This window comes from Corallococcus terminator (assembly GCF_049194865.1).
Taxonomy (GTDB): domain Bacteria; phylum Myxococcota; class Myxococcia; order Myxococcales; family Myxococcaceae; genus Myxococcus; species Myxococcus terminator_A.
The window spans coordinates 56,976-228,912 of sequence record NZ_JBLZWL010000016.1 but is presented as its reverse complement, the minus strand read 5'-3'; the positions used below and the strand labels follow the sequence as shown (position 1 = coordinate 228,912).

Here is a 171,937-nt window from a genome sequence, read left to right as displayed (position 1 = left end):
TGGCTGATGGGCACCAGCAGCGCCGCCAGCAGGATGGCGTCGTCGAGCGGCTCTCCCGCGGCCACCCGACGGTCCAACGCCTGCGCGAAGGCGTAGAAGGTCTTCTCGCCTTCCTTGCCGTGCTGCTTCAGGTACGCGTTCACCGGGGGCAGCAGGAACTTCATCGCATCCAGCGCGTCCAGCAGCTTCAGGGCCGGCGCGGACACACCGCCCCGGATGAGCCGGAAGGTCTCTTCCAGGAGGCGCGCGGGAGCGCAGCGCGGCAGGTCCTCCACCGCGCCTTCCATGGCCGCGTACGTGCGCGACTCGATGTCCAGGTCCAGCTTCGCGGCGAAGCGCACGGCGCGAAGGATGCGCACCGGGTCCTCGCGCATGCGCACTTCCGGGTCGCCGATGGTGCGGATGAACCGCTCGTCCAGGTCACGACGGCCGCGGACGTAGTCGATGACCCGTCCCTCGGCCACGTCGTAGAACAGGCCGTTGATGGTGAAGTCGCGGCGGCGCGCGTCCTGCTGCGCGGTGCCGAAGACGTTGTCGTGGGTGATGAGCAGGTCATCGCCCCCGGCCTCGCCCTCCTCCTCGGGCGCGGAAGGCGCCGCGGCCTCCAGCTCCGTCGGGTTCGCCCGGAAGGTGGAGACCTCGATGATCTTCCCACCCTTGAAGTAGACGTGCGCCAGCCGGAAGCGCCTGCCGATGAGCCGGCAGTTGCGGAAGATGGCCCGCACCTCGCCCGGGTGGGCGCTGGTGGCCACGTCGAAGTCCTTGGGCTTCTTGCCCAGGAGCAAATCCCGCACGCAGCCGCCCACCAGGTACGCCTGATGGCCGTGCTGATGCAGCCGCAGCACCACCTTCAGCGCGTCCGGGTCCAGCTCGTCCGGGTCGATTTCCGCCGGCTCGCCGGTGGACCGCACATGGGGCGCGTGCAGCGCGCGCTCGTAGGGGGTCGGGTCGGGCTCGGGCTCGAGCACCGTCGGCACCTGCTCGATTTCATCCTCGGCGGCCTCGGCGGCGTCCTGCGCCTCGGCGGCGGCCAGCACCTCCGCGGCGGACAGGCCCGTCTCGTCGAAGACGGCGTCGAGCGCGTCGACCTCGTCGTCGTCGTCATCGGACTCGTCGTCGACTTCGTCCTCGGACGGGCTCACCCGTCCATTGGACTCGGAGGCCGACTCGGTTGAAGCAGGGAGGTGGGGAGACACTTCGTCGGAGGGAGCCGATTCGGCGGCCACGGACTCGGGGGCACTCGCCTGTTCCGAGGGGGCAGTCGTCAGCTCCAGATTGGAAGACATGGAAACCTCTTGAGCACCGCGCTCGGAGCCCACTGCCGCCTCGGATGAGGCAACCTCGCGCGCGTCGAATCGGGCGCAGGTGGCAGCGGACCGCCGGCAGGCGGCGTTTCAGTCAAAACTCGCGTCATCACCGTGGACGCCCCGCAAGGGACGCTTCAGGGGCAGCCGTCTATAGCGCATCCGCCCTGGGGGGGTGTAGCGCCCTTTCTGCGGGTCCACCGGAGAGGTGGAGCGCTTCCACCCCACCCGTCCCTTTTCCAGCGAGAAGGGGTTTGACCGTGCATTCGGGGAGGCGTCGAAGGGCATCCTGTTCCAGGCTCGCTCCAGGTCGGTGAAAAAGAGTCCGCCACGAGTATCGGCCCCATGGCCGGGAGCCGGCGGTAGGGTCCCGCCATCCCGGAAGACTCTGTTCCGTATCAACACTGGAGACACCCAAAACGTTCTGGAGACGGCCCAAGCACCGCGTCCCAGCCCACCCGGACAGCGGCTTGACGAGCCTGGGCCCGTCCCCACCCGCCTGGTCGGCTGCTCGGGGGCCCGACTTCTGACCTGCCCGCTGCCCACGAGCCCGGGCTCCAGGCCCGGCGGCTCGAATCTAAGGCTTGGTGCGGCCCTTGTGGTTGCGCGGCAGGGCGTGGTGGATGAGGGAGACGTAGTCCACGGCCTGTACGGGGGGCGGGGGCGGCGGCGTGCCCAGCGCGACGAGCCGCTTGCTGAACGCGGCGAGGATGTCCGGCATCGGACGCATCGCGGCGAGCAGCTTGTTGGGCCCCTCCAGCGCCTGCGACAGCGCCACCGCCGCCTGCTGGAGCGGGAGGCCCCGGCGCAGCAGGTCCTGGAAGGAGTTGGAGAGGGTGATGATGTTGTGCCCCGCCGTCTGCACCATCTCCACCGCGATTTTCAGCACCTGCGGCGCGGACAGGTGTCCGTCCGCCAGCAGCACCAGCGCGGCCTGGAAGTAGTTGAAGATGGGGACGACGCGAGGCCCGTACGCCGTGAAGTGCGCGGGCGGCGTCAGCTTGTCCAGGTGGATGAAGATGCGCCGCACCGGGTCCGCCACCGGAATCTGCTTCCACGCCGCGCGCACGCGCTCCGCGTCGTCCGGGTAGACGCCGCCCGCCTCCAGCACCTGGGACAACACGCGCTCGTCCACGCGGCCGGCAATCAGGTCCGCGAAGAGCGAGTAGATGAACGCATCCGCCTCCGCGTCGTCACCGAAGAGGACCTCCTCGGCCTCCGCGGGCGCCTTCACCCGGCTCTCCAGAATCGCGGGCAGCTTGTAGCCCACCTGCCCGCGCAGCGCGCGGAAGCGCCCGCGCAGGAGGTTGCCGACGTTGTCCTTGAGGACGAACTCGTCCCAGCGCACGCCGTCCAGCTTGAGCTTCTCCTCCAGCACGGCGCGCATCTGCTTCGGACTGCCGGAGACGATGCACAGCCGCGAGTCGCCGTTCTCCGACAGCTCGCGGATGAGCGCGCTCGCGCCTGGGATGGCGACCTTCTCGTGCGCCTTCTGGAAGGCGGTGCGCAAGAGGTCCTTGAGCGAGTCGAAGTCCGTCTGGAGGTACGTCTTGTCCAGGTCCCAGCGGTAGATGCGCCGCGGCGGTCGCGGGTCGATGCGGTCCGGCAGACTCACTTCTGAAGACCTTCCCGGATGGAGTTCCCCAGGTTGTTCGCCACCACCTTGGCGGCCACCTTGCCCGCGTTGGCGATGGCGCGCGCCTTCGAGCGCCCGTGCGCCTTGATGAAGATGCGGTCGAACCCGAGGATGGGCGCACCGCCGTACTGGTTCCAGTCGGTGATGTCCTTGATGCGCTGAATCCCGCTGGACAGCATGGCCAGACCCGCGCGCCAGCGCAGGCTCTCCTTGTAGGCATACTGGGCCAGCTCCACGACGGTCTCGTGCACGCCCTCCAGCATCTTCAGGCACACGTTGCCCGTGAAGCCGTCGGTGACGATGACGTCCGCGGTCCCCTTGGGGATGTCGATGCCCTCCACGTTGCCGATGAAGTTGATGTCCTTCATCTCCGACAGCCGCGCGTGCGCCTCCACCACCCGGGGCGGGCCCTTCTGCGGCTCGACACCGTTGGACAAGAGCGCCACCTTGGGCCGCTCGTTGCGGGAGATGATGCGCGCGTACTGCGAGCCCATGACGGCGAACGTCACCAGGTCATCGGCCGTGGCCTCCACCGTCGCCCCCACGTCGAGGATGAGGGAGAACGGGTCCTCCTTGGCGCCACGCACCGAGCGCGTCGGATACACCGTGGCCAGCGCCGCGCGGCGCACGCCGGGGATGAGCTGGAAGTGACGCGCGCACGCCAGCACGCCCGCGCCCGTGTTGCCCGCGGACACCAGCGCCTGCGCCTCGCCCTCGGCGACCAGGCGCGCGGCCACCGCCACGGAGGCGTTGGGCTTGCGCGCGAGCGCCTCGCCGGGTTTCTCGTCCATGCCCACGAAGTCCGCCGCGTGCTGGACGGAGATGCGCTCGCCGTTGTGCTTCGTCTCCGCGAGCGCGTTGTCGATGAGGGTCCGGTCCCCCACCAGCAACGCATGGATGTGGGGTGAGTCCAGGGAGAGCTGCGCGGCGCCGCGCACGACCTCCGCCGGCCCATGGTCCGTCCCCATCACGTCGAAGGCAATCGTCACGGGCTGCGGCTGTTTGACCACCATGGCCCCCATCTTATGACCTTTGTCCGGCCCTCGCGCCTGCCATTCTCGCCTGAGTCACGAGGCTGGCCGCCACCACCACTCCCACCACGAGCATTCCCGCCGCCGTCCCGTACGGCGCCCCCGGCCCCAAGCGGGTGAAGAGCCACCCGCCCAGCGCCGGCCCCAGAATCCGCCCCAGTGAGCCCGCGGCCTGGAAGCCCCCCAGCGCCGCCCCCAGTCGATGAGGGGGCGCATGCAGCGATACCAGCGCGGACAGGCAGGGGTGCGTCAAGGCCGAGCCCACCGCCAAAAGCCCCATCACGGGGAACAACCACCCGTAGGTGGGTGCCACCGGCAGGAGCGCCAGCCCCAGCGCCGTCACCGCGAAGCCCGCCATGGCCACCTGGGCCTCCCGGCCCGAGCCCCCGCCCCCCTCCCCGCCCACCAGCCGGCGCACCACCCCGCCCTGCACCAGCGCGCTGAGCACGCCCACCACGGCGAAGAGCCAGCCCGCGCGAAGGCTCGCCTCGCGGAGCACCGCCACGTCCGTCACCACTGGATGCAGGAACATCCCCCCCTCCAGCGCCACCGGGCCCAGGGAGAGGAAGCGCGTCAGCAGGTAGACGGAGAACGTCCCCTCCATCTGTGAGAACGCGGTGGTGAACAACAGCATCAGCACCAGGCAGCGCGCGACGACGGGCAACCGCAGCGCCTGGACAGCGCCCTTCAGCGTGCGCACATGCCCCTCCGGCCCTCCCTCCACCCGCGACTCCGGGAGGAAGAACCAGGTGCAGACCAGGTTGACGGCCACCAGCCCCGCGGCGAACAGGCCGATGGCCAGGTTGCCGCCCCACGCACCCAGGAAGCCGCCCAGCGCGGGCCCCAGCACGAAGCCCAGCCCGAAGGCCGCGCCGATGACGCCCATGCCCCGCGCGCGCTCCTCCGGACGGGTGATGTCCGCGACGACGGCCTGCGCGGTGGCGATGTTGCCGCCGGAGATGCCGTCGATGACGCGCGCCAGGAAGAGCAGCGGCAGGGAGTCCGCCAGGGCGAAGAGCACGTAGCCCGCCAGCGAGCCCACCTGACTGAGCAGCAGCACCGGCCGGCGGCCATACCTGTCACTCAGCCGTCCGAGCACCGGCGCCGCCACCAACTGCATCAGCGAGTAGACGGAGATGAGCAGCCCCACCGTGAAGGGCGAGGCACCGAACTTCACTCCGTACACGCCCAGCTGCGGAATCAGGATGCCGAACCCGATGAGGTCCAGGGACACGATTCCGAAGACGACGCGCAGTGACGCCGTCCGGCTCACCCGTAGCTCCCTTGCTGGAAATGAAAAACCGCCGGAGCGCGGAAGATAGCGCCCCGGCGGTCTGAATGGCGCGGCAAGTCCGCGCCCCGCGACGATTTGACGCTCCCGACTACATCGCCTCGGCGGACTGCACGTTCCGGTTCGCCGTGTCGCGGTCGATGCAGCCCTTCGTCAACGTGTACTGGTACGTGCCCAGCTCGTCGCGCCAGTACTCACCCTCGTACGGCCAGTAGAGCTCGTCATCCGGCACCGCCACGGAGAACTTGTACTTCTTGACGATGGACGTGCGCCCGCCCGCCTTGAGCTGGTCCTCGAGGAACTCCTTCTCCTTCGTCGTCGTCTCGAACTTGATGCGCAGGCCGTTGGCGAGCAGCTGCTTGAGCGCGACGAGCTCCGTCTCCAGCTTGCCCTTGGCCATGATGCCCGCCTTGGAGATGAGGTCGGTGCGGTGGACCTTCAGCTCCTCCAGCAGGCTCTTGGAGAGCTCGGAGTACTTGAAGGTGTCACCGCGGCTGGCGAACGCGTCCATCTCCGCTTCCAGTTCGAGGATGGAGTCGTTCGTCTTGCGCAGGTCCTGGTCCGTGAGGGCCAGGCGGAGGATGCGCTCCAGGATGACGTCCGTCTCGTTCTTCTCCAGGCCGTCCTTGTTCTTCTTCTGCACGTCCGCGAGCACCGTGTAGTACTCGCCGGCGTCCATGTTCTTCTTCACCAGCGACTCGAGCTGGTCATGCACCGGCAGGTACGTGCGCTCGAAGTCCTGGAGGATGATGTTGGACTCGCGGTAGCGGCAGTTCTCGTAATAGATGACGGCCTTGAGGATGAGCGCCTCCGGGAAGTACTCCTCGCGGAAGAAGGGCGACGAGAGCGTGATCAGGTTGCCCAGCGCCTGCTCGAACTGGCCCACGCGGTAGTTGGCCCAGCTCGCCTCGAAGAGCGACTCCAGCCACTGCGTGTTCCCGCGCTCCACCTTGCCCAGGTAGAACAGCGCGTAGCGGTTCTGCTGCATGCCGTAGTGCGTACGGGCCAGCTGCATGAACGCCAGCTCGCGCAGGGACTTGTCCGCCTTGGCCTGGTCGGCGGTCTTGCCGGCCATGGGACGGGTGAGGCGCACCACTTCCTTCATCGCCTCCACCGAGGACAGCATCTCCCCCGCGCCGCGCTTGGCCGCCGCGTCCTTCTGACGGCTGCCGTTGCGGAACGAAGCCAGACCGTCCAGGTACCGCGCGCGCGGGTAGAACGTGTCCGTCTTGGGAATCAGCAGCGTCAGCCGCTGCACCTCCGCGAAGCTCTTGTCCGCGTCCGCGTTCTGGCCCACCTGGTCCAGGGCACGGCCTCGCACGAAGTGGTAGCGCGCCAGCAGGTACCGGAACTCGTTGCGGTACTTCTCCGGGAACTCCTGGTTCGCGTGACGGGCAATCTCGTCGAGGATGACCGTCTCGTTCTTCGTCTTGCGGCTGATGAAGAACAGCCACTCCAGACTGGTCTTGAAGAACTTGGTGGAGGGCCCCAGCGCGAGCAGCTTGGAGAACTCGCCGAGCGACGAGTGGTACATGCCCATGCGGTAGAGCGACTTCGCCAGCACGTAGCGCGCCTCCGTGTGCAGGCCCGCGAGCTTAGGGTCCGCCAACAGCTCGTGCGCCGACATGGCGGCCTTCTCGTACTCGTCGTTCTTGAAGAGGCTGACGGTGATGTCCAGCCGCTGGCGGTCCGCCGTCTTGCCGGACACGTCCACCGCGTCGAAGGACATGGTGGGCGCGGGCGTCTTGGGCGCCTCCTGCGTGAGGTCCAGCCCGAAACCACCGCTGTTGGCGGGTGCCGGGGGCGGCGTGGGCGTGGGCGCCGGAGCGGGCGTCGCCTCGGAGGGCGCGGTGGGGCTCGTCACGGCGGCCGGAGCCGTCCCCGTGGGAGCGGGAGCGATGGCCGCTTCATCCGGGCCGTCCTCCTCCACGGGCGCGGGGGGCGTCTTGCCCTTCGCGCCACGCGTCGGCTTCTTCTTCGACTTGGAGGACTTGGCGGAGGAAGCGCCCTTCTTCTTCTTCTTGGACTTGGACTGACCACCCAGGTCGAGTCCCTCGAAGTTCTGGGCGAACGAAGGGGCCGTCCACACGAGCGCGAGCCCGAGGACGGCGAAGCGGATGAGCCTGAAGGAGCGCAGCATCATCGTGACTCGGGGTTGGACGACGGGAAGAAGAAGGACACGCCCAGCTCGAACAGCAGTTGGTTGCGCAGGTAGTTGTCGGTGCGGCCCTTCTCCACGTAGATGAGGTCGCGCACCTCCGTGCGCAGCGTCACCCACCGGTTGAAGAAGAAGCGAAGGCCCACGCCCACGTTGCCGCCGGGGGTCATGTAGTCCTTGGCCAGCAGGCCCGTGGTGTCATCCAGGTCCGGTCCCCGGTACTGGATGACGGAAGCGCCGACCACGCCGTACAGGTCGAAGTGGACGAACTTCTCCGCCAGGAGCGACAGCTTGCCGTAGATGGGCGCCCACTGGAGATCCACGCCGCCCATGAGCTTGAGCTGGCCGGGAGCCCGCCCGTCCAACTCGCCCTTGGTGGGAGAGGAGCAGCCGCGCGTGGAGCCGTCCGTGCCGTCGGAGAAGGTGCAGATCTGCGCCGCGCCCGACACCGCGTTCAGCGCGTAGCCCGCCCGCAGGCTGACGCCGATCGTCTCCACGGGGTGGTACGTGAGCACGCCGCCGAAGATGTACTTGGTGAAGAAGGCGTCGCGCAGCGACAGCGTCGCTGACGGGCTGAACTCGAAGCGCCCCTTCTTCAGGAACACATGCCCGGACACGGGCCGCACCCGCTCACGCAGGGGGCCGAGCCGGTCCTTGTCCACCTCGGAGACGTCGCCAGCCTCCTCCTCCTCGGAGGTGGCCTGCGCGCTCGCCAGCAGGGGGGTGACCAGACAGAGGGTCAACAGCCAACGGAAGACGGTCTTCATTCCGCGTCCCTCCCCGTCGAACGGAAGGGCAGGAACAGCGAGATGCCGGCGTTGAGTGTCATCACGTTCTGGATGGCCCCCTTGGAGCTGCCCAGGGGCTGATCCACATAGGAGGTGTTGATGAGCGCCACGTTCACGGCGATGAAGTCCTGCGCCACGAAGCGCATGCCCAGACCCAGGTCCGCGGCGGGGTTGAGGCCGCGCCCCGGAAGGGACGAGGTCTCCGTCTTCACCACGCCCGCGCCCGCCAGCAGGTAGCCGTCGAAGTGCAGGATGGAGTTGAGGAAGGCCACCTTGCCGTACAGCGGGCTCCACTCCACGTCGCCCATGGCGGACCACTCGGGCACCGAGTTGTAGATCTTGCTGTTGAAGGTGCGCTTGGCGGTGCGCACGTCGTCGGACGGCACCACCTGCATCAGCGAGCCGCGCGCCGAGATGGCCAGCGTGTCCGCCAGGTAGTACGCGCCGCGCAGGGACGCGCCCACCTTGGAGTAGAACGGATCATTGACGGAGACGCTGATGAGCGGCGTCAGCTCGAACCGCCCCTGCTTCCGGTACACCTTGCGCTGGACGCTCTTCACCCGGTCCTCCTGGGTGATGTCGGTCAGCGGCGGCAGGGCCTCGGGAGGTGGAGCCTCCTCTTCGGCGGGTCGGGTGGCTGTGCTCGCGGGCGCAGCCTCCTCCGCCGGCGGCGGCGTGGGTGACTCTTCGGACTTGGGCTGGGTCTCTTCCGTGAGGTCGAGTCCCATGCCCTCCTGGCTCTGCGCGGGTGCCAGGGCGGGCACCAGGCACAGCGCGAGCAGCAACGTGTGGCGATTCAAACCGGGGGCTCCGTGGGGGAGGGGGGGAAAGACTCCACCGGGGGTTCAGCGCGACTCTTCGCTTCGCCATCCTATCGGCCGTATTCCCGAGCGGCAACCGCCCCTGCGTGCCTGTCTACTCTGTATCTCTCCGGTATTCCTGCACAATTCTAGACTGGACACCGCGCCGCGTGAGCGTTGGCAGCCCCAGGTGCTGTGCTACCCTGGGAGGGCTGGTCGCGGGCCCCCCCGTGCCCCCTCCCCCTTTGTCGAGGTCTCATGAAGATGTCCCTGCGAGCCGCCTTCCTCGTGTCCACCGCGCTGTTGCTCGGGGGATGCAAGGTCAGCAGCGAGATTGGCAAGCCGTGCACCCTGGTCCGGAAGGCGCTGCCCGAGGAGAACTCGCCGACCAAGACCATGCCGGTGCTGGAGAGCGAAGTGGCGGATCGCCAGGACTTCATCTCCTTCGGATCGCTGGAGTGCGAGGACCTCATCTGTGTGCGAGATCAGGACTACCCCCGCGCGCGCACTGAAGATGGCTCGGTGGACCTGACGGCGGCGGCGATGGGCTACTGCAGCAAGCCCTGCGTCGATGGCTCCAGCGCGTGCGAGGTGAAGGACACGTCCGACGTGGAGCCGAACCTCCCGGGCCGGATGACCTGCCGCTCGCTGCTCTTGGACCAGGACACGCTCGACGCGCTGCGTTCCGCGGATGAGGGCTTCTACCGACGGACCTTCGGCGAGAACAACTCGCCCTTCTTCTGCGCCGGGGACATTGGCGCGCAGGGTGGGTGACACTTTCGTGCGGGGGGGCTAGACCTTTTCCCGCGCTTGATTCGTAAAGGCAGGGCCCGCGTCGTCCGCGCAAGGAGCCCTGCCTCATGAATCGAACGGTCCTCTTCCTGTCCCTGGCCGGCGGCCTCGCCCTCACCGCCCTGGTGTTGGGCCTGCCCCAGGTGACCCGTCCGAGGACGGATCCCGTCGTCGAGGTGAAGAACCCACCTCCGACCCCTCCCCTCCCCGTTCAAGGCACGCCGGGCTCGCTGACGATGACGAGCCGCCTGTCACATCCGTATGTCCCCGCGGGCAGCTCGGAGGTCTTCGCCACGGTGGACCTGACGGGCGCCGAGGTCCCCGGCTCCAAGCGCCGCCCGGTGAACCTGGCGCTGGTCATCGACCGCTCGGGTTCCATGAGCGGCTACAAGCTGGCGCAGGCGAAGCAGGCCGCGCGGCACCTGGTGGGGTTGCTGCGCGACGAGGACCGGCTGGCCATCGTCCACTACGGCTCGGACGTGAAGAGCCTGCCGTCGGCGCAGGCCACCGCCGCGCAGCGCGAGCGGATGCTCCAGTACGTGGATGGCATCTGGGATGACGGCGGCACCAACATCTCCGCGGGCCTGTCGGCGGGCCGCTACCAGCTGTCCACCGCGCAGGAGGGCTTCGGCGTCAACCGCCTCATCCTCTTGAGCGACGGCCAGCCCACCGAGGGCGTCACCGACGACGAGGGCCTGACGCGGCAGGTGCGCGAGCTGCGCGCCACCGGAATCACCGTGAGCGCCATCGGCGTGGGCACCGACTTCAACGAGGACCTGATGCAGGGCTTCGCCGAGTACGGCGCGGGTGCGTACGGCTACCTCGAGGACGCGGGCCAGTTGGCCGCGCTCTTCCAGAAGGACCTCCAACAGGCCTCCACCACGGTCGCGCGGGACGTGACGCTCACCTTCACGCTGCCGACGGGCACGGTGCTGGGCGAGGTGCTGGGCTACAACGCGAACCAGTCCGGCAACCAGGTGATGGTGGCGCTGCCGAACTTCTCCGCCGGCCAGTTGGAGCGCGTCGTCGTGCGCCTGTCGACGACGGGTGACTCGGTGGGCCAGACGGTGCGGGTGACGGACCTGAAGCTCAACTACACCGACCTCATCCGCAACGTGGGCGTGGAGAACGGCGCCGCGCTGTCCGCGGTGGTGACGGACCGGCAGGAGGAGATTGTCGCGAAGCAGGACAAGGACGCCACGGTGTACGCGGTGCGGGCGCGCAGCGCGCAGAACCTCAAGAAGGCCGCCGAGGCCCTGAGCGATGGCCGCCGCGAGGAAGCCAAGAGCTACATCCAGCAGAACCAGGTGATGTTCCTGGAAGCCGGTTCGGTGGCGAGCCCGTCGGCGGTGGCCTCGGACCTGGCCGAGCAGCAGGCCACGCTGGACGAGTACGAGAGCGCCGGCAGCGACGAGGAGGTCCGCTCCGCCGCGAAGAAGTCCAAGGTGAAGGCCCTGCGCGGCTTCGGCAAGGTGGGGTCCACGTACTGAAGACGCGTCGGGCCCTTGTCGCCCACCACCCCGCTGCCGCACGGTGCTCACGAGCGCCGGGTGGAAGCGGGGTGTTTCATTTCAGGGGGCGGCTAGTAGCAGAGGTACGAATCCATCCAGTACGCGTGATGATCCGAGGGCTCCGCGAAGGGCACGGAGATCTTGTTGGCGTAGCGGCCCATTGGAGACCAGATGAAGCTCAGGGCGGAGGTCGGCGGCAGGCAGAGGTAGTTGTTATCCCACCCTGTCGACGCGGGCTCCGAGGGCATGTAGATGCGGGTGCAGCGCATGCCTGAGATGGGCCCGTTCATGCTCCAGCGCAGGCCGACGTCGCGGTTGGCGCACAGGTAGTTGTCGTTCCACGTGCCCTCCGTGTCCCCCGTCTCCAGGAGCGCCGTACACGCCTTCCCTGGGATTGCTCCGGCGGAGGAGAACTGAAGCCCCACCGGCACCTCGTGGTAGCAGAGGTAGTTGTCGTCCCAGGTATAGGGGTCCTCCGCCTCCAGCAACTGGGTGCAGAGCCGACCCGGGAGCGGACCCGCTTCTGAATAGATGAACATCGCCTCCGCCTCCGGGGGCACGCACAGGTAGTTGTCGTGCCACGTGTTCCCCGCCGGCTCCGTGGTCTCGTGAATCTGGGTGCAGCGCAGGCCTGATATCGGCCCGCTCATGCTCCAGCGCATGCCGATGTCCTTGTTGGTGCAGAGGTAGTTGTCCCCCCACCCTCCCGCGACGTCGGCCAGCTCGTTCATCAGCGTGCAGCTCATCCCCGCGATGGGGCCCGACGCGCTGAACGACATCACCAGGGGCGCCTCCAGGCAGAGGTAGTTGTCGCTCCACCCGTTAGGGTCCTGGGGCTCGTTGAAGCTGACGCACTCCTTGCCCAGCAGAGGTCCCGCGCTGGACCAGGTGATGGTGAGCGGCGAGTCGTGGGGGATGCACAGATAGTTGTCGATCCACCCCGTACCAGAGCGCTCCGCGGGCTCCCTCACGTGGGTGCAGCGCAGTTCAGGCACGTAGTCGTCGTTGCGCCAGACGAAGCCGAGGTCCACGGGCGAGCACAGGTAGTTGTCATCCCAGCCATGCGGGTCGCCGGGCTCGTTGATGGCGATGCAGTGCATCCCCGGGATGGGGCCGCTCGCGCTGAAGACCACCCCATGGAAGCTCGTGAACACAGGGGAGGTGTCGAGGGCCGAGAGCACCGCGCCCTCCACGCTCGCGGGCGTCACGGTTTCGTCACCCGGGGCCTGACACCCCGTGCCCCCCAGGACACAGAGAAGTCCGAGAACGAACGCTCGATGAACAACGACACGATGGATGAGGATTTGCATCGGAATAATCTGACATAACTGAATTGCAAGTAGCCAGCCGAGCACGCGGGCGCGCGGGGTGACTTCCAGGTTGACCGTCGGAATCGCCCGGCCCTATCTCCGCGTTCCTCCCGCCTTCGGCTGGAGGCACGAAAGCGTGGACCGAATGGCGAGCGGCAACACCCCTTGGGTCGGGGTCATCATGGGCGGCAAGAGTGACCTGGAGTACCTGCAGCCGGGCATCGACGTGCTGAAGGAGCTGGGCATCCCCCACGAGGTGCGGGTGGTCTCCGCGCACCGCACGCCGGACTGGATGATGGAGTACGCGTCCACCGCCGAGTCGCGGGGCCTGTCGCTCATCATCGCCGCCGCGGGTGGCGCGGCCCACCTGCCGGGCATGGTGTCCGCGAAGACGCTCTTGCCCGTCATCGGCGTGCCCATGCCCACCACGCTGCTCAACGGCATCGACGCGCTGCTCTCCATCGTGCAGATGCCCAAGGGCGTGCCCGTGGGGACGCAGGCCATTGGCAAGCCGGGCGCGGCCAACGCCGCCCTGCACGCCGCGGCCATCCTCGCGCTGAAGTACCCGGAGCTGCGTGAGCGGCTGGCCGCCTGGCGCAAGGCGCGCACCGACGAAGTGCTGGCGCACCGGGAGCTGTCATGAGCCCTCGCGTGGTGCTCCCCGGGGGGACCATTGGCATCCTCGGCGGGGGGCAGCTCGGGCGGATGATGGCGCTGGCCGCGCGCACGCTCGGCTTCCAGGTACAGGCGCTGGACCCCGACGCGACGTGCCCCGCGCGCAACGTCGTCGACCGCTGCCTCACCGCGTCCTTCGCGGACATCGCCGCCGCCGAGGAGCTGGCGAAGGGCTGCGACACCGTGACGCTCGAAATCGAGAAGGTGCCGCTGGCCACGCTGGAGGCAGTCGCCCGCCACACGCCCATGCGTCCAGGCGCGTCCGTGCTGCACGTCATCCAGCATCGCGGTCGGCAGAAGGGCTGGCTCGCCAAGGGCGGCTTCCCCGTGGGGCCGTGGCGCGAGGCGCACTCGGCCGACGAGCTGGCCCAGGCCATCCAGGCGCTGGGCGGCCGGTGCTTCGTGAAGTCCAGCGAGGGCGGCTACGACGGGCGCGGTCAGGTGGAGGTGAAGACGCCCGCCGAGGCCCCCGCCGCGTGGCGCGAGCTGGGTGAGCGCTCCGTCGTGGTGGAAGCCGCGCTGGATCTCCAGTCGGAGCTGTCCGTGCTCGTGGCCCGCAGCCCGAAGGGCGAGCTGGCGGTGTATCCGCCCGCCTTCAACCACCACGAGGAGCGCATCCTCGCGTGGTCGCTGCTTCCGGGTCCGCTGCCGGCCCACGTCGCCGAGCGCGCCACGGAGCTGGCACGCGACATCACCCAGGCGCTCCAGGTGGAGGGCCTGCTGGTGCTGGAGTTGTTCCTGCTGCGCGACGGCACGGTGCTGGTGAACGAGCTGGCGCCGCGTCCGCACAACAGCTTCCACTCGACGGAGGTGGCCTGCCTCACCTCGCAGTTCGAGCAGGCGGTGCGCGCGGCGTGCAACCTGCCCCTGGGCTCGGTGGAAATCGTCCGTCCGGCGGCCATCGTCAACCTGCTGGGAGACTTGTGGCTGCGCGAAGGCGGTCCCCGGTTCGAGGACGCGCTGGCGCTGCCCGGCGTGCGCCTGCACCTGTACGGCAAGCGTGACGCGCGCAAGGGCCGGAAGATGGGGCACCTGTCCGCGGTGGGCACCACACCCGAGGACGCGCTCGCGCGGGTGAAGGCCGCGGCGGCGGTGCTCGGAGTCTGACGCCATGAAGACGAACGCCGCGCGGCTGCTCGACTCGTTGGGCGTGAAGTACTCGCTGCGCGACTACGAGGTGGACCCGGAGGACCTCTCCGCGGAGTCGGTGGCCGCCAAGGTGGGCATGCCCCCGGAGCAGGTCTTCAAGACGCTCGTCGCGCGAGGCGACCGCACCGGCGTGCTGATGGCGGTGGTGCCCGGCAACGCGGAGCTGGACCTCAAGGCCCTGGCGCGACTGAGCGGTGACCGCAAGGTGGACACCGTGCCGCTCAAGGAGCTCCAGCCCCTCACCGGCTACGTGCGCGGCGGCTGCACGGCCATCGGCGGCAAGAAGGACTATCCCGTCTACGTGGACGAGACGCTGGAGCTGTTCGACGAGGTGGCCGTCTCAGCGGGCGTGCGCGGAACCCAGTTGGTGCTGGCGCCGGCCGACTACCTGCGGGTGACGAAGGCGAAGGTCGGCCCCATCTCCCGCGACAAGGCCTGAGCGGCCTTCACACCATCGACCCCTGCTCGGGCATGAAGAGCACCTTGCCGGACGTCATGTCCGCCGAGGCGATGCGCACCGCCTCGCCCGCCGACTCCAGCGGCAGCCGCGCGCGCACGGGCGTCTCCAGCTCGCGGCCCACCAGGGACGGCACCCCCATCAGCGCCTTGAGCTGCTCGCGGCCGAAGCCTCGACGCGCCCACTCCGAGAGCGCGAAGCCGTCCACCGTCTTGCGCCCGAAGATGACGTCACCCGGGTCGAAGCGACACTCCTGCTCCGACAGCGCGCCATACACCGTCACGCGTCCGCCCTCGGGCAGCGCGCTCAACAACTGGCCCGTCAGTCGCCCCGCCACCGCGTCGAAGGCGAGCGACACCTTGAGCTCGTGACACATGAGGCGCAGCCGCTCCTGGAACTCCGGCTCGTCACTGCTCAGCACGTGCTCCGCGCCCAGGCCTCGCAAGAGCTCCACCTGCTCCGCGCGGCGCACCACGTGCACCATGGGCACGCCCCGCCGTCGCGCCAGCGCGCCCAGCATCCGGCCCACGCTGCTCGCCGCGCCCGTCTGCGCCAGCGCCGCGTGCGCGCCCTCCTTGGCGCGCTCCATCAGCACCCACGCGGTGAAGGGATTGACGAAGAGGCTGGCGCCCTGCTCGAAGGTGATGTGGGCGCGCAGGGGGATGCACTGCTGGAGCGGCACCACCGCGTACTCGGCCCACAGGCCATCGCCGCCCACGGGCGCGACACAGGCCACGCGGCGCCCCACCAGGAGCTGCCCCGCCAGGCCCCCGGCGGCCACCACCGTGCCACTGCCCTCGAAGCCCGGCACCGTCGGCAGCGCGTTGCGCAGCCCGTACTGGCCCCGCACGAACTGGAGGTCCGCCGGGTTGATGGGCGACGCCGCCATCCGCACCAGCACCTGCTTCGTGCTGGGCCGAGGCACGGCGCGGCGCTCCACCTGGAGGGACTCCGGCCGCCCGTCATAGGCCTTGAGGACCAGCGCTCGCATCACCACGGGGACAGGGGGGGCTTTCATCGGGCAGACCTTTTAATTCGGCCGTGCGTGAAAGGGGGAGCCCCCTTGGCTTTACTCCGGGTTCGGAGCGTCGATGAACGCCACCATTTTGCAGTTGCACCACCGAGAAGCCTTTGAGCGCACCGTGACGCGTGCCCTCGCCGCGGGGGCCGGCGCGGGCCTGCTCCAGCTCGTCACCGAGCGAATCGGCCTGCCGCTTCCGCTGGCCTGGCTGGTGCCCGCCGCGGTGGTGCTGGCCTGTGCGCAGGGAGACCGGTGGGACCGCATCCTCCTGGGGGGGCTGGGGGTGGTGCTGACGGCGGTGCCGTACGCGCTGGGGATGGCGCCCGCGTGGACGGTGGCGTGCAGCGCGGCGGCGGCGGGCTCGCTGCTGGTGCGCGCGCGGCTGAGCGAGAAGGGCGTGGAGGGACAGGTGGCGGAGGCGCGCCCCACCCTCATGCACCTGGGGCTCGGCGGGCTGCTGAGCGCGGGACTCACGCTGGGCGGCGTGGAGATTGCCCGCGTGTTCTCCGCGCGGCTGGCGGATGTGGCCACACCCGCGCTGCTCGCGGCGGGAGCGACCGGCGCCATCCTGGGACTCTTCGTCGGGTTGAGCTCGGTGGCCGCGCACCTGGCCCTCACCGCGGATCCCGTGGAGGCGCGCGCCGAGGAGCTCATCCCCAGACTGGCCGGGGACTTCCGGACGCAGTGCGAGCGCGCGCTCGCGCTGTATCGCCAGTGTGGACAGTCGCTCGCGCTGCTGCCGCGAGAGCCCGCGCGCGAGGAGCTGGCCCGCACGCTGGCGCGCATCACCCGTGACGCGGTGGAGCTGGCCTCCGAGTGGGCCGGGGTCGACGCGCAGCTCGAGGAGCGCGCGCAGGCCGAGCTTCAAGGCGAGCGCGCGGAGCTGGAGCGCGGCGCGAAGGCCACCACGGATGCGGTGGCGCGGCGGCAGTTGGAGGCAGCCGCGGCCTCGCTGGCGGAGGAAGTGGAGCGGCTGGGAGAGCTGAAGCTGCGTCGGGAGCGAATCCTCGCGAGGCTGCGCGCGGAGGTGGCGCTGTTGGAGCGCGCGCGCGTGGCGCTGCTGTCGCTGCGCAGTGGACAGGCCCAGCTCAAGGCCGCGGAGCTGTCATCGCTCGCGCGTCGCTTCCGCGCGCTGTCCTCCGTGCAGTGGGAGGAAGGTCAGAGCCTGGACGCAGTGGCCACCCAGGCGACCCTGGCCCAGGTCCCCGAGCCCATCGCGCCCGTCCAACCCGTTGAGGAGGCGCCCTCCCCGCAGGGCGAGGATTCTCGAATTCGCGTCCCATGAGCGGGATTCCCCGGATGTCAGGGGCGACCAAGCCACGGGGAGGCCGTCAACTCGTACGCTGAGTGGCAGTTGTTGCGGTAGTGCGCAGGCATGAACTGTAGACGTGGGTACCGTCAGGTAACATTTGCCCCGTCATGACCCACCCCCTCGTCCGACAGCCCGGTCTGATTCCCCTCTGGTTGTGGAACGGCTCCGAGCCCGGGGTGACTTCCGCCTTCCAACCGATCGTTGATTTGAGGGATGGCGAGGTCATCGGACACGAGGTGCTGTCGCGCGGGCAGGGCACACTTGAGTCTCCGAACGAGCTGTTCCTGCACGCGCGGATGTCCGGCTACACGTGGGAGCTGGAGCGCGCGTGTTGGACCTCCGCGCTGCGCCGCATCTCCACGTTGCCGGAGGACCAGCGGCGCGCGCCCTTCTTCTTCAACGTAAGCCCGGACGTGTTGAGCGACCCGCGCTTCGGGGACGGCTCCACGCTGGCGCTGCTGGAGCGACACGGGCTGGGGCCTCGGCACCTGGTGCTGGAGCTCACCGAGAAGGCGGTCATCGAGGATGGGGCGCTGCTTCAGCGACTCACGCGTGAGTGCGCGGAGCAGGGCTACGGGCTCGCGCTGGATGACTTCGGCGCGGGGCACTCCGGGTTGGTGACGCTGGTGCACTGCGTGCCGCGCTTCATCAAGCTGGACCAGGCGTTGGTGCGGGACATCCACCTGCACGACTACCGGCAGCATCTGGTGAAGTCGCTGGTGGCGTTCTCCTCCAGCGTGGATGCCATCCTCATCGCAGAGGGCGTGGAGACGTGGGAGGAGATGACGGTGCTGCTGCGGCTGGGCATCCGTCACGCGCAGGGCTATCTGCTGGCCCGTCCCGCGCCGGTTCCCGGACGCCCCACGGAGGCGTTCGAGACGCGACGTCGCGAGGCGATGCGCGCCCTGCTCCTGAGTGAGCGCGCGGATGACAGCACGGTGGGCGGACTGGTGATTCGCCGCGCCACGGTGGATGCGGCGGCGCCGTCCGAGGCGGTGACGAGCCTCTTCCGCGATGCGCCGAAGGTGGACCACGTGGTGGTGCTGGACGGTGTGCGGGCACGGACGCTGGTGACGCGGCGGAGCCTCGCATCGGGCGACGGGCAGCGGGAGGTTCCGCTGGTGGTCGAGGACCAGGTGGGGGTGACGGCGCTCGTTGGACTGGCGATGGCGCGTGCGCCGGAGGCCGTCTACGACCCGGTGGTGGTGACGAATGCCCAGGGCGAGTTCCTGGGCACCGTGACGATGAAGCAGTTGCTGCTTCGCGCCAGCGAGCTCGTGGAGCGGCACACGGCGAAGTAGGGCCGCCTCATTCCCACGCGAGGTGCAGTCGACCGTCCTCGAAGATGAGGCCCGCGTCTTCCAGTCCCGTGGAGCCATTCTCCACCTGGGGCAGCACATTCCTCGGCGGCGCGAGCAGCGTGTCCCGGCCCTTCGTGAAGCCCTGCTCGCGGACCAGCACCATGTACGCGCGGCCCAGTGCCACGGCCCGCTCACGCGACGGAGTCAGCAGCCACGCGAGGTCCTTGTCGCCTCCTCGCGCGGCACGGCGCACGGAGGGCTCATCCACCGTGCCGCGCGGGAAGAAGCGCGTGAGCAGCTCCTCGTTCGCGCGGAACTCGTCGCCGCCCTTCACTCGCTCGAAGTACGTCAGCACCTCCGGCTTCGCGTGGCCCGCCTGTGGAACGTCGGGGATGCCGCGCAGGTCTTGATGGCGCCACCCTTCCCTGCCCGGCACCTTGCGCGGGAAGCCGAAGGTCTGGTCCACCGTCACGCCCAGGTTGGTGTGACAGCCCATGCAGAACGCGTGTTCCTCCAGCGTCTGCACGCGCAGGCGCCCCTTCTCGTCTTCGATGAAGCCCTGGAGGCGCCAGCCGAACTCGTTGATGAGGCCCAGCTCGGGTGTGCCCGGAAACGCGGGCAGCCGATTGCGCATCTTCTTCTCCTGCTCCGCCGCGTAGAAGACCATCACCTGTTCGCCCGTGTACTCCTCGTCCTTGCGCGAGTAGCGGACCTCCTTCATGCGCGCCGACAACAACGTGGGCGCGTCCGGGTCCACGTACCGCACGGTGTGGAGGAACTCGACACCGCGAGGATAGAAGTCCCTGCGCACGGCGACCTTCGCGGCCCCTCCCGCGTACGTCTTCGGCAGGCCGCGCACCTCCTCGACGCCCGACGTCAGCACGCCGTCCCCGTTCACATCCACGCCGCCCGAGCGCTCGTCCACCGGCTCCACCCGTCGCCGCGCTGTCGTCACCTCCAGCAGGCCGGGGTCCAACGTCATCGCCGCTTCGAGGATGGCGAGGTTGAGCCGATACACGTCTGGCGAGAGCCTCCCCTCGGAGTCGCGTCGGAACACCTCGGGGAGCCGGATGAAGATGTCGTCCGTGTTTCCATTCGTCGGCCAGAACGTGCCGAGGAACGGCTTGTAGCGGACCGCTCGCCAGCCACTGCCGTCGAGCGCGAAGCCCTGCGCGTCGAAGCCTCGCGCGAGGTCCAGGTCCGGCACCCAGCCCTTGAAGCCTCCGGGACGCTGGAGCAGCGACTCACGCAGGGGCGCGTAGTTGTCCTCGCGGATGTACTCGATCACCTCGTCGTCGGAGATGTCCGCGAGCGCGGCGGTGCGGTCCGCGAAGAGGTTGCTCCACTGGTTCAGCAAGCCCACGTCGCTAAAGGCGTAGTCGGCCTGCAGCGACTCGTCGTCCATGACGTTGAAGCCGACGCCGCCGGTGTGACACGTCCAGCAGGGGTTCGAGACGCCCTCCGTCTTCGTGTAGCACATGGACGGAATGGGAGCCTCGCGGTTGGCCACGGTGCTCCCGCTCGCCAGGGCTTGCGCGAGCGGGTCGAAGGGAGGCTCCGGGACGCGCGGCGCACCACGCTGTCGCCACACGACTCCGGCGGAGGCAAAGAGACTTCCCAGCGCGAGGCACAGGGCGAGCACGACCCTGGCGCCTCCCTTCGACATGATGGACATGGGTGGCGTTCTCCTGGACGGGCGCGCGACTACGGCCAGACGCTGTAGCTGTCCTCGCCCGGGTGCTGGACGCTGACGAACAGGGTCTTCATGTCCGGGCTGAACGCGGGGCCGGTGGCCTCGGCGTCGCTCGGCATGGACAGCACGCGGAAGGCCTTGCGGAAGTACGCGCTGTCCCGATGCGCCGGGTTCTGGTTCAGGTAGTAGATGCCGTCGGCCACCTTGTTGACGCCGAAGTTGCCGTCGGTGCCGAACCACACGCCGCCGTCACGGTCGATGGCGATGTTGTCCGGCTTGGCCGCGGAGAACTCCGGCGTGGCGCTCGTCGCCGCCATCTCGCCCTTCCACACGCGGAAGAAGGTGAACGTCCGCGAAGTGCCCGGCGCCGACGGGTTGGCCTCGCGCATTCCGAAGAGGGAGCCCACCCGGTCCGTCGCCCGGTTGTCCGTGGCGCCACGAGCCTTCGACACCCATCCCCCATCCTGGCCCCGCGTGGCGGTGGCGACGCGGCCCTGCTGGTCCAGCGCGGTCGGGTCACCGTGCTCGGTGAAGGCCACATACAGGAGCGGCGTGCCGCTGGGGTCCTTCGGGTTCCACTCGAGGTCCTCGGGGCGGTTGAGCTCCATGACGCCGACCTTGTTCGCGGCGGACCACAGCAGCTTGCGCACCTGGTCGTCGTCCGTGAAGCCGCCGATGGCGTTGTAGCTGACGTCGCGCAGCGCGGTGCCCACCGTCATCGTCGGCTGCCCGAGCGCCTCGCCGTTCGGCGCGAGGTCCGCGCTGTCCAGGCTCAGCGCCACCCAGCGACCCTGTCCCGGCACCTGCTCGGTGGGGATGGCGCCGCCCACCAGCGTGTCACCGGTGCCATTGTCGAGGCCCGCGAAGTGCGCGGCGTAGAGCGTGCCCTGGTCGAGCAGCGCGCGAATCTCCGCCTTCGTCATGCCCGCCGTGTACGGACGGCTGGAGACGAACTTGAAGATGCGACCGCCGCGACGGTCATCACCGCCGTAGATGACGATGGGCTGGTCCGCGAGCAACTTCCAGTTCGCGTCGACGACGAAGGCCGCGTTCTCCCAATGGGCGCGGCCCATGATGCCCAGCTTGCGATGACCCGCGCCGGGCTTCGATGCGTCCTTGCCGTACCAGAGGTCCGCCGGCTGGCCCGGGTCGATTTCGGTGAGGAAGCCGTAGCCGTCCTTCCGATGCGACGAGCGCGCGTCGGAGCTGATCATGTCGCCCGATGCGGGAGACGCGAAGTCGGGGGCGAGGGGTGCGCCGGCCACCATGCCGGGCGCGTTGGGAATCCAGTCGTTCTTCCCGGTCCACAGGCTGCCTTCCGGGTCGCCGTAGACGCCCTGCACGTTCTCCTCACCGGTGAAGAGGGTGCCCCACGGCGTCTGTCCACCGGAGCAGTTGGAGTGCGTGCCGGCGACGACGCCCGCGGGCAGGTCGGCGCCAGAGTCATCACGGTCCACGCCGGACAGCGTGACGCCGACGACCTTGGCCAGCGTCGCGCTGGAGGCGTCGTAGCGGAGGTTGCCCGCGTTGCGGTCCACGGCCCACTCGCCGGTGGCGGGGTCCTGCACCACGCGCATCCAGGTGCCGCCGACCTGCTTCTTCCATTCCTTGTTGTAGGTGATGAGCGCGTCGTCCTGCCACGTGGTGCCGTCGGTGACGGTGTTGGACAAGGTGCCGCTGTTGCGGAGGAAGCGCGCGAAGTCCAGGTGCTGACCGATGGGCGCGGTGCCGACGCGGGGCTTCGTGCCGGAGATGTACTCGTGGTTGATCCACATCCACCCGGCGGCGCTGCTTCCGTGGAATTGGGGCGCGTTGTTCTGGGCAGACCAGCCGTCACCGAAGAACGCGATGTAGTCCACGTTGGCGCCGAAGCGCGCGCCCGTCTTGCTGAAGGTGATGGGGTCCATCCACTTGATGACGGTGGAGGAGAACAGGCCGGGCACGGTGCGCACGGAGTCGGTCGACGCGGAAGACAGCGGGAAGACGAGCGGCGTGGGCAGTGAGCCGGCGACCACCTGGTCCACGCGAGCCTTCACGTACTCGGCGAGGTTCGTGGCGCCGGTGCCCAGGTCTCCACGGAAGGTGAGCGCGATGACGGAGGACAGCGGCGTGCCAGCTTCGACGCCGGGAGTGCGCGTCACCGCGCCAGGGCCGGGCTGTCCCTGTGAGCCAGGGCCCGCGGGACCGGGCGCGCCGTCTTCGCCAGGGGTGCCATCGTCACCAGGGGAGCCCGGCTGTCCATCCGAGCCATCCTGTCCATTGGAGCCAGCGGGGCCGGTGGCACCCTCGCAGGCGGTGATGGCCAGGGTGCTACCCAGAAGCATCGCGCCGGTCGCGAGCCGCAGCAGTCGTGAAGACATGAAGCACTTCCTCCAGGGGTTCCGCGCCCGACACGCGTGGGCACGAGCGCGAGCGCATCCTGAGGAGGCCGTGTGGCGGCAGCTTGTTCAATGCGTCACTTCTTCATCACGTCACGCTCGGGCAACGTCACGTGCGGGCAACGGACGTGGCTCTGCTCTACGAGTCGCGCGTCGGGGTCGCATTGTAGGTTTGCACTTGCCCCCATGACAGCCACGAAGACCTCCGTTCTGGCGGTATTCATCGCCGCATGCTCGCTTCAATGCGCCACTGCCGGGAGTTCCTGCATGGACAGCGAAACGTGCTGCCTTCAGGCCCACCCCGGCAATCCGGCCGCATGCGGCCTCACGAACGCCGAAGCAGCCACCATTCTCGCGGCAAGTGGGGCAGCGACGGCGATTCTGGCCACGTCGAGTTCTCCCACCGAAGCAGGGGAGGAAGACGACGCTGATGATGGGTGGCGCCAGCACTGCATCGACAACTACGTTCGGTGCAAGAGTCAGATGAAGCCCCGGTGGGTCGGGGACTGCTATGCCTGCATTCGACATTGTGAAGGCCAGCGCCAATGGCCCTTCGGCCAGTGCCACCCACGTCGCTAGGAATCGTCCGTATGCCTGACCAACGCACCTGGGATGAAATCTGGGAACTGAACCAGCGTGTCACTGACCAGGGGCAGCCCTTCGTCCTCACGGATGACCTACGCCAGCTCCTGCGAGTCACCGCGTCGGACGTCGCCATTGCGCCAGCGGAGGTCGAGCAGGCGCTCGCAAGTGATGCCAGCGCAGCAGCACTCCTGAAGGAGGTAGCGAAGCGCATCCGTGTGGGCTCGCGCCGACTGTCCCAGGCCATGAGCGACGTCGATCAACGGAAGGAAGCTGGCGACATGGACGGCGCGCGACAGGTCATGCAGGACCTGCTTGAGATAGAAGTCGTGCCGCACTATCGGGACATCGCCCAGACGTATCTGGACGCGCTGGACGACCCGTGAAGAGCTGAGCGGACCCTAGGGCACGATGCTGATGTTCGACACGCCCTCGAACTCCACCTGCGCGCCCTTGCGCACGCCCATCTTCTCCGCCCAGCCCGCGGGGACCTCCAGCACGTACTGGCTGGGCGCGCCCACCGAGCGCGAGTCGAGCGTCTTCGGCACCGCGCGCGACACCACTCCCGCGATGTGCAGGTCCGCGGTGATGAAGATGATGTCCAGCGAGATGAGCGTGTTGCGCATCCAGAAGCCCTGCATCTCCTGCGTCGGGAAGAGGAACAACATGCCCTTCCCCTCCGCCAGCTCCGTGCGCCACATCAACCCGCGCTGACGCGAGTCCGGCGTGGCCGCCACCTCCACCTCCACCCGATGCACCCCACCGAAGGCGTCCTTGAGCCGCACGTGCGCACGCGGCAACGTCGGGCTCACATAGTCCTTCGAGGTGACGTCAGTGACGGGCGGTCGCACGGGGGCCGGAGGCGTGGAAGGCTGTCGGCCCTGCGCTTCCTGCTGGCAGGCACCCAGCAGCAACGCGAGCAGCAGGACCGTGAGCCGACGCGTCGTCTTCATGAATGCTGGGGATGCAGCGGCTTGTTGAGCAGCTTCTCGGTCAGCTCGGGCCCCAGGCTGTCGGACATGAGCCGCTCCACCACCGTCTCGAACTCCACCCGCTGCGAATCACTGCTGTAGATGAAGCGGATGCCCATGCCCGGCTCGTCGCCGTCCGCCTTGGACCACACCACCTCGCCCAACAACTCGAAGGGCGCCTCCCGATGGGGCACCGTCAGCTTGAAGAGGAAGCGCGTGCCGATGGGCAGCGGCTTCTTCGTCTTGATGAACGTGCCACCCTTGCTGATGTTCTTCGTGTAGTCCGCGAAGAACGAGTTGAGCTTCTTGTAGTCGACCTTCAGCTCGATGGGCGCTCGCCCGTGCTGGCGGTGCTCGGGACCTGTCTTCTGTTCGGACATGCGGCTGGGGAGTATAGGGGAGGCCATGGAGCAAGTCCTCACCCGTGCCCGCGCTCTGTTGCGCCGCCCGGCCGTCCTGGCCCCCCTGCTCCTGCTGGCGGGCGGCGGCTCGGCCCTCATCCTCCTCCCCCTCTTCGGGGTCCCCGGCTTCGAGTTGAGCCTGGCCCTGGCCATCGCCGTGGGTCTGCTCGGCGGGGGTCCAGGCGTCGCCGCGGCCTTCCAGGAACGTCGGATCATTCTCGGCCAGGAGCCCCGCCCCCCCACCGCCGCCGCTCCCCAGAGCCCCGGCGCCGCCGTGGGCCGCGCCCTGGGCACCGCCGTCCTCCTCAACGTCGGCGCGCTCGTCCCCCCCTTCCTCGCCTCCACCGTCTTCGCCTGGCTGCGCACCTCGTGCGACCCCTTCGAGCTGGTGGGTTTCTATCCCATGCTCACCCTCCCCTCGGCCGTCCTGGCCTCGGCGTCGGGAGTCCTCTGCGGCTTCAAGGCCCGGCGGCCCTCCCGAGCGGTGGGCCTGCACGTGCTCCTGGTCCTGCTGTCCCTCATCCCCACCGTGTGGCCCATCGTCGCGGGCCCCCAGGTCTTCGCCTTCAACCACTTCCTGGGACACCTGCCCGGCCCCCTCTATGACGAGGCCCTGGTGATGACGCCCGCGCTGGGCTGGTTCCGCCTGGAGACCCTCCTGTGGGCATGGGTCCTGGTGGGGCTCGCCGCTGGGCTGCTGGACCTCGGCTCGGGAACCGTGGGCCGCGCCGGCCTGCGTCCCTGGGCGCTGGTACCGCTCGTGCTCCCCCTGGCCGCCATCCTCTTCCTGGAGGTGAAGGGCCCCCAGCTGCGCACGCGCATGACGGACGCCTACCTGGCGGACACCCTGGGCGGCGTGCGCGACACGGAGCACTTCCGCCTCCACTACCCCCGAGGCAAGGCGCGCGAGGACGTGGACCGCCTGGCCCGCGACATGGAGTTCCGGTGGATGCAGGTCCACCGCTTCCTCGGCGTGGCCCCCACCGAGCGCATCCGCGTGTGGCTCTATCGCAACGAAGAGGAGAAGCAGCGACTCGTGGGCGCTGGCCGCACCCAGTACGCCAAGCCCTGGCGGTACGAGCTGCACATCCAGGACAAGCCCTTCCCCCACTCCACCCTGCACCACGAGCTGGCGCACGTCATGGCCGCCCCCGCCGGCAGCGGCCCGTTCCGAGTCACCACGCGCCTGGGACTCTGGCCCCTCATGGGCGTCATCGAGGGCTTCGCCGTCGCCGCGGACGGCCCCGCCCAAGGCGACCTCACGCTTCACCAGTGGGCCTCCGGCATGCGCCGCCAGAAGCTGGCCCCGGACATGCGCGCGCTGATGGGCCCGCGGGGCTTCTACCAATCCGCCCCCGCCCGCGCGTACACCGTGGCCGGCTCCTTCCTGCTGTACCTCGCGGACACCTACGGCGCGGACAAGCTGCGCGCCCTCTACGCCCACGCCGACTTCGAGGACGCCTACGGACGCCCGCTGGATGAGCTGGTCTCCGAGTGGGAGCGCTACGTGGACGCCCTGCCCCTCGACGACACGGCCATCGCCCGCGCCTTCGCGCGCTTCCGCGCCGGCAGCCTCTTCAGCCGCGCCTGCGCCCGTGAAGTGGCCCGCCTCACCGAGTCCGCGCGCGCCTCGCTGGTGGGAGACCCCGAGGACGCGCTGGAGCGCTACAACCGCGCCGCCGCGCTCCAGCCCGAGGAGCCCTCGTTCCGCCTGGGCGAAGCCGCCGCGCTGTCCTCGCTGGAGCGCTACGACGAGGCCACCGCCGTGCTCTCCACGCTCGCAAGCCAGGTGAAGGCCCAGGCCGTCACCGCGGCAGAGGTCGCCATGGCTCGCGCGGACGTGGAGGCCCGGCGCCAGCAGCCCGAGCAGGCACGCGTGTATCTGGACGAGGTCCTCTCCCTGGACGCCACGCCCGAGCTGACGCGCACCGCCCAGGTGAAGCTCGCCGCGCTGGAGTCCACCGCGCGCCGCGAGGCCATCGACGCGTACTTCCAGTCGACGCGAGAGGAGCTGCGGCTGCTCATGCTGACGCGCGCGCTCCAGGCCGTGCCCAATGACGTGTACCTCAACTACCTCCTGGGCCGCCGGCTCCAGCAGGTGGGCTCGCCCGTGCTCGCCGGCGAGTACCTCCAACGTGCGCTGGCGGACGGTTCGCTGCCGGAGGCCCTCCGCCGGGAGGCCCTGCGCGTGAAGGTGGAGGCCTCCTACCTCGCCGGGGACTGCGGCGCGGTGCGCCACGAGGTCGGGGTCCTTCCAGACTTCGGCACGGCCTTCAAGGCCACCGCCCAGGAGTGGCGGGAGCGGTGTGATTTCGAGGAGAAGACCTTCCGGGGGCCCCTGGTGCCACGACAGGCTTTCCGCTAGCCGCGCTTTCCGCTAGGCAGGCAGCCCACACAGCGGCGACGAGCCAGGCCATCAGGAGGGAAGCGATGCGGTTCGAGACGAGGCAGCGAATCCAGGGGACGGTGGACGAGGTGGAGCGCGCGCTCCTCGATGAGCGGTACTTCGAGTTCCTCCTCAAGTACCACGGCGTGTTGCTGGAGCTGGCGCCGATTGAAGTCAAGACGGAGGGCGACCTCGTGAAGCGCAAGGTGCGCTACCGCCCCAAGCCGGTCATCGAGAGCATCGGCCCCAAGCGCGTGCCTCCCGAGTGGTTCGCCTTCATCGAGACGTCCACCTACGACAAGCGCCGCAAGGAGCTCACGTTCACCAACACGCCCACGTCGGGCACCATCTCCAAGATGCTGGTGAACACCGGCACCATGCGCTTCCGTGACCTGGGCGCCGGGCAGACCGAGCGGGCGATGGACGGCGAAATCTCCCTCAAGCTGCCCTTCCTGATGAAGCCGCTGGCGCTCATCGGCGAGAAGATCATCCAGGGCGAGGGCCTCAAGATTCTCGACAACGAGATTCCGGTGCTCAACCGGTTCATCTCCGAGGTCATCCGAAAGAGCTGAGGCACGCGGAGTGCAGGTGGGGTCCGGGGAATGGGTTGACTTCTCATCCATTGTCTTCGTAAGGCCCCGCCATGCTCATCCGCTTCCTCGCTGTCTGCGCCCTGACCCTCCTGGCCGCCTGCGCTCCGAAGCGCATCCCCGGCACTGAAATCGACGACACCTCCGATACTCGGGCCATTTTGTCAGTGATGGAGCAGTACCGGTCTGCCATCGAGGCACGCGACGCGAACGGCATCCATGCCCTCGTGTCCAAGGACTTCCGCGAGGACGGCGGCACGCCCGGCGACCCCGAGGACGACCTGAACGCGACCAACCTCGTCCCCTACCTGGAGACGCTCTTCCCGCAGCTCCAGTCGCCCAAGGTGGAGCTGGAGGTGCGCCGCGTGCAGGTGGGCAAGGACGTGGCCACGGCCATCTACTACTGGAAGGTGAGCTGGCGCATGCCCAGCCTCACCTCCCGCCCCCAGAAGGAGGCGGAGCTGGAGCAGATGGTGTTCCGGCTGGAGGATGGCCGCTGGAAGATTCTCTCCGGCATCTGAGGCACCCAGGCTCTCCGGGGCGCGCGCCTGGCGCCCCGAGGGCTCACAGCCCCAGCAACTTCGCGTAGCCCGTGGGGCCCATCGTCGACAGCGCGCGCGCCCGCGCCAGGTAGGTCCGGTAGTCCTTGCGCACCAGCTTGTCCGCCGGCAGCGGGGACAGGTGGTAGTCGCGGATACGGCTGGCCGTGAAGCGCACCGCCCCGAAGAGCGCGTGGCCAAAGAGGTTGGCCCGCTCCACGGGCGCCAGTGGCCGGACGTCCTGGTAGCCGCGCACCAGCGCCTGGCACAGGTCCGGAAGGTAGGCGCCGCCGTCGAAGCACCAGGCGTTCAGGGTGATGACCAGGTCCAACCCGTAGGCCTCGCGGCAGGCCATCTCGAAGTCGAAGAAGGAGCCCACGCTGACGCCCACCCACTTCACGTTGTCGGTGAAGAGGTCCGCGTGGATGACGCCGAGCGGCTCCAGGCCCTGGCGCTGGGACTCCGCGGTGTCGAGCAGGCGCCCGAGCTCCCCGGCGATGGCGACCAGCGTCGCATCCGAGTGGCGCGACAGCTCCGAGAGCCACCCGCGCACCACGTCCGGCGAGTACGGGTTGGCGCGCGAGCCACCGAAGGACTGCGTGTCGCGGTGCAGCTTGCCCAGCTCCGTGCCCAGCCGCTCCAGGTGCTCGGCGGTGAGGTTCGGGTGGCGCAGCTCCTCACCGGCCAGCCAGCGGAAGACGCTGACACGCCCGCCCTCCATCTCGACGAAGGTCCCGCCGTCGCGGGTGGTGAGCTGCACGGGCGAGGGGAAGTGGTGGGCGGCCAGGTGGGCGAGCAGCGCGGACTCGAAGCGCAGGTCGTCCGGCGAGCGCACCGTCGTGTGGCGAACGAAGTAGCGGCCGGAGTCCGTCTCCAACCGGTGGTTGGTGTTGATGGAGCCCTGGGGGATGGGCGTCACGCTCTTCACACTCCCCAGCCCGAAGGTGTCGGCGACACGCGTGAAGACCTCGGGGGACAGCGCCGTGTGGACCGCCATTGCTCACTCCTCCCATGCTCGGGGCCCGCTCCATTGACACCTGGGAGGGGCGTACCTAATAGCATCCAACTCCAGCGCGGGGAGATGGGTCCATGGGCACCGACGTTCAGGGCGACTGGAAGCGGCGCGAAAGTTGGAAGAGCGCGCTGACGCAGGTGGCCGTGGTGGCCGTGGTGCTCGCGGGCGCCGTCACCTACTTCGTCCACCGGGGCGCGGTGCGAAAGGAGACAGAGGAGCGCATGCGCGCGGCCCGCTCCGCCGCCCTCCGGGGCAACCCCGCTGACCTCGCTCGCGCCATGGCGGAGCTGGAGACGCTCTTCCAGGTGGACGCCCAGGCTCGCGACGGACAGGCCCTGGCCGCCGACATCCAGACGGTGCTGTGGCTGGAGCACCACCAGCCCGGCGCCGACACCAAGGCGCGCGAGTACCTGTCCCGCGCCGAGGAGCTCGACTCCCGCTCCGGTGAGCGCTACAGCGCGCGCGCCCTCCACCTGCTCGCGGAGGGCAAGACGGCCGAGGCCGAGAAGTACCTCGCGGACCTTCAAACGCAGGGCGCCAACAGCCCCCGGCTGACGCTGGCCCTGGCCCTCACGCTCCAGGCGAAGGGCGACCTGCCCGGCGCGCGTCAGGCCTTCGCCCGCGCCGCCGAGGGCGCCTACCGGGACACGCGCTTCACCACCGCGTACGCGGAGGCCCTGCTCGACGAGGGCCAGCACGCCCAGGCGGTGGAGGTCTTCGAGAAGACCACCCACGTCAACCCGGACCACCTCATGGCGCGGCTGGGCTCCGGCCTCGCGTACGTGTACCAGGGCAAGAAGCTGGAGGAGGCGCAGCGCGCGCTCGCCTCCGCCGCCGAGAAAGAGGCCGAGCTGACGCCCTCGCTGCGCTCCCGGATGGGGGCGCTCAAGGCGGAGCTGGCGCTGTCACGGGGCGCGGCTGACGAGGCGTTGCAGGAAGCAGACGCCGCGCTGAAGGCGGTGCCGGATGACGTCTACGCCCTCTTCGCGCGAGCGCGGGCCCTGTCGGCGCGGAAGGTCCCCGAGGCGCGCGCCGCCTTCGAGGCCGCAGTGGCGAAGCGACGCACCGCTCCCCTGCTCTACCTGGATGGCGCGCGCAGCCTCCAGGCGTCCGGCGACGCCACCGGCGCGCTGGCCCTGCTCGACGCATATGAAGGCACCTTCGGCTCCATCCAGGTGGCCTCCGCCGACGGCAAGAAGGTCGGCATGCTGGAGCAGGACGGGCGCTACTGGCTGGCGCGAGGCGGGTTGCTGGAGTCCGCGGGCCGCCAGGACGACGCGCTCGGGGCCTACGACAAGGCCATCGCCGCGAAGGGCGTGGGCCTGTCGCGAGCGCAGTACGCCAAGGGCGCGCTGCTGGTGCTGCGCAAGGACTACGACGGCGCGAAGGCGCTGCTCGCCACCGTGGCGCCGGACACGGGCGCGGGCACGCTGCCGGAGGCGTACACCGCCATGGGCGACCTGCTCTTCGCGCAGAGCGCCTTCGCCGCGGGCTGCCAGCACTACTACTTCGGCCTCGTGCGCGCCCGCTCCCAGGGCGCGACACGCGACGAGCTGGCCGCGCGCATCGACACCGTGAAGAAGGGCCTGGAGTCCTCGGGCCAGGGCGCCATGGCCAAGGCGTGGATGAACGAGACGGGCGTCCTGCTCCAGTAGCAGCAGCGCCCTGCTCGACTACAGCAGCTCCGACGCCTCCAGCGGACGGTACTTGGCGCGGACGATGCGCCACTCACCGTCGGGCTCCTTCTCGAACGTGCCCTCGATGAGATAGGCGTTGAGCACGCTGTCCGCCGCCAGGTCCTTCAGGTTCTCCGCCTGGGAGCGCCCGAAGATGAAGCGGGCCTGGAAGTCGCCCTGCGACGGCGAGACTTCGTGCACCTCCAGGTTCGTCGTGAAGATGCGGACCCACTGGCCGCGCAGCACCTGGCCCGTGAGCACGCCCCTGACCTGCCGGTTGTCCCAGCCGCCGTCCGTCTTGAAGCGCTCGGACACGCCCTCCATCACCCCGGAGATGTCCTTCTGCTCCGCGGCGCGCGTCATGGTGATGACCTGCCGGGTGATGGCCTCCGGGACGCCCGGCTCCCGGCGTGGCCAGAAGAAGAGCACCGCGCCAGCCGCGACGAGCGCCAGCGCCACCCCCACCACCTTCGAACGCGACAGCATCACCATGGACTCCTCACGCCGCCTCGGGCTCGAGCACCAGCTCGTCCGCGTCGATGATCTCCAGCGGCCGGAGCGCCTCGCCAATCTGCTTCAGGCGGCGGTCCGACAGCTGCTCCAGGTACGTGCGGATGTGAGGGAAGGCGCGGACCAGCTCGTGGAACGCGTTGCGCTCCAGGAAGGCCGCCGCCGTCTTGCGCGTGGCCGCCACGGTGGCCGACGCGCGAAGGCCCGTCAGCAGGGAGATCTCCCCCGCCACGTCACCCTCGCGCAGCACGCCCAGCGTCACGGTGCCGCCCGCCGGGTCCTCCTTCTGCACCACCAGCTCTCCGGCCAGCACGAGGAACAGGCCCGGCGAGTGCTCGCCCTCCACCAGCACCTTCTCGTGCCCCTGGAGCGCGCGGAAGGCGAAGCGCTGGAGCAGCGCACCGCGCTCGGACTCCGGCAGCGTCTGGAACATGGGCGACGTCGCCATCAGGTTGCGCGCCATGCGCTGCTGGACGAAGTCCGCCAGGACCTGCGGCACGGTCGGGTGATTCTTCGCCACCGCGTTGAGGTGCTCGCGCCGAATCTCGAAGACCTCCGTGTCCGACACCGCCGACACCGTCGCGGTGGGCGTCGCGCCCGTCAGCAGGGCAATCTCGCCGAAGATGGAGCCGCCGCCGAGGAAGCCCAGCGTCTTCGCCTCGCCGTCCATCTGCCGCGTCACTTCCGCCTTGCCGGCGACGAGCACGTAGAGGTGGTCGGTCGGCTCGCCCTCGCGGCTCACCACTTCTTCGGGCCTCACGCGACGCCAGGCCATGCGACCCACCAGGTCGATGAAGGCCTCCCGGTCCAGGTCCGCGAACAGCGGCAGCGGGGGCCGGCTGTTGGGGTCCGCCGAGCCGCCCGGATCCGGCGCGGCCAGCACCTCGATGGCGCGGTTGGAGAGCTCCTCGCCGACGAGGCCCATCAGGTCCGTCTCCACCTTGCCGTCGTAGAGCGTCTCCGGCGGCAGCGGAGGGGGCACGGCGGCGCGGCCCGGGGCGCTGCGCACCGCGCGCGAGTGGACGCGGATGAGCGTGTCCTTCAGGCGCCGCTCATTGGGGGCCAGCTCCAGGGCCAGCTTGCACGCGGCCATGGCGGACAGCAGGTAGTCGCGGCGCAACAGGCCCTCCGCGCACGCGTGGTACGACGTGACGGCGCGCTCGCGCTCGCCCAGCTCCGCCAGACACCGGGCCGCCATCATCCGCGAGCGGTGGTCCGCGGGGACGCGACGTACGGCCTCCGCGAACACGGCGAGGGCGCGCTCGAACTGACGCTCCTCGATGAGGTCCATTCCGAGTTCACGCAGCGACGACTCGCTCATCCCATGTCTCCACGAACCTTCGTTGTTGCGGCGGCGGCGCTCAAGGCTGCATCTCGCTCAGGTACATCTCCGCCTTGCGCTTCGTATCCGAGCCATCGGGCGCTGTCTCGATGACAATCTTGAACTTCACCGCCGCGGACGCGGGGTCCCTGTCGCGCTCGATATACGCGCGCATGTAGAGCTCCTCCACCTTCTTCTGCAGCTCGTCCAGGCCATCGCGCGCCCGTCGGTCTCCCGGGTTGAGGCGCAGGGCCTCGCGGAAGTTGAGCCCCGCGCCAGCCAGGTCGCCCTTCTTCAGCGCGGCGGACCCCGCCGCGAGCGCCGCCGACGCGAGCTGTTCATCCAGCGTGTTGCCCAGCGAGCCCTGGAAGCCGATCTGCCGGTACAGCTCCGCCGCCCGGCGCAGGGGCTTCGACGCCGACTCCAGCGCGTTGGACGCCATCTTCTTCTGCGCGTCATCCAGCGCGCGCTGGAACTGGGGGATGAGCGTCTTCAGCTGGCGCGCCCGGTCCTTCACGTCCTTCTCCGCCTTGTACTTCTCCGTGACACGGTCGCACTCGAGCACCGCGCGCTGGTAGTCCCCGCCGTTGAAGCGCCGCTCCACGTCCGTGAAGGCCTCCTCGATGAAGAGCTTGCGCTGCTCCTTGGCGTTCAGCGCGGCGCGCTCGCGGTTGGCGCGGTCCCTGCGCGCACCGTCCGCGGACTCCTTCGCCAGCTCCGCCTCCAGATCAATGAGCTTCTGCGAGAAGGCCGGCCTGTTCACGTCCGGCACCTGCGCGAGCAGCGGCCGGGCCGCCTCGGGGTCTCGGGCCGCGAGCGCCTCCTCCATCTTCTGGATGCGCCACGCGACGTCCTGCTCCTCCAGCTCCGCCTCCAGCTTGCGCCGGATGTCGTCCATCTTGGCCGTGCCCTGCGGCGCGGCCTCCAGCTTCACGCGAGCCTGGTCGAACTGCTGGGCCGTCATCAGCGCGCGCACCTCCTCGAAGGACTGAATCACCTCCAGTTGCTTGCTGGCCGCGCGGCCCAGACCCTCCTCGTCGACCCCCGGCCGCAGCTTCTCCGCCTCCTCGACGAGCCTCACCGCGGTGGCGTAGTCGTCCGCGCGCACCGCCTCGCGCGCCTTCTGCATCAGCAGCTTGGAGCGCTCGATGCTCGGATCCGGCGGAGGCGGAGGAGGAGGCGCCGAGGGCATGAACAGCAGGCCCAGCATGAGCAGCACCACCACGCCGCCGCCCACACCCACGAGCAGCTTCGTCCTCGAGTTCGCTCCGCCCCCCGTGACGACGCTCCTCGGAGGCGGTCGGGAACGGGGAATGGCGATGGCGCCCTTGCCCTTGTTCTGTCCCTTGTCCTGGAGCCCCTCCGGCACCCGGTAGTTGGCGTTGGTCATCTCGTTCAGCCGGGGATCATTCGGATCCACGTCCGAACCACGCGCCGCGCCCGCCGCCTTCCGGGCTTCGTCCTTCTCCTTGGCGGCCTCCTCGCGCTCGCGCTTCTCCTCGACCTCGCGGGCCTCCGCCTGGGCGCGCATCTCCTTGATCTGCTCCGCCTCGTCCACGAAGCGCAGGCGCGTCTTCCCCATGGCGATTTCGTCGCCGTGCTTGAGGATGCACTCGTCCACGCGCTGATCATTCACCTGGGTGCCGGAGATGCTGCCCAAGTCCCTCATCGCCACGCCGGCCTGGCCGTAGACGAGCTCCAGGTGCCGCCGCGACACCGACTGGTCGTCCAGCACGAAGTCGCAGTCCTTGCCGCGCCCCACCACCATCCGCACGCCCTGGAAGCGCTTCTTGCGCCCCCGGTCCGGCCCGGCCAGCACCAGCATCTGCACCGGCGGACCAGCGCGCGTGGACTCGGAGTTGTCGTCGTCGTCATCGCGGCGCGACTCTTCCTCGCGCGACTCGGGCACGGCGCCCACGCGCGTCTCGTCCGTGCGGGAGCGCGGAGGCTGCGCATCGCCGTACAGCTCCGGATTCGCGGGGCCATCGGGGCCATCGTCCCCGGAGGCAGGTGCGGCGAAGTCCTCGTCGGCGGGTGACGCCTCGCGCGGAGGGCGAGCCCGGGCTGACGGCTTCGCCGATGGAGAGTCCGCCCCCGCGTCCGGGCCGGAACGGCCGGCGCCAGCACGAGGAGAGGATGGGGGACGAGCAGGCATGGGGTGGGGTCCAGGTTCCGAAACGCTCGGCATCTTAAAGCGCCGCACCCACGGTGGGAATGCGACAGGCCCGCCCCGGGGAAAGAACGGGGGCCATTGTCCGTTGCTCCGGGAGATTTCCCCTCCTATGTAGGTTTACACACCCCCAACGCTTCACCGAGGGAGTTCCCGAATGCCCCGAGCGTCCGCGCCGACCCGACGCGCCCCTTCTTCCCAGCTCGCCCCCCTGGCGGCCCGGCGGCCCTCGCCCGCCCCCCTGCTGCCCCAGGCACTGCTCGAGCGACTGCTGGCGGTGGCCATGGAGCGCGGGGGGGACTTCGCGGAGGTCTACGTGGAGCGCACCCACAGCACCAGCGTGGTGCTGGAGGAGTCGCGCATCAAGAGCGCCCAGACGGGCCTCGTCCAGGGCGTCGGCGTGCGGGTCATCTCCGGCGGCAAGGTGGGCTACGCCTTCTCCGACGACTGGGACGAGCCCGCGCTGCTGCGGGCCGCCTCCACGGCGGCGATGATAGCCCAGGGCCAGGGCTCCGAGCGCGCCTTCCCCGTCTCCCGCGTCGCGGTGCCCAGCCACTACCGCGTCCCCACCCCGCTGTCGGACGTGGAGGTGTCGCTCAAGGCGTCCCTGCTGACCCGCGCGGACCAGGCGGCGCGGGCCTTCGACTCGCGGGTGTCGCAGGTCAACGGCGCCTATGTGGACCAGACGCGGCGCCTCGCGGTGGCCAACACGGAGGGCCGCTACGCCGAGGACACCCAGGACCTGTGCCGCATGTCCATCCAGGTGGTGGCGCAGGGCAAGAAGAACGAGCGGCGCACGGGCTCGTACGGCGGTGGCGGCCGGGTGCCGTTCACCCACTGGGCCACCTTCCCTCCAGAGGACGTGGGGCGTGAGGCGGCGCGGCAGGCGGTGGCGACCATTGGCGCGGTGGACTGCGCGGCGGGCCCGCAGACGGTGGTGCTGGCGCCCGGCTGGAGCGGCATCCTCCTGCACGAGGCGGTGGGCCACGGCCTGGAGGCGGACTTCATCCGCAAGGGCACCTCGCTGTTCGCCGGCAAACTGGGGCAGAAGGTCGCCTCCGAGCTGGTCACCGTCATCGACGACGGCACGGTGTCCAGCGGGCGCGGCTCCATCAACATCGACGACGAGGGCACCCCGGGCGAGCGCAAGGTCCTCATCGAGAACGGCGTGCTCAAGGGCTACCTCTACGACAGCCTCAACGCGAAGCTGATGGGGCAGCGCTCCACGGGCAGCGGGCGGCGCGAGTCCTTCCGGCACCTGCCCATTCCGCGCATGACGAACACGTTCCTCGCGCCGGGAAACCACCACCCCGACGACATCCTCAAGGAAGTGAAGCGCGGGCTGTACTGCGCGACCTTCGGCGGCGGGCAGGTGGACATCAGCAACGGCAACTTCGTCTTCGAGGTGAGCGAGGCGTACCAGATTGAAGACGGCAAGCTGGGCCGGCCGGTGAAGAACGCCATCCTCATCGGCGTGGGGCCGGAGGCGCTGAAGAACGTGTCCCGCGTGGGGAATGATCCACAGGCGGATCCAGGCATGGGCGTGTGTGGGAAGAACGGGCAGTCGATGCCGGTGGGCGTGGGCTTGCCCACGGTGCGCATCGACAACGTCACCGTCGGCGGAACCCAGGTCGGTTGAGAGAGAGCGCCAGACACCATGGACTACCAGAAGCTCGCGAAGAAGATTGTCCAGCGCGCCGTGAAGAAGGGCGCCCGTCAGGCCGAAGCGTTCCTGGAGGTGGGCCGCCAGAGCAGCGTGCGCGTGCGCGAAGGACAGATTGAAGACCTCACCCAGTCCACGTCCAAGGGCGTGGGCCTGCGCGTCGTGCTGAAGGACCGGCTCGGCTTCGCCTTCACGTCGGACTTCGAGCCCTCGGGCCTGGAGCTCCTCGTGGACCAGGCGCTGAAGCTGGCCGAGGCCGCCGCGCCCAGCAAGCTCAACGGCCTGCCCGGCGTGAAGGAGCTGGGCCGCTTCGGCGACACGGGCGAGCTGTATGACCCGGCCGTGGCGAGTCTTCCCGGCGACTGGAAGGTGAAGGCCGCGCTGGAGATGGAGAAGGCGGGCCGCGCGGAGGACTCGCGCGTCACGACGTTCAACGCGGTGGGCGCCGGGGACTTCGTGTCCGAGGTGTACGTCGCGTCGTCGGAAGGGATGGCCGGGGGCTACTCGGGCACGTACGTGTACCTGTACGCGATGCCCGTGGCCGCCGCGGACGGCCAGCTCCAGAAGGGCTACTGGCTGGACTACAAGCGCTTCCTCGCGGACCTGGAGTCGCCGGAGTCCATCGGCCGCGAGGCGACGCGGCGCGCGGTGCGGATGCTGGGCGCCAGGCGCGTGAAGACGCAGCAGGTGCCGGTGCTCTTCGACCCGCTCGTCACCGCGTCCTTCATGTCGGGCGTGGCCAGGGCGGCCAGCGGCAACGCCGTGCACCAGCAGGCCAGCATGCTGGCGTCGCTCCAGGGCAAGCGGCTCGCGAGCGAGCACGTCACGCTGGTGGACAACGGCCTGTTGCCGCGAGGCATGGCCACCGCGCCCTTCGACGGAGAGGGCGTGCCCACCCGGCGCACCCCCATCATCGACCGGGGCGTGATGTCGAGCTTCCTCTATGACGCCTTCACCGCGCGCAAGGCGAAGGCGCGGCCCACGGGCAACGCCAAGCGCGGCTACAACGCGCTGCCCTCCATCGGCACCAGCAACCTGTACCTGGAGGCGGGCACCACGCCGCCCGAGCAGCTCATCCGGGAGGTGGACCGGGGCTTCTACGTCACGTCGCTGCTCGGCCACGGGGCCAACCCCGTCACGGGCGAGCTGTCCGCGGGCGCCAATGGCCTGTGGATTGAGAACGGCGAGCTGACGCACGCGGTGCAGGAAGTCACGGTGGCCGGCAACGTCCTGAAGATGCTCCAGGACATGGACGGTATCGGAAACGACTTGCAGTTCCGCGGCACGGTGGGCGCGCCCACTGTCCGCTTCCGGCAGCTCACCCTCTCGGGAGAGTAGCCCTACCTCCCGCGTCCCTTTAGCGTGGGCGACGCGGGAGGCCACCCTCCCCCACTCGGTGGGGGAGGCGCATGTCAGGGCCTCCGGCTACACCTCTCGTCCGCAGCGCAGGAGGGCGCACCCATGGCAGCGAAGTCCGCACGGAAGAAGACGGCCGCCGCCGCGAAGGCGAAGCCGGCGACCCACAGCACGCCTCGCAAGCCCCGCCGCAAGAAGGCGGACCCCAAGTCCCGGGGCCTGACGCCCGCGGATGTGGCCAGCGACTCGGTGGAGTACCCCATCGAAATCCTCGAGGCCGTGCGCACCGATGGCGGCGAGGTGCTCGGCGTCTACCGCGAGCCGTTGGGTGGACATCCCGTGGTGCTCGCGGTGCTGCCCATCGACAAGGTGGAGCCCACGCCCTACCAGCGGGACTTGTCCGAGCCCCACGTGAAGCGGCTCGCCAGCGCCATGGAGCGGCTGGACCGCTTCCTGGACCCCGTCATCGCCGTGCGCAAGGACGGGAAGTACTGGACGCCCAACGGCAACCACCGCCTGCACGCGAGCAAGCTGCTGGGTGCGAAGTCCATCATCGCGCTGCTGCTCCCCGACGAGGACGTGGCCTATCAAATCCTCGCCCTCAACACGGAGAAGGCCCACAACCTCAAGGAGCGCTCGCTGGAGGTGGTCCGCATGTACCGGGGCCTCGTCGGCGCGGGCCGCGAGGGCAAGGAGACCGCCTTCGCGCACCTGTTCGAGGAGCCCTCCTTCGTCACGCTCGGCGCCGCGTACGAGAAGCGCCCCCGCTTCTCCGCGGGCGCCTACCACCCCTTCGTCAAGGTGGTGGAGGACTTCCTCGACAAGCCGCTCGTGGACGCGCTCGCCCTGCGCGAGGCCCGGGCGGACCGGCTCCTGGAGCTGGACGACGCCGTGGTGGCCGTCGTCAACGGCCTCAAGGAGCGGGGCATGCAGAGCCCCTACCTCAAGAACTTCGTCGTCGCCCGCATCAACTTCCTGCGCTTCCGCAAGAACGGCGGCAAGCCCGACTTCGACGAGACGCTGGACCGGATGCTGGCCAGCGCGCTCAAGTTCAACCTGGAGTCCGTCAAGCGCGAGGACATCGGCCGGATGGGCGGTGGCCCTGTTGAGTCGGACGAGGACCACGGATAGGGAACGGGGATTGCAAGGAGCGGCGCCCGACATGACTACCTCCACCGTTCTCGTCGTCGATGACGACCGCGCCAACCTCGACTCCGTGACGCGCATCTTCCAGCGGGAGAACATGGCGACGCTGTCGGCCGCCAACGGGACGGAGGCGCTGGAGCTCTTGCGCCGGCCCGAAGTCACGGTGATGGTGACCGACCTGATGATGCCCGGCATGGACGGGCAGGAGCTGCTCCGCGCGGCGCGCACCATCCGCCCCGACGTGGAGGTGGTGTTGATGACGGCCTACGGCACGGTGGAGACGGCCGTGGCGGCGATGAAGGACGGCGCCTACGACTTCATCACCAAGCCCCTCAAGCGCCACGCGCTGGTGAAGGCGGTGTCGAAGGCGCTGGAGAAGCGGGCCCTCGTCTCGGAGAACCAGACGCTCAAGGCGAAGCTGGCGGAGATGAGCGCCGCGGGCGGGCGCACCATGGTGGGCCAGTCCCCCGCCTTCCGCGCCATGCTGGACACCATCCGCCAGGCGGCGCCCTCCACCGCCACGGTGCTGCTGCTGGGCGAGTCCGGCACCGGCAAGGAGCTGGCCGCGCGCTCGGTGCACGAGTACTCCAGCCGGGCCAAGGGCTCCTTCGTCGCCGTCAACTGCGGCGCGCTGCCGGAGAACATCCTGGAGGCGGAGCTGTTCGGCGTGGAGCGCGGCGCTTTCACCGGCGCGGTCGCCCGTCGCGAGGGCCGCTTCGAGCGCGCCCACGGCGGCACCCTCTTCCTGGACGAAATCGGAGAGATGCCGCTGCCCGCCCAGGTGAAGCTCCTGCGCGCGCTGGCCGAGGGCGAAATCGAGCGGCTGGGTGGCACGCAGATAGTAAAGGTGGACGTGCGGTTGGTGGCCGCCACCAACAAGGACCTGCAGAAGGAGGTGGCCGAGGGCCGCTTCCGCGAGGACCTCTACTACCGCCTCAACGTGGTGGAGATCCGCGTCCCCGCGCTGGCCTCGCGCCGGGAGGACATCCCGCTCCTGGCGGACGCGTTCCTGCGCCGCTTCGCCGCGAAGAACGGCAAGGTGCTGCGCGGCTTCTCCCAGGAGGCGCTCCAGACGCTGGAGAACTACGCCTGGCCCGGCAACGTGCGGGAGCTGGAGCACGCCGTCGAGCGCGCGGTGGTGCTGGCGCGGACCGAGGTGCTGGAGGCCAGCGACCTGCCCGAGTCGGTGCGCAAGGGCCCGCTCGGCGCCGCCTCGCAGCTGGTCATCCCCATTGGAACGCCCATGGAAGAGGTGGAGCGCCGCGTGATCCACGAAACCTTGCGCCACACCAAGGGCGACAAGACGCTGGCAGCCCGGCTGCTGGGCATCGCGGCCCGCACCATCTACCGCAAGCTGGAGCGCGAGCAGTCCAACGGCGGCGAGCCCCCCGCTGGAAGCGAGGACTGACAGGCCGTCACAAAGGCCCCCACCTGGCTTTGACAATTTGTCCCAAGGCTCGGGGCAGCTCGCTCAGTCGCCCGGAGCGGCCCTTCATTCCGGAATAATTTCGAGCGCTTGGCCGTCCCCGTTGATTGGCCCCACTGGCCCGCGGTGGCACCTGGCTTGCTCTCCACCGGTTCGGCTTTCTCTCGGAAGCGTGATGGAACTCTTCTTTCGAAAATACTTTTGGACGGTGAACCTGCTGTTCGTCCTCCTCGTCGCGCTGCTGGCGGCGAAGACGGTGAACCTGTTCGTCGAGTCCGCCATCTCCCCGGTGCCCATGTCAGGGGCCGCCTCGCGCGCGCCCGCCAACACCCGGCCAGCCCAGTCCGCACTGGCGCTGCCGGACATGGAGCAGCTGTCCCGGGTGACTGGCATCAAGATTCCGGAGCCGGAGGTCGCGGTGGCGGAACCCACCGCGCCTCAGGTCGACCCCAACGCGGCCCCGGTGAAGAGCGGCCTTCGCGTGAAGCTGTTGGGCACGCTCGTCGCCGGCAACCCTGACTGGTCCTTCGCTTCCATCCAGGACATGGTCACCCAGCGCTCGCAGACGTACATGGTGGGCAATGCCCTGCAGGGCGCCACCGTGCTCGAAATCGAGCGTGAGCGCGTCATCATCGTCAACGGGGGCCGCAAGGAGTTCATCGACGGCAACCCGGGCGACGGCGCGCAGGCCTTCACGCCTCCCACGCCTCCGGTGGCGCAGACGAACACCGCGTCCACCAGCGGCATCCGCGCGGTCAGCGACAACGAGTACGAAGTGCCGCGCGCGGAAATCGACAAGACGCTCAACAACCTCAACGACGTCGCCATGCAGGCGCGAATCGTTCCCGCCTTCAAGGACGGTCAGGCCGTGGGGTTCAAGCTCTTCTCCATCCGCCCGGATTCCATCTACTCCAAGATTGGAGTCCAGAACGGCGACGTCATCCGCCGCATCAACGGATTCGACCTCAACAGCCCCGAGAAGGCGCTCGAGGTCTATTCGAAGATGAAGGACTCATCCCGCATTGAAATCGAGATCGAGCGCAACGGCGCGCCGATCCGCAAGTCCTACAACGTCCGTTAAACCCCACGCCGCGCCCGCTCCTCCATGAAGACGCTCCCGTCCTGGATGCTCTGCCTTTGCCTCGCGCTCGCCGTCCCCGCGCAGGCCCAGCGCCGCCCCCCTCCGCCCGGCACCTCCGCGCCTTCCGCGCCGGGTGAGCGGACCATCACTCCCCAGTCGTCGCCCACGGGCGCCGACGAGTCCAATCAGGGTTCACGGCGCACGCCCACGTGCGAGGAGGCCCGGCGCAACGCGCGCTACGGCATCTACTTCGACAAGGTGGAGATCGAAAAGCTCGTCCAGACGGTCGCCGACGCCACCTGCCGCACCTTCATCCTCCCGGAGAACGTGCGCGGGAAGATCTCCATCATCGGCCCGGAGAACGGCCGCGTCGAAGTGGACGCCGACGCGTTCTACTCCGCCTTCCTGGCCTCGCTCGACGCCAACGGGCTCGCCGCGTACCAGTACGGCCGCTTCATGAAGATCGTCGACAAGCGCTCGGCGAAGCAGAACCCCATCCCCACCATCGTCGAGGACGGCCAGCCGTACACGACCAACGAGCAGATGATCACCAAGCTGTTCCGCATCCGCAACGTGGAGGTGGAGCCGCTGCGCGGCGTGCTGCAGCAGCTGGTGTCCAAGGACGGCGACACCATCCCGTATCCGCCGGACACCATCATCGTCAACGACGTGGGCTCCAACATCCACCGCCTGGAGCGCCTCATCGACCAGTTGGACACGCGCGCGGCCAGCGACGAGCTGCGGGTCATCCAGGTGCAGTACGCGGCCGCGCAGGACGTGGCCACCACGGTGCAGCGCCTCTTCGAGGCCAAGGGCGCCCGCCCCGGGCAGCGTCCCGGCACCTTCACGCAGGGCAACACGCCGCCGGGCCAGCCGGGCGGCGAGGTCATCGCGCAGCCCGTCTCGGGCGGCCAGGAGGCCTCCGCGGGCCCGGTGACGCTGTCGCAGATCATCCCGGACGAGCGCACCAACAAGCTCATCATCGTGGCCAGCCCCGCCGCGTTCGAGCGCATCCAGGACATCGTCACGCAGATCGACATCCCTTCCGGGACGGGCGGTCGCATCAACGTCTACTACCTGGAGAACGCCAACGCGGAGGAGCTGGCCAGCACGCTCCAGTCGCTGGCCCAGGGCACCGCGAACCGGCCGCGCTCGCCGATGCCGAACATGCCCCAGGGCGCTCCGCGTCCCGCCGGCACCACCCAGGCCGCGGAGCTGTTCAGCGGCGAGGTGAAGATCTCGGCCGACAAGGGCACCAACTCGCTGGTCATCGTCGCCAGCCAGACGGACTACAAGAACATCGTCCAGGTCATCCAGCAGCTCGACACGCCGCGCCGCCAGGTGTTCGTCGAGGCCGTCATCATGGAGGTGAACCTGGACCGCAACGCCGAGTTCGGCGTCAACCTGCACAGCGGCTTCGCGCTGCAGACCGACAGGGGCGCGGCGCCCGGCCTGATTGGCACCAACAACGGCGGGCAGGGCCTTCCGCCCTCGCTGAGCCTGGCCAACCTGGCGTCCTTCGGCGGCTTCCTCGCGGGTCTGCAGGGTCCGGTGATTCCGGCGCTGGAGAAGCTGGGCCTGGACATCCCCGCCTTCGGCGTGGTGCTGCACGCGATGCAGCAGAGCTCCGACGTCAACGTGCTCTCCACCCCGCACATCCTCACCAGCGACAACGAGGAGGCGGAAATCACCGTGGGCCAGAACGTGCCCTTCCAGTCCGGCTTCTCGCCCTCCTCGCTGGGCTCACAGGTGGGCGGGGCGGGCGGCGCGGCCGGTGGCCTCAACCCGTCGCTGCTCGCCGGCCTGGGCGGCCTGGGTTCGCTGTACGCGCCCATCCAGCGCCAGAACGTGGAGCTGAAGCTGACCGTCAAGCCGCAGATCAACGACAGCGACTACATCCGCATGGTCATCACCGAGCAGACGGAGGAGATCGCTTCCAACGACCCGGTGCTCGGTCCGACGACGAGCAAGCGCAGCGCGAAGACGACGGTCATCGCCAAGGACCAGGAGACGGTGGTGCTGGGCGGCATCATGCAGGACCGCACGATTGAGTCCGTCACCAAGGTCCCGGTGCTGGGCGACATCCCCATCATCGGCAACTTCTTCCGCGAGACGTCTCGCAAGAAGACGAAGACGAACCTGCTGCTGTTCCTGACGCCCTACATCATCCGGGGCCCGGAGGACTTCCGCGTCATCTTCGAGCGCAAGATGAAGGAGCGTCAGCAGTTCGTGGAGCAGTTCTACGGTCAGGTGCCGGGCTACGACGTGGCGGTGGACTTCAGCCGCAAGCCCGGTCCGCTGTCTCGCATGAACCAGGCCGTCATCCGGGAGCGCAACCGCGCGGAGAACGGCGGTCCCGGTCTGAATGGCGAGCGCATCATCGGGCCGGGTGCGGCCCCCACGCCTGCTCGTCAGAACGCCGTGCAGCCCGCGCGGCCCACGGCCCCCCAGTCGCGTGAGCCCGAGGTGCGGGAAGCCGCGCCGCCTTCCACGGGTTCCGAAGAGTCACCCCCCGCGGCCCCGACGCCGCGGACGCCCGAAGCGCCGGCTCCGGAGTCCTCCAGAGACGCGTCGCCAGAGCGCCTGCGCATCCAGCCTGAATCGGGGAACTAAGAGCCCATGAACGTAACCGCCGACCCCACCTTCGCCGCCGCCGCGTCCGGCGCGTCCACCGCTCGGAACGACTCCACCCAGGTCGTCTCCCACGGACAGGCCTTCCTCTGTGGAAGGCCCCTGGGGGAGATCCTCCGCGCGCTCGTCCCCTCGCTCACCGAGGAGAAGCTCCGGGAGGCGCTCGCCATCCAGGAGGAGAAGGGTGGGCGCATCGGGGAGGTGCTGGTGGGCATCAAGGCGGTCTCCGAAGAGGACGTCGTCAAGGCCCTGGGACACCAGCTGGACCTGCCCTACCTGGCGCGCATCTTCACGGAGGAAGTGGACGCGGAGCTGGTCAAGCGCATCCCCATCAACTTCGCCAAGCAGTCGCACATCCTCCCGCTGTCCGTGGAGGGTGACGCGGTGGTGCTCGCGGTGGCGGACCCGCTGGACACGTCCACCATGGACCACGCGCGGCTGCTGTTGGGGCAGAGCATCAGCCCCCGGCTCGCGCTGGGCTCCACCATCACCGACGCCATCAACAGCGTCTATGACCGCTCCATCAACGAGGCCGAGCAGCTGGTCGACGAGATGGAGACGCAGGACCTGGACGCGCTCGCGCACGAGCTGGACGAGCCGCAGGACCTGTTGGACACGGACGACGAGGCGCCGGTCATCCGGCTGGTGAACTCCGTGCTCTTCCGCGCCGCCAAGGAGCGCGCGAGCGATATCCACATCGAGCCCATGGAGCGCGAGCTGCTCGTGCGCTTCCGCGTGGACGGTGTGCTCCAGGAAGTCATCAAGCCGCCCAAGCGCTACCAGAACGCCATCGTCAGCCGCGTGAAGGTGATGGGGCAGCTCAACATCGCCGAGAAGCGCCTGCCGCAGGACGGCCGCATCCGCATCAAGCTGGCGGGCCGCGACATCGACATCCGTCTGTCCACCATCCCCACCACGCACGGGGAGCGCATCGTCATGCGTCTGTTGGACAAGACGGCGACGCTGCTGGACCTGGCGGAGATCGGCATGAGCCAGGTGACGCTCCACGCGATGGAGGCGGTCATCAAGCGCTCGCACGGCATCGTCCTCGTCACCGGCCCCACGGGCTCCGGCAAGACGACGACGCTCTACGGCGCCCTGTCGAAGATCAACACCCCGGACCTCAACATCCTCACCGTCGAGGACCCGGTCGAGTACCAGCTCAAGGGCATTGGCCAGATGGCCATCAACCCGAAGATCAGCCTGACTTTCGCCCAGGGCCTGCGCTCGTTCCTCCGCCAGGACCCGGACGTCATCATGGTGGGCGAGATTCGCGACAAGGAGACGGCGGAGATCGCCATCCAGGCATCCCTCACGGGCCACCTGGTGCTCTCCACGGTCCACACCAACGACGCCGCGGGCGCCGTCACCCGTCTGGTGGACATGGGCGTGGAGCCGTTCCTCGTGGCCTCGTCGCTCACCGGCATCCTCGCCCAGCGTCTGGTGCGCCGGGTGTGCGCCGACTGCCGCGTGGCCTACGTGCCCACGGACGCGGAGCTGAAGGAGCTGAGCCACACGCTCGCCTCGTTCAAGGCGCGCTACGGGACGGACCGCATCTACAAGGCCGTGGGCTGCCCCACGTGCAACCGCAACGGCTACCGCGGCCGCACGGGCATCTACGAGTTCCTCCCCGTGGACGACGACGTGCGCCAGCTGGTGCTGAAGAACGTGGACGCCTCCACCATCAAGAAGTCCGCCACCAGCAAGGGGATGATCACCCTGCTGGAAGACGGTGCGCGGAAGATTTCCCTGGGCGAGACGACCATCGCCGAAGTGCTGAGCATCACCCAGGAGGACATGTAACCGACAGCTCCTCCCTGGGAGGAGCCGGGGTCATCGAGCCATGCCGGTCTTCGAGTACAGAGGTCTCAACTCCGCGGGCAAGCAGATCAAGGGTCTGCTGGAAGCCGACTCGCCCAAGACGCTGCGCTCCAAGCTGCGCGCGGACGGCGTGTTCCTCACGGACGTGCTGGCCCAGGCGGAAGGCAGCCGGGGCGCGGTGTCCAAGGGCGCCAACGCGGCGCAGGTGTCGCGCGACATCGACCTGCGCAAGCTGGGGCGGGGCCGCGTCAACACCGACGACGTCGCCATCTTCACCCGGCAGCTCTCCACGCTGCTGGGCGCCGGCGTCACGCTGGTGGAGTCGCTCACCGCCCTGGTCGACCAGGTGGAGAAGGAGCGCTTCAAGCGCGCCCTCTCCGACATCAAGCAGCGCGTCAACGAGGGCTCGTCCCTGGCGGACGCGCTGGGTCAGCACCCGAAAATCTTCCCCAACATCTACGTGAACATGGTGCGCGCGGGCGAGGCGTCCGGCGCGCTGGACGCGGTGCTCACGCGCCTGGCCGACTTCACGGAGAACCAGGCCCGGCTGCAGCAGAAGATCCTCAGCACCATGCTCTACCCCGCCATCATGATGGTGGTGGGCGGCGGCATCCTCGTGGCGCTGATGGTGTTCGTGGTCCCGAAGGTCACCAAGATTTTCGAGACGATGAAGGCCACCCTGCCCCTGAGCACGCGGATCCTCATCGCCACGAGCAACTTCTTCCAGAACTGGTGGTTCATCGCCGTGCCGATGATGGCGCTGGGCGTGTGGCTCTTCATGCGCTGGACGAAGAGCCCCAAGGGCAAGCCGAAGTGGGACCGCTTCGTGCTGAAGGCGCCCATCGTCGGCAGCCTGGTGCGCCTGTTGTCCATCTCCCGCTTCGCCCGCACGCTGTCCACGCTGCTCAAGAGCGGCGTCCCCTTGCTGGCTGCCATGGACATCGTCAAGGCCATCATGACGAACACCGTGCTGGCCGAAGTCGTCGAGAAGGCCCGCGACTCCATCCGCGAAGGCGAGAGCATCGCCGCCCCGCTCAAGCGCTCGGGTGAGTTTCCGCCGCTCGTGTACCACATGGTCGCGATTGGAGAGCGCTCCGGACAGCTGGAGGACATGCTCACCAACGTCGCGGACAACTACGAGACGCAGGTGAACGTGCGCATCGGTGCGCTCACCTCGCTCCTGGAGCCCCTGCTCATCGTGGTGATGGGCGCGGTGATTGCATTCGTCGCCCTCTCCATCCTGTTGCCGATTCTCCAGGTGAACTCGGCCATCCGGTGAGGTGCCAGGGCCATGACGAATGACACGCTCGACCGTTGGATTCAGCGCGCGACGCTCGCGGCGATGATTGCCCTCGCGGCGGCGCTGGTGACGGTGGGGGCCCGACTGTACGGCCCCCGGTCCTCCGTGCCGCCCGCTGGGGTGGTGGACGGCCCCCGGGCCCCCTGACAGGAAGTCCTGAACACGATGCGGTGGCTTGCCAGAAAGTCACCCCGAGGTGAGAGCAGACATGAGCCAGAACACCCACTCGCAGCAGCGCCGCCGCCGCAACCGCCGCGGCATGACCCTCATCGAAATCATGGTGGTCATCACCATCCTCGGCCTCATCGCCGCCGCCGTCGGCGTGGCGGTGATTCCGCAGCTCGAGGCGGCCCGTAGGGACAGGGCCTCCCTGGATATCAAGAGCATCCAGGGCGCGCTGAAGCTCTACTACACGAAGAAGGGCAAGTACCCGGACACGTCGTCGGGCCTCAACGCGCTGGTGGAGACCCAGTCGCTGGAGCAGATGCCCAAGGACCCGTGGAACAACGACTACGTGTACCTGAACGAGGGCGGCAAGCCCGTCATCATCTCCTACGGCGCGGATGGCACGGCCGGCGGCGAGGGCAACGACGCGGACATCTCCTCCGCGGACGGCGCCTCCGCCAACAACAAGTGAAGAAGTAGCGCACCCCGCGTGTTGACAGGGCTTCGGGTATGAACGTGCAAACCTCACTGCCATCCCAGATGCCCTCGCCCGCGGGGGCCCTGCGCCCCCAGACGAAGGGGCGGCTCCTGCTGGCGGCCATCTTCCTGGTGGCCACCGTGCTGGCGTTCGTCCTCGTGTACGTGACGGACGACCGCTCGCTCCAGCCGGAGCAGCGCCGGGCGCGCGGAGAGATTCGCAAGCTGGAGGGCCTGTTCAAGGCGCACCACCGGCTGTTGGGCTACTTCCCGTCCAAGGAAGAGGGCTTCACGCCGCTCATCCAGGCGAAGCTCATCGACTCCGTGCCGGTGGACCCCTGGGGTCACCCGTACGTCTACTGGATGGACGGCAAGAGCGGCGCCGTCATCTCCTACGGGGCGGACGGCAAGCAGGGCGGCGTGGGGACGAACGCGGACCTGAGCAGCGGGGGCGTGCTGGCGAACTGGGGGCAACCATGACGCGTGTGACGACGACAGCCGGGCAGCGCGTGCTCCGTCGAGCCCAGCGCGGCCTGACGCTCATCGAGATCTCCATCGCCATCATCATCGTCGCGATGTTGTTCTCCGCGGCGGTGATGGGCATCGGCTCGCTCACGGGCGCCAAGGCCAAGGGCGCGGCGGGGGAGCTGGCGGGCACCATCCGCTCGCTCTACGACTCGGCGGCGCTGCGCGGCAAGACGTGCCGGCTGGTGTTCGAGATTCCGGACCCCAAGGAGGAGAAGGCCACGCGCTACCATGCCGAGTGCGCGGAGAGCGCGGTGACGACGGCGAGAGACCGCGACACCGCCCTGCGCGACGAGAACAGCGCGCGCGAGCAGTCCCGGCGCGCCAACCGAGGCAGCAGCCAGGGCAACGAGGAGCGCCGCAGCTACCTGGCGTCGGGCGGCAGCACGCCCAGCGCGCAGGAGCTGATGGACGGAGAGAAGGAGCGCGTGCAGAACGCGGCGAAGTTCTCGTCCTTCACCTCGGAGGAAATACCGGCCCGTGACTTGCCGGCGGACGTGCGCGTGTCCGTGTGGACACGCCAGCAGAAGGAGGCGGTCGACAACGGCGTGGCGTATCTCTATTTCTTCCCGCAGGGCTACACGGAGAAGGCGTACGTCTACGTGAGCCAGGGCGACAACGCCTGGACGCTGGACGTGTCCCCGCTCACCGGGAAGGTGACCATCGCGAACGACATCCTGGAGGTGCCGCGATGAAACGCGCTCAAGGCTTCACCCTGCTGGAGGTCGTCGTGGCGCTCTCCATCCTGGGGCTCGCGCTGATGGCCATCTTCGACTTGAACGCGGGCGCGGTGTCCAACCACGTCTACACCAAGCGCCTCACGGTGGCCTCGCTCCTGGCGCGCGCGAAGATGACGGACGTGGAGCAGAAGCTCTACGACGACGGCTTCTCGCCCGACGACGACGAGGAGTCCGGCGACTTCTCCGAAGAGGGCTGGCCCCAGTTCAAGTGGAAGGCGCGCATCATCGCCCCGAAGCTGGACGGCGTGTCACCGGACCAGCTCATCGGCGCCCTCTTCAACCTGCCCATCGGCGGCGGCGGGGACTCGGACGACCCGATGAGCGGCATCGCCGGCCTGTTCGGTGGCGGGGCCGGGGGCGGCAAGGACGGCGCCTCCAGTGGACCGCAGCCCGCGGGCGGTGGCCTGGGCGGCGCGGCCATGGGCATGGCGCAGCCCATGTTCACGCAGATGGTGCAGCAGCTCACCCAGACCGTGCGCGAGGTGCACCTCACCGTGTACTGGCAGGAGGGCACCCAACTGGAGAACATCGACCTGGTGACGCACGTGGTGTCGCTCGGGCCGGGCTCGGACCGCAACGGCGGCTTCATGGCCACGCAGGGACAGACTCAAGGCGCCGACAACCAGTGGGTGGATCCCAACAGCCCGGGCATGATTGTCCCGAACCCCATCCCCGGCCCCAACGGCACCATGCTGCACCCGGAGTCACGCACGCCGCTGATGCGCCGCTCGGAGTGGCTGCAGCGCGCCAACGGTGGTGGTCAGCAACAGCGCGGTGGCACCGGCGGCATCGTCCCGGGCGGCCAGGGCGGCGGGATTTTCGGAGGCAATCGCCCGTCGATGCCGAACTTCCCCGGCATGAGGAACACCCAATGACGGCCCGGCGCTCGCGTGGCTTCACGCTGATGGAGGTCATGGTGGCGGTGGCCATCACCGCCCTGATGGGCACGGTGGTGGCCATGGCCTTCCAGACGGGCCTGACGGCGAAGGAGTCGGTGGAGGCGGACGCGGACCGCTACCGGCAGGTGCGGGTGTCGATGAACCGGATGGCGCGGGAGATTGGCTCCGCGTACGTCAGCGACAGGTTCGACCTGAAGCGCTTCCGGGACCAGAACGACCGCCCCACCAACTTCGTGGGCGAGAGCGACCGGCTGTTGTTCACCACGTTCGCCCACCAGCGGCTGTACACGGACGTGAAGGAGTCCGACCAGGCGGTGGTGGAGTACTTCCTGGAGGCCTCCGACGACCGGAACGCCAAGGGCCGCGTGGACCTCAAGCGCCGAGTGAACCCCAGCGTGGATGACCGCATGGACCGGGGCGGCACGACGGACGTGCTGCTGGAGGGCGCCAAGAAGCTGGAGTTCGAGTACTGGAACTCCGAGAAGAAGGAATGGGATGACGAGTGGGACACCCGGCGCACGGAGCAGAAGAGCATCCTGCCCACGCGCGTGCGGATGTCGATTACCGCCGTGGATGAGACGGGCAAGGAAGCGCGCTACTCCACCCAGACGCGCATCATGTTGAACACCGAGCTGCCGAGGTACTGATGCCCCTGCCCTTCTTCCAGCAGACGCCCCGGCGGCGCCGACCCAGCTCCAAGGCCCCTGGCGGGGAGCGTCGCTCGCGTGGCGTGGCGCTCATCATCGCGATCGTGTCCATCGCGCTCCTGACGGTCATCGCCACCGAGTTCGCCTACAACAGCCGGGTAGATCTCCAACTCGCGGCCAACCAGCGGGACGAGGTGCGCGCGTACTACATGGCGCGCTCGGGTGTGGCGCTGTCGCGGCTGTTGCTTCGCTTCCAGAAGCAGGTCGACCAGACCCCCATCCCCAACCCCGCGTCGCTCCTGGGAAACCTCCTGGGCACCCAGGGCAATCAGGGCAACACCCCGCAGCCGGCGTCGCTCAACCTCCAGCTCTGGAGGATGGCGCGCGTGGACTGCCACATGCTCAAGGGCATGGTGAAGAGCGAGGGCCAGGAGCCCGAGAACGACGCCCCGCCGTTGGACGCAGTGGACGAGGACGACCCGAACTTCGACATGAAGGACGGCGAGGAGGACCCGGCGTCGCGGGAGATGTCGCAGCAGATGACGCGTCGCTCGTTCGGCGGCTTCGAGGGCTGCTTCCTGTCCACCATCTCCGACGAGGAGGAGAAGCTCAACGTGCACCGGCTGGTGGCGGGCGCGGGTGACGCGCTGCCCACGGCGCTGCGGATGATGGACATGCTCGGCGACAAGCGCTTCGAGTTCCTGTGGGAGCGCGACGACGCGAACAAGGTGCGCAGCAATCCGCAGGACGTGATGCTGGCCATCAAGGACTGGGCGGACGACGACGAGACGGGCTCCACCATCAACCCGACGGACCCCGTCAATCCCATGCCCTCCGGCTTCTCCGATGAGGGCTCGCCCTACAGTCGCTACGAGCCGAACTACGAGCCGAAGAACGCGCGCTTCGACAGCGTCGACGAGCTGTACCGGGTGCACGGGGTGAATGACCAGTTCATGTCGGCGTTCCGTGACAGGCTCACGGTGTACCCGGACATCAACTCCCGGCCCAACATCAACACGGATGACCCGGTGATGATGGGGCTGGCCATCATGTCCGTGGCGGACCCGGCCCGGCCGGACCCGCGCTTGAGAGACCCGGTGTTCCTCAACGAGCTCATCACCCGCATCCGCGGCGCGCGCATGTTCAGCTTCTTCGGCATGGGCGTGCAGGACTTCGTCGCCGTGGTGGAGAGCGCGGGCATCGTCGTCAATCCCGCCGTGAAGTCCAACGTGGCGGGCAATCGCCTCATCGGCGACAAGAGTCAGACGTTCACCATCAAATCCGTGGGAGAGGCGGGAAGCGTGCAGAAGACGCTGACCGCCGTGGTCCGGCTGGACGACACGCTGGGCAGGCTCCTGTACTGGAGAGAGGAATAGCATGGCCCGCATTCTTGGCCTCGACCTGGGCAGCCACTCCGTGAAGGGCGTGGTGCTGGAGGCGCGGACGAAAGGACACGCCACCCGGAGCTACGTGGAGGTACGCCGCGCCCAGGAGGGCGAGCGCACCGACACGCTGCGCGCCGCGGTGCAGGAGCTGATTGGCAAGCTGCCACCTGGTCACCCCGACCAGGTCGTGGTCGCCCTGCCCGGCCCCGCGCTCATCACCCACACGCTGGGCCTGCCGTTCTCCGACGGGAAGCGGATTGAAGCAACGCTCCCCTTCGAGATTGGCAGCCTGCTCCCGTTCGACATCTCCGACGTCGTCTACGACTACCAGATCGTCGGACAGAAGGAGACGGACGGGAAGGAGAAGGCCAGCGACCTCATCGTGGGCGTGGTGCGCCAGCAGGAGCTGAAGGGGCTGCTCGAGCTGCTGGGCGAGCTGAAGGTGGACCCGCGCATCGTCACGCACCCGGCGCTCGCCTACCAGAACATGCTCCAGCAGGCCGCCGGCCTCTTCGAGGGCACCGGCGAGGGCGGCGTGGTGGCGGTGGTGGACATGGGCCACGAGCGCACCTCGGTGGCCATCGGCCGGCCGGGCACGGGGGTGCAGTTCGCGCGCACCTTCGCGGGCGGCGGCAAGGACCTGAGCAAGGCGCTGGCGACGGAGTTCCAGACGTCGCTCGCCGAGGCGCACCACTGGAAGGAGCAGCACGGAGCGATGGCCAGCGCGGCGCAGGGGCCGGACGCGGAGCGCGCGGCGGCGGCCTTCGTGCGCGGGCTCCAGCCGGTGCTGCGCGAGCTGCGCCCCACCTTGAAGTCATACACGGCGCGCAGCCGTCAGCAGGTGGGCGCGATTGTGCTGTGCGGCGGCTCGGCGCGGATGCCGGGCCTGGCGGAGCAGCTCTCCCGGGACTTGAACCTGCCGGTGCGCGTGCTCGCGCTTCCCGCGGACACGTCGGAGGCGATTGCTCCCGCGGACCAGCCGTCCGCCGCGCAGGCGTACGCGCTGGCGCTGCGTGGCAACGCCACCGGTGCTCGCGCGCCGCGCTTCAACTACCGACGGGGCGAGCTCGCCTTCAAGGGTGACTTCGACTACGTGAAGGACAAGCTGGGCCTGCTGGCGTCCTTCGCGGCCACGCTGCTGTTGCTGCTCATCGCCTTCGGCGTGGTGCGCAACTCGGTGCTGTCGCGGCGCGAGGCGCAGGTGGACGCGGCGCTGTGCGAGACGACCCAGCGCATCCTCGGGAAGTGTGAGAAGGACTACAACCGCGCGCTGAACCTGCTCAAGGGCGTGGAGAGCCCGGCGGCGGCGCTGCCCCGGATGTCCGCGGTGAACCTGCTGGCGGAGGTGACGCAGAAGGTGCCCGCGGACCTGCCGGTGAAGTTCGACCGCATCCAGATCGACACGCAGCGCGTCGTCTTGCAGGGGGAGACGGACTCCTCGAAGCAGGTGGACACGCTGTCCAACGCGCTCAAGAACCACTCGTGCTTCAAGGAAGTGAAGCAGGGCAAGGTGGGGCGCACCCGCGACGGACAGAAGGTGACGTTCTCCCTGGACGTCCAGGTGGAGTGCCCCGGTGCGGAAGGAGGGGATAGCTAGTCATGGCCAAGCTTCAGGAAGTGCTCGCGCCGGTGCAGACGTGGTTCGAGCGGCTGAGTGACCGTGAGCGACGGATGGTGTCCATCGTCGGCGCGGCGGTGGTGGTGTTCGTGGTGTTCGTGGTGCTGATGACGTTCGCCAACAGCGCGTCCGGCTATCGCAAGCGCACGCAGGACAAGCTGGCGAAGCTGCAGGAGGTGCAGGCGCTGGCGGCCAGCTATCGCGAGGCTCAGGCGTCGCGGCAGGCGGTGGAGACGCAGCTGACGTCCAGCAACGTGCAGCTCATCACCTACATCGAGGACAAGGCCACGGCGGCCGGGCTCCAGGTGCCCAACATGACGCCCAAGGGCGACGTGGGCGTGGGCGACGGGAAGATCATGGAGAGCTCGGTGGAGCTGACGTTCTCCGACGTGGACCTGCGCAAGCTGACGGACTTCATGCGCACGGTGGAGAGCGGGCCGGGCGTGGTGAAGGTGAAGTACCTGCGCATCGAACCGAGGCCGAACGACACGCTGACGGCGTGGACCACCGTGGCCACCTACCGGATGAAGCCATAACCCATGTCCTCCGACACCAAGCCCGCCCGCTGGAAGGTCATCCTGGGCTACGGCGCGTTCGCGCTCGTGGCCTTCATCCTCTGCCTGCTGCTCACCTTCCCGTACGACACGGTGCGCACGCGCCTGGTCTCGGAAGCCGCGCAGGCGGGGTTCGCCGTGCGCATCGGCTCGCTGCGGCCGGGGCTGGCCGGCGTCACGGCCACCAACGTGCAAGTGAGCAAGCCGCCCCAGGCGCTGAGCGCGGAGACGCTGGCGACGCTCGTGAGCGGCGAGGGCCCCCTCCCGGGCGAAGCGGAGCTGGGCGTGGCGATGCTCATCGACAGCGTGGCGGTGCGCCCCACCCTCTTCCCTCCCGGGCTGGCCATTCACGCCAACGCGTTGGGCGGAACGGTGGCGGGCTCCATGGGCTGGCTGGGCGACATGAAGGTCCGCGCTGAGCTGGACGGGCTCAAGGTCAGCGGTGGCAACCTGCCTGCCTTCCTCGGGATGGACCTGGACGGCGAGCTGAACGGCGTGCTGGCGCTGACGCTGCCCAAGGGCAAGAGCCCGGAGCCGGACCTGTCCCAGGCGACCGGTGAGCTGACGCTCGACTCGCAGGGGCTCATCATCAAGAGTGGCAAGGCGTCCATCCCGATGGGCGGAGGCAACTCGATGCCCATGGAGCTGCCACAGGTGGCGCTGGGGGCGCTGGTGGGCCGCATCAACTTCGCCAAGGGCCTGGGCACGGTCCAGGAGCTGCGGCTGAAGGGCGATGACGTGGAGGCGCTGGCCACCGGCACGCTGAAGCTGGGCAAGCGGCTGGAGTACAGCGAGCCCGCCATGGACGTGAATCTCCGGTTGGACCCGGAGGCGCAGAAGCGCCTGGGCCTGCTGGCGGCGGGCATCACCATCTTCCCCCCGGACAAGAAGGACCCGAGCTTCCGGGCGGCCAGGCTCGGCGGCTTCCTCAACCGGCCCACCTTCCTGCCCCGTCGGTAGGCTGCCGCCCCGGTGAAGTGCCCGACCCGACGCGTGGGGTTGAAGTCAGCGTGTCGGGACGTGTAAAGCGCGGGCGCACAGGAGGTTCGCGGGATGCCGGAGCTGGTGTTTTTTCGTCGTGGCGAGGAGGTGTTGAGGGTGGGCGTGGACCGGGCACGGTTGGTGCTCGGGCGCGGCGAGCAGAGCGACGTCGCCATTCCAGACCCGGAGGTGAGCCGCCAGCAGGTGGCGCTGCTGTGGGACGGGACGCGGTGCCGCGTTCAGGACCTCTCCGGCAAGGGCACCCTGGTGGGCGGCACGTCCGTCACCGAGGCCGAGCTGCCCGACGGCGCGGACCTGGTGCTCGGCCAATGGCGCGCGGTGTTCCGCCTGAGCGGCGGCGGTGAAGGCGCGGATGTCTCCACCGAGGTGGGCCACACCACCTCGATTCAGAAGGACGTGCAGGCGCCGCGCTGGCAGCCCGCGCAGGTGCGCGTGAAGCAGGGCCTGAACGAGTCGGTGCACCGGCTCACCGGGGACAGCTTCACGGCGGGCAAGGACGCGGGCTGCGACCTGGTCCTCCAGGACCGGTTCGCCTCCAGCAAGCACCTGAAGGTGACCCGGCGGGAGGGCACGTTCCACGTCGTGGACCTGCGCTCCACCAACGGCACGTGGCTGGGGCCCGTGCGGTTGTTCGAGGCGGAAGTCACGCTGCCCACCACGCTGAGGGTGGGTGAGACGGAGCTGGTGCTGGAGGTGGCGGCGACGGGGTCCAAGAAGGAAGTGGCCTCGTTCCACGGCATCATCGGCAACGACACGGCGGTGAGGGGGCTGGCGGACCTCATCGAGCGCGTGGCGCCTTCCACGGCGGCAGTGACCATCCTGGGAGAGTCCGGCACGGGCAAGGAGCTGGTGGCGCGCGCCCTCCACCAGTGCTCGCAGCGGGCGAACAAGCCGCTGGTGCCGGTGAACTGCGCGGCCATCTCCAAGGAGCTCATCGAGAGCGAGCTGTTCGGCCACGAGAAGGGCTCGTTCACGGGCGCGGCGAACGCGCGCAAGGGCGCCTTCGAGGAGGCGGACGGCGGAACCCTCTTCCTGGACGAGATTGGCGAGCTGCCGCTGGACTTGCAGGCCAAGCTGCTGCGCGCGCTGGAGAGCGGAGAAATCAAGCGCGTGGGTGCCAGCCGGCCCATGCACGTCGACGTGCGGGTGGTGGCCGCGACGAACCTGGACCTGCTGGCGGCAGCGCGCGCGGGCAAGTTCCGAGAGGACCTGTACTACCGCCTCTGCGTGATTCCGCTGCACCTGCCGCCGCTGCGCAGCCGCAAGGGTGACCTGCCCGCGCTGGCCGAGCACTTCGTGAAGGTGTACGCGCCGCGAGGCCAGACGGTGAGCTTCTCGGCGGCGGCGGTGGAGCGCCTGCGGGGACACATGTGGCCGGGCAACATCCGCGAGCTGCGCAACGTGGTGCACCGCGCGCTGCTGTTCCGCAAGGGCCCCGTCATCGACGCGGCGGATTTGACGTTCGACCAGGAGATGAACAAGGAGACCGGCATCTCGGTGCCGGAGCTGCCGCCTGGGATGACGTTGGAGCAGATGCTGGAGAAGCTGGAGCGGCAGATCGTCGAGGCCGCGCTGCGCCGGTACAACAACAACCGCGAGCGCGTGGCTCGCGAGCTGGGCGTGGCCCGCTCCACCCTGTTCAAGCGCCTGAAGGACTGGGGCCTGACGAAGCAGGACGAGCAGGAGTAGCTCCCGCGACAGCCCCGCCCTTCAGCGTCAGGAAGGGCGGGTGCGCCGGGCCGCCACGGATTCACGCCCAGCGAAGTACGCCAGGTCGGCCTCATCCGAGTCGGGCGGCGCTCGACTCGGGCCGGGCCGAGGCGCGCGCCGGGACACCGTGAGCCTACCCACCTTCATACCCTCGGGTACGAGCCGAAGCGCGGCTTCGGGCTCGCGTCCGTACCTTCAAGACCCACGGTGAAAAATCCCGCCGTCGCGGGCCGATAGACCCTTTTCGGGGCCGGTTCGTTCCAGGAAGTGTCCCCGCTGGGGTGCTCAGGAGCCCACCCGTGATGCTCGCCGCCGCCATCGACCTTCCGCCACTCACCCAGCTCTACAACGAGCACCGTGCCCGCGCCCTCGCCATCGCCCGCCGCATCGTCGGCGACGCGGACGATGCGGAGGACGTGGTGCAGGACGTCTTCGCCCGACTCGCCTGGAAGTCTCCTGGCTACGGCGGACGCGCTGCCTGGACCACGTGGCTCCACCGCGTCATGGTCAACAGCAGCATCAACTGGCTGCGCGCACGCAAGCGCCGCGAGCGCTTGAGTCTCGAGCCCTCCGAGCCCCTCACGCCCGAAGTCCAGGCCGTGGGCGCGGAGCTGAAGCGGCACTTCACCGATGCCATGCAGGAGATCAACGAGCAGCAGCGCCAGGTCCTCCACCTGCGCGAGGTGCGCGGCCTCAGCTACCCCGAAATCGCCCGCATGCTGCGCATCCCCGAAGGCACCGTGAAGAGCACGCTGCACCGCGCCCGGCAGCGCACCTTCGGACTCATGGAAGAGCGCGGCCACCACCCCTGAGGCACACGGCGCCGCTCCAGCGCGAGTCGCTGGAGCTCCTCGCGAGCCTCCAGCTACTCGTCACCCTTCGCGCCGACGAACTGGTCACCCTTGTCCTTGAAGAGGACGTTGAAGTTGGTGAGCGAGCCGTAGACGCGGGTGATGTAGCTCTGCATCTCCACCTTCTCCGCGTCGGACAGCTTCGGGTGCGCGTTGAGCTTCTGCTCGAGCACACGGAGCCTGTCGCGCACCATGACGACCTTGTGGAACAGGCTGTCGATGGGCAGGTCCTTGGCCTGCAGCTCCGGGTTGGCCGGAACCAGGCGCACCGTGCCGCCCTCCCACTTGCCCGCGAGCGGAGGCGAGTCGGTCAGGCCGGACGCCTCCCGGAAGATGTCCATCAGCTCTTCACGCGTCATGCTCAGCCCTTCCAGGTCGACGACTTCGTTGGGGTCCACCCGGCGGCGAATCACCACCGGGGCCACGCCGCGCGCGGTGCGCTCTCGCGCGGAAGAATGCGCCGCCGGGGCCACGGCCGTGCCTCGGGGCGCGTACTTGTCACAGATGGGGGCGGACGGCGGGAACATGCCCCGCGAGGACTGGAGCCGACACGGCCCCACCCAGCCCCGGCGCTCTTCCACCGAGTGCGGGCTCCACAGCTTGCAGTTGCCGCACACCTGCTCTTCCGGCCGGAAGGTGGGCAGGGGCGGAGCGGCGTCCGCCGGGTCTGTCATCAGCGCGTCTCCCCCGCCACCGGCGGGCCCTTGCGCACGCCCAGCTCCCTCAAGAGCGTGTCCGCGTTCTCCACCTGGTCCAACATCCACAAGACATACCGCACGTCCACGTTGACGTTGCGGGCGACGTCCGGGTTGTAGCCGAAGTCGTTGGCCACATTCTCCCAGACGCGGTCGAAGTTGACGCCCACCAGCTGCCCCTTGCCGTTCACCGTGGGACTGCCGGAGTTGCCGCCCGTCGTGTCCGCGTCCGCCAGGAAGTTCACCGGCACGTCCTTCAGCTTCTTGTCCGCCCACGCGCCATACCGCTTGGACTCGGCGACCTTCGACACGCGCTCGGGCACGTCGAAGGGCTCCTCACCCGTGTGCTTGGCCAGCATGCCCGCGAGCGTCGTCTGCGGCGTGTACACCGCGCCGTCGCGCGGCGAATAGCCCTGCACCTTGGCGAACGTCACCCGCAGCGTCCCGTTCGCATCCGGCGCCACGGGCTTGCCCGCATGCGCCAGCACCGCCTTGCGCCAGTCCGGACGCAGCCGCAGCGACATGCCCTGTCGGCGGTCTCCCACGTCATCCAGCGCCTCCAGCTCCCGCGCCAGGTCCAGGCCGAACGCCAGCATCGGGTCCTTGCGCGCCTCCAGCTGCGCCACCGTCTCGGTCGCCATCTTCATGCGCTCGGCCAGCGTCAGCACCTGGGTGACGGCGTAGAGCGAGTCCACCTTCGCCGCGATGTCCTTCTCCACGAACACCTTGCCGAAGTGCTTGTCCACGGCGGCGATGCGCTCGTCCGCGCCCAGCGCCTGCGCGCGCTTCACGTAGGCCATGAGCAGCCGCTTCTCCGCCGGGACGAACACGTTCTTCTGCTCGCGCTCCAGGCGGTCCTTGATGCGCGCCTGCTCGCGCTCCATGTACTCCGGACGGCGCTCCAGGTCCGGCTTCGCGCGCTCCGTCGCCAGCCGCGACAGCGTCACCGCCAGCGCGGGGCCCCGGGCCAGCCGAGGCGTCGCCCCGAGCAGGAACTCGCGCTCGAACACCTTCGTGTTGGCCTTCTGCTCGGCCAGCAGCGCGTCGCGGGCCGTCAGGGCGCTCGCCCACTTCGCGCCATTCTTGCCGGCCCAGGCCGCGACGTCCGCTTCGGACTGGTGCTGCTTCTCCACGAGCTTGCCGCGCTTGAGCCCCGCGAGCTGCCCGCCAGAGTTCTTGTACACGTTGTGCAGGCTCTTGACGGTGGACGCGACGGCGATCTTCCCGGCCGGGTCCTTGTCGCCTTCCTCCTCCAGGATGCGGATGGCCTCGCCGAACACGTCGCGCATGCGCGGGTAGAGCCGCGACTGGCGCTCCGCCATCTCCTCCGCGAGCAGGGCGCGGTAGGTGCGGCCCGGGTAGCCGAGCACCATCACGAAGTCGCCCGGCTTCACGCCCTCGGTGGCCAGCGGGAAGAAGAACTCCGCCTTGAAGGGCACGTTCTTCTCGCTGTACGGCGCGGAGGAGCCGTCCGGCGCGCTGTACGCGCGTAGGATGGCGAAGTCACCGGTGTGGCGTGGCCACATCCAGTTGTCCTCTTCACCGCCGTACTCGCCCACCGCGCGCGGCGGCGCGTAGACGAGCCGCACGTCCACCAGCTCCACCGCGTCCACCAGCGTGTAGTTGACGCCGCCGTCGAACGTGGACACCTGGCAGCGCGTGGCGGGGCGCTTCTCGCACTCGGCCACCAGCTCCTTCTGCTTGCGCTCGATGGCCTTGTAGCGGACCAGGTCGTCCGCGCCCTGAGGCACCGAGGCGAGCACCTGCGCCGTCACGTCCGTGAAGCTGCGAGGCACCTGCACCCGCGCGCCCTTGCCGGGCAGCTCTTCCTTGCGCTCCGAGGCCAGGAAGCCCTGGGTGATGAGGTCGCGCTGAGGCGAGCTGTGCTCCTGGATGACGCCGAAGGCACAGTGGTGGTTGGTGATGACCAGGCCCGTGGAGGAGATGAACGCGCCGGTGCATCCGCCCACGTTCACCGCGCCCGCGAGCAGGCCGGTGCCCCGCTTGGGGTCCCAGAGCTTCTTGGGAGAGACCTGGAGCCCCTGGGCGCGAAGCCACGCCGGGTCCAGGTCCAGCACCTGCTGGGGGGTCCACTTCCCTTCCCCGGCCAGAGCCGGGGCAGCCACGAGCGATAGCAGGAGGAGCGCTTTCTTCATGGAGAACTCCCTACCCCGTCCGGCGCCCGCACGCGACTCCCACGGTGTGTCCGACGCCGCGCGGCAAGCCAGGAGTTTCCCGGGAAGAGGGACCGAGCTTAAGTGTTGGGGTGTCTGATGGAGGGGAGGCCCTGAAAACGATGAGGACCGCCAGCGGAGCAAAGCTCGACTTCGGCCGCCTGGCCCTCCTGCTCGTCATGCTGGGGGTGGGCTGGTTCTTCTGGGACTCGCCCGTCCTGTGGCCCCTCAAGGTGCTGGTGGTGATGATGCACGAGAGCGGGCACGCGCTCGCCACCCTGCTGCTGGGTGGGTCCGTGGACCGCATCCACCTCATGGCCGACCAGGGGGGCCTGTGTATGTCCCGCCTCCCGCCGGGCGTGCTGCGTCAGGTCGTCCTGTACTCGGGGGGCTACCTGGGGAGCGCGGTGGCCGGCGCGGGGCTGCTCATCGCCACCTTCCGGTTCCAGCTCCGCCGGGGCGTCCTGGTGGCCGCCTCCGCCTGGCTCGTCATCATGGGCCTGTTGTACGCGGGCGACATGTTCACCCTGGCCTTCTGCGTGGGCACCGCGGCGGTGATGGGCGCGTGCGCGAAGTGGCTGCCGGATGGCGCGGTGGACCTCCTGAACCTCTTCATCGCCGCCTTCACCGCGCTGTACGCGGTGTTCGACCTCCGCGATGACCTCTGGAACAGCGCGGTGCGCGCGCAGAGCGACGCGGCGCTGCTCGCCGACGTCACCTACGTGCCCTCCGTGGTGTGGGCCGCCCTGTGGACGCTGATGGCCGTGGGCCTTCTGGCCGTCTCCGCCTGGTGGTCCCTCCACGCCCGCCCGAAGGGCCTCCAGATGCCCCCCGTGGGCACCCGCGCCCGACGGGCCTGAGTCAACTGAACACTCCGAAACAAACGCAATTTTGAGACAATTGCAGAACGCCTACTAGAGTGGGTCGGGTCGCACTCCCCGCTCGAGAGGTGTTCCATGAGAAGCGTCGTACTCAGCGTCGTCGTGGCGGTCCTGGCGGCGTGTGGTCCCGCCCTCGAAGAGACGTCCCTCCAGGAACTCGACGTTCAGCGCTCCGCGGTCAACGTCACCGTGGAGGACCAGATTGTCACCCGCCTGCCGAGCGCCTCGGGAGCGACCCTCGGTTACTCCGAGTACCTGCCACCGGGCTACCTGACGTCCACGCAGAGCTACCCGGCCATCATCCACCTCAATGGCATGGGGGAGCTGGGTCAGGCGACGACGGAGGCTCAGCTGTACGAAATCACCACGCGGCACGGCGCGCTCGCCAACATCCGCACCAGCGCCACGTGGAAGACGTACTTCGGCACGAAGCAGGTGATGGTCTTCACGCCGCAGAGCCTGGACAACTACTCGCCCACGGAGCTTCGTCCCTTCGTGCAGTTCATCGTCGCCAACTACCGGGTGGACCCCACGCGTGTGTACCTGACGGGCCTGAGCATGGGCGGCTGGGGGACGTGGCGGTACGCGAACCTGTACGGCACGGAGCTCGCGGCCATTGCCCCGTTCGCCACCAACATCGGCGCGCCGGGCCCCACCATCACCGCCCTCAAGGACGTGCCCATCTGGGCGTCGAGCAGCTACAACGAAGTCCTCGCGCAGCAGTCCTGGCTGACCGGCTTCACCAAGAACTACGACGTGTCGCAGATGGTCAGCGTCACCAACAGCACGCAGAAGCTGACGTACCTGTTCGACAAGACGACCAAGCTGTGGACGTCGCAGACAGGCGCGGTGGCCACTGGGACGGCCGTGGCCCGGCTCATCGTGATTCCCGGCTCGGCGCACACCGGCTGGTCGGAGTCCTACAGCACGCAGGCGTTCTGGGACTGGATGCTGGCGCAGCAGCGCGGCACGACACCGCCCACGCAGTACACGCTCACCGTCAACAGCGGCTCGGGTGACGGCCAGTACGCCAGCGGCACGCAGGTCACCATCACCGCCGATGCGCCCGCATCCGGCTACGTGTTCGACCAGTGGACTGGCGCCACGGTGGCCAGCACCACGTCCGCCACCACGACATTGACGATGCCCGCGGCGGCCACCACTGTCACCGCCACCTACCGAGTGTCCTCGCCCACGCAGTACACGCTCACCGTCAACAGCGGCTCGGGCGACGGCCAGTACGCGAGCGGCACCCAGGTCACCATCACCGCGGATGCCCCCGCCTCCGGCTACGTGTTCGACCAATGGACCGGCGCCACGGTGGCCAGCACCACGTCCGCCACGACGACCTTGACGATGCCCGCGGCGGCCACCACCGTCACCGCCACCTACCGCGCGTCCACGCCCGGCCTGCCCATCACCACCGAGAACCAGCTTGTCGGCCGGCTCACCAGCGCCACCGGCGCGCCGTACGCCTACGCGGAGTACCTGCCCCCGGGCTACCTGACGTCGCCAACGACGACCTATCCGCTGGTGCTCCAGCTCCACGACTCCGGGGAGACGGGCACCACGAGCACCGAGGCGCAGCTCGTGGAAGTGGTCTCGCGCTACGGCCCGCTCAAGCTCATCCGCGACAACGCCACGTGGAAGACGTACTTCGGCACGAAGCAGGCCATGGTCTTCGCGCCGCGCGCCGCCTCGAACTGGGATGTCACGCAGCTCAACACCCTGGTCGACTTCCTCGTCGCCAACTACCGCGTGGACCCGTCGCGCATCTACGTCACGGGCCGAGTCCTGGGCGGCTCCGGTGCGTGGAACTATGGCTACAGCCACGGCAACCGCATCGCCGCGCTCGCGCCGGTGGGCGCGAACCTGGGCGCGCCCGGCCCCGCGCTCAACCAACTGGTCAACGTCCCCGTGTGGATGGTGGACGCCTGGGTGACGGCCGAGGCGTGGACGGCCCAGCACTCCTGGCTGCGTGGCCTGACGAAGGCGTACGGGTGGGACCAGTACCTGACCTTCTCCGCGCCCCCCGCGACGCTCACGTACGTGTTCAACCCCGCCAACGACACCTGGTCCACCCAGGCAGGGGCCTACGCCGCGGGGACCTCTCCCCTGCGCTTCACCGTGCACCCCCAGGGCACCACCGACATCGGCACGCCCACCTACGAGAACGTCGCCTTCTGGGACTGGATGTTCGCCCAGCAGCGCCTGTAACCAGTCTCCAGGCCGTCGCCGCGGCAATGCAAGACAGGCTGGATTCTTCCATCCGCGCCTGAATTGACCCCGCGAGCGACGGCCCTCCCCTTCCAAGGCGACGGTCATCGTCCGTGGCGACTGTCGCCCGCCACCAGGGGCCAAGGGGTTGCGAGGGATTGCCGCACCGCGCTCACCCGGGTCCGACTGAACGTGGGTCACGACGAATCCGCTAAACAGAATTTCACGGATTTGTCAGATTCAAAACAGACGGACTATAAGTGCGGGCGCCGTAGCCGTTTCCAACTACGGGCAATCCCACACCCCAGGAGCAGACATGAAGCTCAAGACAGTGATTGGATCGCTGGCGCTGGCGACGCTGCTGACCGGTGGCACGGCCCTGGCCCAGAACATCGAGCCGGTGCCCACGCACGAGACGGGCGAGATTCCCAGCAAGGATGGAGAGATGGTGCGCGTCCCGTTGAGCAAGGTGCTCAAGGACGCGCCGCGTGAGGACATCGAGCAGGCGCCGGTGGAGGGCTTCCTCCCCGAGCTCCCCATCCTGGTCGACGGTGTGAAGTACACCGCGAAGCAGATCCAGGAGAAGGACATCCACCTGTCGCACTACGTGCTGGACTCGCGCTCCGCCGAGCTGGCGGTGGTGCAGGGCTTCCGCACCACGGCGGACGTGACGAAGTACTTCAACCAGACGGGCCAGTTTCCCTCCGAGCAGCAGCCCTCGATCGCGGAGCTGGGGCCCTGCAACCCCTGGTCGGTCTTCTTCGAGCACTCCTGGTACGGCGGCTCCAACTTCTCCGTCTACCCGGGCTGGGGCTACAACACGCTGGGCTGGTGGAATGACCGCATCTCCTCCATGTGGAGCACCCAGTGCGGCCGCTGGACGGTGATGACCGAGCACAGCTACTTCGGCGGTCATCAGCTCTGGGTCGGGCGCGCGTGGGCCATCGGCAACATGGGCAGCTACGGCTGGTACACGGGCTTCTGGCCGTTCCGCCGCTGGCACTCGTGGAACGACCGCGTCTCGTCGGTCGCCGTCTACTGGTAGTCGTGGTGTGACGTGAGTGGGCCGGAGGCACTCTTCGCCTCCGGTCCCGCGTCACGACGTGCGCATCACTTCCGGGGGCGCATCCGGAAGGCGACGAACGAGGCCACGTCGGGGAAGGCGAAGTACGGGTTCTTCTGTCGCACGTCGCCCAGGGACGCCACCGGCACGTCCGCGTAGTCGTGGCCCGGGCACAGCCGCGTCGAGTCGGGGACCTTGAGCAGCACCTGTGACAGCGAGCGGTACATCGCCTCCGGGTCTCCGCCGCTCATGTCGCACCGGCCGCAGCCGTTGATGAACAGCGTGTCTCCGGACACGAGCGCGTCACCGGCCAGGAGGCAGTGCGAGCCCGGCGTGTGTCCCGGCGTGTGCAACGCCTGGAACACCTCGGAGCCCACGGGCACCGCGTCACCAGGGCCCAGCGGGCGCAGCGCGTCCTTCAGCTCGCGCAGCTCCGCGGAGAACTCCACCTCCGCGCGCTGCGCATAGACGGGCACGTCATGCCGCGAGAGCAGGTCCGGCAATCCGTTGATGTGGTCGAAGTGGCAGTGCGAGACGAACGCCCCCGCCACCCGCTTGCCGTCCTCCGCCACCGCGCGCTCAATCGCATCCACGTCCCACGCCGGGTCCACCACCACGACGTCGGGCGAGTCCGCCGCGCCCACCAGGTAGACGAAGTTGTCCATGGGCCCCAACTTGAGCTGGCGGACATAGGGAATTCGCATCTCTCACACCTCCCGGGAAGACTCTATCGCTTGAGGCTTGCCGCCACGGCCTCTTCCCTCTTGAATGGGCCTCTTTTCCTCGGAGGTCCACACCCCGTGAAGCGCTCTTTGCCGTTGTTCGTCTGCACCCTTCTCGCCGGCTCGAGCGTCGTCGCCAAGGAGCGGTCCACCTTCAAGTACACGGCGCCCGCGGACGGTGAGCGGCCGGTCATCGTCGACGCCGTCGTCGCGCCCCAGGGCAGCGACTTCGCCATGCGGCTGCGCTTCGACAAGGAGCCGTGGGGCGAGGAGTGCAAGAGCCGCTGCTCCAACGCCACCTTGCTGATCGACACGGACTCCAGCAAGCAGACGGGCCTGCGGCTCGCGCAGGGAGCCCCGGGCAACGGCGCGGACCTGGCCGTCATCATCCAGGGCGTGCGCGACTACGCGTCCGAGGGTGGAAGTGCCCGGACGTGGCTTCGCGTGAAGGTCCGGCTGCTCGGCAGCGAGGCGAGCACCGTGGATGACGGCGAGCTGCTGGCGGAGCTGAGCCACAAGCACGACACGGACCGCATCCAGTCCGACGGCAAGACGGTCTACCTGCTGATCGACACCACCCACGCCTCGATTCCATCCGCGCGCAAGGCGCGGGTCGTCTATCAGCCTCCCGGCGGCAAGCCCATCCAGGCCACCGTGTCCGGCATGATTGGCGGCGGCGGCGGCAAGGGCGTGCGCATCTTCAAGGACGGCAACTGGGGCAAGGCGCCCAAGGCGACGCCCTGAGCGGACGGTAGCCCGCCGCATCATCAGCACGCGGTTCCGTGAGCTGTGTGGCTCGTGCCCTTCGCGCGAGTCCACGCCCACCGCGCCCTGCTGAACGATGACGAGGAGTCTTCGGCACGCCGCGTCGGAGCCCGGGCAAGGGAGCAAGCCTCCCCTGCCCCACCTGTCCGGTGTCTTCCAGGCGCCAACCGGGCGTCCTCTCCTACCCGCACCCACCGTCCCGCCCCCAGGTGAGTCCAGAGGGCCCTGGCCCTCGGAATTCCGAGGGGTTACAGGGATGTTTCACCTTGGCACCGAACTGGACGCCCATTCAGGTAGGATGCGCCCGAGGATGTGCAACCCCCCGAATTCGTTCCAATTGTCAGGGGGCCATGGTAGTCCCGCCGCTTCGTTACAGCTTCCAGATTCCATGGCGCGGAGTGCGCGAGTCACGCACCGCGTTCGGGTACGAGACGTTCTCACCTGGGTTTGAAGAGCATGCGCGCAGAAGCCGAAAAGAAGACGCCGAAGAAGCACGGAGGCGCGGGTGGCGGGGGTGGAGCCTCGGGCTCCGCGGGTGGTGGTGACGGATATATCCCCGCCTCGCTCGCTGACGAGGCGCGTCGCCGGTACATCAACTACGCCCTGTCGGTCATCACCTCGCGCGCCCTGCCGGACGTGCGCGACGGCCTCAAGCCCGTGCAGCGCCGCATCCTGTACGGCATGTGGAACGACCTGAACCTGTCGTTCGACACCAAGTACCAGAAGTGCGCACAGGTGGTCGGCGCCATCATGGGTCGCTACCACCCGCACGGCGACGCCTCCATCTACGACGCGCTCGTGCGCATGGCGCAGGACTTCTCCCTGCGCTACCCGCTCGTGGACGGCCACGGCAACTTCGGCTCGCTCGACGGCGACTCCGCCGCGGCCTACCGCTACACCGAGTGCCGCCTGGAGAAGCTCGCCACCGAGATGCTCGGTGAGCTGGAGCGCAAGACGGTCGACTTCCGGCCCACCTACGACGGCACGCGCAACGAGCCCATCGTCATCCCCTCGCGGGTGCCGCAGCTCTTGATGAACGGCACCACGGGCATCGCCGTGGGCATGGCCACCAACATCCCGCCCCACCACCTGGGCGAGCTGGTGGACGCGCTGGTGGCGCTCATCGAGACCCCCACGCTGCTCACCAAGGACCTGCTCAAGTGGGTCAAGGGTCCGGATTTCCCCACCGGCGGGCAGATCCTCAACGACAAGAAGGAGCTGCGGGAGATCTACGAGACGGGCCAGGGCAGCGTCCGCATCCGCGGCGAGTGGGACACCGAGGAGCTCAAGCGCGGCGGCACGCAGATCATCGTCACGTCCATCCCCTACACGGTGAACAAGTCCACCCTGGTCGCGAAGATTGGCGACCTGGTGCGCGAGCGGAAGCTGCCGCTCATCGTCGACGTGCGTGACGAGTCCACCAAGGACGTGCGCATCGTCCTGGAGCTGAAGAAGGACGCCAACGCCGAGCTGGTGATGGCGTACCTCTACAAGCACACGCCGCTGCAGACGACTTTCGGCGTGAACCTCACGTGCTTGATTCCCAGCGACGACAACCCCGAGATCGGCACGCCGCGCCGGCTGGACCTCAAGAGCATCCTCCAGTACTTCCTCGACTTCCGCTTCGGCATCGTCACCCGGCGCTACCAGCACGAGCTGGGCGAGCTGCAGAAGCGCGTCCACCTGCTCGAGGGCTTCGAGAAGGCCTACGACGCGCTGGATGAGATCATCCGCATCATCCGCCAGTCCGAGGGCAAGCAGGACGCCGCCCAGAAGTTGATGGTGCGCTTCAAGCTGGATGAGCTCCAGGTGGACGCCATCCTGGAGATGAAGCTCTACAAGCTCGCCCGCCTGGAGATTCTGGTCGTCCAGAAGGAGCTCAAGGAGAAGCGCGCGGAGATCAAGCGCATCGAGGGCGTGCTCAAGGACAAGAAGAAGGTCTGGAGCACCGTCAAGGACGAGCTCGGCGAGATCAAGGGGCTCTACAACGACAAGCGCCGCACCAAGATTGGTGGCGCGGGCTCCGAGGAAGTGGAGTTCAACGCCGACGCGTTCATCGCGGACGAGGATGCCCATGTGGTCATCACCCGCGACGGCTGGGTCAAGCGAGTGCGCGAGGTGAAGGACCCGTCCTCCACGCGTCTGCGCGAGGGCGACGCCGTCATGGCCGTGCTCGCGGGCAGCTTGAAGGCGAACCTCGTCGTGTTCAGCAACTTCGGCACCGCCTACGTCACCCGCTTCAACGACATCCCCGCCTCCACCGGCTACGGCGACCCGATCCAGAAGCTGTTCAAGTTCGACGACGGCGAGCGAGTGGTCGGCGCCCTGTCGCTCGACACCCGGCTGACGCGCCCGGCGAAGCTCCTGGGCGTGACGAAGCAGGGCATGGGCATGCGCTTCCTCCTGGAGCCTCACCTGGAGGTCTCCACGCGCGCGGGCCGTCGCTACGCCAAGACGGGCGAGGGCGATGAGATCATCGGCGTGCAGGCGGTGGGCGACAAGGACCTGCTCGCGGTGCTCACCAAGAAGACCAACGCCCTGGTGTGCAAGGCGGCGGAGATCAACGAACTCGCCGGCCCCGGCAAGGGCGTCACCGTCATCAAGGTGGATGAGGGCGACCAGGTGGTGGACTTCCTCGTCACCGCGCCCAACCACAAGGACGCGAAGCTGGATTTCGAGACGCAGAAGGGCCGCAAGCTGCAGCTCGCCCCCGCGAAGTACGGGGTGACGGGCCGCGGCGGCAAGGGCCACGAGATGTCCAAGCGCGACGCGGTGGAGGACGTGGCCAAGCCCGTCATCTTCATCCCGTTGCCCGAGAAGAAGGACTAGCCAGAGGACGCCATGGCGACGAAGAAGGAAAGCTACACAGGCGCCGACATCCAGGTCCTCGAGGGCCTGGAGCCGGTGCGCAAGCGCCCGGCCATGTACATCGGCGGGACGGACGGCACGGGGTATCACCACCTGTTGTGGGAGATCCTCGACAACTCGGTGGACGAGGTCATCAACAGCCACGCCACCACCGTCGAAGTGACGCTCCACAAGGATGGCCGCAGCATCACCGTGGTGGACAACGGGCGAGGCATCCCCGTGGACATCATGCCCAAGCTCAAGAAGTCCGCCTTGGAGGTCATCCTCACGACGCTGCACTCGGGCGGCAAGTTCGAGCAGGGCAACTACACCCACTCGGGCGGTCTGCACGGCGTGGGCAGCTCCGTGGTGAACGCGCTCTCCCGCAAGCTGACGGTGGAGATCAAACGCGACGGCAAGCGCCACATCCAGACGTACGCGCGCGGCAAGCCCACCAGCCCCCTGAAGGCGGACGGGGGCGCGCGCGGCACGGGCACGTCCATCACGTTCGAGCCGGACCCGGAGATCTTCGGCGAGAAGCTGAAGTTCGACGCGGAGCTGGTGCGCGAGCGGCTGGAGGCCAAGAGCTACCTGCACAAGGGGATGACGGTCGTCTGGAAGGACGAGACGGCCAGCCCCGCCGCGTCGGTGACGTACAAACACGACGGCGGCATCGCCGAGTACCTCACCAAGGTGGTGGCGGAGCGGCAGAAGCCGCTGGTCCCGGTGGGCAGCAGCACGTTCTACCACTCGCGCGACAACGGGGTGCGGCTGGAGGTGGCGATGGGCTGGACGGAGGCCACCGACGAGCACATCCGCTCGTACGTCAACGGCGTCCCCACGCCCATGGGCGGCACGCACGAGGCGGGCCTCAAGGGCGCCGTCGTCAAGGCGGTGCGCAACTACATCGAGACGCACGACCTGACGCCCAAGGGCGTGACGCTCACCGCGGAGGACATCCGCGAGGGCATCACCGCGATTCTGTCCGTGTACGTGGTGGAGCCCCAGTTCCAGGGACAGACGAAGTCGCGCCTCAACAACCCCGAGGTGGCGGCGCAGGTGGACGGCGTGCTGCGCCCGGCGCTGGAGAAGTGGCTCAACGACAACAAGAGCATCGGCGAGGCCGTCGTCGCCCGCATCATCCTGGCGGCCCGGGCTCGCGAGGCCAGCCGCGCCGCGTCCCAGGCCGTCAGCCGCAAGACGGCCGTCAGCCACCGGCTCAACCTGCCGGGCAAGCTGGCGGACTGCTCGTCCACGGACCCGAACCTGAGCGAGCTGTTCCTCGTCGAAGGTGACTCGGCAGGTGGCTCCGCCAAGCAGGGCCGGGACAGGCGCACCCAGGCCATCCTCCCCTTGCGGGGCAAGGTGCTCAACGCGGAGCAGGCGTCCACCGACAAGGTGGCGGGCAACAAGGAGCTCCAGGACATCGTCAGCGCGCTGGGCTGCGGCATCGGCGCGGACTTCGACATCTCCAAGCTGCGCTACGGCCGCGTCTTCCTGCTGATGGACGCCGACAGCGACGGCCACCACATCGCCACGCTGCTGCTCACCTTCTTCTACCGGCACCTGCGCCCGCTCATCGAGAGCGGCGCCATCCACATCGCCCAGCCCCCGCTGTTCCGCGTGGACATCGGCAAGGAGACGTACTGGGCGCTGGACGAGGCGGACCGGGACAGAATCATCCGCGAGAAGGTCAAGGGCAACGCCAAGCCCAACATCATGCGCTTCAAGGGCCTCGGTGAGATGACCGCCGACGAGCTCAAGGAGACGACGTTGGACCAGAAAAACCGGATGAGCCTGCGAGTCACCATCGACAACCCCATCGAGACGGACCGCGTCATCAATGACTTGATGGGCAAGGACGTGAGCGCCCGCTTCAAGTTCATCATGGAGCGAGCGGGCGAGGTCGAAGCGCTGGACGTCTAGCCATCGGTCATCCTGCCGAGGGTCCCTCCCGCCCCGGACTGCCCCCGGGGCGGAGGCGGGGGACCGTGACGGGGCTCCCTTGGCTCGGCTAGATTGCCCGGCGTGAATACGTTCCGCCGAATCGCCCTGCTCCTCACCCTGCTGCTTGCCTTCCTTCCCGCCCACGCCCAGACGACGCGCAAGAAGTCCGCGCGCAAGAAGGCCGTGCCCACCAAGTCGGTGAAGAAGAAGAAGCCAGTCCGCGACGTGAAGAAGGCGCCCGTCGTCGAGGACACGGACACCGCGGACACGGGTGATGTGGCCTCCCCGGAGCCCATGGTCTTCGGAGATCCAGACGCCGCGTCGCCCGACTCCGACAAGCCCGCCGCGAAGCCCGAGCCCGCCACGGCGACCAAGCCCGTGACCGCTCCTCCTCCTCCGAGCGCCGGTGAGCCGGAGAAGCCCTCCACGAGGCCGTCGCTGGCGTCCACGCCCGCCGTATCCACGGGCACCGTGGCGTTGTTCTCCGTCCCCCGCGCGTCGGCCGCTTCCGCGGCGGCGCAGAAGCTGGAGACGGAGCTGACGCGCCACCTGCAGCGCGGCGGTGACGTGCAGTTCGTGGACCTGGGCGCGGCCTTCCCGGCCCCGGAGCCGATGCCGCTGACCAAGGCCGACGGCCTGTTCGAGGAGGGCCGGGCCGCCTACGACAACCTGGACCCCGAGGTCGCCGAGACGAAGTTCCGCGCCGCCGCGGAGGCGTATGAGAAGTCCCCGGGCGAGCTGCGGCCGGAGCGACTGGGTGAGACGTTCCTGTTCCTCGGCGCGGCCCGGATGCTCAACGGCGACACGGCGGGTGCGAAGGAGTCCTTCGTGCGCTCCGTGGTGGCCGAGCCCACCACCCTCCCGGACAAGGCGCTCTTCGGTCAGGACGTGCAGAAGGCCTTCAACGAGGCGCGCGCCGAGGTGAGCGCGCGGCCTTTCGGCACCCTCGTCGTCGACTCCCAGCCCGCGGGCGCCCAGGTGCGGGTGCGCGGTCAGGAGCTCGGCGTCACTCCGCTCAAGGGCGCGTCCGTCCCCACGGGCCACCACGCCATCATCGTGTCGCTGCCGGGCTACACGTCGTTCGCCCAATACACGGAGGTGAAGGCCACCGGGAGCGCCGAGGTGAAGGCGACGCTGGAGCCCGGGCCGGGCCTGTCCGCCATCCGCGAGGCCTCCGTGCGCGCCGGCTCGAAGGAGGCCTTCGACAGCGAGACGCTTCCCGCCGAGACGGGCGCCATCGCCGAGCGCCTGGACGCTCGCTACCTGGTGCTGGCCGCGGTGTCCCAGGACAAGAAGGGCCGTCTCCAGGCGGAGCTGCAAGTCTGGGACGTGCGCACCCAGGCGCGGCTGCGCGGCGTGGAGATCGACCTGTCGGGCAAGGACCGCAAGAAGGGCCCGGAGGCGGCGGCCCAGCAGGTCCGCGACTTCATCAACGGCGCCATGTCGCCCCGCGTCGCGGAGAGCAACGGCACGGGCATGTCCCTGCTGAAGCGGCCCTGGTTCTGGGCCGTTGTCGGCGGCGCGGCGGCGGTGACCGCGGGCGCCGTCTTCGTGGCGACCCAGGACAAGGGCCGGCCCTTCAATCCCATCACTGGAGGAACAGGCTTCTGAGCCACGGGTTGAATGACAGACCGCCCGCTCGCGTCGCTCGTTTCAGAGGTTACCCCATGAGAGCCCTCGTCCTCGCCCTGCTTCCCTCGCTCGCCCTGGCGGCGTCCCCCGCCCCGGCTCGGCGCGTCACCAGCCTCCTCGTCCCCATGGACCCCGCATCCGAGGCCACCGCCGTCCAGATGGAGGGCTACATGAACGAGGCCCTGGGGAACTTCTCCGGCTTCGCCGTGCGCAAGCCCGAGGAGCTCTTCGGCATGCCCGGAGACCCCGCCGCCCAGTCCGCGCTCGAGCGCGCCCGCAAGGGCTACTCGGAGAGCGCCGCCGCCTTCGACAAGAAGGAGTACGACGACGCGGAGGCCAAGGTGCGCGCCACCCTCAAGGAGCTCAGTGGCGCGCCAGCGTCCATGCGCGGCTGCTCGCCCCTGTGCGAGTCGCTGGCGCTGTACGCCGCCCTGCTGCACCTGCGCGGCGACGTGGAGGAGGCGAAGCTCGTCCTCATCGACCTCATCGCCGTCTCGCCCACCTTCGAGTTGAACCCCAAGCGCTTCAGCCGGGAGTTCATCGCCCTGCGCGTGCAGGTGGCCACCGGCCGCACGTCCCAGCTTCGTGGCAGCGCCACGGTGAAGTCGCGGCCCGCGGGCGCGCGCGTCTACGTGGATGGCGAGCTGGCCGGCTACACGCCGGTGACGATTCCAGCGCTGGCGGTGGGCAAGCACCTGTTGCGCATCGAACGTCCGGGCTTCCGTCAGTACGGCCAGCTCATGGAGGTGACGCCGGATGACGTGACGGTGAGCCAGGAGCTGGTGCCCACGGCCTCGTACAAGGCCTACGACGCGCAGCTGGACCGGGTGGCCAGCGAGGTGTCGCGCGGCATCGCCCAGGCCAACGGCGTGGCGGGGCTGGGCAAGTCCCTGGGCCTGGAGCGCGCCATGATGGGCACCGTGAAGGCCTCCGGCGAGGGCAACGAGCTCATCCTCGGCTACTACGACTTGCGCAACGGCAAGAAGCTGGGAGGCCGCCGCGTGGTGCTCCAGGGCGACGAGTTCGGTCAGCTCAAGGCGGAGATGGAGCGCATGGTGAATCAGCTGGTGAACACCAGCGATGGCGGCGCCGAGAAGGTGGTGCGCAGCTCGGATCCGCTCGACAACCGGGGCGGCACCGAGGACTGGGGCGCCGAGGACCGAGGCGGACGCACCCGGACCGAGGAGAAGAAGAAGAAGAAAGTGGATGACCCGCTCGACGGGGTGTCCGGAACCGAGGACTGGTGACACGCGGCGCTTGTCCCCGGGCGGGCGCGGCCTAGAGTCCAGGCGCGTATGCGCCTGCTCGCCCTCCTGCCGCTGCTCTCGTCGCTCGCGCTCGCTCAAACGAGCACCATCGTCCAGGCCCCCGTCCCCACGCGGGGGATGACGCTGCCCCCCACCGGCGCGGCGCTGGTGGACGAGGCCACTTCCCTCTCGCTCAACCCGGCGGGGCTGGGCTTCGTCAACGCCGGGCAGCTCTTCTACCTGCACGAGCGCAACCTGGAGCGCGACAGCGTCGCGGACGGCGTCTTCCTCGGCGCGAAGCTGGGCGGCCTGGGCCTGGGCGGCGCCATGGAGTGGATTCGCGGGCGCCACGAGCCGGACTACCGCCGCACGTCGCTGGGCCTGTCACTGGGCTCGCCCACGTTGCGGCTCGGTGGCTCCTGGCACAGCTTCAGCTCCGGCGAGGACAACGACATCGACGCGCTGGACACGTTCGACGTGGGCCTCACCGCCCGCCCCGTGCGCGCCCTGTCCCTGGCGGCGGTGGTGAAGGACCTCAACGCGCCCACGGAAGGCGCCCTCGAAATCAAGCGCAGCTACGACTTCGGCCTGGGCCTGCGCCCGTTCGGCGAGCGCTTCACGCTGGGCGTGGACTGGCTCTTCTCGGAGGGAGCGTTCCGACAGGGCCAGGCCACGTACACCCTCCAGGCGGAGGTGATTCCGGGCGTGAGGCTGGGCGGCGGCGTGTCGCACGGCTTCGTCAGCGGGGTGCCGCTGGCGCTCCAGCTGGCGGCGACGGTGGACACCGGCCACGTCGGCGTCACGTACGCGGCGGGCGGCGGCGAGGACGGCACGGACCATGTGATTGGAGTGCGCCTGTCCTCGGAGAACTACCGCTCGCTGCGCCCGCCCGGGGGCGTGGTGACGATGCTGGACTTGAACGACGTGCTGTCCGGAGGCGGTAGTCCGCTGCTGTCACTCCTCGGCGTGAGCGAGGCGGACCCGTTCCTGCGGCTGTCACGCTGGCTGGACCTGGCCGCGAAGGACGAGCGGCTGTCGGGCGTGGTGCTGAAGATGGAGGGCCTGCCCGGAGTGGACTGGGGCAAGGCGGAGGAGCTGCGGCAGGCGGTGCTGCGGCTGCGCGCCTCCGGCAAGCGGGTGATGGCAGTGCTCTTGTCGGTGGATGACCTGGGCTACTTCGTGGCGACGGGGGCCGAGCGCATCTACGCGGTGCCGGAGTCGTTCCTGCACATCAACGGCCTGGCGGCGCACCTGCAGACGTTCGGCGGGACGATGGACAAGCTCGGGGTGAAGTGGGACGTGGCGCGCGTGGGCAAGTACAAGACGGCGCCCGAGCAGCTCACGCTCAGCGAGCCGAGCGACGCCTCGCGCGAGGCGGTGGGCGCGTACCTGGACAACGAGGTGAGCTGGTACGAGCGCGCGGTGACGGAGTCGCGCAAGGTGCCGGTGGAGAAGCTGCGCGAGCTGTGGGCCGCGGGCCTGCCCACGCCGAAGCGGGCGCTGGAGCTGGGCTTCCTGGACGGCATCATCCACCCCGCGGAGCTGGACGGGAAGGTGCGGGAGCTGGTGCCCCGGGGCCGCTTCAGCGCGGCGTACGCGCCCCGTGACGAGCGCGAGGGCCGCTGGGGCCAGCGCCGCCGCATCGCCGTGGTGCCGGTGCTGGGAACCATCGCCGGGGGCACGAGCCGCGAGGACCCGCTGGGCTTCAGCCGCATCGCCGGCGCGGAGACGGTGATACGCGCGCTGGAGTCGGCGAAGTCGGACCCGTCCGTCGTCGCCATCGTCCTGCGCGTGGACTCGGGCGGCGGCGAGGTGCTGGCCTCGTACCTCATGTATCAGGCGGTGCTGGACGCGGCGAAGGAGAAGCCCGTCATCGCCTCCATGGGCGACGCGGCGGCGTCCGGCGGCTACTACGCGGCCATGGGCGCCACGGAGATGCTGGCGCTGCCCACGACGATTACCGGCAGCATCGGCGTCTTCTACATCAAGCCCGCGCTGCAAGGCCTCTTGGGCGACAAGCTGGGCATCAGCCAGGAGACGCTGAGCCGCTCGCCCATGGCGGACGTCTTCGGCACCTGGGAGCCGTGGACGCCGGAGCAGCAGACCGCGGTGCAGCAGTGGGTGGACGCGTCCTACGACATGTTCATCACCGAGGTGGCCAAGGCGCGCAAGAAGGACAAGGCGGACATCGATGCCATCGCCCGAGGCCGGGTGTGGAGCGGCACCGACGCGCTCGCCCGGGGTCTGGTGGACCGGCTGGGCGGCCTGCATGACGCGGTGGAGTCGGCTCGCAAACACGCGGGCGTCCCCGCGTCCGAGGAGCTGGACCTGGTGCTGATGGGCGAGGCGCGCGGCTTCTTCTCCGGCCTGGGCGGGGAGCCGGGCGTGCGAGCGGCGCTCGCCCTGCTCCCGGTGCCCTCGGAGCCCTTCCCGGCCGCGCTGAGCCAGCTCGCGCGCGAGGCCGGGGTGAACCTGGAGCTCCTGCGCCCGGGGATGAAGGCGATGATGCCCTTCACCCTCACCGTTCGCTGACGACGCCCTGGCGGGAGGGAGGTCCGCCCGCCAACACCCCCGAGAAAAAACGGGAGCGCGCCGGGCGTCCTCTGTTAGTGTTCCTCATGCACGCTGGTCGGCCTTCGGGCCGCCAGGGTGTTCCAGGGACCGGCGGTTCGGCCTTCCGTGTCTCAGGGCCCCGCGCCCGGCTCCCTGTCCCACAGCCTGAGTCACCCTGCGTCCCCCCGCCCTCCCCTCGGGATGGCCCGTGTGGGGCGCACACGGTCTGGAAACCTCATGAGCGAAAACTCCGATAACCGCGACCCACGTGATACCCCGCCGCCGCCCGCGGTTGCCCGTCCTGTCCCTCCTCCCGAAGCGGACGATGATGGCGGCGACGACGGCGATGACGAGGGTGGCGACGATGGGGATGGCGGTGGCGCCTCGGCCAGTGGTCCCGGCGGACAGCCCGGTCAGGCCGGTGGACGCCGCCGTCGTCGGCGCCGTCGTCGTCGTGGCGCGCAGGTCCTCTTCACGCCGGACGGTCAGGCGTACCGGATGCAGCCGGGCCCGGACGGGCAGCAGGTCCAGGTCTTCCTGACGCCGCAGGAGCTGGAGCAGCACAAGCAGCGCCAGGCCCAGCAGCAACAGCAGCCGGCTCCTCAGCAGCCCCAGCAGGGGCACCAGCAGGGAGGCCACGGTGGCGGCCAGCAGCACCAGCGCCAGCAGCACCATGGCGGACAGCAGGGCCAGGCCGCGCAGCAGTCGAACCTGTCACCCGTGGAGGGCGTGCTGGACACGGAGTCCAAGGGCCCCAACGCGTTCCTGCGGCAGGTGAAGCGAAATCTCCTGGCGGCTCCGGACGACCCGGAGATGCCCAAGAACCTGGTGCAGAAGCTGCGGCTGCGGCAGGGCCAGTACCTGACGGCCTTCGCGCAGATGCGCGGCCAGAAGGGCATCATCCAGAAGGTCGACACGGTGGACGGCCGCCCGCTGGAAGGCGCCCCCCGGCTGCCGCACTTCGCGGACCTGACGTCGGTGGACCCCACCGAGCGGCTCAAGCTGGAGGGCGGCCACAAGGAGATGGTGACGCGGGTGTTGGACCTCGTGTCGCCCATCGGCAAGGGCCAGCGCGCGCTCATCGTCGCCCCGCCGAAGACGGGCAAGACGATCATGCTCCAGCGCATCGCCCAGGCCGTCATCTCCAATCACCCGGAGGCGCACGTCATGGTGCTGCTCATCGACGAGCGGCCCGAGGAAGTGACGGACATGCGTCGCAGCATCAAGGCGGAGGTCGTCGCCTCCAGCTCGGACCGGCCCACCGCGGACCACCTCAAGGTGGCGGAGCTGGCGCTGGAGCGCGCCCGCCGGCTGGTGGAGAACGGGAAGGACGTGGTCATCCTCCTGGACTCGATTACCCGTCTGGCGCGCGCCTACAACAAGGAGATCGACAACTCCGGCCGCACCATGTCCGGCGGCGTGGACAGCCGCGCGCTGGAGCGCCCCAAGCGCATCTTCGGCGCCGCGCGCGCCACGGAAGAGGCGGGCTCGCTGACCATCATCGGCACGGCGCTCATCGACACCGGCAGCCGCATGGACGAGGTCATCTTCGAGGAGTTCAAGGGCACCGGTAACTCGGAGGTCACGCTTGACCGCCTGCTCGCGGAGAAGCGCGTCTTCCCCGCGGTGAACATCGCCCAGTCCGGCACGCGCAAGGAGGAGAAGCTCTTCACCCAGCGCGAGTACGAGAAGGTGAAGAAGCTGCGGCAGATGCTCCACGCGGTGAAGCCCGTGGAGGCCATGGAAGCGCTCGTCAAGCGGCTGTCTCGGTACACCTACAACGACGAGTTCCTCGACGAGCTCTGAGTCGAGGGCTGAGTCGGTGCGCGGGGGTGGTGCGGCGGGCCCGGGTTTGCGTAAGGTGGCGGCATGATTCAGGGCTCGGGCCGCTGCCACTACCACCCGGAGCGCGCCGGTCTCGGCATCTGCGTGGAGTGCCGGCGGGTCATCTGCCGGGAATGCACCACGCAGTTCGAGGGCATCAACCGCTGCGCGAGCTGTCTGGGCCAGCGCCTCAAGGCGCTGGAGGGCCCGGGTGAGCGACGCGAGTGGACGGTGGGCAACGGGCTGCTGGCGGTGGTGGGCCTGTTCCTCGTCTGGGGCGGCTTCTACATGCTCGCCTCGCTGGCGGCGAGCTAGCCCATGGCCGTCTCCGCGCTCGAGCTGCGCCCCCGCAACGCCGTCGCGCTGATGGACGCGGCGCTGCGCCTGTGCGCCCGGAGCACGGGCGTCTGGGCCCTCACGCTGCCCGGCGGCGCGGCCGTCATCGCCGCCATGCTGTACCTGGCCGAGGCGGTGCGCATGGGGCGCTCGCTGGCGCTGCCGACGCTGGCGCTCACCCTGGCCTGGTTCGTCCGGGGCGTGTGCCAGGGCGCCGCGTGTCATCACGTCCAGGCGCGGCTCCTGGAGGGCCAGGGCGAGCCCTCCACGTGGGACTCGCTGAAGGCCGCGCTGGGCCGCCTGCCCTCGCTCCTCGTCGCGGTGGGCTACCTCTTCTGCTTCAACTGGCTGGTCCTGACGTTGACGCTGGGCATCGGCTTCCTGCTGCTCTCCGCGCAGGGCGTGGGCTACGCGGCGGTGATGCAGGGCCAGGGGAGCGTGCTGCGGCTGTATGGGTATTGCTCGCGGCTCCTGGGCCCGGCGCGCGGCACCGCGTCGATGGTCCGCCTGCTCATGAGCGTGCAGGTGCTGGTGTTCTTCAACCTGCACATCGCGTTCAACTTCCTGCTGACGATGGCGCGCAAGCTCCTGGGCGTCGACCTGACCTTCGCGGAGCGCTTCGCCTCGCTGGACAACGTGCCGTGGCTCCTCTTCCTCGTGGCCGCGACGTTCGCCCTCTTCGAGCCGGTGCGCGCCGCCGCCGCCACGCTGCTGCTGGTGGACGGACGGGTGCGGCAGGAGGGACTCGACCTGATGGCGTCCGTGCAGCAACTGCCGACGCGCGACTCCGGCAAGCCGCTGGGCCCGCGCAGCGCGGCCATGCTCATGGTGGTGTTGGGGCTGGGACTGCTCGTCGCGAGCCCCGCCCGGGCGCAGGACGATGAGCCAAGGCCCCCCGTCACCTCCGGGCGTGAAGCGGCGCGACGACTGGGTCAGGTGTCGGAGGTCTGCGAGGGCGGTGAGCCGTCCGAGGACCCGCGCTTCGAGCGCCTGGGCTCCCTGAGCACCGCTGAGCGAGGCAAGCTGGACCGACTGGTGCGCGCGGTGGAGCGCCAGGCGTACGACGACGAGGACTGCGACTCGGCCCTGGCCACGCTGGAGCGCGGGCTGACGCAGGCGACGTCGACGGTGGAGGCGCAGAAGCAGGTGGACGCGCGCGTCGCCTCGTCGCGGGCCCGCGACATCCTGGCGCGTCCGGAGTTCGCGGTGGCGCCCCCCAAGGAGGCGGCGGAGACCCCCGAGGCCACTCCGCCCCCAGCGCCCCCGGGCTGGTGGCGGCGCTTCATCGACAGGCTGTCGGAGTGGCTCAAGGAGTTCTTCAAGCGCGACGAGGCGCCGGAGCCCATCACCACCGCGCCCCCCGTCGTCAGCGGCGGCGCGGTGGCCAATGCCCTGGTGGTGGTGCTGGTGGGGCTGACGGTGGGGGTGCTGGTCATCGTGCTGGTGCGCGCGCTGCGCAAGTCCCGGCCGAGAGAGCGCGCCGAGGGACTGGAGGTGTCCACCCTGGATGCCGCCACGCTCGCCGGGGACCCGGCGCACGCGCTGTCACGTCCGCCGGAGGGCTGGGCGCAGCTCGCGGACGAGCTGGCGGCGCGCGGGGAGTACCGTGAGGCGGTGCGCAGCCTGTACCTGGCGCTGCTGTCCCGGCTCCATCGCGACGGCGCCATCCTCTACGACGTGACGCTGTCCAACTGGGACTACCTGCGCCAGTTCAAGGGCCGCTCGGAGTGGAAGCCCCGCTTCCGTGAGCTGACGCTGCGCTTCGACTTCGCCTGGTACGGCAACACGCCGGTGGACCGCTCGGGCTACCAGGAGTTCCGCACACTCACCGCGCCCATGCTGTCGCCCGCCACTCCGGAGGCCGCCGGTGCGTGACCGCTTCCCTTTGCTGGTGGTGGGCGGACTGGTGCTCACCGTGGTGTTGGGTTCTCTGCTCGTGAGCGGCGCGAAGCGCGGCGAGTTCGCCGACACCCTGTCCACCTACCGCGCGCAAGAAGACGGCGCGCGCGCCCTGTTCCTGCTGGCCGAGGAGAGCGGCCTGCCGGTGACTCGCCGCATGGCGGACCTGCGCATCACCAGCGCGGACACCTCGACGCCGGTGCTGCTGGCGGTGGAGGTGGAGGACTCGCGCGAGGATGACCTGGAGCAGACGCAGCTCGCCGCCGAGCCCGATGCGGGCCTGGCCGACGAGCACGTGCCACGCGTCGGCTTCAATGCCTTTCGCGCCAGCCACCTGGACGAGCGCGAGGTGACGGAGCTGCTGGAGCGCGTGGTGGCGGGTGGCACGGTGGTCTACGTGCCCTGGGGCTCGCGGGAGAACTCGCTGCTCGACGCCCTGGGCGTGAAGCTCACCAAGGCGGACACGACCCTGCCCATGCGCACGCTGGTGCCGCCCTTCCCTTCCCCGTACACGCTGGGCGTGGAGCGGGTGGAGGTGAAGGTGCAGGCCTACCTGGAGCTGCCGGACACCGCGGTGCCGGTGCTCGAGGACGAGCGGCTGGGGCGCATGGTGGCGGCGGTGGTGCCTCACGGCCAGGGCCGGGTGCTGGTGGTGGGCGCACCGGAGCTGGCGATGAATGGGGCGCTGGCGCGCGCGGACAACGCGCAGTTCTGGCTCTCCACGCTGCGCGCGCTGGGTCCCGGCCCCTACGAGTTCGACGAGTTCCACCACGGCTTCACCAACGAGCGCTCGGTGGTGGACTTCGCGCGGCGCTACGGGCTGCAGTTCGCGGTGCTCCAGTTGCTCGTGGGCGTGGCGCTGTGGTCCGTGGCGCTCAAGCGCTTTGGGCCGCCCCGCCCTCCTCCCGAGTCCGCGCGCGTGGGCGCCACGGATGCCTTGTTCGCCATGGCGCGGCTGTACCGCGAGGGGCGGCACCACGCCTTCGCCGCGAAGCTCGTCTCGCGCGGACTCGTCCAGGAGCTGGCCCTGCACGCGGGGCTGCCCGCGCACGCGGCACCCGCCGCCGTCGCCGACGCGCTGAAGGAGCGCGGGCGCGAGGACCTGGCGCGCGGCATGAATGACGTGGCCTCACGCGCCGAGACAGCGGCGAACGACTCCGACCTCCAGCAGCTCGCGGCTCGTGCGGCGGGGCTGCGCCAACGACTTCATTCCGCCGGCACCGCCCGGCGCAGCACTCCCGGAACCCCATGAACGCGAATGACTCCGCCTCCACTCTCGTGCCCGCTGGCTCCGCCGTGCAGGCCGCCCACGCCATCCGCGAGGGCGTGCTGCGCGAGGTGCGCAAGGCCGTCGTGGGTCAGGACGAGGTGCTGGAGCTGATGCTCTGCGGCCTCATCGCCGGCGGCCACGTGCTGCTGGAGGGCGTGCCCGGCGTGGCCAAGACGCTGATGGCCAAGGCGCTGGCGCGCAGCATCAGCTCCGACTTCAAGCGCATCCAATTCACCCCGGACCTGATGCCGGCGGATATCCTGGGCACCAGCGTGTTCGACTTGAAGACGCAGGGCTTCGTGCTGGTGCGCGGCCCCATCTTCACGGACCTGCTGCTGACGGACGAAATCAACCGCGCCCCGGCGAAGACGCAGTCCGCGCTGCTGGAGGCCATGCAGGAGCGCGGCGTGTCGCTGGAGGGCCGCAACCTGGCGCTGTCGCCCCTGTTCACGGTGTTCGCCACGCAGAACCCCGTGGAGTCGGAGGGCACGTACCCGCTGCCCGAGGCGCAGCTGGACCGCTTCCTCCTGAAGATTGACGTCGGCTACCCCGCGCCGGAGGAGGAGGACGCGATTCTGGCGTCGGTGCACCGGGGCTTCGACTCGGGTGACCTGGCGCGCGCCGGAGTGGGCCCGGCGGTGACGAAGGACGGCCTGCTGGCCGCGCGCGCCGCGCTCAGCGAAGTCAACGTGGAGCCGCCGGTGCTCAGCTACATCCGCAAGTTGGTGTCCGCGACGCGCGCCTCGGGCCGCATCCGACTGGGCGCGGGCCCTCGCGCGGGCGTGCATCTGCTGCTGGCGGCCAAGGCCCTGGCGGCGCTGCGCGGACGCAACTTCGTCACGCCGGATGACGTGCGCTTCCTCGCCGGCCCCGTGTTGAAGCACCGCCTGCTGCTGTCGCCGGACGCGGAGCTGGATGGCGCCACGCCGTCGGACGTGCTGCGCGAGGTGGTGCAGGCCGTGGAGGTCCCCCGGTGATTCCCACCGGGCGCCTCTGGGGGCTGCTCGCGCTGCTGGCCCTGCCCATGATGGCCGCGGGGTTCTTTCCCGGCCTGGGCGGAGCCGTGCTCGCCCTGGATGCGCTGGCCCTGGCGCTGGCCCTGCTGGACTTCTTCAGCGCCCGCTCGGCGAAGCTGGAGGTGCGGCGCGTGCTGCCCCAGCGGCTCAACGTCGGCGTGCCCAACAAAGTCGAACTGCGTGTGGTGCACCGGGGCGGCCGGAGGGTGCACGTGCGCCTCAAGGACGGCGTGCCGGAGTCCTTCACCGCCACGCCCGAGGAGGCCCCGCTGGAGCTTCAGGCGGACAGCGAGACGCGCTGGGTGTACCGGGTGACGCCGGCCAAGCGCGGGCGCTTCGACTTCGGGGACGTGTACGCGCGAGTCCAGGGCCCGCTGGGCCTCGTCTCCCACGAGCGCGTGTTCCCCGCCGCGCAGTCCATCTCCGTGTACCCGGACCTGCGCGGGGCCAACCGGCTGCTCCTCTCCGGCGCCGCGTTGGACCTGGTGAACCTGGGCCTGAGACAGCTTCGCCGCGACGGACGGGGCAGCGAGTTCGCTCGCCTGCGCGACTATGCCCAGGGCGACAGCGCGCGCGATGTCGACTGGAAGGCCACGGCCCGGCGAGGCAAACCGGTGACGCGCGTGCTGGAGTCGGAGCGCTCGCAGTCCATCCTCATCTGCGTGGACGCCGGCCGCTCCATGGCCGCGCAGGTGGACGGCCTCACCAAGCTGGACCACGCGGTGAACGCCGCGCTCTTCCTGGCCTTCGTCGCCGTGCGCAACGGAGACCGCGTGGGCCTGGCTGTCTTCGCGGACGGCGTGAAGACGTACCTGCCTCCGGCGGCGGGACGTGGCCAGTACCGGAAGATGGTCGACGCGCTCTACTCCACGACGCCCAGCCTCACGTACGTGGACTACCTGGCCCTCTTCAAGGAGCTGAACGTCCGCCTCACCCGGCGCAGCCTGCTGTGTGTCTTCACGGACTTCCTCGACGAGGAGCAGGCCTCCACCATGGTGGCCCCGCTGCACCGGCTCGCGCGACGTCATGTGCCGCTCTGCTTGTCGGTGAAGGACACCGCGCTGCAGAAGCTCCTGCGCACGCCGCCGCCCGGGCCCGAGGAGTCGTTCCAGCACGCCGTCGCCTCGGAGCTGCTCGCGGACCGCGAGGTGCTCAAGGCGCGGGTGAGTCAGGGCGGAGTGCAGATGCTGGATGTTCAACCGGATGACTTGAGCCTCGCGGCCGTCAACCGCTACCTCGACATCAAGGCTCGGGGCGTGCTGTAGCAGCCGGCACCATGAGCCCCCTCTTCCAGGCCCAGGTCTCCTTCTCCGCGGAGCGAATCAAGGACTCCGAAGCCGAGCGGTTCCAGCCGCTCCTGGAGCGCTGCGAGGACTTCTTCCAGTTGTGCTACGGCCGCCCCGCGCGTCCGGACGAGGGACGGCAGCTTCCTCTCGAACGTCCGCCCGGCCTGCCTCCCAAGGCGGGTCACCTCATCGCGGTGCGCGACGCCTCGGGCCAGTGGGTGGGAGTCCTCGAAGGCCTCCAAGGCTTCCGAGAGCCGGGCGAGGCCTACCTGGGACTGATGTTGCTCGCGCCCCACGTGCGCGGACTCGGGCTCGGCGCTGCGGTGCTCCATGGCTACGAGGACTGGCTGCGCTCCGAGGGCATGCACGTGCTGCGCGTCGGCGTCTCCGAGCCGAACACCTCAGCGCTGCGCTTCTGGCGCCGCAGGGGCTTCGAGGAGGAGGAGTGGGTGGGCCCGCTGCAATACGGTGAGCTGCGCTACCGCGTGCTCAGGATGCGAAAGACGCTGACGTCACCGGCAGCCAGCCCGTGAAGCGCGTGTCCGTCACGTTGCCGCGCACCAGGTGCAGGCCGCGCTTGAAGAAGGCGTAGACACGGAAGAACGACTCCAGGCCCAGGCGCTCCGCGTCGCTCAGCTCGCCCAGGCTGCAAATCACCTTCGGGTCGCCCCGCCCTGAATCGATGAAGCCCAGCACGCCCACCACGGGCACGCGCACGCGCTGGCCCCGAGGCAGCCGAGCCCCCAGCACCACCGCGTCGAGCGGGTCTCCATCGTCCGACATCAGCCCGGGGATGCTGCCGTAGTTGTACGGACACGGCAGCGGCGCCACGAAGTCCACCGCGCCGTCCGCGCGTCGCTTCACGAACGAGAAGCGCGGGCACTCGATGAGGACCTCGGGTTCACGCGGCAGCAGGGGCAGGAGCAGCGGCTCGGACACGCCTCCCGTGTAGCACGCCCCCTGGGCCGGAGGGGCCCGTCAGGACGGCCGAGGAGCCTCCAGCCGCTCGTCCTCCGAGCGCGCGCCGCGCAGCCAATCCGACATCAGGTACGAATAGACGCCGCTACCCACCACGAGGGCGAACGTGACTTTGAAGGCCACCGACAGCTTGGGGGGATGAATCTGGGACACGGTGCCCTCGATGAAGCCCGCGAGCACGAAGAGCACCAGCGTCCCGAAGAGGAGCTTCACCGCCGTCACGGCCTCCACGCGCAGCGCCTGCCCTCGCGGCAGTCCCTTGGGCGCCACCAGGCCACGCGCGATGACGAGGCCCGCCGCGCCCGCGATGCAGATGGCCGTAATCTCCGGGATTCCGTGCGGGAGAATCCAAGCCCAGAACCAGCCGGCCATGCCCTTCGCCGCGTACACGTGCGCGAGCGCGCCCAGGAACAGGCCGTTGACGAAGAGCATCACCGCGGTGCCCAGCCCCAGCGTCACGCCCAGCGCGAAGCACAGGAAGGCCACCTGGATGTTGTGGGTGAAGAGGAACGAGGTGAAGTGCGCTTGCTGGCCCGCCGACATTCCGTCACCGGCCGCCTCGTTGGCCGCGCGCTGCACCGGATCCAGCTCAAGATGCTCGGCGGGCACCAGGTAGTGCGCCGCGTCCGGGTCCACCATCATCCCCAGGTAGCCGAAGCCCGCGCCGGCCAGGAAGAGCAGCACCGCCGCCACGTACATGCGCCACTCGCGGCGCAGGAGCGCGGGAAAGCCTCGCGCCACGAAGCCCCAGACATCCGCCAGCCTGGGGCGGCGCCCCGGATAGGTGAGCGCATAGGCCCGGCCCACCAGGTCATTCAGGTACGCGCTGACGTCGGCTGAGCCGCTGCGAGCCCGCACCCAAAGCAAATCGCTCGACACAGCGCGGTAGAGCTTTCCGAGCGTTCGCGCGTCATCGAGGCTCAGCCCGCGCAGGCCGCCCGCCTCGGACTGGTCCAAAAGCTTCTCGAGCTTCTCCCAGCGAGGCCGGCGCGACTCGATGAACTCCGCCATCTCCATGACGCCAGTCTAGCCCAGGAGGGCCGTACGCCCACCCTGCCCTACGGGCGCCGGTTGTGGGAAAACAGGGGCATGACGTGTCGGCTGGCGTTCCTCGGGTGGGTCTTGGCCTGTTTATCGGGATGCAGCTCCATGCGAGCGATGTGTCCCCTGGAGGGCGGCGGCCCCTGGGTGGAAGTGCGCAGCCCCCACTTCAGCATCCGCACGGACCTGGACACCGAGACGGCCGAGGACGCGGCGCGAGAGCTGGAGATGCTGCGACAGGGCTTGCTCCAGGCGTGGGGTGGAAGCTTCGACCCGCCGGGCACGGTGGAGGTCATCGTCCTGCGCAACCGCCGGGAGCTGTCGGAGTTCACCAACGTCGGCATCGAGGGCTTCTCCGCCACCACGTCCGAGGGCCCCCTGCTCGTCATGGCGGGAAACAGCTACGCGCTCAGCGAGGACGCTGCGGACATCTCCACGCAGGCGCACGAGCTGACGCACTACCTCTCGCAGTTCGCGCTGGTGCGACAGCCGCGCTGGCTGTCCGAGGGGCTGGCCACGTATCTGGAGACCATCACCCTGCGGCCGGAGCGGCGGGAGGTCATCCTCGGCACGCTCCATGACCCGTTCCTGGCCCACGTCAAGCGCAGCGGCTGGCGCACGCTCGACGAGCTGTGGGAGTGGGACCGGCGCGGGCTGATGAGCAGCGCGGAGTCGCGGCAGTACTACGCCTCCGCGTGGCTCTGGGTGCACTTCTTCATCAGCCAGCACTCCGAGCGCTTCGAGCGCTTCCAGAAGCGCCTCATGCGCGGCGAGGAGCCGAGGAGCGCGTGGGAGGCGTCCTTCCGGGGCGTGAGGGACATCGCGGGGCAGGTCCACGCCTATGCCCACGGCGGACGACACGTGCACTACCCGCGCATCACCGCGCCCCTGGTGCCCGTCACGAGCGACATCCGCGCCCGCCCGCTGGAGCCCGCGGAGGTGCACGCCGTGCGCGCGCGCCTCATCCTGATGACGCCCGGCGCCGCGCCCGCCGAGGTGCGGCTGGAGAAGGCGGAGTGGGAGATGGCGCAGGCGCTGAAGGAGGACCCGGGCAACCTCACCGTGGCGCTGCTGCGCATCCGCTCCATGGGGGACCCGGACCAGCAGCTCGGCTTCGCGCGGGAGCTGGTGAGCCGCAGGCCGGAGAGTGGCCTCGCGTGGGACGCGCTCGCCCAGGCGCTGGACGCCGCCGGCTACGCCACCGAGGAGCAGGAAGCGGCCCGCCTGCGCGCCGCGGAGCTGGTGCCCGACAGCGTGGGCACGCAGAACGGCCTGGCCCGCTACTACGCGCGCACCGCGCAGCCGGAGAAGGGCCTGGCGGCGGCACAGCGCGCCGTGGCCCTGGCGCCCGGCAACGCCAGCGTGCTCGACACCTACTCCACCATCCTCTTCCAGCTGGGCCGCTGCCAGGAGGCGCTCGCCACGCAGCAGCTCGCGGTGGAGGTGCTCTACGAGGGTACCCCGGAGCGACTCCGCCAGACGGTGCACGACACCCTGGCCCGCTACGAGGCGGTGTGCGGCACCTCCCCCGCCGCTTCTTCGTCGTCGCCCGCGGGCGGCGAGTAGCGCCGGAACGACGAAGCGCCGGTGAGCCCTGGAAGGGGGCCCGACCGGCGCCTCGGAGACCACGCGGACCGCCGTGGGTTACTTCAGCTGCTTCTCCAGCGGCTTCTTCTCGTTGGAGTCGAGCTGCTTCGTCCAGTCCACCACCGGCGTCTGCCAGGCCATGCCCGTCTCGGTGGGCTCGGGGGCCAGCTTCTCGAACTCGAAGCCGTCACCGCCGAAGTACAGGTACTCCACCGTGGCGACGGAGTACTCCTTCGCCGGGTCCAACGCCTTGCCCTTCGCGTCCTTGAACTTGTTCTTCCCCGCGGCGGTGAAGCCGGAGACGAGCGCGTTGGGGTTGGAGAGCTGCTTGGCCAAGTCCTCGCCCTTGAGCTTCACGACGAGCAGCGAGTTCTCGAACGGCATCACCGAGTAGATGCTGCCGCGCGTCACGGGGCCGGCCGGCAGGTCGCCGCGGATGCCGCCCTTGTTGAGGATGGCCGCGTCCGTGCCGAGCGACTCGCGCACCGCGCCGCCAATCCACTTCGCCATCTGCGGGGAGGCCTGGGTGATGCCCGTCTTGGTGAAGCCGATCTTCTGGCCCAGCACCTCGTCGAGCTGCGCCTTCCACTTGGCGACGAGCTGCGCCGTCTCGGCGTCCGGCGTGCCACCGGCCACGTCCACGAGCTTGCCCTCGATGTTGGTGACCTTCTCGCCAGCGGGCTTCGCCGGGTCGAACTGAATCTGGGCGCGCAGGTACTTGGCGAAGCCGCGGTCCAGCGACGCGAAGATGACGCCGTTCTCCTTCGAGTAGACCTGCTCCGGGCAACGGCCACCCGCGACGAGGGCCAGCTTCCACTCGGGGTGCTTGGCGACGACGGGCTGCAGCTCCGTGACGCACGTGTCCGCCACGACGACGATGGTGTCGGCGCCGGCCTTGCGGGCCTCGGGGATGGCGCTGTTGAGCGCCTCCTCGTAGCCGGTGACTTCCAGGCCCTCGGCGCGGCCGGCCATCGCCGTGCGCACCGTCTTCTCCGAGGCGAGACCCACGACGCCGATCTTCAGGCCCCGGCGGTCGAACACCTGGAACGCGGGCAGGGACATGTCACCCGCGAGCGCCGGGTCCTTCACGCGAAGGTTGGCGGCGAGGAACGGGAAGCCGCCGGAGGCGCGGTTCTTGAGGAAGGCCTCCTTGCCGAACGCCAGCTCATGGTTGCCCATGGCGGAGGCGGCATAGCCCATGCGGCCCATGACCTCGGCGGTGGGAGCGCCCAGGAAGAAGGACGACAGGGCCGGCCCGTTCCAGTGGTCGCCCGTGGCGAGCGCCAGGGTGCCGGAGTCGGCGCAGGTGGCCTGGCCATCCTTGACGGGGCCGGGACAGTGCTTCTCGTCGTTCACCCAGTGACCGAGCAACTCGGCGGCGCCACCCTTGCCATCGACCGGCTGAAGCTGGCCGAAGGTGCCACCGGTGACGAGCAACGTCACCTCGCTGGGCACCACGGGCTTCGCCGGCGCGGCATCGGGCTGCTCGGCGACGGGGGCAGGAGGGGGAGGACTGCTCTTCTCGCAGCCGGCCAGGGCGCCGAGCGCGAGAACCAGCACGCCGGAAAGGCGCGACTGGCGGGAGGGACGGTAGCAGGGGTTCGAGCTCACAGCGCGCCGTTTAGCACAACTCGGGACGTGATACGGTGACTGGCGTGTCGGATGAACAGGACCCCAGCGGCCCACCCTCACCCCGAGGGAAGCAGCAGCAGGACGCCGTGAGCGGAAAGAACCAGACTGGTCGCGCGTCGGCCCAGTATTTCTGGGAAGAGCTGCAAAAAGGCGCCGCGCACTTCGAGGAGCGGGGTTCGTCAGCGGTTCCTCAGGGCCGGGTGAGACAGTTCATCCATGGACTGAGCCTTCCGTTTCATATTGCCCGGGCCCTGCTGAGAGACCCGGTGGCGCGCGGCCAGTACCTGCGCGTGGGGCTGATGCAGACCGTGGTCGCCCTGGCGCTGTGCCTGACGTGCATGGGCTCGGCGGAGAAGGCAGCCAGCGCGGTGGAGGAGCGCCGGGACGAAGCCGTCGCCGCCGAGGTGTCGACGACGCTCAAGAAGGTCGCGACGGCGGTGGCGGCGCAGAACACGAGGAAGGCGGAGCGGGAGGCGGCCCGTGAGCTTCGCAAGCAGCGCCGGCGGGAGGCCCAGGCGGAGACGTCTCGCGCGGCGGAGCGGGGCGACGCGAGCGCCAGGCCCGAAGCGGTCACGGCGGCCGAGGCCACTGAGCATGCGGACGACACCGGTGCGGGCTCCGTGGCCCTGGCGCCGGGCTCCGACGAGGACGCCCAGGCGCGGGCCGCGAAGGTGGTCACGGACGAAGCCCGGCCTCCGGATGGGGACGCGGCAGACGAGGCGAAGCCCTCGGAGCTGGCCGCTCAAGGAAAGAACACGGTCGCGGCTCCTTCCCTGGAAGGCAACCCCACCGAAGAGGAGAGCCCACGGGAACCGTCCGAGGCCGCGTCGGCCGAGGAGGACCTGGAGGGCCGCATCGCGCTGAACCTGGAGCAACGGGTTCGCGACATCGAAGCCGCCGCGAACAACCCGGACGCGGGCACCTCGCTCTCCGACGCGGTCATGGCCCTGGTGGTCGAAGCGGTCTCCAGTGCGTCCTCGGACGAGTCCATCGTGAAGCCAAAGAAGTACAGAGGCACTCCCGAGGAGCAGGACCCGCCTGGGGCCGAGCCCCAGGAGCCGGCGCACAAGCCCCCTTCTGAAGACGAGCGCCTCACGGGCCCGACGTTCAAGGGCTTCTCCCTGCTCGGCATCCCCTTCTGGGTGAAGCTGTTCGCGCTGATGCAGATTGCCCAGTGGGTCATCATCGCGTTGTCGCGCGACTACCACGACGTCATCTCCCGGGAGGCGAGCCTCCTGACACGCGTGGTGCCTGAAGACGAGGCCATGACGCCGTACGTCCGCCTCAACGTCCAGTGGATGCGCAAGAAGGTGCACCGCCGCATCCGGGCGATGATTCTCTTCGCGGTGGGCGTCCCGGCGGCGGTCTTCCTGGTCTCGCCCCTCTTCTGCCTGGGGCTCAGCAGTCCCGTGATGGCCACCATCACCTCGTTGTGGGGCGGGTGGTGGCTGATGGTGTTCACCGCCGCCAAGAGCGCCCAGGCCTGGGAGCCGATGAAGGGCCAGCAGCCTCCCTGGTTCCTGCGCGCGTGGACCTGGCTCACCACCCGCGTGCCCGGCCTGCGGTGGCCGGTGTTGCAACGCTATGGCGCGATGTGGAGCAGGCAATCCACGGAGGTCTTCGTGCCGGTGGCCGCGGTGGAGCGCCATCCGTGGGCCTACGCGGGGCTGTCGATGGTGCGCTTCGTGGGCTCGTTCGCGCCGTTGAAGTTCTTCGTGCGCCCCCTCATCCCCGTGGCGTCCGCGCACATCCTCCGCGAGGAGACTGAAAGACGCGCACGCAAGAAGAAGGGCATGGACTCCGAGGACAGCCCCCGCGTCCCAGGCAAGCTCGAGGACTCCATCCGCGCCTGAACGCCCCGCGTGACGCTCAGGCGTCCTTGCCGCGCGTGCGCTTCTCGGTCGGCTCAGGGGAGTCGGGGGCGGGGCCCGTGGGCAGCGGCGGAGCCACGGGCGGCAGGGGCGCCGTCATCTCCAGTCGCTCCCCTGTCTCGCGCGAGTCGGGCAGCGCGATGAGCGCCTGGAGCTGGAGACTCACCGCGCGGAAGAAGCCGGTGAGCAGCTCGGGCCGGTCCGCCAGCAGGTCCAGGAAGTCGCGCCGGTCGATGATGAGCACGCGGGTGTCCACCGCGGCCACCATGTCCGTGGGGCGCGGCGCACCATCCAGGAGGCTCACCTCTCCGAAGGCCTGCTTGCCCTGGAAGCGCAGCACATGCTCGCCGTCGTGGAACGCGTCGATGGCGCCGTCGACGATGACGTAGAGCGCGTCACCCGGGTCACCCTGCGCGTAGATGCGCTCACCCGCGAGGAAGGAGCCCTCGCGAGCCACGGCGGCGATGGCCGCGATGTCGTCCACGTCGCTCTGCGAGAAGACGCTCACGCCCTCCAGGGCGAACATCCGTTGGACAATCCGGTCGCTCAACTCACCCTCCTGCGGGAGCACGTCCAGCCCATTCACGCGCGCGATGTGGCGAGCGCAAGCGCGCAGCACCACGTCCTCGCTCTGCACCAGCGCCGCCAACCTGCGCCACAGCCGCCCCGAGGCTCCGAGCGGCAGCTCGCGGTGGTGCGCCTCCACCTGCTCCATCACCAGCTCGCGGTCTTCTTCCGAGAGCAGGTTGTCCAGCAGCTCCAGCGCGAGCGCGCGCCGCCGCGCATCCTGTCCCACCAGGTTGTAGTGGATGCCGCGCATGCGCTGCGACGAGTCCAGGAGCCCCAGCAGGAAGAACGACAGCTCGAGCGCCTGGTCCAGCCGGTCCCCCACCGCGCGAGTGAGCAGGGAGCCATCACCCAGCGCCGCGCGCACGTCGCGGTAGGCGCCCACCAGCGCGCGGTACACATCGCGCCGCCGGACCAGCGCCTCGCGCACGCGGTCCACGTCCACCGGGTGCTCGGGGTGCTCATCCCGCAGCCGCGACAACTGGGCGCCGATGCGGAAGTGCAGCGACGCATCATCCCGCACGTTGGAGAACAACAGCGCGTCCAGCGCCGCCGGAGTGCCGATGCCGCGCAGCACGCGAGGCAGTTGCAGCCGCATCGCCAGGGGCGCCTTCTTGTTGTTGAGGTGCTCCTCCACCAGCGGCGTCACCACATCGCCCAGCGCCACCAGCGCTTCGCGGGCCGTCTTGCGCTCCTCGCGCCAGGTCAGGAACGGCAGCAGCCGGGGGGCCAGGTCCACATAGCCACCCTCCCCCACCGCGGCCAGCGTCACGCGGCGCACCGTGCTGTCCCCGTCGTCGAGGTAGCGCGCCAGCGCGTCCGTGAAGCGCGTGTCCTGGAGTCGGCCCAGGAGCTTCGCCACCTCGCGCCGCTCCACCACGGGCGCACCCTCGCCGCGCGCGAGCAGCTCCTGCAGCGAGGACAGCGCCACCGCGCTCCCCGTCGTCTTCACCAGCGCGCCAATCGCCGCGCACCGCAGCCCCACGTCAGGGTGGTTGAGCAGCGCCGGCAGCAGCCGCTCTGCCCGCTCCGGAGACAGGCGCGCCAGGGCCCACACGGCCTGGTCCCTCGGGCGACGCGGCCCTTCCTCCACCAGTCGCTCCAGCACGGGCGCCAGCTCCCGCGCATCCAGCTCCAGCGCCAGGGCCACGCCCCGCTCCAGCACCCGCTCATGCGGGTGGCGCAGCAGCGCGGGCAGGTGCTGACGCAGCGACACCTCCGCCTGCTCCATCAGGTCCACCGCGCGCAGCACGCGGTCCGGCGTGGGCGCGGAGAGAGCCTCCGCCAGCAGGCGCTGCTCCTCCTCACCATCCAAGGCGACTTCTTCGTCCTCGGCCGCGCCCACCTGCTCGCCCAGGGCCGCCACATACGCCGGCCTGAGTCGCACCAGCAGCAGCACGAGCCCCAGGCACATGCCCATCACCGCCAACGCCATCGTGGCGCCCGTCGCCGCGCGCCCCGCGCCGATGAGCAGCAGGCCCGCCACCACCACGCCGCTCTTGCGCAACAGCCCGTCCACCGCGACACGCAGGCCCTCGCGTTGGTCATCCGGAACCGCCGCGTAGAGCAACTGGATGCCCACCGGGAGGATGGAGTAGCTCACCGCAGTCTCCACCAGGCGCAGCAGGTGCACGGGCGCCAGGCTCGGCGTGACGAGCGTGGCCCCGGCCAGCGGCGCGAGCACCAGCGGCACCAGCGCCACGTAGCGCAGGAGCCCCAGCCGCCGCAGCAGCGGCTGCGTCAGGAGCAGCTGGAAGGCGACGCAGAACATGCCAATCCACAACTGCAGGGAGCCGAAGAGCGCCGTCAGCGCGTCCTCGCTCAGCGTGCCCTCCAGGCGCAGGCGGAAGAGGTAGTCCACGAAGGAGGACAGCACCGCGAAGGAGATGCCCAGCGCCGCGAGCACCTGCGCGTAGGGGCTCTCCGCCAGGTAGCTGAACGCCATGAACGACGTAGGGGCCGGACGGCCGCGCGGCGGAGGCGGAGGCACGCCGCGATACAGGTGATGGAAGATGGCGCCCGCGGCCAGCAGGCCCAGCGCGCCACTCACCACGACGGCGGGAGTGCCCAGCCGCACGGCCAGCCCTTGCACGAGCAGGCCGCCGACGATGCCTCCGCCCATGGCGAAGCCATTGAGCGCCGTGAAGGCCCGCCGGGCCTCGCGCGCATCGAAAGCCGACGCCATGCGCGCCCAGAACCGGAAGGACACGAACGTGGAGAAGGTATCGGCGAACAGATACAGCGCCAGCGCCGGAGTGCGTTGCCCCGCGGACAGCGCCGCGGCCAGGCACAGCGCCACCACCCCGCCCAGCCCCGTCAGCACGCCCGGCGAGTCCAGCGGCGAGTTCGGCTTGAAGCGCGGCAGCACCGTCAGGGCGGCGGTCATGAGCGCCCCCAGCAGGTACAGGTAGGGCAACGCCTGCGACTCGAAGCGCGACAACACCAGCGCGTTGGCCGCCGTCTTCAGCTGCGTCACCCCTGCGATGAGCGCGAACTGGAAGGCAGCCGCCGGCCACAGACGGCGGTTCCAAGATGAGGTGTCGGAGGGGGCCACGGATTCGCGAGGGGCGGGGAGGCTACCCCACCACCCCGACAACCATGATTAACACAGTCGCCCGTCTGCTCGCGCCCCCCATGGGAGCCCCCTGCCTGGTGCTCGGGCTGGCGTCGGGTGCCCAGGTGTCAGCGGGACATACCCGGAAGCAATCCCGGCGCCCCCACGGGCCAGGGGACGCGGCTACAGTGCGCCGGTGACGATGGCCACCGACACGCTGCTGGACGGCACCCACACGGTGCTCACACCGGAGTACGTGGAGTTCCGCTTCACCCTCGCGGGGCTGTATTCGCGCTTCCTGGCGTGGCTGCTCGACTCGGTCATCGTCCTCACCATCAGCCTGGCGGTGATGATGGGGCTGGGCGTCGTCATGGTCGCCTTCCCGGGCCTGGCCAGCGCGCTGGGCATCGTCGTCTACTTCCTGGTCGACTGGGGCTACGGCATCACCCTGGAGACGGCGTGGAGCGGGCAGACGGTGGGCAAGCGCGCCCTCTCCCTGCGAGTCATCCAGGAGAGCGGCGTGCGCATCGGCTTCTACCACGCGGCCCTGCGCAACCTGGCGCGGCCCGTGGACCGGCTCCCCTTCTTCTACCTGGTGGGTGGAGTGGCGGCGCTCGTCTCCGGCTCGCAGCAGCGGCTGGGGGACATGCTGGCCGGCACCATCGTCGTGCGGGAGCGGCGGCTGAAGGTGCCCTCCGCCATCAACGCCTCCGGCGAGGAGGGCCTCCTGGCCGACCCGCTCTTCGTCTCGCGTGTGAAGCGGCTGTCCACGGAGGAGCGGGAGCTGGTGCTCACCGCCGCCCTTCGCCGCGAGGAGCTCCGGATGGAGGCCCGGCTGCGCTTGTTCGCCGCGCTGGGCGCCCGGCTGCAGGACGCGCTGGCCATGGAGAAGCCAGACCACCTCTCCGACGAGAAGTGGACCCTGCTGGTGGCCGCCGCCCTGCTGCCCTCCAAGGCCCCGCGCGGCGCTCAACCACCGCGCGCCCGGGCCCTGGGGTGAGTCGCTAGAAGTACGCGGAGATTCCCGCCGACAGCGTCAGCGACGTCTGCGTCTTCTCGTTGAGGGCGATGTAGAAGTTGTACTGCGCCCGAACCCCCAGGCTCACCGAGTCCGACGTGAAGAAGTCCACGCCCACGTTGGGACCGATGCCCACGAAGTTGCTCGTGCTCTCCTTGAAGACCACCAGGTAGCTGATGTCGGAGCCGACGTAGGGGCGGATGCTCTCCTCCAGCAGCAGGTAGCGCAGGCCCAGCGACGGGGCCAGGCCCACCACGCGCTTGTTGCCGGGGTCCGTCGAGTCGCGCGGGAAGGCGATCTTCGACAGGGACACCACCTCGAAGCCGCCCTCGATGTAGAGGCTGGCGTCGATGCCCACGAAGAACGCGTCGTCCAACCCGTTGGTGCGGTTGAAGTCCATGTAACCCAACGACAATCCAAGGCTGCGATTGGCGAACTGGGCGTGAGCCGGGGCGGCCCCAAGCAGGGCCAGGGTGAAGGTGAGAGTGCAGAGCAAGGTACGCATGGGCGTCCACTCTAACCGGTGCAACCCCCGGAAATCAGCCCGGATTCAGGCCTGCCCGGCCGTTGCACGGGAGGGGGGCGCTCTCCTACACTCGGCCGGCCATGCGTCTTGTCCGCCTTGCCTCCGCGCTTTCCCTGGTCTTCACGCTCCCGCTCGCCGGCTGCCTCACCACGCCGCCGCCCCATGAGCGCGCCCTCATCAACAACGAGCTGTGCGCCCAGGAACTGCACAACGGTGACCTGGTCCGCGCCGACGTCTATTGCGACCTGGGCCTGGAGTTCTCCCCCCAGTACGCGGACCTCTGGGCCAACAAGGGCCTCATCGCCATGGCCAACGGCAACAACGATGACGCCAAGAAGCACTTCATCAAGGCGCTCCGCTACAACCAGGAGCACCTCCAGTCCTACCAGAACCTCGGCGCCCTCTATAACCAGGAAGGCGCCTACGGAAAGGCGCACGACAACTTCCGCCGCGCCCTGAAGGTAAATCCGGATAACCTGGAAACGCGTTACAACCTCGCGTACACGCTGATGAAGATGCGCAAGTACACGGAGGCCAAGAAGGAGCTGCGCACCCTGCTGGCCGTCAACCCGAGCCTCGCGGCGGCCCACCACACCCTGGGCATCATCGCCTTCGGGGAGGACCAGTTCGAGGAGGCGGCGGAGGCCATGGCGCAGTCGGTGGCGTTGGACCCGAACAACCCCGACGCGTGGCACGACTACGGCAACACGCTGATGGAGCTGAGCCGCTACGCGGATGCGCGCGAGGCCTTCTCCAACTGCTTCCAGCTCAACCCCAAGGCGACCAACTGCACCAACAACCTCGCCCTGGCGCAGCGCAAGGCGGCCCTCACGGACGCGGCCTTCAAGGAGGTCAAGGACACCCAGCAGGCGGAGAACTCGGCCCCGGCGCTCTTCATGCTGGCCCGCCAGTTCCGCGAGAAGGGCCTGTTGGCCGAGGAGGAGACCACTTACAAGAAGTGCGTGAAGCTGGAGGCGAAGTTCGCCCCCTGCCACTACGGCCTCTTCGAGCTCTTCCTGGACGCCAACAAGCACGAGCACGCGGAAATCGCCTGCAAGAACTACCTGAAGTACGCGACGTCGGAAGAGTTCCCCACCGAGTATCAGGCGTGCGAGAAGTACCTGAGCAACGCGACGTTCTGATGCCCCGCCGTTTCCCGCACGTACCACCACCCCCTCGATGAGCGTCCGTCTCACCGTCACACAGCGCAGCGAGGCCGGAGCCAAGGGCACCGAGCTCGTCCTCGGCGATTCGGTCATCAACCTGGGACGGGAGAAGTCCTGCCAGGTGGTGCTCGCCCAGCAGGCGGTGTCGCGCACCCACGCGCGCATCGTCCAGGAGGGCAACCTCTACTTCCTCGAGGACCTGGGCAGCGCCTACGGCACGCAGCTCAACGGCAAGCCGCTGCCCAAGGGTGAGAAGCGCCTCTTGCGCAACGGCGACGTCATCGCCATCGCCCAGTACGACGTGAAGTTCGACCGGATGACGGAGCTCAACGGCGACGTCAACTCGGAGAAGACGTCCTTCATCGCCCGGGGCAACCTGAAGGATGTGATGCGGGGGCTGTCCAGCGCCGAGGAGCGCTACCTGCGCATCATGAACGGCCCGCGCGAGGGCGAGCGCATCGAGGTCGCCGACGCGAAGGAGCTCGTCATCGGCCGTGACGAGAAGGAGGCGGACATCGTCCTCAAGGACGACCTCACCTCCCGCAAGCACGCCAAGATTCGCCGCGACTGGTCCGGCACCCACGTTGAAGATTTGGGCAGCCGCAACGGCATCAAGGTCAACAAGAAGCGGGTGAACCGCAAGGCGCTCAAGGACAACGACGAGCTGGAAGTCGGCGGCACGCGCTTCCTCTACGTCGACCCGAGCGAGCCCGCCGAGGAGCAGGTCCAGCTCGCCACGGACATCAAGAAGGCCCCGCCGCCCTCGCCTCAGCGCCCCGTGCGCAAGGAGCCGAAGCCGCCGGAGCCCGAGCCGGAACCCGAGCCCGCGCCGCCAGAGCCGGAGCCCGCGCCTCCGGAGCCGGAACCCGAGCCCCTGCCCCCCGAGCCGGAGGAGCCCTTCCAGCCCTCCGCCGAGACGTCCCTCCCCGACGAGGTGGCGCCGGGCGGCGTCATGGCCGCGTTCAAGGACAAGCAGAAGCTCGTCCCGCTGCTGGTCATGGGCGTGGTGGGGTTGGTGTTCCTGGTGCTGCTCATCGCCGTGGTGGCGGGCGCCTGAGGCGTGGGCAGGGAGCGCCGGTGAAGGCGCCCCTCGCTGCTCCAGCACTCCGGTGGGTCGCTACTTCTTCGGCGGGGACGCCGGGCGCTTCTTGATCTGCTCCGCCTGCGTCTTGAGGGCGAGCAACGTCCCCCGCGCGCGCTGGGTGGAGCGCTTCTTCAGCCCTGGATCCAACTCGATGGCGCGGCTCAGGTCCTTGAGGCCGTCGGGGATGTTGCCCTGACGAAGGTGCAGCTCACCTCGGCCCACCAGCGCGTCCACGTTGGAGGCCTCCACCGCGAGCGCGCGCTGGAAGGCGTCAAACGCCTCGTCGGTGCGCTCCAGCGTCAGATACGTGGCGCCCAACTGGGTGAGGAAGGTGGCTTCCTTCGGCGAAGCCGTCACCAGGCCCTGGAAGATCTCCAGGGCCAGGCGGGTGCGGCCGGCCTGCAGCATGCTGTGGCCCATGCCGGCGTAGTCGAAGAGCCGCTCGCGCGTCATCCCGAGGAACTGGCCCAACTGCAGCTCCCCGCGGATGAGCTTCTCCGCCAGGGCCTTCGGAATCCGAACATCCGGCGGGGCTTCGCTCTGCGGTTTGCTGCTCACGGCCACCTCGCGAGGGGCCCCACGCGTGGGCCCCTCTACCTGCGGGTCAAGGTCAGAAGAAGATGTTCCGAGGCTTGATCATATCATTCAGCGAGTTGATCTCATCCAGGGCCTTGAACATCTTGGTGACCGACTTGAAGCGGTCATCGATGCTCGCGGTGTCCTTGTCGGACTCCTTCGGCGCGCCGAGCAGCTCGATGGCGCGGTTGATGGAGTCGGAGATCTTCTGCATCAGCTGCTCGCGGGCCTTGGCGACGTCCGTCTTGGGCGCCGTCGTCGTCGCCTTCGCGGGCTCGTCCTTGGCGGCCTCCTTCTTCTCCTTGGCCGGCTCGGGCAGCATCGTCAGCAGGGACGGCGTCTCCTTGTACTCGAACTCAAGGTCCTTGCCGTGCTTGAAGGTGGCGCCGCCGCCCTCGTCGCCGATGACTTCCTTGCCATGGTTCGCCCAGTCGTCGGAGTTCTTGCCCATGATGAGCAGGTCCCGGCTGCCGTGCTTGAACGCGTCGTCCCACTGGAAGGCGACCTGCGTCTCGTAACCATCCTTCGTCAGCTCACCGACCTTGCCCTTGCCCTTGTCGATGTCCGTGACGGAGATGCGGTCCGCGCCGTTGGTGACGTCCAGCTTGCCCGTCACCGTCATGCCCGCGTTGCCCCAGGGGACGGTGGTGCAGTGGATCTCCGTGCCGTCCGGCAGCTGGAACGTGGTGTTGCGCTTGAAGTCGAACTTGCCGCCGTCGCTCTCCTCGACGTGCGGGTCACCCCAGATGCGGGTGTTCTTGCCGTCCGGGCCGGAGATCTTCCACTCGAACTGGCCCAGCTGCTCAATCTTGTAGCCACCCGGGGTGGTGATGACGCCCTTGTCGTCCACCTTCAGCTTGTCCGGGGGACGGAAGGTGTCCGCGGTGATGGCCGGCTTCTCCGTCGGGAACGCGCCACCGGTACCCGCCGTCGAGCCCGTGTCGCCAGGACGGGGCGCCCCGGCCGCGAACGAGTTCTCGTCGAGCGCCTTGAGCGCCTTCACGGCCGACTCGATGTCCGCGAAGGCGCGGTCCACGGTCTTCTCGATGAGGCCGAGGTTCTTCGTCAGCTCCGTCTCACTCAGCCCGACCTTCGTGCTGCCAGTGCTGGTGGTACGGGGAGCGTTGCCGGCTTGGTTGACACTCGTCATGACTTCCTCCCGAATCTCGGGGAATCCCACGCCCGAAAGCGCTCATTCCCGCCGTATTTCCATTCTCGACAGCCCGCGTCGGAAGTTGCGTTGAAGCGCAAGCATTCCGATCAGAACGGCTGAGGGTTGGTGGTGACCAACCCTGGGTCAGCACGGCTACCGGGTGGAGATGCGGGCCACCGGCTGGATGTTCAGCTCGGGGGACAGCTCCTGGTAGCTGAGGACGGAGAACGAGGGGTTGAACTCGTACTCCAGCAGCTTGCGGACGTAGCGCCGGATATCCATGGCGGTGAGGATGACGGGGCGCTGGGCGCTGGGCGGCAGATGGCCGCACTCGGAGCGGACGGCCTGGACGATCTCCTGCGCCAGCTCCGGCTCCAGCGCCAGGTGCGCGCCGGCGGAGGTCCGCTTGATGGAGCCTCGGATGGCCTCCTCGATGTTCGGATCCAACAGGTACACGACGAGGGTGCCGCTGCCGCGCGCGTACTTGTGGGAGATGTAGCGGCGCTGCGAGGCGCGGACGTGCTCGGTGAGCATGACGTTGTCCGCCTCCACCTGGCCGTACTCCGCCAGGGCCTGGAGGATGCCGCGCAAGTCGCGGATGGAGATCTCCTCCTCCACGAGGCGCTGGAGGATGTCGGTCAACTTCAGCACGTTGACGACCTTGGGGATGACCTCCTTGACGATGGCGGGGAACGCCTTCTCCAGCTGCTCCAGCATCGTCTGCGTCTCCTGCACGCCGACGAACTCCCGCGCGTTGCGCCGCAGCACCGCGGCCACGTGCAGGATGATGTAGCCGGGGACATCCCACGTCGTCAGGCCCGCGGCCTCCAGGGTGTCGCGGTGCTGCTCGGGCACCCACGCGGCCGGCTGGCGGGTGGCGGGGTTGATGGCCTCGAAGCCCTGGATGTTCATCAGGCGCAGGCGGTCCACCGTGTCGTTGACGAGCACGTGGCCCAGCGTGGCCTGCCCGGTGACGACGGGGACTTCGTTGATCTGCACCTGGTAGGCGCCCGGCGGCAGCGACGAGTTGCCGCGCGCGCGCACGCCCGGGAAGCGCACGCCCAGCTCGATGAAGAGGCCGTCGCGCATGAAGGGGATGAGCTCGAAGAGGAACTTCCCGCTGTCCTGACGCGAGTCCACGTACGGCACCAGCGCGTCGGAGACCTCCAGGACGATGGGCGTGACGACGGGGATGAAGAGCTCGGAGTCCGGATTCATCGGCTCCTTGGGCGCGGGCTCGGACGACATCGGCGTGCCCAGGTCCGACTCCATGGCCGGTCCGGCCTCCTCCACCATCTCCGATTCCTTCTTCTTCTTGAGCATCGTCCACGCGCCGAAGCCCGCGCCCGCACCCAGCAGGAAGAAGGGAATCTTGGGCAGACCCGGCACGAGGCCCAGGACGATGAGCATGCCCGCGGCGATGGCGATGGCCTTCGGGTACGCGGTGAGCTGCATACCGATGTCCTTGCCCAGGTGGGCGCCCTCTTCATCGCCACCGACGCGCGTCACGATGATGCCGGCGCAGGTGGAGACGAGGATGGCGGGAATCATGCCGACGAGGCCGTCACCGATGGTGAGCAGCGTGTACTTCTGCGCCGCGTCCGCGGCCGTCATCCCCTTCTGCGTCACGCCGATGATGAGGCCACCGACGATGTTGACGACGGTGATGATGATGCTGGCGATGGCGTCGCCCTTCACGAACTTCATGGCGCCGTCCATGGCGCCGAAGAGCTGGCTCTCCCGCTCCAAGTCACGCCGCTTCTTCTTGCCCTGGTCCTGGTCGATGGAGCCCGCGCGCAGGTCCGCGTCGATGGACATCTGCTTGCCCGGCATCGCGTCCAGGGTGAAGCGCGCGGCCACTTCGGCGACGCGCTCCGAGCCCTTGGAGATGACGATGAAGTTCACGATGACGAGGATGATGAAGAGGATGGCGCCAACGACGAAGTTGCCCTGCACCACGAAGTTGCCGAACGCCACCACCACCTCGCCCGGGTCGCCGGTGAGGAGGATGAGGCGTGTGGTGGAGATGGTCAGCGACAGCCGGAACATCGTGGTGATGAGCAGCAGCGTCGGGAACACCGACAAGTGCAGCGCCGCTGGCACGTAGAGGGACACCAGGAGCAGCACCACCGAGATGCTGATGTTCAGCGTCAGCAGCACGTCCAGCAGCAGCGTGGGCAGCGGGACGATCATCATCCCGACGATGAACACCACGACAATCGCGAGGACGATGTCGGAGTACTTGGAGAGGAAGCTGTTCGGATTGGAGGCGGACATCAGCGGGGAGCCATCCTAGTCCGCGCCCGGCCCCGGGCCCAAGGGGGGCCTCACGAGCCGGGCGGGGTGTCCGTCGGAAGATGCGAAGGGAGGGCTTAACGCCCGTCCGGACCGGAGTCGCGCTCGGAAGCCCCCTGGGCCTCCTCCACGCTCTCCAGGGCGGCGGCCGCCAGCATTCGCGCGCGCGCGCTCAGCGGGTCCTTCCCCTCGGGGTCCAGGGACACCGCATGATTGAAGTCATGGGCGGCCTCCATCACCTTGCCCTGGCGAAGATGGACCTCACCCCGGTTGACGAACGGCGTCAGGTCCGTGGGGTCCAGCTCGATGGCCCGGTTGAAGTGGGCCTCGGCCTGGTCCAGGTTCTCCAGCGCCAGGTGGCAGGCACCGAGCGCCGTCTGGAAGTAGGCCTCGGAGCCATCCGTGGCGGCGAGTTGCTCGAAGACGGCCAGGGACTCCTGGAACCGGCCGTCTTGAAACAGGTCGAAGCCCTGAGTGGCCCGCTCGAGCAGCTCCGGGCCGGACAGCGGCTTCCCATCATTGTTGGAGACCGGCGCCTTGGCTTGGGTCGTCGTCATCTGGACTCATTCCCGGGGCGAATATGGAGGCGGCCTGGAGTCTAGCCCGCCTCCAGCGGGCCTACCAGTCAGGGACGCCGAGCGGCCTACTCGTCGAAACCGTCGCGAGCCTTCTGCAGCTGCTTCTTCAGGTTGGAGATGGCCATGTCCACGCCCTTCTGCGCCACCACCGCGCTGAACATCTGCGCCTTGAAGCGCGTCTCGACGTGCTTGTCGATGTCGCTCAGCGACGCGGTGGGGTGCTGCTTCAGGTAGCTGGCGACATCCTCATCCAGCTTCTTGGCGATGGTCCCCGACACGGAGTCGTTGAAGAAGCCGAGGAACGGCTTGTTCTCCAGGATCTTGTCCGTGCCCAGGGCGCTCGCGTAGTTGTTGCGGTCCGCACCGGTCAGCTTGCCTTCGTCCTTCTTGCGGATTTCGTCCATCGTGGCCTTCTGCTTGGCCCGCTCCGTGGCCGGATCCGAGGGCGCCGCGGTGGAAGGCTCCGACGCGGTCTTCTGCGTCGAGGGAGGGGGACGGGGACCGCCATTGACGGAAGCGACCATGGGTTTCTCCAAAAGGGGTGGGTTGAAGAGATTCTCGCGGGGGAGTGTCGGAAAGTTTCCGAAAGGCGGACCGGCGGTGTCCACCATGCCCCGGAAATGAACCGGCCTCGCAGCAGCTCCAAGAGCTGTTGCGAGGCCAGTGTGCGGCTAGCTGCGAGCTGCGACTAGCGCATGTTGCCGATGATGGAGCCCTGCATGGTGTCGAGCTTCTTCATCATGGTGGAGATCATCTCGGTCAGCTTGGCCTCGCGCTGCATCTGCTCCTGCGCCTTGAGGAAGGCCTGCTGATCCGGCGGGGCCGCCGCGATCATGTCGTTGGAGGCCTTGGAACCGGCCAGGATGCTGCTCGCAGCGGCGTTGAAGTTGGCAGAGATGGTCATGGTCGTTCTCCAGTGATTAATTCGTGGGTGCTGCGTGGCGAAGTGCAGCGGCGGCTACAAAAAGATTATCGGGGGTGGGGCTCGGAAGTTTCCTGCGAAATAACCGGGATCATTTCCGGCATTTTCGCGAGGCCCGGACCCCTCCGGGAAACAGGCCTAACCCTTGAGCTTTCCAAGGTTGGGATTCTTCATCCAGGCCTTGAAGGACTCGAGCTGCTGCTGCTCCTTCTTGGGGTCCGCGGGGGGCGGCGGGCTGGCCTCCGGGTCCAGGGACAGGGAGCGCTTGTTGGAAGCGCTCTCGAAGCCGTCCTTGGCGGCGGGGGCGCCCGACGTGCGGGCCGGCGCCGCGGGGGGCGGGGCGGCGGGAGCCGGGGCGCCCGGGGGCGTGAACGCGAACTTCGCGTGCAGCTCCGGATTCGCCTCCTTGACGGCGTTCTGGATGGTCATCCCGTAGGTGCTCAGGCGCTCCGACAGGTAGGAAACCACCATGCCCAGCGTGGGGGGCACGGGGAGGATGGGGTCGGCCATGAAGCGCTGGAGGGCGCCGGACACGTCGCCGTAGAGCTTCTCGTCGAACGGGGTGCCTGGGACCGTGGAGGCCACCAGCATCTTCATCGTCCGAACCACCTGGAGGAAGGTGCCCTGGGCCGACTTGGACTGTGACTCCAGCTCCACCAGCAGCTTTTCGCGCTTCTCCACCAGCTCCGCGGGCTCCGGAGGCAGCGGGCCCATCTTCGCCTTCTGCGTGCTCATTGACTGACTCCACCTCTCCACAAAGAGGGGTTGGGGTTTATGGGAACGAGCCTAACAGACTGTTCCGGGCTCACCTACCCGGCGTCCGGCCAGAACCGGACACCGGGGCAGGCCTGAATCAACGCCGCTGGAGCGCGGTGAGCATGGCGCCCGCCTTGCGCACCACCGGATCATCCACCGGCGTCATTGCCGCAGCGCGTCGCAAGTCTTCCAGGGCTTGCGGCTTCTGGCCCAGGGCGAGCTTCACCTCGGCGCGGCCGACGTAGACGGAGGGGTCCTGCGGGGACAGCTTGGCGGCGACGTCGAAGGCGGCCAGGGCGCCCGTCCCGTTGCCGGCGGCCATCTCCACCACCCCCAGCGCCTTGGCGAAGTAGCCGTCCGTGGGATTCACGGCGTACAGGCCCTGGAAGAGCGTGCGGGCCTCGTTGATGCGGCCCTGGTAGAAGAAGAAGTACGCCGTCTTGGCGATGGCGTAGAGCTCGTCGTTGGAATAGCCGCGCACCTCGCGCAGGGTGGCCTTGCCATCCGCCCAACGCTGGAGCCGGGCCGCGAGCTGGGCCTCGTCCTGAGGATCCTCCGGCATGCGCTAGTAACCCTCGTCCTTCTGCTCGGCCCACATGCGCCGGATGATCTCCTTGGTCTCCTCGTTCACCTGGTCCACCAGGGTGAGCATGGAGGACTCTCGCTGGAGCAGCGCCTTGAGGCGCTCCAGGCGGTCCGGGGACGCGTTGATGCGCGTCAGCCCCCTGTCCATCAGGTGGCGCGACTCGTCGCTCCCCCGCCCCGCCACGCTGGCCAGGTGGGGCCGGTCGCTGAAGCCCTCCAGGTCCGCGTCATGCCCGCCGGGATGAGGAGGCAGGGGCAGGCGCAGCTCCTCCGACGAGTGCGCGGGACCGATGAAGTCCAGGAGCGCCGCGGAGGCGAGCGCCGGGTTCTTGGGATTGCCCGTCTTGCGCAGCTTCTTGCGGTCGACCTGGGAAGGGTCGACCAGCCGCTCACGGACGCTGCGGGGTCCCCCCCAGGGCCACTGGGGTCCGGGGGGCTGATTATTGATTCTGGCCATCGTGAACTCCGAAGCACACCCCAGGAAGGGGGGGGCCGTCCAGCCCCCCTCCCCTACCGCCCTCCGGCGGCCGCGTGTTCGCGCTGGAGCTCGTAGATGAAGTTGAGGACCTCGGCGACGGCGTCGTAGAGCTCCTCGGGCACTTCCTGTCCCACCTCCACCCGGTACAGGGCGTTGGCCAGGGGCACGTTGCGCATGATGGGGATGTTGTGCTCCTTGGCGATGGCGCGAATCTTCTCCGCCTTGAGCCGCAGCCCCTTGGCCACCACGCGCGGGGCGGTGTCCTTGTCCTTGTCGTACTTCAGCGCGATGGCGATTTCGGCTTCGTCACTCATGGGGCGCTCCGCGAAGTCCTGCCGATGATAACCGCTGCCGGTCCGCTCACGCGCGGGCCACCGGGGCGGGTCCGCCGCTCTTCAGGTCGTAGACGAAGTTGAGGACCTCGGCGACGGCGTCGTAGAGCTCCTCGGGCACCTCGTGGCCCACCTCCACCCGCAGGAGCGCGTGGGCCAGGGGCACGTTGCGCAGCGTGGGGACGTCCTGCTCCCGGGCGATGCCCTTGATGCGCTCGGCCTTGTGGTCCACGCCCTTGGCCAGCACCCGGGGCGCGCCGTCCTTCTCCCGGTCGTACTTGAGCGCGATGGCGACGTGGTCCGGGTTGGTGACGATGACGTCCGCGTCCCGCACGGCCTCCATCTGCTGTCCCTCCATGATCTCCTGGTGGAACTCCTTGCGCTTGGCCTTGTGATGCGGGTCGCCTTCGCTCTCCTTGTACTCCTTCTTCACCTCGTCCTTGGACATCATCAAGTCCTTCATGAAGGACTTGCGCTGCCACCAGATGTCGAAGATGGCGAAGAGGACGAAGAGCAGCGCGACGCGGGTGGCCACGCGCGTCACCAGCTCCCCCATGATGACCATGATGGCGTGCGTGTCCTGGCGGACCGTCTCCACCACCATGGGCATGGCGTCGCGCACCACGCCGTAGACGACGTTGGCGGTGATGGAGATCTTGATGAGGTTCTTGAGCAGCTCCACCAGCGACTTCTTGCTGAACATGTTCTTCAACCCGCCCAGCGGGTTGAGCTTGTCCAGCTTGGGCATCAGCGGGTCCAACGTGAAGAGGGAGCCCACTTGCAGGAACTCCATCAACCCGCCCACCAGTGCCCCGCCCGCGAGCACCGGCAGCGTCACGAGCAACATCGCGCGCAGCCCCAGGTACATCAACTGCCAGGTGGCGTCCCCCAGGTCATCGCCCTTGGCCAGCTGGTCGAAGCTGAAGAGGAAGAGGCTGGATATCTCATGCTCCACGTTGTCCCAGGTCGCCTTCACGGCGCCCAGGCCCACGACGAGCACCGCCACGCCGCTCAGGTCCTTGCTCTTCCAGACCTGACCCTTCTTGCGAGAGTCGTCGAGCTTCTTCTGCGACGGTTCTTCTGTCTTGTCTCCACCCTCGTCGGACATGGGCGCGCGTTCCCGGGGAAGAGGCTCAGGCCAACAGCCGCAGGGCGTCAGTGAGCACCCGCAGCATGTGGGCCAGCTCGCCCTGAATGCGCGCCAAGAGCGCCCCCATCACCAGGAAGATGATGAGCACACCGACGAGCGGCTTGATGGCCATGGAGATGAAGAACACCTGGATTTGCGGCGCCACGCGGTTGATGGCGCCCAGCGCCACGTCCGTGAGGAAGGTGGCGAGCATCGCGGGAGCGGACAGGGCCAGGCTCACCCTCAGCATGTCCGCGAAGACCCGCGCCAGCAGGTCGAAGAAGGTCCACGAGCCCTGGCTGAAGCGTGGGAAGCCATCCAGCGGCACCACGGCGAGGCTCTCCGCCAGGGCCCTGATGACCAGGTGGTGCCCGTCCAGGGTGAGGAACAATACGACGGAGAGCTGCACCTTCAGGTTGGAGAAGAGGGAGACTTGCTGACCGAGCGCCGGCACGTAGAGCTGGGCGTTGTTGCTGCCCGCCATGGTGTCCGTGAGGGTGCCGGCGATGCGCGCCGCCTCGAAGACGCTGCTGACGATGAACGCCATGCAGAACCCGATGAAGACCTCCTTGGCCATCAGCGCGATGTAGGGCAGCGCCGTCAGGGGAACCGTCGTCACGGTGTGCGCGATGGAGGGATAGAGCACGATGGCCAGCGTCAGCCCGATGCCCATCTTCATCTCCGTGGGCACCACTTCACCGCCGAGGAACGGGCTGAAGATGAGCACCGGCATCACCCGGCACATCAGCAGGGCGACCGTGAAGATGGCGGCGGAGAAGTTGGTCCGAGCAGCCAGCTCGGACACGAGGTCCGCGGCGTTCATTTGATTAGGGCGGGGAACCGGTCGAAGACGTGGAAGGTGAAGCGCACCAGCTGGCTTCCAATCCACGGCCCCGTCATGGCCAGCACGCCGAAGACGATGATGACCTTGGGCGCGAAGGTGAGCGTCTGCTCCTGAATCTGGGTGGTGGCCTGGAACAGGGAGATCATGAAGCCGACGATGAGGCTCATCAACACCGGCGGGGCCGACACCACGAGCACCAGGAACAGCGCCTCCTGGGTGATGGCCGTGAGCTGGTTCATGGGATGCCTTCTTCCTACAAGTAGCCGACGACCAGGCCCTTGGCGATGAGGTACCAGCCGTCCACGAGGACGAACAGGAGCAGCTTGAAGGGCATGGAGATGGTGGTGGGCGACAGCATGTGCATGCCCAGCGCGAGCAGGATGTTGGCCACCACCATGTCGATGACGATGAAGGGGACGAAGAGCAGGAAGCCAATCTGGAAGGCCTCCTTCAGCTCCGACACCACGAAGGCCGGGACGATGACCATGAAGTCCTTGCTGTCCACCGAGTCCCGGTCCTCGCCCTGGCGCATCTTCTTGGCCAGGTTGTAGAAGAGCGAGCGGTCCTTCAGCGTGACTTTCTTCATCAGCCAGTCGCGCAGCGGCTCCTTGGCGCGGTCAGCGCCGTCCAGGAGCGTGCCCACCTTCGCCGAGGAGAACGCGCCGGCGCCCGAGGAGTCCCAGACGTTGAGCTCCGAGGCCCGGTACATCGTCATGCCCACGGGGGCCATGATGTAGACGGTGAGGATGACGGCCAGCCCGGTGATGACCTGGGTGGGCGGAATCTGCTGGGTGCCGAGCGCCGAGCGCACGATGGAGAGCACCACCGAAATCTTCACGAAGCTCGTCACCATCATCAGCGCGAAGGGCACCAGGCCCATGGCCGCCAGCGCGAGGATGAGGATGAGCGGACGCGAGGTGAACGAGTCGGCGCTCACCGCCTCGTTGGCCACGGAGTCGGGGATGGAGCCGGGGCGCTTCTTCTGCGCGAGGGCAACGAAGGGATGCAGCGACGCCGCGGCCGCGAAGAGCCAGGGCGAGACGCGCGGGAGCAAGGAGCGGGCAGGAGTCTGGGCGTTCACGGGACAGGTGCCATCAAGCGCCGGGGGGCTGGGACGACGAGCCCCCGGAGCGGCGGGAAAGGAGCTTCTGAAGGAAAGGGCTCAGGGGAACCACGTTCGTCTGCGGGCGCTGCGCGCGGATGCGCTCCACTGCCTCCGAATCCAGCTTCGACAGCAGCTGCAGGCCCGCCTCGCCGCCGCCCACCAGCAGGTATTCGTCCGCGGCCTTCACCACGAAGAGCGCGCGCTTGGGGTCCAGCGTCAGGCGCTCCACCACGGTGACGATGGTCTGCTTTCCCGGCGCGGCCGCCTGGAGGCCCATCAGCCGGCGCAGCCCCACGTTCAGCGTGAGGTAGATGGACGCCACCACCGCGCCCAGCACGAGCAGCGTGCGGATGAGCATCCACCCCATGCTCTCCGGCTCGGCTTCCGCCTCGGTCGCCGCGGCGGAGGCATCGAGCGCGGGGTCCTCCCAACGAGGCTCCTCACCCGGAGTTTTCTGACGCGTCGCGGCGGGGGACGTCGGAACAGGAGTCGTTTCCGTCACCGCCGAAGCCGAGGCCTTTGGGGCGCCGTCAGCCGGAGCGGGGAGTGCCGTGGCGCTCGGCGTGGCGGCCGACGCCGCTTTCTGGGCGCTGTCGGCCGGAGCGTTCGGTGCGGGCGCCTTCCCCTGAACCGTGTCCGCCGAAGCGGGTGCGACAGGCGAGGCGGTGACGCTCGGAGCCGACTTCCGGGCGCTGTCCGTCGCGGCGGGAGCGACGGTGGGGGCCGACTTCTCGGCCCTTTCCGCCGCAACGGGAGCGACGGTGGGGGCTGGCTTCTCGGCCCTTTCCGCCGCAACGGGCGAAGGGGCGCTCGGGGCCGGCTCCGCCGAGACAGGTGAGGCCGTGGCGCCCGGCACAGGCGTGGCGGGAGCCTGGGCCAGCACGGTAGAGGACGCGAGCAGCAGCGCGGCGCCCAGGGACCGGCGCATGAGGGGGTTGCGGAGGACTGCCATGGATGGGGGCGAGGCTAGTTCAAAGGCCGGAGGACCGCCACGGGCCCCCGACCGGCGGCCCGCTCCCGCCCGCTTGCTTCCGTCTCGGATGAAGACCTCAGCTCGCCAGGGTGGTGACGCGCACGCCGAGCTGGCCTTCCATCTCCACCAGCTCACCCCGGGCCACCACCTTGCCATTGATGGACAGCTCCACCGGCTCGCCAGGCCCCCGGCTCAGCTCGATGACCTGCCCGGCCCGCATGCCCACCACCTGCTCCGCGGTGACGGGGATGCGCGCCAGTTCCACGGCGATCTGCAGCGGGACATCTCCGAGCAGGTCGCTTCCGTCCGGCTTGTTCACGTCGTCCAAGGGCGCCCCTTCAAGCTCCGGAGGAACGTCCAGCTCCGGATTGGTGAAGTCCTCTTCCTGTTCCCGCCCCCCACCCTCCTCGGTGGCCGAGCGCGGGTTCCCCGACTCCCCGGGGATGATTCCAGTGATGCGGGCCTTGTAGCGCCCGTCATCGTCGACGAACACCTCGGCCTCGGCGTGCCCCGCGCGGCCCGCGCCCACGCGCAGCTGCGCCGTCCCGGACTCACCCCGGTCAGGCCGCGCCGACAGCACGTCCACCAGGACGACGTCCTTGACCCGCAGGCTCGCCAGGTCGTTGGTGGTCAGCTCCGCGGTACCAATCTCCGCCCGCAGCCAGCTCCTCACCGCCGACAGCCGGCTGGCATGCGTCGCCAGGTCCGCCTTCGCGAGGGCGCGCCGCTGGGCGCTCGCCACCGCCGGCTCCGCGGCCTCCAACACCGCCGAGGGCACGACCAGTCGCACCATGCCGCTGTGCGGCCCCAACGAGGCGTTCAGGTGCACCGCCAGCATCGGTCCGTCGTCGCCCAGGCGCGCGGACACCTCGTCCACGCCTCGAGCGACTCCGTCCAGCCTCGGGCGAGGCACCCCGGCCTGCAGCGCGGGCACCAGCACCCGCAGCACCTCCAGGATGACGTAGCCCATCACCCCTTCTTCGATATCCGTCAGCGGACGCAGGCCCACCGTCTCGCCCGCGCCGCCCAGCAACAGGTCCACCGCGGTGTGGGCCAGCGACAGCTCCACCTCCAACACCGCCCTGCCCTGCAGCGCGCCCGGCGCCAGCACCGCGAGGAACGTCGGGTCGCCCAGGAACCGGCGCAGCTCCGCCATGGGCCGCACCTGCACCGACTCCAGGGCCAGACGCACCTCCGCGTCGAACAGGCTCTTGAGCCGCGCGGACACCGCCCCGAGCGTCCCCTCGTTCGGCGTCAGCCAGCGCAGCCGCTCCGCCAGGAGCCCCTGAGCCCGCGACACCTTCTCCAGCCCCTTGAAGGTGTAGGGCCGCCAGGCGCTCCGGTCGACCTTCTCCGGACGCTCGCTTCGCTCGGGACGCTCCACCTTCTCGGGGCGCTCCACCTTCTCCGGACGCTCGGTCTTCTCCGGCGGCGGACGCACCGGCTTGAGCTGGCGCAGGTCCACCAGCATCGTCCGCTCATGCACGCCGGGGCCTTCGTCCTCCGGCTCCAAGCTCATGTCTTCGCCTCGAAGCGTACCGTCTCGAGCTTCAGGCCACGGCCTCCCAGCGCGGTGCGAAGACCCTCGCTGTGCTCCTCGAGCATCTTCAGCACGTCACGGTTGGTGCCACTGAAAGTCGCGGAGATCTTCCCGTTCTTCGCGCTGACCTTGATGGACAGGCCACTGAGCACGTCGCCGCGCAAATCAATCTGGAACTCGGCGAGGCCCGCGGCGTTGGTGCCCACGCGCACGCGGTCGACAATCTTCTGGGCAATCTCGCTGGCCATGGCGCGCAGCCGCTCGGAGCCCGCGGTGTCCTTGGGCTTGGCCACCGGCACCGGCGCCATCAGCGCGGGGTTGAACCGGAACCCCGGCGCCATCTCCGTGCCGCCGCCTTCCTTCTTGTCCTTCCCGCCGCCCCCGCTGCCCTTGCCGCCCGCGTCGGCCTCCGCCCGGATGAGCGCGCCCTTCTCCGAGCTGACCTGTCCCAGCGCGGACTCGGCCTTGCTCATGTCCTTGTCGCGGCCCTCGGAGGTGCGCTTGTCATCCTTGGAGTCCGCGGCGCGCGAGCCGGCGCGAGCCTCCGTGGCCCCGCTGTCCGCCCGGCGCTGCGTCTGCGCCAGACCCGCCGGGTTGCCACCCAGCTGCGACGGCTGCTGGGCCTGCTCCCCGAAGGTCTTCCCCTGCTGCGTCGCCTTGGCCAGGATCTGCTTGGCGAAGGCCCCCGGCGTCTGCGGCGTGGGCGCGGGGGCCGTCGCCTGCGGCTGGGCCTGGGGCTGCATCAGCTTCTGGAAGGTGCTGGCCCCCTCCGTCCGCTTCTTCGCCTGGCCCTCGGCGAGCTTCTTCTCCAGCATGATGCGCTCGGCCATGCGCGCTGTTTCACGGTCGTCGTCGACTCGGCTCATGACATCGTTCCCGAGGGAAGGGGTGGAGGCAGGTTACTTGCGCTGCCGAGCCAGGAACAAGGCGTTGCCAATCTCCTCCTGGCTCAACTCCTCACGCTGCTGGCGCTCGTGCTTCACCTGCTTCTGCCAGGTCTCCTTGTGCTTCTCGATGGCCTTGAGTTCCTTGGCCGCCTCGGCCATCTCCCGCCGCCGCTGCTCGACCAGTCGCTCGGCCACCTTCACCGCTTCCCGCTGACGCTCGACCTCCAGCGCCACCTGCGCCTCTTCGTCCTTCAGGCGCTCCTCGAAGCGGCCCATCATGTTCATGCCGTTGATGCCGGCACCCTTGGCCATGACCTCCTTGAGGTAGGCGGCCACCTTCTCCTTGCGCTCGCGCTTGCGGCGCTCCAGCTCGTCAATCAGCCGCTGGAGCTCCACTTTTTCCCGCTCGAGGGCCTTGATGGCGTCGGAGAAGGCCTGCTCGGCCTCCTCCTTCGCCCGGGTCCGCATGTCCAGCAGGGTTTGCAACCGGTACGGGGGCATGGTGACCCCATCCTACCCCGGATTTCCCAGGGTGCACCCCTGTCCCCTTACTCTTCGAAGAGGGCGATCAACTGTTCCACCGTCTCATCGAAGCTGGAGTTGGAGTGGGTGTCCTGCTTGAGGAACTCGATGATGGCGTCGTACTTGTCGATGGCGTAGTCCGTGCGGGGGTCCGTCCCGTACTGGTAGGCGCCCAGCAGGATGAGGTCGCGCTGCTTCTCGTACGTGGCCAGCGTCTCGCGCAGCTTGCCTGCCGCCTTCTTGTGCTCCTTGGAGACGATGCCGCTCATCACACGGCTGAGGCTCGCCAGCACGTCCATTGCGGGCCACTGGTTTCGCTCGCCCAGCGCGCGGTTGAGGATGAAGTGGCCGTCGAGAATACCGCGGACCTCGTCCGCGATGGGCTCCTCCATGTCACCGCCGGCCACGAGGCAGGTGTAGATGGCGGTGCACTTGCCTTTGTCCGAGTTGCCCGTGCGCTCCAGGATGCGCGGCAGCATGGAGAACACGCTCGGCGGGTAGCCCTGGCGGGCCGGGGGCTCGCCCACCGCGAGGCCAATCTCACGCTGGGCACGCGCGAGACGCGTCACCGTGTCGAGCATGAAGAGGACGTTGCCGCCGCGCTCGCGGAAGTACTCGGCGATGGCGGTGGCGACGTAGGCGGCGCGCAGACGCACGAGGCTGGGCTGGTCCGAGGTGGCGCACACCAGCACGGAGCGCTTCATGCCCTCCTCGCCCATGGCGTCCTCGATGAACTCGCGGACTTCGCGACCACGCTCGCCGATGAGGGCGACGACGCACAGGTCGGCCTGGGTGTTGCGCGCTATCTGTCCCATCAGCGTGGACTTGCCGACGCCGGAGCCGGCGAAGAGGCCCACGCGCTGGCCCTCGCCCACGGTGAGCAGCCCGTCGATGCAGCGCACGCCCAGGGGCAGGGGCCGCTCGATTCGCTGACGGGTGAACGGGTCCGGGCAGTTGCGGTCCACGGACCAGTCGATGAGGCCCTCTTCCGGCAGTGCACTGCCGTCCATGGGCTCACCGATGCCGTTGAGCACGCGCCCCAGGAGCGCCTCGCCGCACTTGATGCTCAGGGGCTTTCCGGTGGGGATGACCTCGCTGTCCGGGCCGATGCCGTACAGCTCGCCCAGGGGCATGAGCATCACCTCGTCGCCCTGGAAGCCCACCACCTCCGCCTTCACGGGGCCGCGGCCTCGGCTCTTGATGAGCACCAGCTCGCCCACGCGGACGTTGGGGACGCTCGCCTTGATGATGAGGCCTGTCAGCTCGGTGACGCGGCCCCGGACGCGCACCGTCTGGGCGTCCTTGATGAGGTCGAAATAGCGCGAAAGGTCGATGGCCATGGACGTGGTTCGTCCCGGCTAGGCCGGGCCTTCCTTCGGGCCGTTCTGGTCTGGCAACAGCACGTTCTGGAGCATCTCCAGCTGCGTGGGCAGCTGGGCGTCCACCGTGCCGAACTCCGTCTGGACGATGCAGCCCACCGGAGCGACCTCCGGGTCCTCCTTGATGGCCAGGTCCACCGCGCGGCCGATGAGCTCCATCAGCACGGGCTTCTTGGCGCGCAGCACCGCCGCCGTCTTCGGATGCACGCGCAGAATCATGGAGCGGGCGCTGCGCAGGTTGTCGATGGCGGACGCGCACAGCTCCAGCATCAGGTCCGGGTCCTTCTCCAGGCTCCGGCCGATGATCTTCTCGCCCACGCTCAGGCCCAGGGCGATGACGTCCTTCTCGTACGTGCCCAGAATCTCCCCAGCCTGCATCTTCGCGCGGAGGATGATCTCCGTGGCCTGGGCCAGCCCTTCCTGGCGCCCCTGCTCCCGAGTCTTCACCAGCAGCTCTTCCCGCTCGCGCTGAGCCTCCGCCAGGATGCGCTCCTTCTCGCGATGCGCCTCCTCGAGGATGCCCTGGGCGCCCTGACGCGCCTCGAAGACCTCGGCGTTCATCACTCCCGCGCGAGGAGGCCGCAGCATTGGCCGCTCCGACACGAGAGACGGCTCCGCCGTCCCGTCACCCTTGATCACCTTGCCGATCGCCATGCGCCGCTCCTTGCGAGCCGGATGCTAGCGCGTTCCGCCGCGCGGTCCACGCCCGCCGGAGCCCGGAGGCACCGGCTTGTCCGCGTCGGACGTCGAGCGGGGTCGGCGCTGCACCGCCGTGCCCTCCTTCTGAACCCCCGACGGCGCCCCCGCGGGAGGGGCTGCTCGCCCGGCCAGCACCCGAGGGGGCCGCTCCTGCTGGCTTCCCCCCTCCCGGGTCGGGTCCGTGCGCAACGCCTTGACGCTGACCGACGAGCGCGAGCGGAACACCCGTGAGCCCTCGGGGTCCTCACGGGGCGGAGGCACATCGGCACGAGGCCTCACGCGGGAGGAGCGGGACAGCTCCTCGGGCGGGCGCTGCACGCGAGAGCCCTCCCCCGGGCCTACCCGGGAACCGTCCCCAGCGGGGCCTACCCGAGAGCCGTCCGAGGCGCGGCCCACGCGCGAACCGTCCGAGGCAGGGCCTACCCGAGACGCGTCCGCCGAGCGGCCCACGCGCGAACCGTCCGCGGCGGGACCTACCCGAGACGCGTCCGCCGCGCGGCCTACGCGCGAACCGTCCGAGGCGGGACCTACCCGAGAAGCATCCGCCGCGCGGCCCACGCGCGAACCGTCCGAGGCGGGACCTGCCCGAGAACCGTCCTCCGCGGGGCTCACCCGCGAGCGCTCCCTCATCGGAGGCGCCTCTGCCTCGCTCCCAGGTGTCGCCGGCCGAGGCCGGGGGCCACCCAAGCCCAGCCGCGAGGGTGGAGGACCGATGCGAGCGCCCTCCGGGTCCGGCCGCGAGGGACGACCCGGCCGGGGCTCGGGCCCGCCTGGCTCACGTCCGGCCCCCGCCGAGGGGCCATCACGACGCGGAGCGCCCGGGGCCGGCGCCGCGTCCGCGGGGTCGCGACGCGGGGGGACACGATGGACCGCGGAGCCATCCTTGGGGCGCGTGACGCGGGAGCCCTCCCGGCTGGACATGGCGCCCGCGCTCCTCGCGGCCCGCTCGGCCATGAAGTCGCGGCGTGCCGAGGGCTCGGCACCAGGGGGCCGACGCGTGGCGGTGCCCGCCTTGCCCGGCTCGCGGGCCACGCCCGCGCCCTCTCGGGGAGCACCCACGGGCGGCTCCCGGTGCACAGCCGAGCCACCCGCCTCACGAGGCACCGCCACGGGCTCGCGCGGCGCTACCACGGGCTCGCGCGGCGCTGCCACGGGCTCGCGCGGCGCTGCCACGGGCTCGCGGGGAGCACCCGCCGGCGCTTCACGCGCAGGGGCCTCACGCGCGGCGGCGGAGGCCGCGGCCTTGCGCGCGCCAGGAGGAGGCGGCAGCACGGCGGACTGACGCGGCGGGGGCGGTGTCGCCAGGCGCACGGGGCGCTCGATGAGGCCCCGGGTGGCCAGCCGCTCAAGGTCCATGACGATGTCGGTGCGGCCACCATCGCCGCGCGCGGTGGGCCGGATGCGCTCCTCGCGCACCCACTTCGCCATCAGGCTGCCGAACTCACCCCGGTACTTCTCCAGCATGCGCGCGGCGAACTCCGGCGACTGGGCCACGCACGCGCGCGCCAGCCGCTGGACTCCCGCGCTGCGGATGGAGCCCGCAGGGTTCTTCAGCCCGTCATGCGTCTCCAACTGCGCGCGTGCGTCCTCCTCCGGAAGCTTGCGCGGCGCATTGGCCGCCACGGACTTGCCGGCCAGGAGCTTCAGGTCCGGAGGCAGGGCCTCCAGCAGCGTCTCCCGCTCCGCGTCCGGAAGGCCCGCCAGGGCCGGTCCGAGCACGCGCGCGCCCAGCCTGTCGCTCACCGTGAGCAGCTCGCGCTGCTGGAGCATGAGCACGTCGGAGAACTTGAAGCCCGCCGACTGCGACGCGCTCGACTCCCGCGCCAGCGCCTCCTCCAGCTTCCACCGGACGATGTCCAGGACCTGGGGTCGGACTTCGCGGGTCAGCTTCACGCGAGACGGCGGCAGGTGGACCCGCACCGCCTCCGCCATCGAGGAGGGCAGCGCGCGCAGCACCATCTCCATCAGCGCACCGCGCTCGCGTTGCAGCAGCGCGGCCAGCCGCTCCGGCTCCGCGCTCCACAGCTGGCCACGGCGGTCCTTCACCAGCCGCTTGATCTCCTGCACCAGCGCGGGGATGCGCTTGTCGCGGGGAATCTGCAGGATTTCCTGCGCGCGGTGGCGCAGCAGCTCACCTTCCTCCGTCGGGAGGTGCTCCATCGCCCCCAAGCTCTCCTGGCCGCCGAAGGTGACGGCGGTCAGGAGCAACATGCTCTGACGCTTGTTGAGCGAGGTGAAGAACGAGTCCAAACGTCACCTCGCGGGCCCCACCGACGCCCGCTGGGAGAAAGAAGGCGCCCCACCGGGAGGGGCGCGAAGGCGTCAGGCCTCGGGCGGACGAACGCGGGGACGGGTGCCACGCGCCGCGGGAGCACCACCGGGGGCGCGCATGAACGACCAACCCGTCAGGCCCATCATCGCCAGGATGAGCACGAACGCGCCCACCAGCATGATCTTGAACTGGCTGGCGCTGGAGGCCGTCATCCGCAGACCCAGCACGTCCTGCTGCCGGTTCTCGTCCGTCTTCTCCGCCTTGGGGCCCTGCGCCGCCGTCATCAGCACCGTCACCGCCTCCGGCCGCATCTCCGGCACGGCCGTGGCCACGAAGGCCTTCACGGCGGCGATCTCGATGGGCGCCTTGCCGCCCTCGACGATGCGGTACTTGATGAACACCGACGCGGACGGCATCGGCTTGTTCTCCGGCTGCGTCAGGTCGTTGTTCTCCGGCACGCTGACGATGGCGCGCGCCTCCAGCACGCCGTCAATCTGATTGAGCGCGTTGGAGACCTCGCCCGCCATGGCCTTGAGGAGCATGGCGCGCTCCTCGGTGGCGGTGGGCACCATGCTGCCCTTGGCGAAGTGCGATAGCCCCTTCTCCACGGGCCTGGGCAGCGAGTTGAGCTTGAGCAACTCCGCGGCCTCGGCGGCGTCCGTCTTGGGCACGGTGATCATGAACCGGACCTCGTTGCCGCCTTCCTCCTTCTCCTTCTTCGCGTTGATGCCGTTCTTGCTGAGCAGGACGTAGATTTCGTTGGCGTCCGCTTCACTCAGCTCATGCTGCAGCTCGATGTGACATCCCGTCACGAGCACGAGGGCGAGGAGCGGGGCGGCGAACGCATGCGGTCGGCGAATCATGGGCGGGCGTGAGCTTACCTGGGCCTCGGAAAACGCGGAAGGGCGCCCCCTCCAACTCGGAGAGGCCGCCCTTCGACCAAGCGCCACCGAGGACGGTGGATGGAAATCAGACCTGCGTCTTGACGACGTCCTTGAGGCCGGTGGTGGCCTTCTCGACCACCTTGCTCGTCAGGTCCAACTGCTGGGTGTACTGGTACATCGACGCCTGGAGCGAGAGCAGCTCGGCGTTGGAGAACTGCTTGCCGCTGGAGGCCTGGGAGATGATCTTCTCCAGGTTGCCCTGGCCCTTCTCCAGGTCGCCAATCACCTGCGACATCATGTCGGAGGCCTTGCCCGTCTTGCCCGTCTCCGTCTTCGCGGCGACAGGCTCCGCGGCCTTCGCGGAGACAGGCTGGGTGGCGGTGGCGCTGACCTTGTTCAGGGCCGCCTTCTCCGTCTTGTTGACGGTCTCCACCTGACGCACGGCGTCCGTCTTCTGGGTCGCCTGAGCCGCCTGGGCCTTGTTCACGCCCTGGGCCGCGTCCACCTGACCGGCGCCCTGCGACTTGTCAGCGAGAACTCCGTCGAACTTCGACGCTCCCGCCTTGTTCGTCTGCTGGACGCCCTGATCCTGCAGCTTTTGCTGCGCCACCTGCGCCGCGGAGATGCCCGCCATCGGACCCGCCATGTGCCAGCCTCCTTGCATCCGTCGAGGTAGGGGGAAGTTCCTCCTCCTCGTTCAAGAGTTCCTTGAGGCGGTCGATGGCCCGCGCATGAAGCCGCGACGCCCAGCTCTTCGACTGCCCGATTTCCGACCCCGCCTCTTCCAGCGTCCTGCCCTGGAAGTAGTACCCCTGAAGAAGCTTTCGCTCCTTCTCCGGGAGCTTCTCTATCGCCGCCCGCACCCGCGTCTTCAGCTGCTCCTGCTCCAGCCGGACGTCCACCGGCAGCGACTCGTCGGTGTACCCGCCGTTGTCGGCCCCCTCCAGACTGGAGGCGAACACCATCGCCAGACCCTGAACAGCATCGGAGATGTCACTGACATCATCGTCAAATGAGCTGCCCCGGTTGCTTGAGCCCGACTCGCGGTCCGACAAATTGCCCAGATACGCCGCCGCCCGCTCGCCCACGTACGCGTTGCGGGCGTCAGAACCCCTCAACACCCCCATCTTCCTCAAGCCGTCGAAGATGGCGCCCTTGATGCGGTAGTGGGCAAAGGTGAGGAAATTGGCTCCCACCTTCGGGTCGAATCGTTCAGCGGCCTCCAGCAGTCCAATCTGTCCGTACGCCACGAGCTCATCCAGCTCGAGCTGGGCGTTGAACTGCTTGCGCACGGTCGCCGCGAGCGACCGAACGTAGGGGCCGTACTTGGTGAGAATGGCCTTCCTGTCTTCGCCCAGTGGCAAGCGCTGCTCACTCGGCCTTGGACCACAGCCGCTCGAGAACCTGGTTCAGCCTCGGATCATCCTGCAGTGCGTCCGCGATCTTCGTGGTGAGGGAGGAGGACTTCATGCGCAGCTTCTCCTTCAGGACTTCGGCGACCAACGCCCGGGTCGCCTCTTCCTTGCTCTTGAAGCCCCCGTTCTTCAATCCGCGGGCGATGGCCATCGCCTGTGCGGCGACCGGATCCGCGGCCTGGGGGCCCTGGACGTTGCTGGAGCCTACCAGACCCGAAACGCCAACAAGAGACTCCGCCTTGTCCACCTTGGCGCCAAAAGCCGTGCCACCCGTGGGCGCCGCGGACGACGCCCCCTTCGCGCCACCGGCGCGCCCCTTGCCACCACCGCGTCCAACGCCACCGACAGCCATGGGCGAAGCTCCCCTCCTGCCTCTACTTCTTCGCGGGAGGCAGGACTCCCGCTTCCTTCGCCTGGAGGAGCGCCTGCGCCAGTCGGGCCCCGTCACTCTCGGGCTCCAGGTCGACGGCGGCCTTCAGCTCCTTGAGGGCCTCCGGCACCTTGCCGAGGAACAGGAGCGCCTCGCCCACGTGCGCGCGCGGCAGGGACGCCTGAGGCGCCAGTCGCTGCGCGGAGCGGTAGGCCTGCAGCGCCTTGTCGTGACGGCCCTGCGCGAACTCCACCGCACCCAGACCGAGCTGCGGGACCTCGCTCTTGGGCATCAGCGCCGCGGCGCCGGAGAAGATCTCCTTCGCCTTGTCGAACTGCCCCATGTCCAGCCACAGGTAGCCGGCCTCCAGCAACACCATGGCCTGCTGGCGCCCCAAGGGAACCAGGCTGTTCGAGATCTCCGAGACGCTCTCCGCCATGGACTTCGCTCTTCCTTTCCTGGCCCGGCCTGGAGGGAAGCGGCGCCGCTTCCCTCCCCTCCGTGCTCTCGCCCGCCACGCCCCGAGGGCTTAGCGGACGTTGCTGATGGAGTTCTTGATGCAATCGTGCCGCGACTTCATCACGTTGGAAATGGCCGTGAAGGTCTGCGACTCCTGCTGAATGGCCGCCTGCAGGTTCAGCAGCTTGGAGTTCTCCGCCGCCATCTGGTTCAGCGAGAAATTGCCGCCGACGGTGTCCGACGTGCTGGTGCCGAGCGCGCCCGTACCGGGACCCGCCACGCCACCACCGACGCCGCCCGCCACGCCGCTGATGCCGGCCGCGACGCCGCCACCCATCGACGGGGCCGCGCCGCCGCCCATGCCCACCGCGGTGCTCATCACGCCCGCGTAGGGCGCGCTGCCGGAGCCCGAGTTGTTGGACAGGGTGTGAACCGAGGAGACCGCCGCGGACACAATCTGCCCGCCCGGAATCATGCCAGCGACCGCGCCGACGCCCGTGCCCACCGCGCCCGCCGCGCTGTTCAGGCCGTTCTGCAGACGCGCGCCGAAGCCCGTCTGCGGGGTCTGCCGCGCCGTCGTGACGTTGGTCGAGAGCCGGACGCCGGGACCCATCATGTTGTCGATCTTCGCCATTTCATCCTCCAGGCGCTGCGATAAGTAGACAGAGCTCCCGGATGATCCAGTGCTCTTTCCCTGATTATCGTCCCAGCCCTCCGCCAGTTGCCTGCCCCTGGCGAAAAACCGCGACTGTTCAGGAAAACCCCGTCATTTCCGGCCCTTGGAACCCTTCGTCTCGGCGATCAGCCGCTCGCGGGTATCCACCAGCAATTCCAGCAGCTGCTCGGCGTGGGTCAGCGCGGCCTGAGCCTTCTTGCCCACCTCCACCTTGGGGCCCTTGAGGGCAGCCAGGCTGTCCTTCAGCGGATCGAACAGCGCCCTGACGTCCTCTGCGGGGGTCGCCTCGAGGAGCGACTCGATTGCGGGGTACGAGGGCACGGGAAGCTCCTGGGCCGGAGGGGAAGCGGACGGCTTGGCGGACGGGGGCATCGCGGAGGGGGTCTCCTGTCGGGCCAGCGGCTGAAGGGCCGATGGACGCTTGCCGATGTGACGCTAGGGGAAAAGCCCGCCCGGCCACAAGCAGCACGCGCCCCCGCCCTCGGGTCCACCCTGCCCTGGCCCCACCGGCAGGGGAGGGACCGGGCACGCGCCAACCTTGCCCCCCCAGCCCTGTCTCCTTCCACCACCGCACCTAGCTTTTGGAACAGCGGAGGGACGCCGCACCACGCACACCCCTCCGTCGCACTCACACAGGAGATTCTCCCATGAAGAAGCTGATTGGGGTTTTCACGGCGATGGCGCTGATGGGTTCCGGCGCGGCCCTCGCGAGCGACGACACGATGAAGCCGCAGCAGGACATCCCGGCCCAGGGCGGTTCGGGCACGTCAGGTACGACGGGGAGCACGCAGGACGGCTCCATGCCACAGGACAGCTCCATGGGCGGCTCCGGCAACACCATGGGCACCAGCCCCACCATGGGCACCAACGCCATGGGCCAGAAGGAGCTGAGCGGCAAGGTGGTGAAGGCCGAGAGCAGCAAGGTCTTCGTGCAGGACGCGCAGGGCGCGGTGGTGACGCTCGACATCGACAAGAGCACCACCTTCACCGACCCGACGCTCAAGAAGGCCAAGGACCTCAAGGAGGGCCAGGAGATCCGCGCCAGCTTCGAGGTGAAGGAAACGAAGAACATGGCCAAGAGCATCTCGCTGTCGGGCACCGGCGGCGCGGGCACGGACGTCATGAAGCCGGATCCGTCCATCAACGACAGCACCCTGGACACGCCTCCCGCTCCGGTGGAGGACCCGGGCACCGGTGGCTCCGGCATGGGGACGGACAAGAGCAAGGACATGGGCACCGGCACCGGGGACAAGAGCACCACCCCCGATACGTACTGAGCCCACGGCCCGCACCCGTGAAGCACCAGCCTCCCCCAGGTGGGGATGAGAAGGGCCCGCGGCCTCGAACGGCCTCGGGCCCTTCTCGCGTTCACTTCATTCAGTATTGACTGAATGGTCTGAACGAACTAGATGCCGGGCCGCCACCCTGGCCCTTCGCGGATGTCTGTCGCGCGCGGCCTCCTCGGGTTGGACGGAGGCCGTGAATGAAGGAGCCAGGCGCCGCGGAGCAGCGCTTCATCGAATCGATGGGGCTGTACTTCGAGCGGCAGGGCAGCACGCGCATCGGCGGGCGCATCCACGCGCTCCTGATGCTGACGGACCAACCGCTCTCGCTCCAGCAGATTGCCCGCGTGCTCAAGGTGAGCGCGGCCTCCGTGTCCACCAACATCCGCGCCAGCATGGCGATGGGACTGGTGGAGCCGGCCAGCATCCCCGGAGACCGGCAGCACTACTACGTCGTGAACAACAACGGCTGGGAGAGCCGGCTCCGCACCGCGGAGGACAGCGTCAAGGCGTTCGTCCGCGTGTGCCAGGAGGCCCTCTCCGCGCCGCAGCTCGCGCACAAGCAGCACCTGCGCGAGGCGGCGGACTTCTGTGAGTTCTACCTGGCCGAAATGGCCGGCATCGCCGAGCGGTGGCGCGCCTCACGCGCGGCCCGCCCCTCGTCCCGCACCCCCAAGGCATCGAAAGGACGCACCGCATGAACGCCGCAGTCTCGCAATCCCCCATCGTCTCCATCACCAATGTGACCAAGGACTACACCCTGGGCAAGGTGGTCGTCCCGGCGCTGCGAGGCGTGGATCTCCAGGTGCACCCCGGAGAGTTCATCTCCATCGCCGGCCCGTCCGGCAGCGGCAAGACGACGCTGCTCAACCTCATCGGCTGCGTGGACACCGCCACCTCGGGCGTGGTCAGCGTGGCGGGCCAGGACACCAAGCAGCTCACGGAGCGCCAGCTCACCCACCTGCGCCTGCACACCATCGGCTTCATCTTCCAGAGCTTCAACCTGGTGTCGGTGCTCAGCGTCTTCCAGAACGTGGAGTTCCCGCTGCTGCTCCAGCGCAAGCTGGACAAGAACCAGCGCAAGGACCGGGTGAACCAGCTGTTGGAGCAGGTGGGCCTGGCCCACCACGCCAAGCACCGCCCCAACGAGCTGTCCGGTGGTCAGCGTCAGCGCGTGGCCGTGGCGCGCGCGCTCGTCACCCGGCCCCAGCTGGTGCTGGCGGACGAGCCCACCGCCAACCTGGACTCGGTGACGGGTCAGAACATCATCGACTTGATGAAGGAGCTGAACCAGAAGGAAGGCACCACCTTCATCTTCTCCACGCACGACGCCAAGGTGATGAGCCACGCGAACGCGGTGGTGCGGCTGGCGGACGGCAAGTTCCTGGACCGGCTGACCCCCTCCGAGGCCAAGCGGGCCATGGCGGCAGGCGCGGAGGGTCACTGACATGGGCCAGCTCCGGTTGCTGATGCAGGTGGCCTTCCGCAACCTGTTCACCAGCAAGATCAACATCCTCATCGGCGGCATCATCTTCTTCGGCACCTTGCTGGTGGTGGTGGGCGGCGCGCTGCTCGACAGCATGGACAGCGCGATGAGCCGCAGCATCATCGGCAGCGTCGCCGGACACCTCCAGGTCTACTCGGACGACTCCAAGGAGGAGCTGAGCCTGTACGGCGGCATGGGCGGCGAGCCGGACCTGGCGGTGCTGGACGACTTCAGCCGCATCAAGCCCTTCCTGGAGAAGCACCCCAACGTGAAGACGGTGGTGCCCATGGGCACCAGCGGGGCGCTCATCTCCTCCGGCAACACGGTGGACCTGACGCTCGCGCGGCTGCGAGACCTCTACAAGAAGCGCGCGGAGGAGGGCGAGTCCCCTGCCCTTCGCGCGAACATCGACAGCGTCAAGTCACACGTGCGGCAGATGGTGTCGCTCATGGAGGAGCAGCGCAACAAGAGCCGGGAGTTGCTCAGCTCCGCCGCCGTGGACCCGCTGGAGGCGGAGGCCCTGGCGCGCGCTCGCACCGACGCGTTCTGGGACACCTTCGAGCAGGACCCGTTCGCCGCCCTGGAGTTCCTGGAGAACCGCATCGCCCCGCAGCTTCCGGACGGCGACCTGCTGGACATGCGCTACGTGGGCACGGACCTGGATTCCTTCCAGCGCACCTTCGACCGCATGGAGATCGTCGACGGCCAGCCGGTGCCCCAGGGCAAGCGCGGCATGCTGCTGTCCAAGTTCTATTACGAGAACTTCCTCAAGCTGAAGACGGCGCTGCGCCTGGACAACATCAAGCAGGAGAAGGACCTCAACCAGAAGCGCATCGACACCGACCCGGCGCTGCAGCGCTGGGTGAAGGAGAACCAGACGCAGACGCGGGAGATCCTCTTCCAGTTGGATCCCATCAAGACGCGGCAGGCGGTGGAGCGGCTGCAGAAGGTGCTCGGCAACCAGGAGCCCTCCCTGGAGAAGCTCCTGTCGGAGTTCCTCACCACCACCGACGACAACTTCGACACGCGCTACCAGCAGTTCTACGCGGAGCTGGCGCCGCTGCTGGACCTGTACCGCATGCGCATGGGTGACAGCCTCACCATCACCGCCTTCACGCGCACCGGCTACGTGCAGAGCCTCAACGTGAAGATCTACGGCACCTATCAGTTCAAGGGGCTGGAGAAGTCCGCCATGGCCGGCGTCATCAACCTGATGGACCTGATGTCCTTCCGGGAGCTGTACGGCTACCTCAGTCCGGACCGGAAGGCGGAGATCGCCGAGCTGCAGAAGAACAGCGGCCTGAAGGCGGTGGACCGCGCCAACGCCGAGGATGCGCTCTTCGGCGAGGACAGCGGCAACACGCTGGTGGCGGAGGCCACGCCGGGGCTCATCGAGGACTCGAAGGCGTTCGAGGGGGCCCTGGGCTCGCTGCGCCGGGACGACCTGGCCGCGCGCGTCTACTCCCAGCAGGAGATCGAGCAGGGCGTGGCGCTCAGCGCGGCCATCATCCTCAAGGACCCCGAGCAGCTCCAGCAGACGATGGCGGAGCTGAAGCAGTCCGCGACGGACGCGGGGCTGAAGCTGCGCGTGGTGTCGTGGCAGCAGGCCGCGGGCCTCATCGGCCAGTTCGTGCTGATGGCGAAGCTGGTGCTCTACTTCGCCGTCTTCATCATCTTCATCGTCGCGCTGGTCATCATCAACAACGCGATGATGATGGCCACCCTCCAGCGCGTGCGGGAAGTCGGGACGATGCGGGCCATCGGCGCGCAGCGCTCCTTCATCCTGAGCATGGTGCTGGTGGAGACGGTGCTGCTCGGCTTCGTCTTCGGCGCGGGCGGAGCGTTGCTCGGCAGCGGCATCATGAGCGCGCTGGGCAGCGCCGGCATCCCCGCCGGCAACGAGGCGCTGTACTTCTTCTTCTCCGGTCCCCGCCTCTATCCCACGCTGAGCGCCGGCAACCTCATCGCGGCCTTCGTGATTGTCCTCCTGGTGTCCGCCATTTCCACCCTCTATCCCGCGTTCCTCGCGACGCGGGTGTCGCCCCTCCAGGCGATGCAGACGGACGAGTGAGACCATGTTCCAGCTCTTCCTCATCGCATTCCGAAACCTCGGCACCCACCGGCGGCGCACGCTGCTCCTGGGCGGCGCCATCGCCGGCGTCACCGCGCTGCTCGTCATCCTCATGGGCCTGTCCACGGGCATGAAGGAGACGATGCTCCGCTCCGCCACCACGCTCGCCACCGGCCACGTCAACGTGGGCGGCTTCTACAAGGTCACCGCCGGGCAGGCCGCGCCCGTGGTGACGACCTACCCGAAGATTCTCGAGCTGGTCCGCAAGGAAGTGCCGGAGCTGGACTACGCCGTCCAGCGCGGGCGCGGCTGGGCCAAAATCGTCAGCGAGTCCGGCTCGCTTCAAGTGGGCGTGGGCGGCATCGACGTGAAGGACGAGCCGGGTTTCCGGCAGGTCCTGCAGATCCACGAGGGCACCCTGGACGGGCTCGACGAGCAGAACACCGTGCTCCTGTTCGAGAAGCAGGCCAAGAAGCTCCAGGTGAGGGTGGGCGACACCATCACCATCTCCGCCCCCACCATGCGCGGCACCAACAACACGGTGGACGTCCGCGTGGCGGCCATCGCCACCGACGTGGGCCTGATGAGCGACTTCAACATCTTCGTCCCGTCCAACACGCTGCGCTCGCTGTACCAGCTGCGCGACGACACCACGGGCGCGCTCTACCTGTACCTCAAGGACGTGAGCCAGGTGCCCGCCGTCCAGGCGCGGCTGCGCACGGTGCTGGCGGACGCGGGCCACCAGCTCATGGACAATGACCCTCGCGCCTTCTGGATGAAGTTCGAGGTCGTGAACCGCGAGGCGTGGACCGGGCAGAAGCTGGACATCACCAACTGGGAGGATGAGCTGTCGTTCATCACCTGGACGCTCACCGCGCTCAACGGACTGACGGGCATCCTCATCTTCGTGCTGCTGGTCATCATCGGCGTGGGCATCATGAACACGCTGTGGATCGCCATCCGGGAGCGCACCCGGGAGATTGGCACGCTGCGCGCCATCGGCATGCAGCGCACCCGGGTGGTGGCGATGTTCCTGTTCGAGGCGATGACGCTCGGGGCGCTGGGCACCCTGGCGGGCGCGCTCATCGGACTGACGGTCTGCCTGTCCGTGGACGCAGCCCACATGGGCGTCCCTGAAGCCGTGGCGATGTTCATCATGTCGGACCGGCTGCACCTGGTGGTGAACGCGGGCTCCGTCGTCGGCGCCATGGTGTTCATCACCACCTGCACCACGCTCATCTCGCTGATTCCCTCCTTCCTCGCCGCGCGCCTCAAGCCGGTGACGGCGATGCACCACATCGGATGAAATCCATGAGCCTCAAAAATCTGCTGTCCGCCGCGGCGCTGTCCGTGGCCATATTGTCCGCGCCCGTGGCGCTGGCCCTGGAGCCGGCCGCCATGACGCAGCTGCTGGCGACCATCGATGACCGTCAGCGCAACGGTGGCGACTACAAGTCGCTCATCTACCTGGAGCAGAAGGAGAAGGACAAGCCAGACAACGTGAGCGAGGCGTTCATCTACCGACGCGACGCTGACGACAAGCTGATGATCCTCTTCAGCAAGCCCAAGGCGGAGGCCGGCAAGGGCTACCTGCGGATGGACAAGAACCTCTGGAGCTACGACCCCAACGTGGGCAAGTGGGAGCGTCGCACCGAGCGCGAGCGCATCGCGGGCACCGACAGCCGTCGCGCCGACTTCGACGAGTCCCGTCTGGCCGAGGAGTTCGACCCGACCTACGAGGGCGAGGCGAAGCTGGGCAAGTACTCCGCCCACAAGCTGCTCTTGAAGGTGAAGCCCAACGTGGACGTGGCCTACCCCGTCGTGAAGATGTGGATAGACAAGGACACGAACAACATCCTCAAGCGCGAGGACTACGCCCTGTCCGGCCGGCTGATGCGCACCGCGCTCTATCCGCGCTGGAAGAAGATCTTCAGCGAGTCCAAGGGCGCCGACGTCTGGTTCCCCGAGGAGATCCGCTTCTACGACGAGGTGGAGAAGGCCAACTCCACCATCATCCTCATCAAGACCGTGGACCTGCGCCCGCTGGAGGCCAACCTCTTCACCAAGGCCTGGCTCGAGAGCAAGAGCCGATGAACCCGCGCAACCTCACCCTGGCCACGGCCCTGTCCGTGGCCCTCGCCGGCACCACCGCGCTCGGGCAATCCGGGCGGCCGGACGAGAATGCCCTCTTCGGGGGCGAGGACGACAAGCCCGCTGCTCAGGCGGACACGCCCGGGGAGACCCCGCCGACGGGGCGCCCCAGTGACGACGAGGTGTTCGGCGAGGACCCCGCGCCGTCCGCGGGTGCCGACGCGAGCAACACGGGCGACGCGACCGAGCGGCAGCCTCCGCTGACCCCGGCGCCGCCCGAGCCGGGAGACCGGGACTCGCAGGCGCTGTCGGGGCCGGTGACGCGCAGCGCCTTCGACTCCGAGGAGGCTGTGGACGACCCGCTGAAGATTGGCGGGCAGTTCTACATGCGCGGCTTCGCGGCGGCGTCGGAGGGGACGTCGTTCGGTGACACCTCGTTCTCCGCGCCCACGCTGGTGGACGGGTACTTCGACGCACGGCCCATGGACCGGCTGCGCGGCTTCGTGGTGGGGCGGTTGAGCTACGACCCCACCGTGGCCACGCAGACGGGCACCACCACGGCCAACACACCGTCCAATCCGCGCGTGCTGCTGGACCAGGCCTGGCTCCGCTTCGACATCGAGCGGACCTTGTTCCTCACCATCGGCAAGCAGCATGTGAAGTGGGGCACGGGGCAGATCTGGAACCCCACCGACTTCCTGTCACCGCAGCGGCGCAATCCGCTCGCCTTCGTGGACCTGCGCACGGGCGTTTCCATGTTGAAGGTCCATGTCCCATGGGAAGCCAAGGGCTGGAACTTCTATGGCATCGCGGTGATGGATGACCTGGGCACCGATGCGGGCGCGCTGCTCGACAACACGGGCGGCGTTCCTCGCGCGGGAGTGGCCGACCCGGTCAACCGCCTCAGCCGCATCGGTGGGGCGCTGCGCGCGGAGGTCGTACTGGGGCCCGCGGAGCTTGGCGCCAGCGCGGTGGCACAGCGGGGTCGCAAGCCGCGGTTCGGGCTCGACCTGTCCTCTGCGCTGGGGCCCATCGACGTCTACGCAGAGGTGGGCATCAAGAAGGGCACCGAGCGTCCCCTGTACCGCATCCCCGAGGGCACGACGTTCGAGGAGATCCTCCAGGACACGTCGGTGGTGGAGGCCTATGTCCCCTCGGGCCTCACGCCCCAGGTGACGAGCGGCGCCAACTACAGCTTCGCGTACGGCGACAACGACACCGCCGTGCTGGGCGTGGAGTACTTCTACAACTCGACGGGCTACACCAGCTCCTTCGGCTATCCGTACCTGATAGTGCAGGACGCCTTCCAGCCGCTGTATCTCGGACGCCACTACGGCGCCGCGTACCTGTTCCTGGACCGGCCCGGTTCGCTCGAGCGCACGTCGTTCAACTTCTTCACGCTCAGCAACCTCTCGGACAAGTCGTACATCAGTCGCATCAACGTCACCCACCGCGCCCTCAGCTATCTGACGGTCGAGGGGTACGGCGCGGTGCACTACGGCCACAAGGGCGGTGAGTTCCGGCTCGGCTTCTCGGTGCCGGACACCGTCGTCAACGGGCAGCCTGTTCAGGGCTTCAAGCTGGCGGCGCCCACGTTCGAGCTGGGCGCGGGCCTGCGCATCAGCATCTGAAGCGGACCGCTCTCGCTGGATGATTCAGGGACCGCGCCTCCTATTCCCGGGGGCGCGGTCCTTCGCATTTCCGGGCAGGTCGCCGCCCTGGCGGGCCGTCGAGGGGCGCTCGGGCCGACGAGGTGCCGGAGAATTCATGCAGTGAACATCCTGACGGCATGAACCTGTGGATCGCCATCGCCGCCGGATTGAGCCTCGCGCAGGGGCAGAGCGAGTCGCCCTACCCGTCTCCCACGGACCCGTCCGTCAGAGACCCAGCGGCCTCGGCCCTGCGAGACGCGAACGAGCAGGCCGCCGAGGCAGCGGATGGCGCATGGCTGCCTCCGAACTACGTCATCCAGCCCCCCATGGCGGACGGGACCATCCCCTATGTCGGCGATGGCTACGACATCACCCCGGTCCTTCCGGATGGAGAGGCGCCCGCGACGTCTGGCCAGGTCGCCGTCGATGAGACGTACCAGCGCTACGAGGCCATCCCCGCCCAGGTGCAGGAAGGCACGGGTGGCAGTGGGACGGAGGACTCCGAGGGCACGACGAGCACGGATGACACGAGCACGGCCGTGGGTGGTTCGGGGAGCGTGACGACGGGACAGACGTCGACGAGCTCGGACAACTCGGGCGATGCGCGGGTTTCGCAGCCTGGGGGCTCGAACACCGAGGCCGTGGCTCCGTCGTCGGCCTCGCAGGCTGGCGGAATCGACGGCGACGCGTCGCGGGACTCGACCGGGGGCTCGGGCACGACGGGGACCACGGATTCGTCGGGAGTAGGGACGACGCAGCCCGACATGCAGGGCTCGACAGGTGGCTCGGGCACGACGGTCCCCACCGAGGGGACAGGGACGGGCACGTCGACACAGCCCAGCATGCAGGACGGGACGGGCGGTTCGGGCACGAGCCAGGATTCCCTCGGTGGCTTCGGGCCCACTGAATCGGAGCAAACCCATGGCCAGGGGGGCTCGGGCTCATCGACGACCACGCCTGTTCAGCCGCAGCAGCAGTCCTCCGTGAGCGGACAGCAGACCGGGAATGTCCCCGCCAACGCCGCCGCCTCAGCGCAGGCCAGCAAGCCCGCCCCCACGCAGGAGGAGCTGTCGCAGCTGCGCGCCCGCCTCCAGCAAGTCGAAGAGGAACTCAAGGCACGCGACAACCAGATTGAACAGAACGCCCAGGCCACCCAGCAGCAAGTCGACACGTTCGGCGAGCGCGCCGTCGACACCGAGCGCTCACGCCAGCAACGCCTCTCCGCGCTCCAGAGCGCGGGCGAGTGGATGCTCGCGGCGGACGCGGCGCTCCAACAAGGTGAAGACGACGTGGGCAATGCACTCGACATCGCCGACAGCGCCTTCGCCGACCTTCGCGACAGCGCCGCCGAGTTCGGCCAGGGCACCGTCATCGTTCACGCGGAACGCGCCCGCGCCCTGCTCAACCTCGCACGCGACGCAGCAGGACGAAGCGACACCTACTCCGCGCGACTCGCGCTCCAGGATGCGGGCGTCGAACTCAGCCTCGCTCGCAGCGCCAGCCTCGGCAGGTCCGGCACGGGAAACTCCCTGCTCTCTCCATGACGACGAAGAACAGGCGAGCCCACCCCGCGGGGAGGACTCGCCTCGGCACGAGCGTGGCGCCTCACTCGAGAGGCGCCCCACTCAACCGGCGACGACGTGACAGCCCTTCACGGAGCTTCGCGGAAGATGAGCAACCCGCGTGACGACTCCGTCGCATACACGTATCCGTCGCCAGGGACGCTCACGCTGTTGAGCCCCTCGGAGAACGACTCACCACGGCCCGCGTCCGCCTCGCGCCAGGTGTTGTAGTACGCCACCTGCTTGGGGAAGCTCGGGTTGCTCACGTCCAGCACGCGCAGGCCGTCCTGGTAATGCGCCACGTAGAGCTTCGTTCCCGACAGTGCCAGCGCGCGGATGGAGACCTCCGGACGAATCCGGAACTCCCCCACCTGGAGCACGTTCGCCGGAGAGGCCACGTCCAGCACACTCAGGTGCGCGCCCCAGTCCTCGCCACCGGTGAAGGCCAGGATGCGGTCCCCCACCGTGCCCACCGCCGCCGTGCGCGCAGTGCCACCACCAAAACGCCCCAGCAGCTTCGGAGTCGACGGCGTGCTGAAGTCCGACACCGTCAAGCCATAGCTCCAGTTGCTCACGTACAGCCGATTTCCCACCGCCGTCACATCCATCGGCACTTCACCGGAGCGCGGCGCGGCCCCCTCGATGAAGTAGCGGATCACCAGCTTCGGCTGCACCGGCGTCGTCACATCGAAGACGAGCACCTCGCCGTTGGGCGTGGGCGACGCGGCGAACAACAGGTTGCCCTCCAGCGCCAGCGACGTCACATCCACCGCGGGGTCCGACAAGGCACGCAGGAAGACCGGATTCTTCGGGTCCTCCACGTTGTAGAGGGTGAGGCCAATGCCCTGGGTCGCCGCGAAGAGCGTCGTGCCCCTCACCACCACGTCGTTGTAGATGTGGGGGTCGCGCTTGGCTGCGCCCACGGGCTCCGCCGCCGCCGGGTCGCGCACGTCGTAGATGAAGATGCCCTCGTTGCCCGCGGGCACGTAGGCGTAGCCCCCCGACACGGCGAGGTCCCTCGCAATGCCGCGCGGCACCTTCAGCTCCTTCACCAGCTCCAGGCCCGAGGACTCGGCCTCGTCGGCGTTGCGAACGATGCGCACCGCCGAGAAGGTGCCCTGCAGGTCCAGGCCTCCGTCCACACAGCGACGGAACGTGCCAGCCACCTTCGTCGGCGCGGTCGCGGAGCACCCGGTGAACGAATACCGCACCGTGCGCCCAAAGGACTCTTCGTCCGCGGCCAGATAGAAGGTGTCGTCCGTGAACTGCTGCTCCGTCACCGCGCGCCCCAACATCCGCGCGCCCGCGCTGCCCGCGAACGACATCGCTCCCGCGGAGCCCGTCCCGTCGTTCAGTTCGACATTGACGTTCCACACCCCGCTGGCCTGCACCGTGGCCAGGGTTGAACGCTGACAGGACGACAGGTTGATGGCGGCAAGATGACACTCCGCCTTGTTCTTGGAGTCGTCGTCCTTGCCGCAGCCGAGTGCGAGGACCAGCGTGCTGCTCAGTAAGAAGAAGCGTCTCATGGCCCGTATGCATATCGGGCGTTGGAACCCAACGAAAGCCCCTCCCTCTTTCTCCCCAAGGGAGCGGCGACGTCCACCGCCCGGCAAGTAAACGGAAAGAAATTATCGAGGCGCTTGTATAGGCTCACTCTTGAGAGCGAGCCTCCTAGTAAGCACCTGTCTCGCCAGTACCCCACCCCAGAGGTGACCTTCGTGAACCCCCGTCTCCTCGCTGCCGCCGCGCTGACCCTGCTCCTCCCAGAGCTGGCCTTGGCCCAGGTCTTCGTCGTGCCTCGTCGCCCGGGCAAGACGCCGGTGAACAGCTTCGAGTTCGAGTGGCGGCACGTCGACATCCTCGTGGGCCCCGCGGCCACGGGAGTCGCCAAGCCTCCGGAGAGGACGGCGCATGAGCAGCCGCCCGGAGCCCAGGGCGGCGCCAACCCGGACGCGCCCACCACCCACCCGGATACCGGCGACACCAAGTCGGTGCCCTCGGGTCCTCCCACCGGCTCCGAGCCCTCCACCAGCCTCGCCCCCAGCCCTCCGCCCCTGCCCGCGGAGCAGCAGGACGGGGGCACCCCTCCGGACGCCCTCGCGGGCAACGATGACGGAGGCACGCCCCCTTCTGGCGCGACGGCGGGTGTCGCGGTCGGCGAGGACGGAGGCCCGCCCCTGAGCAGCGTGCTCGGAGATGGCGGCGGCCCCGCCCTGGGCAGCGGCCCCGCCCTGGGCGGCAACCCCGACGGTGGGTTCAACTACACCTATGCGAAGTCGCTCGGCGCCAAGGCCGGCGGCGTGCGCTTCTACTTCTACGAGCGTGAGCGCGTGGTCGCCGAGCGCGCCGCGCCGCTCATCGAAGAGGCGTACCGGTACCTGGTGGACACGTTCCAGTACGTCCCCACGGAGACCTTCCCGTACATCCTCTACAGCAGCTATCAGGAGTTCCTGCAGACCAACCTCTTCCCGCTGTCCGAGGGGACGCTGGGTGTCACCAGCACGGAGGACCTGAAGCTCACCCTGCCGTACCTGGGTGACCACCGGCTCTTCGAGGAGATCAGCACCCACGAACTGGCGCACCAGTTCACCATCCAGAAGGTGCGGACGGTGGCCGAGCAGGCCAAGGTTTTCGGCGAGCCCCTCCAGGCGATTCCCCTGTGGTTCATCGAAGGTATCGCCGAGTTCTACGCCAAGCGGGGCATGGACCCCGAGGCGGAGATGCTCGTCCGCGACCTGCTCGTCAACCCGGACCTCTACAAGGGCTACGCCTTCCTCGACTTCTTCTCCCCCGGGCCCTACGGCTACCTGTGGATCTACAAGGTCGGCCAGGTGCGCGTGGCCTTCCTCGAGGAGGAGTACGGCAAGGGCTTCATCCAGCGCGTGCTGGAGGACACGCCCCGGCTGGTGGGCGGCTCGAAGGACTCACCGTCCATCAAGTTCGAGGAGCTGCTGGAGCGCCTCACGGGGGATGATCCGAAGCGGCTGTCCGCGCGGTTCGAGAACTGGCTGAAGCGCCGGGCGTACAAGACGTACCTCGGCTCGGAGCAGTCGGCGCCCGCGCTGGACCTGCTCGACAAGGCCCCCGGCTACATCACCGCCATGGCCAGCTCGCCGGACGGCACGCTGCTGGCGATGCGCACCATCGTCCCCGAGACGGGTGAGAGCCGGCTGTACATCATGGACCCGCGCGCGCCGGACAAGGCGGTGAAGGTCGCCGGTGACGGCGTTCCCGGCGTGGAGTCGCTGCACCCCATCTCCGGCCGCAGCTTCGCGCTGTCAAAGGACAAGCTGGCCTTCGTCGCCGAAATCACCGGCCGCGACGTCATCTACGTGCAGGACTACAAACACACCGTGGAGAAGCGCGTCAACGACGTGCTGGTGCGACGCAACCCCATCCGCACCGGCATCGACCGGGAGGTGGGCACGTCGGTGCAGTTGGAGGTGGGCGACCGCAAGGCGTACCGCATCGACAAGCACGGCATCCTCGCGGCGTACTCGCCGGCCCTCTCGCCGGATGGGCGCTACGTGGCCTTCATCGGCATCCAGGACGAGGGCCTGCGCGACGTCTACGTCGTCGACCTGAACGCGAGCCCGGACGCCAAGCCGCTGCAGCTCACCGACGACGTGTTCTCCGAGCGCCAGGTGACGTGGGGCCCCGCGGGCATCGTCTTCACCTCGGACGCCACGTCGCACCGCAAGTTCAACCTCTTCCGCGTGAAGCCGGACGCACCCCGCCAGGTGGAGCGGCTGACGAGCGAGGAGAGAGACCACGCGGACCCGCTGGCCCTGGCCGACGGTCGCGTGTTCTTCACCGCCTTCAACAACAGCAGCTCCGACTTGCACGAGCTGATGGCGGACGGCCGAATCGTGCGCCGCACGGACCTGACCACCGGCGTCTTCGAGCCGGGCCCCGGTCCCGAGGGTGGCCTGTGGATGCTCTTCCACGTGTCAGGTGAGCGGAAGCCCGCGGTGCTCAGGCCGCCGCGCATGCTCGCGCTCGAGGTGGCGCCGGAGCCTCCGCCCGAGCCGCCCAACCCGCTGGCGGTGCGCCCCCTCACGGATGCGCAGGCGTATGAGCCCTTCTCTCGAAAGAACCTGGAGTTCGGTCCCATCTTCGGCTTCGCGGGCGCGGGCGGCGGCGGCTTCGTCGGTCAGCTCTTCGCGGCGGCGAGCGACCGCATGCGCGACCACCAGTTCATCCTCACCCTGGCGGTGTACGGCAGCTTCGATTTGACGGACGGCTACATGCTGTACATCAACGACGCGGGCCGGACGACGTGGGGCGGCGGTCTGTTCCAGTCGCTGCGCTTCCGCGTGGACCAGACGTTCGACGACTCGCCCGTCTTCTTCACATCGGCGGAGCGGTACTTCGGCGCGCTCGGCAGCCTGCGCTATCCGCTCAGCACGTTCTTCTTCGTCCAGGGCGACCTGAGCATGGGCGGAACCAAGTACTTCCTCGACGACCAGACCGAGTTCCGCCTCTTCTTCCCGGACCGCAACGAGGCCAACCGGGAGCTCTTGACGGAGTGGAACGCGAAGAACGGCTCCATCCGCTTCCAGACCGAGGTCAGCGGTCAGGTGGGCTACGACAGCCTCAAGTACCACTACGCCACCGGTCCGCTGTCGGGCAGCTCCGCGCTGCTGGAGATGACGCTGGGCGTGCAGCCGTTCGACAGCCAGGCCTACGGCAACCTGCGGCTGGATGCCGAGCGCTACTTCCCCATCTACGGCCGCACCCACCTGTTCCTGCGCGGCGGCGCCGGCACGACGCTCGGCGGACGCTACGCGCGCTCCTACTTCCTGTCGTCGTTCGACACCCTGCGCGGCGTGAACTTCGGCGACGAGCGGTGGCTGCTCGGCCGCAACTTCGCCTTCTCCACGCTGGAGCTGCAGCTGCCCCTCAACGACATCATCCGCGTGGCCTTCCTCAGTGACTTGGAGGCCATCGCGGCGATGGACGTGGGTGGCGTGGGCAACGACGCCGGGGACCTGTGGGACCACCGCGTGCTCAACGCCGTCGTCGGCGTGAACCTGGCGCTGGGGCCCCTGCTGCTGCGGCTGCACTTCGGCAGGCCGCTCGACATCGGCGCCAAGGCCGGCAAGCCCGACTCCGGCTGGGTGACGAACTTCTCGCTCGGCATCGCTGGCCTCAACGGCTTCTTCGACCAGGGAAACACCGGCGCGACGAATGGCGCGACCCAGCCGTCCTCTCCCGCGCTGATGCCGGCGCAGGGCGGTGGCTACACCTCGCCCCGACACTGAGGCGACACGCCGCCCCCGCTCCCTTCCTCGGGTGAGCGGGGGCCGGCGCTTCACGAGACTCGGTGCTCAGGACTGCGCGGCCACGAGCGCCGCGTTGGCCTTGGCCATGGGTCCGCCGTCATTGGGGATGCGCTCGAAGTCACCGCGCAGCGCCTTGATGGCGAACTTCTCCAGGTCGATTTCCCGGCGCGAGCGGATGCCCAGCGCGCGCAAGGGAGCGGACAGGGGCCCGAAGCCAAAGACGCCGTGCTGGAGGAGGACTCCCGCGGCCACGGCGCTCAGCACCCGCCATCGGCCGCCGTCCTTCTTGCCCAGCAACAGGCCCAGCGTCCCCAGCGCGGCCGTGCCCACCATGACGGCGCGGTTGAGGTCCCACTCGCGCTCCAGGCGTTGCAGGTAGCGGCTCATCTCCGGGCGGTCCGCGTGCGTCGCCATGTGCCGCACGCACGCCTCTACATGCTCGTCGATACGACGGTTCACCATCAGCGGCGTGTGGTTGCGGGCGGAATCAGACGACTGGTTCCAGGTCTCCATCGCGGGCATCTCCCTGTCGCGGCGCTCCCCTCTTCCTCATGAAGCTAGGCCCGACGTTCCGCGTCGGGAACAGCGGTGGGAAGAAGGGAAGACGGCTTCCTTGCCTGCCCGCCTGCCCTCCCAGGGAGGCTCGCGTACGACGTGGCGGCCCCCCGTGAAGCCCTCGCGCCAACACAGGGGTCGACGGGTCCTCAGCCCTCCAGGGTGAAGCAAATGACCGGCCCAGGAAGGGAAATCCCTTTCATCAACTACCCGCCCCACGGCGTCTCGAGGCACTTGCACCGTCCACTTTCGGGCGGCGCACGTCTGCCTTCATGAGGCATGAGCCTTGCTCAACACCTGGCGATGACTCGCTCACGACTCTTGCTCTGCCTTCCGGTGATGTGGCTGTGGGCTTGCGGTTCCGGAGCCCCACCCTCGCCCCTCACTCAGCCACCTCCCACCGAAGAGCCCCCACCGCCTGACACGTCGGTGGACCCGCCTCCGGTGGATCCACCTCCCGTCGACCCTCGGCCGGTGGACCCGCCTCCCGTGGACCCGCCCCCCGTGGACCCGCCTCCGGTGACGCCCGAGGCCCAACGGCCCTTCGTCATGCCGACCTTGCAGGCGAGCGTGCCCGAGTACGAGCTGCTCATCCCCGAAGCGGCGATGAAGAAGTTCGAGGCGGACGTGTGGACGCCGGAGCAGGACGCCGTCTTCAGGGCGGGCGGGAAGACGTACCAGGTGAAGGTGCGCTTGCGAGGCGCCTCCGCGCGCTTCTTCCCGAAGAAGAGCTGGAACGTGAGCTTCGACAAGGACGTGCGCTTCGAGGGACGCACGTCGCTCAACCTCGTGGCCGAGTTCGCGGACGCGACGATGCTGGCGGAGAAGATGGCGTTCGACCTGATGGCCGCGATGCGCGTGCCCGCGTCCAAGGCGACCTTCGTGCGCCTCAAGCTCAATGGCCAGTACGAGGGCGTGTTCCTGGATATCGAGCAGGTGAACAAGGCCTTCCTCAAGGCCCATGCCTTCGCGGATGACGACGCCACCATCTACCGGTGCGGCTGGAAGGACTGCGAGCTGAAGACGTGGAAGGTGCCCTACCAGGGTGACTGGACGAAGAAGACGAACGAGCAGCAGCCGGACGACGCGCTCATCGCCATGCTGGACGTCATCAACTACACGCCGGAGCCCGAGTTCGCCGGCGCGCTGGCGAAGCACCTCCAGTTGGAGCACTACCTGCGCTCCATGGTGCTGGACGCGCTGATGTCCAACAACTTCGTGGAGGACTCGGAGAGTTACTTCATCTACGACCGGGCCGTGGCGAAGTGGTCCTACGTGCCCTGGGACCTCAACAACGTGGACGCGCGCTGGTGGTACCTCAACCCCACGGAGTCCATGAGCACCAGCAGCAACAACATGCGCCACCCGCTGTTCAACTTCACGCTGACGGACGCGTGGACGGAGAAGATGTACCAGCAGCGCAAGACGGAGACGCAGTCCTATCCCGGCTACCTGCCCGTCTTCTCCAACCTGGGCACGCGCGTGCTGGCCAACCCCGAGCTGCGCGAGCGGCTGGGCGCACGGCTCGACAAGGCGCTCGACGAGCTGTTCACGCCCGAGGTGATGAACCCGTACATCGACTCGCTGCACGCGCTCATCAACCCGCACATGAATGGGGCGCCGTACACCGACTACGCGCAGTTCAAGGCGGGCCGCGACTACATGAAGCGCTACGTGAAGGAGCGCCGGGCCTTCGTGGAGAAGGACTGGGCGCGGATACAGGCCCAGGGCTCGCCGCTGGTGTTCGAGGCGTTCGACCCCGTGGCGGGCTGGGTGGACGTGGGCAACCGGGGCACGGTAGCGCTGTCGCTCAAGGGCATGGTGCTGACCACCAACCTGCGCGTGAGCCTGGCGCAGAGCGACCATGCGCCCACCCAGGTGACGACGCCCGTGGGCGCGGTGCTGCCGGACGTGACGGTGGCCCCGGGCGCGAAGGTGCGATTGAAGGCCTCCGAGCTGGGCATCCGACTGGCGCCCAAGGGAGAGCTGGGCCTGTTCGACGGGAAGTCCGTCGTGGGCGTGAAGGACTTCCTCTTCTACGGCTCGCTGCGCACAGGGCAGCAGTACGAGCGCGGGGAGAAGGGCTGGGAGGTCCGCTGAGCCGGAGCGCCGGGAGCGCGCGTCGAAGAAGGACGCGCGCTCGAAGCGCTCCGCGGGTCAGCGCCGCTCGCGGACGACGAGCGTGCGCTTGGCGCTGAGTCCCCGGTCATCCGTGACGAGGATTTCGTGGGAGCCCACCGAGGGCTTCCACCACATGCGCTCATCCGCGCGCGCCGTGCCCAGGAGCGCGCCGTCCACGAACCAGGTCAGCGCGCGCTCGTGCGAGGCCTCCGCCTCCAGCGGCATCTCCTGCTGCTCCGGAGGGACGCCGGGAATCAGCAGCGCGATGTGCCCCTGAGCGGGCGAGACGATGGTGGGCGCGGCGCGCTCACCGCCCGTCTCACAGCCGGGCGCCGGCGAGGGAGGCTCGGGCAGGCGACGGTGCTGCTCCTCCAGCCAGCGACGGATGGTGGCGGGCCAGGTGACGAACACCCGTGACTCCGTCTTCCGCCCCGCGCGGCACGTGGGACCCACCGCGAGCCCGGAGGCCACGTCGACCTCGATGTGCTGGTGGTAGGGGCAGCGTGAGGTGGGCACCGCCGAGCGCCGCGCGTAGACCTCCTTGCGCTGCTTGCAGGCGTCCGTCGGCAGGTGGCCCGAGTACGCGCAGACCTCCACGCGCATCAGGTCCTCCGGCGGCGTCACCTCGTCCTCCGGCAGCGAGCGCCCCCGGGGGCCCACGCCTTCGAGGATGTCGAACAACAGCGGGCCCGCCGCATCCGCGCCCACCAGGTGCACGCTCGGCGTGTGGTCGAAGTTGCCCAGCCACACCACCGCCGTGTGCCTTGGCCCCGAGCCCGCCGCCCACGCGTCCCGGTGACCGAAGCTCGTGCCCGTCTTCCAGTGCACGCGCGCGGGGAGCCCCGTCAGCCGACGCCGCTCCGGAAAGTCCGGCCGGTCCTTCAGCGACAGCGCCTTGCGCGTGAGCCACGCCGCTCCGGGAGACATGACCTCCACGGGCGACGCCACCGGCTGCCCTTCCTCCAGCAGGCGCAGGGGCCGCGTGCGCCCATCTCCCGCGAGCGCCACGTACACGCCCGCCAGCTCCAGGGGCGTCATCTCGATGCCGCCCACCGCCGCGGACAGGCCGTAGTGGCCCGGCTCGGCGACGAGGCTCGTCACCCCCGACGTCCGCAGCGAGCCCAGGAAGCGCTCCACACCCACGCGCTCCAGGAGCCGCACGAAGGGCATGTTGAGCGACTGGGACAGCGCGTACTCCAGCCGCACGAGGCCCAGGAAGCGGCCGTCGAAGTTTCGCGGCGCATAGCCGCCGTACGTCATGGGGATGTCGGCCACGAGCTGCTCCGGCCCCGCGAGGCCCAGGTCGATGCCCATGGCGTACAGGAGCGGCTTGAGCGCCGAGCCCGGAGAGCGCGGCGTGGCGAAGCCGACAATCTGGCCCCCGTGCTTCTCGTCGAAGAAGTCGAAGTTGCCCACCAGCGCGAGCACCTCGCCGCGCTCGCGCTCCACCACCACGGCCGTGCCGTTGTGCACGCCTCGCGACATCAGGTCCTTCGCCCCGTCCCGCATCACCCGCTCCACCAGCCGCTGCGTGCCAGCGTCCAGCGTGGTGCGCAGCCGTGTGTGCCCCGGGCGCTGTGCCCGCAGCCACACCGCCGCGTGAGGCGCCTCGCGCGGAAACGCCTTCAGCTCCAGCGGCGCGGCGGAGGCACGCACCTCCGCGAGCACCTGCGCGTCAGTCACCGTCGCGCCCTCGGGGCCACGTGGGAGGGCGTGGGCCTCCAGCAGCCTTCGGGCGACGTCGTCCCGGGCCGCGCGCAGCCGGGCGCGATTCTCCGGCGTGGGGAAGCGACGGTTGGGGTTCTGAGGCACCGCCAGCAGCGTGGCGATTTCCGCCGGGCTCAGGTGAGCCGCCGTGTGGCCGAAGTACGCGAGCGCCGCGGCCTCCACGCCCTCCACGTTGCGCCCATACGGAACGAACTGGAGATACGCGCCCATCACCTCCTGCTTCGTCAACCGCAGCTCGAGCTGCACCGCGCGGCAGGACTCCACCAGCTTCGAGGTGAAGGTGCGCGGGCGCGGCTCCAGCATGCGCACCAGCTGCATCGTCAGCGTGGACGCACCCGACACCCGGCGCCCTCGCGTCACGTTGAGCACGGCGGCACGCGCCACAGCGAGCGGATCCACGCCCGGGTGGGAATAGAAACGCTTGTCCTCCAGCGCGAGCAGGGCCCGGAGGTAGGCCGGGTCGATGCGCTCCGCCGGAGCGGCGATGCGCCACCGCTGGTCCGGCGCGAGGAAGACATGCGCCGGAGTGCCGTCGCGGTACTCCAGCACCACCGAGGGCGGTGAGGAGAGCCGCGACGGCAGCGGCAGCCACCACGCCGCCGCCACCCCCAGCGCCGCGAGGGCGAGCAGCCCCACGGCGAACCATCCGAGCTTCTTCAGGAGGTGGCGAGCGCGGCGCATGTCAGAGCAGGCTGTCCTTCCACGGGCCGGACACCTGCACCGTGCCGCCCGCCTCGCGCGCCCAGATGCGCGGGTCGTACATCGCCTCGGCCTCCGCCGTCGGCAGGGCGAAGGCCCCCGCCGTCACCGCGCGCACCGCGTAGACAATCTTCTTCGACTCACCGTTACCGAGCGCGCCGAAGACCTCCATCCGGTCATCGCGGATGTTGACGTAGTCCGGCGTCCACAGCGTGTCCGCCGCCACCCAGTCCACCGAGCCCCCGCGGCCCAGCCGCGCGTTCTCGATTTCCCAGCCCGCCGGCAGGCGGTCCACCAGGGCGATGTTCTGCACCCGCTCACCCGTGGTGTTCTTCAGCTCCAGCTCCACGTACACCAGCTCCGCCAGCGCCAGCGGCGATGACTGCAGATTGAGCACCGAGCCATCCTGCTTGCGATAGGTGCGGGTCAACTGAAGGCCCTCGCCGCCCGCGCGCACCTTGCCGTCCGTGCGCACGCCCTCGCTGCTCAGCACCAGGTACAGCTTCCCCGCGTCCTTGGTCTTCACGTCGAGCTGGAGCTGCTTGCGCTCGCTGGCCCGGGCCAGGGCCCACGTCCGGTCGGAGCCGCGCGCGTCCTTGGCCTGCACGGTCGCCACCGCCTTGCCGTCCACCGTCAGCACCGGCGGGGTGAACTGGGAGGCCGCGCCCTGCAGTCGCTTGCCCAGGCCGGTGATGCCCCAGACCAGCTCCTGCGTCGTGTACCAACCGCTCGAGTGCGTCTGGAGCGACTGGGCCACCATCGCCGCCAGGGGCTCGCCGTCGGCGCTGTTGCCGAAGAGGTCCTGGTAGGTGCTCAGCATGAAGCCCCGACGCCGCCGGTCCGAATAGAAGGACCAGTTGTTGCTGCGCTCGTCGGTGACCGGAGACAGGTCCGGGGTGCGCAGCTCCTTCTCGTAGCGACGGTCTCCGGCGAGGTAGAGCCCGGCCTTGAGCATGTAGTCGACCTCACGCTCCTGGCCATCCAGCGCGCCCTTCTTCGACTTCTCCGCCAGCGCCTCCACCAGCTTCAGCATGCGCGCCTTGCGACCCTTGCCGGACATCGCCAGCACGTAGTGCATGTAGGCTTCTTCGCTGTTCACCTGCCCGTCCGTGCGCACCGCCTGGCCCTCGTAGGCGCTCATGCGGTTGCCCATCCACGTAATCGCGTCGTTCAGCCGGTCCTGCGACACGGGGTACTTCAGCTTCTGCGCATCCAGCAGCATGTGCGTCGCGTAGGCCGTGCCCCAGTCCACCGGCTCCGTGGCGCCGGGCCAGTAGGAGAAGCCGCCCGAGGACGTCTGCATGGACAGCACGCGGTTGATGCCCGCGAGCGCCATGTCCGACACGGAGCCCTCGCGGGTCAGCGTCGGGTCCACGTTGTCCACCAGCTCCGACACGAAGAGCAGCGGGCGCGTGGAGGACGTCGTCTGCTCGATGCAGCCATAGGGGTAGCGCACCAGATACGAGAGGTGCTGGAGCGACTGCGCATAGGGATTGGCCGTCACCCACAGCGTGGAGCGCTCCGTGGTGGGCACCCAGCCCTGGAGGAACTGGGAGACATCCGTCACGCCCTGCGCCAGCTCGATGCGCTGCACGCGCCGCTCGCGGGGACCCGCCGGGGACAGCGGCACGTCCAGCGTCTCCTTCGACGTGTAGCCGCCGCCTTCCACCACCACGCTCAGCCGCGCGGCGCCCACCGCCTGCACCGCCCTGGCCTGGAAGACGAAGGTGGTGGACTTGCCATCCTCCAGCCGGGCCTTGCCCTCGCTCTTGCCCAGCAGCTGGAGCGGAGACGACGCCGTGGCGGGCATCTCCAGGCCCGGCACCGGCAGCGACTCCGCGGCCAGCGTCACCTTCACGTCCTGCGGCTTGCCGGACAGGTTGGTGACGAAGACGGGCACCTGGATTTCGTCGCCCTGCGTGAGGAAGCGCGGCAGCGTCGTCTGGAGCACCAGCGGGTCCCTCACCAGGACCTGCGCGCTCGCGCGTCCCAGGCGCTTGGGCCCCGCCGTCACCACCATCACCCGCACCGCGCCTCGGTACTGCGGAATCTGGAAGGGCAGGCGCAGCTTGCCGTTGGCCGGCACCAGCACCACGCCGCTCCACAGGGCCACGGGCTTGACGGGCTGCACCCGGCCGCTCGCGTCACCCTCCGCGTCACCACCCGTGGAGCGCGAGTTGCCACCCGGAGGCACCAGCAGCGTCCAGCCGATGGTCTCGTAGGTGCCCACGCCGAGGGCGCGCTTGGTGAAGATCTGCTTGAGCGGGTCCGGGCTCTGGAAGCGCGTGAGGGAGAGGATGCCCTCGTCCACCACCGCCACCGTGGCGAAGGTCGGCCCCTCCAGCGTCCCCAGGTCCAGCTCCACGTTGAGCGTGTCGTTGGAGCGGACCTCCTTGGGCACGTTCAGCGTCACCGTCTGGGTGAAGTCCACGGGCTCCAGCGTGATGCTGGCCACACCGAAGGCGCGGTCAGGCATGAACGCCTCGCGGGACTCCAGATGCGGGTCCTTCACCAGGAAGGTGCTCACGTAGACGTTGGGAGCGAACTGCTTGGGCGTGAAGGACCACGACACCTCACCCGGCTCCACGGCCTTCCACTCGGTGGCGAGCACGCGGTCCGTCTCCGCCGTGAAGAGCATGCGGCCCTTGTACGGTGCCTTCACCTTCACGGTGATGGCCTGACCCACGCGGGCCTGCGCCGGCACCGCGACGTCCAGCGAGGTGGGCTTGAGCGGACGCGGCGTCTGGTCCACGCGCGAGCCCTCGCCCCACCAGTAGTAGCGGCCCTCGCCCTCCAGCTCCAGGTCCGTCTGCGCATTGCCGGAGCGCACGCGCACCAGATAGCCCGCGGCGTCTCCGCCCGGCGTCACGTTGAGCGAGAAGCGGCCATCCGCCACCTTCGCCGTGGCGCTGCCCTCGCGAATCGGGCGCAGGTAGCGCTGGTAGCGGTCATACCCCTCCGACTCGTCGTAGTAGTAGCCGTACTCCTCCTCCAGCCGGACGTACTCCACCTCCACCGACTTGGGCGTCAGGGAGCTGGACGTGACGACCTTGCCGTCCCAGTCCACCACCACGCCGCTGACCGTGAAGGGCTTGCCGGCCTTCACCTTCCCCACGCTGGCCTGAAGGCCCACGTAGTAGCGCTCCGGGTGCACGGGCACGCTGGCCTCGTTCACCGTGGAGCGGCCACTGCCGGACTCGAAGACGCTGACGAGCGCGCTCAGCTTCGCCGCGCCTCGCAGCCCGCCCATGGCCGCCTGCGCCGGGCAGTTGAGGACCGTCTGGCCCTTCGCATCCAGCACGCCCTTGGCCTGTCCCAGCGTGACGGGGCGCGGCTCCTTGCCGTCCTGGCGCCACAGGCCATAGGTGAACTGGCCGTTCTCCTTCGGCTTGAAGTCCGACGGCAGCAGCCGGCAGTTGAGCTCCACCGGGCTTCCCTCCGCCGAGCCACCGAAGAGATAGGCGGCCTCCACCGCGACGGGCAGCTCCACACCCTGCACGTAGCCAGGGGCCTCGGTGGTCGCCGTCACCTTCATGCGCTCGGGGACGAACTCCTCCACGCTGAAGGCGTAGGAGGCCACGTCCCGGTCAGCGACCTTCAGCGTCACGCGGTAGCGGCCCGTGTCCTGGAAGGCCTCGAAGGGAATGTCGAGCGAGACGAGTCCCGCCTCGTTCGCCTTGAGCGGCACCTTCTTCAGCTCGCGCTCACGCGGGTCCACCACCACCAGTTCGACGGGCATGCCCGGAGGCGGCGCCAGGTCGTCCTGGCCCCGCAGCACCGCGGCGATGTGCGCCGTGTCACCCGGTCGGTACACGCCCCGGTCGGACCAGATGGAGGCGCGGTACGCCTTCTCGGAGCGGTACGGCTCGCCCTGCACGTCCGAGTTGGCGATCTCCATCTTGAGCTCGCTGTACTTGAGGTACGTCAGCTCCTCGCCTTGACGGGCGATGAGCGCGAAGGGCTCGCTGTCGTCCGCGCCCGCCGCGGGCACCTTGAGCAGGCACCCCTCCGCGCCCTTGGTGACGCAGCGGTCCACGGCCTGGCCGCTCTTCTTCACGAGGCTGACTTCGACGCCGGACACCGGGTCGGTGCTCTCGATGCCGAGCGCCCAGACCCAGACTTCGCTCCGGTCCGTGGTGCCGGGCGCGGGGCCACCGCGCTTGGCGACGAGGCTCAGGTCCGTGAGGAGGATGCGCGAGGCGGCCTCCAGCTCATCGCGCTTCACGGAGACCTCCACGAGGCCCCGCGTCGTCGACGGCACCAGGGTGGCCACGTCCACGTAGGTGGTGGCCAGGGTGTCCTGCGGCGACTGGAGGGACAGCGTCTTCTTCACCACCACGTTGGACGTGCGCTCGTCGGCGACCTCGCGCTGGTCGTCGCTCATCCAGAAGACGAGGTTCTCCGGCGGCACGTTGCGGATGGTCAGCTCGACGCTGTCGAGGTTGAGGTGCTGCAGCGGCAGGTTGCGCCACGCGCTCCGCGGCAGGTAACGCCCCGCCGAGGAGAACGAGAGCTGCGGCTGGCGGGCCGGGACGGACAGCCCTTCCTCGAAATCGGACAGCAGCGTGCCGTTGCCCGTGGACGTCGTCCCCGCGGCGATGCGCAGCGAGTACGTGCCGCGCTTGAAGTCACCGAAGATGCGGAAGCCGCGCCGCGAGGGCGCGACGGACACCTTCACCGGCGGCGTCAGGCGGATGGCGGCCTCGGCCGTGGCGTCATCCAGGATGCAGCCTCGGTTGTTCGAGTCCCAGTAGTACTCGTCGTAGTCCTGGTTCTGGCGGGGGCTGGGCGGCGCGGCCATGTCCACGTCGCGGCAGCTGACCTCCAGGTAGTGCCCGGAGGCGCCGCTCTGGCGGGTGACGCCGGTGATGTCCAGACGCTTGCCGCCGCGCAGGACGAAGGAGGACTCCGCCGAGGGCGCGCGCGCCTTCGAGTCCGAGGCCGAGACGAGCCCCTCCTTCAGGGCGAAGCGTACGCTGGCCCCGCCCTTGAGGCCGGGGTGACCGAGCTGCGCGGTGATGACGTCCCGCTTGCCGGGCACGGGACGCCACTTCACGTCGCTGATGGACTGGCCGCCCACCTGGAAGGAGCCGCGCGAGCGCAGAGCCCCCGAGTCCACCGGACCGGAGAACGCGATGTCCACCTCGATGCGGTTCTTGAGCAGGTCGAGCTGCTTGGGCTCCACGCGGAGGAAGCGGAACGACGGCGTCGTGAAGCGGTGGGACCACGCGCCCTCGGAGGGCGGCTTCACCACGCCGGCCTCCGTCTCCAGGGACTCCACCGTCAGGGTGTATTCGGTCTCGAAGGCGAAGCCGGCGCCGGTGGCGTTGAACGTGAGCGTGGACGGTCCGCTCCACTGCAGGTTGCCGGCGACGCGGGGCGAGAGGTTGACGACGGTGCCCGGCTTCACCTCATGGTCGGACGGGCGCAGCGAGCGGGCCAGCTCGATGACGACGCTCTGGGGCAGCACGGTGTCCGAGCCCGGCGCGCTGATGATGGGCGTCACGGCCTCCGGCTTGACGGGCACCGGCGTCGGGGCGGACGCGCTGCCCGCGGCGGGCTTCGGCGTGCTCGGCGCCTCGGTGGGCGCGGGGGGCGGTGGGGTGGCGGGCTCCTTCTCCTTCTGACAGCCCGCGAGCGAGGTGCCCACCAGCAGCACGGCGAAGAGCCAGCCCGCGCGTGTCGCACGGTGTGGCGTGGTCAAGACTGCGGACTGCGAACCCATGGTGCCTCCGAAGGTACCCGTTGTTCTTCACGTGACGTGCCGACCGCGAGCACGTCTGAAATCGAGGGGGGTGTGGTCGACCGCACACGGCCGGGACGCGGCCCCCACGCGTCCCCGAGCCCACATGGTGTACCCAGAGCCACACTCCCGGTGGCCTCCGCGCCCTCACCTGGCGGTCGATGGCGCCACGCTATAGGAGGGCCCCGTGCCCGGGTCAACGCCCCAGGCCCGCGCCCTGGAAGGCGCTAAGGTGCCCCGCGCATGGTGCTGCCCGTCCGTTTCGTCCTGATGCGTCCGCGCAACGCGGAGAACCTGGGTGCCGCTGCTCGGGCGCTGAAGAACTGTGGCCTCTCGGATTGGGTGTGGGTGACGCCCGAAGTGGAGGATTTGACGCCCGCGCGCCGGCTGGCGGTCCATGCCGAGGACGTTCTGGACGGCGCCCGCCGCGCGGACACCCTGGAGGAGGCCATCGCCGACTGCGTCTGGGTGGTGGGGACCAGCTCGCGCAAGGTGGAGGGCAAGCGACGGCTGCCGCCGCGCGCGGTGGGCGAGGAGCTGGTGTCGCGCGCGACGCAGGGCACGGTGGCGCTCGTCTTCGGCGATGAGCGCAGCGGGCTCACCAACGCGGAGGTGGAGCGGTGCCATGACCTGTCCGCCGTGCCCACCGCGCCGGAGCAGCCGTCCATCAACCTGGCGCAGGCCGTGCTGCTGTATGCCTATGAGGTCCGCGTGGCCACGCTGGAGGAGCATGCGCCGCCGCCGGGCCCGCTGCCCGTGGCGGCCACTGACACGGAGCTGGCGCAGGTGGAGTCGACGCTGGAGGGAGTGCTCAGCTCGGGCGGGTTCCTGATTGACGAGCAGCCGGGGCGCACGGCCTTGAGGGACTTGTTCGCGCCCCTGCGTCGCTCACGGCTCACCCGCAAGGAGGCGCGGCTGTGGCTGGCCGCGCTGCACACGCTGCGCAAGCGCGGGACTTAGCTGGAGCGGGCGGAGCGACGGGGGCGCGGCGATGACGGGGGCGGGCCTCGGTGCTTGCGCGACAGGCGCACCGCGACCCACGCGAAGACGGCCGCGGCGATGACGAGGAGGGCCACCCAGTACCAGTAGCTGGGGCCGCTCGACTCCGCGGGAGTGAGGGTCATGTCCTGAGGCACCTGTGCCAGCGCCATGAACGGGACGAGCAACGCGAGCACTGGTGTCAGGGGGAAGCGCATGAGTGTCCTCGTCGACTGAACCTCTTCATCGCGCTCGGTGATCACAAGCGCTCGCGCCCGCTGTCCCAGCGAGAGGAATCTCCAACGCTCGGGTGCTCGCTCCCTGAGCGGCTCGCGCCGGGGCTCACTTCGTGGGCTTGGAGCCCGTCAGCCGAGAGAGGAGCTTCGGGTCGTCCGGGAGGAGTCCAGCCGCGGGCAGTCGGAGGACGAGCTCTCGCCAGCGGGGATCGGCGGCGTACGTGCGCTGGAGCAGCGGGAGGGCTGCGTCCACGCGACCCACGCCGACGAGGGAGATGGCGTGCCAGAAGACCATCTCCGCGTTTCCGGGCGCGAGCTTCTCGGCCGAGGCGTACGCGGCGAGCGCGGCGTCGGTGTCCTTGCGCTCCAGGGCGAGGTCTCCCTCGTTCATGAAGTTGTAGGCGCGCTGGAGGGTGACGAGGCGGCGGAGTTCCTTGAGGGGCTCCGGGTGGTCCTCGACGCGCAGGTCGAAGCGGCGGTCCATCCAGGGGCGGCCGGTGGACTTCGCTGAGACGACGATGAGCGCGGCGGACTGCTTGCCTCGGATGTCGCCACCCTGGGCCTCGGCGGCTTCGAGCGCGGCGAGCATGCGCTCGGCGAGGTCGCCCTTGGCTTCGCGGTACGCCTTGGACATGGCGGGCCAGACGGTGGACTTGTCCATCATGTTGGCCTGGACGGAGAAGCCCTCGCCGACGGTGTGGCCGGCGGCGGCGATGCAGCTCTTGCCGGTGTGCGCGGAGACGCGGCCCTGCGCGTCCACCATGGCGACCTGGCGCACGGTGTTGGCGGCGTCGGCGGCGAGCAGGCCGTTGAGGGCATCGGGCGCGCTGCGTCCGGCGCGCATGAGGTCCAGGCCGAGGCGGCCGTAGGACGGGTCCACGAAGGACTGGGTGGCCACGGCGCCGACGCCGGCCTCGGCCCAGGGTACGGCGGAGCCCACGGAGAACCAGTGGGACTGGACGGCGACGCCCAGGTCTCCCGTCACGGGGTCCCTGGCGACGATGGAGTACGTGTGGACGGGGCGGCGCGGAGTGGCGGGAGGCTCGGCGGCCACGGCGGTGAGCGAGAGGAGGACGAGGCAGACGGCGAGGCGGGACATGGCGGCTCCTGCGGGCGAGGAGGCGCAGGGTGGGCGAGCGGGCGAGCGGCCGCAAGGCCCGGCGCGGCACGCCTGGGAGACGGCCTTACCTTTCGTGAGGAGTCCTGAACCCGCGAGAGGGGATGCATGGATCACATGCCTTACGAGTCGATGGTGGTGGGCGACGAAGAACCCGGGCGGGGTGGTGGCCAGCCGCCCAGGAAGGACGAGCGCGAGGAGGAAGCTCCGGGCCGTACGCCGAAGAAGGCGGAGGGCGAAGAGCAGGAAGAGCGCCGGATGCCACAGGACGAACCGGGCAAGACTCCGGGCGTGTCCGAGGGCGAAGACCCGGACAAGATCCGGCGCGAGTAGTCCTCACCGTCGCGCGAGTGACGCGACAGCGTCGCGGCCGTAGCTGCTACTTCTTCTTCGCCACGGTCAGCGGGACGGAGACCTGGGTGTTTTCCCAGGCGAGGTTGAGCGCGGGGGCCTTCTCATCGAGGGTGATGGTGAGGGCCTCGTAGGTGTCCGGGGACTTCTTCGCGGGCACGTCCACGCGCAGCACGTCCTTCGTCTTGTCGTACTTGTACGCGCCCCACTGGCCCACGTCCTTGTTGACGATGAGGGTCCACTTGTCGGCCTGGGGAATGGCGAAGAGCGCGTAGGTGCCGGCCGCGAGCTTCTTGCCAGCGAGTTCGATGTCACCCGTGGTGGTCAGCTCCGTGGCCTGGTTCGCGCCCAGGCGCCACACCTCGCCGTAGGGGACCAGCTTGCCGAAGACCTGGCGCTTCTCGCCTGTCTTGGGGTCCTGGATGCGGGGCGAGTGGTACGTCACCTTCACGTAGGTGTTGTCGTCCAACTTCTTCGCCGTCATGGCGAGGGGGCTCACGGGAGCCTTCTCGGGAGGAATCGACTTCTGGGCCGCCGCGGGCGTGGCCGCGAGGAGGAAGAGCGCGGCGAGGGCGGGGATGCTCAGGTGCCAGGAGAATCGACGGTTCGTCATGGGGGCGTCCTTTGCGTGTGAGTAGGGCCCGGAGGGAACAGGACCCGGCGCCACCCTAGCCGCAATGCCGGTCAGTGCGGGCGGGGGCGGTTGCCCCGCGTCTCCTAGTCCACCCACCCGGTGGGCCATCTGCCTGGTTGCGCCGGCGGCCATGCGCGCCTGCCTCACCGTATGACACGGAGAGGCTCCGGGCCGCACGCCGAAGAAGGCTGAAGGCAGAGAGCAGGAGGACGAGCTCCGGATGCCGCGGGAGGAGCCGGGCAAGACTCCGGGCATGTCCGAGGGCGAGGACCCGGACACGATTCGGCGCGAGTAGCGGATTCGAAAGCCGTTCAGGGCCCGTGTGACTTCCCTGCGCTGGGACACTGAGGTCGCGATCCACGCACGTCCTTGGCCGCCAGAGTGCGTGTGCCTATGCTGCCGCCCTCCTGCACGGGGGCTGCATACGGCGCATCCTGTATCGGCTGCAAGAGTTTGGCATCCTCTCGGTGGGATTCACCGACACAAATCGCACCGTCATTTATACCAGCCCCACAGGTGAAGAGCTTCTCGACGAAATTGCACGAAGTGAGGAGTCTTCCCTGGCACTCCTCGCGAGTTCTCTGATTGCGGACCTCACTCTGACAGCCACCGAGTCGGCAGCCCGCTCACTCCAAACTGGAAGCACAGGCACTGCCCGTTCCAACACGGCAGCCGAAGCAACCTCGCGCCAAGCTCGAATGGTCGCCCACGAGGTTCGGAACACACTGGTCCCGGTCAAGACAGCTCTCAACGCCATGTACCGGGAACTCCTGCTCGGCGCACCGAGTGAAATCCTGGCTCGCAGACGAGACCGCATCGACCGAGGCATCGACGCAACCTTTCGGTTCATCGAGCAACTCGTCGAACTGGCCAACCTCGCCGCCACACCAGCGGAACCGTTCGAGCCCTTGTCCGCGATTCGTGACGTTCTCGCCAACATCGAGCAGGAGACCGGGTTCAACCTCCAGCATGCACTACCCGACGCCCTGCCCCCCATCTCTGGGCACCGGGCCCGACTGATAATGGCGCTCGCCAACCTCCTCAGGAACGCCACGCAGGCCACGCTGAAAGGCTCGGCCATCATCCGCCTTCACGCCGAGCCCGTCGACGCGGCAAGGGCCATTCGCCTCACCGTCGAAGACAACGGTCCCGGCGTTCCGGAGAACATGCGCCGGGCCATCTTCGACGAGGGAGTCTCCCTCCGCCCGGGCGGAAGTGGACTCGGCCTTGCTCTCGTGCGGGAGGTGTTCGAGAAGGAGATGAGGGGACTGGTCGCCTGTGACGCTTCGCCCCTCGGTGGTGCACGCTTCACCATTCGCATCCCGGTCACTGGCGCGGAGCCCCTATGAAACCGTCGGGAAGAATCCTCATTGTCGACGACTCCCCGGACTTCCTGGACACCTACCAGACCATCCTCGCCACCGAGGGCTACGTCGTCGTCGCCGTCGAGGACGCGAAGTCCGCGCTGGCGAAGCTCGACGAAAAGGGCTGGGACCTGGTGCTCCTCGACCGGAAGCTGCAAGGCCGGTCCGGCCCCGACACGGGCCTGGACCTCATGCGCGACATCCAGGCGCGGGCCCCGGGCGCGAAGATCATCCTCGTCACCGGCGTGGCGGATGCGGAGTCCGTCGAGCGCGCCTTCTCCAGTGGCGCTTACGACTACCTCGAGAAGAACGCGTACCTGGAGACCATTCTCAAGGTCAAGGTGCGCAACGCACTAGAAGCCGCACGCGAACGGCGCATGGCGGCCCTGGCCAACGGAAAGCGCGAAGAGGCCATCCGCGAGCTGTGGCGAAGCGTCCAGACCGAATTGGATCCGCACCGCAAAGGCCAGCAACTCGAAGACCTCGTCGCCCTGCTCTTCAAGTCGATTCCCGGTTTCGAGCGCACCCAGACGAACCGCAAGAGCCTTGACGAGCAGATCGACATCCTCGTCCCCAACGAGTCCACCGACCCGTTCTGGCAGCATGCCCAGTCGCAGTATTTCCTGGGCGAGTGCAAGCACTGGGCAAAACCCGTGGGCCCCACCGAACTCGACTCGTTCCGACTCGACATCAAGCGTCGCTTCGGTCGATGCAAGCTGGGCTTCTTCATCGGCATCGGCGGATTCACCGAAGGCTTCCGAACTCGCCTCGCGGCTTCACGCGAGGACGACGCCCTCATCGTCACAGTCAACGCGGCCCAACTCGAGGAACTGGTGGAGACGAAAGACAGGAACGCGAAGCTGAAGGACCTGCATGCCCGCGCGCTCATGGCGAGCACGCGCGACACCTGAGCCCCTTCAACTGTCGTCACTCCCCGGAGCGATGAACCGCATCAAGAATCGCCCCGCGCAGCGCCGCCCCTGACGTGAAGAGCGCGGAGATATGACCCGCGTCCAGGATGCGTAGCTCGCTTCCGGCCCAGTGCGCGTGAAGCGCCTGCGCCTCGGACAGCGGAACGAACGCATCCCTCGCGCACGCCACGATGGGAAGAAGGAACCTGGCGCTAGATCTGGAGTAGAGAAACAGGCGAGCGGAGCCCGAGCACACGCACCTGCATGACTTTCACGTAGGCACTCCGCCGGCCGCACGCGCGAACCAGCGCTGATTCAGTCCGGAGCATTTTTCAGCTCTATCAGGTAGTGCTCGACCCTCCATCGACGACGGACCCCAAGGAAGGGGTCCAGTGCCATGAAGGCGCCACATGCTGCCACGCTGGTCGATTCGCTTACTGCTCGCGCTGCTGGCCGGATGCAGCGGCACTACGAAGTCCGTGCGCCTGCATACGGGCCACGGAGAGCCCCTCGTCATCACCCCACGCAGCAACAATGCCGCGCCGGTGGAACTGGACGACGACGACTTCGTTGGAGCGGTAGAAGCCCTGACCCGAGGCGTGAGGCCCTCCACTCGTCCCCAAGAAACGGCCCGTCGACTGTTCGAGATGGATTCGCGCAGTGGTTCGTACCTCTATGAGGCACGCAGTCACCGTGTCATCGCACTGGGCCCGGGCGAACATCTGGAGGTTGAACCACCCACAACAGAGGTGGAGCTGACACGCACCTATCTGCGCTGGTGCGAGCGCACCCACAAGCCCGGCGATTGCCTGCGCATCCTGGTGGAGAGTCCCGCTGTCACCGGGGATGGCCGTTACGCCTTGGCGATGGCCCTGGCCCAGGGCGCGGTGATGGACGAGATGATGGACGCATTCAAGGACATGGCCAACCCCCAGGCCATGATGTCAGCGGTTCTTTGGACGTGGACCACGTACATGATCCTGCTCGCGGTACCCGAGCCTTTCTCGAAGGGCGCGGCCGCTGTGATGACCGCCTCCCTCATTGCCTATGTGGGGATCGATACATTCTGGAGCCTCATCGTGGGCTTCAAGCGACTGGTAGAGGAGGCGGATCGGGCTGCCTCATTTGACGAACTGCGCGAGGCAGGGGAGCGCTACGGCAAGGTCATGGGCCGCAACGCGGCGCGCGCGTTCGCCATGTTGGCCACGGTCGCCATTGGGAACACGGCTGCGGGGCTGGGCTCGAAGGTGCCCATGCTCCCCGGCGCCGCACAGGCGGCGGTGCAGGCTGAAGCACAAATGGGCATCCGTCTCGCGGCAGTCGCGGACGTAGGCACGGTGGCAGTGAGTGCCGAGACCGTCACCATCGCCCTCATACCCGGCGCGGTGGCAATGACGGCCAGAAGCACAGGTGGCGGTACCGCGGCCAAGGCTCAACCCACTGGCTTCAGGGCCTGGGGATCGTTCAGCGGATTCAAGAAGGCCATGGGACCCGCGGGCCCAGGGAAGCAGTGGCATCACATCGTCGAGCAGACCCCGGGCAACGTGAAGCAGTTCGGCCCCCAAAGCATTCACAACACCGAGAACATCATCCCGCTGGACAAGGCCCTGCACACCGACGTCAGCGCTTTCTACTCATCGATCCGGCGTATCATCACGGGCTCCAGCACTTTGACCGTGCGACAATGGTTGAGCACACAGTCCTACGAGGCCCAACGCAAGTTCGGGCTGCGGGCTCTTGAGAATGTGGCGGAGGGGCGCTGGTAATGAAGTTGGAAAAACTGGTCGAGCAGTTCGCGCTGAACGTAGCGGCGCAGACCGATGCCATCTTCCAGGGTGATGCCAGGACAGGGAACAAGCACGCCAGGAAGTACGGTGCCGCCGTCGACCAACTCCTGGCCTATGGAAACGCGGGACGTGATGCCCTCCTCGTTCTGCTCAAGCATGAGCGCATGGATGTACGTGTCATGGCCGCCGCGCATCTGCTTCGTTACCGGACGACTGAAGCAAAGGCGGTTCTTGACGAAGCCGCCAAGGGGAAAGGACTGGTGCCCTTTGAAGCCCAGCAGGTGCTGCAGCACTGGGAAGAAGGAACCTGGGCGCTCGACCCGGAGTAGGGGCCTGCTCAGAAATCACTGAGCCGAAGTCACTGCCCGGAGCGATGAACCGCGTCGCGAATCGCTCCGCGCAGCGCCGCCCCTGACGTGAAGAGCGCGGAGATATGCCCCGCATCGAGGATGCGCAGCTCACTCCCCACCCAGTGCGCATGAAGCGCCTGCGCCTCCGACAGCGGAACGAACGCATCCCTCGCGCACGCCACGATGACGGCCGCGCTCGGCTTCGCGGGCGGAGGCAACAGACACGCGTTCGCCGCGTCCAGAATCGTCGCGAGCCTCAGCCGCGCCAACGCTTCATCCGGCGACCCACCCAGCTTCTTGAAGTCGATGGAGCGCCCGTGCACGCCCTTCGTGAACACAGGCGCCGGAGACGCTCCCGCCGCGAGCGCCGCGACTCCCACGGGCTCCGGCATCGTCGCCGCCGCGAGCGCCGCCATGTAGCCCCCCATGCTGTACCCCGCCACCGCGACGCGCTCGTACCCTTCCCGCCTCGCATGCGCCACGAGCGCCCGCGCCTCCTCGATGCTCGCGATGTTCATGTTCAACTGCTCGCTCACCGTGCGGATGTGCGGCCCCTTCTGCCCCGTCGCCCGGCGCGTCCCGTAGAAGGGGTTCTCCAGGAAGTAGAGGTCCACCCCTTCGTCGACCAGCGCCGCGAAGAGCCAGGTCCTCAGCCGGTACCCCTCGTCCCGCGACGAAGCCAGCACCACGCACGCATCGCGCCCACGGCCTCGCGTGGAGGAGAACCACCGCACCCTTCCGCGACGAACCTCCGGAGGCAGCGCCGCCCAGGGCGAGTCGAACGAGCCATCCCGAAAGCAACGACGCCCGCGCGCCTGCTCCGCCTCCCAGCTCATCGAGAGCGGGGCGGGCCGAGCGCAGAGCCGGTCCGACAACCCCGGCCCCGTGAACGCCTGCTCGTCCCCCCAGCCGTCACAGAACAGCGAGTGACTCGCCAGCGAGGCGATGAATCCATCCAGGGGATGCATCCGGGTTTCATCCCGGACAGGCGGCGTTCCGGCACGCGAGGTCATGCCCATGACTCTACGACGGCAACCCCCGGACGTCGGCGGCGAGATGCGCCACGTCGGGGAACTGGTGATGATATGACGCCGCCCTCGCGGCGGGTCGACGACACCCGGTGCTCCCGACCCGCCCTCGCGTCACCTGCCCCCTGGAAGCCCATGCCTCGCAAGTACGACAAGCCCAAGCCCCCGCAGGATCACCAGCGCTGGGAGGGCAAGGAGAAGCCGGACTGGCTGTCGCGCGCGCTCGCCCGAGCAGGCGTGTTCCCCCAGAAGGAGGCCGAGGACGCCATCCGCGCCGGCCGCGTCACCATCAACGCCCGCGTCGCGCTCATGCCCCTCGCCCCCGTGCCCGCCGGCTCCGTCGTGCGCGTGGATGGCAAGATCATCCCGCTGTCGGCCCCCGCCACGCGTGTGCTCGCCTTCCACAAGCCCGCGGGCGTGCTGTCCTCCACCGTGTCCCAACACCGCACCGGCACCGTCTTCGAGGTGCTCCTTCGCCAGCTGCCCCCCGACCTGGCCGGCTACACGTGGCACGCCGTGGGCCGCCTCGACGTGGACTCCACCGGCCTCCTGCTCTTCAGCAATGACGACAAGTTCGTCGCCCACGCCACCTCTCCGGACACGCAGCTGCCCAAGCGCTACGTGGCCACCGTCTTCAGCATCCCCGACGAAGCGCGCGTGGAGCCCCTCCGCCAGGGGATGACGCTCGACGACGGCCCCACCCGTCCCGCCACCGTGCGCATCCGCGACGAGCACACCGTGGAGGTCACCCTCACCGAGGGTCGGCACCACCAGGTGAAGCGGATGCTCGGCGCCGTGGGCCTCCCCGTGCGAGCCCTCCACCGCGAGGCCGTGGGCAGCATCGAGCTGCTCGACATCCCCGAGGGGACCTTCCGCCTCCTCACCGACGAGGAAATCAAAGAGGGCCTGCGCTACTCGGGACGACCCCCACCCGCCGAGTGACGTCGCCCCTCCACGGCGGCGACTGACGCACCCTCCGCGACACCGGCTTTGCTCGCGGTGAGTCCCTGCTCCGGGCAGAATCCCGGCGCATGAACGCTCTCATCCGGCCGTGGTCCTGGGCTGTCCTGGTGCTGTTGTGCGTCGCGTGTGGCGGGGGAGACGACGACACCCGGGACGACGCCGGAACAGGCACTCCCGATGGCTCCGGAGTCCCTGTCGACAGTGGCACGCGTGAAGACGGCGGCCCCCACTCCGATCCGGATGGGGGCTCGAATGCGAACCCCGACAGCGGCACCATCGCGCCCGACGGTGGGGCGACCAGCGCCGACGCAACCGTCCCCGGGGCCATCACCCTCCCCTTCCCGACGCTGCACCACCTGACCGTGGAGTGGGCCTTCACCGGGGACGCCAACACCAACGGCGTCGTCTCCGTCCGCTTCCGTCCCACCGGCACGAGCACCTGGCAGCAGGCCCTGCCGCTGCGCCGAATCGCCTCGGGCACCAATGAGGCCTTCAGCTGGGGCCTGCGTCACTCCGGCAGCGTGTTCGGCCTCCAACCTGGGACAGGCTACGAGTTGGAGCTCACCCTCACTGACCCGGAGGGAGGCTCCACCACGCGGACGGCCACGGCGACCACGCGCGCGGTGCCCGCTCCCATGGCGGGCGCTCCCATCAAGGCGGTGACGCCCGCCACCTTCGCCACCGTCGCCTCGAGCGCACAGCCGGGAGACATCCTCGAGCTGGCCTCCGGGACGTACAGCGCGTTCGACTGGTCTCGCAGCGGCACCGAGGGCAAGCCCATCGTCCTGCGAGGCACCACCGGCACCGTGCTCACCGGCCCCATCAACCTGTTCAACCAGAGCTACGTCCACTTCGACCGGCTCACCATCAACGGCCGCGTCCGCTTCAATGGCTCGAAGCACTTCGTCCTCACCCGCTCCACCGTCAACGCCACCACCGCGAACGGCGGTGATGCCGTCGTCACCTTCCTGCGCGCGGAGAACGCCTATATCGCCGACAACGTGGTGACAGGTGTCACGCAGTGGGCGGAGTCGTCGCTCGGCGTCAACGGCAACAACCAGGGCGAGGGCATCTGCGTCACTGGCCCGGGCCACGTGATTCTCAACAACCGCGTCACCGGGTTCCGCGACGGAATCTCGCTGATGGAGGACGACGCCGCGGTGGACCAGTACAGCATCGACATCCTGAACAACGACCTCATCGGCAACGCGGACGACGGCGTGGAGGCGGACTTCTGCTTCCACAACTGCCGCATCGTCGGCAACCGCCTCACCAACAACTTCATCGCCCTCTCATCCCAGCCGAGCCTCGGCGGCCCCACGTACTTCATCCGCAACGCCGTCTACAACGCTGTGCACATCGCCTTCAAACTGTACCGGGGCAGCTCGGGTGACGTGCTGCTGCACAACACCGTGGTGAAGCACGGGGATGGGCTCGGCATCGCAGCGGGCAGGCCCGTGGCGAACCTCTACACCCGCAACAACCTGTTCCTCGGCGGACCGGGCGGCTCCTTCAACGGATACAGCAGCGGAAACGCCAACGGGCGCGTGCTCTACATCCCCGACCTGGTGACGGCGAGCGCCAACCTGGACCACGACGGCTTCGGCACCACGTCCGGCAACTTCACCGCCACCTGGGCTGGCAGCGCCCTCACCGGCCTGAGCGCCCTGAGAGCCAGCACCACGGAGAAGAACGCCGTGCAGGCGGACCTCGGCGCCTTCTCCGCGTCCGTCGCGTACCCCGCCGCGCCCATGACGCTGTACGCCGCACCCGACCTGCGCCCACGCGCGGGCTCCGTCGTGGAGAACGCGGGAGCGCCCCTCCCCAACATCAACGACGGCTTCAGCGGCGCGGCACCGGACCTGGGGGCCTACGAAGTCGGCGCTCCCATGCCCACCTACGGCCCGCGCCCCTGACGTCAATCACGCGGGACTTGCGCTCGCACGCGGACGGCACAGACTCGGGCCTCCCTCCTGCTCCTGGGAGGCCCGCCCCTGAAGCCGAGGCGCATCCATGACCCGGTATCGTCCCGCTCCACGCTGGCTCGCCCCACTGCTCGCGCTGCTCGCCCTCCTCCCCGCCAGGGCCGAGCAGGCGCCGGAGCCCGACACCGGAACGCTCCTCTCGGAGCTGCGGACAGTCACTGACTACGACGCGAAGACGCCGCTCGACGTGAAGACGGTCCGCACGCAGCGGCGCGGCGACGTCACGGTGACGGAGCTGACGTACGCCAGCCCGAAGGGCGGCCGCGTCCCCGCCTATCTCGTCACGCCTCCAGGCCCCGGGCCGTTCGCGGGCCTCACCTTCCTGCACTGGGGCCAGGGCTCGAAGAACGAGTTCCTCGACGAGGCCCTCTCCCTGGCCCGCGCGGGCGTGGTGTCGCTGCTGGTCGACGCCCCCCACGTCCGCCCGCTCCCATGGCGTGGCTCGCTCAAGGGCGCGGCCATCTACGACACGTCCCTCCAGATGCTGGTGGATATGCGGCGCGCGGTGGACCTGCTCGCCTCGCGGCCGGAGGTCGACGCTCGGCGGCTGGGCTACGTGGGCCACAGCATGGGCGCCATGGCGGGTGGCGCCCTGGCCGGCGTGGAGCCCCGGCTGCGCGCCTTCGTCCTGATGAATGGCGTGGGCGACTACTCCAAGAGCATCCGCGAGATGGAGCTGGACAACGAGAAGCAGCTCGCCGACGCGATGTCGAAGGAGGACTTCGCGAAGCTCGTCCGGAAGATGGAGGCCCTCGACGGCGTGGTGGGAGTCAGCCACGCGGCTCCCCGAGCGCTCTTCTTCCAGAATGGCCGCTCGGACCCCTGGGTCACCGCCGCGCAGGTCAACGCGTTCATCGACGCGGCCACGCTGCCCAAGCTCGCCAAGGTCTACGAAGGAGGTCATGAGTTGGGCGAGGCCGCGCGCAGGGACCGGGCCCAATGGCTGCGCACGCACCTGGGCTTCGGCGAGGTGCCCGCCTTCGGCCCGCCGATGGTTGCCTCCCCCACGCCTCCGGAGCTCCAGGGCGTCTCCCTGCCCGAGTGGACCAAGGCCCGCCCCGTCCTCACCATCCCCGGCATGGAGGAGGTGCAGGTCCGCCGAGGGCTCACGTACACGCGCGCGGGCGGTCACGACTACAAGCTGGACCTCTATGTTCCGGACGCGGCGGCGATCGCCCGCCTGCCCATCATCGTGCTGGCCCATGGGCTGCTGCACCCGGACCTGACGCCCTTCGTGAGAGACCTGCCCGCCTTCGCCGGACAGGCCCGCTGGCTGGCCACCCAGGGCTACGCGGTGGCGCTGGTGGAGCTGGGCTCACCGTCCACGGGCGCCGAGAAGTCACAGAGGTTCACACGCGTCGCCGAGCTCCAGAAGCGCGTGGACGCGGCGCTGGCCTTCGTGCGCAAGCAGGCGGCCACGGAGCCGCTCGACGCGGACCGCGTCTGCCTCATGACCCTGTCCGCCGGAGGACTCTGGGGACTGGCGCCCGCGCTGAGCAAGGCGCCTGCCTCCTGGCTGCGCTGCGCGGTGGCGTGGTACCCCCTGCTCGGAAGCCCGGAGCTGCCCCGGGGCCTCGCGCCGCTCGACGCATTGAAGGCCGCGAATGCCCGGAAGCTGCCGCCGTTGCTCGTGCTGCGCGCCGGCCTGGACGCCCCTGGGCTCAACGCCTCCCTCGACGCGTTCGTGAAGGAGGCCCGGAGCCGAGGGGCCCCTCTCACGCTGGTGGAGCTTCCGGAGGGCCACCACGGCTTCGAGTTGACGGACGACGTGGAGGACTCGCGCGAGGCGATGCGCAAGACGGCCCTCTTCTTCGAGGAACATCTGCTTCAGTGACTTCAAAGGGCGCGTGGCCTCGCGTACCTTCGCCCCATGGTGGACTTTGACCTGGTGGTGATTGGCTCCGGACCGGCCGGCGAGTGGGGCGCGGTGCAGGCCGCGATGGCGGGCAAGCGTGTCGCGGTGGTGGAGCGGGAGCCGGTGCTGGGAGGCACGGCGGCGAACACGGGCACCCTGCCCTCGAAGACGCTGCGGGAGACGGCGCTGCACCTCTCCGGCCTCAAGGCCCGGGGCCTCTACAGCGTGGAGACGACGCTGCGCCACGAGGCCACCGTCTCCGACTTCCTCTACCGCGAGCGCCGGGTGAAGGGCATGGAGCGCGAGCGCATCGGCCACAACCTCCAGCAGCATGGCGTCCAGGTGGTGCAGGGCGTGGGCTCGTTCGTGGACGCGCACACCGTGCTGGTGCGCCGCCCGGGCGCGGAGGATTTGCGCCTCACCAGCTCCGTCATCCTCATCGCCACCGGCTCGTCACCGTACCGGCCGCCGCTGTACCCCTTCGGCGACATCCGCGTGCATGACTCGGACGAGGTGCTGGAGATTGGACGGCTCCCCAGCTCGCTCGTCGTCGTGGGCGGCGGCGTCATCGGCTGCGAGTACGCGTGCATGTTCGCCGCGCTGGGCATCCCCGTGACGCTCGTGGAGGTGAAGCCCGAGCTGCTGCCCTTCCTCGACGACGAAATCTCCGTGCTGCTCGCCCAGCGCATGGAGGCGCTCGGCATCCGGCTGCGCTTCGGCCAGACGGTGGAGAAGGTGGACGTGCCCGCCGCGTGCGAGGTGCCCATCCGCCTGACGCTCTCCTCGGGCGAGGAGGTGGACACCGACCAGGTCCTGGTGGCCTCCGGCCGCTCGGCGAACACCACGGGCCTGGGGCTCCAGGACATCGGCGTGAAGCTGGGCGCTCGCGGCCAGGTGGAGGTGGGCCCCAGCTTCCAGACGGCGCTGCCCCACATCTACGCGGTGGGCGACGTCATCGGCTTCCCCGCCCTGGCCTCCACCTCCATGGACCAGGCGCGCATCGCCGTGGAGCACGCCTTCACGCTGGAAGGTCCGCAGGCCCTGGCCACGGTGCTGCCCTACGGCATCTACACCATCCCCGAGGTCTCCATGGCCGGGGAGACGGAGGAATGCCTGCGCGCGAAGCAGGTGCCTTACGTGGCCGGCCGCGCCTCCTTCGCCACCAACCCGCGCGGGCAGATCATCGGCGAGATGTACGGCCTCCTGAAGCTGCTCTTCCACCGCGAGAGCCTGAAGCTCCTGGGCGTGCACGTCATCGGAGAGCAGGCCTCGGAGCTGGTGCACGTGGGACTGGTGGCGATGCTCACCGGCTCCACCGCGCGCCTCTTCGTCGAGACCTGCTTCAACTACCCGACGCTGTCGGAGGCCTACAAGGCGGCCACGTTCAACGCGCTGGACCACCTCAAGCGCGGCACCGGCTGAGGCGTCAGCGGCGCGGGAGCTTCACGCTCCCCACGCTCTTCAGGCTGCCCACGGTGAGCCCCGAGGGGCTCGGCGCCGTCTCGTGGACCTCATCCGCGGAGGACCGGGCCAGCGCACGCGGCGCGGCCCCGGCGTCCACGACGGCCCCGGAGGCACCGCGCAAGAGCTCCTGGACGCGCTGCCAGCGGACCTTCTCCTCCGCCATCAGCCGCGTCAGCTCCTCGCGGGCCGAGCCATCCGGCAGCCCGGCCGCGGCGGCGGCGACCTTGTCCAGGAAGGGCAGCAGGTAGCCGAAATCTCTGTCGAAGGCGTTGGGGTTCATCTCCACGCCACCCTAGCCCATTCCACGGGGCCGGCGGCCGTTTCAACCGTGGTACACGCGCGAGGCGACAATCCGGCCCCCGCGTACTTCCAACACCTCCGCCACCGGCATGGGCGCCTCGCCCGGCGCATGGCGCAGATACTCCATGAAGACGCGCTCCCCATCCGCCGTCAGCGCCGTCTCCTCGTAGCGAAGACCAGGCAGCCGGGCGATGGCCTCCCTCCACCACTTCGCCAGGGCCGGCCGGCCCACCAGGAGCCCCCCTGTCTCCGGGTGTAGCACCCGAATCTTGGGCGAGGTGTGGGTACAGTCCTCGGCGTACAGCGCGACCAACGCCTCCACGTCATGGGCGTTGAAGGCCTGCAGCCAGGCTCTGGCCACGGAGAAGTTTTCGCTCGCAGTCATGGTTGGAAACCCTCGAAAGAATTCAGCCCGAGGCCGCGAACCTGCGCGCGCCCGGGCTGCCCTGTATATAAGGTGGAGCCCAATTTGTAGGCAAAGGTGAGATTAACAGACCTCACCTTCATGCGGATTTGGCTGGAAACCAAGTCCCGTGGGAAGTAAGGGCCCCGCCTGCTCTGTTCCCTCAGGCACTTTCAAGAAAAGAAGGACCGGATCGTGGCCGCCAACGCACCCATCGACAAGATTCGTAACATTGGTATCTCTGCCCACATCGACTCGGGCAAGACGACGCTCTCCGAGCGCATCCTGTTCTATACGGGCAAGATCCATGAGATCCACGAGGTCCGCGGCAAGGACGGCGTGGGCGCGGTCATGGACTCGATGGATCTGGAGCGTGAGAAGGGCATCACCATCCAGTCCGCCGCCACGTACGCGATGTGGGGCGAGTACAACATCAACCTCATCGACACGCCGGGACACGTGGACTTCACCATCGAGGTGGAGCGCTCCCTGCGCGTTCTCGACGGCGCCATCCTCGTCCTCTGTTCCGTGTCGGGCGTGCAGTCCCAGTCCATCACCGTGGACCGGCAGATGAAGCGCTACCGCGTTCCGCGCATCGCGTTCATCAACAAGATGGACCGCGCCGGCGCGAACTATGACCGCGTGGCCGCGCAGCTGAAGGAGAAGCTGAACCACCACCCGGTGAAGCTCCAGTTCCCCATCGGCGCCGAGGACCGCTTCCAGGGCCTCATCGACCTCATCCAGATGAAGGCGTTCTACTTCGACGGTGAGAACGGCGAGAACGTCCGCGAGGAGGAGATCCCCGCCGACATGCTGGACGAGTCCAAGGTCCGTCGTCAGCAGATGATCGAGGGCGTGGCCGAGGTCGACGACCAGCTCGGCGAGCTGTTCCTGGCCGACGCCGCCATCCCGAACGAGATGATCGCCGCCGCCGTGCGCCGGGCCACCATCGCGCTGAAGATGACGCCGGTCATGTGCGGCTCCGCCTACAAGAACAAGGGCGTGCAGCTGCTCCTGAACGCCGTCTGCGGTTTCCTCCCGAACCCCATCGAGGCGACCAACGAGGCGCTGGACCAGAAGAACAACGAGGCGAAGGTCATCCTCGAGTCGGATCCGGAGAAGCCCTTCGTCGGCCTGGCGTTCAAGCTGGAAGACGGCCGCTACGGGCAGCTCACGTACATGCGCATCTACCAGGGCCGCGTCGCCAAGGGTGACTTCATCGTCAACCAGGTGAACCAGAAGAAGGTCAAGGTTCCGCGCATCGTCCGCATGAACTCCAACAAGATGGACGACATCCAAGACGCGACGGCCGGCGACATCGTCGCGCTGTTTGGCGTCGAGTGCGCCTCCGGCGACACGTTCACCGACGGCACGGTGAGCTACACGATGACGTCCATGCACGTCCCGGACGCGGTGATTTCGCTCGCCGTGACGCCCAAGGACCGCGCCACCCTGGCCAACTTCTCCAAGGCGCTCAACCGCTTCACGAAGGAAGACCCCACCTTCCGCGTGCACCGCGATGAAGAGTCCGCGCAGACCATCATCCGCGGCATGGGTGAGCTGCACCTGGAGATCTACATCGAGCGCATGAAGCGCGAGTACCAGTGCGAGGTCATCGCCGGCAAGCCGCAGGTCGCCTACCGCGAGACCATCAGCCAGAAGGGCGAGTTCTACTACACGCACAAGAAGCAGACCGGCGGCTCCGGTCAGTTCGCGCGCGTGTGCGGCTACATCGAGCCGCTGCCCGCGGACGCGGTGCAGCAGTACGAGTTCGTGGATGACATCGTCGGTGGCGCGATTCCCCGCGAGTTCATCCCCGCGTGCGACAAGGGCTTCGCCGAGGCCGTCAAGAAGGGCAGCCTCATCGGCTTCCCCGTCGTCGGGCTGCGCGTGGTCATCAACGACGGCGCGTTCCACGCGGTCGACTCGTCCGAAATGGCGTTCAAGACGGCCGCCATCATGGGCTTCCGCGAGGGCTACGCCGCCGCCAAGCCCATCATCCTCGAGCCGATGATGAAGGTGGAAGTCACGGCGCCCCAGGACTTCCAGGGCTCCGTCGTCGGCCAGCTCAACCAGCGCCGCGGCACCATCCTCTCCACCGAGACCGACCAGGGTCAGGTGACGGCGGTGGCCGAGGTTCCGCTGAACGCGATGTTCGGCTACTCCACGGACCTTCGCTCCGCGACGCAGGGCAAGGGCGAGTTCACCATGGAGTTCGCCAAGTACACGCCGGTGCCCCGCAACGAGTCCGAGGCCCTGATGGCCGCGTACAAGGAGAAGCTCGCGGCCGAGCAGGCGGCGCGCAAGTAGTCCGCGCCACCGAGACGTCCAGGTTGTAAGGAAGGCGCTCCTCTCAAGTGAGGGGCGCCTTTCGCCTTTTTTCAGGAGTCAGAACACCGTGACGCTGCTTCGTGCCGCCAACGTCCAGCTCAGCTTCGGCAGCCGCACCGTCTTCCAGGGCCTCACCGTCACCATCGAAGACGGTGAGCGCGTGGGCCTGGTGGGCGTGAATGGCTCCGGCAAGACGTCGTTGATGAAGATCCTCGCGGGGGCCGCGAAGCCCGACACAGGCGAGCTGCAGCTGCGCCGGGGCGCCCGCGTCACCTACCTGCCCCAGGAGCCGGAGTTCGCCGAGGGCGCCACGGTCGCCTCGGAGCTGTCCGTGGCCCAGGGCCCGCTGCGCGAGGCGATGGCCGCCCAGGCGGAGCTGGCGCAGCGGCTGGAGGACTCCCCCCCGGAGGCGCACGAGAAGCTGATGGAGCAGCTCTCCGTGGTGTCGGACCGCATCGAGCAGATGGGCGGCTGGGACACCGAGCACCACGCCAAGACGCTGCTCGACAGGCTGGGCGTGAAGGACTGGGACCGGCCGGTGGCGCAGCTGTCCGGCGGCCTGCGCAAGCGCGTGGCCATTGCCCGCGCGCTCCTCACGCGACCGGACATGCTGCTGTTGGACGAACCCACCAACCACCTGGACGCGGACACGGTGGACTGGCTGGAGGAGGAGCTGGACAAGCTGCCCGGGTCGCTGCTGCTCGTCACACACGACCGGTACTTCCTGGACGGGCTGGTGGACCGCATCGTCGAAATCCAGCCGGGCGGCGGCGTCACGTCCTATCCGGGCAACTACCAGGCGTACCTGGAGCAGAAGCTGGTGGCGCAGGAGAACTCCGAAGTCGCGCAGCACAAGCGCGAGCGGTGGATTGCCCAGGAAGTCGCGTGGCTGCGCCGGGGCCCCGAGGCGCGGCGCACCAAGAGCAAGTCGCGCATCGACCGGGCGCAGAAGCTGATGGCGGAGAAGGGCTTCCAGCGCCCCAAGGTGGCGGACCTGCGGGTGATTGCCGCGCCCCGACTGGGCCACACCGTCATCGAGTCGGAGGGGCTGCACAAGGCCTTCGGCGAGCGCAAGGTGCTGCAGGGCGTGGACTTCCGCCTCCAGCGCGGCGAGCGCGTGGGCCTGGTGGGCCCCAACGGCGTGGGCAAGACGACCTTCCTGCGCGTCATCCTGGGGGAGCTGCCGCCGGACGGTGGCAAGCTCGTCATCGGGAAGAACACCAAGGTCGCGTATTACGACCAGAACCGGGCGCAGTTGGATCCGGAGATGACGGTGTACGACGCGGCCTCGCAGGGCGAGGACTGGGTGGACCTGGGCGACCAGAAAGTCGCCCTGCGCGACTACCTGGACGACCTGCTCTTCCCCGTGCCCATGCAGCGGATGAAGGTGAAGGCGCTGTCGGGTGGCGAGCGCAACCGGCTGCTCCTGGCGCGCCTGTTCCTGGAGGGCGCCAACGTGCTGGTGCTGGACGAGCCCACCAACGACCTGGACATCGTCACGCTCAACGTGCTGGAGCGGCTGCTGCTGGACTTCGGGGGCAGCACGCTGCTCGTCACCCACGACCGGTACTTCCTCGACAAGGTGGCCACCAGCATCGTGACGTTCGACGGCAATGGCCGCGTCACGCGCTACGAGGGCAACTACGCGATGTACCGGCGGCTGAAGGAGCAGTCGGATGCCATGGCCGCGAAGGGCGCGCAGAAGAAGGACGAGCCCGCCCCGGCCGCTGTCGCCCCCGCGCCGAAACAGGCGGCCCGCAAGGCGGTCAAGCTCTCCTACAAGGACCAGCGCGAGCTGGACGGCATGGAGGCCACCATCGAGGTCGCCGAGACGCGCAAGGCGGAGCTGGAGGCCCAGCTCGCCGACCCGACCTTCTACAGCAAGAGCGGCAAGGTGGCGGAGGTCCAGAAGGAGCTGGACGCCGCCGTCGCCGAGATAGAGCGCCTCTACGCGCGCTGGCAGGTCCTCCAGGACCTCGCGGCCGGCGCCACCTAGCCGCTCGCGACGCCGACGTGGGCCCTGTCCCTCCGCTCAGTCGTACTTGAGCGCGATGATGGGGTCCACGCGCGAGGCGCGCAGGGCCGGCAGCCACGTGGCGACGAGCCCCACCACGAGCAGCACCAGCGGCGCGATGACGAAGGCCCATGGGTCCAACGCGCTGACTCCGTGCACCATCCCGGAGACCACGCGCGTCAGGCCCAGCGCGCCCACGAAGCCCAGCGCCACGCCCGCGCCCACCGAGCCCAGGCCCTGGAGGAACACCAGCCGCACCACCTCGCCGCGCGTGGCGCCCAGCGCCAGCCTCACACCCATCTCCCGCGTGCGCTGGCTCACCAGATAGGACAGCACCCCGTAGATGCCCACCGCGGCCAGCCCGAGCGCCAGCGCCGCCATCATTCCCAGCAGCACCATGTTGAAGCGCTCGGAGCCCAGCGTGCGCGCCACGTGGTCCGCGAGCTTCAGCGACTCCGTCACCGGCTGCCGCGCGTCCACCGCCCACACCTCGCGCTGCACGGACGACACCAGCGCCGCGTGGCCCCCGGAGGCTCGCACCAGGAGGTTCTGCGGCAGCATGCGCACCAGCATCCCGTTGAGCACCGGGGCCACCTGCCCCGAGGCCACATACAGCACCGCGGGCGTCTCCCGGTCCAACCCGTTCTCGCGCACGTCTCGAACCACGCCCACGATGAGGCGCGGCACGGTGTCCTGCAGCGACGGCACCGTGTAGGCCACCCGCAGGCCCTTGCCGATGACGTCCTCACCCGGCCAGTACTTGCGCGCGGCAGTCTCGTTGATGACCACGACGAGGGGAGCCCCCGCCGCGTCCGTGTCCGCCAGCAACCTGCCTCGCACCAGCTCCAGCCCCAGGGCACCGAAGTACCCCGGCGACACCGGCCGATACTGGCCAAACCCCACGCCAGGGCCGTCCAGGCGGCCCTCGAACTTGCCCTCGATGGCGAAGCCCATGCTGGGCCCCAGCTCCATCGGCAGGGCGGGCGTGAAGCCGACCGCCGTCACCCCCGGCAGCGCCCGCACCCGCTCCTCCACCTGACGGTGGAAGCGCTCCAGGGCCACCACCTCGCCATAGCGCCCCTCTGGAAGCGACAGGCGAAGCACGTGCACGTCGCTCGCGTCGAAGCCAGGACGGACGACCTGGAGCGCGCCAAAGCCCCGGATGAGCAGCGCGGCCCCCACGAGCAGCACCACCGCGAGCGCCACCTGCCCCACCACCAGCAGCTTGCGCGTCCTGCCTCCCCCAGGTCCCGACGTCGCCCGCTGCGCTCCTTGCCTCAGCGCGTCCTGGAGGTCCGGCCGCGACGCCTGCCACGCGGGCAACAGCCCGAAGAGCACCCCCGTCAGCAGCGACACGCCCACGGAGAACGCCAGCACCGCGCCATTCAGGCCCACCTCCGCGCCGGGCACGGTCAGCTCCGCGGGCGCCAGGGACAACAGCGCGGGCAGCACCGCCGAGGCGAGCAGGACGCCCAGTCCTCCGCCGACCACGGACAACAGCAGGCTCTCCGTCATGAGCTGCCCCACCAACCGTCGCGGCGAAGCCCCCAGCGCCGCGCGCACCACCAGCTCCCGCTGTCGCGCCGCCGCCCTCGCCAGTTGGAGGTTGGCCAGGTTGACACACGCGATGAGCAGCACCAGCCCCACCGCGCCCAGCAACACCCAGAGCGCCAGCCGCAGGTCCCCCGCCAGGAACGTCCGCAGGTCCTCCGCGACGAACCCTTCCCTCCCGCGCAGCAGGTGCGGCTTGTCCGCGCGCAGCCGCTCGGACAGCATCTTCAGGGCCGCGCCGACACCCTCCGACGACACCCCCGCGCGCACCCTCCCGACCACGTGGAGGAAGTTGGAGTCATCGGTGTTGGTCAAATCCAGTTGGAGCGGTGTCCACAGCTGCGCCTCCCGAGGATGGTGGAAGGACTCCGCCGCCACGCCCACCACCGTATAGGGCTGGTCATTGAGCGTGAACGAGCGGCCGATGACGTCGGGAGCGCCTCCGAATCGCCGCTGCCACAACCCATGGCTGAGCACCACCACCCGGGGCCCGCCCACCACGTCCTCTTCCGGCAGGAAGCCGCGCCCCAGCGCGGGCCGCACGCCGAAGGTCTCGAAGAAGTTCCCCGTCACCCGCATGCCCGACAGGCGCTCCGGGAGCCCCTCCCCGACGACGTTGAAGCCCGTGGGCAGCAGCTCGGACGCGGTGACCTGGGAGAAGGGCGAGCCCTCCGTCGACAGCCAGACGTATTGCCCGATGGCCTGCGACGTCGCTCGCCCGTCCTCGTCCTGGCGGAACACCTGCACCAGCTGCTCTGACTCCGGGTACGGCAGCGGCCGGAGCAACACCCCGTGCACCACGCTGAAGAGGGCGGTGTTCGCCCCGATGGCCAGGGCGAGCGTCAGGATGGAGACAGCGGTGAAGCCCCGGCTCTTGAGCAACAGCCGGACGGCATAGCGGAGATCCTCGATGAGGACGGCCAAGGCGACTCCAGGTGGGGGATGCGAGGCCTACGCGCGTCACCCGTCAGCCATTGCAATGGCCGCCTGCTTTCCCACCCATGGGACGAGGCAATGACTTCACCGCAAGCCAGGGAGAATCCGGACGCGTCACACGTCAAGCCATTCCACGGGACGAGCTCCCGATACTTGCTTGGGAAGGGTGACCTGGAGGTGCGCTTGCGTTGGCTTCGTCGCCATGCGACTCCTGCGCGATTGTCCAATGAGTGAAGGAGTCGTCGTGTCGTTCCGGCCCGCGGTTGCGTTGCTGTCGGCGCTGTTCTTTGTCGCCTTGGCCCTGCCTTCGACTGCTTCGGCGCAGTCAGGCACGCTGCCCAGCTTCAACCTGCAACGATTGGAGATGGACCCGGCGGGCCTGGGCTCGCTGCTCGTCAGCACCGGCCGCACGCTCCCCGCGGGCATGGTGCGCGTGGCAGTCCAGGGCCACTACGAGCAGCTCCCCTTCCACTTCCAGACGCGCTGGGAGCCGGGCGGCGGCTCGGGCCTGGTGGAGAACAAGTTCACCATGGACGTGACGGCCGCCATCGGCGTGCTGGACTGGCTCCAGGTGGACGCGGAGGTGCCCTTCATCGTCTCCCAGGGCGGCACGTCCTTCATGAACGTGAATGCGCCGGAAGGTCGCGGCCTGGGCTCACCGTGGCTGGGGGCTCGCGCCGCGCTGGTGCGGCCGGACTTCGGCCTCCAGGTCGCGGTGGACCTCTCCGCCGCCCTGCCGGTGGGCAAGAAGGAGCTGCTGGCGCGCGACGACTACGCGGTGCACCCCAGCCTCCAGCTCGGCTTCCTCGCGGAGACGTGGCAGATGGGCGCCGAGGTGGGAGTCCTCCTGCGCGACAAGAAGAGCCTGCGCTCACTGTCCAACGAGACGGCGGACGTCATCGGCAACGAGCTGCGGCTGGCGGGCACGGTGACGTCGCGCGCCGGTGAGATGACGCGCAGCGAGGTGAGCATGCTCGTGGGCCTGCCACTCCAGGGCGGCCGCATGGGCGCGGAGCTGATGGTGGCCATCCGCCGACACGCCACCTCCTGGCTGGACCTCTACGTCATGGGCGGCCCGGGCGTCGGCGCGGGCCTGGACACGCCCACCTTCCGCTTCCTCGCCGGGGCCTCGTTCGCCACCGGCCGCGTGGACTGAAAGAGCCGGACCCGGCGCCTCGCGCTCCCCATCCAGGGATTCGAGGCGAGGCGCCGCTGCTTCAACTACTTGGGCATCACCCCGAAGGCCTTCGCCATCGCGATGCCGATGCCCAGCAAGCTCTCTCCCGCGATGAAGCCCGAGGACACGGGCAGCACGGTCTCCTCCGCGAGCTTCGGCGCCTTGCGACGCATCACCTCGGCGATGGCGGAGCCCAGGAAGAAGGCGATGGAGCTGGAGCCGGGGATGACGATGGCCAGCCCGAAGCCCGCGGGCGAAGGCACGTAGCCCTTCAGCTTCGCGGGCGCCCACCGCTCCAGCAGCACCAGCATGATGCCGAGCGTCCCGCCGCACGCGGCGCCCCAGCGCGCGGTGACGGGCATCGCCGACACGCCCGTGGCGAGCAGCTTCGACACGCCGGCCCACACCATCGTGGCGGGCGCGGGGAACTCGGCCGAGCCGAGCACGTCCGGGGTGGGGACGAGGATGTTGAACACCGGCACCACCACCGCCGCGCCGGCCACCACGCCGAACAACTGCGCGATGAACTGCTGGCGCGGATTGGCGCCCAGCAGCCACCCGGACTTGAGGTCCGTCAGCAGGTCCGCCGCGTGGAGTCCCACGCCGCCCGTGGCGTTGGCGCTCATCACGTTGGCGGGGATGTTGCCCGGCGCCAGGCCTCCGAAGATGAGCTGCGTGACGGGCCCCAGCGCCTTCGTGGGCGTGGTGTCCGTCTCCCCGGTGACGCGGCTGGCGATGACGCCCATGACGACGGCCAGCGGCATGGCCAGCACGCCCGCCCACCACGGAATCTGGAACAGGTGCGCCATCAGGAAGACGGCGATGGGACCCAGCACCGCGAAGCCCAGGGGGAACCAGGACGGAGGACACTCGATGCCGGCCAGCGGGTCCACTTCCTCCTCCTTCGAGCCCTTGCGGCCGAACAGCCCCG

The 171,937-nt window shown here is 69.0% G+C and carries 142 protein-coding genes (1 of these 142 running past the window's edge); 76 read left to right on the top strand and 66 right to left on the bottom strand.

The annotated features are described in order from the left end of the window. From pcnB to ACN469_RS08610, 7 genes are all read right to left on the bottom strand, one after another. Window positions 1-1,286, bottom strand: a 1,286-nt coding sequence (pcnB, locus tag ACN469_RS08640; protein WP_498766022.1) for a polynucleotide adenylyltransferase PcnB, incomplete at its 3' end; no start/stop codon positions are given. Window positions 1,287-1,881: 595 nt separating this feature from the next. Beyond that, window positions 1,882-2,919: a phosphatase domain-containing protein gene (locus ACN469_RS08635; protein ID WP_498766020.1), complete on the bottom strand. Its 1,038-nt coding sequence runs from the start codon at window positions 2,917-2,919 to the stop codon at window positions 1,882-1,884. Then, window positions 2,916-3,962 (bottom strand): phosphate acyltransferase PlsX, encoded by a 1,047-nt coding sequence (gene plsX, locus ACN469_RS08630; RefSeq protein ID WP_498766018.1) that lies wholly within the window; start codon window positions 3,960-3,962, stop codon window positions 2,916-2,918. The genes ACN469_RS08635 and plsX overlap by 4 nt, the downstream gene beginning before the upstream one ends. Window position 3,963: 1 nt before the next feature. Beyond that, on the bottom strand, window positions 3,964-5,244 hold the full coding sequence (locus ACN469_RS08625) for an MFS transporter (protein ID WP_498766016.1): 1,281 nt from the start codon (window positions 5,242-5,244) through the stop codon (window positions 3,964-3,966). A 109-nt stretch (window positions 5,245-5,353) separates the two neighbouring features. Beyond that, the gene (gene gltC, locus ACN469_RS08620; RefSeq protein WP_498766032.1) at window positions 5,354-7,402 is read right to left on the bottom strand and encodes an adventurous gliding motility protein GltC; all 2,049 of its coding nucleotides are present in this window, start codon (window positions 7,400-7,402) and stop codon (window positions 5,354-5,356) included. Beyond that, window positions 7,402-8,187: an outer membrane beta-barrel domain-containing protein gene (locus ACN469_RS08615; protein ID WP_498766014.1), complete on the bottom strand. Its 786-nt coding sequence runs from the start codon at window positions 8,185-8,187 to the stop codon at window positions 7,402-7,404. The genes gltC and ACN469_RS08615 overlap by 1 nt, the downstream gene beginning before the upstream one ends. Next, window positions 8,184-9,008 carry an outer membrane beta-barrel domain-containing protein gene (locus ACN469_RS08610; protein ID WP_498766012.1) on the bottom strand — a complete coding sequence of 275 codons (825 nt, stop codon included), beginning with the start codon at window positions 9,006-9,008 and terminating at the stop codon, window positions 8,184-8,186. The genes ACN469_RS08615 and ACN469_RS08610 overlap by 4 nt, the downstream gene beginning before the upstream one ends. 258 nt (window positions 9,009-9,266) lie before the next feature. On the opposite strand from ACN469_RS08610, the gene cglC reads away from it, so the two are divergent. Both cglC and ACN469_RS08600 read left to right on the top strand, forming a co-directional pair. Next, window positions 9,267-9,782, top strand: coding sequence for an adventurous gliding motility lipoprotein CglC (gene cglC / locus ACN469_RS08605; RefSeq protein WP_498766010.1), 516 nt, complete (start codon window positions 9,267-9,269; stop codon window positions 9,780-9,782). Between the two features lie 86 nt (window positions 9,783-9,868). Next, the gene (locus ACN469_RS08600) at window positions 9,869-11,290 is read left to right on the top strand and encodes a vWA domain-containing protein (protein ID WP_498766008.1); all 1,422 of its coding nucleotides are present in this window, start codon (window positions 9,869-9,871) and stop codon (window positions 11,288-11,290) included. A 92-nt stretch (window positions 11,291-11,382) separates the two neighbouring features. Here the strand turns inward: ACN469_RS08600 and ACN469_RS08595 are convergent, their stop codons facing one another. Continuing rightward, entirely contained in the window at window positions 11,383-12,519 is a 1,137-nt protein-coding gene (locus ACN469_RS08595) for a hypothetical protein (protein ID WP_498766006.1), read from the bottom strand. 247 nt (window positions 12,520-12,766) lie between these two features. On the opposite strand from ACN469_RS08595, the gene purE reads away from it, so the two are divergent. Genes purE through ybaK form a run of 3 tightly spaced genes read left to right on the top strand, consistent with a single transcriptional unit; the run spans window position 12,767 to window position 14,884 of the window. Next, window positions 12,767-13,264, top strand: a complete 498-nt coding sequence (gene purE, locus ACN469_RS08590) for a 5-(carboxyamino)imidazole ribonucleotide mutase (protein WP_498766030.1) — start codon at window positions 12,767-12,769, stop codon at window positions 13,262-13,264. Next, a complete protein-coding gene (gene purK / locus ACN469_RS08585; RefSeq protein WP_498766004.1) occupies window positions 13,261-14,403 on the top strand; it encodes a 5-(carboxyamino)imidazole ribonucleotide synthase in 1,143 nt (380 codons plus the stop codon). Before purE ends, purK begins: the two co-directional genes overlap by 4 nt. A 4-nt stretch (window positions 14,404-14,407) precedes the next feature. Further along, a complete protein-coding gene (gene ybaK / locus ACN469_RS08580) occupies window positions 14,408-14,884 on the top strand; it encodes a Cys-tRNA(Pro) deacylase (RefSeq protein WP_253993977.1) in 477 nt (158 codons plus the stop codon). 7 nt (window positions 14,885-14,891) lie between these two features. On the opposite strand, the gene ACN469_RS08575 is transcribed toward ybaK, so the two are convergent. Then, window positions 14,892-15,920, bottom strand: coding sequence for a zinc-binding dehydrogenase (locus tag ACN469_RS08575; RefSeq protein ID WP_498766002.1), 1,029 nt, complete (start codon window positions 15,918-15,920; stop codon window positions 14,892-14,894). Window positions 15,921-15,993: 73 nt separating this feature from the next. Here ACN469_RS08575 and ACN469_RS08570 point away from each other — a divergent pair, with 73 nt between their 5' ends. Beyond that, entirely contained in the window at window positions 15,994-17,208 is a 1,215-nt protein-coding gene (locus ACN469_RS08570; protein WP_498766000.1) for a hypothetical protein, read from the top strand. A 134-nt stretch (window positions 17,209-17,342) separates the two neighbouring features. Then, window positions 17,343-18,536: an EAL domain-containing protein gene (locus ACN469_RS08565; RefSeq protein WP_498765998.1), complete on the top strand. Its 1,194-nt coding sequence runs from the start codon at window positions 17,343-17,345 to the stop codon at window positions 18,534-18,536. Window positions 18,537-18,543: 7 nt separating this feature from the next. Here the strand turns inward: ACN469_RS08565 and ACN469_RS08560 are convergent, their stop codons facing one another. Together ACN469_RS08560 and ACN469_RS08555 are read right to left on the bottom strand one after the other, a co-directional pair. Then, window positions 18,544-20,211, bottom strand: a complete 1,668-nt coding sequence (locus ACN469_RS08560) for an Aq_1262 family (lipo)protein (RefSeq protein WP_498765996.1) — start codon at window positions 20,209-20,211, stop codon at window positions 18,544-18,546. A gap of 29 nt (window positions 20,212-20,240) precedes the next feature. Continuing rightward, on the bottom strand, window positions 20,241-22,589 hold the full coding sequence (locus ACN469_RS08555; RefSeq protein WP_498765995.1) for an alkaline phosphatase PhoX: 2,349 nt from the start codon (window positions 22,587-22,589) through the stop codon (window positions 20,241-20,243). Window positions 22,590-23,197: 608 nt separating this feature from the next. Between ACN469_RS08555 and ACN469_RS08550 the strand changes: the two genes are divergently transcribed. Next, window positions 23,198-23,575 carry a DUSAM domain-containing protein gene (locus ACN469_RS08550; RefSeq protein WP_498765993.1) on the top strand — a complete coding sequence of 126 codons (378 nt, stop codon included), beginning with the start codon at window positions 23,198-23,200 and terminating at the stop codon, window positions 23,573-23,575. Window positions 23,576-23,590: 15 nt separating this feature from the next. Here ACN469_RS08550 and ACN469_RS08545 read toward each other — a convergent pair whose 3' ends face one another. Both ACN469_RS08545 and plpQ read right to left on the bottom strand, forming a co-directional pair. Beyond that, a complete protein-coding gene (locus tag ACN469_RS08545; protein ID WP_498765991.1) occupies window positions 23,591-24,142 on the bottom strand; it encodes a DUF192 domain-containing protein in 552 nt (183 codons plus the stop codon). Further along, window positions 24,139-24,540, bottom strand: coding sequence for a motility regulator PlpA (gene plpQ, locus ACN469_RS08540; protein WP_163868031.1), 402 nt, complete (start codon window positions 24,538-24,540; stop codon window positions 24,139-24,141). Before plpQ ends, ACN469_RS08545 begins: the two co-directional genes overlap by 4 nt. Window positions 24,541-24,565: 25 nt before the next feature. Here plpQ and ACN469_RS08535 point away from each other — a divergent pair, with 25 nt between their 5' ends. From ACN469_RS08535 to ACN469_RS08525, 3 genes are all read left to right on the top strand, one after another. Further along, window positions 24,566-26,926 (top strand): hypothetical protein, encoded by a 2,361-nt coding sequence (locus ACN469_RS08535; RefSeq protein WP_498765989.1) that lies wholly within the window; start codon window positions 24,566-24,568, stop codon window positions 26,924-26,926. A 65-nt stretch (window positions 26,927-26,991) separates the two neighbouring features. Next, entirely contained in the window at window positions 26,992-27,519 is a 528-nt protein-coding gene (locus ACN469_RS08530; RefSeq protein ID WP_498765987.1) for an SRPBCC family protein, read from the top strand. Window positions 27,520-27,590: 71 nt separating this feature from the next. Next, window positions 27,591-28,058 (top strand): DUF4440 domain-containing protein, encoded by a 468-nt coding sequence (locus tag ACN469_RS08525; protein WP_498765985.1) that lies wholly within the window; start codon window positions 27,591-27,593, stop codon window positions 28,056-28,058. A gap of 43 nt (window positions 28,059-28,101) precedes the next feature. Here ACN469_RS08525 and ACN469_RS08520 read toward each other — a convergent pair whose 3' ends face one another. Next, window positions 28,102-29,073, bottom strand: a complete 972-nt coding sequence (locus ACN469_RS08520) for a homoserine kinase (protein ID WP_498765983.1) — start codon at window positions 29,071-29,073, stop codon at window positions 28,102-28,104. Between the two features lie 92 nt (window positions 29,074-29,165). On the opposite strand from ACN469_RS08520, the gene ACN469_RS08515 reads away from it, so the two are divergent. Next, window positions 29,166-30,746: a tetratricopeptide repeat protein gene (locus ACN469_RS08515; protein ID WP_498765981.1), complete on the top strand. Its 1,581-nt coding sequence runs from the start codon at window positions 29,166-29,168 to the stop codon at window positions 30,744-30,746. 18 nt (window positions 30,747-30,764) lie between these two features. On the opposite strand, the gene ACN469_RS08510 is transcribed toward ACN469_RS08515, so the two are convergent. Genes ACN469_RS08510 through ACN469_RS08500 form a run of 3 tightly spaced genes read right to left on the bottom strand, consistent with a single transcriptional unit; the run spans window position 30,765 to window position 34,753 of the window. Beyond that, window positions 30,765-31,259 carry a hypothetical protein gene (locus ACN469_RS08510; protein ID WP_498765979.1) on the bottom strand — a complete coding sequence of 165 codons (495 nt, stop codon included), beginning with the start codon at window positions 31,257-31,259 and terminating at the stop codon, window positions 30,765-30,767. 7 nt (window positions 31,260-31,266) lie between these two features. Beyond that, window positions 31,267-32,598 carry a cyclic nucleotide-binding domain-containing protein gene (locus tag ACN469_RS08505; RefSeq protein WP_498765977.1) on the bottom strand — a complete coding sequence of 444 codons (1,332 nt, stop codon included), beginning with the start codon at window positions 32,596-32,598 and terminating at the stop codon, window positions 31,267-31,269. A 40-nt stretch (window positions 32,599-32,638) separates the two neighbouring features. Next, window positions 32,639-34,753 carry an FHA domain-containing protein gene (locus ACN469_RS08500; protein WP_498765975.1) on the bottom strand — a complete coding sequence of 705 codons (2,115 nt, stop codon included), beginning with the start codon at window positions 34,751-34,753 and terminating at the stop codon, window positions 32,639-32,641. Window positions 34,754-34,925: 172 nt separating this feature from the next. Between ACN469_RS08500 and ACN469_RS08495 the strand changes: the two genes are divergently transcribed. The 20 genes from ACN469_RS08495 (at window position 34,926) to ACN469_RS08400 (ending at window position 57,726) form a co-directional block, all read left to right on the top strand. Further along, window positions 34,926-36,407 (top strand): TldD/PmbA family protein, encoded by a 1,482-nt coding sequence (locus tag ACN469_RS08495; RefSeq protein WP_498765973.1) that lies wholly within the window; start codon window positions 34,926-34,928, stop codon window positions 36,405-36,407. A gap of 18 nt (window positions 36,408-36,425) precedes the next feature. Continuing rightward, a complete protein-coding gene (locus ACN469_RS08490; protein WP_498765971.1) occupies window positions 36,426-37,769 on the top strand; it encodes a TldD/PmbA family protein in 1,344 nt (447 codons plus the stop codon). Between the two features lie 123 nt (window positions 37,770-37,892). Further along, window positions 37,893-38,918, top strand: coding sequence for a ParB/RepB/Spo0J family partition protein (locus ACN469_RS08485; RefSeq protein WP_498765969.1), 1,026 nt, complete (start codon window positions 37,893-37,895; stop codon window positions 38,916-38,918). Between the two features lie 31 nt (window positions 38,919-38,949). Beyond that, window positions 38,950-40,341 (top strand): sigma-54-dependent transcriptional regulator, encoded by a 1,392-nt coding sequence (locus ACN469_RS08480; RefSeq protein WP_498765967.1) that lies wholly within the window; start codon window positions 38,950-38,952, stop codon window positions 40,339-40,341. A gap of 193 nt (window positions 40,342-40,534) precedes the next feature. Next, window positions 40,535-41,440 (top strand): type II secretion system protein GspC, encoded by a 906-nt coding sequence (gene gspC, locus ACN469_RS08475; protein ID WP_498765965.1) that lies wholly within the window; start codon window positions 40,535-40,537, stop codon window positions 41,438-41,440. Between the two features lie 24 nt (window positions 41,441-41,464). After that, window positions 41,465-44,053 carry a type II secretion system secretin GspD gene (gene gspD / locus ACN469_RS08470; RefSeq protein WP_498765963.1) on the top strand — a complete coding sequence of 863 codons (2,589 nt, stop codon included), beginning with the start codon at window positions 41,465-41,467 and terminating at the stop codon, window positions 44,051-44,053. A 6-nt stretch (window positions 44,054-44,059) separates the two neighbouring features. Then, window positions 44,060-45,874: a type II secretion system ATPase GspE gene (gene gspE, locus ACN469_RS08465; RefSeq protein WP_498765961.1), complete on the top strand. Its 1,815-nt coding sequence runs from the start codon at window positions 44,060-44,062 to the stop codon at window positions 45,872-45,874. Window positions 45,875-45,914: 40 nt separating this feature from the next. Continuing rightward, the gene (gene gspF, locus ACN469_RS08460) at window positions 45,915-47,171 is read left to right on the top strand and encodes a type II secretion system inner membrane protein GspF (RefSeq protein ID WP_498765959.1); all 1,257 of its coding nucleotides are present in this window, start codon (window positions 45,915-45,917) and stop codon (window positions 47,169-47,171) included. Window positions 47,172-47,183: 12 nt separating this feature from the next. Further along, window positions 47,184-47,339, top strand: a complete 156-nt coding sequence (locus ACN469_RS08455) for a hypothetical protein (protein WP_498765957.1) — start codon at window positions 47,184-47,186, stop codon at window positions 47,337-47,339. A gap of 61 nt (window positions 47,340-47,400) precedes the next feature. Further along, the gene (gspG, locus tag ACN469_RS08450; RefSeq protein ID WP_498765955.1) at window positions 47,401-47,829 is read left to right on the top strand and encodes a type II secretion system major pseudopilin GspG; all 429 of its coding nucleotides are present in this window, start codon (window positions 47,401-47,403) and stop codon (window positions 47,827-47,829) included. Between the two features lie 38 nt (window positions 47,830-47,867). After that, on the top strand, window positions 47,868-48,314 hold the full coding sequence (locus ACN469_RS08445; protein ID WP_498765953.1) for a type II secretion system protein GspG: 447 nt from the start codon (window positions 47,868-47,870) through the stop codon (window positions 48,312-48,314). Further along, window positions 48,311-49,054, top strand: coding sequence for a prepilin-type N-terminal cleavage/methylation domain-containing protein (locus ACN469_RS08440; RefSeq protein ID WP_498765951.1), 744 nt, complete (start codon window positions 48,311-48,313; stop codon window positions 49,052-49,054). Before ACN469_RS08445 ends, ACN469_RS08440 begins: the two co-directional genes overlap by 4 nt. Continuing rightward, a complete protein-coding gene (locus ACN469_RS08435; protein WP_498765949.1) occupies window positions 49,051-49,974 on the top strand; it encodes a type IV pilus modification PilV family protein in 924 nt (307 codons plus the stop codon). Before ACN469_RS08440 ends, ACN469_RS08435 begins: the two co-directional genes overlap by 4 nt. Beyond that, window positions 49,971-50,645, top strand: coding sequence for a type II secretion system protein GspJ (locus ACN469_RS08430; RefSeq protein ID WP_498765947.1), 675 nt, complete (start codon window positions 49,971-49,973; stop codon window positions 50,643-50,645). The genes ACN469_RS08435 and ACN469_RS08430 overlap by 4 nt, the downstream gene beginning before the upstream one ends. Beyond that, window positions 50,645-52,021, top strand: coding sequence for a type II secretion system minor pseudopilin (locus tag ACN469_RS08425; RefSeq protein ID WP_498765945.1), 1,377 nt, complete (start codon window positions 50,645-50,647; stop codon window positions 52,019-52,021). Before ACN469_RS08430 ends, ACN469_RS08425 begins: the two co-directional genes overlap by 1 nt. A 1-nt stretch (window position 52,022) precedes the next feature. Beyond that, window positions 52,023-53,627, top strand: coding sequence for a pilus assembly protein PilM (pilM, locus tag ACN469_RS08420; RefSeq protein ID WP_498765943.1), 1,605 nt, complete (start codon window positions 52,023-52,025; stop codon window positions 53,625-53,627). Between the two features lie 2 nt (window positions 53,628-53,629). Beyond that, a complete protein-coding gene (locus tag ACN469_RS08415; RefSeq protein ID WP_498765941.1) occupies window positions 53,630-54,184 on the top strand; it encodes a type II secretion system protein M in 555 nt (184 codons plus the stop codon). Window positions 54,185-54,187: 3 nt separating this feature from the next. Continuing rightward, complete coding sequence (gene gspN, locus ACN469_RS08410; RefSeq protein ID WP_498765939.1) at window positions 54,188-55,162, top strand: type II secretion system protein GspN; 975 nt, start codon at window positions 54,188-54,190, stop codon at window positions 55,160-55,162. Between the two features lie 93 nt (window positions 55,163-55,255). After that, complete coding sequence (locus ACN469_RS08405; RefSeq protein ID WP_498765937.1) at window positions 55,256-56,893, top strand: sigma 54-interacting transcriptional regulator; 1,638 nt, start codon at window positions 55,256-55,258, stop codon at window positions 56,891-56,893. Between the two features lie 323 nt (window positions 56,894-57,216). After that, window positions 57,217-57,726, top strand: a complete 510-nt coding sequence (locus ACN469_RS08400) for an RNA polymerase sigma factor (protein ID WP_498766028.1) — start codon at window positions 57,217-57,219, stop codon at window positions 57,724-57,726. Between the two features lie 53 nt (window positions 57,727-57,779). Here ACN469_RS08400 and ACN469_RS08395 read toward each other — a convergent pair whose 3' ends face one another. Next, window positions 57,780-58,439, bottom strand: a complete 660-nt coding sequence (locus tag ACN469_RS08395) for a DUF8685 domain-containing protein (protein WP_498765935.1) — start codon at window positions 58,437-58,439, stop codon at window positions 57,780-57,782. Beyond that, window positions 58,439-60,616, bottom strand: a complete 2,178-nt coding sequence (locus ACN469_RS08390) for a S46 family peptidase (RefSeq protein WP_498765933.1) — start codon at window positions 60,614-60,616, stop codon at window positions 58,439-58,441. Before ACN469_RS08390 ends, ACN469_RS08395 begins: the two co-directional genes overlap by 1 nt. A gap of 140 nt (window positions 60,617-60,756) precedes the next feature. Here ACN469_RS08390 and ACN469_RS08385 point away from each other — a divergent pair, with 140 nt between their 5' ends. The 3 genes from ACN469_RS08385 (at window position 60,757) to ACN469_RS08375 (ending at window position 64,777) form a co-directional block, all read left to right on the top strand. Continuing rightward, window positions 60,757-61,494, top strand: coding sequence for a M50 family metallopeptidase (locus ACN469_RS08385; protein ID WP_498765931.1), 738 nt, complete (start codon window positions 60,757-60,759; stop codon window positions 61,492-61,494). A gap of 96 nt (window positions 61,495-61,590) precedes the next feature. Next, on the top strand, window positions 61,591-63,732 hold the full coding sequence (locus ACN469_RS08380; protein ID WP_498765929.1) for an InlB B-repeat-containing protein: 2,142 nt from the start codon (window positions 61,591-61,593) through the stop codon (window positions 63,730-63,732). 316 nt (window positions 63,733-64,048) lie between these two features. Next, on the top strand, window positions 64,049-64,777 hold the full coding sequence (locus tag ACN469_RS08375; RefSeq protein WP_498765927.1) for a hypothetical protein: 729 nt from the start codon (window positions 64,049-64,051) through the stop codon (window positions 64,775-64,777). A gap of 65 nt (window positions 64,778-64,842) precedes the next feature. Here ACN469_RS08375 and ACN469_RS08370 read toward each other — a convergent pair whose 3' ends face one another. Beyond that, on the bottom strand, window positions 64,843-65,499 hold the full coding sequence (locus tag ACN469_RS08370; RefSeq protein ID WP_498765925.1) for an MBL fold metallo-hydrolase: 657 nt from the start codon (window positions 65,497-65,499) through the stop codon (window positions 64,843-64,845). Between the two features lie 96 nt (window positions 65,500-65,595). Between ACN469_RS08370 and ACN469_RS08365 the strand changes: the two genes are divergently transcribed. The 13 genes from ACN469_RS08365 to ACN469_RS08305 all read left to right on the top strand — a co-directional run bounded on the left by ACN469_RS08365 (window position 65,596) and on the right by ACN469_RS08305 (window position 84,672). Beyond that, entirely contained in the window at window positions 65,596-66,261 is a 666-nt protein-coding gene (locus ACN469_RS08365) for a hypothetical protein (protein ID WP_498765923.1), read from the top strand. A gap of 477 nt (window positions 66,262-66,738) precedes the next feature. Continuing rightward, on the top strand, window positions 66,739-69,111 hold the full coding sequence (locus ACN469_RS08360; protein ID WP_498765921.1) for a DNA gyrase/topoisomerase IV subunit A: 2,373 nt from the start codon (window positions 66,739-66,741) through the stop codon (window positions 69,109-69,111). 12 nt (window positions 69,112-69,123) lie between these two features. Further along, complete coding sequence (locus ACN469_RS08355; RefSeq protein WP_498765919.1) at window positions 69,124-71,055, top strand: DNA gyrase/topoisomerase IV subunit B; 1,932 nt, start codon at window positions 69,124-69,126, stop codon at window positions 71,053-71,055. A 102-nt stretch (window positions 71,056-71,157) separates the two neighbouring features. Continuing rightward, window positions 71,158-72,687 carry a PEGA domain-containing protein gene (locus ACN469_RS08350; RefSeq protein ID WP_498765917.1) on the top strand — a complete coding sequence of 510 codons (1,530 nt, stop codon included), beginning with the start codon at window positions 71,158-71,160 and terminating at the stop codon, window positions 72,685-72,687. A 56-nt stretch (window positions 72,688-72,743) separates the two neighbouring features. Further along, entirely contained in the window at window positions 72,744-73,955 is a 1,212-nt protein-coding gene (locus tag ACN469_RS08345; RefSeq protein ID WP_498765915.1) for a PEGA domain-containing protein, read from the top strand. 48 nt (window positions 73,956-74,003) lie between these two features. Then, window positions 74,004-76,487 carry a signal peptide peptidase SppA gene (sppA, locus tag ACN469_RS08340; protein ID WP_498765913.1) on the top strand — a complete coding sequence of 828 codons (2,484 nt, stop codon included), beginning with the start codon at window positions 74,004-74,006 and terminating at the stop codon, window positions 76,485-76,487. 258 nt (window positions 76,488-76,745) lie between these two features. After that, on the top strand, window positions 76,746-78,314 hold the full coding sequence (gene rho, locus ACN469_RS08335) for a transcription termination factor Rho (protein ID WP_498765911.1): 1,569 nt from the start codon (window positions 76,746-76,748) through the stop codon (window positions 78,312-78,314). 63 nt (window positions 78,315-78,377) lie between these two features. Continuing rightward, window positions 78,378-78,647, top strand: a complete 270-nt coding sequence (locus ACN469_RS08330) for a hypothetical protein (protein WP_498765909.1) — start codon at window positions 78,378-78,380, stop codon at window positions 78,645-78,647. A gap of 3 nt (window positions 78,648-78,650) precedes the next feature. Then, window positions 78,651-80,543 (top strand): DUF4129 domain-containing protein, encoded by a 1,893-nt coding sequence (locus tag ACN469_RS08325; RefSeq protein WP_498765907.1) that lies wholly within the window; start codon window positions 78,651-78,653, stop codon window positions 80,541-80,543. Continuing rightward, window positions 80,536-81,819: a DUF4350 domain-containing protein gene (locus tag ACN469_RS08320; protein WP_498765905.1), complete on the top strand. Its 1,284-nt coding sequence runs from the start codon at window positions 80,536-80,538 to the stop codon at window positions 81,817-81,819. Before ACN469_RS08325 ends, ACN469_RS08320 begins: the two co-directional genes overlap by 8 nt. Then, entirely contained in the window at window positions 81,816-82,814 is a 999-nt protein-coding gene (locus tag ACN469_RS08315) for an AAA family ATPase (protein ID WP_498765903.1), read from the top strand. Before ACN469_RS08320 ends, ACN469_RS08315 begins: the two co-directional genes overlap by 4 nt. Then, window positions 82,811-84,118, top strand: coding sequence for a DUF58 domain-containing protein (locus ACN469_RS08310; protein ID WP_498765901.1), 1,308 nt, complete (start codon window positions 82,811-82,813; stop codon window positions 84,116-84,118). The genes ACN469_RS08315 and ACN469_RS08310 overlap by 4 nt, the downstream gene beginning before the upstream one ends. A gap of 11 nt (window positions 84,119-84,129) precedes the next feature. Continuing rightward, a complete protein-coding gene (locus tag ACN469_RS08305; RefSeq protein WP_498765899.1) occupies window positions 84,130-84,672 on the top strand; it encodes a GNAT family N-acetyltransferase in 543 nt (180 codons plus the stop codon). Here ACN469_RS08305 and ACN469_RS08300 read toward each other — a convergent pair. Further along, a complete protein-coding gene (locus ACN469_RS08300; RefSeq protein WP_498765897.1) occupies window positions 84,629-85,078 on the bottom strand; it encodes an inorganic diphosphatase in 450 nt (149 codons plus the stop codon). The two genes, ACN469_RS08305 and ACN469_RS08300, sit on opposite strands and share 44 nt — an antisense overlap. Window positions 85,079-85,117: 39 nt before the next feature. Next, window positions 85,118-86,134 (bottom strand): stage II sporulation protein M, encoded by a 1,017-nt coding sequence (locus ACN469_RS08295; RefSeq protein WP_498765895.1) that lies wholly within the window; start codon window positions 86,132-86,134, stop codon window positions 85,118-85,120. 132 nt (window positions 86,135-86,266) lie between these two features. On the opposite strand from ACN469_RS08295, the gene ACN469_RS08290 reads away from it, so the two are divergent. Then, entirely contained in the window at window positions 86,267-87,724 is a 1,458-nt protein-coding gene (locus tag ACN469_RS08290; protein ID WP_498765894.1) for a DUF1570 domain-containing protein, read from the top strand. Window positions 87,725-87,802: 78 nt separating this feature from the next. Here ACN469_RS08290 and ACN469_RS08285 read toward each other — a convergent pair whose 3' ends face one another. Beyond that, window positions 87,803-89,356, bottom strand: a complete 1,554-nt coding sequence (locus ACN469_RS08285) for a bifunctional metallophosphatase/5'-nucleotidase (protein ID WP_498765892.1) — start codon at window positions 89,354-89,356, stop codon at window positions 87,803-87,805. Between the two features lie 107 nt (window positions 89,357-89,463). On the opposite strand from ACN469_RS08285, the gene ACN469_RS08280 reads away from it, so the two are divergent. Further along, window positions 89,464-91,230, top strand: a complete 1,767-nt coding sequence (locus tag ACN469_RS08280) for a cell envelope integrity TolA family protein (RefSeq protein ID WP_498765890.1) — start codon at window positions 89,464-89,466, stop codon at window positions 91,228-91,230. Between the two features lie 16 nt (window positions 91,231-91,246). Here ACN469_RS08280 and ACN469_RS08275 read toward each other — a convergent pair whose 3' ends face one another. Beyond that, complete coding sequence (locus ACN469_RS08275; protein ID WP_498765888.1) at window positions 91,247-94,369, bottom strand: cyclic nucleotide-binding domain-containing protein; 3,123 nt, start codon at window positions 94,367-94,369, stop codon at window positions 91,247-91,249. Window positions 94,370-94,571: 202 nt separating this feature from the next. On the opposite strand from ACN469_RS08275, the gene ACN469_RS08270 reads away from it, so the two are divergent. After that, window positions 94,572-95,369 carry an RDD family protein gene (locus tag ACN469_RS08270; RefSeq protein ID WP_498765886.1) on the top strand — a complete coding sequence of 266 codons (798 nt, stop codon included), beginning with the start codon at window positions 94,572-94,574 and terminating at the stop codon, window positions 95,367-95,369. Window positions 95,370-95,373: 4 nt separating this feature from the next. Here ACN469_RS08270 and ACN469_RS08265 read toward each other — a convergent pair whose 3' ends face one another. Further along, the gene (locus ACN469_RS08265) at window positions 95,374-95,892 is read right to left on the bottom strand and encodes an outer membrane beta-barrel protein (RefSeq protein ID WP_498765884.1); all 519 of its coding nucleotides are present in this window, start codon (window positions 95,890-95,892) and stop codon (window positions 95,374-95,376) included. Between the two features lie 101 nt (window positions 95,893-95,993). Between ACN469_RS08265 and ACN469_RS08260 the strand changes: the two genes are divergently transcribed. Then, window positions 95,994-97,055 (top strand): tetratricopeptide repeat protein, encoded by a 1,062-nt coding sequence (locus ACN469_RS08260; protein ID WP_498765882.1) that lies wholly within the window; start codon window positions 95,994-95,996, stop codon window positions 97,053-97,055. A 37-nt stretch (window positions 97,056-97,092) separates the two neighbouring features. Further along, window positions 97,093-98,136 carry an FHA domain-containing protein gene (locus ACN469_RS08255; protein WP_498765880.1) on the top strand — a complete coding sequence of 348 codons (1,044 nt, stop codon included), beginning with the start codon at window positions 97,093-97,095 and terminating at the stop codon, window positions 98,134-98,136. Between the two features lie 60 nt (window positions 98,137-98,196). Here the strand turns inward: ACN469_RS08255 and ACN469_RS08250 are convergent, their stop codons facing one another. From ACN469_RS08250 to ACN469_RS08115, 28 genes are all read right to left on the bottom strand, one after another. Beyond that, the gene (locus ACN469_RS08250; RefSeq protein ID WP_498765878.1) at window positions 98,197-98,721 is read right to left on the bottom strand and encodes a tetratricopeptide repeat protein; all 525 of its coding nucleotides are present in this window, start codon (window positions 98,719-98,721) and stop codon (window positions 98,197-98,199) included. A 52-nt stretch (window positions 98,722-98,773) separates the two neighbouring features. Continuing rightward, window positions 98,774-99,889 (bottom strand): DUF1521 domain-containing protein, encoded by a 1,116-nt coding sequence (locus ACN469_RS08245; RefSeq protein ID WP_498765876.1) that lies wholly within the window; start codon window positions 99,887-99,889, stop codon window positions 98,774-98,776. 156 nt (window positions 99,890-100,045) lie between these two features. Further along, entirely contained in the window at window positions 100,046-102,169 is a 2,124-nt protein-coding gene (gene sctV, locus ACN469_RS08240) for a type III secretion system export apparatus subunit SctV (protein ID WP_498765874.1), read from the bottom strand. A 95-nt stretch (window positions 102,170-102,264) separates the two neighbouring features. After that, entirely contained in the window at window positions 102,265-102,744 is a 480-nt protein-coding gene (locus ACN469_RS08235; RefSeq protein ID WP_498765872.1) for a tetratricopeptide repeat protein, read from the bottom strand. Window positions 102,745-102,830: 86 nt separating this feature from the next. After that, window positions 102,831-103,289, bottom strand: a complete 459-nt coding sequence (locus ACN469_RS08230; RefSeq protein WP_498765870.1) for a hypothetical protein — start codon at window positions 103,287-103,289, stop codon at window positions 102,831-102,833. A gap of 164 nt (window positions 103,290-103,453) precedes the next feature. Further along, window positions 103,454-103,669, bottom strand: a complete 216-nt coding sequence (locus ACN469_RS08225; RefSeq protein ID WP_498765868.1) for a hypothetical protein — start codon at window positions 103,667-103,669, stop codon at window positions 103,454-103,456. Between the two features lie 156 nt (window positions 103,670-103,825). Continuing rightward, a complete protein-coding gene (locus tag ACN469_RS08220) occupies window positions 103,826-104,422 on the bottom strand; it encodes a hypothetical protein (RefSeq protein WP_498765866.1) in 597 nt (198 codons plus the stop codon). A 118-nt stretch (window positions 104,423-104,540) separates the two neighbouring features. Continuing rightward, window positions 104,541-105,005: a SycD/LcrH family type III secretion system chaperone gene (locus tag ACN469_RS08215; protein WP_498765864.1), complete on the bottom strand. Its 465-nt coding sequence runs from the start codon at window positions 105,003-105,005 to the stop codon at window positions 104,541-104,543. 3 nt (window positions 105,006-105,008) lie between these two features. Next, complete coding sequence (locus ACN469_RS08210; RefSeq protein ID WP_498765862.1) at window positions 105,009-105,485, bottom strand: hypothetical protein; 477 nt, start codon at window positions 105,483-105,485, stop codon at window positions 105,009-105,011. Between the two features lie 53 nt (window positions 105,486-105,538). After that, the gene (locus tag ACN469_RS08205; RefSeq protein WP_498765860.1) at window positions 105,539-105,820 is read right to left on the bottom strand and encodes an EscU/YscU/HrcU family type III secretion system export apparatus switch protein; all 282 of its coding nucleotides are present in this window, start codon (window positions 105,818-105,820) and stop codon (window positions 105,539-105,541) included. A 46-nt stretch (window positions 105,821-105,866) separates the two neighbouring features. Then, a complete protein-coding gene (gene sctU, locus ACN469_RS08200) occupies window positions 105,867-106,946 on the bottom strand; it encodes a type III secretion system export apparatus subunit SctU (protein WP_498765858.1) in 1,080 nt (359 codons plus the stop codon). 25 nt (window positions 106,947-106,971) lie between these two features. Next, complete coding sequence (locus tag ACN469_RS08195; RefSeq protein WP_498765856.1) at window positions 106,972-107,790, bottom strand: flagellar biosynthetic protein FliR; 819 nt, start codon at window positions 107,788-107,790, stop codon at window positions 106,972-106,974. Further along, the gene (gene fliQ / locus ACN469_RS08190; protein WP_174457187.1) at window positions 107,787-108,050 is read right to left on the bottom strand and encodes a flagellar biosynthesis protein FliQ; all 264 of its coding nucleotides are present in this window, start codon (window positions 108,048-108,050) and stop codon (window positions 107,787-107,789) included. Before fliQ ends, ACN469_RS08195 begins: the two co-directional genes overlap by 4 nt. Window positions 108,051-108,064: 14 nt before the next feature. Continuing rightward, entirely contained in the window at window positions 108,065-108,892 is an 828-nt protein-coding gene (sctR, locus tag ACN469_RS08185; RefSeq protein WP_498765854.1) for a type III secretion system export apparatus subunit SctR, read from the bottom strand. Window positions 108,893-108,905: 13 nt separating this feature from the next. Continuing rightward, on the bottom strand, window positions 108,906-109,418 hold the full coding sequence (locus ACN469_RS08180) for a FliO/MopB family protein (protein ID WP_498765852.1): 513 nt from the start codon (window positions 109,416-109,418) through the stop codon (window positions 108,906-108,908). Window positions 109,419-109,965: 547 nt separating this feature from the next. Next, window positions 109,966-111,408 carry a type III secretion system cytoplasmic ring protein SctQ gene (sctQ, locus tag ACN469_RS08175; RefSeq protein WP_498765850.1) on the bottom strand — a complete coding sequence of 481 codons (1,443 nt, stop codon included), beginning with the start codon at window positions 111,406-111,408 and terminating at the stop codon, window positions 109,966-109,968. Beyond that, the gene (locus ACN469_RS08170) at window positions 111,405-112,295 is read right to left on the bottom strand and encodes a flagellar hook-length control protein FliK (protein WP_498765848.1); all 891 of its coding nucleotides are present in this window, start codon (window positions 112,293-112,295) and stop codon (window positions 111,405-111,407) included. Before ACN469_RS08170 ends, sctQ begins: the two co-directional genes overlap by 4 nt. 33 nt (window positions 112,296-112,328) lie before the next feature. Next, a complete protein-coding gene (locus ACN469_RS08165; protein ID WP_141647478.1) occupies window positions 112,329-112,817 on the bottom strand; it encodes a flagellar assembly protein FliH in 489 nt (162 codons plus the stop codon). Between the two features lie 47 nt (window positions 112,818-112,864). Further along, entirely contained in the window at window positions 112,865-114,178 is a 1,314-nt protein-coding gene (gene sctN, locus ACN469_RS08160; RefSeq protein ID WP_498765846.1) for a type III secretion system ATPase SctN, read from the bottom strand. A gap of 18 nt (window positions 114,179-114,196) precedes the next feature. Beyond that, window positions 114,197-114,871, bottom strand: coding sequence for a FliH/SctL family protein (locus tag ACN469_RS08155; RefSeq protein ID WP_498765844.1), 675 nt, complete (start codon window positions 114,869-114,871; stop codon window positions 114,197-114,199). Between the two features lie 24 nt (window positions 114,872-114,895). Next, on the bottom strand, window positions 114,896-117,166 hold the full coding sequence (locus ACN469_RS08150; protein WP_498765842.1) for a hypothetical protein: 2,271 nt from the start codon (window positions 117,164-117,166) through the stop codon (window positions 114,896-114,898). 72 nt (window positions 117,167-117,238) lie between these two features. Continuing rightward, window positions 117,239-118,051 (bottom strand): type III secretion protein, encoded by an 813-nt coding sequence (locus ACN469_RS08145; protein WP_498765840.1) that lies wholly within the window; start codon window positions 118,049-118,051, stop codon window positions 117,239-117,241. A 106-nt stretch (window positions 118,052-118,157) separates the two neighbouring features. Next, complete coding sequence (locus tag ACN469_RS08140) at window positions 118,158-118,718, bottom strand: EscF/YscF/HrpA family type III secretion system needle major subunit (RefSeq protein WP_498765838.1); 561 nt, start codon at window positions 118,716-118,718, stop codon at window positions 118,158-118,160. Beyond that, complete coding sequence (locus ACN469_RS08135) at window positions 118,600-119,436, bottom strand: sigma-70 family RNA polymerase sigma factor (protein WP_498765836.1); 837 nt, start codon at window positions 119,434-119,436, stop codon at window positions 118,600-118,602. Before ACN469_RS08135 ends, ACN469_RS08140 begins: the two co-directional genes overlap by 119 nt. A gap of 7 nt (window positions 119,437-119,443) precedes the next feature. Beyond that, window positions 119,444-119,839, bottom strand: a complete 396-nt coding sequence (locus ACN469_RS08130) for a hypothetical protein (RefSeq protein ID WP_163867954.1) — start codon at window positions 119,837-119,839, stop codon at window positions 119,444-119,446. A 22-nt stretch (window positions 119,840-119,861) separates the two neighbouring features. Beyond that, window positions 119,862-120,296, bottom strand: coding sequence for a tetratricopeptide repeat protein (locus tag ACN469_RS08125; protein ID WP_498765834.1), 435 nt, complete (start codon window positions 120,294-120,296; stop codon window positions 119,862-119,864). Window positions 120,297-120,386: 90 nt separating this feature from the next. Then, a complete protein-coding gene (locus ACN469_RS08120; protein WP_498765832.1) occupies window positions 120,387-120,950 on the bottom strand; it encodes a hypothetical protein in 564 nt (187 codons plus the stop codon). Window positions 120,951-121,082: 132 nt separating this feature from the next. Then, window positions 121,083-121,313, bottom strand: a complete 231-nt coding sequence (locus ACN469_RS08115) for a hypothetical protein (protein WP_498765830.1) — start codon at window positions 121,311-121,313, stop codon at window positions 121,083-121,085. Between the two features lie 326 nt (window positions 121,314-121,639). Here ACN469_RS08115 and ACN469_RS08110 point away from each other — a divergent pair, with 326 nt between their 5' ends. The 8 genes from ACN469_RS08110 to ACN469_RS08075 all read left to right on the top strand — a co-directional run bounded on the left by ACN469_RS08110 (window position 121,640) and on the right by ACN469_RS08075 (window position 131,119). Further along, window positions 121,640-122,269, top strand: coding sequence for a hypothetical protein (locus tag ACN469_RS08110; RefSeq protein WP_498765828.1), 630 nt, complete (start codon window positions 121,640-121,642; stop codon window positions 122,267-122,269). Window positions 122,270-122,475: 206 nt separating this feature from the next. After that, a complete protein-coding gene (locus ACN469_RS08105) occupies window positions 122,476-122,976 on the top strand; it encodes a GbsR/MarR family transcriptional regulator (RefSeq protein WP_498765826.1) in 501 nt (166 codons plus the stop codon). Then, the gene (locus ACN469_RS08100; RefSeq protein ID WP_498765824.1) at window positions 122,973-123,722 is read left to right on the top strand and encodes an ABC transporter ATP-binding protein; all 750 of its coding nucleotides are present in this window, start codon (window positions 122,973-122,975) and stop codon (window positions 123,720-123,722) included. Before ACN469_RS08105 ends, ACN469_RS08100 begins: the two co-directional genes overlap by 4 nt. A gap of 1 nt (window position 123,723) precedes the next feature. Beyond that, the gene (locus ACN469_RS08095; RefSeq protein ID WP_498765822.1) at window positions 123,724-125,832 is read left to right on the top strand and encodes an ABC transporter permease; all 2,109 of its coding nucleotides are present in this window, start codon (window positions 123,724-123,726) and stop codon (window positions 125,830-125,832) included. A gap of 4 nt (window positions 125,833-125,836) precedes the next feature. Next, window positions 125,837-127,138 carry an ABC transporter permease gene (locus tag ACN469_RS08090; RefSeq protein WP_498765820.1) on the top strand — a complete coding sequence of 434 codons (1,302 nt, stop codon included), beginning with the start codon at window positions 125,837-125,839 and terminating at the stop codon, window positions 127,136-127,138. Between the two features lie 5 nt (window positions 127,139-127,143). Then, window positions 127,144-127,926 carry an outer membrane lipoprotein-sorting protein gene (locus tag ACN469_RS08085; protein ID WP_498765818.1) on the top strand — a complete coding sequence of 261 codons (783 nt, stop codon included), beginning with the start codon at window positions 127,144-127,146 and terminating at the stop codon, window positions 127,924-127,926. Further along, window positions 127,923-129,554, top strand: a complete 1,632-nt coding sequence (locus ACN469_RS08080) for a hypothetical protein (protein ID WP_498765816.1) — start codon at window positions 127,923-127,925, stop codon at window positions 129,552-129,554. Before ACN469_RS08085 ends, ACN469_RS08080 begins: the two co-directional genes overlap by 4 nt. Before the next feature lie 158 nt (window positions 129,555-129,712). Further along, the gene (locus tag ACN469_RS08075; RefSeq protein ID WP_498765814.1) at window positions 129,713-131,119 is read left to right on the top strand and encodes a hypothetical protein; all 1,407 of its coding nucleotides are present in this window, start codon (window positions 129,713-129,715) and stop codon (window positions 131,117-131,119) included. A 107-nt stretch (window positions 131,120-131,226) separates the two neighbouring features. Here ACN469_RS08075 and ACN469_RS08070 read toward each other — a convergent pair whose 3' ends face one another. Continuing rightward, the gene (locus ACN469_RS08070; RefSeq protein WP_498765812.1) at window positions 131,227-132,666 is read right to left on the bottom strand and encodes an LVIVD repeat-containing protein; all 1,440 of its coding nucleotides are present in this window, start codon (window positions 132,664-132,666) and stop codon (window positions 131,227-131,229) included. Window positions 132,667-132,858: 192 nt separating this feature from the next. Between ACN469_RS08070 and ACN469_RS08065 the strand changes: the two genes are divergently transcribed. Beyond that, entirely contained in the window at window positions 132,859-136,404 is a 3,546-nt protein-coding gene (locus ACN469_RS08065; RefSeq protein WP_498765810.1) for a TolB family protein, read from the top strand. Window positions 136,405-136,470: 66 nt separating this feature from the next. On the opposite strand, the gene ACN469_RS08060 is transcribed toward ACN469_RS08065, so the two are convergent. Continuing rightward, entirely contained in the window at window positions 136,471-136,938 is a 468-nt protein-coding gene (locus ACN469_RS08060; protein WP_498765808.1) for a hypothetical protein, read from the bottom strand. Between the two features lie 345 nt (window positions 136,939-137,283). Between ACN469_RS08060 and ACN469_RS08055 the strand changes: the two genes are divergently transcribed. Then, a complete protein-coding gene (locus ACN469_RS08055; protein WP_498766026.1) occupies window positions 137,284-139,080 on the top strand; it encodes a CotH kinase family protein in 1,797 nt (598 codons plus the stop codon). Window positions 139,081-139,137: 57 nt separating this feature from the next. On the opposite strand, the gene pbpC is transcribed toward ACN469_RS08055, so the two are convergent. Together pbpC and ACN469_RS08045 are read right to left on the bottom strand one after the other, a co-directional pair. After that, window positions 139,138-141,510, bottom strand: coding sequence for a penicillin-binding protein 1C (gene pbpC, locus ACN469_RS08050; RefSeq protein WP_498765806.1), 2,373 nt, complete (start codon window positions 141,508-141,510; stop codon window positions 139,138-139,140). Window position 141,511: 1 nt separating this feature from the next. Next, complete coding sequence (locus ACN469_RS08045; protein ID WP_498765804.1) at window positions 141,512-147,253, bottom strand: alpha-2-macroglobulin family protein; 5,742 nt, start codon at window positions 147,251-147,253, stop codon at window positions 141,512-141,514. A gap of 261 nt (window positions 147,254-147,514) precedes the next feature. Here ACN469_RS08045 and ACN469_RS08040 point away from each other — a divergent pair, with 261 nt between their 5' ends. Beyond that, window positions 147,515-148,231 (top strand): RNA methyltransferase, encoded by a 717-nt coding sequence (locus tag ACN469_RS08040; RefSeq protein WP_498765802.1) that lies wholly within the window; start codon window positions 147,515-147,517, stop codon window positions 148,229-148,231. On the opposite strand, the gene ACN469_RS08035 is transcribed toward ACN469_RS08040, so the two are convergent. Continuing rightward, a complete protein-coding gene (locus ACN469_RS08035) occupies window positions 148,228-148,467 on the bottom strand; it encodes a hypothetical protein (RefSeq protein WP_498765800.1) in 240 nt (79 codons plus the stop codon). The genes ACN469_RS08040 and ACN469_RS08035 overlap by 4 nt on opposite strands. A gap of 124 nt (window positions 148,468-148,591) precedes the next feature. Further along, complete coding sequence (locus ACN469_RS08030; protein ID WP_498765798.1) at window positions 148,592-149,584, bottom strand: DUF1028 domain-containing protein; 993 nt, start codon at window positions 149,582-149,584, stop codon at window positions 148,592-148,594. A gap of 126 nt (window positions 149,585-149,710) precedes the next feature. On the opposite strand from ACN469_RS08030, the gene ACN469_RS08025 reads away from it, so the two are divergent. Continuing rightward, the gene (locus tag ACN469_RS08025) at window positions 149,711-149,935 is read left to right on the top strand and encodes a hypothetical protein (RefSeq protein ID WP_498765796.1); all 225 of its coding nucleotides are present in this window, start codon (window positions 149,711-149,713) and stop codon (window positions 149,933-149,935) included. A gap of 46 nt (window positions 149,936-149,981) precedes the next feature. On the opposite strand, the gene ACN469_RS08020 is transcribed toward ACN469_RS08025, so the two are convergent. Further along, entirely contained in the window at window positions 149,982-150,566 is a 585-nt protein-coding gene (locus ACN469_RS08020; protein WP_498765794.1) for a DUF2911 domain-containing protein, read from the bottom strand. A 488-nt stretch (window positions 150,567-151,054) separates the two neighbouring features. On the opposite strand from ACN469_RS08020, the gene ACN469_RS08015 reads away from it, so the two are divergent. Together ACN469_RS08015 and ACN469_RS08010 are read left to right on the top strand one after the other, a co-directional pair. After that, on the top strand, window positions 151,055-151,936 hold the full coding sequence (locus tag ACN469_RS08015; RefSeq protein WP_498765792.1) for a sensor histidine kinase: 882 nt from the start codon (window positions 151,055-151,057) through the stop codon (window positions 151,934-151,936). Further along, the gene (locus tag ACN469_RS08010; protein WP_498765790.1) at window positions 151,933-152,862 is read left to right on the top strand and encodes a response regulator; all 930 of its coding nucleotides are present in this window, start codon (window positions 151,933-151,935) and stop codon (window positions 152,860-152,862) included. The genes ACN469_RS08015 and ACN469_RS08010 overlap by 4 nt, the downstream gene beginning before the upstream one ends. 16 nt (window positions 152,863-152,878) lie before the next feature. Here the strand turns inward: ACN469_RS08010 and ACN469_RS08005 are convergent, their stop codons facing one another. Continuing rightward, window positions 152,879-153,052: an alpha/beta hydrolase family protein gene (locus tag ACN469_RS08005; protein ID WP_498765788.1), complete on the bottom strand. Its 174-nt coding sequence runs from the start codon at window positions 153,050-153,052 to the stop codon at window positions 152,879-152,881. A 220-nt stretch (window positions 153,053-153,272) separates the two neighbouring features. On the opposite strand from ACN469_RS08005, the gene sitA5 reads away from it, so the two are divergent. Further along, a complete protein-coding gene (sitA5, locus tag ACN469_RS08000; protein ID WP_498765786.1) occupies window positions 153,273-154,628 on the top strand; it encodes a SitA5 family polymorphic toxin in 1,356 nt (451 codons plus the stop codon). Further along, entirely contained in the window at window positions 154,628-154,978 is a 351-nt protein-coding gene (locus ACN469_RS07995; RefSeq protein ID WP_498765784.1) for a DUF2019 domain-containing protein, read from the top strand. The genes sitA5 and ACN469_RS07995 overlap by 1 nt, the downstream gene beginning before the upstream one ends. Before the next feature lie 29 nt (window positions 154,979-155,007). Here ACN469_RS07995 and ACN469_RS07990 read toward each other — a convergent pair whose 3' ends face one another. Next, window positions 155,008-156,012, bottom strand: a complete 1,005-nt coding sequence (locus tag ACN469_RS07990) for an alpha/beta hydrolase family protein (protein WP_498765782.1) — start codon at window positions 156,010-156,012, stop codon at window positions 155,008-155,010. 150 nt (window positions 156,013-156,162) lie between these two features. On the opposite strand from ACN469_RS07990, the gene ACN469_RS07985 reads away from it, so the two are divergent. The 4 genes from ACN469_RS07985 to sthA all read left to right on the top strand — a co-directional run bounded on the left by ACN469_RS07985 (window position 156,163) and on the right by sthA (window position 162,252). After that, window positions 156,163-156,969, top strand: coding sequence for a pseudouridine synthase (locus ACN469_RS07985; protein ID WP_498765780.1), 807 nt, complete (start codon window positions 156,163-156,165; stop codon window positions 156,967-156,969). Window positions 156,970-157,058: 89 nt separating this feature from the next. Next, a complete protein-coding gene (locus tag ACN469_RS07980) occupies window positions 157,059-158,906 on the top strand; it encodes a right-handed parallel beta-helix repeat-containing protein (RefSeq protein ID WP_498765778.1) in 1,848 nt (615 codons plus the stop codon). Window positions 158,907-159,003: 97 nt separating this feature from the next. Continuing rightward, entirely contained in the window at window positions 159,004-160,809 is a 1,806-nt protein-coding gene (locus tag ACN469_RS07975; protein ID WP_498765776.1) for an alpha/beta hydrolase family protein, read from the top strand. 36 nt (window positions 160,810-160,845) lie between these two features. Further along, window positions 160,846-162,252: a Si-specific NAD(P)(+) transhydrogenase gene (sthA, locus tag ACN469_RS07970; RefSeq protein ID WP_498765774.1), complete on the top strand. Its 1,407-nt coding sequence runs from the start codon at window positions 160,846-160,848 to the stop codon at window positions 162,250-162,252. 4 nt (window positions 162,253-162,256) lie between these two features. Here sthA and encD read toward each other — a convergent pair whose 3' ends face one another. Next, on the bottom strand, window positions 162,257-162,574 hold the full coding sequence (gene encD, locus ACN469_RS07965; protein ID WP_498765772.1) for an encapsulin nanocompartment cargo ferric reductase EncD: 318 nt from the start codon (window positions 162,572-162,574) through the stop codon (window positions 162,257-162,259). 42 nt (window positions 162,575-162,616) lie between these two features. Then, the gene (locus tag ACN469_RS07960) at window positions 162,617-162,979 is read right to left on the bottom strand and encodes a nuclear transport factor 2 family protein (protein ID WP_498765770.1); all 363 of its coding nucleotides are present in this window, start codon (window positions 162,977-162,979) and stop codon (window positions 162,617-162,619) included. A 213-nt stretch (window positions 162,980-163,192) separates the two neighbouring features. Here ACN469_RS07960 and fusA point away from each other — a divergent pair, with 213 nt between their 5' ends. After that, window positions 163,193-165,307, top strand: a complete 2,115-nt coding sequence (fusA, locus tag ACN469_RS07955; RefSeq protein WP_498765768.1) for an elongation factor G — start codon at window positions 163,193-163,195, stop codon at window positions 165,305-165,307. A gap of 88 nt (window positions 165,308-165,395) precedes the next feature. Continuing rightward, window positions 165,396-167,324 (top strand): ABC-F family ATP-binding cassette domain-containing protein, encoded by a 1,929-nt coding sequence (locus ACN469_RS07950; protein WP_498765766.1) that lies wholly within the window; start codon window positions 165,396-165,398, stop codon window positions 167,322-167,324. Window positions 167,325-167,360: 36 nt separating this feature from the next. On the opposite strand, the gene ACN469_RS07945 is transcribed toward ACN469_RS07950, so the two are convergent. Further along, complete coding sequence (locus tag ACN469_RS07945) at window positions 167,361-169,817, bottom strand: ABC transporter permease (protein WP_498765764.1); 2,457 nt, start codon at window positions 169,815-169,817, stop codon at window positions 167,361-167,363. Window positions 169,818-170,073: 256 nt separating this feature from the next. Between ACN469_RS07945 and ACN469_RS07940 the strand changes: the two genes are divergently transcribed. Continuing rightward, on the top strand, window positions 170,074-170,985 hold the full coding sequence (locus tag ACN469_RS07940; protein WP_498765762.1) for a flagellar motor protein MotB: 912 nt from the start codon (window positions 170,074-170,076) through the stop codon (window positions 170,983-170,985). Between the two features lie 65 nt (window positions 170,986-171,050). Here the strand turns inward: ACN469_RS07940 and ACN469_RS07935 are convergent, their stop codons facing one another. Beyond that, a protein-coding gene (locus ACN469_RS07935) for an OPT family oligopeptide transporter (protein WP_498765760.1) crosses the window boundary here: on the bottom strand, window positions 171,051-171,937 show its 3' end. 1,015 nt of this gene lie beyond the right edge of the window; only the last 887 of its 1,902 coding nucleotides appear in the window; its start codon lies beyond the right edge, outside the window; the stop codon is at window positions 171,051-171,053.

What these genes read in the sequence shown, in the direction of transcription:
- ACN469_RS08045 (WP_498765804.1), bottom strand. Translation starts at nt 147,253, where the DNA reads ATGGGTTCGCAGTCCGCAGTCTTGACCACGCCACACCGTGCGACACGC.
- ACN469_RS08170 (WP_498765848.1), bottom strand. Translation starts at nt 112,295, where the DNA reads ATGAGCCGAGTCGACGACGACCGTGAAACAGCGCGCATGGCCGAGCGC.
- ACN469_RS08360 (WP_498765921.1), top strand. Translation starts at nt 66,739, where the DNA reads ATGCGCGCAGAAGCCGAAAAGAAGACGCCGAAGAAGCACGGAGGCGCG.
- ACN469_RS08060 (WP_498765808.1), bottom strand. Translation starts at nt 136,938, where the DNA reads ATGGAGACCTGGAACCAGTCGTCTGATTCCGCCCGCAACCACACGCCG.
- ACN469_RS08110 (WP_498765828.1), top strand. Translation starts at nt 121,640, where the DNA reads ATGAAGAAGCTGATTGGGGTTTTCACGGCGATGGCGCTGATGGGTTCC.
- ACN469_RS08525 (WP_498765985.1), top strand. Translation starts at nt 27,591, where the DNA reads ATGCTCATCCGCTTCCTCGCTGTCTGCGCCCTGACCCTCCTGGCCGCC.
- sctU (WP_498765858.1), bottom strand. Translation starts at nt 106,946, where the DNA reads ATGTCCGACGAGGGTGGAGACAAGACAGAAGAACCGTCGCAGAAGAAG.
- ACN469_RS08145 (WP_498765840.1), bottom strand. Translation starts at nt 118,051, where the DNA reads ATGATTCGCCGACCGCATGCGTTCGCCGCCCCGCTCCTCGCCCTCGTG.
- ACN469_RS08130 (WP_163867954.1), bottom strand. Translation starts at nt 119,839, where the DNA reads ATGGCTGTCGGTGGCGTTGGACGCGGTGGTGGCAAGGGGCGCGCCGGT.
- ACN469_RS08355 (WP_498765919.1), top strand. Translation starts at nt 69,124, where the DNA reads ATGGCGACGAAGAAGGAAAGCTACACAGGCGCCGACATCCAGGTCCTC.
- sctV (WP_498765874.1), bottom strand. Translation starts at nt 102,169, where the DNA reads ATGTCCGCCTCCAATCCGAACAGCTTCCTCTCCAAGTACTCCGACATC.
- gspG (WP_498765955.1), top strand. Translation starts at nt 47,401, where the DNA reads ATGAGCCAGAACACCCACTCGCAGCAGCGCCGCCGCCGCAACCGCCGC.
- ACN469_RS08265 (WP_498765884.1), bottom strand. Translation starts at nt 95,892, where the DNA reads ATGCGTACCTTGCTCTGCACTCTCACCTTCACCCTGGCCCTGCTTGGG.
- gspN (WP_498765939.1), top strand. Translation starts at nt 54,188, where the DNA reads ATGTCCTCCGACACCAAGCCCGCCCGCTGGAAGGTCATCCTGGGCTAC.
- ACN469_RS08010 (WP_498765790.1), top strand. Translation starts at nt 151,933, where the DNA reads ATGAAACCGTCGGGAAGAATCCTCATTGTCGACGACTCCCCGGACTTC.
- sitA5 (WP_498765786.1), top strand. Translation starts at nt 153,273, where the DNA reads ATGCTGCCACGCTGGTCGATTCGCTTACTGCTCGCGCTGCTGGCCGGA.
- ACN469_RS08025 (WP_498765796.1), top strand. Translation starts at nt 149,711, where the DNA reads ATGGATCACATGCCTTACGAGTCGATGGTGGTGGGCGACGAAGAACCC.
- ACN469_RS08530 (WP_498765987.1), top strand. Translation starts at nt 26,992, where the DNA reads ATGCGGTTCGAGACGAGGCAGCGAATCCAGGGGACGGTGGACGAGGTG.
- ACN469_RS08030 (WP_498765798.1), bottom strand. Translation starts at nt 149,584, where the DNA reads ATGTCCCGCCTCGCCGTCTGCCTCGTCCTCCTCTCGCTCACCGCCGTG.
- ACN469_RS08370 (WP_498765925.1), bottom strand. Translation starts at nt 65,499, where the DNA reads ATGCGAATTCCCTATGTCCGCCAGCTCAAGTTGGGGCCCATGGACAAC.
- ACN469_RS08510 (WP_498765979.1), bottom strand. Translation starts at nt 31,259, where the DNA reads ATGGTGATGCTGTCGCGTTCGAAGGTGGTGGGGGTGGCGCTGGCGCTC.
- ACN469_RS08615 (WP_498766014.1), bottom strand. Translation starts at nt 8,187, where the DNA reads ATGAAGACCGTCTTCCGTTGGCTGTTGACCCTCTGTCTGGTCACCCCC.
- ACN469_RS08070 (WP_498765812.1), bottom strand. Translation starts at nt 132,666, where the DNA reads ATGAGACGCTTCTTCTTACTGAGCAGCACGCTGGTCCTCGCACTCGGC.
- ACN469_RS07980 (WP_498765778.1), top strand. Translation starts at nt 157,059, where the DNA reads ATGAACGCTCTCATCCGGCCGTGGTCCTGGGCTGTCCTGGTGCTGTTG.
- ACN469_RS08080 (WP_498765816.1), top strand. Translation starts at nt 127,923, where the DNA reads ATGAACCCGCGCAACCTCACCCTGGCCACGGCCCTGTCCGTGGCCCTC.
- ACN469_RS08600 (WP_498766008.1), top strand. Translation starts at nt 9,869, where the DNA reads ATGAATCGAACGGTCCTCTTCCTGTCCCTGGCCGGCGGCCTCGCCCTC.
- ACN469_RS08330 (WP_498765909.1), top strand. Translation starts at nt 78,378, where the DNA reads ATGATTCAGGGCTCGGGCCGCTGCCACTACCACCCGGAGCGCGCCGGT.
- ACN469_RS07975 (WP_498765776.1), top strand. Translation starts at nt 159,004, where the DNA reads ATGACCCGGTATCGTCCCGCTCCACGCTGGCTCGCCCCACTGCTCGCG.
- sctN (WP_498765846.1), bottom strand. Translation starts at nt 114,178, where the DNA reads ATGGCCATCGACCTTTCGCGCTATTTCGACCTCATCAAGGACGCCCAG.
- ACN469_RS08440 (WP_498765951.1), top strand. Translation starts at nt 48,311, where the DNA reads ATGACGCGTGTGACGACGACAGCCGGGCAGCGCGTGCTCCGTCGAGCC.
- ACN469_RS08560 (WP_498765996.1), bottom strand. Translation starts at nt 20,211, where the DNA reads ATGTCCATCATGTCGAAGGGAGGCGCCAGGGTCGTGCTCGCCCTGTGC.
- ACN469_RS08430 (WP_498765947.1), top strand. Translation starts at nt 49,971, where the DNA reads ATGACGGCCCGGCGCTCGCGTGGCTTCACGCTGATGGAGGTCATGGTG.
- ACN469_RS08055 (WP_498766026.1), top strand. Translation starts at nt 137,284, where the DNA reads ATGACTCGCTCACGACTCTTGCTCTGCCTTCCGGTGATGTGGCTGTGG.
- ACN469_RS08225 (WP_498765868.1), bottom strand. Translation starts at nt 103,669, where the DNA reads ATGACCATCTCTGCCAACTTCAACGCCGCTGCGAGCAGCATCCTGGCC.
- ACN469_RS08255 (WP_498765880.1), top strand. Translation starts at nt 97,093, where the DNA reads ATGAGCGTCCGTCTCACCGTCACACAGCGCAGCGAGGCCGGAGCCAAG.
- fliQ (WP_174457187.1), bottom strand. Translation starts at nt 108,050, where the DNA reads ATGAACCAGCTCACGGCCATCACCCAGGAGGCGCTGTTCCTGGTGCTC.
- ACN469_RS08495 (WP_498765973.1), top strand. Translation starts at nt 34,926, where the DNA reads ATGCCCCGAGCGTCCGCGCCGACCCGACGCGCCCCTTCTTCCCAGCTC.
- ACN469_RS08090 (WP_498765820.1), top strand. Translation starts at nt 125,837, where the DNA reads ATGTTCCAGCTCTTCCTCATCGCATTCCGAAACCTCGGCACCCACCGG.
- ACN469_RS08565 (WP_498765998.1), top strand. Translation starts at nt 17,343, where the DNA reads ATGACCCACCCCCTCGTCCGACAGCCCGGTCTGATTCCCCTCTGGTTG.
- ACN469_RS08380 (WP_498765929.1), top strand. Translation starts at nt 61,591, where the DNA reads ATGAGAAGCGTCGTACTCAGCGTCGTCGTGGCGGTCCTGGCGGCGTGT.
- pilM (WP_498765943.1), top strand. Translation starts at nt 52,023, where the DNA reads ATGGCCCGCATTCTTGGCCTCGACCTGGGCAGCCACTCCGTGAAGGGC.
- ACN469_RS08155 (WP_498765844.1), bottom strand. Translation starts at nt 114,871, where the DNA reads ATGGCGATCGGCAAGGTGATCAAGGGTGACGGGACGGCGGAGCCGTCT.
- ACN469_RS08245 (WP_498765876.1), bottom strand. Translation starts at nt 99,889, where the DNA reads ATGACGAGTGTCAACCAAGCCGGCAACGCTCCCCGTACCACCAGCACT.
- ACN469_RS08075 (WP_498765814.1), top strand. Translation starts at nt 129,713, where the DNA reads ATGAACCTGTGGATCGCCATCGCCGCCGGATTGAGCCTCGCGCAGGGG.
- ACN469_RS08445 (WP_498765953.1), top strand. Translation starts at nt 47,868, where the DNA reads ATGAACGTGCAAACCTCACTGCCATCCCAGATGCCCTCGCCCGCGGGG.
- ACN469_RS08390 (WP_498765933.1), bottom strand. Translation starts at nt 60,616, where the DNA reads ATGAAGAAAGCGCTCCTCCTGCTATCGCTCGTGGCTGCCCCGGCTCTG.
- ACN469_RS07990 (WP_498765782.1), bottom strand. Translation starts at nt 156,012, where the DNA reads ATGACCTCGCGTGCCGGAACGCCGCCTGTCCGGGATGAAACCCGGATG.
- ACN469_RS08500 (WP_498765975.1), bottom strand. Translation starts at nt 34,753, where the DNA reads ATGCCTGCTCGTCCCCCATCCTCTCCTCGTGCTGGCGCCGGCCGTTCC.
- ACN469_RS08395 (WP_498765935.1), bottom strand. Translation starts at nt 58,439, where the DNA reads ATGACAGACCCGGCGGACGCCGCTCCGCCCCTGCCCACCTTCCGGCCG.
- ACN469_RS08035 (WP_498765800.1), bottom strand. Translation starts at nt 148,467, where the DNA reads ATGCGCTTCCCCCTGACACCAGTGCTCGCGTTGCTCGTCCCGTTCATG.
- ACN469_RS08205 (WP_498765860.1), bottom strand. Translation starts at nt 105,820, where the DNA reads ATGAGTGACGAAGCCGAAATCGCCATCGCGCTGAAGTACGACAAGGAC.
- ACN469_RS08555 (WP_498765995.1), bottom strand. Translation starts at nt 22,589, where the DNA reads ATGTCTTCACGACTGCTGCGGCTCGCGACCGGCGCGATGCTTCTGGGT.
- gspD (WP_498765963.1), top strand. Translation starts at nt 41,465, where the DNA reads ATGAAGACGCTCCCGTCCTGGATGCTCTGCCTTTGCCTCGCGCTCGCC.
- ACN469_RS08105 (WP_498765826.1), top strand. Translation starts at nt 122,476, where the DNA reads ATGAAGGAGCCAGGCGCCGCGGAGCAGCGCTTCATCGAATCGATGGGG.
- ACN469_RS08515 (WP_498765981.1), top strand. Translation starts at nt 29,166, where the DNA reads ATGGGCACCGACGTTCAGGGCGACTGGAAGCGGCGCGAAAGTTGGAAG.
- sppA (WP_498765913.1), top strand. Translation starts at nt 74,004, where the DNA reads ATGCGCCTGCTCGCCCTCCTGCCGCTGCTCTCGTCGCTCGCGCTCGCT.
- ACN469_RS08425 (WP_498765945.1), top strand. Translation starts at nt 50,645, where the DNA reads ATGCCCCTGCCCTTCTTCCAGCAGACGCCCCGGCGGCGCCGACCCAGC.
- sctQ (WP_498765850.1), bottom strand. Translation starts at nt 111,408, where the DNA reads ATGAGCTTGGAGCCGGAGGACGAAGGCCCCGGCGTGCATGAGCGGACG.
- purK (WP_498766004.1), top strand. Translation starts at nt 13,261, where the DNA reads ATGAGCCCTCGCGTGGTGCTCCCCGGGGGGACCATTGGCATCCTCGGC.
- ACN469_RS08290 (WP_498765894.1), top strand. Translation starts at nt 86,267, where the DNA reads ATGCGAGCGATGTGTCCCCTGGAGGGCGGCGGCCCCTGGGTGGAAGTG.
- ACN469_RS07985 (WP_498765780.1), top strand. Translation starts at nt 156,163, where the DNA reads ATGCCTCGCAAGTACGACAAGCCCAAGCCCCCGCAGGATCACCAGCGC.
- ACN469_RS08120 (WP_498765832.1), bottom strand. Translation starts at nt 120,950, where the DNA reads ATGGCGAAGATCGACAACATGATGGGTCCCGGCGTCCGGCTCTCGACC.
- ACN469_RS08140 (WP_498765838.1), bottom strand. Translation starts at nt 118,718, where the DNA reads ATGGCGGGTCCGATGGCGGGCATCTCCGCGGCGCAGGTGGCGCAGCAA.
- plsX (WP_498766018.1), bottom strand. Translation starts at nt 3,962, where the DNA reads ATGGGGGCCATGGTGGTCAAACAGCCGCAGCCCGTGACGATTGCCTTC.
- ACN469_RS08375 (WP_498765927.1), top strand. Translation starts at nt 64,049, where the DNA reads ATGAAGCTCAAGACAGTGATTGGATCGCTGGCGCTGGCGACGCTGCTG.
- ACN469_RS08305 (WP_498765899.1), top strand. Translation starts at nt 84,130, where the DNA reads ATGAGCCCCCTCTTCCAGGCCCAGGTCTCCTTCTCCGCGGAGCGAATC.
- ACN469_RS08260 (WP_498765882.1), top strand. Translation starts at nt 95,994, where the DNA reads ATGCGTCTTGTCCGCCTTGCCTCCGCGCTTTCCCTGGTCTTCACGCTC.
- encD (WP_498765772.1), bottom strand. Translation starts at nt 162,574, where the DNA reads ATGAACCCCAACGCCTTCGACAGAGATTTCGGCTACCTGCTGCCCTTC.
- rho (WP_498765911.1), top strand. Translation starts at nt 76,746, where the DNA reads ATGAGCGAAAACTCCGATAACCGCGACCCACGTGATACCCCGCCGCCG.
- ACN469_RS08215 (WP_498765864.1), bottom strand. Translation starts at nt 105,005, where the DNA reads ATGCCGGAGGATCCTCAGGACGAGGCCCAGCTCGCGGCCCGGCTCCAG.
- purE (WP_498766030.1), top strand. Translation starts at nt 12,767, where the DNA reads ATGGCGAGCGGCAACACCCCTTGGGTCGGGGTCATCATGGGCGGCAAG.
- ACN469_RS08405 (WP_498765937.1), top strand. Translation starts at nt 55,256, where the DNA reads ATGCCGGAGCTGGTGTTTTTTCGTCGTGGCGAGGAGGTGTTGAGGGTG.
- gltC (WP_498766032.1), bottom strand. Translation starts at nt 7,402, where the DNA reads ATGCTGCGCTCCTTCAGGCTCATCCGCTTCGCCGTCCTCGGGCTCGCG.
- ACN469_RS08575 (WP_498766002.1), bottom strand. Translation starts at nt 15,920, where the DNA reads ATGAAAGCCCCCCCTGTCCCCGTGGTGATGCGAGCGCTGGTCCTCAAG.
- ACN469_RS08210 (WP_498765862.1), bottom strand. Translation starts at nt 105,485, where the DNA reads ATGGCCAGAATCAATAATCAGCCCCCCGGACCCCAGTGGCCCTGGGGG.
- ACN469_RS08085 (WP_498765818.1), top strand. Translation starts at nt 127,144, where the DNA reads ATGAGCCTCAAAAATCTGCTGTCCGCCGCGGCGCTGTCCGTGGCCATA.
- ACN469_RS08570 (WP_498766000.1), top strand. Translation starts at nt 15,994, where the DNA reads ATGAACGCCACCATTTTGCAGTTGCACCACCGAGAAGCCTTTGAGCGC.
- cglC (WP_498766010.1), top strand. Translation starts at nt 9,267, where the DNA reads ATGAAGATGTCCCTGCGAGCCGCCTTCCTCGTGTCCACCGCGCTGTTG.
- ACN469_RS08270 (WP_498765886.1), top strand. Translation starts at nt 94,572, where the DNA reads ATGGCCACCGACACGCTGCTGGACGGCACCCACACGGTGCTCACACCG.
- ACN469_RS08545 (WP_498765991.1), bottom strand. Translation starts at nt 24,142, where the DNA reads ATGAAGACGACGCGTCGGCTCACGGTCCTGCTGCTCGCGTTGCTGCTG.
- ACN469_RS08455 (WP_498765957.1), top strand. Translation starts at nt 47,184, where the DNA reads ATGACGAATGACACGCTCGACCGTTGGATTCAGCGCGCGACGCTCGCG.
- ACN469_RS07995 (WP_498765784.1), top strand. Translation starts at nt 154,628, where the DNA reads ATGAAGTTGGAAAAACTGGTCGAGCAGTTCGCGCTGAACGTAGCGGCG.
- ACN469_RS08295 (WP_498765895.1), bottom strand. Translation starts at nt 86,134, where the DNA reads ATGGAGATGGCGGAGTTCATCGAGTCGCGCCGGCCTCGCTGGGAGAAG.
- gspE (WP_498765961.1), top strand. Translation starts at nt 44,060, where the DNA reads ATGAACGTAACCGCCGACCCCACCTTCGCCGCCGCCGCGTCCGGCGCG.
- ACN469_RS08535 (WP_498765989.1), top strand. Translation starts at nt 24,566, where the DNA reads ATGGAGCAAGTCCTCACCCGTGCCCGCGCTCTGTTGCGCCGCCCGGCC.
- ACN469_RS08020 (WP_498765794.1), bottom strand. Translation starts at nt 150,566, where the DNA reads ATGACGAACCGTCGATTCTCCTGGCACCTGAGCATCCCCGCCCTCGCC.
- ACN469_RS08550 (WP_498765993.1), top strand. Translation starts at nt 23,198, where the DNA reads ATGCCTGACCAACGCACCTGGGATGAAATCTGGGAACTGAACCAGCGT.
- ACN469_RS08220 (WP_498765866.1), bottom strand. Translation starts at nt 104,422, where the DNA reads ATGAGCACGCAGAAGGCGAAGATGGGCCCGCTGCCTCCGGAGCCCGCG.
- pbpC (WP_498765806.1), bottom strand. Translation starts at nt 141,510, where the DNA reads ATGCGCCGCGCTCGCCACCTCCTGAAGAAGCTCGGATGGTTCGCCGTG.
- ACN469_RS08040 (WP_498765802.1), top strand. Translation starts at nt 147,515, where the DNA reads ATGGTGCTGCCCGTCCGTTTCGTCCTGATGCGTCCGCGCAACGCGGAG.
- gspF (WP_498765959.1), top strand. Translation starts at nt 45,915, where the DNA reads ATGCCGGTCTTCGAGTACAGAGGTCTCAACTCCGCGGGCAAGCAGATC.
- ACN469_RS08505 (WP_498765977.1), bottom strand. Translation starts at nt 32,598, where the DNA reads ATGAGCGAGTCGTCGCTGCGTGAACTCGGAATGGACCTCATCGAGGAG.
- ACN469_RS08100 (WP_498765824.1), top strand. Translation starts at nt 122,973, where the DNA reads ATGAACGCCGCAGTCTCGCAATCCCCCATCGTCTCCATCACCAATGTG.
- ACN469_RS08415 (WP_498765941.1), top strand. Translation starts at nt 53,630, where the DNA reads ATGGCCAAGCTTCAGGAAGTGCTCGCGCCGGTGCAGACGTGGTTCGAG.
- ACN469_RS08095 (WP_498765822.1), top strand. Translation starts at nt 123,724, where the DNA reads ATGGGCCAGCTCCGGTTGCTGATGCAGGTGGCCTTCCGCAACCTGTTC.
- plpQ (WP_163868031.1), bottom strand. Translation starts at nt 24,540, where the DNA reads ATGTCCGAACAGAAGACAGGTCCCGAGCACCGCCAGCACGGGCGAGCG.
- ACN469_RS08485 (WP_498765969.1), top strand. Translation starts at nt 37,893, where the DNA reads ATGGCAGCGAAGTCCGCACGGAAGAAGACGGCCGCCGCCGCGAAGGCG.
- sthA (WP_498765774.1), top strand. Translation starts at nt 160,846, where the DNA reads ATGGTGGACTTTGACCTGGTGGTGATTGGCTCCGGACCGGCCGGCGAG.
- ACN469_RS07960 (WP_498765770.1), bottom strand. Translation starts at nt 162,979, where the DNA reads ATGACTGCGAGCGAAAACTTCTCCGTGGCCAGAGCCTGGCTGCAGGCC.
- ACN469_RS08315 (WP_498765903.1), top strand. Translation starts at nt 81,816, where the DNA reads ATGAACGCGAATGACTCCGCCTCCACTCTCGTGCCCGCTGGCTCCGCC.
- ACN469_RS08235 (WP_498765872.1), bottom strand. Translation starts at nt 102,744, where the DNA reads ATGACGACGACCCAAGCCAAGGCGCCGGTCTCCAACAATGATGGGAAG.
- ACN469_RS08345 (WP_498765915.1), top strand. Translation starts at nt 72,744, where the DNA reads ATGAGAGCCCTCGTCCTCGCCCTGCTTCCCTCGCTCGCCCTGGCGGCG.
- ACN469_RS08195 (WP_498765856.1), bottom strand. Translation starts at nt 107,790, where the DNA reads ATGAACGCCGCGGACCTCGTGTCCGAGCTGGCTGCTCGGACCAACTTC.
- ACN469_RS08385 (WP_498765931.1), top strand. Translation starts at nt 60,757, where the DNA reads ATGAGGACCGCCAGCGGAGCAAAGCTCGACTTCGGCCGCCTGGCCCTC.
- ACN469_RS08400 (WP_498766028.1), top strand. Translation starts at nt 57,217, where the DNA reads ATGCTCGCCGCCGCCATCGACCTTCCGCCACTCACCCAGCTCTACAAC.
- ACN469_RS08480 (WP_498765967.1), top strand. Translation starts at nt 38,950, where the DNA reads ATGACTACCTCCACCGTTCTCGTCGTCGATGACGACCGCGCCAACCTC.
- ACN469_RS08125 (WP_498765834.1), bottom strand. Translation starts at nt 120,296, where the DNA reads ATGGCGGAGAGCGTCTCGGAGATCTCGAACAGCCTGGTTCCCTTGGGG.
- ACN469_RS08165 (WP_141647478.1), bottom strand. Translation starts at nt 112,817, where the DNA reads ATGCCCCCGTACCGGTTGCAAACCCTGCTGGACATGCGGACCCGGGCG.
- gspC (WP_498765965.1), top strand. Translation starts at nt 40,535, where the DNA reads ATGGAACTCTTCTTTCGAAAATACTTTTGGACGGTGAACCTGCTGTTC.
- ACN469_RS08325 (WP_498765907.1), top strand. Translation starts at nt 78,651, where the DNA reads ATGGCCGTCTCCGCGCTCGAGCTGCGCCCCCGCAACGCCGTCGCGCTG.
- ACN469_RS08490 (WP_498765971.1), top strand. Translation starts at nt 36,426, where the DNA reads ATGGACTACCAGAAGCTCGCGAAGAAGATTGTCCAGCGCGCCGTGAAG.
- ybaK (WP_253993977.1), top strand. Translation starts at nt 14,408, where the DNA reads ATGAAGACGAACGCCGCGCGGCTGCTCGACTCGTTGGGCGTGAAGTAC.
- ACN469_RS08520 (WP_498765983.1), bottom strand. Translation starts at nt 29,073, where the DNA reads ATGGCGGTCCACACGGCGCTGTCCCCCGAGGTCTTCACGCGTGTCGCC.
- ACN469_RS08230 (WP_498765870.1), bottom strand. Translation starts at nt 103,289, where the DNA reads ATGGTCGCTTCCGTCAATGGCGGTCCCCGTCCCCCTCCCTCGACGCAG.
- ACN469_RS08435 (WP_498765949.1), top strand. Translation starts at nt 49,051, where the DNA reads ATGAAACGCGCTCAAGGCTTCACCCTGCTGGAGGTCGTCGTGGCGCTC.